We start from the raw sequence: 204833 nt of genomic DNA, 5'->3' as shown, positions 1-204833 counted from the left end.
GCGTGGTCGAGGTCGGTCTCGTGGACGGGTGCACGGCAGCCGGCGACTCTGCAGGTGCCGTCTCGCCATCTCAGTGCTTGGCGAAGTGACTCCGGTGGTCGGTAGCCCAGGACCGTGGTGTCGAGGACCTCGCCGATCGGGTCGAGCACCAGTCTGCGGAACACGGTGTGCTCGGACTGGGCGAGCTCGCGAACCCACTCGGCGCCGACGGGCTCGCCGTCTAGGGTCAGGCCCGGGCCGTCGGTGAGGCCGATGAAGTCGGTGGCCGGGATGCTGATCGCGATCTCGGCGCGGATGTCGGCGGGTCCCGTGCACGACGTGAGCCAACCGACGAGCTGGTCGGCCTGCTTCTGGTCGCGGGTGCGGCGGTCCTTCTCGCCCGTCTCCGGGTCGACCGCCGGCACGGCCCGGGCCGCGCGGCGCAGGCGGTCGCCGATGACGATGGCGCCACCGGTGGGCAGCAGCGCGTTCAACCACGAGGTGCCGTCGTCGTTGTGCGTGATTGACACGCGACGGTCCTCGGTGGCGCGCGCGGTCTCGGCGCTCACCTCCTGCGGCTCGAGCCGCGCACGGAGCCGGCGCAGCCAGGCCCTCAGCTCGGCGATCGTGTGGGTGGCCGCGTACTCGGGGGCCGAGCGCTCCAGCACCGTGAGCGCCTCGGGGGTCTGCAGCTTCTCCGCCGTGGCCGCGATCGCCGAGACCCGCACGGAGTCGATGTCGCCCTCGCGGAACGACTCCCACACCTGCGGGGTCCTGTCGGTGATCGTGGAGGCTTCGTGGACCAGAGCCCACACGTGCTGCTCGCTGACATGCAGTGCCTGGGCGAGCTCGAGCGTGACCTCGCGACGCCCCAGATCCTTCGACAGGAGGATGTCGTCGGTGCGGTCGATCTCGGCGGTTCGCTTGGCGTGGAAGTGGACGACGAACTCCCACTCCTCGAACTCGGCGATCGCCCGCGCGCGCCGCACCGCATCGCCTGCGGTGATCGCCCGGTTGAACTCCATGCACCCAACTTAGTGGGCGCCACCGACAGAATTCGTGCGGTCGATCAGTTCCAGGATGGCGGCGCCCACGGCAGCCGGATCGACCAGCTGGTGGAGGTGCCCGCCATCGATGGTCGTCGTGGGCCAGCCGTTCTCCTGCGCGAACCGGCGTTCCGCCGCGTACGTGTCGCCGAAGGCGAGGTACGCCGCCGGGCGCTCGGACCATCCGCGGGGGACCGGCACGCTGCTCGTGAAGTACGACAGGGGCAGCCGCTGCTGCTCGGACGCGACCGTCTCGAAGGCGTGGTCGTCGGGGAACAGGTCGGCGGTGTCGGGCCACCAGTCGGTCCACCGGGGCAGGCGGCCGTCCGGCTCGACCAGGCCTCGGAGGAAGGCGAGGAACTGGTCCGGGGCGAGCCTCGACTCCGGGTCGTCGGCGGCAGGCAGGGCTGCGTCGACGTGGACGGTGCGCTCCACGTCCAGGAGGGTGCCGAGCCGAGGGGCGTAGAGACCGGCGTTGCTGTGCGGGACCAGAGTGACCGGTCCTGATGGAGCCGCGCGGACGACCGCGTCGAGAATCCGCTGCGGGGTGCGCGGCTCAGAGCCGAAGTCCACCACCGTGGCGCCCTGGCCTCGGTCGTGCAGCCAGGCCTCCACCGGCCGCCAGGTGGCGGGCCCGAGGAGAGGACTGGGCACGAGGAGGAGCTCGGTCATCGCGCCCGCGCCGGCGTCCTCGGTGGCAGCTCGTGCAGCTCGACGTCGCGCAGGACGCCCGCGTCGGCCACCGCCGTCATGTACGTGCAGAACGGCTGGCGGCGCCGGTCGGTGGGGGAGCCGGGGTTCAGCAGGCGGAGCCCGGTCCCGGTGGTGGTGTCCCACGGGATGTGGCTGTGGCCGAACACGAGGACGTCCACGTCGGGGTACTCCGCGCTGCACCGGGCCTCGCGACCCTGCGACGCGCCCGTCTCGTGCACGACTGCGAACCGGACGCCGTCGATCTCGGCCCGGGCCACGAGCGGCAGGCGCTCACGCAACTCGCCGTGGTCGTTGTTCCCGTAGACCGCGACGAGCCGCTTCGCTCGGGCCTCGAGGTCGTCGAGCGTGGCCACGTCCACCCAGTCGCCGGCATGGAGCACGACGTCGGCCACGTCCACCGCGTCCCACACCTGCGCGGGGAGCTGCTTCGCCCGCTTGGGCAGGTGGGTGTCCGCGATCAGCAGCAGTCGGGTCGGCATGGGGACAGTCAACCCGGTTCGTCGGTGGCCGCGAGCGCGGCTTCGATCTCCCGCTGCGCCGCCGCGTCGTACCCGACCAGGATCACGTGCTCCACGTCCGTGGAGCCTGAGCGGACCGCACGCACGGCGGCCGCGACCGACTCGGCCTTCGACCAGCCGTAGACGCCGGCACCCACCAGCGGGAACGCGACCTCGCGCGCCCCGAGCTGGTCCGCGATCTCGAGGGAGCCGCGGTAGCAGGACTCCAGCAGTGCGGGGTCGGTCTGCCCCGCGTGCCGGTTCGGGCCCACCGTGTGGATGATCCAGCGTGCGGGGAGGTCGCCGGCGGAGGTCCAGCCGGCGTCGCCCGTGGGCAGCCCGTCGGGGAACCGGGCGATGCAGTCGGCGAGCACCGCCGGGCCGCCCGCGGCGTGGATCGCCCCGTCCACCCCGCCGCCGCCCCGCATCGCCGAGTTGGCGGCGTTCACGATCGCGTCGACCTCGAGGGTCGTGATGTCGGCGTGGATCGCGGTCAGTCGCACCATGGGCCGATCGTAGGCTCAGCGCTCGGGCACGACCACTTCGACGGGCGTGCGGTCGATGGCCGTGCCGAAGCGGTGCGACACGAAGGCACCGAGGCCGATGAGCGTGAGCCCAGCGAGAGCGCTCGCATGGATCGGCTCGTCGAGCGCGACGATGCCGACGACCATCGCCACGGCGGGGGGCAGGTAGGACGAGGTCGAGGCCGTCGCGGCGCCCAGCCCGTCGACCATGACGTAGTAGAGGATGAACGCGATCCCGGTGCACAGCAGTCCCAGCCCGAGGACCGTACCGAGGAGCGCCTTCGGGTCGTCCGCGACGTCGGTGATGCCGTCCAGGTCGACGACGACGAGGAGCAGGATGCCGCCGAGCACGAGCTGGTAGGTGGTCGCGGCCGACGGATGGATCTCGAGCGGTGTGATGAACCGCCGCGCGTACGGGAACGACAGCCCGACGAAGACGCAGCCGGCGAGCATCCACCCGACTCCGGCCAGGTCGACGGAGCCGGCATCCCAGGGCTGCGCCAGCAGCACCACGCCGCCCACACCGGCGACGAGACCCACCGCACGCCCCCTGTTCATCCGCTCGTCGGCGAGCATGAGGCTGGCGCTGACCGTCGCGAACAGCGGGATCGTCCCCGTCAGCGCTCCGGCGATGCCTGTCTCGAGCAACGTGGTGCCGACCGCGAACGCGTAGTAGTAGAACGCGGCCGCCAAGATCGACATCGCCAGGAAGTGGTGGGCATGGCGCCAGTGACTCCAGCTCAGGTGACCGCGTACCAGCGCGTAGACGGCGACGGGCAGTGCGCCGAACACCACGCGGATGAGAGCGGTCTGCGCCGGGCTCACGACATCGGTCGCCCACCGCATGAACAGGAACGTCATGCCCCAGATCACGCCGACGGTCACGTACGCCACCGTCCCTGCGCGCCGACTCGCCTTCACGAGCGCCAATCTAGGCCCGTTCTCCCGGCGCGAGAAGTGCGCGACGGATCACAGCGATACGCTCCACGCATGAGTCTGGAGCTGCGTCATCTCCGCACACTCGTGGCCGTCGCGGAGGAGGGCAGCTTCACCGCCGCCGCCGCGCTCCTCGGCGTCTCCCAGCCGACCCTCTCGCGCACCGTGTCGCAGGTGGAGGAGCTGGTCGGACGCCGGCTCGTGGAGCGCACCACGCGACACGTCGCACTGACACCTGCCGGCGAGTCCCTCGCGCTCGAGGCGCGGGCGATCCTCGCGCGACTCGACCGGGCGCTGGCCGCCGTCACCGCCGAGGGCGCCGCAACCCTGAGGCTCGGATGGACCTGGGCCGCGTTCGGCGCCCAGACCGCCCCGCTGCTCACATCCTGGCGCCACGCCGACCGCGCGGAGCTGTCGATCGTCCGGACCACCGAGCCCTTCCGCGACCTCGACTCCGGGGCGATCGACGCGGCGATCTGCCGGACGGTGCTTCCGGAGGAGGTCGATCTCGGACGGTACGACACGGCCCACCTCTACACCGAGAGCCTGCTGGCGGCGGTGTCGGTGCACGGTCATCTCGCCGAACGGTCGAGCGTCACCCTGGCCGATCTGGCCCGCGAGCGGGTGGCGCTGGGCTCGACCGCGTCCACCGTGACGCCACGGCTCTGGGAGGGCCTGGGCATCGTCCCGACCACCGTGGAGGTCGAGACGATCGACGAGTGGCTGACCCGCATCACGCTGCAGGACTTCGTCGGTCTCACGCCGCTGACCTCCGCCTACAGCTATCCCCACCCCGAAGTGCGGTACCTGCCGATCTCGGACGCGCCGCTGGTGGAGGTCTCGCTGGCGTGGCCCCACGCCCATCCCCATGTCGAGGTGGAGCAATTCGCCTCCTTCGCCCGCAGGCACTTCCGCGATCTCGCCGAGGAGGTCGAGCGGCGGGACGTCTGAGCGGAATACGCCGGCCCCGGACGGGCTTGTGATCTGAGTGGACCCGAGATGGAGCACGCCCCTGCTGACGGCGATCGCGCCCATCGCGTGGGGATCGACCTACTACGTCACCAGTGCCTTCCTCCCGCCCGACCGGCCCCTGTTCGCCGCGCTGATGCGTGCGCTGCCGATCGGTCTGCTGCTGCTCGCGCTGCGTCCCACGCTGCCCACGGGATCGTGGTGGTGGAAGTCGCTCGTGCTGGGAACGTTGAACATCGGTGCCTTCTTCGTGCTGATCTTCGTCGCTGCGTACCGCCTGCCCAGCGGCATGGCCGCCACGCTCACCGCCACCGCGCCGATCGCGATGATGCTGGTGGCGTGGCTGCTGATCGCCGAGAGGCCGCGGCTGACCTCGCTGGGCGCCGCCGTGCTCGGGATCGCCGGGGTCGCGCTGCTCGTGCTCCGGGCGGGGTTCGCCGTCGACATGCTCGGGGTCGCCGCCTCGCTCAGCGCCGTCGTGATGTCGTCCTTCGGCTACGTGCTGCTGAAGCGCTGGACGGCCCCGGTGGACCTGCTGACGCTGACCGCCTGGCAGCTCGTCGCCGGAGGGCTGCTCCTGCTCCCGGTGGCGCTCGTCGTCGAGGGACGGCCGCCGGCCGTCGACGGTCCCGCCGTGCTCGGGTTCCTCTACATCGGCCTGGTGGCCACGGGCCTGGCGAACTACGTCTGGTTCCGTGGCCTCCAGCGGATGCCGGCCGCGTCGGTGTCCCTCATCGGGTTGCTGAACCCCGTCTCGGGCACCGTGCTGGGCGTCGCGCTCGCGCACGAGGTCTTCGGACCCGTCCAGGCGATCGGGATGCTGCTCGTGCTGGTGGGAGTGCTGCTCGGTCAGCAGCCCGTCCAGCGGGCACTCGGCCAGCTGCTGCGCCGGGAGAGGTCTCCCGCGCGGGTGCGCTGACCGCCCGTCACTCCTCGCGCTCGATCCAGGCCTGCTGGCCGGGCTCGATCGAGTCGAGGACCACGCTTCCGAACGCGCCGAGGACGAAGGTCACGGGCTCGTCCTCGTCGACGCCCTCCGGGAGCTCGAACGTGGAGGTGGTGGGGACGTAGTCCATCGTCGCGGGCCGGCCCTCCTCCGGGCTCACCTGGACGACGACCTTCTGGCCCTCGGCGTTGACCTGGTGGACCACGGCCGGGTTCGTGCTGCTGCCGTAGGTGATCACGTGGATCTGGCCGTCCTCGCCAACCGCGACGCCAGCGGGGGAGTCGAGCGTCTCCTCGACGCCGGGCGGGACGCCGCGGCTGGGCGCGGGAGTGGCCGACGTGGCGGCGCCGCTGCCGGGGGAGTCGTCCCCGGACGAGCCGCACGCGGCCAGGGCAAGTGCCAGTACCGGCAGCACCGCAAGACGGGTCAGTGAGCGCATGGGCTCCCTCCTTCGCTCAGACAGGAAGCAATCGTGTCACGAAGTGCGTCAGCTGATCCACGTTGGCGCACTCGTGCATCGGAACGATCTCGGCGTACGCGAGCGCCTCGGAGTCGCCGAGGCCCCAGCGGGTGTGGTGCTCGGGGTTCAGCCAGTACGTCCGACGCGACCGCATCGCGATCTCGTGGAGGGCGTCGAACCGCGGATTCTGGTTGTTGTTGCGGGCATCGCCGAGGATCAGCACGGCCGTGCGCGGACCGACCGCGTCGAGGAAGAACTCCTGGAAGTCCAGGAAGGCCTCGCCGTAGTCGCTGCTGGTGTGCCACTTCGTGATGCGGGCCTCGGCCCGGATCCGCGACTCGATGTCACCGCCGCCGGCGACCGCGCCGTCGCGCACGATCTCGGTGACCTCGGCCATCGCGTTGACGAAGGCGAAGACGCGGATCTTGCTGAACTGCGCGCTGAGCGCCTGCGTGAGCAGCATCGTGAAGCTCGAGAAGCCGGACACCGAGCCCGAGACGTCGCACAGCAGCACGAGCTCGGGGCGGGTCGGGCGCGGCTTCTCGAAGACGGGCCTCATCGGCACGCCGCCGGTGCCCATCGCGCGGCGCAGGGTGCGGCGCATGTCGATCTTGCCGCGACGGCGACGCCGGCGACGCGCCGACAGCCGCGTGGCCAGGACGCGCGCGAGGGGGCGCACGGAGCGGCGCAGCTCCTCCAGCTGCTGGCGGTTCGCGCTGAGGAAGTCGACGCGGTCGCTCGAGGTGCGAACGGCGTGGCGGGCCACGAGCTCGCGTCCGCGGAGCTCGGCGGACCGGCGGCGCGCCTCGGCCTGCACCATCTCGCGGAAGGCCTCCACGCCCTGGCGCACCTCGTCGCGCGCGAGGCGGTCGGTGAACTGGGTGCCGAGGCCCTGGCCGCCGCTGCCGCTGCCGCCGCCGGGGCGCATGGCCATCGCGGCGGCGATCAGCGTCTGGGGCTGGAGCCGGTCGATCGTCTGGTAGGCCGACCAGCCGGCGGTGTCGGTGCCGGGCTGTCCGACCTCGCCCAGCACGTCGACGGCGATCTCGGCGATCTGGGCCAATGTGCGGGGGTCGCGGTCGAGCAGCGCCATGAGGAGGAGCTCGCGAATCTGCTGGACGTCGAGGTTCTCGGCGACATCGCGGGCGGCCTCGGGCCGGCCCACGCCGACGGGGAAGAACAGGTCGAAGGTCTGGTCGAAGACGTCGCGCTGCCCGCCGCGTCGCACCAGCGCGGCGGCGAGGCCCTCCCGCAGGAGGTCGCGGTCGTCGAGCCCCAGCACGCGCATGACGTCGGCGGCGTCGATCGACTCGCTGGGGCCGGCGTTGACGCCCTTGGCGCGAAGCGCCTCGACGAACTCGACCAGCCGGGTCGCGAGCTGGGTGCTCATGCCACTGCGCCCGAGGAGAGACGACGGTACGGACGCATCGACCTGAGGTGTCGAATGCTCGCTCGCTGGCGCTCGCTCATGAGAGCACGGCGTCCAGGTCCAGCTTGGTGCGGGCCTTGTCGATGTCGTCCTGGTGCTTCAGCACGACGCCCAGGCTCTCGGAGACGACCTCGGTGGTGAGCGTGTCGGCGCCGAGCGCGACGAGTGTGCGCGCCCAGTCGAGCGTCTCCGAGACGGACGGTGCCTTGCGCAGCGGCATCGCGCGCAGCGCGTTGATCACGCGGACGAGCGAGTCGGTGAGCGCGTCGTCGAGGTCGGGCACCTTGAGCGCCACGATGTCACGCTCGAGGTCGGCGTCGGGGAACTCGATGTGCAGGAAGAGGCAGCGGCGGCGCAGGGCCTCGGACAGCTCGCGGGTCGCGTTGGAGGTCAGCACCACGAAGGGGCGCTGCGTGGCCGTGACCGTGCCGAGCTCGGGGATCGTGATCTGGAAGTCGCCGAGCACCTCGAGCAGCAGGCCCTCGATCTCGACGTCGGCCTTGTCGGTCTCGTCGATCAGCAGCACGGTCGGGCCGTCGTTGCGGATGGCCGAGAGCAGCGGGCGCGGCAGCAGGAACTCCTCGGAGAAGATGTCCGACTTCGCCTCGCTCCAGGACTCGTCGTTCCCGGCCGAGATGCGCAGCAGCTGCTTCGCGTGGTTCCACTCGTAGATCGCGCGGGACTCGTCGACGCCCTCGTAGCACTGGAGACGGACGAGCTCGGCGCCGCAGGCCTGCGCGACGGCGCGCGAGAGCTCGGTCTTGCCGACACCCGCCGGCCCTTCGACCAGCAGCGGCTTGCCCAGCTCGCTGGCCAGGAAGACGGTGGTGGCGACGGCGTCGGAGGCGAGGTAGCCCGCCGTGGCGAGCCGGGCCTTGACGTCGGCGACCGAGGTGAACGGCATGGTGCCCTTGTTGAACATGGATTCAACTCTACGCTGTCCCCATGCCCAGAACGGTAGTGAGGTACACGACACACCTCGACGCGGTGGACGCGTTCGCCCGCGTGACCGACTGGGAGCGCCATCGCGTGCCGCTCACGACGATCACGATCACGCCCGAGGGCTTCACCGCCAGGACCGCGGTGGGACCGGTCGGATTCGACGATCCGATGCACGTCACCCGCTGGGAGCCGCCGCACCGCGCCGACCTGCAGAAGCAGGGCCGGGTGATCCGCGGGAATGCGACGATCACGGTCGAGCCGAGCGGCTCCGGCTCCGGATCCGTGGTCACGTGGGACGAGGACGTCAGCGTGATCGGTGTCCCGAGGCTGCTGGACCCGGTCGTGAGCCGCCTGCTCCGGCTCATGGTCTCGACGGTGCTGCGCCGCCTGATGGCCTGACTAGGCTGGGCGCATGACCGCCGCCGAGAACGAGGTCGTCGACCTCTGCCGTGACCTGATCCGGATCGACACGTCCAACTTCGGCGACTCGTCCGGACCGGGGGAGCGCGTGGCGGCCGAGTACGTCGCCGCGAGCCTCGCCGAGGTCGGCATCGAGTCCACGATCCTCGAGTCGGAGACGGGCCGAGCGTCGGTCCTGGCCCGCTGGGGCAACCAGGACTCCCCGCGCCCCGGACTCGTGATCCACGGTCACCTCGACGTCGTGCCCGCGCAGGCCGCCGACTGGTCGGTCGACCCGTTCGCCGCCGAGATCGTCGACGACTACGTCGTGGGCCGCGGCGCGGTCGACATGAAGGACTTCGACGCGATCCTGCTGGCGGTGGTGCGCGAGCGCCAGCGCGCCGGCCGGATCCCCGACCGCCCGATCCTGCTGGTCTTCACGGCTGACGAGGAGGCCGGCGGCCAGCTCGGCGCCCACTGGCTCGTCGCCGAGCACCGCGAGTGGTTCGAGGGTTGCACCGAGGCCATCGGCGAGGTCGGCGGCTTCTCCACCGAGGTCGGCGGCAAGCGCCTGTACCTGCTGGAGTCCGGCGAGAAGGGCATCGCGTGGCTGCGCCTCACGGCCTCGGGCACGGCGGGCCACGGCTCGATGCGGAACCACGACAACGCGATCACCCACCTCGCCCGCGCGCTCGTGCGCATCGGCGAGCACGAGTGGCCGGTCGAGCCCGGTCCGTCGATGCTGCTCCTCCTGGAGAAGGTGCGCGAGCTCACCGGTCTCGAGGGCACCCCCGACGAGCTGCTGGAGCACTTCGGTCCCGCGGTGCGGATGATCGGGTCGGGGCTGCGGAACTCGACGAACGCGACGATGGCGCAGGCCGGGTACAAGCACAACGTCGTGCCGGGCGAGGCGGTCGCGTACGTCGACGGCCGTCCGCTGCCCGGTCACCACGAGACCTTCGTCTCGCGCGTACAGGACATCGTCGGCGACGGCGTCCGGGTGGAGCCGTACCACGAGGACATCCCGCTGGAGTACGGCTTCGAGGGCGACCTCGTCGACGCGATGACGGTGTCGCTGCTCAAGCACGACCCCGAGGCGCACGTGGCGCCGTTCCTCATGTCGGGCGGCACCGATGCGAAGGCCTGGCACAAGCTCGGCATGACCTCCTACGGCTTCACGCCGCTGCGGCTGCCCGGCGACCTCGACTTCACGGCGCTGTTCCACGGCGTCGACGAGCGCGTGCCGATCGACGCCCTGCAGTTCGGCACTCGCGTCTTCGACGAGTTCCTCGATCTGGCCTGAGTCCGCATGACCCGGCGTCGGCTGGGTACACCCTCGTGGCAAGCAATCACACCGACGAGAGTGGGGGTGGCCACCATGGCCGGAAAGTTGACGTTCCTCGTGGGAGCGGCGGCCGGATACGTTCTGGGGACGCGTTCGGGACGAGAGCGCTACGACCAGATCGTGAGCCAGGCGCAGCGCCTGTGGAAGGACCCGCGGGTCCAGGACGCCACCGAGAAGGTGCAGCACGCGGCGCAGGAGCACATGCCGGGGTCGACCAGCGGCCCGGGCTTCGACAGCGGAGTCGGCGGGCGATGAGCCAACACGAGTCCGGTCGCGACTCGGCCTCGACCTCCGAGCTGATCTCGAGGCTCAGCGACGAGCTCAAGACGCTGGTGCGCGACGAGATGCGCCTCGCGCAGATCGAAGTCGGCAGCAAGGCCAAGCGAGCGGGCGTCGGCGCCGGGATCATCGGCGCCGGCGGCCTGCTGGCGCTCTACGGCCTCGGCGTGCTGATCGCCGCGGCCGTCCTGGCGCTGGCGCTCGTCGTCGACGCCTGGCTGGCCGCCCTGATCGTCGCGGTCGTGATCCTCGTGATCGCCGGCATCGCGGCGCTGCTGGGCAAGAAGCGCGTCCAGGAGGCCGGTGCACCGGTACCCCAGGCGACCGTCGAGAGCGTCAAGGCCGACGTCGACGCCGTCCGTCACGCCCGAGACCACTAACCGGAGGACACCATGACCGATCCACACGAATCCGAAGTCCTGCGCGACGAGGTCGAGAAGACCCGCGAGAACCTGGCGGAGACCGTCGATGAGCTGGCGGCCAAGTTCGACGTCAAGAGCAGGGCCAAGGAGTCGGCGCACGAGTTCACGGCGTCCGCCAAGGAGACCGTGGTCGACCCCGACGGCAAGCCGCGGCCGGAGGTGCTGTCGCTCGCGGCCGGGATCACCTGCCTGGTGCTCGCCTTCGCCGTGCTGCGATCGCTGCGCCGGAGCAGCTGATGGCGTCCGAGCCCGGGGGCGAGCACGCGCCGAGCTCGCCGAAGGACCTCAAGAAGCGGCCGTGGCTCTACGTGGTGCGCAAGACCGTGCGGGAGTTCTCCGAGGACCAGGGGACCGATCTCGCGGCGGCACTGACGTACTACTCGGTGCTGGCGCTCTTCCCGGCCATGCTGGCGATGCTGTCGCTCATCGGCCTCTTCGGGCGCAGCGAGCAGACGGTCGACGCGATCCTGCAGATCCTGCGCGACGTGGGCGCGTCCGGCGCCGCCTCCACGCTCGAGCCGACGCTCATGCAGCTGGGGCAGAACCAGAGCTCCGGGCTCGGCTTCGTCATCGGGCTCGCGGCGGCGCTGTGGTCCGCATCGGCGTACGTCAACGCGTTCTCGCGGGGCATGAACCGCATCTACGAGATCGACGAAGGACGGCCGTTCTGGAAGCTGCGTCCGATCATGCTGCTGCTGACGCTCGTCACCGTGATCCTCGCGGCGCTCGTCGGGCTGAGCCTCGTGCTCACCGGACCGGCCGCCGAGGCGGTGGGCACGGCGATCGGCATCGGCGCGACCGCGGTGACCGTGTGGAACATCGCCAAGTGGCCCGTGATGCTGCTCGTGGTCGTGCTGATCGTGGCGCTGCTGTACTACGTCACGCCCAACGTGAAGCAGCCGCGCTTCCGCTGGATCAGCGTGGGCGCCGTCATGGCGATCCTCACGTGGATCCTCGCCTCGGTGCTGTTCGGGCTCTACGTGGCGAACTTCTCGAACTACGACAAGACGTACGGCGCGCTGGCCGGTGTCATCGGGTTCCTGTTGTGGCTGTGGATCACGAACCTCGCGCTGGTCTTCGGCGCCGAGCTCGATGCCGAGCTGGAGCGCGGCCGCGAGCTGCAGGCGGGACTGCCCGCGGAGGAGGAGATCCAGCTGCCTCCACGGGACACGACCGTGATCGAGAAGAACCGCAAGAAGTACGAGGCCGACGTCAAGCGCGGCCGCGAGCTGCGCCGCACCCACGGGGAGTCGGACGACCCGAGCTGATCAGACCGTGGCTCGCATGCGGATGATCTTGCGTCGCAGTCGCACGGTGCGGTGCCCCGTGGGGTCCTTGCGCAGGCGGTCGAGCTCCCAGCCCTGGAACTCCGCCGCCTGCGTCAGCCACTGACACACGGCGTTGCGCGACTTCGTCCGGGAGATGGAGACGTCCCAGAACTCGTACTCGATCATCGAACTCCTTCGGACACGTCACTGAGTGCGGCAACGATCTCGGAGGGGAGCTCCACCAGCTCCGAGCCGAGGGACTCCTGCAGCTGCGCGGTGGTGCGGGCGCCGACGATGGCCGACGCCACGAGCGGCTGGTCGCGCAGCCACGCCAGCGCGACGTGCGAGATCGGCACGCCCAGGCCCTCGGCGGCGGCGGCCAGGGCGTCGACGACGCGAGCCTTCGACGGGGTCAGGTGCGGGGCGACGAACGCCTCCCAGCGGGCGTCCGCGGCCCGCGAGTCGGTGGGGACCCCGCCGCGGTACTTGCCGGTGAGGACGCCGCGGCCGAGCGGCGACCAGGCCAGGATGCTGAGCCCGGCGTGCTGCGCGGCGGGGATGACCTCGATCTCGGGCTCGCGCCGCACGAGGGAGTACTCGACCTGGGTGCTGACCAGCGGCACACCGCCGCCGAGCCGCGCGAACGCGTGCTGGGCGGCCACGGTCTGCCATCCGGTGAAGTTGCTGATGCCCGCGTAGCGGACCTTGCCCGAGCGCATGGCCTGGTCGAGGGCGGCCATCGTCTCGTCGACGGGGACGGACTCGTCGAAGCGGTGGACCTGCCACAGGTCGAGGTGGTCGGTGCCGAGATCGGCCAGCGACTGGTCGAGCTGGCGCAGCAGCGAGCGCAGCGACCCGTCGGTGACGACCCGGCCGTCGCGACGGACGACGCCCGCCTTGCCGGCCAGCACGACCTCGTCGCGGACGCCGTGCTTGTCCAGGAGGGCGCCGATGACCCGCTCGCACGCGCCGTCGCCGTAGATGGGGGCCGTGTCGAGCAGCGTGCCGCCGGAGTCGAGGAAGAGCCGCAGCTGCTCCTCGGCCGCATACTCGTCGACCGCCGCGCCCCAGGACATCGTCCCGAGTGCGAGCCGCGACACCTGGAGACCCGAGCTCCCGAGCCGACGCACGTGCATGCGACGAGATTAGTCGGTGCCCTGAAGGTTCGTGTGTAGGCTCGCACGGTGGATCTGCTGCGCTCCGTGATCCTGGGCATCGTCCAGGGCCTGACCGAATTCCTTCCGATCTCGAGCAGTGCGCACCTGGCGATCGTGCCGCAGCTGCTCGGCTGGGAGGACCCCGGCGCCGCCTACACGGCGGTGGTCCAAATCGGCACCGAGCTCGCGGTGATCCTCTACTTCTGGCGCGACATCTGGACCATTGGGTCCGGCTGGGTGCGCGGCGTGTTCAGCGCGAAGGCCCGCCAGGCCCCCGAGTGGCGCATGGGCTGGTTCATCATCATCGGCTCACTGCCGATCGTGATCCTCGGTCTGCTGCTGGAGGACCTGATCGACCGGGAGTTCCGGAACCTGTGGTTCATCGGCACCATGCTGATCGTGCTGGGTCTCGTGCTCGGGCTGGCCGAGAGGATCGGACGCAAGACCAAGCCCATCGGCGACCTCTCCACCCGCGACGCGATCCTCCTGGGCGTGGCCCAGGCGTGCGCGCTCGTGCCCGGCGTCTCGCGCTCCGGCGCCACCATCTCGATGGGCCTGTTCCTGGGCTACGAGCGCCAGGCCGCCACGCGCTACGCCTTCCTGCTCGCGATCCCCGCCGTGGTGGGCGCCGGCGTCTACAAGCTGAAGGACATCCCGGGCGGCGAGAACGCCTACGGCATCGGCCCCACCCTCGTCGGCACGGTCGTCTCGTTCGTCGTCGGCCTCGCGGTCATCCACTGGCTGCTGCAGTACGTCAGCAACCACTCGTACAAGCCCTTCGTGATCTACCGCGTCGCGCTGGGCTCGCTCGTGCTGATCTTGCTCTCCGCCGGAGTCATCACCGCCACCGTCGCCGCCTGACCGGGGCGGGGCGCCGCCCGGCGACGAACGATGATGCATCTGGGTACCTCAGCGGGGCTCAATGCATCATCGTTCGTCCCTATAGCCAGCCGGACTTCTTGAAGCGCCAGTAGACGTAGAGGCAGGCGCCGCCCATCGCGGCGAGGCAGGCGGGGTAGCCGTAGGTCCAGGTCAGCTCGGGCATGTGCTCGAAGTTCATGCCGTAGATCCCGGCCACGGCGGTGGGGATGGCGAAGAGGGTCGCGCCGGCGGTCAGCTTCCGCATGTCCTCGTTCTGCTGGACGCTCAGCTGCGCGAGGTGGGCGTTCAACGCGTTGGACAGCAGGCTGTCGATCGAGTCGATGGCGTCGAGCGCGCGCTGGAGGTGGTCGCCGATGTCGCGGAAGTAGGGGCGCAGGTCCTCGGGCTCTGCCACCTGGGCGAAGCGCAGGATCGGGTCGCGCAGCGGGGCGACCGCATGACGGAACTCGAGGGTCTCGCGCTTGAGGCGGTAGATGCGGGCGGAGTCGCGCGTGCGGTCGGCCGAGAAGACCGAGGACTCGACCTCCTCGACGTCGGTCACCAGTTCGGCGGCGACGTCCTCGTAACGGTCCACGATCGTGTCCACGAGGGCGTGCACCGCGGCGATCGGGCCCTGCTTGAGCCGGTCGGGGACCATCTCGGCGCGGTGACGCGCCATCGACAGATGGGGCCCGCCGTGACGGACAGTCAGCACGTAGTGGCGCCCGAGGCAGATGTTGACCTCGCTCGTGGTGATGTCGTCGTCGCTGTACGACACGATTCGCAGCGACAGGAAGAGGTGGTCGCTGAAGCGGTCCACACGAGGCCGCTGGTGCGGTGCCAGCGTGTCCTCGATCGCGAGGGGATGCAGTCCGAGGGCCCCGCCGAGGCGCTCCATCTCCTCGTGCGTGGGGTCGCTGACGCCGATCCAGAGGAAGTCCTGGCCCGTCAGGTCGGCCAGCGTGTCGTCCAGGGTCTCGGGGTCGCGGTCGGTCTCCTCGCGCACTCCGTCGAGATACACCGCGCAATCCATGATCACCTGCTCATTGTGGACTTCACCGTCCCGATAGGCTCGACGACATGCAGAGTTGGTCCCGCCCGCCGATCCCACGACTCTCCGACTCCGGGCTCGGTTCGGGACCGGGTCTCCACGTCCACGACACCGCCCGCCGCGAGGTCGTCCCGTCCACGCCCGAGGGCGCCGCCCGGCTCTACGTCTGCGGCATCACGCCGTACGACGCGACGCACCTGGGTCACGCCAACACGTACCTGGCGTTCGACCTGCTGCAGCGAGTCTGGCTCGACCAGGGTCTCGACGTGCACTACACGCAGAACGTCACCGACGTCGACGACCCGCTGCTCGAGCGCGCCACCGCCACCGGCATCGACTGGGTCCAACTGGCCGAGCGCGAGACGCAGCTCTTCCGCGAGGACATGACCGCGCTGCGCATCCTGCCGCCCGAGCACTACGTCGGAGCGGTCGAGTCGATCCCGCTCGTGGTCGACCTCGTGAAGCGGCTGGAGAAGACGGGCGCCGTCTACAAGGTCGACGACGACCTGTACTTCGAGGTGCGCTCCGCGGCCGGCTTCGGCTCGGTCTCGGGCCTCGACACCGAGACGATGCTCAAGATCTTCCCCGAGCGCGGGGGCGACCCCGACCGGCTCGGCAAGCGCGACCCGCTCGACTGCCTGCTGTGGCAGGCCGAGCGGCCCGGCGAGCCGGCATGGGACACGGAGCTGGGCCGTGGCCGCCCGGGCTGGCACATCGAGTGCTCGGCGATCGCGCTGCACCACCTCGGCACGGGATTCGACGTGCAGGGCGGGGGATCCGACCTCGTGTTCCCGCACCACGAGATGTCCGCCGCCGAGGCCGAGTCGGCCACCGGCGAGCCCTTCGCGCGCGCCTACGTCCACGCCGGCATGGTCGGCTACGAGGGCGAGAAGATGAGCAAGTCCAAGGGGAACCTGGTGCTCGTCTCGAAGCTGCGCGCCGAGGGTCGCGACCCGATGGCGATCCGCCTCGCGCTGCTGGCGCACCACTACCGCGAGGACTGGGAGTGGTTCGGCGACGCGATCGAGGCGGCCGAGACGCGACTCGCCACCTGGCGCGCCGCGGCGGACCGCTCGACCGGCCCGTCGGGTGCCGAGCTCGTGGAGCAGCTGCGGGCCGCGCTGGCGAACGACCTGGACGCGCCGGCCGCCCTGAAGGTCGTGGATGCCTGGTCGGCGTCCACGGGCAAGGACGCGGAGGGTCCTGCGACGATGCGCACCGCCGTCGACGCGCTGCTCGGCATCGAGCTCTGACGCAGCGACGGTCTCGATACGCCGGCTCGTTCCTCGCCGAGCCACTCGACCTCGGGGACCGTCAGGCGTCGTCGCTGCCGCGACGGCGCAGGTAGCGCTCGAACTCGCGGGCGATCGCGTCGCCGGAGGCCTCGGGCGTGTCGCCGGCGTCGCGTTCGTTCTCCAGCGTGCGGACGTAGTCGAGCAGGTCCTCGTCCTGCTCCATGAGGTCGTCGGCGCCACGCTGCCAGGCCTCGGACATCTCGCGCAGGACGCCCTGGGGCAGACCGACCCCGATCGCGTCCTCGAGGGCGCCCAGGAGCCCGAGCGTGGCCTTGTAGCAGGGCGGCTCGGCCACGTAGTGCGGCACGGCGGCCCAGATGCCCGCGGTGGCCAGGCCCGCGCGCGCGGCGACGTCGCTGAGCACCGTGGTGATGCCGATCGGCCCGGTGTAGCGGGACTGGTCGAGCGACAGACGCTCCATCAGCACGGGGTCGTTCGTCGAGCCCGTGACGGGCACCGGGCGGGTGTGGGGCGTGTCGGCCAGCAGGGCGCCGAGGGTGATCAGCTCCTGGACTCCGGCGGCCTGCGCCAGCTCCACCACCGACGCGCAGAAGGCCTGCCAGCGGTAGTTCGGCTCGACGGCGCGCAGCAGCAGGACGTCGCGGTCCTGACCGGGAGGGTGGGCCAGGTACAGCGTGGGGGTGGGCCACACGATGTCGCGGCTGCCGTTCTCCGACGGGGCGATGACCGGGCGGACGGCCTGGAAGTCGTAGAACTCCTCGGGGTCCAGCTCGGCGAAGATCTCGGCGTCCCACTCCTCGAGCAGGTGGTCGACCGTGCTCGTGGCAGCGTCGGCCGCGTCGTTCCAACCCTCGAAGGCGGCCACCATCCACGGGTTCCTCAGGACGGGGATGTCGGCATCGGTCACACCTTCAGCCTACTCATCCTCGGTTCGGTAGCCGAGGTTCGGCGACAGCCACCGCTCGGCCTCGGCGATGGTCCAGCCCTTGCGCTCGGCATAGTCCTGCACCTGATCGCGGCCGATGCGCCCCAGGACGAAGTACTGCGACTGCGGATGCGAGAAGTACAGGCCGCTGACGGAGGCGCCCGGCCACATGGCCATGCTCTCGGTCAGCTCGATGCCCGTGCGTGCCTCCACGTCGAGAAGCGACCAGATCGTGCTCTTCTCGGTGTGCTCGGGGCAGGCCGGGTAGCCCGGCGCGGGCCGGACGCCGTCGTACTTCTCCTTGATGAGCTCGGTGTTGCTGAGCTTCTCGTCGGGGGAGTAGCCCCAGATCTCGGTGCGCACCCGCTCGTGCAGCCGCTCGGCGAACGCCTCGGCCAGCCGGTCGGCGAGGGCCTCCACCATGATCGCGGAGTAGTCGTCGAGCTCGGCCTTGAACTGCTCGACCTTCTCGGTGCTGCCCAGGCCGGCGGTGACCGCGAACGCGCCCACGTAGTCGGGCACGCCGGCCTCGACCGGGGCGACGAAGTCGGCCAGGGACCGGTGAGGGACGCCGGGACGGTGCTCGGTCTGCTGGCGCAGGTGGTGGAACCGGGTCAGCTCGGTGGTGCGGGACTCGTCGGCGTACACGATCGTGCTGTCGCCCTCGCGCGCCGCGTGGAAGAGACCCGCGACGCCGCGCGCCGTGAGCCAGTCCTCCTCGATCATCCGGTCGAGCATCGCGTTGGCGTCCTCATAGAGCTTGCGCGCGGCCTCGCCGTGGGTGGGGGAGTTGAGGATGTCGGGGAACGAGCCCTTCATCTCCCACGCGTTGAAGAACGGCTGCCAGTCGATGTACTCGCGCAGCTCACCGAGCGGGTAGGGGCCGAACTCCTGCACCCCCAGCTGGGTCGGCACCGGAGGCGTGTAGTCGGACCAGTCGATCGGGGTCTGACCGGCGCGGGCGGCGTCGAGCGGCAGCATCGTGCGCGCGTCACCGCGCGAGGCGTGGCGCTCACGCAGCGCGTCGTAGTCGGTCTTGATCTCGGCCATCAGCTTCGGGCGCTGGTCGTCCGACAGCAGCGCGGCCACGACGGGCACCGAGCGCGACGCGTCCTTCACCCAGACGACGGGGCCCGGGTACTTGCGGTCGACCTTGACGGCCGTGTGGGCGCGCGACGTGGTGGCGCCGCCGATGAGGAGCGGGATCTCGAACTCCTGGCGCGCCATCTCGGCGGCGAAGTTCTCCATCTCGTCGAGCGAGGGTGTGATGAGCCCGGACAGGCCGATGACGTCGGCGTGGTGCTCACGCGCGGCATCGAGGATCTTCTGCGCCGGCACCATGACGCCGAGGTCGATGACGTCGTAGTTGTTGCACTGCAGGACCACGCCGACGATGTTCTTGCCGATGTCGTGCACGTCGCCCTTGACGGTGGCCATGATGACCGTGCCGTTGCTGTTGCTCACGTCGTCGGGCGACTTCTCGGCCTCGATGTACGGGATCAGGTAGGCGACGGCCTTCTTCATGACGCGCGCCGACTTCACGACCTGGGGCAGGAACATCTTGCCGGCGCCGAACAGGTCGCCGACCACGTTCATGCCGTCCATGAGCGGACCCTCGATGACCTCGATCGGACGGCCGCCACGATCGGAGATCAGCTGGCGCAGCTCCTCGGTGTCGGACTCGACGTGGGCGTCGATGCCCTTGACGAGGGCGTGCGTGATCCGCTCGCCGACGGGCAGGTCGCGCCACTCCTCGGTGGCCGCCTCGGCCTTCTCGCCGGTGCCGGCGTAGTCGGACGCGATCTCCAGCAGCCGCTCGGCGGCGTCCTCACGACGGTTGAGGATGACGTCCTCGATGCGGTCGCGCAGCTCGGTGGGCACGGTGTCGTAGGGCACCAGGGCGCCGGCGTTGACGATGCCCATGTCCATGCCGGCCTCGATGGCGTGGACGAGGAAGACCGCGTGGATCGCCTCGCGGACCGTGTTGTTGCCGCGGAACGAGAACGACACGTTCGAGACTCCGCCCGAGATGAGGGCGCCGGGCAGGTTCTGCTTGATCCACCGCGTGGCCTCGATGAAGTCCAGGCCGTACGCGGCGTGCTCCTCGATGCCGGTGGCGACCGCGAAGACGTTCGGGTCGAAGATGATGTCCTCGGCCGGGAAGCCGACCTCCTCGGTCAGGATCCGGTACGCCCGCTGGCTGATCTCCTTGCGGCGCTCGAGGTTGTCGGCCTGGCCGTCCTCGTCGAAGCCCATCACCACGATCGCGGCGCCGTACTTGCGGCACAGGCGGGCGTGCTCGACGAAGGGCTGCTCGCCCTCCTTGAGGGAGATCGAGTTGACGATGCACTTGCCCTGGATGGCCTTCAGGCCCGTCTCGATGACCTCGAACTTCGACGAATCGACCATGACCGGGACGCGGCTGATGTCGGGCTCGCCCGCGATCAGCTTGCAGAATCGGTCCATCGCGGCGACGCCGTCGATCATGCCCTCGTCCATGTTGATGTCGATGACCTGCGCGCCGTTCTCGACCTGCTGCAGTGCCACCGCGAGGGCCGCGGGGTAGTCCTCGGCCTTGATGAGGTTGCGGAACCTCGCCGAGCCGGTGATGTTCGTGCGCTCGCCGACGTTCACGAACAGGGAGTCCTCGGTGACGATGAGCGGCTCGAGCCCCGACAGGCGCAGGGCGGGCGCGATCTCGGGCAGCTCGCGCGGGGGCAGGCCGTCCACGGTGGCGGCGATCGAGCCGATGTGCGCGGGGGTGGTGCCGCAGCAGCCGCCGACCACGTTGAAGAAGCCGCTCTCGGCGAACTCGCGCAGGATGGCCGCGGTCTGGTCGGGCGACTCGTCGTACTCGCCGAACGCGTTCGGCAGGCCGGCGTTGGGGTAGCAGGAGATGTGGCAGTCGGCGATGCGCGAGAGCTCGGCGATGTACGGGCGCATCTCGTCGGCGCCGAGCGCGCAGTTCAGCCCCACCAGCAGCGGCTTCACGTGGCGGACGGAGTGCCAGAACGCCTCGACCGTCTGGCCCGACAGGGTGCGGCCGGACGCGTCGGTGATGGTGCCGGAGATGACGACAGGCCAGCGGCGACCGGTCTCCTCGAAGAGCGTCTCGACGGCGAAGATCGCGGCCTTCGCGTTGAGCGTGTCGAAGATCGTCTCGATCATCAGCAGGTCGGAGCCGCCGTCGACCAGGCCGCGGGCGGCCGTGAGGTAGGCGTCGACGAGCTCGTCCCAGGTGACGTTGCGGGCGCCGGGGTCGTTGACGTCGGGGGAGATCGACGCCGTGCGGGTGGTGGGGCCGAGCGCGCCGGCCACGTAGCGCGGGTGGTCGGGCGTCCCGACGGCGTCCGCGGCGGCTCGGGCGAGTCGCGCCGAGGCGTAGTTCAGCTCGTACGCGAGGTCGACCATGTCGTAGTCGCGCAGCGAGATCGCGTTCGCGTTGAAGGTGTTGGTCTCGATGATGTCCGCGCCGGCCTCGAGGTACTCGCGGTGGATGTCCTCGATGATGTCGGGCTGGGTCAGCGTAAGGAGGTCGTTGTTGCCCTGGACGTCGCACGACCACTGCGCGAAGCGGTCACCGCGGTAGCCGGCCTCGTCGGGCCGGTCGCGCTGGATCGCAGTTCCCATCGCGCCGTCGAGCACGAGGATCCGTCGCGCCATCGCCTCGGTGAGGGCGTCGGTGGCGTCGGGGCGGAACTGCGGAACGAACTCGGTCATGGGTGGAAATCCTCAGCGGGCATCGGCGATGGATGCTGGGAACCTCCAGCCGGCGGCGGGCTCGCCTGGGCCTCGGGAAGGTTCCGAACGATGACGTTCACTCTACGGTAGTTCCCACCCGGTAACCGCGACCCGCCGCGGAGTGGAACGCGCCCCCCGGATCAGGCGGCGGGGACCTCCGCGCCCACACCGGACTTCGGGCCGCGGACGAACAGCGCCACCACGACGGCCAGCGCGGAGATCGCCCCGCCGTAGAAGAGCGCGGCGTGCACCCCGGCGGCAGTGGCGTCGACCACGGAGGCGCCGGCCTCGAGGTCGGCGACGGACCGACGGGTCATCACGGTCACGAAGAGCGCGGTGCCCGCGGCGCCGGCCACCTGCTGGAGCGTCGAGACGGTCGCGCTGCCGTGGGAGTACAGGTGGTGCGGCAGCGAGCCGAGCGCCGAGGTGAGCAGCGGGGTGAACATCAGCGCCAGGCCGATGCTCATCAGCACGTGGACGGCGACGACCGTGCCCTGCGACGTGCTCGTGCCGAACATCGCCATGGACCACAGGGCGACCGAGGTGACCGCCGCGCCGGGCGCCACGAGGGGGCGCGGACCGTGCCGATCGAAGAGCCGACCGACGAACGGCGCGAGCAGGCCCATCGTCAGGCCGCCGGGCAGCAGCACCAGACCGGTCTCCAGCGTGCTCAGACCGAGCACCGACTGCAGGTAGATCGGCAGCAGGATCAGGGTGCCGAAGAGCGCCATCATGCTGACCGCGACCAGGCTCGCCGCGATCGTGAAGGTGCGGTGGGCGAAGGTGCGCAGGTCGAGCAGGGCCCGCTCGCGCAGCGAGAGCTGACGCGCCACGAAGAAGGCCAGAGCGACGGCGCCGATGACGATCGGGACCCACGGCTGCACCGGGACCTCGCCCGCGGCGGCCTCACCGATGCTGCTCAGCCCGTAGATCAGGCCACCGAACGCCAGCGCGGAGAGGACGACCGACAGGGCGTCGATCGGCACGTCGACCGGCTCGGTGACGTTGCGCACCCACGCCGCGCCCAGCCCGAGCGCGACGAGCGCGATCGGCAGCACGAGCCAGAACATCCAGCGCCAGTCGAGCTGATCCAGCACGATGCCCGAGATCGTGGGGCCGATGGCGGGGGCCACCGAGATGACGATGGAGACCGTGCCCATCATTCGGCCGCGGCGGTCGGCCGGCACCAGGTTGAGGATCGTCGTGATCAGCAGCGGCATCATCAGCGCCGTGCCAACCGCCTGAACGGAGCGCGCCGCGACCAGGACCCCGAAGGTGGGCGCCAGCGCGGCGAGCAGGGTGCCGACCGTGAAGGAGATCATCGCCGCCATGAAGATCCGGCGCAGCGGGTAGCGCGTCAGCAGGAACCCCGTGATCGGGATGACCACGGCCATGGTCAGCAGGAACGCGGTCGTGAGCCACTGGGCCGTCGCGGCGGGCACGTCGAACTCCCGCATCAGCTCGGGCAGGGCGACGCTCATGATCGTCTCGTTGAGGATCACGACGAACGCCGAGCCGACGAGCAGGGCGATGAGGCGCCCGGCGCGGTCGGTGCTCGGAGCCGGGGGTGCCGAGAGGGCGGTGGTGGTCACGAAGCTCCTGGGAAGACGTCTGCGGGTGGTCGACCGAGGGCGGACGACAGGGACGTTCAACGCCCGAAGACCCCTGCATCTTCCCCATCCGCCCCAGCCGTGACATCTCTCACAGACCCGCCTAGGCTCGGGTGGAGCGCCCGAGAGACGGGCTCGGGGGGATGGTTCCATGCGTTGGATGGCGTCGGCCGTTGCGGCCTCGATGACGGTGGTGTTGGTGGGAGCGGGCGCCCAGCCTGCCGTGGCGGAGGCTCCGGACTCCGTCGTGACGGGGCGGATCGTCGATGACCTCGGTGGCCCGGTGAAGGGGATGAAGGTCAGGTTGGACCCGGAAGGCTCGGCCTCACCGATCGACCTCGTGACGTCGGCGACCGGCGAGTTCCGCACCGATGCCGCCGTTCCCGGCCAGTACACCCTGGCGGCGGAAGAGTCGTTCGACTACTGGGACCTCACACCGGTGAAGTACACCTGGCTCGGACCGGTCGCGGTGACGGTGCACGCCGGATCCACGTCGTTGGGCACGTTCACGGTGGCGCGCGGGGGAACGCTTCGCGCGACGGTCATGACGCCCACCGGGCACCGGCTGCCGGAGTACCTCGTCTACGCCGACGGTGCCGCGGGGCCGCTGTCGGGGAATCGCGACGCGTTCACCGACCAGCGCGGCATCCTCACCCTGCGCGGGCTGCCGGTCGGGTCGGTGCCGCTGGCCGGCACGAAGGACTGGTCGCCCCGTCTCCCGACCGTGAAGTTCCCGCCGGTCAGGATCTCCCAGCCCGGCGGGGTCGTCCGTGGAGTGAAGCTGGTCACGAAGGTGCACTGGTCGACGTTCCTGCGCGATCGCGGCTACGTGAAGGACGGCGTGCCGCTGGCCGGACCCGGAGAGGCGCGATTCGGTGTCCGGATCGGCAACACCTACGGCAAGGACGCGGAGTTCGACCTCTGGCGCGACAAGCCGCTGCGGCTCTCGCTCTACCGCGACGGCAAGCGGATCAAGAACCTGTACGTGAAGCTCGGGAAGTCCAAGATCTACACGCTCGGCAAGCAGCCCAAGGGCGAGCACACGTACAAGTGGATCTGGGGCGGCGACGCCGACACCTTCCGGATCGCGTCGAAGCCGCTGAAGATCACGGTGCGCTAGGGACGCTGTCCGTCTCTGGAACGTGCGCCGGGACGGGCGTACGTTGCAGACATGGACGACGCGGAGGCGGAGCGGGACGCGCAGTTCCGCGGCGGCATCCCGGAGGTCTACCAGCGGCTCCTCGTGCCGATGATCTTCGAGGAGCCGGCGGAGAGTCTCGCCCAGGTGGTCGCGGATCTCGCGCCGGGCGAGGTCGTCGAGACCGCGGCCGGCACCGGGGCGCTCACCGTCGCTCTGCTGCGGAGCTGTCCCGGCGCCAGGATCACGGCCACGGACCTCAACCAGCCGATGCTGGACGCCGCCGGAGCGGCCGTCCCGAACGAGGTGGTGACCTGGCAGCAGGCGGACGCGCTGGACCTGCCCTTCGACGACCGGGCCTTCGACGTGGTCGCCTGCCAGTTCGGTGCGATGTTCTTCCCCGATCGCGTCCTGGGGTACCGCGAAGCGGCCCGCGTGCTGCGGCCGGGCGGTTCGCTCGTCTTCAACGTCTGGGACCGGATCGAGACCAGCGAGGTCCCGTGGGTCATCCACGCCGCGCTCGTCACCGCCACGCCGGAGCACCCGGTGGACTTCCTGAGCCGCACGCCACACGGCTACTTCCACGTTCCGCGGATCAGGGACGACCTCGAGGAGGCAGGCATGCCGGGCGCCACCATCCGGGCCGTCGACGGGACGAGCCGCACCACCCCGGCGGAGGCCGCGAGGGCGTTCTGCCAGGGCACGCCGCTTCGGGTGGCGATCGAGCACCACGAGACCCTCACGGTCGACGATGCGACGGCGATCGCCGAGGACGCGCTGACACGGCACTTCGGTCCGGGGCCGATCGAGGCGCCGACCCGGTGGATCGAAGTGGTCGCGAAGACCGGAGGCTAGGGGCGGTCCGCGCTCGCAGTGCGGAGCGGCCGGAAGAAGTCACGGAGGTCGCGCACGAGGCGCTCGGGCTGCTCGAGCGCGAGGAAGTGGCCGCCGGGCTCGGGCCCTCGCCACAGCTGGATGTCCGTGTAGGTCCTGGCGGCGAACTCGCGCGGAAAGTGCGCGTCCTCCGGGGTGAGGATCAGGCCCGCCGGAGCGGTGACGGGCGGGAGTGGCGGCGTCGCGTCGTCGTCGCGGTAGGGCAGGAACGAGGTGCCGATCGTGTTGGTGACCCAGTACAGGGTGGCGATGCTCATCAGCGTTCCGCGGTCGATGGACGACTCCAGGTCCCCCTCGCAGTCGCTCCATTCGCGGTACTTCTCGACCAGCCAGGCGGCGAGGCCGGCGGGGGAGTCGGCGAGTCCCGCCGCGAGCGAGTTCGGCCGCGTGGCCTGGATCGCCGCGTAGCCGTCGTCGTGCCCGCCGGGGTCGTTGCTGCGCTCCTCGAGGTACCGCTGCTCGGCCGAGGAGAGCGGCCAGGCCGGATCGAGCTGGGGGTGGAGGTTCGGGTGATGGGTGAACACGCCGAGCACGCGCTGGGGATGGTTCGCGCCGAGGAAGTTCGTCACGTGGGAGCCGATGTCGCCGCCGTACGCGCCGAAGGAGCGGTACCCCAGCTGTTCCATCACCTCGACCCAGAGGTCGGCGATGCGTGACGGCTCGGTCGGCCCCTGCGGCAGCTGCTCGGAGAATCCGAATCCTGGGAGCGACGGGATGATCACGTCGAAGGCGTCGGTGGCGTCACCGCCGTGGCCTGCCGGGTCGGTCAACGGGCCGATCAGCGGGAGGAACTCGAAGAAGGAGCTCGGCCAGCCGTGCGTCAGCACGAGCGGGATCGGCGACACAGCGTCGCCACGCGCCGGAACGTGCAGGACGTGGATGTCGGCCCCGCCTGCCCGGACCAGCTGCTGCGGGATCTGGTTCACCGCGCGCTCGGTGGGCCCCCAGTCGAAGTCGGCCCACGACGCGACGAACGCGGCGAGGTAGTCCGGGTCGGTGCCGGCCTCCCAGCCGTCGCCGACGCGAGGCGAGAACCTCGTCCGCGCGAGTCGCTCGCGCAGGTCCGTCAGCGTGGCAGGAGGAATGTCGATCGTGAACTCGCGCACGTCGTTCATCTGCCGACAGTACAAGCCACCATCCGACACGATCCGGGGTCGACGGGCGCGATCACCCTGTGGGCATGGACGACTCCGGTAGGTCGCGGTGAGCAACGAGCCCCCCGGCGTCCCACCCGGGCGCGCGTCCGCCTCCGGGTGGGTGGAGGTCGCCGAGGTCGTGCCCGCTCCGGCGCAACAGCCAGGAGGTCAGCGAGTTGGAGTTCCACATCTCGCCGGCCCGCAGCTCGTCTCGGCCCCAGGTGGCTGTCGGGAACGACGGGACCGCGTCGAGCACCCGACGTGCCGGCGCTGATCCGGTGCTGACGCGCTTCGGACCGCCGACTGCCGATCGCACGTCCGGGATGAACCCGTCCCGCCAGCACCGGACCTCGTAACGGAAGAGCCGCAGACGGCCCGCGGAGTGGAATCCGACGGGGCCCTCGGAGACCACGCCGCGATCGGGCACCCGCAGCGACCACACCGGTGCCATCTCGATGGCGTGGTCGTGGCCGTCCAGCCGGACGATCAGGGCCGAGTGGAACAGGTCCACCCGCGCGCGGCGCTCGCGTGCCGCGACCAGCGCCTCGTAGATCCTGCCGCTGGTCCGGACGACCTGACCGCCGGGACCCGCGCCCAACGGGATCCAGAAGAGCTCCACCCCGTCGGTGCTGGCTGCGGTGGTGGGCACCGTTCAGGTCTACCAGTGAAGCTGCCTCGGCGGCGACGCTGCTTGCCCGGCGACCGTCCGTCCCCGGACGGACGGGATACTGGTCCGGTGGACTCCCAGGCCCGCCGCACCGCCCGGCTGATGGTGGCGGGAACGACGTCCGATGCCGGCAAGAGCCTGGTGACCAGCGCGCTGTGCCGCGCCTTCGCCCGCCGGGGCATCCGCGTGGCGCCGTTCAAGGCGCAGAACATGTCCAACAACTCCATGGTGTGCGCCGACGGCGCCGAGATCGGCCGGGCGCAGTGGGTGCAGGCGCTGGCCGCGCGGGCCGAGCCCGAGGCGGCCATGAACCCCGTGCTGCTCAAGCCCGGCGGCGACCGCCGCAGCCACGTGGTCGTCATGGGGGAGCCCGCCGGGGAGATCAGCAGCCGCGAGTTCATCGGCGGCCGGGTGCACCTGGCCGAGGCGGCCTACGGCGCATACGACGACCTCGCGTCGCGCTACGACCTCGTCGTCGCCGAAGGAGCGGGCAGCCCGGCCGAGATCAACCTGAGGGCCGGCGACTACGTGAACATGGGGCTGGCGCGGCACGCCGACATGCCCGTCGTCGTGGTCGGCGACATCGACCGCGGTGGAGTGTTCGCGGCGTTCTTCGGCACCGTCGCCCTGCTCGAGCCCGAGGACCAGGCGCTGGTGGCCGGCTTCGTGGTGAACAAGTTCCGGGGGGACGAGTCGCTGCTCGCTCCCGGGCTGCGCCAGCTGGAGCAGCTCGCGGGGCGCCCGGTCCTCGGGACGCTGCCGTGGAGCCCCGACGTCTGGCTCGACTCCGAGGACGCCCTCGACCTGCAGGGTCGCCGCGCCGGGAGCGATGCGGCCCTGCGGGTGGTCGTCGTGCGACTGCCCCGGATCAGCAACTTCACCGACGTCGACGCCCTCGGCCTGGAGCCCGAGGTGGACGTCGTGTTCACCGCCGACCCGCACGACCTCGCCGACGCCGACCTCGTCGTCCTGCCCGGAACGCGCGCGACGATCTCCGACCTGGCCTGGCTGCGCTCGCGAGGCCTCGACCGGGCGATCGCTCGCCATGCGGAGGCGGGACGTGCGGTCCTGGGGATCTGCGGCGGCTTCCAGATGCTGGGACGCCACGTGCACGACCCGGAGGGGATCGAGGCCGGTGCGCCGGACAGCGTGGCCGGCCTGGGGCTGCTGCCCGTCGAGACGACCTTCGCCGCCGAGAAGACGCTGCGGCTGCCTCGCGGTGAGGCGCTGGGTGCGGCCGCGAGCGGCTACGAGATCCACCACGGCCGGATCAGCCGCGACGCCGGCACCACCGACTTCCTCGGCGGGGTGCAGGAAGGGGCCGTCCTGGGCACGATGTGGCACGGCAGCCTGGAGTCCGACGCGCTGCGCACGGCCGTCCTCGATCTCGCGGCCCGAGCCCGTGGCGGCTCGTTCGTCGCCTCCGGGGTCGACTTCGCGGCAGCACGCGACGCGCGCCTCGACCTGCTCGGTGACCTCGCGGAGAAGCACCTCGACGTCGACGCCCTTCTCGCCCTCGCCGAGCAGGGCGCGCCCGCGGTCCCGGTGATCGGGCCGCACGCATGAGGGTCCTCGTGCTCGGCGGCACGCGGGAGGCGCGTGACCTCGTCGGTCGGCTCGTGGACGACGGCGACGCCGTCGTGACGTCGCTCGCGGGGCGCGTCGCCCGTCCCCGGCTGCCGGTGGGCGACGTCCGGGTCGGTGGCTTCGGCGGCGTCGACGGCCTGACGGAGCACCTGCGCGCCGAGCGGGTCGACGTCGTCGTCGACGCGACCCATCCGTTCGCCGAGGGCATCAGCGCGAACGCCGCCGCCGCGTGCCGCGTCTCAGGCGTGCCGCTGCTGCGGCTCGAGCGACCCGGCTGGTCCGGCCGTCCCGAGGCGGAGAGCTGGCACTGGGTCGACGACCACGACGAGGCCGCCCGGGTGACCGCCACCCTCGGCCAGCGCCCCTTCCTGACCATCGGACGGCAGTCCCTCCACCGATTCGTGGAGCCGCTGCGCGACCTCGCGTGCGTCGTCCGCGTGGTCGACCCGCCGGAGATCACGCTGCCGGCGGCCTGGACCCTGCTGCAGAGCCGCGGTCCCTACACGCTCGAGCACGAACGGGCCGTGATGGCCGACGTGGACGTGCTGGTGACGAAGGACTCGGGCGGTGACCACACCGAGGCCAAGCTCGACGTGGCGCGCGAGCTCGGGGTCCCGGTGGTGATCGTGCGCCGCGCGCCCGGGCCTGAGGGGGTCACGACCGTGGGTGACGCCGGCGAGGCTCGCTCCTGGGTGCGAGCGCAAGCCCCACGCTGACCACTGCGGCGGCCCAGGCGACCGCGGTGGCGAGTCGCGTGGCCCGCGGCAGGTCCGTCACGGTGGGCGCGGGTCCGTCGCCCATCTCGGCCCGGTGCTCCAGACGACCGCCGTAGTCGTTGAGGCCGCCGAGTGTCACGCCCAGCGCACCCGCGAAGGCCGCCTCCACCGGACCGGCATTGGGACTGGGATGGTCATGCGCGTCGCGGGCCCAGGCGCGCATCGCGTCCGACGGACGTCCTCCCACGTGCGGCGCGAGGGCCACGGCGAGGGCGGCGGAGGCCCGTGACGGGACGAGGTTGGCCACGTCGTCGATCCGGGCGCTGGCCCACCCGAAGCGCTCGTACCGTGCCGAGTGGTGGCCGACCATCGCGTCGAGCGTGTTGACCGCCCGGTACCCGACGAGGCCGGGGACACCGAGGGCCGCGCCCCACAGCAGGGGCGCGACGACGGCATCCGACGTGTTCTCCGCCAGCGACTCGGTGGCCGCGCGCGCGACTCCGGCGGCGTCGAGCCGGCTCGGGTCGCGGCCCACCAGATGGGTCACCTGGACGCGAGCGGAGGCCAGGTCGTCGCGCCCGAGCTGCTCGGCGATGATCGAGCCCTCACGCACGAGCGAGCGTCCACCCACGACCGCCCACGTCACTGCCGCGGTCAGCAGGGCGCGCTGCCACGGCCGGCGACAGGCGCGCTCGGCCAGCACCGCAGCACCGACGAGCGGAGCCGTGACGGCGACGTGGTGGAGCACGCCTGCTGCTCGGTGGTCCCGGTAGGAGTGACGCTCGACCGCGGCGGCCCAGCGGCCCAGCCCGGCGACGGGGTGAAAGCGGGCCGGATCGCCGAGCGCGCGATCGAGGACGAAGCCGAGGGCCAGCCCCGCGGCGAGGGACCTGCTCACAGGGCGGCGGCCGCCTCGCGCCGGCGCTGCGTCGCCGCGATCCGGTCGGCGTCACGGCCGACGAGACCGGCGAGCACGACGCCCAGGACCGCCCACAGCACCGCCACGGTGACGATCGACTCACGGCGGAAGTACCAGAGTGTGTCCGCCGGGAAGTCGCCGATCTCGTTGACGGTGGGCAGGGCCACGCCGGCCACCGTCACCACGAGGAGGTATGCCGCGGCGCCCACGACAACACTCCCGTACGCGCCGAGCCGCGGGAGCAGCCGGCGGGCCAGGACCACCGCAGCGATCGCCGCCACGAGGCTGATCGCCCAGAACCCGAAGTAGAGGGCGGTGCGTTCGCCGATCGTGTCTCCGCTTCCCACGGCCGGCGGGGTGGACGGGTACTTCAGGAACGGCACGAGACCGGTGGCGACGAACCCGATCCCGGCGATCAGAGCGGTGGATGCCCGGGCGGAGAGCGATCCCAGCCGGCCCAGGGCGAAGGCCGCGCCAAGCGCGGTGGCGCCGCCGAGGACGGTGCCGAGCAGGAGCGTGCCGGTGGCCAGCCCCCACGTCGACTGCGTGGAGCGCGAGACTTCGGCGCCCTCGCCGTGGCTGTGGCCTTCGTCGGCGTGGGCGGCCGCGTCGTCGTGACTGTGCTCGGGCTCGGCCGATCCGGCCTCCTCCAACGCGATGGCGGTGTCGATCTGTGGCTCGGCGAAGACCACCGCGACTGCGAAGGCGGCGAAGCCCGCGATGAGGCCGGCGACGAGACCGTGGACGAGGAAGCTGCGAGGGGTCATGAGGGTTCCGTTCGAGAGCCGGACCGCGCCGAGGCAGCACGAGCCGCCGGGCGGGCCGGGATGAAGAGGGGAGGTGGACGCGCGGGCGTCAGTGGCAGGGATAGCCCAGCACGTGACGGGCGTCGTGGACCCACTCGTGGATCGCGGTGCCCTCGAACACGGAGAACGCGCCCTGCTCGGCGCCGACGAAGAACAGCACGACGACAGTGAGCAGCGCGGTGAAGATCGCCCACGGCGCGAGCGCCGAGACGGGGATCTGGGGAAGGGTTGCGGCCGGGACGGCCGTGGTTGCCTGAGGCATCTGACACTCCTTGGGGATGACTGCGTCCCGTTGACGGATGTTCGCCCGGCTGGAGGGTCTGGCTTCGCCGCAAGCGGCGTCACAGTAGCGCGACTGCGCCGGATTCACACCGGCTTCCTCAGCAAGGTGTGACGAGGCTAGCAGGTGTTCAGGGCACCGTCGCTCGGGCGCCCGTCACATGGATCCGAGCGTTCCCGGGCACGGGACAGGAGTGACCCGTGAGCAGCTCCACGGCCACCGCGATGGTGTCCCCGTGACTCACCACGAGCAGTTCGCCGGAATGCTCCTGCACCAGGGACTCGACCCGCTGGCGGACCTGCGCGACCGTCTCGTCCCTGTCCATCTCTACGAGCCGGTCGTCGATCACGACGTCGAGCCCGAGCACGTCGGCGACGATGCGCGCGGTCTGCCGGGCCCGCAGCGCGGGAGAGGTGAGCACGACGTCGACGCAGGTGCCCCGCAGCCCCTCAGCCGCCTGCCGTGCCTGGCGCCGGCCGAGCTCGGTCAGCGGGGGAGCGGGATTGCGGTGCTGGAGGCGTCCGGCGGCGTTCCAGGTGGACTCGCCGTGCCGCATCCAGCGGATCACGGCTCGAGCGCGGCGACGTGACCCACGACGGCGACCGCCGGGGCGCCGATCCCGGCGGCGGAGGCGTCGGCCGCGGCGTCCCGCAGGGTGCTGCGCACCACCCGCTGGCTGGGCAGGCTGGCATCGGCCACGAGAGCGCACGGGGTCGCCTCGTCGAGCCCACCCTCGATCAGCGCCTCGACGATGGCGGGCAGGGTCCGCACCCCCATCAGGACGACGAGCGTCGTGCCGGAGCGGGCCAGCGCGGCGTAGTCCAGCGTCGAGTCGGGGTGGCCCGGGGGCACGTGGCCCGAGACGACGGTGAAGCCCTGCACGAGGCCGCGATGGGTCACCGGGATCCCGCCGAGTCCGGGGCCGGCGACGCTGGAGGTCACGCCGGGCACGACGGTCGTGGGGACCCCGGCCGCGGCGCACGCCTGGACCTCCTCGAACCCCCGCCCGAACACGAACGAGTCACCGCCCTTGAGCCGGACGACGTGGCGACCGGCGCGGGCGTGCTCGACGAGGACGCGGTTGATCTCGTCCTGGCTCGTGGACCGGCCGAAGGGGATCTTGGAGACGTCGACGACCTCCACCCCGGGCCTCGCCCATGCGATGGCCTCCCATGGGGCCAGGCGGTCGGCGACGACGACGTCGGCCGACTCGATCGCCGCCCGTCCGGCGACGGTGATCAGGCCGGGGTCACCCGGACCGGCGCCCACGAGCGTGACGCGTCCGACCGACTCCGAGCTGGGCGGCATGGTCTCGCGCGGCACGCTGCGCAGCACCACCTCGTGGGCCGACTCGTCCACGTGGTCCGGGGCCCAGTCGACGAGCCCGCGCCGGGCGAGGTCCTCGATGGCGGCGCACACGGTGGGCGCGCCGACGGTGACCTTCGCGTTCTCGCGCAACAGGCCGGCGATGGTGGGGACGACCGTCTCGTTGCCCTCGAGGACGAGGACGGAGCGTCCGGCGACGTTCAGTTCCATGCGGCGTGGACTCCCAACGTGGTGAGCAGGTGACGGGTGGCGTCGGGCTCGCGCACGGCCAGGCGTGCCCACGAGTCGTCGAGGCCGGGGAAGGTGTCGGCGCGCCGGACCGCGATGCCCGCCCCGCGCAGCCGTGCGTGTGTGCCCCGCCCGAGGCGGGCCAGCACGAACGGGGCGCTCGAGGGCGCCACCGCGACACCGAGATCGGCGAGTCCGTCGACGAGGACGCGCCGGTGCTGGACCGCGAGACGGGCGCGGCGCTCGGCCTCGGCCACGGCGTCGGGTCTCGCCGTGGCGACCACGGCGTGGAGCGCCGGCGTGCCCACGGCCCACGGCGCCTGCTGCGCGCGCAGGTCCGCGACGACGGCCGGGTCGCCCACCACGTAGCCGGCGCGGATCCCCGGCATCGACCACAGCTTGGTCAGGCTCCGCACGACCACGAGGCCGGGCAGGGCCCGCGAGGCCAGGGTCTCCGGCTCGCCCGGGACGAAGTCCATGAAGGCCTCGTCGACCACGACGACGCGGCCGGGACGGCACAGGGGCGCCAGCATCGACGCCGCATGAAGGCGCCCGGTCGGGTTCGTCGGGTTCCCGACGACCACGAGGTCGGCGTCGTCGGGCACGGCGGCCGGGTCGAGGGCGAAGTCGTCCTCGGCACGGCACAGGACGTGGCCCGGCGTGTGACCTGCGGCCCGGAGGGCGACGTCCGGCTCGGTGAACTGAGGATGCACGACGACGGGTCGGCGCCATGAGCGCGCGCGGGCGAGCAGGAAGAACGCCTCGGCGGCGCCTGCCGTGACGAGCACCTCGTCGATCCCACGACCGTGGCGTCGTGCCACCGCGACGTGCGCGGCGGAGGACTCGGGATAGGACGCCGATCCGGTCACGCCGTCCCGCAGCGCCTGCTCGAGCCACGCCGGACGGGGCAGCCGGCTGACGTTGACGGCCAGGTCCAGCAGGCCGTCGGACGCCTCGACATCGCCGTGATGTCGGAGCGGGTCGGTGACGGGAGGCAACGAGGCCCCTGTCGTCGCGGCGAGCCGAGCGGGCTCGGGCGCCGAGGAGACCGCAACGGCGGAGTGCACGGCGTCCGCGAACGACTGCGCCAGGCCGGGGTGGCCCGCCCAGTGCACGTGGAGGTACGACGCGCTCAGGCTCGGCCCGGAGAAGCCGACGGCCTGGTCGTCGACCGTCCAGGCGGGCCGGTCGCCGTGAACCGGGGTGACGGTGGTGCGGTGGAACTCGTGCGTGGTCACCGTCGTGCCGGCCGGGCCGAGCAGCTGGTCGTCCGCCATCACGGGACGTCGGTACGAGAGCGTGAGTCGGGGCGTCATCACGGCGTCGGCGTCGAGCGCGCCGACCATCGGGTGCCCGTCGACGGTGCGACACAGGTAGAGCAGGCCCGCGCACTCGGCGACCGTGGGCACGCCGTCGAGGACCGCCTCGCGCAGGTGGGCCCGCAGGCTCGCGTTCGCGCTCAGCGCGGCGGCATGGACCTCGGGAAAGCCACCGCCGAGATAGAGACCGCGGGTTCCGGCCGGGAGGTGCGCGTCGCGCGCCGGGTCGAAGGGGACCACGGTGCAGCCCGCGGCCTCGAGCAGCTCGGTGGTCTCGGCGTAGCGGAACGTGAACGCGCGACCCGCGGCGACGGCGACGACGGGGGAGTCGGCGCCGCTCGGCCTGACGTGCGCGGCCGGGTCCCACGGCGTCGCGTCGAGTGCGGGCGCCTGCCGCGCCAGCTGCAGGACGGCGTCGAGGTCGACGTGCGCCGCGACCTGGCCGGCCAGGCGCTCCAGCGCCCCGGCGGCCTCGTCGCGCTCCTCGGCGGGCACGAGCCCCAGGTGGCGGGACGGCGCGCTCACGCCGTCGTCGCGGTGCAGGACGCCGAGGACGGGGATGCCGGTCGACTCCACGGCACGGGCGGCCTCGGCGGCGTGCCGCGGTGATCCGGCCTTGTTGAGGATGACTCCCGCGATGGTCACGGTGGGATCGAAGCCCGCCATCCCGTGCACCACCGCGCCGATGCTGCGCGAGGCGTGGGAGACGTCGACCACCAGCACGACGGGCGAGCCGGTGAGGGTCGCGACGTGGGCCGTCGAGGCGAATCCGTCGCCGCCGATCCGTCCGTCGAACAGACCCATGACTCCCTCGACCACCGCCACGTCGGCACCCCGGGCACCGTGGAGCAGCAGCGGCACCATGAGCGCCGGGTCCGTCAGGTGCGGATCGAGGTTGCGACCGGGACGACCGGTGGCCAGCGCGTGGTAGCCGGGATCGATGTAGTCCGGACCGACCTTGTGCCCGGAGACGGCGTGGCCTCGTGCCGCCAGCGCCGCCATCAGCCCGGTGGCGACCGTGGTCTTGCCGTGCCCGGAGGCCGGAGCCGCCACGACGAGGCGCGGCAGGCTCACCACTCGATGCCTCGCTGGCCCTTCTGCCCGACGTCCATCGGGTGCTTCACGTGCTGCATCTCGGTGACGAGGTCGGCCACCTCGATCAGTCGGGGGTCGGCGCGGCGGCCCGTCACGACGACGTGCTGGGTGCCCGGCCGGTTGCCGAGGGTCTCGACGACGTCGTCGACGTCGACCCAGCCCCACTGCATCGGGTACGTGAACTCGTCGAGGACGTAGAGCCGGTGGCGCTCGGCGTGGATCCGGCGCTTGACCTCGGCCCAGCCCTCGGCCGCGTCGGCCGCGTGGTCGGCCTCGGTGCCGCCCTTGCGGCTCCACGACCAGCCCGAGCCCATCTTGTGCCACTCGATCGGGCCGCCCTCGCCGGTCTCCTCGTGCAGCCGGGCAAGGCGCTCGAGCACGGTCTGCTCGCCGATGCGCCACTTCGCCGACTTCACGAACTGGAACACGCCGACGTCCCAGCCCTGGTTCCACGCCCGCATCGCCATCCCGAACGCTGCGGTGGACTTTCCCTTGCCGTTGCCGGTGTGCACCATCAGCAGGGGTCGGTTGCGGCGCTGCCGCGTCGTGAGCCCGTCGTCGGGGACGGTCAGCGGCTTGCCCTGCGGCATCAGGCCGCACCCTCGCGCGAGGCGGTGGCGGCGTGGACCACGTCGGTCAGGCCGTCGGCCGTCACCTCGCCGAGTGGGACGTGCTCGGCGCGGAGGTGGCCGGCCAGCTGGGCGGCGAGGCCCAGCCGGAACCGGCCCGTCTCGCAGTCGACCACGACGCTGTCGAGTCCGGTGGCGGCCAGGTGCGCGGCGGACCGGTGGGCCCGACCGAGCGCGTCGGCGCCGGAGGTGGCACGCCCGTCGGTGACCACGACCAGCAGCGGGCGCCGGGAGGGATCGCGCAGCGCCTCGCGGCGCAGGATCTCCGCCGAGCGCTCGAGCCCTTCCGCCAGGGGCGTGCGACCACCGGCGGGCAGCTCGGCGAGGCGGCGCGAGGCCACGTCGACCGAGCCGGTGGGTGGCAGCACGACCTCGGCGGTGTGCTGACGGAACGTCACGAGGGCGACCTTGTCGCGGCGTCGGTAGGCGTCCAGCAGCAGGGAGAGCACGGCCGTCTTGACCTGCTCCATGCGGCGCCGCGCGGCCATCGACCCCGAGGCGTCGACGCACAGCAGCACGAGGTTGGACTCCTGGCCGACGGTCTCGGCGCGACGCAGGTCTGACGGCGTCAACGCGAGGCCACGGCCATCGACGAGCCCTCCGCGGCTCTGCTGGTGCGGGGCGGCCGCGGCGATGGTGCCGGGCAGGTGGAGGCGACCGGACGTGGCCTCGGGCCGCTTTCCCACGACACGGCCCTGCGGCGTGCGGGCGCGGGAGCGCCGCCCGGACTGGCCCTCGCCGGTACCGCGGACCACGAGCAGTCGCGCGCGCGCCGGATCGCCGGCCGCGGCGACCGAGCCGGCGCCGGCCGGCTGCGGCTGGGGCTGCTGCTCATCCTGCTCCGGGGAGTGGCCGGGGGCGTCGGCGGGGCGATGGTCCTCGGGACCGTCCTGGGGGGAGTCCGAGCCGGAGCCGTCCGGACCACCCGGGCCGTCGTCGTCGGGTCCGGGGTCGGGCTCGTCGTCGCCGAGCAGGTCGTCGAGCCGGTCCTCGTCGAGCCCGGGCTCGTCGAACGGGTTCCGACGGCGACGGTGCGGCAGCGCCAGGCGCGCCGCGACGCGGACGTCCTCACGCGTGATGTGGGTGCGGCCCTGCCATGCCGCGTGGGCCGCCGCCGTGCGCGCCGTGACGAGGTCGGCTCGCAGCCCGTCGACGTCGAAGGCGGCGCAGATCTCGGCGATCGTCGTGAGCGCGTCGTCGTCGAGGACGACGTCGCGCACCAGCTCCTGGGCGGACCCCAGGCGGGCACGCAGGAGGTCCTGCTCGCCGGCCCAGGCGGCCGCGAAGCTCGCGGGATCGGCGTCGAAGGCCAGACGCCGGCGCACGACCTCGACGCGCAGGGCCGGCTCGCGCGGTGCGGACACCTCGACGGTCAGGCCGAACCGGTCGAGCAGCTGCGGGCGCAGCTCGCCCTCCTCGGGGTTCATCGTCCCGATCAGCACGAACCGCGACGCGTGCTCGACCGAGACCCCGTCGCGCTCGACGCTCACCCGGCCGGTCGCGGCGGCGTCCAGCAGCAGGTCGACGAGGTGGTCGTGCAGCAGGTTGACCTCGTCGACGTAGAGCAGGCCGCGGTGGGCGCGGGCCAGCAGACCCGGCTCGAACTCGACCACGCCGTCGCGCAGCGCCGAGTCGAGCTTCAGCGAGCCCGTGACGCGGTCGTCGCTCGCGCCGACCGGCAGCTCGACGAGCCGCACCGGGCGCTCGACGACGGGCGTCCCGGCTTCGAACGGTCCGTCGGGGGAGACCGCGGAAGGGTCCCCCGGGTCGACCGAGAAGCGGTCACCCCGGTAGGCGCGGACCGGCGGCAGCACGTCGGCGAGTCCGCGGACGGTGGTGGTCTTGGCGGTGCCCTTCTCGCCACGCACGAGGACGCCGCCGATGAGCGGGTCGATCGCGACGAGGGTGAGGGCGAGGGTCATGTCGTCCGAGCCGACGACGGCACAAAAGGGGTACTGCGTTGGCATGTAGGGCTCCCGCTCGATCTGCCATGACGGTCCGCGACGCGGGCAGCGTCGCGGGTCGGATCGAGGCCGGTCTTCGGACTTCCCAGGTCTGTGCCTGAGTCACCGCAGCGGGCCCTGTGCCGGATTCTCACCGGCTTCCCAGATTCTCCCCGTGGCCATGAGCCGTGGGGCACCTCGAACCTTCGACCACACCCTAGACGCCGCCGGCAGCCCTCGGGCAGGGGGCCCGACCCGCGGACGGGTCGGGTTAGGGTGCTCCACCATGGATGCGCACGTGACCGTCGTCGGAGTCGGAGCCGACGGCTGGGAGGGCCTGCCGGAGTCCTCGCGGTCGCTCGTGAGGGCCGCCGCCACCCTGCTGGGCGGGCACCGCCACCTCCACGCGGTGCCTGCGGTTGCAGGTCAGGACCGGGTCGCGTGGCCGTCGCCCCTGCGCGAGGGACTGCCGCCTCTCCTGGACGAGGCACGTGAGCCCGTCGTGGTCCTCGCCTCGGGTGATCCCCTCGTCTCCGGCATCGGCACCACGCTGCTGGAGCTGCTCGGTCCGGACCGGGTCACCGTCGTCCCGGCGGTGTCGTCCGTCACGCTGGCGCGGGCGCGGCTGGGCTGGCCGGCCGAGACGGTCACGGTCGTCAGCGTGGTGGGCCGCGACGTCCGCCTCGTCGTGCCGGCGCTCTCCGCCGCGCGGCGCCTGCTCGTGCTCTCCAGCGACGAGACCACCCCGGCGGCCGTGGCGACACTGCTCACCGTCCTCGGCTGGGGCGACTCCGACCTCGTCGTCCTGGGTCATCTCGGCGGGGCCGACGAGACGCGGACCGCGTCGACCGCACGGGAGTGGGACGTCGCAGGCGTGCCCCGCCTCAACGTGCTGGCCGTGGAGGTCCGCGGCACCGGGCCGGGCTGGGCGGCCGGGGGAGTCCTGCCCGATGACGCGTTCGAGCACGCCGGCCAGATCACCAAGCGCGACCTGCGCGCCAGTGCCCTTGCCCGGCTGGCGCCGGCGCCCGGCCAGCTGCTGTGGGACGTGGGCGCGGGCAGCGGCTCGATCGGGGTCGAGTGGATGCGGGCCTGGCCCAGCGCCCGCGCGATCGCCGTCGAGCCGCGACCCGACCGCCTCGCCCTCGTCCGCCGCAATGCGGAAGCTCTGGGTGTCCCCGGCCTGCGGGTCGTGGAGGGCTCGGCGCCGCAGGCGCTCGACGGCCTCGACCGGCCGGACGCGGTCTTCGTCGGCGGAGGTGCGAGCGTCGACGGTGTCCTCGACGCGTGCTGGGAAGCGCTCAAGCCGGGGGGACGTCTCGTCGTCCACGGCGTCACGGCCGAGACCGAGGCCGTGCTGCTCGAGCGGTACCGTCGCCACGGCGGCGAGCTCGTCCGCCTCCACGTCGAGCGCGCCGAGCCGCTCGGCTCCTTCACCGGCTGGACGCCCGCGCGCGCCGTCAGCCAGTGGTCCGCCACCAAGGGAGACTCATGACCGTCCACTTCGTCGGGGCCGGCCCCGGCGCCGCCGACCTGCTCACCCTGCGCGCGGTGCGCCTGCTGGAGGTCGCCGACGTGTGCCTCTACGCGGGCACCTACCTGGACGCCGAGGTGCTGGGGCACTGCCGTGAGGGCGCCCGGCTGGTCGACACGCAGCACCTCGACCTCGACGAGATCACGGCGCACCTCGTGGGCGCGCACGCCGAGGGGCTCGAGGTCGTCCGGCTGTGCTCGGGCGACCCGTCGCTCTACTCCGCGGTGCACGAGCAGGCACGTCGGCTCGACGCCGCGCAGGTGCCGTGGGACGTGACGCCGGGTGTGCCCGCCTACGCCGCTGCGGCCGCGATCGTGGGTGCCGAGCTGACCGTTCCCGAGGTCGCGCAGTCGGTCGTTCTCACGCGCACCCAGGCGCGCTCGACCGCGATGCCCGAGGGGGAGCGGCTCGCCGCCTTCGCCGCGACGGGTGCCACGATGGCCCTGCACCTGGGGATCACCCGCACGCGTGAGCTGGCCGCCGAGCTGGCCGAGCACTACGGCCAGGACTGCCCCGTCGTGGTGGTGTCGAAGGCGACCCAGCCCGACCAGCTCGTGCTGCGCGGCACGCTGGCCGACATCGCCGACCAGGTGGAGGACGCGGGCCTGCGACAGGCGGCCGTCATCCTCGTCGGACCGGCGCTGGCGCCGGACGTCCGCGGCGGCGAGTCGTTCCTCTACGCGGCCAGCCGCGAGCGTCGCGCGCGCGGCTGATCACTCGACGTAGCGGGGGCTCCAGACGCGTCCCGAAGGCGTCACCCGGGTCGACGAGGCGCCGATCAGCAGCAGGCACTTCATGTCGACGGCCTCGGGGTCGAGGTCGCCGAGTGTCGTGACCGTGAGGCTCTCTTCTGCCCGGCCCACGTCGCGGCCCACCACCACGACGGTGTCGGGTGACTTGTGATCGAGCAGGACGGCCTTCGCCTGCGCCACCTGCTCGGTGCGCGACCGGGAGCGCGGGTTGTACAGCGCCAGGACGAGGTCGGCCTCGGCGATCGCGCGCAGGCGGCGCACCACGACGTCCCAGGGCTTGAGGCGGTCCGACAGGCTCATCACGGCGAAGTCGGCGCCGATGGGCGCGCCGGCCCGGGCGGCGACGGCCTGCACGGCCGAGATGCCGGGCACGACGCGCACGGCGACGTCGGCGTAGCGCGGGTCCTCGGCCGCCTCGAAGACGGCCGAGGCCATCCCGAAGATCCCGGCGTCGCCCCCGGACACCACCGCGACGCGCTCGCCGGCCAGGGCGAGGTCGAGTGCCTCGCGGGCCCGATCGACCTCCACCGTGTTGCCCGAGGCGTGGCGGACCAGGCCGGGCCGCTGCGGGACGCGCTGGACGTAGGGGCCGTACCCGATCACGTGCCCCACCTCGGCCAGCACCTGCGACGCCTCGGGGGAGAGCCAGTGGTCGGGTCCCGGACCCAGCCCCACGACGACCACCTCGGCGTCCGTGGCAGGGGCGACGGCCTCGGCGACCGGCTTGTCGTACCGCGCGACGCCGGGCCGGGTGTCGCCGGGCACGAGGACGATCGAGAAGTACGGCACGGTCTCGGGATCGACGTCCGCCACGGGCAGCACGCGCTCGGCGTCCATCGAGGCGCGCTCGACGTACCACGAGCCCTCCACGCGACCGGCCTGCTCGAGCGCGGAGCGTACCTTCGCGAAGGTCCGGCCGAGCTTCATGATCACGGCTCCGTCGGTGTCGGCGAGTCGGCGGGCGAGCTCGGGCTCGGGCAGGGTCCCGGGCAGCACGGTCAGCACGTCGGTCTGGCGCACGAGGGGCAGCGCGGTGGTGGCCGTGGCCGCCGCGAACGCGGGAACGCCGGCGACGACCTGCGTCTCGAAGTCGGGCGAGAGCCGGTCGTGGAGGTACATGAACGAGCCGTAGAGCATCGGATCGCCCTCGGCCAGGACCACCACGTCGCGCCCGCCCTCCAGGTGGGCGCGCACCCGCTCGGCGCAGTCGGCGTAGAAGTCGGCCATCGCCCCGGCGTAGCCGCCGGGATGCTGGGTCGTCTGGGTCGTCACGGGGTAGACGAGGGCCTCCTCGACGACGCCTGCCGGGATCAGCTCGGCCGCGATCCGCCGCGCGTTCGACTGCTTGCCCACCCCCTGGTGGTACACGACCACGTCGGCGGCGCCAATGAGTCGCGCGGCCTTGAGGGTGATGAGCTCGGGGTCGCCGGGACCGACGCCGACGCCGTACAGCCGCCCGCTCACTCCGCCTCCTGGGCGAGCGCGTTGAGCGCCGACGCGGCCATCGCTGAGCCGCCGCGGCGTCCGGTGACGGCGAGGAACGGGATGTCGAGGCCGGGCTCGTCCGTCGTGAGGTCGATGAGCGCCTGCTTCGACTCGGCGGCCCCGATGAAGCCCACCGGCGTGCCGATGATCGCGGCCGGACGCGGTGCGCCGTCGCGGAGCATCTCGAGCAGGTGGAACAGCGCGGTGGGCGCGTTGCCGAACGCGACGACGGCGCCCTCCAACCGCTCGGTCCACAGCGACACCGCGGCGGCCGACCGCGTGGTGCCCCACTCCTTCGCGAGGGTCGGGACGGCGGCGTCGCGCAGGAAGCACAGGACGTCGTTCTCGTGCGGCAGCCGGGCCCGCGTCACGCCCGCGGCGACCATGTGCGCGTCGGTGATGATCGGGGCCCCAGCCTCCAGCGCCGAGCGGGCCGCGGACACGAGACTGGGATGGATCACGAGGTCCCGGGTCAGGTCGGTCTGGCCGCACGCGTGGATCATCCGGACCGCCACCTTCTCGGCGTCCGCGGGGATGCGCGACAGGTCGGCCTCGGCGCGGATCGTGGCGAACGAGTCGACGTAGATCGCGGCGCCGTCGGTGACGTAGTCGTAGCGGCGCGACGGTGGGGCGAGAGTCATGCGTTCTCCAGGTCGGGGACGATCAGGGTGCGCCACGGCGTCACCACGAGGCCGTGCGCTCCGTGCGCGCGGACCTCGTCGAACAGGCGGGCGTCGATGCGGCCGTCGGGCACCGGCAGGTGCCACGCGATGCGGCCGTCGACCTGCTCGATCCTGCCAAGGTCCGGGGGAGGGCTGCTCACCCGGGTGCCGGGACGGGGCTCCGAGGGTGAGGCGAGGACGGTGGCCCCGCCGCCGGGCAGCTCGTCGACGTGCCACGGCGACTCCGCCTGGGCTCCCGCGAGCTCGACGAACCGCGCGGCGAGCGCCGTGAGGACTTCGGCGGCGGCTGCCAGCGGGACCACGGGACCCCACGATCCGGCCCCGGCACGGACCTGCGCGGTGTCCGCTTCGAGGGCGACGAGGCCGAGATCGAGGTCCCGGTCGACGAGGTCCCCGCGGCCGTCGTCGAGGACGAACAGGAAGCGGCCCGCCAGGGCCGCGAGACCCGGCTCGGCGCACAGTCGGCGGTCGAGCTCCGCGACGACGAGTCGCAGGTCCGCCCGGCCGCCGGACCGTCCGGTGAGCGGCGACGCCATGACGTTGCGGATCCGCTCGTGGGAGGTGGAGGGCATGAGGCCGGTCGCCATCACCGCGTCCACGACCGCGTCGGACAGGCAGCCCTCGTCGTGGGGGATCGCCCGCACCTGCAGGTTGGCGCGACTGGTCACGTGGACCGTGCCGTCGCCGTGGGCCCGGGCGACGCCGAGGAGGCCCCCGAGCGCGTCGACCGACACGGCACCACCCGGGATGCGGACCCGGATCAGGGCGCCGTCGTCGGCGATCCAGGGGCGCAGCAGACCGGGGCACAGGTCGCGTCGAGTCCGTCCGGTCACCCGGTCATGGTGTCAGGCACCCTCGTGGCGGCCGACCGGCGGACGGCCTGCTACGTTCGTCGCGCCAGTCAAACTCAGCGATGAGCCAGGGAACCCGGTGAGAGTCCGGGACTGACGCGCAGCGGTGAGGGTGACGGGCGGGGCACGAAGCCACTGGACCGAGAGGTCTGGGAAGGCGCTCCGTCCGGTCGATCCCGAGTCCGAAGACCTGCTGGCCCTCACGGCGACCGCCGTTTGGTCCCACCGGGCTTCGCGAAAGAGCCCCAGACCTCGAAGGATCGCGCCTGTGCGTACTCCCGTCCGTCGTCCCCTCGTCCTGCTCGCCGGCGCCGCGCTCGCGCTGAGTGCCTGCTCGAGCAGCGACGCCTCGTCCGATGCCGAGACCGCCGCGGGGTACCCCCGTGAGGTGGAGAACTGCGGTCGCACCACCGCCGTCACGGCCCCTCCGAAGCGCATCGTGTCGCTCAACCAGGGATCGACCGAGATCCTCCTGTCCCTCGGGCTGGCCGACCGCATGGCCGGCACCTCCACCTGGACCGATCCCGTGATGAAGGGACTCGAGGGCGACAACGCGAAGGTCGAGCGGCTGGCGGACAGCGCGCCCTCGATGGAGCGGGTCCTCGAGACCGAGCCGGACCTCGTGACCGCCTCGTTCGCGAGCGTGCTCGGCCAGGGCGGCGTCGGCTCGGCGGACGCCTTCGGCAAGTTCGGTGTCCCGACGTACCTGTCGCCCGCCGAGTGCGAGGGCAAGGACAACCAGGGCGACGGCGACGGTGCGCGCACGGGGATCCTGGAGATCGACACGATCTACCGCGAGATCACCGAGCTCGCCGCGCTCCTCGACGTCGAGGAGCAGGGTGACGAGCTCGTCGCCGGCCTGCAGGACCGTGTCGCCGCGGCCGCGGCGAAGGCGCCGGAGGACGAGGTGAGTGTCCTCTACTGGTTCGCCAACAGCGAGGCGCCCTACATGGCCGGCTGCTGCGGGGGCCCCGGCATCATCACGCGGGCCCTGGGCCTGAAGAACGTCTTCGACGACACGAAGTCCGAGTGGCCGCAGATCGGCTGGGAGACGGTCGCGGACCGCGACCCCGACGTCCTCGTGATCGGCGACCTGACCCGCAAGAGCCAGACCGCGGAGACCGCGAAGGCGAAGATCGAGTTCCTCGAGACCAACCCGGTCACCCGGGAGATGACGGCCGTGAGGAACCGCCGCTACGTCGCCCTCACCGGCGCTGCCCTCAACCCCTCGATCCGCACCGTCGAAGGACTGGAGCAGGTCGCCGACGCACTGGCCGCCTTCGGTCTCTCACGGTGACGACGACCCGGCGCGCCTGGCTGCTGGCCTCCGCGGGGCTGGCCCTGTTGGTGGCCTCGGCCTGCGTTGCGGTCACGATCGGCCCCTCCGACGTGGGTCCGCGGTCGGTCGTGTCCCTGGCCTGGTCGCGACTGGCCGGGGGCGAGTCCGGGCTGAGCCGGATCCAGGAGGGCATCGTCTGGGACCTGCGGCTGCCGCGCACGCTGCTCGCGGCGGCCTGCGGTGCCGGGCTCGCCGTGTGCGGCGTGATCCTGCAGTCCCTGCTGCGGAACCCGCTGGCCGATCCCTTCGTGCTGGGCGTGTCCTCCGGCGCCTCGACCGGTGCGGTGTCGATCGTCGTGCTGGGAGTGGGCGCCGGCGCGGTGGGGTTGGCCGCCGGAGCGTTCGTCGGCGCCATCGGGGCGTTCCTGCTCGTGCTCGTCCTCGCCGCTGCGGCCGGCGGGACCACCGACCGCGTCGTCCTCGCCGGGGTCGCGGCCACGCAGCTGTTCTCGGCGCTGACGTCGTTCATCGTCTTCACCTCCGCCGACGCGGAGCAGACGCGCGGCGTGCTCTTCTGGCTGCTCGGGTCGCTGGGCAGCGCCTCCTGGACCGACGTCGTGGTGGTCGGGGTGACGGTGGTCGGGGCCGTGATCGCGTGCCTCCTGCTCGCCTCCACGCTCGACGCGTTCGCCTTCGGGCAGGACAGCGCGGCCACGCTCGGCATCGACGTGGCCCGAGCGCGGCTGGTGCTGCTGGTCGTGACGGCCCTGACCACCGCGGTCATCGTCAGCACGTCGGGGGCGATCGGGTTCGTCGGGCTCGTGCTGCCCCACGTGGCGCGCGCCATGGTGGGCGTGAACCACCGGCGCATGCTGCCGCTCGCCGCGATCCTCGGGGCCGTCTTCCTCGTCTGGGTCGACACCGCGGCGCGCACCGTAATCGCGCCGCAGGAGCTGCCGGTCGGTGTCGCCACGGCCCTGCTCGGCGTTCCCGCGTTCGCGCTCATCCTGCTCCGGCGGAAGGGTGTCCGCGCATGAACCTCACCGCTCGCACCGTCTCGTGGTCGGTGCGCGACCGGCTGATCGTCGACGGTGTCAGCATCACGGCGGCACCCGGCTCGATGGTCGGCCTGCTCGGTCCGAACGGCTCGGGGAAGTCCAGCCTGCTCCGGCTCCTCGCGGGCCTGCGCGCGCCCACGACCGGTGTCGTCCGCCTCGGCGACGACGACCTCGCGTCCCTGCGCCGCCGCGAGATCGCCCAGCGGGTCGGCGTGGTCGAGCAGGAGTCCGCCACCGACACCGACCCGCTGGTCCGTGACGTCATCGAGCTCGGCCGCATCCCGCACCGCCGTTCCTGGCAGCCCGTGGGCGAGCGGGACGTCGAGGCCATCCGCCGCGCCGCCGCCGCGACCGGCGTCCTGGACCGGCTCGAGCAGCCCTACGCCACGCTGTCCGGCGGCGAGCGACAGCGTGTGCAGATCGCTCGCGCACTGGCCCAGGACCCCGAGGTCCTCCTGCTCGACGAGCCGACCAACCACCTCGACGTCCGGCACCAGCTGGAGGTGCTGCGGCTCGTCCGCGACGCGGCGGTCACGGCCGTGGCGGCGCTGCACGACCTCAACCTCGCGGCGGCGTACTGCGACGAGATCGTCGTCCTCGCCGAAGGCCGGGTCGTGGCCGCCGGGACCCCCGTCCAGGTGATCACCGAAGAGCTCGTCGCCGACGTCTACGGCGTGAAGGCCTTCGTCGAGCGCCATCGCATCACCGGCGCGCTCACGGTGGTGTGGCAGCCATGACCCTCCTCGTCCATGTCGCGACCGCGCTGTCCGATGCCGCGCGCCAGACCGTCCTGCGCCGAGCAGCTGCCGAGGCCGGTGCGCGGATCGCCTTCCTGCAGGGCGCCGACCCGACCCTCGTCCGGGTGCTCGACGAGCTGCACGCGGAAGGCGTCCGCGACCTGCTCCTCGAGCCGGTCACCACCGACGACCCGACGTTCGCGCGCTCATGGGTCGGCCGGGTGGCCGGTCACTGGCACCGGGAGCAGGTCGACCCGCCCACGATCCGCTTCGGCGATCGCGTCATCAGCGGCCGGGAGGCACGGCTGTCATCGCCCGCATGGGAGACGCCGCCCCCGCACCGCCACCACCTGCTGCTGTGCCGGGGACCGCGCTGCAGCGCCCGCGGCTCCGACGAGACCTACCGGGCGCTCGTCCTGGCGCTGGTCGAGCAGCGGCTGACCGACGCCGACGTCCTCATGGCGCAGACCGGCTGCCTGTTCCCCTGCAACCACGGCCCCGTTGCGGTCGTCCACCCCGAGGGTGCCTGGTATGGACCCGTCCGGCCGGAGGACGCCGGCCGCCTCGTCCGCGAGCACCTCGCCCTGGGTCGACCCGTCGACGACCTGCGCATCGTCTCCCCGACCACCTCCACCGAAGGAGCCTCATGACCCGCATCGCCCTCATGTCCACCTCGGACACCGACCTGCTCTCGGCCCGCGCCAGCGGCGCCGACTACACCTGGGCCAACCCCGTCCGGGTGACGGACGAGCGACGGGACGAGCTCACCGGCGAGGCCGACCTCGTCGTGCTGCGCGTGCTGGGCTCTCCCGAGGACGTCCGCGACCTCGCGGCGCTCGTGCGGGAGGCCGGCCGTCCGCTCGTCGTTCTCGGCGGCGAGCGCACGCCCAACGCCGCGCTGATGGAGCTGTCGACGGTGCCGATCGGCATCTGTGCCGAGGCCCATCGCTACCTCGCGGAGGGCGGCACCGAGAACCTTCGCCAGCTGCACGCCTTCCTTTCGGACACCGTTCTCCTGACCGGCGAGGGCTTCGAGCCGCCGGCCCTGCTGCCCGAGTGGGGGGTGGGCCGCCAGCCCGAGCCGAGCGACCTGCCGCGGGTCGGTGTCCTGTACTACCGGGCCCACGAGGTCAGCGGCAACAACGCCTTCGCCCACGAGCTGGCCGACGCCATCGACGCGACCGGCCGGGCCTGCGGCGTGCCGATCTACGTCTCGTCGCTGCGGGCGGCGGCCGACGAGCTGTTCGCCGAGCTGGGCACGCTCGACGCGATCGTCGTCACGGTTCTCGCGGCGGGCGGCTCGAAGCCGGCGGCCGTGAGCGCCGGCGGCGACGACGAGTCCTGGGACGTCGAGCGGCTGCGGGCGCTGGACGTGCCCGTCCTCCAGGCGCTCGCCCTGACCTCCAGCCGCGCGGAGTGGGAGGCGTCCGACGACGGCGTGACCCCGCTCGACTCCGCCACCCAGATCGCGATCCCCGAGTTCGACGGCCGCCTCATCACGGTGCCGTTCTCGTTCAAGGAGGTCGACGCAGACGGCCTGCCCCGCTACGTCACCGACGCCGAGCGGTGCGCCCGCGTCGCCGGCATCGCCGTGAACCACGCACGCCTGCGCCACGTGCCGCCGGCCGAGCGCAAGGTCGCCCTCGTGCTGTCGGCCTACCCGACCAAGCACAGCCGCATCGGCAACGCCGTGGGGCTCGACACGCCCGTGTCGGCCATCCGGCTGCTGCGCCAGCTGCGCGACGCGGGCTACGACCTCGGTTCGCCCGGCGCCATCCCCGGCCTCGACCCGCTGCCGCCCGTCGAGGGGGAGGAGCCGGACACCACGTCGGGCAACGCCCTGATCCACGCGCTGATCGAGGCCGGTGGCCAGGACGAGGAGTGGCTGACCCAGGCCCAGCTGAGCGAGTCGCACGTGCGGATCAGCCGCGACGACTACCTCCGCTGGACCGCACACCTGCCTGCCGCACTGCGTGAGGAGATGGTGGAGACGTGGGGCGAGGCGCCCGGCTCGCTGTTCGTCGACGACGCCGGGGACATCGTCCTGGCGACCCTGCGGGCGGGCAACGTCGTGATCCTGATCCAGCCGCCGCGTGGCTTCGGCGAGAACCCGGTCGCGATCTACCACGACCCGGACATGCCGCCGTCGCACCACTACCTCGCGGCCTACCGGTGGCTCGAGCAGGGCTTCGGCGCCGACGCGGTCGTCCACCTGGGCAAGCACGGCTCGATGGAGTGGCTGCCGGGCAAGAACGCGGCACTGTCGGCCGCGTGCGCCACCGATGCCGCGATCGGCAGCATGCCGCTGATCTACCCGTTCCTCGTCAACGACCCGGGGGAGGGGGCTCAGGCCAAGCGTCGGGCCCACGCCACGATCGTCGACCACCTCGTCCCGCCGATGGCGCGGGCGGAGGGCTACGGCGACATCGCGAAGCTGGAGCAGCTGCTCGACGAGTACGCCAACGTCGCCGCCATGGACCCGCCCAAGCTGCCCGCGATCCGCCAGCAGATCTGGACCCTCATGCAGTCCGCCCAGATGCACCGCGACCTCGGCCTCGAGGAACGGCCCGGCGACGAGGAGTTCGACGACTTCCTGCTGCACGTCGACGGCTGGCTGTGCGAGATCAAGGACGTCCAGATCCGCGACGGCCTGCACGTCCTGGGCCAGGCGCCGGCGGGGGAGGCGCGCGTGAACCTCGTGCTCGCGGTGCTGCGCGCCACGCAGGTGTGGGGCGGGCAGAACCGTGCCCTTCCAGGGCTGCGTGCCGCGCTCGGGCTCGCCGACGAGGCCCCGATGGCCGAGGTCGACGCCGTCGAGGCGCAGGCCCGTGGCCTCGTCGAGGCGATGGAGAAGGCGGACTGGGACCTGCAGGCGATCGACACGCTCCACGACGACCCGGTGGTCCGCGACGTCCTGCGGTTCGCGGCCGAGCAGGTCGTCCCGCGCCTCGCGGCCACGACCGACGAGCTGACGAACATCCTGCACGCGCTCGACGGCGGCTTCGTCCAGGCCGGGCCGTCCGGCTCGCCGCTGCGTGGCCTCGTGAACGTCCTGCCGACGGGGCGGAACTTCTACACCGTCGACCCGCGCGCCGTCCCCTCGCGACTGGCCTGGGACACCGGGCAGGCGATGGCCGAGTCGCTCGTCACCCGGCACCTCGAGGACACCGGCGAGCACCCGCGCTCGGTGGGCCTCTCGGTCTGGGGCACGTCCGCGATGCGCACGTCGGGTGACGACATCGCCGAGGTGCTCGCACTGATGGGCGTGCGGCCGACGTGGGACCCGGCGTCGCGTCGGGTCAACGGGCTCGAGGTCATCGGTCTCGAGGAGCTCGGCCGTCCGCGCATCGACGTCACCATCCGCATCTCGGGCTTCTTCCGCGACGCGTTCCCGCACGTCATCGAGATCCTCGACGACGCGGTCCAGCTGGTGGCCAGCCTGGACGAGCCCGACGAGCTCAACTTCGTGCGGGCCCACACCCGGCAGGACCTCGCCGAGCACGGCGACGAGCGTCGCGCGACGACACGCATCTTCGGCTCGAAGCCGGGCTCCTACGGCGCCGGCATCCTCCAGGTGGTCGAGTCCGGCTCGTGGCGCGACGACGCCGACCTTGCCGAGGTCTACACCGCGTGGGGCGGCTTCGCCTATGGCCGCGGGCTCGACGGCGTGGCGGCCAGCGACGACATGCGGACGAGCTACCGCAGGATCGCGGTCGCGGCGAAGAATATCGACTCCCGCGAGCACGACATCGCCGACTCGGACGACTACTTCCAGTACCACGGCGGCATGATCGCCACGGTCCGCGCGCTGACCGGCACCGAGCCGAAGGCGTACGTCGGCGACTCGACCACGCCCGACGCCGTCCGCACGCGCTCCCTGCAGGAGGAGACGAACCGGGTCTTTCGGTCGCGCGTCGTGAACCCGCGCTGGATCTCGGCGATGCAGCGCCACGGGTACAAGGGCGCCTTCGAGCTGGCCGCCACCGTCGACTACCTCTTCGGCTTCGACGCGACGGCCGGCGTCGTCCACGACTGGATGTACGAGTCGCTGGCGAAGGAGTACGTCCTGGACGAGACGAACCAGGAGTTCATGCGCCGGTCGAACCCGTGGGCGCTGCGCGGCATCGTCGAGCGGCTCAACGAGGCGGCCGACCGTGGCCTGTGGGCCGAGCCCGATCCGGAGGTCATGGCCGAGATGGCGCGCGTGTACCTCGAGGTCGAGGGCGACCTCGAGGACGACGCGTGACGCGGCGACTCGCCCTCGTCGGCCTCGGCCCGGGGGATCCGGAGCTCCTCACGGCCCAGGCAGCACGCGTGTTGAACGAGGTCGACTACTTCCTCGTCGCGGACAAGACGGCGCAGCATCCGGGCACGGCCGACCTCATCGCGATGCGCGAGGCGATCTGCGACCGGCACGTGACGGGGGAGTGGCGCATCGTCCACGTCCCCGATCCGGAGCGCGACCGTGCCGACCCGGCCGACTACGGCGCCGCCGTGCGCGACTGGCACGAGGCGCGGGCCGTCGCCTTCGAGCAGGCGCTGCAGGAGCACCCCGGTGACGCCGCGATCCTCGTGTGGGGGGACCCCGCGCTGTACGACTCGGCGATTCGCCTGGCCGACCGCATCGTCGAGCGCGGGAACGTGGACGTGGCGGTCGAGGTGGTCCCGGGCCTGAGCAGCGTCCAGCTGCTCGCCGCACGGCACGGGCTCGTGCTCAACACGATCGGCGGGCCGATCACGATCACGACGGGCCGTCGCCTGCTGGACGACGCCCGCACGGGCGACAACCTCGTCGTCATGCTCGACGGCTCGCTCACCTGCCGCCGCCTGTCCGACCCATCGGCCTGGCGGATCTGGTGGGGCGCCAACCTCGGCTCACCCGACGAGCAGCTGGTCGCCGGGCAGCTCGACGAGGTCGCCGACGAGATCTCGACTCGCCGCGAGGAGGCCCGGGCCGCGCGTGGCTGGGTGATGGACACCTATCTCTTGCGCCGCGCGAGCCACATCGTCGTGCCCTAGCCTCGTTCGAAGCCGGACCTCCCCGCCCCACCGCCCTCACCACCAGGAGCACGATCGTGACCGACCACACGCCCGCGACGTCAGCGGACCCACGCGGCTTCTGGGATCGACCGGCCACCTGGAAGGCCTTCGCGGTCGTGGGCGGGTACCTCGTCTTCTACCTGCTCGTCGGCCAGATCACCCAGCGCGTCTTCGCGGACCAGATCGACGAGGACGACATCCTCTCCAGCGCATCCAGCATCCTCCTCGGCGTCGCGCTCCCCATCGCGATCGGCGCGCTCGCGCTCCTGGCGTTCATCGCGAAGGTCGGCTGGCTGTCGGAGATCTTCGGCCGCCAGCGCGTCCCCGGCCGTCGGTGGATGTGGATCGCGCCGGTGCTCGTCCTGGCTGCCGTCGCCGCCCACGTCGCCGGCACCGACTGGGACTACTGGTCGGGTGAGCAGCTGGCGGCGATGGTCGTGGTCGGTATCTGCGTGGGACTCGCCGAGGAGCTCGTCACGCGCGGTCTGGCCGTCAAGATGCTGCGAGACGCCGGCCGCACCGAGCGCTTCGTCGCTGGTGTCTCCTCGCTGCTGTTCGCCCTGATGCACACGGCGAACATCTTCTCCGGGATGGCCGCGAGCGTCGTCGGTGCCACCGTCGTCTACACGTTCGCCTTCGGCATGCTCATGTATCTGTCCATGCGCCTCACGGGCACGATCTGGACGGCCATCGTCCTGCACGGCCTCACCGACCCGACGACCTTCCTGGCCACGGGTGGGCTCGATGAGGCGGTCACGGGATCCGCCGACGGTGCCACGGCTGTCGCCACGGTCGTCACCGTCCTGCTGATCGTGTTCGGCTTCGTCTCTGTCTTCCTCGTTCGCGGCTCCAGCCGGGCGGCGAGCTCCGAGCTCCCATGAACTTCCAGCAGCCGACCCGATCAGGATGAGACGAGGAACCCGATGACCACCTCACCCCAGGCGACCACGCGCGCCGCTGCGGCCCGTGCCGTCGAAGCCCGCAAGACGTACGGGGAGGGCGATGCCGCCGTTCACGCCCTCGCTGGGGTCACCGTGGACTTCCCCGAGCACGAGTTCACCGCGATCATGGGTCCGTCCGGGTCGGGCAAGAGCACGCTCATGCAGTGCGTCGCCGGACTGGACCGTCTGACCGCGGGCGCGGCCTACATCGGGGACACCGACATCTCCAAGCTCAACAAGAACCAGCTGACGCTGCTGCGTCGTGACCGGCTGGGCTTCATCTTCCAGCAGTACAACCTGATCCCGTCGCTGACCGCGCGCGAGAACATCCTGCTCCCGCTGACGCTCGCGGGTGCCGACGCGGACGACGCGTGGTTCGACGAGATCGTGCAGACCGTCGGGCTCACCGAGCGCCTCGGCAACCTGCCCAGCCAGCTCTCCGGTGGCCAGCAGCAACGCGTCGCGGTGGCTCGGGCCCTGGTACCGAGGCCTGACATCATCTTCGCCGACGAGCCGACCGGGGCCCTCGACTCCCGGACGGGAATCGAGATCCTGACGTTCATGCGTCGCGCGGTCGACGAGACCGGCCAGACGATCGTGATGGTCACCCACGACCCGCACGCCGCGGCGTACGCCAACCGCGTGCTCTTCCTGGCTGACGGCCAGATCGTCGACTCGATGGACGCTCCCACGTCGGATCGGGTCCTCGACCGGATGAAGCAGTTCGAGGGCTGATCGCACCGTGTTCAATCTCGTCCTCAGCAGCGTCCGCCACAACCTCGGGCGGTACCTCGCGACGCTCGTGGCCATCATCGCGGGAGTCGGCTTCTACACCGCCGTCTGCGTCATCTCCGACGGTGTGATCGACTCGCTCGAGGGCAACATCGACGACCAGTACGGCAACGTCGACGTCGCGGTGGTCCCGGACGACCCCGCGACGGTGGAGAACACCGGTGCGCAGCCCGAGCAGCTCAAGCTCCCGCAGTCCACGGTCGACCAGATCCTGAAACTCCCCGGTGTCGAGGGAGGGGCGGGCATCCTCACCGCGCCGGTCGCCTTCCTGGACGACGAGGGCAAGCCGTTCGCCAGCTCGGCCACCGGGCGGCTGTGGATCTCCGACAAGGACCTCGACCCGCTCAGGGTCGTCGACGGCGATGCGCCCGATGCATCCGGCGAGATCGCCGTCGACCAAGGGCTCGCCGACAACGAGCGACTGAAGGTGGGCGACCAGCTCACCCTGCTGACCCTGGCCGGCAAGCAGCAGGTGGAGCTGGTCGCGATCACCGCGTTCGGCGACTCCGACTCCCTCGACAGCGGGGGCACCGTCTCGATCAGCGAGGCCGATGCCTTCGACTGGCTGAACGCGGGCAGGCAGGCCTTCGAGTCCTACTACCTGACGGGGAGCGGATCTGCCGACGACCTCGTCGCCGGGACTGGCCAGGTGGTGCCGGACGGGTTCGACGTCCAGACCGGTGACGAGTTCCGCGAGGACCAGCGTGAGGCCAACGGATCGTTTGCGCAGACGTTGAAGACCGCCCTGCAGGCCTTCGCCATCCTCGCCCTGCTTGTCGGTGGGTTCGTCATCTACAACACCTTCAGCGTCATCGTGGCCCAGCGGCTTCGCGAGCTCGCCGTGCTGGCCGCGATCGGTGCCACTCCACGACAGCTCAAGCGGTCGCTGCGGATGGAGGGCCTCGTCCTCGGTGTCCTTGGCTCGATCCTCGGCGTCGTGGCCGGATACCTCCTGACGCTGGCGCTGCAAGGCGTCCTCGAGCTCACGGGCAACAGCCTGCCCGGCGGGATCTCCTTCAGCGCGTCGAACCTCATCACCGGTGTGCTGCTCGGCACGATCATCACCGTGCTCTCGGTGATGGTCCCCGCGCGACGTGCCGGACGAACGGAGCCGATCGAGGCGATGCGGGAGGCGGCCACCGAGTCCGCATCGCTGGGCCGTCGTCGGGCCGTCATAGCCCTGGCGCTGGGGATCGCGGGGCTGGCCGGGCTGCTCGTCGGCTCCCGCATCGGAGTCATCGGCACCGGTGCCGTCGCGTTCGTGGCCGCGGTGTTCGTGGGCGCGCCCTACCTTGCCCGGCTGGGGGCCCGAGCGGCGCGTCCGTTGATCGAGCGGTTCGGCATCGAGGGGCGGCTGGCCGTCGACAACTCCGTGCGCAGCCCGAAGCGGACGGCGACCACGGCCAACGCGCTGCTGATCGGTGTCTTCCTGGTCACCCTGGTGGCGGTGGCGGGATCCAGCATCCGCGACTTCGCCGTCCAACAGGTCAACGACGTCCAGTCCGCGGACTACCTGGTGGTCAGCCAGGGCGGCACCATCGACGACGCGTTCGTGGCCAAGCTGAGCGCCGTCGAGGACGTCAACGAGGTCGTCGCCTTCAAGCGTGTGGCGGCCACGTTGGACGGGGCAGCCTCCACGATCTCCTCCGGTGACGTCGACGAGATGACCAAGATCGCCAGCATCAACGTCGAGAAGGGCAGCCTCGACGACCTGGCCGACGGGACCATCGCCGTGCTCGACCTGGGCGACGGCACGGCGCCCAACATCGGCAGCACGGTGACGGTGAAGGTTGCTCAGGGGGCGGATCAGGATCTGCGGGTGGTGGCGACGCTCTCGCCGTCGCAGGACACCGGCCAGACCGGCAGCATCGTCGACGAGAAGACGTTCGCCTCCCTGGTCGGCGACGCCGCACCGACGGTGGCGTTCGTGGACGTGGCGTCGGGTGCGCAGGGCAGCACCCAGCGGGCGATCCAGGACCTCGCCGACGAGCGACCGGACATCACCGCGCAGGAAGGCAACGCGGTCGGCAAGCTCATCGGGACGGTCTTCGACTTCCTGATCGAGGCGGTGACCGGGCTGCTGCTCATGAGCGTCCTGATCGCGCTGATCGGCATCATCAACACGATGTCGCTGTCCATCCTGGAGCGCCGTCGTGAGCTCGGGCTGCTGCGCATCATCGGCATGACCGACCAGCGAGTGCGCAGGATGATCACCCTCGAGTCGATCGTGATCTCGCTGCTCGGCACGCTGGGCGGCCTGTTGACCGGCCTGATGGTGTCGCTCCTGCTCGTGCTGTCCTTCAACCGGCTCAGCGAGGCGACCATCACCCCCAGCATCCCGTGGATCGAGCTCATCACGATCCTGGTGGCCGGAATCGTCCTCGGGGTGCTCGCGGCCCTTCTGCCGGCACGGCGCTCGACCAGGACGGAGGTCCTGGACGCGATCGCCAGCAACTAGCGCTCGTCTGCGGTGGTGGCGTCGCCGATCGCGGCCACGACGGTCCACCCCGGTCGCGCGTGGTTGCCGAGCAGGATGCGGCCGACGCCGAGCAGGTAGGGCCACGATCGCAGCAGTCTCACCCTGGGGGCACGAGCGCGACGGGTGAGCGGCGCTCAGGAAGCCTGGACCAGCACCGCGGCTCTGCGTTCGTCCCTCTCGCGGCGCCAGGCCCTGGCGGCGACGGTGCCGGTCACGCCGACCGCGAGCAGGATCAACACGGCATCGAGCCAGCTCGGCAGGCCGCCCAGCGCGTCGAAGATCGTGACGCCGTTGACCAGGATCACGAGGCCGCCGACCATCGTGCCCATCGGTGCGTGTGGGAGCCGCCCGGCCAGTCGAGCCGCGATCGGGGCCATGATGACGCCGCCGAGCGCGAGACCGACCACGGGCAACCACGGGATCCCGTGCTGCGCGGCGCCGGTGAGGAATCCGAACGAGACGGAGACGGCGACCAGGAACTCGGCGGCATTCACGGTTCCCACGACCTTGCGCGGTTCGTGACGGGTGACGGTCATCAGGCTGGGCGTGACGACCGGGCCCCAGCCGCCGCCCCCGGTGGCGTCGACGAAGCCGCCGAGCAGTCCGATCGGCGAGAGCCAGCGCGCGGTGTTGCCGTTCCTGGGTGTCGGGATCAGCCGGACCCCGAGCCCGAAGCGGGCGAAGATCACCAGGCCGAAGAAGACCAGCAAGCCTGACATCCAGCCCTTCGCCGAGGCGAGGCTGATGTTCGTGAGCACGACGGCGCCCAGGAAGCCGCCGACCGCGCCAGGCAGCGCGACGCGGACCAGGACGGCCCTGTCGACGTTGCCCTCGCGCCAGTGCGCGAGCCCGCTGATCAGCGTCGTGGGCAGCTTCGCCGCATGGGTGGCGGCGCTCGCCGTGACGGGCGCGACGCCCATGAACAGCAGCACGGTGGCCGAGGTGACGCCGAAGCCCATGCCGAGGGTGCCGTCGACGAGCTGGGCCAGTCCGCCTGCCAGCGCAAACGCCACGACGATTCCCATGCCCACCCGCCTTCGACGTCCGTTGTGGTCAAACACGAGTAGGTTACGAGAGTTTGAGGCCATGGCGGCGGGTGTCCGGAACGTGGACGTGGTTCCGGGACGGTTACGTTGGAGACGCCCTCCTTCGCGGATGAGCACCGCTCCGACGAGAGGAACGAGATGCAGTCCCCAGCGCCCACCTCGAGCCGCCCCCTGCCCGCGCCGCTCGACCGGAGCAAGCCGGTCTGGGTCGCGCCGATGGCGGGCGGACCGTCGACACCCCGCCTCGTCATCGCCGCAGCCCGTGCGGGCCACTTCGCCCAGCTGGCCGCGGGGTACACGAGCGCCGAGGCGATGACGCGCGAGGTGCGCGAGGTGCGCGCCGCCGGCACGGAGCTGTTCGGCGTCAACCTCTTCGTGCCGAACGTTCACCCGATCACGGCAGAGGCCAACGAGGTCTACGCGCGCTCCTTGGCGCCCACCGCGGCGCGACTCCACCACGAGGCCGCACCCGTGGCGCTGCGCGAGGACGACGACGCGTGGGACGCGAAGATCGCCGCGCTGGTCGCCGAGCCGGTCCCGGTGGTGAGCTTCACGTTCGGCCTCCCGTCGGCGGCCGTGCTCGAGGCCCTCCGCCGCGCCGGGTCGGTCCTCGTGCAGACCGTGACCTCGTCACAGGAGGCGCGACGTGCGGAGGCGGCCGGCGTCGATGCTGTCCTGGTCCAGGGCTTCGCCGCGGGCGGGCACTCGGGCGTCTGGGACGCTGACGCCTCGCCCGCAGACGTCCCGTTGCCCCAGCTGGTCGAGGAGGTGGCCGGCGCGGTGTCGCTCCCGCTCGTGGCCGCCGGCGGCATCGCCTCGTCGCGCGACGTCGAGCTCGCACTGGCAGCGGGAGCGTCCGCCGTCACGGTGGGCACCGCGGTGCTCCGCACCCCCGAGAGCGGCGCCTCCGACCTCCACAAGAACGCGCTCGCCGACCCGCAGTACACCTCGACCACCCACACTCGCGCGTTCACCGGCCGACCGGCGAGAGCCCTGGTGAACCGCTTCGTGCTCGACCACGACAAGGCGGCCCCCAGCGGGTATCCGGCCCTGCACCATCTCACCCGGCCGCTCCGTGCCGCAGCCGTCGCGGCGAACGACTCATCGGCACTCAATCTCTGGGCGGGGGAGCAGTGGCGTCATGCCACGAGCGCACCGGTGGCGGAGGTTCTCGGAGCCCTCCTGTCTGCTGGCGAGAGAATGGGGCCATGAGCATCACTCTTCCGACGCCTGTGCACTACGACTCGGCGCTCCGTCAACGGATCGCCGGCCACCTCGCAGGACACGAGCGCCGGGCGGCCGACCTGGAGGGCCGCCGCCACGCGGCGGTGGCCGTCGTCCTCGTCGACTCCGAGGCGGGCGAGAGCCGAGTCGATCCTCCCCGGGACGCTGCCGACGACGTGGCCCCGGGTGCTCATGAGCTCGACGGGCGCATGGGCGACGTCTCCGGCGGTGCGGCCTTCCTCCTGAGTCGGCGGTCCGGCCGTCTGCGCACGCACTCGGGTCAGTGGGCGCTGCCCGGCGGTCGGATCGACGAGGGGGAGGACGCCGTCGAGGCGGCGCTCCGGGAGACGGACGAAGAGCTCGGCGTCAGGCTGAGTCGCGACGACGTGCTCGGACTGCTGGACGACTACCCGACGCGATCGGGCTATGTGATCACCCCGGTCGTGGTGTGGGGCGGGGGACCGCTCGACCTGCGGCCGTCGCCCGACGAGGTTCTCGCGGTCTACCGGGTCGGCCTCCACCAGCTGATGCGGAGCGACTCCCCGCGGTTCCTGGACATCCCGGAGAGCGATCGACCGGTGGTCCAGATCCCGTTGGGGGACACCGACCGCGTCCATGCGCCGACCGCGGCCGTCCTGCTCCAGTTCCGTCGGCTGGGACTCGAGGGGGACCCGACCCGGGTGGACGATCTCGAGCAGCCGACGTTCGCCTGGCGCTGAGCACTCGCTGGGTGACACGCCTGGTCGTCGTGCATCCGCGCGGATCATCGACCAGCAACAACACCCCGGCCGCGGCTCAAAGCGTTCCGGTACTCGCTGGTGACGTTCAGACGCGCAAGGAAAGTGGCGTGGTGAGTACTGAGATATCGGCGTCAATCTGCCCGACGCTCCTGCCCCAACTCGCCGGCGTGGTCGCGATCCGCAAAAGGTGTTCTACGACGACTGTCCTGACGGCTCGCACCCCGGCCGTCATCTCGTCCTGTGGGCATTTTGCAAGGAGCCCGGCGTGCTGCGTGCGTCGTTCCATCGTTTGAACATTGCTCCGCCTGACACAATGACGGGGTGATCGGAGCCAATCTGGCTGCAGCCTCCATCGCTCTGGTCGCTGCCTGCTGCCTTCTGTCGGTGCGCGCCTCCGCGGCCGCGCGGCCGATCGCGATCCTGTGCATTGCAGCCGCTCTCTGGTCGGTCGGCGCTGCGTGGAACTACGCCGAGCCCGGCTCCAACTCCAGCGCGAACGCCTGCATTCTCGCGGCCGCCGCCTCTGCCGCAGCCGCTGCCTTCGTGGCCGCCCAGCGCCTCGTGTCGGGTCGATGGTCGATACCCACCCTGGTGACGATCGTGTTCTTCGTCGAGCCGATGGTGATCGTGTTCGTCCGCTTGGTGGTGCACCCGGAGCTTTCCTCGGCCGAGTTCCGTCGGACCGCGCCGTTCATCGCCCACGCGGCCTACTGCTTCGCCCTGCTGCTGAGCGTGATTCTGACGTTGAACGTCCGTCAACGTCACCCTCAACGTCGCGTTCGGATCTTCGTCCTCACGTCCCAGGTCCTGGTGATCGCGATCATCGCGATGGAGGTCGCAGCCAGCGAGCAGACCCAGTTCGTGGTCGTCCTGGCCGCCCTCTTCGCAGTCTGGGTGGCGCGCCACCCCGACGATTGGAGCAACTCGAGAGCCCGCGCGGACAGTCTGCTCAACTCCATCGGCGTCTTCTTGTTCGTGTTCGACCACCTGGGCCGGCTGAAGGACTGGAACGGAACAGCCGATCGCCTCATCGAACTGATGGGACAGCGGCCACAACGCGACCTCACCGCGGCGCAGATTCTCGGTCGTCCCCTTCCGTTCGAGGATGGCCAACCGATCGACCTCGACCTTCTGGGTGGGCGAATGCGCACATCCGCCCACATTCACAAGGTCGATCCCACCTCGCGGACAGGTCGAAGCGATTGGGTCGTGATGCTGCGGCCTGTGCGGTCCAGCGTGAGCCAGTCATCGTTCCCGTCGATCTCCGGAAGCCTCGCCGGCCACGACCCAGCCACTCAGACCCTCAATCAGCGCGAGACCATGGACCTCCTGCGCGCTGCCACCACGAGCGGTGACGCCGCAGTCCGTGTGGACGTTCTCCCAGCAGACACTCAAGCCCGTGAGGACGAGACCATGTTCGTCGTCGCCCGGCGCCTGGAGATGATGTTCCCCAACGTGCGATGGGGACGACTCTCGGCATGGGTCTTTGTCGCCATGTTCAAGCCCGACGAGGCTGAGCAGGCGAAGCTGCTGATCGACGACGAGGCGCAGACTGCCCTGGGTCTCGATGCGTCCGTCGCCACGACGATCTGTGTGCCCACGCGAGACGAGGACTCCGAACGTTTCGTCCTGCGAGTCCAACTACTGCACAGCGCCTATGGCTCATCAGACTTTTGATGGCAATGTCCTGAGACACAGCACGGAGTCAAGTGCTCCGTCCCCGTGAAAAGGACACCCCATGAGGAACTACCCCCGCTCCCAGTCCACCCACGTCCGTCCGGCCCTGGTAACCGACGTGCCCAAACTGGCCGAGATGATCCAGGCCTTGGCCGATTTCCACGGCGAAGGTCAATCCTGTCGGATGACCTGGCCCATCCTTCGCATCCAGCTCTTCGGAACCGATCCCACCCTGAGGGCCCACGTGGCCGAGCGGGACGGGCGCGTCACCGGGATGGTGCTGTGGTACCGCACGTACTCGACGTGGGACGCCGCCCCGGGCATCCACGTCGAGGACTTCTACGTGGACCCCGAGGACAGGGGCCATGGCACGGGTCTGATCCTGATGTCCGAACTCGCACGACTCGCCGTTGATCAGGGCTACACCCGAGTGGAGGGTCAGGTGATCAGCAGCAACCCCCTGCGCAGCGCCCTCGTGAGTCACGGCGGCGACCAGATGGACGTGTGGGAGACCTACCGCATCGACGGGAACGACCTGGTGGCACTGACCAGTCGAGAGCCGGCAGTCGCCGCGATGTGAACCCGACTGTGGCCACGGTCGAACTCGGCCGTGGCCACCGTCCACGGACGTCGTGGTGAAGCTCCCGGGTCTGCTGCACGGACAGGTGACATCTGAACTGTGCCGCTGGGTGTGCCGCTGGAAGAATGGTCAGCATGCCGAAACCCGATCTTCGCGAGATCCGTGGGACGTCCGTGAGTACCGACCCAACGCCAGCGTCAGCAAAGCCGCTGGCGGACGGTGAGATCCGGCTCCCCGCAGCGGTCCTGTGGGACATGGACGGCACGATCGTCGACACCGAGCCGCTGTGGATCAACGGCGAGTACGAACTCGCCGCGCAGCACGACGCCGTCTGGACCGAGGAGGACGCGCTCACGCTCGTGGGCAGCGACCTCCGGGAGGCGGCCGTCTACATCAAGCGGCGCATCGGGTCCGACATGGAGCCTGACGAGATCGTCGACTGGCTCGGCGGTCGGGTCGCGGCCGGCCTGCGGGAGAAGCAGGACTGGCGGCCCGGTGCCGTCGAGCTGATCACGGCTTTGCGCGAGGCCGGCGTTCCGCAGGCGCTCGTGACGATGTCCTACGCCTACATCGCCGAGCCGGTCGTGGACGCCCTCGGGTTCGACGCCGTCGTCACGGGGGACAGCGTCACCCACGGCAAGCCCCACCCCGAGCCCTACCTGAAGGCAGCGCGACTGCTCGGCGTCGAGGCGGCAGACTGCGTCGCGATCGAGGACTCGCGCACCGGCGCCGCGTCCGCGAACGCTGCCGGGTGCCACGTCGTGGCCGTGCCGCACGCCGTGAACGTGCCCGAGGCGCCACGCCGCACGATCGTCACCAGCCTCACCCACCTCAGCGTCGCCGACCTCGCCCGGCTCGCCGACCGCGGACCGGAGTGAACACGACGTCCGCGAGAGCGGACGAAAGAACGGCTGCCCGGCACGCCGCCAGTAGGTTGTACCCATGAGTGGCGGTTGGCGCATCGCGCGCATCGCGGGCGCGGACATCATCGTGCGCCCCTCCTTGCTGGTGATGGGCGTCATCCTGGTGATCGTCTTCGCGCCGCAGTTCGAGTCCCTCGGCGCGGGACCGAACCCCTACCTGACCGCCGTCGTCTTCGTCCTGAGCCTCTACGTGTCAGTGCTCCTGCACGAACTCGCGCACCTCGCAGCGGCCCTGTGGTTCGGCATGAGCGTCTCCTCGGTGGAGCTGCATCTGCTCGGCGGCGAGACCCGCATCGAGGGCGACTCGCGCCACCCGTGGCAGGAGCTCGTCACCTCGATCGTCGGCCCGGTGACCTCCTTCGTCATCGGCCTCGCCGCGCTGTGGGGAGCGCAGGTGACCTCCGGCGCCACGTACTCGGTGCTCTGGTCCGTCGGCTTCATCAACCTGCTGATCGCGGCCTTCAACATGCTCCCGGGCCTGCCGCTCGACGGCGGGCGCGTGCTGCGCGCCCTGATCTGGGCCACCACGGGCAGCGAGGCCAAGGGCGTTCGCGTCGCCGGCTGGATCGGCCGCGCCGCCGCCCTCGCCCTCATGGCCATCGCGGTCTCGATGCTGTTCGGTGAGGACACCTTCGCGATCGGTCGCGCTCTGCTGCTGCTGGCCGTCGCGCTCTTCCTCTGGCAGGGCGCCTCCTACGCCTTGCGCCAGGGCGTCGCGCTGGCGCGGATCGGCGCCCTCAGGGCCGAGCAGCTGATGCGGCCCGAGACCCCGCCGAACGACGCCGTGCCGATCTCGGTCGACCTCAAGGGCCGCGACCTGCTGGTCGCGATGGCCGAGAACCCCTCCAACGCCTATGCGCTGGTGGACGGCCGGGGGACCGTGGTGGGAACCCTCTTCGCGTCCTCGGTGGACCGCGCCTATCGTGAAGCCGGATGAACCACCAACGCACCGGCCCCTTCGTCGAGGGTGAATGGATCCGTCTCTCCGATCCCAAGGGCCGCAAACACAACATCCAGCTCGTCGCCGGCAAGGAGTTCAGCACCAAGAAGGGGCAGGTCCGCCACGACGACATCATCGGCCGCCCCGAGGGCATCGTCGTGGAGACGTCGTTGGAGTTCCCCTACCAGGTGTTTCGTCCGCTGCTGTTCGAGTACGTCGTCTCGATGCCGCGCGGTGCCGCGATCATCTACCCCAAGGACGCGGCGCAGATCCTCGTCCAGGCCGACATCTTCCCCGGCGCGCGCGTCATCGAGGCCGGCGCCGGCTCGGGCAGCCTGACCTCCTACCTGCTGCGCGCCATCGGACCCGAGGGACACCTCGAGTCGCACGAGCTGCGCGAGGACTTCGCCGAGAAGGCCCGGACCAACGTGGAGCAGGCCCTCCACGGCGTGCCCGACACGTGGACCCTCACCGTCGGCGACCTGCGCGACGCCGCCGACGGACCCGAGGTCGACCGCATCATCCTCGACATGGTCGACCCGTGGACCTGCATCCCGCTCGCGCTCGAGCGGCTGGTGCCCGGCGGCATCGTCTGCGGCTACGTCGCCACCACCACACAGCTGTCGCGCTTCGTCGAGTCGCTGCGCGAGTCGGCGGGGTTCACCGAGCCGCACGCGTGGGAGACGCTCGTGCGCGACTGGCACCTCGAGGGCCTCGCGGTCCGGCCCAACCACAAGATGAACGGGCACACCGCCTTCCTCGTCACCGCGCGGCGCCTCGCGCCCGGACAGCGCCCGATGCCGAAGACGCGACGGCCCGCTCCCGGCGCCTACGGACCCGACTACGTGGGCCCGCGGCCGGCCGACCTGGACTGACGCAACGAGATCGCAACACGTTCGTTCCGAGATGGACTGGTGAGGACGTCGTCGCCGGGTAGGGTCATAGCAACCCCTCCAGGAGGTGTCACATGACCGGTAGCGAGTACACCGACAGGTACGCCGAGGTCCGCCTCGCGGACGTCGAGGCGCGCCTGGCCAGCACGGCCGCTCAGAACGAGCGCCTCACGTCCACACTGCGTGAGGCCCGCGACCAGATCGTGGCGCTCAAGGAGGAGGTCGACCGCCTCGCGCAGCCGCCCACGGGGTTCGGCACGTTCCTCAAGCTGAACGACGACGACTCGGTCGACGTGATGACCGGAGGCCGCAAGCTGCGGGTCAACGTGAGCCCCGCGGTCGACAAGGCCGGCCTGCGCAAGGGCCAGGAGGTCATCCTCAACGAGGCCATGAACGTGGTCGCCGCGCTGGAGTTCGAGCAGGTCGGCGAGGTCGTGATGCTCAAGGAGCTCATGGCCGACGGCGAGCGCGCCCTCGTCCTGGGCAACGCCGACGAGGAGAAGGTCGTGCGCCTGGCCGATGTCCTCGCGGGTCAGCGCCTGCGTGCGGGCGACTCGCTGCTGCTCGACAGCCGCGCCGGCTACGTCTACGAGCGCATCCCGAAGTCCGAGGTCGAGGAGCTGGTCCTCGAGGAGGTCCCGGACATCGACTACACGAGCATCGGCGGGCTGGGCAACCAGGTCGAGATCATCAAGGACGCCGTCGAGCTGCCCTACCTGTATCCCGAGGTCTTCGTCGAGCACGAGCTCAAGCCGCCGAAGGGCATCCTGCTCTACGGCCCTCCCGGCTGCGGCAAGACGATGATCGCCAAGGCGGTTGCCGCGAGCCTGGCCAAGAAGGTCAGCGAGCGCACGGGGGAGGAGGGACGCTCCTACTTCCTCAACATCAAGGGCCCCGAGCTGCTGAACAAGTACGTCGGCGAGACCGAGCGGCACATCCGCCTCGTGTTCCAGCGGGCGCGCGAGAAGGCCAGCGAGGGCACCCCGGTCATCGTCTTCTTCGACGAGATGGACTCCCTCTTCCGCACCCGCGGCTCGGGCGTCTCCTCCGACGTCGAGAACACGATCGTGCCGCAGCTGCTCAGCGAGATCGACGGCGTCGAGGGGCTCGAGAACGTGCTGGTCATCGGTGCCTCGAACCGCGAGGACATGATCGACCCGGCGATCCTGCGTCCCGGCCGCCTCGACGTGAAGATCAAGATCGAGCGCCCCGATGCCGAGGCCGCCCGCGACATCTTCAGCAAGTACCTCACCACCACGCTGCCGCTGCACGAGGACGACCTGCGCGAGTGGGGCGGCGACCGCACGGCCTGCATCCACGGCATGATCCAGCGCACGGTCGAGCGGATGTACACGGAGAGCGAGGAGAACCAGTTCCTCGAGGTCACGTACGCCGGTGGCGACAAGGAGGTCCTGTACTTCAAGGACTTCAACTCCGGCGCGATGATCCAGAACATCGTCGATCGTGCGAAGAAGATGGCGATCAAGGACTTCCTCGACCACCAGAGCAAGGGCCTGCGGGTCCAGCACATGCTCCAGGCGTGCGTCGATGAGTTCAAGGAGAACGAGGACCTGCCCAACACGACCAACCCCGACGACTGGGCGCGGATCTCGGGCAAGAAGGGCGAGCGGATCGTCTTCATCCGCACGCTCATCACGGGCAAGGGCGGCAACGAGCCGGGTCGATCGATCGACACGGTCGCGAACACGGGACAGTACCTCTGACACTCGAATTGCGCGTGGTCCGCTACGACCACCCGGACGCCGTGAAGCTGACCGAGCTGGTCCAGGCCGAGTACGTCCGGCGATACGCCAGCGAGGTGGGCGACTCCTCGCCGATGGCCCCTGAGGAGTTCGACCATCCCAACGGGATCTTCTTCATCGGCTACGTCGACGAGATCCCCGTCGCGATGGGCGGCTGGCGCCGCGGTGGCCCGAACGGCGACACCGACGGCGAGATCAAGCGCATGTTCGTGCTCGACTCCCACCGCGGGCAGGGCCTGTCGCGCCAGGTGCTGGACGAGCTGGAGCGCAGCGCCGCCCGCCAGGGCATCATGCGCCTCGTCCTGGAGACCGGCACCGAGCAGCCCGAGGCCATCGCGCTGTACCGCTCGGCCGGCTACGTGGACGTTCCGGCGTTCGGCTTCTACGCGGAGTACGACGACTCGGTCCACCTCGGCCGAGTCCTTTGACTCGGAGGGTGACCATGGAAGTGCACGCTTCCGGATCGCCCGCCGAACGGCCCCTGCCGTGACGTATGGGCACCCATTCGCCGCGTCCCACCCCACTTTTTGTGACGCGAGTCGGTCTCGGCCGGCCTGAGCGACCGAACGGCGTCACAAAAGTGGAGGTGGGGGCCGCCGGCCGGCCGTGTCCGCCGTGCCCGCCGCGCTCGCAGACGCCTCGATGACCGGGCCGTGCCGCGTAGGGTGAAGGCGTGAGCGTCCGACGAGTGCAAGGGTCCGAGGTCGAGTACGGCATCGCCGTGCAGGGACAGCCCCTGGCCAACCCCATGGTGGCGGCCACCCACGTCGTCAACTCCTACGCCGCGGCCAACGGGCTCACGCGCCGGGCCCGCTGGGACTACGAGGAGGAGAGCCCGCTGCGCGACGCGCGCGGCTTCGACCTCGGCCGCGACGTCGCCGACCCGTCCCAGCTCACCGACGAGGACATGGGCCTGGCCAACATCATCCTCACGAACGGGGCGCGGCTCTACGTCGACCACGCGCACCCCGAGTACTCCAGCCCCGAGGTCACCAGCCCGCTCGATGTCGTGCGCTGGGAGAAGGCCGGCGAGCTGGTCATGCTGCGGGGCGCCCAGCTGGCGGCCCGGGTGCCCGGCGTGGCGCCGATCATGCTCTACAAGAACAACGTCGACAACAAGGGCGCCGCCTACGGCTCGCACGAGAACTACCTCATGCGCCGCGACGTCCCGTTCCTGTCGATCGTGCGCCAGTTGACGCCCTTCTTCGTCGGCCGCCAGATCATCACGGGTGCGGGCCGGGTCGGTCAGCACCAGGACGGCAGCGTCCACGCCTTCCAGATCAGCCAGCGCTCGGACTACTTCGAGGTCGAGGTCGGCCTCGAGACCACGCTGAAGCGGCCGATCATCAACACCCGCGACGAGCCGCACGCCGACCCGAAGAAGTACCGGCGCCTGCACGTGATCATCGGCGACGCGAACCTTTCGGAGACCTCCATCTACCTCAAGCACGGCACCGCGTCGCTCGTGCTGGCGATGATCGAGGCCGACGCGCTGCCCGAGCCCCTCGAGCTGGCCGATCCGGTGCGCGCCCTGCACCAGATCTCCTACGACCCCACGCTCCGCACGGCCGTGAAGCTGGCCGACGGTCGCACCATCACCGGCCTCGACCTGCAGGGGCACTACCTCGAGCACGCCAAGAAGTTCGTGGAGAGCCAGGGCGACGACGACCCCCAGACCCTCGATGTCCTCGAGCGGTGGGAGTCGGTCCTGACCCGCCTCGCAGACGACCCGATGAACCTCGTCCGCGAGCTCGACTGGGTGGCGAAGCTGGCGCTGCTGGAGCAGTACCGCGAGCGCGACGGTCTCGAGTGGGACCACGCGAAGCTACACCTGATCGACCTGCAGTACCACGACGTGCGCCCCGAGCGAGGGCTCTACCACCGGCTCGTGGCCGGTGGACGCATGGATCGCCTCCTCGACGACGCCACGATCGAGGAGGCCGTCACCGAGCCGCCGCACGACACGCGCGCGTACTTCCGCGGCCGCTGCCTGCAGCGCTTCTCGTCCGACATCGCCGCCGCGTCGTGGGACTCGGTGATCTTCGACCTGCCCGGGCACGACTCGCTGCAGCGGGTGCCGACGATGGAGCCCCTCAAGGGCACCGCCGAACACGTCGACGGACTCTTCGCACGCGTCGAGTCCGCCGCAGAGCTCTTCAGGGCCATCACGGGCCGCTAGTGGATAGGGTGGAGACATGGCCGAGCAACAGCACAAGACGACCCGCAAGAGCGACGTCGACGACGAGCAGGTCGAGACCCCCGCAGTCGACACCGAGCACAAGGAGAAGCTCGACGACGACGTCGACTCCATCCTCGACGAGATCGACGACGTCCTCGAGGAGAACGCCGAGGAGTTCGTGCGCAGCTTCGTCCAGAAGGGCGGGCAGTGATGCTCGATGGAGGCTTCCGCGCCGTCGGATCCTCCTCGTTCACCGAGTTCCTCGCCACGCAGGCTCCTGACCTGCTCCCGAACACCGCCGTCGGCTCGATCGCCGGCCTCGACGTGACGCACGGGACCACGATCGTCGCCGCCACGTTCGACGGCGGAGTCGTCATGGGCGGCGACCGCCGCGCCACGATGGGCAACGTCATCGCCCAGCGCGACATCCAGAAGGTCTTCCCGACCGACGAGTACAGCTGCGTCGGCATCGCGGGCACCGCGGGCATCGCCGTGGAGATGACGCGCCTGTTCCAGGTCGAGCTCGAGCACTACGAGAAGATCGAGGGCATCACGCTCTCCACCGACGGCAAGGCCAACCGGCTCGCCACGCTCATCCGCGGCAACCTCGGCATGGCCATGCAGGGACTCGCGGTCGTGCCGCTGTTCGCCGCCTACGACCTCGAGGCCGAGTGCGGGCGCATCTTCGCGTTCGACGTCACCGGCAACAAGAACGAGGAGCGCACCTTCCACTCGGTGGGCTCTGGCTCCACGTTCGCCCGCGGCTCGCTCAAGAAGCTCTACCGCGCGGGCATGTCCGAGACCGACGCCGTCACCGCAGTGATCCAGGCGCTCTACGACGCGGCCGACGACGACACCGCCACCGGCGGACCCGACCTCACCCGACGGATCTTCCCGCTGGTCTCGGTCATCACCGCCGACGGCTACCGCGCGTGGGACGAGTCCAAGACCGCCGCCATCGCCGACGTCGTGATCGGCGGGCGCATGCAGTCGCCCGACGGCCCGTCCGCCCCGCTGACCTAGGAGCGCCATGACCACCCCCTTCTACGTCTCGCCCGAGCAGCTGATGAAGGACCGGGCGGACTTCGCCCGCAAGGGCATCGCCCGGGGCCGCAGCGTCGCGGTCGTCCGCTACGCCGACGGCATCGTCTTCGTCGCCGAGAACCCCTCGCGCGCGCTGCACAAGATCAGCGAGATCTACGACCGCATCGGCTTCGCCGCCGTGGGCCGGTACAACGAGTTCGAGAACCTGCGCATCGCCGGCGTCCGTCTCGCCGACATGCGCGGCTACTCCTACGACCGCAGCGACGTCACGGGCCGCGGACTCGCCAACGCGTACGCGCAGACCCTGGGCACCATCTTCTCCAGCGGGGGCGAGAAGCCCTACGAGGTGGAGATCTTCGTGGCCGAGGTGGGCGCCACGCCCGCCACCGACCAGATCTACCGGCTCACCTATGACGGCTCCGTGGCCGACGTGCCTGCCTACGGCGTGATGGGCGGCCAGAGCGACAAGGTCGAGGAGCACCTCGGCGCGCACTACCAGCCCGACCTGCCGCTCGCGGAGGCGCTGCGGGTCGCGCTCACGGCCCTGGGCAACGACACCGAGCCCGCCCGCACGATCGCCCCGGACGACCTCGAGGTCGCGGTCCTCGACCGCACCCGCAGCCAGCCCCGCAAGTTCAAGCGGCTCGGCCAGGCGCAGGTCGCCGAGCTCCTCGGCTGACGCCCACCGGCACTCGGTCACCCGAGTGCCGGTGAGCTCGATCTCAAGGCACCGTCGGCGGCGTGATCCTCAGCAGGGCCTCCATGTTGCCGCGGAACGACTTCTGCACGCTGACGCCGGTGCCGTAGCCGACGCCGTCGTCCTCGGGGTTGCCCGAGCCGAGCGGCGTGACCAGTCCGACGTCCGTGCCGTACAGGTCGGTCCGCGGTGCACCGTTCTGGTCGACGACCCGGGTGCTGTAGGGGGCGTTGCCCACCGACGGCACCACCGTGGAGGCGTCGGCGTCGCGGTAGAAGAGGCTGTCGCCCCGCACCTCGATGCCGGGGTACCAGCCGCGGTCGTCGGTGAACGACCGCACCGCACGCTGCGAGCCGAACCGGTTGCACGCCTCGTTCGTGAAGTCCGGCTTCGTCGTGCACTCACGGAACGCGTAGCTGCCGAACAGGTTGAACGCCGCGTTCGACGACTGCGGACGTGAGGGCAGGTTCTTCAGCGTGCTCGTGTCGTTGGCCGCGTTCGCTCCGGTCCGGCGGAGCGGGTCGAAGTGGCTGTCGACGATGAGCAGGCCGCCCTTGGCGCCCTCACTCGGCAGGGTCGTGAGGTTGTTCAGCACGTGGTTGGCGTCCCCGTACGACGTGTCGCGGTACCAGACGAGGGCACCGGGCGCGTTGTAGCGGATCTTCTCGACCTTCCACGCCCCGTCCTCGCCGAGCCGCTGGTACGTCGTGTCGTAGGCATACTTCAGGCCCTTGTCGAAGCCGTCGAAGTTGCGCCACTCGACCATGTAGTACTGGGCGTTCGAGGTGGTGCCGCTGTCGATGACCCAGCCGGCGCCGCGTGCCTCCCCGGCCACCCACGAGTCGATCGTGGCGGTCCAGCCGTTGAGGCCGCTCTCGACGTCGTCGGTGAAGGTGGTGGCCCCGCCGCCGGTGACCGAGAAGTCGTCGGCGAACCAGCCACGCTCGGTGAACGCCGCGTCGGTCGACTGCATCAGGCGAACCTGGATGGTGTCGCCCGCCCAGGCGCTGAGGTCGATGTAGTCGTGCCGCCAGCCGTCGCTCGTCCCGGTGAGGCCGTACCGCCGGTTGCCGAAGGTGGCCAGGTTCCCGTTGGGATCGGGGTAGTCGTCGGGCGTGGTGACCTCCTCGCCGGCCTCGTCGTAGACCTTCTGCGGGGTCCACGTCGCGCCGCCGTCGGTCGAGACCTCGACGAAGCCGAAGTCCCAGTCCTGCTCGATGACGTAGTTGTTCCACATCCAGAAGCGGGCGTCCGCGGCGTCGGGCACGTCGATCGTGCGCGACAGCGAGTTCATCGCCCAGTTCTGGTCGTTGTTGCCCCACCACATGTTCTCGCCGCTGTGCGGCGTGGCACGGGTGACGATCTTGTCGGGCAGGTTGATCTTGATGCCGTCCTCGGAGCCCTTGGGCGTCCGGCTGGTCTGGCCGACCTTGACCGTCTTCGCGCGGTCGCCGGGGTTGATCTCGAGGGGATCGGCCCAGCCAAGGATCCACTTGTCCCAGATGCCCATGTGCGTGGGCATCGACTGGAAGATCGGCCCCGAGTGCGAGCCGGAGGACATCAGGTCCCAGAAGTCCACGTCCGAGTCACCGCCGCTGGCGGTGTCGTAGAGGTCGGGCAGGCCGAGATCGTGGCCGTACTCGTGAGCGAACACGCCGACACCGGAGTCCTCGGGCTGGACGATGTAGTTCGACAGCCTCAGGTTCGTGCCGGGCACCGGGGCGCCGCCGGCAACCGCCGACGAGTGCGCCCAGATCGCGTACGGGCCCTCGGCGCCGCCGCCACCGGACTTGTCCTCGCCGGCGTGCACCAGGACCACGTGGTCGATGACGCCGTCGGGCTCGAGCAGGTTCCCGTCGCCGTCGGTGTCGCCCTGGTCCTCGATGTCGTAGTCGGCCCAGGGGAAGTTCGGCTGGGCCGCCGAGAGCGCCGCCACCGCGTCGATGGGCAGCTGGCCCGCGCCGAGCGGGTTGTCGGGGTGACCCTGCATGTCCTGGACCGCGCCGTAGACCCAGTCGCCGTTCTCGTCCTGGTGGCAGACGGTGGCGCCGTAGTACGCCTCGGAGTGGGCCACCGTGACCCACGGCGTCGCCGCGCCGCCGACCGTGTACGCGCCCTTGGACATCTCCTCGTACATGTTCTTCATCGTGTAGCCGGAGATGTCGATGCCCCGGCGGCCGTCAGGACCGCGCAGGTCGGGGCGGACCCGCTGGGTGATGCCCTTCTTCGTGTAGAGCATCGCGTTGTAGTGCGCGGGCGAGAAGTCCTTCACCCACATCGAGTTGTTGTCCTCGAGGTCGCTGTTCGCGGGGTTCGGGATCTGGTTGTGGGTGGGCCCGTTCTGCACGTTGCCCGGCACACACGTGTCCGAGCCGTAGCCGTCCGGCACGTAGCTGCCGGAGAAGTCGTCGTTCGCCTGCTCGTTGAACTCGACGAGGATCGTGAGGAGCTTCGCCTGCTGAGTGGTCTTGGCCTTCTTGAAGCGCCGGTCCCGGACCTCCTTGGGGCTGCGGCCCGTGCGCAGCGACTCCGCCTCGACCCGCGCCAGCTGACGCGCCGCCACCGGGTTGCCCTGGCTGTGCTTGCGATCGACCTGCTTGGCCCTGATGAGTGCCTTCTGCTGCTTCTGAGCCGTCTTCTGCGACACCCGCTTGCCGTTGACCTTCACCGCCTGGTCCGGGGTGGACGAGATCTCGGCACGGGGCGCGACGTAGTTGATGTAGCCCGGAGCCGTCGCCGCGGCACCGCCCGGCGGGGCCGGTGGGGGAGCCGCCGAGACGGAGCCCGTGCTGAAGGCCAGCCCGGACGCGGTCAACGCCAACGTGGTCGCGCCCACCAGCCAGAGGCCGGTCCTGCGCGGAGATCGATGAGTGGTCATGGTGCTCCTCAGGGAACCGGGCCGAAGTCCGGTGGTCCGTTCCCCCGTGGACGGACTCCTGACATCGTGCGCCTCCCATCGCCCATTTGGGAAGACCCAAGGTGACGGGCGTCACATCACGGCCGTGGCGAACGCGTGCGTGTGCGGCCTGCGGGACTAGGCTGTCGGCATGGACCGGCGGATCTTCGGGATCGAGAACGAGTACGGCGTGACCTGCTCGTTCCACGGCCAGCGCCGCCTGTCTCCCGACGAGGTCGCGCGCTACCTGTTCCGGCGGGTGGTCTCGTGGGGACGCAGCAGCAACGTGTTCCTGCGCAACGGCGCCCGGCTCTACCTCGACGTCGGCAGTCATCCCGAGTACGCGACGCCCGAGTGCGACGACATCGTCGACCTGGTGACCCACGACCGTGCGGGGGAGCGGATCCTCGAAGGCCTCATGCTCGACGCGCAGCAGCGCCTCGCCGAGGACGGCGTCGAGGGCGACATCTACCTGTTCAAGAACAACACCGACTCCGCGGGCAACTCGTACGGCTGCCACGAGAACTACCTCGTCAGCCGCGGCGGCGAGTTCAGCCGCCTGGCCGACGTCCTGATCCCGTTCCTGGTCTCGCGCCAGATCATCTGCGGCGCGGGCAAGGTGCAGCAGACGCCGCGCGGCACCGTCTTCAGCGTCAGCCAGCGCGCCGAGCACATCTGGGAGGGCGTCTCGAGCGCCACCACTCGCTCGCGGCCGATCATCAACACCCGCGATGAGCCCCACGCCGACGCCGAGCGCTTCCGGCGGCTGCACGTGATCGTGGGCGACTCGAACATGAGCGAGACCACCACGATGCTCAAGGTGGCCACCACCGACCTCGTGCTGCGGATGATCGAGGGCGGCGTCACGATGCGCGACCTCACGCTGGAGAACCCGATCCGGGCGATCCGCGAGATCTCGCACGACATGACCGGGCGACGCAAGGTGCAGCTGGCCAACGGCCGCGAGCTCTCGGCCCTGGAGATCCAGGCCGAGTACTTCGCCAAGGCCGCCGACTTCATCGACCGCAACGGCCTGCGCACCCCCACGATCGATCGCACGATGGACCTGTGGGAGCGCACGCTCAAGGCGGTCGAGAGCGAGGACCTGAGCCTCATCGAGCGCGAGATCGACTGGGTCATCAAGTACCGGCTGCTCGACCGCTACCGCACGCAGCGCGGGCTCTCGTGGGCCGATCCGCGCATCGCCCAGCTCGATCTGGCCTATCACGACATCCGCCGCGACCGCGGGCTGTTCTACCTGCTCGAGAGCAAGGGGGCGGTCGCGCGCGTCACGAAGGACCTCGACGTCTTCACCGCCAAGTCGGTCCCGCCGCAGACCACGCGGGCCCGGCTGCGCGGCGACTTCATCGCGCGGGCGCAGGAACGGCGCCGCGACTTCACCGTGGACTGGGTCCACCTGAAGCTCAACGACCAGGCCCAGCGCACGGTGCTGTGCAAGGACCCGTTCCGGTCCGAGGACGACCGGGTCCAGCGCCTCATCGACTCCATGTGATCTCTCAGACGTTCCTTGGGATCGGCCGTTAGTGTGGCCACGGCATCGATCCCCAGGAGGAACATCACCGTGCGTCGTACCGCTCTCGTGACCGCCATGGCCACTGCATCCTTCGTTCTCGCCGGCTGTGGCGGCGGCACCGACCTCGACGGGATCGAGGTCTCCAAGGGCAGCACGCCGAAGGTCACGGTCGAGCAGGACTACACCACCGAGAAGACCGAGTCCCGCGTCGTCACCGAGGGTGGCGGCGACGAGGTGGCCGACGGCGACACGATCAAGATCAACTACGTCGCGGTCAACGGCCGTACGGGCAAGGAGTTCGACAACTCCTTCGAGAACGAGACCCCGATGACGCTCACCCTGAACGAGAAGACCGCGCTGCCGGGCTTCTACAAGGGCCTCGTGGGCCAGGACATCGGCTCGCGTGTCCTCGTGTCGGTGCCGGCCAAGGACGGCGTCTCGCTCCTGCAGAGCGCCGACTCGCTCGGCCTGGAGAAGGACGACACCATGGTGTTCCTCTTCGACCTGGTCTCCAAGGTGCCCACCGAGGCCAGCGGCAAGGCCATGAAGGCGCCCGCCTCGCTGCCGAAGCTGACGTATGACAAGGACAAGCACCCGGCCAAGTTCGCCAAGACGAAGAAGACCCCGGCGAAGGTGGCGAAGTCCGACTCGGCCGTCCTGATCAAGGGCAGCGGCGAGAAGGTCGCCAAGGGCGCCACGCTCAGCGTGCAGTACGTCGGCCAGCAGTACCCCGACGGCGAGGTGTTCGACCAGTCCTGGGCCACCGGCCCGCGCCAGATCTCGATCGCCGAGGGCTCGGCCATCCCGTGCTGGAGCGACCAGATCCCCGGCCACACGCTCGGCAGCCGCGTCGTCGTCACCTGCTCGTCCGACGACGCGTACGGCAAGGACGCGAAGAAGAACGGACAGCCCGACGGGCCGTTGATCTTCGTCGTGGACCTGCTCGACGCCAGCTAGTCTTTCGCTCATGGCCCAGCGGAAGACCGAACGGTTGATGAACCTCGTCTTCACCCTGTTGGCCACCAGCCAGTACCTGACGAAGGAACAGATCCGCTCCTCGATCGCGGAGTACCGCGAGGACACCGACGTGGCGTTCGAGCGCAAGTTCGAGCGCGACAAGCAGGAGCTGCGCGACCTCGGCCTCGAGATCGAGACCGGCACGTTCGACGCCCTCGGCGGCGTCACCGGCTACCGGCTGCTGCGTGCCGAGGTGGAGCTGCCCCAGATCGACCTCACGGTCGAGGAGGCCGCTGTGATCGGCCTGGCCGGTCAGCTGTGGGACCACGCCGGCATGGCCGCCGAGACCACCACCGCCCTGGCCAAGCTCAAGGCGATCGGCCACGACTTCGACCCGTCGGTCCTGCGGATGACCGAGGCGCGGCTGCGCGCCGAGGAGCCCGCGTTCGACGCCGTCTTCGACGCCACGGGCCGCCGGATGCCGATCGCGTTCGAGTACCGCCGCCCCGGCGGCGAGACCACGGTCCGCCACCTCGAGCCGTGGAGCATGACCTCGTTCCGTGAGCACTGGTACGTGGGTGGCCACGACCGCGACCGCGAGCGGCCGCGCCTCTTCCGCCTGTCACGGATCGTCGGCGATGTGAAGCCCGACGGCGAGCCGGGGGAGTACGAGGTGCCCGACGACGTCGACCTGAAGAAGGTCGCCCGCGCCCTCCACCCACCCGAGCCCGACGCCACCGCCGTCCTGCGGGTCACCGCCGGCCGCGCCCAGTCGCTGCGTCGTCACGCCGTTCGCGTCGACCGGATCGACGCGGGCATCGACGAGGTCGAGGTCGCCTACGCGGTGATCGGCGACCTCGCCGACGAGATCGCTTCCTACGGCGCCGACGCGATCGTCGCGTCGCCGCCCGAGCTGCGCGACGCCGTCGTCGCGCGGCTGCGCACCGTCGCGGAGGTCCACGCGTGAACCCGTCCCTGAAGCAGGTCGTCCGGATGCTGGCGATGGTCCCGTACCTGCAGAGCAACCAGGGCATCCCGCTGGCCGACCTCGCCCGCGAGTTCAAGATCAAGCCCGCCCAGGCCCAGCGCGAGCTCGAGATCATGATGCTCACGGGCTGGGGCGAGTACCACGGCGAGCTGATCGACTTCGACGTCACCGCGCTGCAGGACGAGGGCGTCGTCTACATCCGCGACGCCGAGTTCATGGCACGCCCCCTGCGGATCTCCCGCAGCGAGGCGGCCGCGCTGATGGTCGCGCTGCGCACGCTGCGCCAGTCCGCCGCGGGCGACCAGGCCGCCCTGATCGACTCGGCGCTGGCGAAGCTCGCCGAGGCCGCCGGCACCGAGCTGGACACCCCCGTGGACGTCCTGCTGCCCGAGGTCGACGCCGGCGTCCAGGCGGCGGTGGCCGAGGCCCTGGCCGGCAAGCGTCAGCTGCACATGGTCTACGCCAACGAGACCCGCGACGAGCAGACCGAGCGCGTGGTCGACCCGCACCGCGCCTTCACCCAGGACGGGCACCGCTACCTCTCCGCGTGGTGCCACAAGGTGGAGGCCGACCGGCTGTTCCGCGTGGACCGCATCGTCGCGGCCGCGGTGCTCGACGCGCCGGTCACCACCGACGCCGACCAGCGCACGCGGCTCGAGGACCTCTTCCCGCAGGGACCCCACACGCCCTCGGTGCTCGTCGAGATCGAGCCGGGCGCCGACTGGCTGCTGGGCCAGTACCGGATGGACGTGGTGGAGCAGCGCCCCGACGGCGCCGTGCGGGCCCGGCTGTTCGGCAGCGACCCGGCGTGGCTGCGTCGCGTGGTGATGCGCGCGGGCGGCCGGATGCGCGTCATGGAGCCGGGGGAGTTCTCCCGAGAGGTACGGGAGGCCGCCCGCTCAGCACTGGCCGCGTACGATGGAGTCACTTCCGATCAAGGAGCCTGACATGCCCAATCTCGGTGCCACGGAGATCCTCATCATCCTGGGGATCGTGATTCTGCTGTTCGGCGGTCGCAAGCTCCCCGAACTGGCTCGCGGCTCCGGCCGAGCCCTGCGCATCTTCAAGTCCGAGATCCGCGAGAGCGAGCAGGAGGAGAAGCAGGCCGAGACTCCCCGCTCGATCGACCCGGCCGCCACCGAACGCCGCGACGACCCCACCCGCTGACCCGGGTGGCCCTGGGATTCGGTCGGGCCGGACGTCAGTCCGTCCCCGGCGGTGAGATGCCGCTGTTCGACCACCTCGCCGAGCTGCGCTCCCGCCTGATGAAGGCGCTGGCCGCCGTCGTCATCGGCGTCGCCATCGCCTGGTACTTCTATCCCGAGATCCTCGACTGGCTGACCGCGCCGTACGAGCAGGTCCGCCCCGCCCTCGAGGACGAGGGCATCGACACCGAGCTCGTCGTGAGCGGCATCGGTGGAGCCTTCCAGTTCCAGCTCAAGACCAGCGTGGTCGCGGGCCTGGTCCTCTCCAGCCCGGTGTGGCTCTGGCAGGTCTGGGCCTTCGTGCTGCCGGCGCTGCACCGCCACGAGAAGCGTGCCGCGCTGCTGCTCACCGCCACCTGCCTCCCGCTCTTCCTCGGCGGTGCGTGGATCGGGTACTGGACCTTCCCGAAGGCGATCGAGCTGCTCGTCGGCTTCGCCCCGGAGGGCTGGACGAACCTGCTGAACGGCGCCGACTACCTCAGCTTCGCCACCCGCATGATCCTGCTGTTCGGCGTCGGCGCCCAGATCCCCGTGGTGGTGGTGATCCTCAACCGGATCGGAGCCGTCAGCGGCGAGCAGCTCATCCGGGCACGCCCGTGGATCATCGTCGGCATCTTCGTGTTCGCGGCGATCGCCACGCCGACCGTGGACCCCGTGACCTTCCTGTTCCTCGCGATCCCGATGAGCGTCCTGTACTTCGTCTCCGAGATCATCGCGCGCGTCACCGACCGCCGCCGGGGCCGTTCGGGCGAGCAGGTCGACGACGAGGAAGCGTCGACACTCGACGCTCCCCGGGGCCTCGACGACTGATCCTCCGTAGGCTGGGGACATGTCCACCCCGGCCGAGCAGTACGCCCGATTCCGCAAGGACCAGCAGCACCCGCACGTCGCGGCCTTCCGGGACCTCTACCCGTTCGGGCTCGACGACTTCCAGGTGCGCGCCTGCGAGGCCCTCGAGGACGGCCACGGCGTGCTCGTGGCGGCCCCCACCGGCTCGGGCAAGACGCTCGTGGGCGAGTTCGCGGTCCACCTGTCGCTGGCCACCGGGCGCAAGTGCTTCTACACCACCCCGATCAAGGCGCTGTCGAACCAGAAGTTCAGCGACTTCGCCGACCGGTACGGCGCCGAGAACGTGGGCCTGCTGACCGGCGACAACACCATCAACGGTGAGGCGCCCATCGTCGTCATGACGACCGAGGTGCTGCGCAACATGATCTACGCCGGCTCGTCGACTCTGACCAACCTCGGCCACGTCGTGATGGACGAGGTCCACTACCTCGCCGACCGGTTCCGTGGCGCGGTGTGGGAGGAGGTCATCATCGGGCTGCCTCCGTCGGTCTCGATCGTGTCGCTCTCGGCCACCGTGTCCAACGTGGAGGAGTTCGGCGCCTGGCTGCACGAGGTGCGCGGCGAGACGGAGACCATCGTGGAGGAGAAGCGGCCCGTGCCGCTGCACCAGCACGTGCTCGTCGGACGCAAGATGTTCGACCTGTTCGAGCCGAACTCCACCGAGGTCAACCACACGCTCGAGCAGATGGCCCGCGACGACGCCCAGTGGAACCGCGCGTTCGCCAAGAACCGGTCCCGCCGTCCGCAGAAGGGCGGCCGCCGTCCGCGCAGCCGCCATCGCACCCCCGACCGCATCGACATCGTCCTCAAGCTGGAGTCCGAGGGGCTGCTGCCGGCGATCGTCTTCATCTTCAGCCGAGCCGGCTGCGCCACCGCGGTCGAGCAGTGCCTGGCCGCGCGCCTCATCCTCACCTCACAGGAGGAGCGCGAGGCGATCCACGAGCACGTCGACGCAGCCTGCGCGCACCTGCCCGAGGACGACCTCGCCGTGCTGGGGTTCCACGAGTTCCGCGAAGGGATCGGGCGTGGCATCGCCGCGCATCACGCCGGCATGCTGCCCACCTTCAAGGAGTGCGTGGAGGACCTGTTCAGCGCCGGCCTCGTGAAGGTCGTGTTCGCCACCGAGACGCTCGCCCTGGGCATCAACATGCCCGCTCGCTCCGTGGTGATCGACCGGCTCACGAAGTGGAACGGCGAGAACCACGTCGACGTCACGCCGGGGGAGTACACCCAGCTCACCGGCCGCGCCGGGCGCCGCGGCATCGACGTCGAGGGTCACGGCGTGGTGCTGTGGCAGCCGGGTCTGGACGCGCGTCACGTGGCCGGCCTCGCGTCCACGCGCACGTATCCGCTCAACTCCTCGTTCCGCCCGTCGTACAACATGGCGGTCAACCTCGTGCACCAGGTCGGGCGCGCCCGTGCCCGTGAGCTGCTCGAGATGTCGTTCGCCCAGTTCCAGGCCGACCGCGCCGTCGTCGGACTCGCCCGCAAGGTGCGCAAGGCCGACGAGGCGATCGAGGGCTACCGCGAGTCCGTCAGCTGTGAGCGCGGCGACTTCATGGAGTACATGCGCATCCGTCGCCGGCTCGGTGAGCTCGAGTCGGCCGGATCGAAGTCGCGTCGCGCGGCCAAGCGGGAGGAGGCGATGGAGTCCCTCACGCGGCTCAAGCGCGGCGACGTCATCAACGTGCCGGCGGGCAAGTTCTCCGGGCTGGCGGTCGTGCTCGATCCCGACACCGGCAACCGCGAGGGCCCGCGCCCGATGGTGCTGACCGCCAACCGGCACGCTCGCCGGCTGGCGCTCGTGGACTTCCCGACTCCCGTCGACTCGCTCATGCAGATGCGGATCCCGAAGTCGTTCAACCCGCGCGACGCCCAGTCGCGGCGCGACCTCGCGTCGTCGCTGCGCAACCGGGCGGGCCACCTGGCCGAGTACCCGGTGGCGTACCGCGAGGGCCCCACGGCGGAGGACCCGCGGATCACCGAGCTGAAGCGCGAGCTGCGCGACCACCCGTGCCACGGCTGCCCCGACCGCGAGTCGCACGCCCGCTGGGCCGAGCGCGCGTTCAAGCTCGACCGCGAGACCGACAGCATGCGCCGGCGGGTGGAGCAGCGCACGAACAGCGTCGCGCGCCAGTTCGACCGCGTGTGCGAGGTGCTGGACTCGCTCGGCTACCTGAGCGGCGACGAGGTCACGCCGGAGGGCCGGCGCCTGCAGCGCATCTACGGGGAGTCCGATCTCGTGGTGAGCGAGTCGCTGCGCCACGACGTGTGGGGGGCCCTGTCGCCCGCCGAGTTCGCCGCGGTCGCGAGTGGGCTCACGTACGAGGCGCGCAACTCCGACGAGGCACCGCCGCCGCGCTTCCCCACGAAGGCGGTGGCGCAGGCGGCCGAGTCGATGGGCCTGCTGTGGCTCCAGCTCGACCAGCTCGAGCGCGACCACCGGCTGTCGTTCCTGCGCAAGCCCGACTTCGGGTTCGCCTACGCCGTGTGGATGTGGTGCGAGGGCACCAGTCTCGACCTCGTGCTGGGGTCGGCCGAGATGGCCGCGGGCGATTTCGTGCGCGCCATGAAGCAGCTCATCGACACCGTGGCCCAGATCGCCGACGCAGCGGGCCCCGGGCCCCTGCGCGACACCGCGCGGTCGGCGCTCGACGAGCTCCGCACGGGCGTGGTGGCCTACTCCAGCGTCACGTCGTGACGGACGCGAGCAGCCGGTCGACCGGCCCCGCCACGTTCCACTGCTGGCCGAAGGCCCGCAGGGCGGGCTCGTCGATCACTCCGGTCACCGGATCGGCCAGGTCGAGGTCGGGGAGCACGGTGACCACCTGGACCGCCGCGTCGATGTAGTCCGAGCTGTCCAGGAGCGACTGGCGGATCCGCGGGCGCAACGTGGACGACGGGTCGGCGGCGGCCGCCCGGATCCCGTCGAGGTCGGCGTACGCGTCGAGCAAGGCCGCGGCGGTCTTGTCGCCGATGCCCTTGACGCCCGGAAGGCCGTCGGAGGCGTCGCCGCGCATCACGGCGAAGTCGACGTACTGGCTGGGCTCGACGCCGTACTTCTCGCGGACCCACGCCGCATCGACGACGTCGTGCTTGCCGACGCCGCGCGCCGTGTAGAGCACGCGGACGTCGCGGGCGTCGTCGACGAGCTGGAACAGGTCACGGTCGCCGGTGACGACGTCGATCCCGTTCTCCCAGCGGTGGACCAGAGTGCCGATCACGTCGTCCGCCTCGGCCTCGGGCGCGCCCACGACCGTGGCGCCGGCCAGCGTGAGCGCCTCGGCGATGAGCGGCACCTGGTGCGCCAGGAGATCGGGCGTCTCCTCGATGCCGGCCTCGGGGTCGGCGACGCGGTGGGTCTTGTACGTGTCGAGCAGCTCGACCCGCCAGGCGGGACGCCAGTCGTCGTCCCACGCGGCCACGACGGCGGCGGGCTCGTACCGTTCCTGCAGGGTGGCGAGGAAGTCGAGCATCCCGCGCACGGCGTTCACGGGGCGGCCGTCGGCGGCCTTGATCGTGTCGGGCACCCCGTAGAAGGCGCGGAAGTAGAGGCTGGCGGTGTCGAGCAGGAGCAGTCGCGAGGACATGGCGCCATGATGGCACGCCCGTCGGACACCGATCGCCGGACGTGCAACGTCCCCGCCACCGCGAACGGTGACGGGGACGACGCGGGATGGCTCAGCGCTGCGTGAGGTGGCCGTGCTTGTGGTGGCCGTGCGCCTTTCCGTGAGCCTTGGCCTTGCCCTGCTTGGCGGCCTTGCGGCTGCCGTCGGGGTAGAGGCCGGCCTTGGACAGACCGAGCGTCGCCACCGCGAAGGCCGCGGCGTCGCCCATCTCGTTCAGCGCGTTGACATTGATGTTCGTCATGTCGTCGCACGCCTGGTGGTAGCACTTGTCGTACGCCACGCCGGCGGTGCCGCCGTAGAGCGCGACCTGCTCGGGCGTCTTGACCCCTTCAGCACCGGTGAACAGACCACCGGCCGGGATGCCGACCGCGATGAACGGGCCGTAGTCCGACCGTCCGTCGAAGGCGGTGGGCTCGCTGGCGAGCCCCTTGCTGTCGAAGTAGTCCGTGAAGACCTTCTCGATCTCACCGGACCCGGCCGGGCCGGGATCTCCGTCGGACCCGTCACCGTCGTACACGAACCGCGCGTAGTTCGGCGAGCCGATCATGTCGAAGTTCAGGTTGGCGTAGATCCTCGACAGCTCGTCCTCGGGGAGGGTGGCGACGTAGTGCTCCGAGCCGAGCAGGCTCAGCTCCTCCGCACCCCAGAAGGCGAAGCGGACTGGACGCTGGAGTCCCTTGTAGACGCCGGTGCTGCTCAGCTGCTTGGCGATCTCGAGGATTCCGGCGGAGCCGGTGCCGTTGTCGTTGATGCCCGGGCCCTCGGCGACGCTGTCGAGGTGTGCTCCGACCACGACGACCTGGTCCGGGTTCTTGATCTTCTTGAGCACCGACTTCGGCACGTCGGCGATCACGTTGTAGGTGCTGCGCTCGAGGTCGGACTCGACGTCGGTGGTCAGCGTGCCCGTGGGCGTGCCGGCCGCGACGAACTCCGCACCCTGCTCGTAGCTGAGGCCCGACACGGGGACGGTCTTCGGCGTGCCGAGGGTGCCCGCGACCACGTCGGTGCGGCCGGGCTGGCCCTCGTTGAAGACGAGCACCGCGTCGTAGCCCGCGGCCACGGCGTTGTCGACCTTCACCGCGAAGTCGCACGTGCCGCGCTGGACGAGTGCGATCGCGTCCTCGGCCGGGGCCGGATCGAAGTCCGCCGCCTCGCAGCCCGAGTTGCTGCTCCCCGCCTCGGGGCCCGGTGGGATCTGGACATCGTTGGTCGGGACGATCGGCCCGGTCACGCTGCCGCTCGAGGAGTACGTGAACACGGAGGTCTCGATCGACTCCCCGCCCACGGTGAGCGTGGCCGGAGTGAGCTCCTGGAAGAACGGGAACGTGAACTCCTGGACCGTGACGTCGTACCCGGCCTTCTTCAGCTCGCGCGCGACGTAGGCGGCCGAGGTGTCGTAGCCAGGGAGGCCGGACGCCCGGTTCCCGCCGTTCGCGTTCGCAATGGCCTGGAACTGGCGCAGGTGCTTCAGGATGCCGTTGACGGTGACCGCCTTGGTCAGCTTGGTGGTCTGACCCTTCGGTGCCGTCGGGCCGGACTTGGCCACTGCGGGTGACGCGGTGACCAGTCCTGCCGTGAGGATTGCCGCGGATGCGGCGATGACTGCCTTCTTCATGGATCCCCCGATCCTTAAGGGTGTGGAGCAGATACGCCCTACGTTCACACAGGATCGTCGGGAGCGCTAGGTAACCTCGTCCTGTGACTGAACGCCTCGACCGCGCCCGCCTCCTCGCCGGACAGCAGGGAATCGACGCCCTTCTCGTGACCCCGGGGGCCGACCTGCGCTACCTGACCGGCTACGCCGCCAAGCCGTTGGAACGCCTGACCTGCCTGGTGGTGACCCAGCTGGGCTCCCATCTCGTCGTGCCCGGCCTCGAGCGCGCCGCCGCGGAGGCCGCGGGCGTGACCATGCCCATCGTCACCTGGTCCGAGACCGAGGACCCGTACGCGCTCGTCGCCGAGCTGCTCGGGTCGCCCGACGTGGTGGCGGTCGACGACCAGATGTGGGCCTCGCGCGTGTTCGCCCTCCAGGAGGCGCTGCCCGAGTCCGGCTTCGTGCTCGGCGGCGAGCTGGTCTCCGCGCTGCGCACCGTCAAGGAGCCCGCGGAGGTCGACGCCCTGCGCGACGCCGGTGCCGCGATCGACCGCGTCCACGCGCGCATGGGGGAGTGGCTGCGCCCCGGCCGCACTGAGCGCGAGGTCGGTGCCGACATCGCACGCGCCATCGTCGAGGAGGGTCACGAGCAGGTCGACTTCGTGATCGTGGGCTCGGGCCCGAACGGCGCGTCCCCCCATCACGAGGTCTCCGACCGCGTCATCGGTGCCGGCGAGCCGGTGGTGGTCGACATCGGCGGCACCACCGCGGCCGGGTACTGCTCGGACTCCACCCGCAACTACGTCGCCGGGGGCGAGCCCGACCCGGGCTACATCGCGATGCTCGAGGTGCTCCAGCGCGCCCAGCAGGTCCAGCGCGAGTACGCGCGTCCCGGCGTCACCGCCGAGTCCGTCGACGCCGTAGGCCGCCAGGTCATCGCGGACGCGGGCTACGGCCACCTGTTCATCCACCGCACGGGCCACGGCATCGGCCAGGAGACGCACGAGGAGCCCTACATCGTCGAGGGGAACACCCTCGAGCTCGAGCCCGGGATGGCGTTCTCCATCGAGCCGGGGATCTACGTCGAGGGCCAGTGGGGTGCCCGCATCGAGGACATCGTGGTCTGCACCGAGGACGGCATCGAGGTCCTCAACGACACCCCGCGCGATCTCGTCCGACTGTGAGACAGCTCCTCGCGGCGGCCCTCCTCGGCGCCGCGTCGGCGGCGGCCTTCGAGCCGCTCGCGATCCCGGGCCTGATGGTGGTCACCGTCGCCGGATACCTGTACGTCGTGCGCACCCTGCGCGACGAGTCGGTGCGCCGAGTCCTGGCGGTCGGCTTCGTGTTCGGCCTGGCGTTCATGGGTCCGTTGATCTGGTGGATGAACGCCGTCGACCCGTGGGCGTGGGTGACCCTCGTCGCGATCGAGGCGCTCTTCCTGGCGCTGATCACGTGGGCGCTGCGCGCGGCCGTCTGGGCGCCCTGGTGGCCCGTGTGGACGGCGGCGGTGTGGACCGCGGGCGAGCAGGTCCGCGGCGCGTTCCCGCTGAGCGGGTTCCCGTGGGGACGCCTCGCGCACACCGCCATCGACACGCCGCTCGAGGGCTGGGTGCGGCTGGTAGCCCTGCCCGCGACGTCGTGGCTGATGGCCCTGCTGGCCGGGCTGCTCGTGGTCGTGGTCACCGAGCGCCGCATCCTGCTGCTGGTGGCTGCCATCGCGATCCCGGCCATCGGCGCGGTGCTGCCCGTCGGCATCGCCGACGGCGGAGAGACCAAGACCGTGGCGGTCGTCCAGGGCAACACCCCGGGTCCGTTCCTGCAGTGGCCCCGAGCGGCGATCTTCCGCCTGCACGTGGCCGAGACCGAGCGGATCGACCAGCCGGTCGACGTGGTCATCTGGCCGGAGAACGGGTCCGACCTCGACGTCCGCACCAACGAGTACGCCCGCGACGAGGTCACCGCGCTGTCGCGGCGGCTCGGCGCGCCGATCCTGGTGGGCGCGATCCTCGACGGGCCCACCGACGACACCGCCTACAACGCGTCGGTCCTGGTCGACGAGAACGGCCCGAGGGACGACCTGTACCTCAAGCAGTACCCCGTGCCGTACGGCGAGTACGTGCCGTTCCGCGCCCAGCTGGGCTCACTCGTGCCGCGGTTCGACCGCGACATCCCGCGCGACATCGTGGCCGGCGACGAGGCGGGCGCCATGACGCTCGACGGCCTCACGATCGGCCTGACGATCTGCTGGGACATCGCGTACGACGGGGCGGTGCACGGCGCCGTCGACCTCGGTGCCGAGGTGCTGGCCGTCCAGACCAGCAACGCGAGCTTCATGGACTTCGGCCGGGGCGTGCAGCCGCAGCAGCAGTGGGCGATCTCGCGTCTGCGTGCGATCGAGACGGGGCGCTGGGTGACCGTCGCGTCCACCAACGGCATCTCGGGGATCGTCGACCCACATGGCCGCGTGGAGGGCAAGGCACCCGTGAAGGAGCCCGCCACCGTCGTCGCCGAGGTGCAGGCCGCGCACGGCACGACACCCGCCACGCGCTGGGGATCTGGACTGACCATGGTGATCTACGTCATGTCCGTGGCAGGATGGGCCCTCGGTAAATGGAAGTTACGAACGGAGCGGCCGTGAAGACGCTGGTCATCATCCCGACCTACAACGAGGCGGACAACGTCGGCTGGATCACCGACCGTGTCCTGGAGCAGCAGCCCGAGGTCGAGATCCTGGTCGCCGACGACAACTCACCCGACGGCACCGGCGAGATCGCCGACAAGCTGGCCGAGGCCGACCCCCGGGTGCACGTCCTGCACCGGCAGGGCAAGGAGGGCCTCGGCGCCGCCTACCGCGCCGGCTTCGCGTGGGGCCTCGCGCGCGACTACGACGTGCTGGTCGAGATGGACGCCGACGGCTCCCACCGCCCAGAGGACCTCGGCAAGCTGCTCGACTCGGCCCGCTCCGGTGCGCCGCTCACGCTCGGCTCGCGCTGGGTGCCCGGCGGCTCGGTCGTGAACTGGCCCAAGCGTCGCGAGGCCCTCTCGCGCGGGGCGTCGCTCTACGCCCGGCTGATGCTCGACCTGGGCGTCAGGGACGCCACCGCCGGCTTCCGCGCCTTCCGCCGCGAGACGCTGGAGGCGATCGACCTCGACGCCGTGGAGTCGCAGGGCTACTGCTTCCAGATCGACATGACCCGCCAGACCCGCCTCGCCGGGCTCCAGGTCGCCGAGGTGCCCATCACGTTCGTCGAGCGGGTGCACGGTCAGTCGAAGATGAGCCTCGACATCGTGAAAGAGGCCCTCACACGGGTCACCGTGTGGGGCCTCCAGCGGATGAATCCGTTCAGGCGCTGACGGACTTCTTCCGCGACTTGCTCTTGCGGTGCAGGTGCGGGGGGCCGATCTCGCCACCGCGCAGCATCTCCAGCCGCTCGGTGAGGATCTCCTCCAGCTCTTCCTCCGAACGCCGCTCAAGAAGCATGTCCCAGTGCGTGCGCACGGGCTTCTCCTCCTTGCGGTCCGGCTCGGCGCCGCCGACGCGACGTCCCATCTGGCCGGTCTTCGGGTCTTCCCACTCGGCCGGAACCTCGGCCTCTTCCGACATCGTCACCGTGAACGTGTGGCCGTCGGCGCACACGAATTCGATCTGCTGACGCGGTGCCATCTCGACTCCGCGCTCGTCCTCGAAGCTCTGGGCTCCCAGCCGCGCTCCGCGCAGGGCTCGTTCTGCCATGGTCGGTCCCCCTTCAGGTGGTGTCCGTCCATTCCAACGTACGCCAGATCCGTGAGATTCCCCTGAGAGCGAGGTTTCGGCCTTAGCGGGTGAGACTCCGGGCACGGTCCTCGATGTGCGCCGGGACGCGCAGCAGCAGGGCGAGACCGGCGGCGAGCACGATCATGATCCCGACGATGCCCCAGCGGTCCGTCGAGGTGTCCAGCAGCAGGTTGCCGGCCCAGATGGTCAGCGCGAACAGCAGCGGCGCCATGAACGAGACCGCACGGCCGGTCATGGCGTACAGGCCGAAGTTCTGGCCCTCGCGCCCCGGCTCGGTGATGCGGGTCAGGTAGGTGCGCGACGCCGACTGCGCCGGGCCGACGAACAGGCACAGGCCCAGGCCGAAGATCCAGAACATGCGGGGACCCTCGACGAACAGCAGGATGACGCCGCACACGAGCATCGAGGCGAGGGAGAACACGATCACGGCGCGTGGGCCGATCCGGTCGTCGTAGCGGCCCGCGAGGAGGGCGCCGGCGGCGGAGATGACGTTCGCCGCGATGCCGAACAGGATCACGTCGTCCTTCGTGATCTCGTACACCGAGACCGCCAGCACGGCCCCGTAGGCGAACACGCCGGCGAGGCCGTCGCGGAAGAAGGCGCTGGCGATGAGGAACCTCAGCGTGTCGCGGTCCTCGCGCCACATCGTGGTGACGTCGTTCCAGACGCCGCGGTAGGAGTCGAGGATGCCGGCCCTGGGGGAGTCGGGGTTGGCAGTGGCGGGCAGCTCGGGGACCTTCAGGAACAGCGGGATGGCGAAGACCAGGAACCACACGGCCGCGACGAGGGCGATGACCCGGATGTTCAGCCCGTTCTCCGACGAGACGCCGAAGAGGCCGCGGGTGTCGCCGTCGCCGGTGACGAAGCCGAAGTAGCAGATCAGCAGCAGGACGATGCCGCCGAAGTACCCCATGGCCCAGCCGAAGCCGGAGACCCGCCCGACGTCGTCCGGTGTGGACACCTGGCGCATCATCGCGAAGTAGGGGACCTGGGTGAGCTCGAAGATCACCGAGCCGGCGGCCATGAGCGTGAGGCCGAGCCACAGGAAGTGCCAGTCGTTCTCGACGAAGAACAGCGACGCGGTGATGACGACCACCGCGAGGGTGAGCCAGAAGAGGCTCTTCTTGCGTGCGCCGCCAGCGTCGGTCCGGCGACCGAGGGCGGGCGCGATCACGGCGATCAGCACGGCCCCGGCGGCGCTCGACAGGCCGAGCCAGGTGGCCGCCCGGAAGGGGCCGGGGACGTCGTCGCCGACGCCGTCGACCAGGTAGACCGAGAAGATGAAGGTGACGATCACGGCGTTGAACGCCGCGGAGCCCCAGTCCCACAGTCCCCAGGCGACGACGCGTCCCCGGTCACGCCGGGTGGCCACGATCTCCTCGCTCATGCGTGCTCCTTCCACTGGCCGCGCTCCTGCAGCACCTGCCTGAGCAGGTCGGTGCGGTCGGTCATGATCCCGTCGACGCCCAGGTCGGCGAGGCGGTGCATCTCGGCGGGCTCGTCGACGGTCCACACGTGCACGAACTTGCCCGCGCGGTGGGCCCGGCGCAGGAATCGGGGTGTCATGACGCGGGCGCGGCCGTGACGGACCGGCACCTGGAAGATCAGCGGGGCCGCCGGAACGCGTCCGGTCAGCACCATCTGGGCGACCTCCCGCGAGGACGCCGACGTGACGACCCGGGGGAGTCGGGCCCGCATCCGCACGAGGCGTGCGTGGGAGAACGAGGCGAGGCAGATGCGGTCGAGGATGTCGAGCCGCTCGACGAGGTCGGTGGTGGCGTCCACGGCGTCGTCGGCCTTGACGTCGATGTTCCAGCGGGCCTCGGGGAGCGCCTCGACGAGGGTCTGCAGACGCACGATCGGCTCGCGGTCGCCGAGCAGGGCCTCGTCGATCTCGGCCGACGTCAGCTCGGCGATGGCGGTGTCCCGGCCGAGCAGCCGGTCCAGCTTCGCGTCGTGGCACGCGTACACGACACCGTCGCGGCTGCAGCGTACGTCGGTCTCCATGTAGCGGTAGCCCAGGTCGTAGGCGTGGGTGAACGCGGCGAGCGAGTTCTCGATCCCGAGGTTCTCCTCGACGGTGGCGCCCCCGCGGTGCGCGAAGGCGATCGGCGGGGCCGGCTCGAGGTACGGCGGTGTCCTCACGCGACCAACCTAGGGCACCCGTGAGGGCGGGGGAGGCAGGTGCGTGGAACCGTCAGATGTCGCGGAAGGTCTCGATCTCGGCGCCGAGGGCGTTGAGTCGCAGGGCCAGGTCCTCGTAGCCGCGGTTGATCACGTAGACGCTGCGCAGCACCGACGTGCCCTTGGCGGCGAGCATCGCGATGAGGATGACGACCGCGGGTCGCAGCGCGGGCGGGCACACCAGCTCGGCGCCGCTCCAGTGCGTGGGCCCGTCGATCAGCACGCGGTGCGGGTCGAGCAGCTTGACCTTGCCGCCGAGCTTGTTCAGCTCGGTCAGGTAGATCGCGCGGTTCTCGTAGACCCAGTCGTGCAGCATCGTCTGGCCCTCGGCCGTCGCCGCGATGACGGCGAAGAAGGGCAGGTTGTCGATGTTGAGGCCGGGGAACGGCATCGGGTGGATCTTGTCGATCGGCGCCCGCAGGGTGGACGGGTACGTGGTGATGTCGACGAGCCGCGTCTGGCCGTTCTCGGCGAGGTACTCCTCCGAGCGGTCGTAGGCGAAGCCCATCTCCTCGAGCAGGGCGAGCTCGATCTCCATGAACTCGATCGGGACGCGCCGGACGGTGATCTCCGAGCCGGTGACGATCGCGGCGGTGATCAGGCTCATCGCCTCGATCGGGTCCTCGCTGGGCGCGTACTCGACGTCGCCGCGGATGTCGCGCTTGCCGGTGACGCGCAGTGTGGTGGTGCCGATGCCCTCGATCTGGACACCGAGCTTCTCCAGGAAGAAGCACAGGTCCTGGACCATGTAGTTCGGGCTCGCGTTGCGGATGACGGTGGTGCCCTCGTTGCGCGCCGCGGCCAGCAGGGCGTTCTCGGTGACGGTGTCGCCGCGCTCGGTCAGCACGATCGGGCGCTCGGGGGAGACGCCCCGCGCGGCGGAGGCGTGGTAGCTGCCCTCGGTGGCCAGGACCTTGAGACCGAACGGCCGCAGGGCGGTCATGTGTGGCTCGACGGTGCGCGTGCCGAGGTCGCAGCCGCCCGCGTAGGGCAGCTCGAACTCGTCGACCCGGTGCATCAGCGGGCCGAGGAACATGATGATGCTGCGGGTGCGGCGGGCCGCGTCGGCGTCCATCCGGGCGAGGTCGAGCCGCTCGGGGACGACGAGCTGGAGGTCGTTCTGCTCGTTGAGCCACGTGGTGCGGACGCCGATCGACTCCAGCACCTCGAGCAGGCGGTTGACCTCCTCGATCCGGGCGACCTTGCGCAGGACCGTGGTGCCGGTGTTCAGCAGGGCCGCGCACAGCAGCGCGACGCCGGCGTTCTTGCTCGACTTGACGTCGATGCTGCCGGAGAGCGTGGTGCCGCCCTTGACCCGCAGGTGGCTCGGGCCGGCGACGGGTGCGACGCTCACGAGCTCGGAGTCCAGGGCCGACCCGATGCGGGCCAGGGTGTCCAGCGTGAGGTTCTGCTGGCCCTTCTCGATGCGGTTGATGGCGCTCTGGCTGGTCTTGAGCTCGGTGGCCAGCTGTGCCTGGGTGAGGCCGGAGTGCTGGCGCGCGTCGCGAATCAGGGTGCCGATCCGGGCGAGGTAGGAGTCGCTCTGGGTCATATGCTCCAGCGTATATCAGTTGTGAGATAAAGCCAGCCTCGACGCTGTGAGTGTCGACACCGCACCGTCAGTGGGCGAGCGACCCGTCCTGGGCGAGCCGCTGGAGGTCATCGACGCCACCGTGGCTCTCCACGTGGGTCCAGTAGATCGCGTAGGCGATCTCGGAGATCGTGCAGTCGTGGATGGGGAAGGCGGTGCGGGGCGCCACGGCGCGCAGGAACTCCACGGTCTCGCTGACCTTGGCCCACGGCGCCGACAGGGGCAGCGCGAGGACGTCGACGCCGCTCGGCCGGTACTCGTACGTGTCGCCGGGGTGGAAGAGCGTCGGCTCGCCGTCGGCCGTGACGAGGACGCCGACGTTCCCGACGCGGGGGAGCGAGGGCAGGATCTCGGCGTGCCGCGAACCCACGCCGGTGAGGGTGACTCCGCCGACCTCGAAGGACGCGCCGGCGCCCGTGGGCTCGAAGCCGTCGAGCTCGGCGGCCGTCTCGGGCTCCGCCAGCAGTCGCGCCCGCGGGTTGGCCGCGACGAGATCGCCGATCCGGTCGCGGTCGACGTGATCGGCGTGCTGGTGTGTCACCACGACCGCGTCGAGATCCGTCAGGGCGAAGGTGGCCGGGAGGCTGAAGGCACCCGGGTCGATGAGGGTGCGGGACCCGGCGGCCTCGACGAGGACGGCGGCGTGCCCGAAACGGGTGACGTCCATGTCCGCCATCGTGCCACGATGGGCGCATGGACGACCGCGAGATCCTGACCTGGCACACCTACGGCACGGCGGTCCGCGAGCTGGCGCAGGCGGTGGCCGACTCCGGCTTCGCGCCCGACATCGTCCTGGGCATCGCCCGCGGCGGGCTGATCCCGGCCGGCTCCGTGGCCTACGCGCTGGACTGCAAGAACCTGTTCACCATGAACGTGGAGTTCTACACCGGCGTCGGGACCACGCGCGACGAGCCCACGCTCCTGCCGCCGTTCCTCGATCTCGCCGAGCTGAACGACCTGTCGGTGCTGGTGGTCGACGACGTCGCCGACAGTGGCAAGACCCTCGAGCTCGTGGCGCGCGTGTGCTCCGAGCACGCGGGCGAGGTGCGCTCCGCGGTCATCTACGAGAAGCCCCGCACGATCCTCGCGCCCGACTACGCCTGGCGCCGCACGGACAAGTGGATCAACTTCCCGTGGTCCAGCGAGCCCGTCATCATCTCGCGCACCGGCGTGCTGGACGCCTGAGGCGCTGGTGAGCACCGACCGGGTCGCCGCGACCATGCGCGACGTCGCCACCCGCATGGCCGTTCCGGGCCTCACCTGGGCCACGGTCGCCGGCCCGCGCCAGACCGTTCAGATCGGGTCCGCGGGACCCCTGGGTCACGACACCGTCTTCCGCATCGCCTCGATCACGAAGCCGATCGTCGCCGTGCTGGCCCTGCGGCTCGTGGACGATCGGGTCTTCGCCCTCGACGACCCGATCGACGCCTGGCTGCCGGAGTTCGCCGATCGTCGTGTCCTGCGCGAGCGTGGTGGTTCGCTCTCCGACACCGTCCCGGCCTCCCGGCCGACCACCGTCCACGACGTGCTGGCGATGGGCTCGGGTCTCGGCTGGGACATGAAGGCGGCACCGGACGACCCGCTCGCGCGGGAGTTCGACGCCCGCGAGCTGGGCTCGGGCTGGGAGCCGCCCGTGGTGCGCCCCGACCGCTGGGCCCAGCTCGCGGGCTCGCTGCCGATGGCGCACCAGCCCGGCGAGGGCTGGATGTACCAGTACTCCTACGACGTCCTCACGGTGCTGATCGAGCGAGCCACCCGGCGGCGGCTCGATCTCCTGCTGCGGGACAAGGTCTTCGCGCCGCTCGACATGGACGACACGGGCTACGCGGTGGACATGAAGGACGTCGACCGGGTGCCGTCCGCCTGGTTCCCGAACCGGCGGGGCGACTTCGTCGAGGTGGCTCCCACCGGCGATCCGAGGCTGATGAACGTCCCGGTCTTCCGATCGGGTGCCACGGGGCTGCTCTCGACCGCCGGCGACCTCGCGAAGTTCGTGCAGATGCTCCTGCGCGAAGGCCGAGGACCGCGCGGACGGGTGATCTCGCGGGCATCGTTCGCGGCACTGACCACCGACTCCGTGGCCCAGCCCGCGAACTCCATGGCCCGCGAGTTCCTGGAGCCGAACCTCAGCTGGGGCCTGGGTGTCGGACTGGACCTCGACGCGCGGTACCCGGGCTCGCATCCCGGCCGCTTCGGCTGGGACGGCGGCACCGGCACGAGCCTGTGGGTCGACCCGGTCTCCGGCGTGGGCGGTGTGCTGCTGACGAGGCAGGGGATGGGCACGCCCGAGCCGCCCGAGTACCTCGAGGCCTTCTGGGGCGCCGTCCACGCATGACACGCCGCCCGACGTGAACACATGTTCGGGAAAGCGGCGTAATCTACAGGCATGTGGTTCCAAGGCTCCCTGCTCGACGGTGACGCCGGCGTGCGCGTCGGCGCGCTCGATCGCGTGCAGCGCCACCCGCTCTCCGAAGGGGCCTGGGTCGACACGCTGCCCGGGTGGGTGAGCGGCTCTGATGAGCTGTTCGAGACGCTGCGGACGGAGGTGCCGTGGCGCGAGGAACGCCGCGAGATGTACGAGCGCGTCGTCGACGTGCCGCGGCTGCTCTGCTTCTACGGACCGCGCCGCCCGCTGCCGCATCCCGCGCTGGAGGAGGCGCGCGACGCGCTCTCGGCGCACTATGCCGACGAGCTCGGCGAGCCCTTCGTCACGGCCGGACTGTGCTTCTACCGCGACGGCAACGACTCGGTGGCCTGGCACGGCGACCGCATCGGCCGCAGCCGCACCGAGGACACCATGGTGGCCATCCTGTCCCTGGGGGCCGAGCGCAAGCTCAGCCTGCGGCCCGCCGGGGGAGGTCCGCAGACCGGATTCAGCCTCGGCCACGGCGACCTCTCTGTCATGGGCGGCAGTTGCCAGCGCACGTGGGAGCACGCGATCCTCAAGACGGCGCGTGCGGTCGGGCCCAGGATCAGCGTGCAGTTCCGCGTCGCCGGCGTTCTCTGACCAGCTCGAGCGCGTCGGTCGACCACAGGGCCCACACCACGAGCACCGGCTGGAAGAACAAGCGGACGAGGCGGGCCCGGTCGCTGTCGAGCCCGAACGCGTCCACGCCGTTGAGGTACTGCGAGACGTTGCCCGGGAAGACGGCGACGAAGAACGCGGCCGCCACCAGGCCGATCAGCCGGCGGTGGCGGGGCACCGCCATGAGCGCCGCGCCGAGGGCGATCTCCACGACGCCGGAGACGACCACGACGACTTCCTCGTCGAACGGGATGCTGTTCGGCACCTGCGCGTCGAACTCGTCGCGGGCGAAGGTCAGGTGGCCGACGCCCGCGAACGCGAGCATGCCCCCGAGCAGGATCCTGCCGATCGTCTTCATGCTCCGACGCTAGGTCAGTCGCCGAAGATGCGCTCGTAGAGGACGTGGTCGTGCCACGTGCCGGCGAGACGCAGGTAGTCGCGCGCCACGCCGAATCGGACGAAGCCGTTCTTCTCCAGGACGCGCTGGCTGGAGTGGTTGTCCAGGCGTGTCCCGGCCTCGATCCGGTGCAGTCCGAGGCGCACGAACGCCAGCTGCACGATCTCGTCCACCGCGGCGCTGGCCAGCCCACGGCCTTGGTGCGCCTCGTCGACGTAGTAGCCGAGCACGCCCTTCATCGAGGGGCCGCGGACGATCTCGTTGAGGTTGACCCGCCCGACCACGGAGTCGTCGGGACCGAGGATCACGCGAGGGAACGACACGCCCTCCTCGTACCGCCGCAGCGCGTCCTGGATGATCGCGCGCTGCCCCTTCTCGGTGAAGTAGATCTCGGGTCGCTTCGGCTCGAGGGCGGCCATGGCGCGGCGATTGCGGCGCAGGACGTCGGCGAGCGCCTCGGCGTCGGTCGTGGCGACGAGACGGGTGACGGCCATGCCGGAATCATGTCAGGCGCGGGCGGTGCGGCGCCGGACGTTTGACGCGGGTCACATATCGTGTTTCGATAACATCGACAAACGATATGGAGCGAGGTTCCCATGAAAGCGCCCTTCGGCACCGCCACCCGTTCGGACCTCTGGCTCGCCGTCGCCCTCGCGGCCGCGGTCATCGTGGGCACGGCGATCGGCGCGGTGCGCCGGGTCCTGCAGATCCTGCCCAACCAGGACGTCCCGGTCGAGGTGTACTTCGAGAGCCAGCAGCAGGCGATCGCGATCGCCGGGCTGGCCGAGCCCGTCCGGGTCGATCTGGACCATGCGACGATCCGGGTCTCGGACCTCGCGCCGGCGAGCTACGTCTCGGCGATCGCCGCCGTCGTCGTCCCGGCCGTGGCAGTCATCGGGGTCATGGTGTGCATCTCGTGGCTGTGCCGGAACCTCGCCGGTGGCGTGTTCTTCAGCAGGACGAACACCCGGTTGGTCACGACGACGTCCCTGCTGATCGTCGGGGGCTGGCTCGTGAGCTCCCTGGCGCGGACGATGGCCAGCAACGGTGCGCTGGCCACGGTCACGCCCGAGGCGGCCGACGTCTCGGTATCGATGCAGTTCTCGCCGATGTACCTGTTCATCGCGATCGTCGTGGGCAGCCTGGCCGCGGCGTTCCACGCGGGGGAGCGGATGCAGCGGGACGCCGAAGGGCTGGTCTGATGCCGCCGGAGGACGACGAGCACCGGGTGCACTGCCGGCTCGACGAGCTGCTGGCCGAGCGGGGGATGACGCTCACCCGGCTGGCCGAGATCGTCGGCGTCACCGTGGTCAACCTGTCGGTGCTGAAGAACGATCGCGCCCGCGCCATCCGGTTCACCACCCTGACGGCCGTCTGCGAGGCGCTCGACTGCGAGATCGGCGATCTGTTGGTGATCGCGGAATGATCGGCGCCGCGCAGCGTTGACCAGGACATGAAGAACATCGGCTTCCTGTCGTTCGGGCACTGGTCCGACTCGCCCCAGTCGGCGACCCGCTCGGCCCGGGACACGCTCCTGCAGTCGATCGACCTCGCGGTCGCGGCCGAGGAGCTGGGCGCCGACGGCGCGTACTTCCGCGTGCACCACTTCGCCCGGCAGCTGGCGTCGCCGTTCCCGCTGCTCGCCGCGGCGGCCGCACGCACGAGCCGGATCGAGCTGGGCACCGGCGTCATCGACATGCGGTACGAGAACCCCCTGTACTTCGCCGAGAACGCCGCCGCCGCCGACCTCATCTCCGGCGGACGGCTGCAGCTGGGCATCAGCCGGGGATCACCGGAGCAGGTCATCGCCGGCTACCGGTACTTCGGATTCGAGCCGCCCGAGGGCATGAGCGACGCCGACATGGCCCGCGGTCACACGCAGGTGCTGATGGAGGTGCTCAAGGGGGAGGGCTTCGCCGAGCCGAACCCACGGCCGATGTTCCCGAACCCTCCGGGCCCTCTCCCGCTGGAGCCGCACTCGCCCGGACTCCGCGACCGCATCTGGTGGGGCGCCGGCTCGCGCGCGACCGCCGAGTGGACCGCCGAGCAGGGCATGAACCTGATGAGCTCGACCCTGCTCACCGAGGACACGGGCGTGCCGTTCCACCAGCTCCAGGCCGAGCAGATCCAGCGCTTCCGCGACGCGTGGAAGGAGGCCGGCCACGAGCGCGAGCCCCGCGTCTCGGTGAGCCGCAGCATCTTCCCGCTGGTGTCCGACCTCGACCGGGCCTACTTCGGCCACGAGTCGCGCAGCACCGACCAGGTCGGCTTCCTCGACGGAGGCTCGGCGCGGTTCGGACGCTCCTACGCGGCCGAGCCGGACGTGCTGGTGAAGGAGCTCGCCGAGGACGAGGCGATCGCGGCCGCCGACACGCTGTTGCTGACCGTCCCGAACCAGCTCGGGGTCGACTACAACGCCCACGTGATCGAGAGCCTGCTGACGCACGTGGCTCCCGCACTGGGCTGGCGCTGATCGCGACACGGGTCGATGCTGTCCTCATGAGCACGCTCGACGTCCCGACGATCATCGCCGCCGGCCTGGATGACTGGCGCCCCCTCGTCCACAGCCTGCACGCCCGGTTCCGCACCGGCGACTTCGCCCAGGGCCTGGAGTTCGTCGTCGACATCGGTGCCGCGGCCGAGGCGGCGAACCACCACCCGGACGTGAAGCTCACCTACACCCACGTCGACATCACGCTGATCAGCCACGACTCCGGTGGCATCACCGACCGGGACCTCGACCTCGCGCGCACGATCAGCGACCTGGCGGGGGAGCGGGGGTTCGAGTCCGATCCCGCGCGCCTGGCCATCGTCGAGATCGCGCTCAACGCCCAGGACAAGGACGCGATCGGCCCGTTCTGGGCCGCGATGCTCACCGGTGACGCGAACGCCTACGACGGTGAGCAGGTCACCGACGACACGGGCCAGGTTCCGCTGCTGTGGTTCCAGCCCACCGAGCGTCGCAACGAGGCTCCGTCGATGTGCTTCCACCTCGACATCTGGATTCCGGTGGGCCAGCTTCCCTCCCGGATCGAGGCCGGCGTGGCTGCGGGTGGGCGCGTCTTCGACGACTCCGAGTCGCCGTCCTTCGTCGTGCTGGAGGACGCCGAGGGCAACAAGGCCTGCCTCTGCACCGTGATGGATCGCAGCTGATCGACCGACCCGGTCAGGAGGAGCCGAACTCCAGCGACGCGGCGCGCGCCTGCAGCCAGGCCCGCTCCAGGTCGTTGCCGGCGAGCTCGGCTGCCGCGATGAACTGGCCGCGTGCCTCGGCGGTGCGTCCCAGCCTGAGCAGGAGGTCCGCGCGCGTGCTGGCCACGAGGTGGCTGCGCGAGAGCGAGCCCTCGGCGTCGATCCGGTCGATCTCGGCCAGCGCGGGCTCCAGGCCGCCCTCGGTCATCGAGAGCGCGGCAGCCCGATTCAGCCGGACCACGGGCCCGGGGACCAGCGCGGAGAGCGCGTCGTAGAGCACCAGGATCCGCTCCCAGTCCGTGGCGGCGAACGACGGGGCCGTCGCGTGGCACGCGGCGATGGCGGCCTGCAGCGCGTAGGGGCCCCGGCCGCGTCCCAGCTCGTCGACACGCTCGAGCGCCGCGATGCCGCGGGCGATCTGCGTGCGGTCCCAGAGCCGGCGGTCCTGCTCGGCGAGGGTCACCGGATCGCCGTGGCGGTCCGTGCGGGCCGCGAAGCGCGACGACTGCAGCTCCATCAGTGAGACGAGCCCGTGGATCTCGGGCTCGCCGGGCAGCAGCCGGCCGACGACGCGGCCGAGGCGCAGGGCCTCCTGGGCCAGGTCGCGGCGGACCCAGCGGTCGCCGGCGCTCGCGGCGTAGCCCTCGGTGTAGAGCAGGTAGATCACGGTCAGCACCGCCGAGAGCCGGGCGGACCACTCGGTGTGGTCGGGCTCCTCGAACGGCACGCGCGCCTCGCTGAGGGTCCGCTTGGCGCGGACGATGCGCTGCTGCACCGCCGGGACGCTGGAGAGCAGCAGGCGCGCGATCTCGGTGGTGGACAGGCCGGCCACGACGCGCAGGGTCAGCGCGACCTGGGCCTCCCGCGCGAGCACCGGGTGGCACGCGGTGAAGACGAGGCGCAGCAGGTCGTCCTCGATCGGCGCCCACGCCGTGTCGTCGTCCTGCTCGAGCTGGTGGGCCATGGCGTGGTGACGCTCGTCGAGGGCCGCCCTGCGCCGCCAGCCGTCGACCGCCCGACGCCGGGCCACCGTGGTGAGCCAGGCACCCGGGTTGCGGGGGACGCCCGACTCGGGCCAGACGCGCAACGCCTCTGCGACCGCGTCCTGGGCCAGGTCCTCGGCCTCGGAGAGGTCGCCGGTCATGCGGGCGAGCGTGGCGACGACCCGCGGACCCTCGATGCGCCAGACGGCATCGAGGGTCGCGGCGAGATCGTCCATGTCAGGCGTTGCCGAGCTGCTCGCGCCAGCCGGCCTCCTTCTGCACGTACTCGTTGTCGGCAAAGCCCTCGAAGTCGGACTCGTCGGTGACGCGGCGCACCTCGAGCTTCGACCCGGGGCCCAGCGGGCAGCGCTTGGCCCACTCGATGGCCTCCTCGCGCGAGGCGACCTGCAGGACCCAGAAGCCGTTGAACAGCTCGTGCGTCTCGCCGTAGGGACCGTCGGTGACGATCGGCTCCTCGGCGGAGAAGTCGACCACGAAGCCCTCGGACGGGTCGGAGAGACCGTCACCCCCGGCCATCACGCCCGCGTTCATGAGCGCCTCGTTGTAGGCGCCCATCGCGTTGATGATCTCCTCGAAGTCCATCTCCTTCGACGCCGCGAGGGCCTCGTCGGTCGTCCGCATGATCAGCATGTACTTCTTCATGATTTCGGTCCTCTCACCGGACGCACCCTGCGTCCTCTCACCATGACGTCGAACGGCGTCGGCCGAGATCGACAGCCTTCGAGAAAAAACTTCGTCGAATCTCGTCCGGGCCACGGTATAGGTTCTGCGAGGGAACAGGAGAGGACCTTCGCATGAGCCATCCGGCCGACACGCACGACCTGATCCGCGTCCACGGCGCCAGGGTCAACAACCTCAAGGACGTCAGCGTCGAGCTGCCGAAGCGGCGCCTCACGGTGTTCACCGGCGTCTCCGGCTCGGGCAAGAGCTCCCTGGTGTTCGGGACCATCGCCGCGGAGTCCCAGCGCCTCATCAACGAGACCTACAGCTCGTTCGTCCAGGGCTTCATGCCCTCCATGGCCCGCCCGGACGTCGACGTCCTCGACGGTCTCACCACCGCGATCCTCGTCGACCAGGAGCGCATGGGATCCGACCCGCGCTCCACCGTCGGCACGGCCACGGACGCGAACGCGATGCTGCGCATCCTGTTCAGCCGGCTCGGCGAGCCCCACGTCGGGTCGCCCCAGGCCTTCTCGTTCAACGTGGCGTCCGTCAGCGGCGCGGGCGCCGTCTCGTTCGAGTCCGGCGGCCGCACGGTGAAGGAGCGCCGCGAGTTCTCGATCACCGGCGGCATGTGCCCGCGCTGCGAGGGCAGGGGAGCGGTGTCCGACTTCGACCTCACGGCCCTCTACGACGAGACGAAGTCGCTCGCCGAGGGCGCGCTGACGATTCCCGGCTACTCCATGGAGGGCTGGTACGGCCGGATCTACCGCAACGGCGACTTCTTCCCCGGCGACAAGCCGATCAAGGACTTCACGAAGAAGCAACTCGACGCCCTGCTCTACAAGGAGCCCACCAAGATCAAGGTCGAGGGCGTCAACATCACCTTCGAGGGCCTCATCCCCAAGATCCAGAAGTCGATGCTGTCGAAGGACCGCGAGGCGATGCAGCCGCACATCCGCGCCTTCGTCGACCGCGCGATCACGTTCCAGACGTGCCCGGAGTGCGACGGCACGCGGCTGAACGAGGGGGCGCGGTCCTCGAAGATCAGGGACATCAGCATCGCCGACGCCTGCGCCATGCAGATCACCGATCTCGCGGCCTGGGTGCGCGAGCTCGACGAGCCGTCGGTCGCGCCGCTGCTGTCGGTGCTGGGCGACACGCTGGACTCGTTCGTCCAGATCGGCCTGGGCTACCTGTCGCTCGACCGCCCGGCCGGCACGCTCTCCGGCGGCGAGGCCCAGCGCACGAAGATGATCCGTCATCTCGGCTCGTCCCTCACCGACGTGACGTACGTCTTCGACGAGCCCACGGTCGGCCTGCACCCGCACGACATCGACCGGATGAACGAGCTGCTGCTGCAGCTGCGCGACAAGGGCAACACCGTCCTGGTGGTCGAGCACAAGCCCGAGGCCATCGCGATCGCCGACCACGTGGTCGACCTCGGACCCGCGGCCGGCAGCGGCGGCGGGCAGATCATGTTCGAGGGCACCTTCGACGGCCTGCGCGCGAGCGACACCGTCACGGGGCGCCACATCGACGACCGCGCCACCGTCAAGGACTCGGTGCGCACCCCCACGGGCCAGCTCGAGGTGCGCGGAGCCAGCTCGCACAACCTGCAGGACGTCGACGTCGACATCCCACTCGGGGTCCTCGTGGTGGTCACGGGCGTCGCGGGGTCGGGCAAGAGCTCGCTCATCCACGGCTCGGTCGCGAGGAACGACGACGTCGTCGCGATCGACCAGGGCGCGATCCGCGGGTCGCGGCGCAGCAACCCGGCCACCTACACCGGCCTGCTCGACCCCATCCGCAAGGCCTTCGCGAAGGAGAACGGCGTCAAGCCGGCGCTGTTCTCGGCCAACTCCGAGGGGGCCTGCCCGAACTGCAACGGGGTGGGCGTCGTGTTCACCGACCTTGGCATCCTGGCCACGGTCGAGTCGCCGTGCGAGGTGTGCGAGGGCCGCCGGTTCGACGCCGCCGTGCTCGAGTACAAGCTGGGGGAGCGCGACATCAGCGAGGTGCTCGCGATGCCGGTGGCCGAGGCGCACGCGTTCTTCGGCAAGGACGGCGTGAATGTCGCCGCCGCGGCGAGGATCCTGGCCCGCCTCGAGGACGTGGGTCTGGGGTACCTGACCCTGGGCCAGCCGCTGTCGACCCTCTCCGGTGGCGAGCGCCAGCGCATCAAGCTGGCCACCCACATGGGGGAGAAGGGCGGCACGTACGTCCTCGACGAGCCCACGTCCGGCCTGCACCTGGCCGACGTCCAGCAGCTGCTCGGCCTGCTCGACCGCCTCGTCGAGTCGGGCAAGTCCGTCATCGTGATCGAGCACCACCAGGCCGTCATGGCGCACGCGGACTGGATCATCGATCTCGGCCCCGGCGCGGGTCACGACGGCGGGCGGATCGTCTTCGAGGGCACCCCGGCCGACCTCGTGGCCGGGCGGCCCACGCTCACCGGGGAGCACCTGGCGGCCTACGTCGGCGCCTGAGCGTCGCGCGGGATGGGGCTGGTGGGGCCGGGTGTGACCTGTCCTACACTCGGCCCATCATGAGAGCGCTGCCCACCGAACGGACCCGAGTTCGCCGCCAGGTGGGGTTCGTCGTGGTGCTGGTCGCGCTGACGGTCTTCCTGATCGGTGCGAGCGCTCCCTCGCCGTTCTACCCGGTGCTCCAGGAGCGCATCGGGTTCTCCTCGGTCACGATGACGCTGATCTTCGCGGTCTACGCGGTGTCGATGCTCGTGACGCTGCTGCTCACCGGATCCCTGTCCGATCACCTCGGCCGGCGGCCGGTCATCACCGCTGGACTCCTCGTCCTGGCGGTCAGCATGACGGCGTTCTGGCAGGCCGAGACCGTCGGCCTGCTCATCGCCGCGCGCGTCGTCCAGGGCTTCGGCGCCGGGCTCCTGATGTCCTCGATGTCCGCCGCGGTGGTCGACCTCGAGCCCGTCAGCCGGCCCGGTTGGGGTGCGATCGCGAACTCGGTCACGCCGTTGGCCGGACTGGCCGCGGGAGGCCTGATCGCCGGCCTCGTCCTCGAGTACGTGGACGAGGATCCGTTCACCGCGGTCTTCGGCGTGCTCACGGGCCTGTTCGTTCTGATGGCGCTGCTGGTGTGGGTGGCGCCCGAGACGTCGGCCCGGCGAGCGGGCGTCTGGGCCTCGCTCCGGCCCAACGTGGGCGTGCCTCCCGAGGCCCGCGCCGCGTTCCTCCGCGCGCTTCCCGCCCTCATCGCCGGGTGGGCCACGAGCGGCTTCTACCTCTCGCTCGGCGCCCCCTTGGTCGCCCAGGAGCTCGGCGGCGACAGCCACGTCGCGCAGGGCGTGGCCATCACCGCGATCAACGGCGCGGGCGCCGCGATGTGCTTCGTCGCCCGCGGGTGGTCCGGCCGCCGCGTCACGCTGTACGGCACCACCACCCTCGCGGTCGGCACGGCACTGACGCTCGTGGCGCTCGCCGCCGGCAGCCTGCCCTGGTTCCTCGCGGCCGCCGTGTTCGCGGGCACGGGCTTCGGCGCCTCGTTCATGGGCGTCATGCGCTCGATCACGCCGTTGGCGCCGCCCGAGCGCCGCGGCGAGCTGTTCGCCGCGGTCTTCGTGGCCAGCTACGTCGCCTTCGGTGTCCCGGCGGTCCTGGCCGGATTCGCCGTGGGGGAGTTCGGGCTGACGCCCACCGCGATGGTCTACGGCGGGGTCGTGGTGGCTCTCTCGGCGCTGGCCGCGCTACTGCGGAAGTTCGGCTCCCCGGACTGAGCGTCACGGTCGCGCGATCACCAGGTCGCGCGTCGTCCGGGTCATGGCGACGTAGCGGTCGACGGCCGACGCTACGTCCTCACCCCAGCCGTCCGGGTCGACCACCACGACGAGGTCGAACTCCAGCCCCTTGACCAGCGTCGGCGAGAGTGAGCGCACGCGCGACTCCTCGGGGAACGACGGGTCGCCGATGACGCACGCGACGCCCTCCTCGTGCTCGGACAGCCACCGATCCACGAGGGCCGGGACGTCGCTGACCTTCGTGCGGACGACGGGGGAGCCGCTGGCGCGGATCGACTCGGGCACGTTCGCGTCGGGGATCGCGGCACGGATCACCGGGCCGGCCTCGGCCATGACCTCGCGCGGCGTGCGGTAGTTGAGGGTGAGGGTGGACTCGCGCACGTCCGGAACGCCGACCCGCGCGAGCCTCTCGGCCCAGGACTCGGTGAAGCCACGACGCGCCTGGGCGCGGTCGCCCACCACCGTGAGGCTGCGCGAGGGGCAGCGGCGCAGCAGCATCGCCCACTGCGCGTCGGTCAGCTCCTGGGCCTCGTCCACGACGACGTGGGCGAACGGACCGGACAGGACGTCGGACGAGGCCGAGATGACGGCGGACTCGTCGACCAGCGCCTCCCGGAGGCCCTCCTGACGGAGCGAGCTCCACAAGCCCTCACCGTCGTCGTGCTCCATCGCGGCGAGCAGGTCGTCGACGACGCGATCCATCGACGTCCGCTGCTCGACCAGGGCGTCGTGCCGGCGCTGCTCCGTCCGGTCGTGGCCCGGGTCGCCGAGCCGCGCATGCGCGGCGTCGAGCAGCGGCAGGTCCGCGTCCGTCCACGAGACCGACTCGTCCCGTCGCAGCAGGCGCAGGTCCTCGTCGCGCAGCCCCGGAGCGCATCGGCGCAGGTAGGCGGGAACGGCCCAGAGGTCCGCCACGACGTCGGTGGGCTCGAGGATCACCCACGACCGTTCGAGTGTGTCGACGAGCTCGGCGTCGCGCCGCAGTGCCGTCACGAGGGAGTCGAGGTCGACCTCCTCTCGGGACAGCCGGTCCGCGACGATCTCGGCGAGGGCCTCCCACACGAGGCCCCGCGCCTCGTTGTGCGGCACGTGCGGGCCGGGCGCCGCGAAGGCCTCGGCCCAGTCGGGAGCGGTGAGGTCCACCTCGCCCCACGGGGTGTCGACGGTGCACTCCACCTTCGGCGGCTCCTCGTAGAGGGCGACCGCCGGCTCGATCGCGTTCACGAGAGCGGTGCCGGCCTTGAGCTCGGCGATCCGCGGGTCACGCTCGGCCACGGCCGACGCACCCTCGGGGACGAGATCGCGAGGGGTGCAGGTCAGCACGCCGTCCTCGCCCAGGCTCGGCAGCACGTCCGCCACGTACGCGAGGTAGGGGTCGTGCGGGCCGACGAAGAGAATGCTGCCGTGGCCCTGCGACAGTCGCGGGTCGGCGTACAGCAGGTACGCCGCACGATGGAGCGCCACCACGGTCTTGCCGGTGCCAGGACCGCCGTCGACGACGAGCGCGCCAGCCGAGTCGGCCCGGATGATCGCGTCCTGGTCGGCGGCGATCGTGCCCAGGACGTCGCGCATCGCGGGGGAGCGGCTGGCGGCGAGCCCCGTGAGGAACGCCGAGTCGTCGTCGAGCGCCAGGTGGGCGGTGGCGGCGCCGGGGGAGAGGACCTCGTCCCAGTAGTCCACGACGTACCCACCCTGCCAGCGGTAACGACGCCGGCTCTCGACGTCCATCGGCCGCGCCGGGGTCGCCGCGAAGAACGGCGCCGCGGCGGGGGAGCGCCAGTCCACGAGGAGCCGGTCGCCGGAGCCGTCGCTGAGCCCGAGGCGACCGACGTAGGTGACGGTGCCGTCGGTGCCCACGACCCGGCCCAGGCACAGGTCGAGGCTGTACCGCCGGAGCAGGCGCAGGCGGGCCTCGAGCCGGTGCACGTCCTGGTCGCGATCGAGGGCCTGCTGGCCGGTGCCGCCCGGCCGGCGCAGCACCTCGGTCAGTTCGTCCGACGTCTGGGCGATGGCGTGGTCCAGCCGCGCCGCCATCGCGGCGAAGTGCCGGGCGTCGCGGTCGATCATCGAGGGCTCGGCCTTGTGCCGGAGATGGTCGGGAAGTGCGAATACGGCTGCCATGACCGACGATTCTGGACCCTGTCGGGGGGCTTGTGGCAAGCCCCCATCCGCGATATACGTTGGAGAGGGAAGGGCGAACGCCCTTCCCTTCGTCATGCATCCGGCAGACAGGACCGACGCTCGTGACCGTGATCCTGCTGTGCGGTGCGGCCGGGTCCGGCAAGTCCACGTACGCCCGCCGCCTCGAGGACGACGGCTGGATCCGGCTGTCATTCGACGTCGAGACGTGGCGTCGCGGCGTCAGGTCGCTTCCAGCGCCGCCCGAGATCCTGGGCGAGATCGAGGACGAGCTCCGGGTCCGCCTCGTCGAGGCCGTCGCCGCGGGCCGTGACGTCGTGGTCGACCTCTCGTTCTCCACCCGCGAGCTGCGCGACGCCTACCGCGAGCTCGTCGCCAACCTCGGGATCGTGGCCGGCACCGTCCACCTCCCGGTCGACATGTCGACCGCGGTGGAGCGCGTCCGTCAGCGACGCAACACCGGGCCGGACGACTACCGGCTCACCGACGAGGCCGTGAGGGCCCACGTGGAGGGCTTCGAAGCCCCGACGTTCGCCGAGCATCCGCTGCAGGTCGTCGACGGCGACCTCGCGCTGCGCCACGCATGCCTCGCCGACGTGGACGAGCTGCTGGAGTTCTGGTCAGGTTCGGCCGAGAACGCGTCGAGGCCGCAGGACTCCGAGGCCGCGGTGCAGCGGCTGCTCGTGCGCGATCCGGCGGCCGTCATCGTGGCCGAGCTCGACGACCGGATCGTGGGCACGGTGATCGCGGGCTGGGACGGCTGGCGGGCCCATCTCTACCGGCTGGCGGTCGGGCCCGAGGCGCGTGGCCGCGGCATCGCGCGCCGGCTGATGCGGCACGCCGAGCATCGACTGGTCGACCTGGGTGCGACCCGTCTCGACGCGATGGTCCTGGACGGGAACGAGGCGGGAGCCGCGGTCTGGCGCGCTGCGGGGTACGCACCGCAGGGGGAGTGGAGCCGGTGGGTCAAGCCGGTCGGCCCGCAGGAGGCCGCCGCCGGGGCTACCGTGGAGTAACACCCGACCAGGCTCAGGAGGCTGCACGTGTCCAGCTCAGCGCAGACGATGGTCCTGCACGGTCACGAGCTCTCGTTCCTCGACCGTGGAGACGGGCCGGTGGTCCTGTTCGTCCACGGGATCCTCGGCTCCCAGCACAACTGGAAGCACCTCGTGGACCGGATGGACGACACCCAGCGGGTGATCGTCCCGGACCTCTTCGGGCACGGCGCGTCGGCGAAGCCGATGGGGGACTACTCCCTGAGCTCGCACGCGGCGACCCTGCGTGACCTGCTCGACCGGCTCGGCGTCGACACCGTCACGGTGGTGGGCCACTCGCTCGGCGGTGGCATCGCGATGCAGTTCTACTACCTGTTCCCCGAGCGGGTCGAGCGTCTCGTCCTGGTGGCCAGCGGCGGGCTGGGTCGCGAGGTGAGCCCGTTGCTGCGCGCCGCGACCCTGCCGGGCGCCGAGCAGGTGCTGAGCGTCGTCGCCTCCGGATGGGTGCTCGGCCGGGTGGAGACCGCCGGACGCACGGCGGCCAGGATCGGCTGGAAGCCGGGTGCCGACGTCGGTGCGATCTGGCGTGGCTTCACCTCGTTGGGCGACCGGGAGAGCCGCAAGGCGTTCCTGGCGACCACCAGAGCGGTGATCGACCCCGGCGGCCAGACGGTCAGCGCGCACGACCACCTCGGCGACGTGGGTCCGATCCCGGTGCTGCTGGTCTGGGGGACCAGGGACCGGATGATCCCGGCCTGGCACGCGATCAAGGCCCAGGAGTCGGTGCCGGGCTGTCAGGTCGAGCTGTTCGAGGGGGCGGGGCACTTCCCGCACCTCGACGACCCCGACCGCTTCGCCGACGTCCTGGCCCGGTTCATCGCCACGACCTCACCCGCGTCCGGCTGAGTCGGGGGAGGACAGGACGCAGAACTCGTTGTCGTCGGGGTCGCGCATGACGACCCAGTCCACCGTGCCCTGGCCGATGTCGGTGCGGGTCGCGCCGAGCCGCTCGAGGCGCCCGACCTCGGCCTGCTGGTCGCCGGTGGGACGCAGGTCGAAGTGCCAGCGGTTCTTCGGCGGCTTCTCCAGGAGCGGGGGACCGCCCCACGAGATCTTGGTGCCGCCGTGCGGTGACTGGATCGCCGTCTCGTCGTCCTCGTCCCAGACGAGCAGCCAGTCGAGTGCCGCCTTCCAGAACAGGCCGACCTCGCGGGTGCCGTCGCAGGACAGGGCGCCGATCGTGCCGCAGCCCGCGAGGAACCTGTTGCCCGGCTCGATGACGCAGAACTCGTTGCGCTCCGGATCCTCCAGGACGACGTGCTCGGCGTCGGCGCCCTGCCCGATGTCGAGGTGGCGGGCGCCGAGCTCCAAGGCACGCGCGACGATCGCCTCCTGGTCGTCGAAGGACGCACTGGTGAGGTCGAAGTGCATGCGGTTGGGCAGCGTCTTGGCGTGGCGCGTGGGCTGGATGTCGATCGCGAACCCGAGCGCGTCGGGGGACGGCAGCGTGAGGACGCCCTCGTCGTGGGTGTCGACGACTTCGCGTCCCAGGACGCGTCCCCAGAAGGTGGCGAGCCGCGCCGGCTCGTTGGCGTCGATGACGAGGGCTTCCAGTCGACTGCTCATGAGTGCCACGCTAGACCTCATGACTCCGCAGAGCATCGTCATCGGGCTGCCGATCGCCGACCGCCCCACATCCCGCGACTTCTACCGCGACGTCCTCGGATTCGAGGCGTCGGGCGAGCCGGCCGACGACGGAGTTCCCGAGCCGCTGCAGTTCGCGCTGTCGGACACGGTGAGCGTGATGCTCGTGCCGACCGGGGGATTCGGGTGGGCGATCGGTGGTCGTCCCGTGGCGCCTGCCGGTCAGCACGAGACGGTGTTCACGCTGGCCGTGCCGTCGGAGGCCGAGGTCGACGCGCTGATGGAGCGGGCGCGGTCCGCCGGTGCCGAGATCGTCACCGAGGCCGCCCAGCTGCCCTGGGGCTACGCCGGAACGTTCGCCGACCCGGACGGCCACCTGTGGTCAGCTTCGTCCGGCGAGGGATGACCGGGACGTGACACGCACCGAGGCGCCATGGACGGACTCGGCGGCCTGGCCGCAGGACGTGAGCCTCGTACGGATCCCGTTGCCGGTGCTGGACGCGCTCGCCCGCGGTGACAGCGAGACGGCCGAGCGTCTCACCGACGTGGAGCTCGGTCGGTACGTCGTCGGACCCGATTGTCTCTGGCTCTGGCAGATACGCAGCGAGCAACTCGTGGCGAGTCCCGACGACCACGAGTGGGTCACCCGCCTGATCGTCGACGGACCTTCAGGTGACGTCGTCGGCGTGGCCGGCTTTCACGGAGCGCCGGACCGCCGCGGCATGGTCGAGATCGGCTACCGGATCGACCCGGACCGGCGCCGGCGCGGCTATGCGCGGTCGGCCCTGCAGGTGCTGCTCGCGATCGCACGCGCCGATCCGCGGGTCGACGTCGTCCGCGCGACCGTCAGTCCCGACAACCTGGCGTCCCGCGCGCTGCTCGATCAGTACGGCTTTCGCGAGGTCGGCGAGCAGTGGGACGACGTCGACGGGCTGGAGACGATCTTCGAGGTGAGCGCCTGAGGGGCCCCTTCCCGCGGTGTCCACGGTTGTCCGATAATGCACATTATGTCAGTTACGCACGGGACGGGCCGCGAAAGGGGCTCCCCTCATCTGGTCTGCGGTACTCCTCGATCACCAGACCGGACTCGAACCGTCGCGTGCTGACGAGGTTGAACGGTGCGACCGTCGGGTCGGCGCCGGCGAACATGCGGATGCCGTCGCCGAGGACGATGGGATAGCGCTTGAGCACCAGTTGATCGATCTCGGACAGCAGCGAGCCGGCGAGCACGCCGCCACCGCACAGGTAGATGCCCAGGCCGTCCTCCTGCTTCAGATCCCGGATCGTCGCCAGCGGGTCGGCCGTGTAGGTGACACCGTCCGGCGGCGTGGCCCCGGAGCGGGTCGCCACGTACTCGCGCAGGTGGGCGTACGGATGCTCGTTGCCCTCGTCGAGCGCGATCCGGTAGCTCCTGCTCCCCTGGATCACCGTGTCGAACCGGCTGCGCGGCGGGGCGACTCCGAGCATCTCCAGGAACTGCGTCGGGACGGCGTCCGCGAAGTCGCTCGTGAGGACGGCGGCGTGGTCGCCCGTGACGGGGAATGCGTCGAACGTGCCGTCGGGTTCGGCGATGAAGCCGTCGATCGAGACGGCGACGTAGTAGACGAGTTCGCGCATCATCTCTCCATTCACTACAGATGTTGTTGTTCGAACATACCACGACAGACGTCGTGGTGCCGATACCCTGAGGCCATGGTCCGCAATCTCGAGCGCCGCACCCTCCTCTCCGACGCCGCTGTCAGCGTCCTCGCCCAGCAGGGTTCGCGGGGGCTGACGCACCGCGCCATCGACCTCGAGGCCAAGGTGCCGAAGGGCACGGCCTCGAACTACTTCGCCTCGCGCGACGACATCATCGACGCGATCCTCGTCCGCATCGGGGAGCGCCTCTCCCCCGACCCCGACATCCACGCCGCACTCGCTGCGCGCACTCCGGGCATCGATCTGTTCACGGACTACCTGAAGGACATCGTCTACCGGCTCACCGCGGAGTCCGACGTCATGATCGCGCTGTTCGAGCTGCGCCTGGAGGCCACGCGCCGCCCTCACGTCGCCGATGCCCTTGCGAGTTGGCGCCGCAACGGGCTGGCGGCCGACGTGGAGTTCAACACGTCCATGGGCTTGCCTGGTGACGCCTCGGACATCACGCTGTTCCACTACGCGATCGACGGCTTGGTGTTCGACCGACTGACCGTCCCGCTCGACGACAGTGCGGACGTCGACGCGCTCGTCGAGACCTTGGCGCGCCGGATCCTGGGCGGTTGAACGGGCCCAGCGGACGTGGACGGGCCGGGCCGCCTCGGACACCCTAGGCTCGTTTCATGGCCCCCCGATCTGCTAAGTCCGCCGCGCGCGCGGTGGACGACCATCCCGCGCTGGACTACGTGGCACGTGCCGGCCTGGTCGCGTTCGGCGTGGTCCACCTGATGATGGGCTGGCTCACCCTGCAGCTCGCGTTCGGCGACCGGGAGAACAAGGCCGACAGCACCGGTGCGGTGCGTGAGCTCGCCCAGCAGCCGTTCGGTGAGCCGATCGTGTGGGCCGTCGGCATCGGCATGGTCCTCCTCGCGGTGTGGCAGGCCATCGAGGCCGCCGTCGGTCACCGCAGCGACGACGGTGCCACGCGGCTGCGCAAACGCCTGACCAGTCTCGGCAAGGTCGTCCTCTACGTCGCGATCGCCGCCACGGCCTTCAAGGTCGTCACCGGATCCAGCTCCTCCAAGAAGGACGGCACGGCGTCGTTCAGCGCGAAGCTCATGGACCTCCCCCTCGGTCAGGCGCTCGTGGGACTGGTCGCTCTCGGGATCGCCGCCGTCGGGGCCTACCTCATCTTCAAGGGTCTGACCGAGCGCTTCCTCAAGGACATCGAGGCCGGCGGTGCCAGCGGGCGCGTCGGCTCGGCCTACGTCTGGCTGGGCAAGATCGGGTACGTCGCCAAGGGTGTCGCGGTCCTGGGCGTTGCCGCGCTCTTCGGCTACGCGGCGATCACCCACGAGCCGGACAAGTCCGGCGGCATCGACGAGGCACTCCTCGCGGTGCTGGACCAGCCACTCGGGCCCGTTGCGATCGCCCTCGTCGGCGTCGGGTTCGCGGCGTTCGGACTCTTCTGCTTTGCCTGGGCCCGTCACATCGACCGCTGATCCAGACCAAACACGCCGTACGTCGAACACGCGTTCTAGAGTGGTCCCATGGGCCACAACCGGAGGTACGGCGAGCGCCTGTCGGCGCTGGACCCTCCGGCCGTGACTCCCCCGCCGCGCATCCGGCCCCAGCACGTGTGGGTCAATCTGTCCACCGTCCAGCACGCTCCGGCGGTGTACCCCGGGGTGCTCGTGGAGTGGCGTCCGGTGGTGAAGGGGTGGGAGGCGCTGTGCACGTGGGCCTCACCAGACGGGGTCGTCCACACCGGGTGGCTGCCCGCGGCACGGCTCAAGCCCGCCAGCTGACGCATCGTGGTACCAAGGTGTCGCTGGGACGACCCGAAGGTAGAAGGATCCGTCCCCCGGGGACGCGGACGGCCCCCGGAGCGGGTGCTCCAGGGGCCGTTCCGGGCGAGGTGCGTCAGCGGCGCACGAGGCGACCCGCGCCGCCCTCGCTGAGCGAGCCCTCGACGTCGGCGCCACGCCAGATCAGCAGGTGGCCGGCGCCGCGCTCACGGACGCTGCCGTCGATCTCGGCCGCGCGGAAGATGCGGACGTGGCCGCGGTGCAGCTCGGTGACGGTGCCGTCCACGTCGCCGGCGATGTGCACGTTGCCGCTGTCGCGCTCGGTGATGTTGCCGTCGACGGAGCCGGAGGGCGTGACCGTGACGGAGCCCCGACCCAGCTGGCGGACGTTGCCGTCCACGTCACCGCGGATCACGATGTTGCCGTGGCGCACCGTGATGTTGCCGTCGACGTCGCCGTTGACCACCAGGTTGCCCTTGCGGATGCTGATGTTGCCGTCGATGTCACGGTCCTTCTTCACCGTGTAGTTGCCCTTGCGGTTGATGTTGCGGTTGTCGTCATCATCCGCGGAGGCCATCGCGGGCAGGCCGGCCAGCAGGACGCCGCCCGTCAGGGCGAGGGCGAGGCTCTTGGTGGTCTTCATCGTGCGCTCCTTCGTTCGGTGAGTGATGACTCCATCGTGCAGAGGCGAAGTGAGCCGGAGGTGAACGAAACATGAGAGAGCTCTCATGTTCGGGTCCCATCCGTTCGGCGGTCCGCAACGAACCCCCAGCATGAATCGCCACGAAGCCGTCTCGGGAGTCACCGCCGGACTCACCGCAGCCCTCGCGGGGCTCGCCACCGGGCACCTCGCCGCCGCCCTGATCGCGCCGGCCTCCTCCCCCGTGCTCTCCGTCGGGAGCGCGGTGATCGACCGGACGCCGACAGCCCTCAAGCAGTTCGCCATCGAGAGGTTCGGCACCGCCGACAAGCCGATCCTGCTCGGAACCGTGCTCGTCGTGACGCTGCTGCTCGCGGCGATCGGTGGCCTGCTCGCCCGCAGATCGTTCCTCGCCGGCGCCGCCGTCGTGCTCGGGCTCGTGGCCGCCGCCGGCTGGGCCGCACTGGCGCGGCCTGCGGCGCGCCCGGTGGACGTGCTGCCCGCGGCCGTGACCGCGATCGTGGCGCTCGTCGTCCTGCGGTGGCTCACCCCCGAGCCCGGTGAGCCCGTCGACGGTCCCGGACGCCGCCGCCTGCTGGCCAGGACCGGAGTCATCGTGGGCGCCGCGGTGGTCGTCGGATCGGTGGGTCAGTGGCTCACGGTGCGAGCACGTGACGTGACCAACATCGTGTTTCCCCGCGCGCGCAAGCCCCTGCCTCCCCTCCCCCGTGGCCTCGAGGCCCAGTACCGCGGCGTCTCGCCGTTCCGCACCGATCGCGACGACTTCTACCGCGTGGACATCAACCTGACGGTCCCCGTGGTCGACCACGAGACCTGGACGCTGCGCATCGACGGCATGGTCGACCGGCCGTTCGAGCTGACCTTCGACGAGCTGCTCGAGCTCCCACTCGTCGAGTGCGACATCACCCTGACCTGCGTCTCCAACGAGGTGGGCGGCCCATACGTCGGTGCGGCCCGCTGGCTGGGGGTGCGGGTGTCCGACCTGCTGGAGCGGGCCGGGGTGCGCGACGGTGCCGACCAGATCCTGAGCACGGCGGTCGACGGCTTCACGATCAGCACTCCCCTGACGGCCGCCCAGGACGGCCGGGACATGATCGTCGCGGTGGCGATGAACGGTGAGGCTCTCCCCCGCGACCACGGATTCCCGGCCCGCCTCGTGACTCCCGGGCTGTACGGGTACGTCGGCGCGACGAAGTGGCTGACCCGGCTCACCGTCACCACGTACGAGAAGAAGACGGCCTACTGGACCGACCGCGACTGGGCCATCGACGGGCCGATCAAGATCTCCTCGCGCATCGACACCCCCGCGGCGCTGAAGCCCGTCGAGGCCGGCCGCATCGTGGTCGCGGGCGTCGCCTGGGCGCAGGGACGCGGGGTGGGCGCCGTCGAGGTCAAGGTCGACGACGGCGACTGGAAGCCCGCGGAGTTCGGCCCCGACGCGGGCGTGGACTACTGGCGCCAGTGGTACCTGCTGTGGGACGCCGAGCCCGGCCGTCACACGCTCACCGTGCGCGCCAAGAGCCTCGAAGGTGAGGTCCAGACCGAGAAGCGGGCAGCGCCTTTTCCCGACGGTTCCAGCGGATACCAGCAGATCGTGGTGCAGGTCACATGATCCGACCCATCCGGATGCGCCGCCGCACCGAATGACTGACAACTTCGTCACCCAATGAGAGGCACGATCATGAACCGCTTGCTCCCCCGCCGTACCGCAGCAGGCGCTGCCGCCGTCGTCATGTGCTTCGGCCTGGCCGCCTGCAGCAGCAGTGGCGACGACTCCAGCAGCAGCGAGTCGACGACGCCCTCCGCGTCCGAGTCGATGTCCGAGGACATGGCGACCGGCCCGTTCGGCGCCGGCTGCGCCGGCGTCCCCACCGAGGGTGAGGGCTCCGTCGAGGGCATGGCCGACGACCCGGTCGCCACCGCCGCCTCCAACAACCCCCTGCTCACCACGCTGGTCAAGGCTGTCACCGCCGCCGACCTCGTGGACACGCTGAACAGCGCCGAGGCGCTCACGGTGTTCGCGCCGACCGACGACGCGTTCGCCAAGATCCCCGCTGCCGACCTGGACGCCCTGCTGGCCGACAAGGACGCGCTGACCAAGGTCCTGACGCACCACGTCGTGGAGGGGCAGCTCGCTCCTGACGAGGTCGCCGGCGAGCACGAGACCCTCGCAGGTGACACGATCACCGTGGAGGGCTCCGGCGAGGAGTTCACGATCGGCGAGGCTGCCGTCGTGTGCGGCAACGTCGACACGGCGAACGCCAAGGTCTACGTCGTCGACTCCGTCCTGATGCCCTGACCTGCGACTGACGGGACAACTCCGGTGAACCACCTGCGAGCAGTGCCCTCGGGCGGCGAAGAGTCGCCGTCCGAGGCGCTGGCCGACACCCTGAGGCGGTGCGGACGCGGCGACGAGGCCGCGTTCGCCACGCTGTACGACGAGACCTCCGCCCGCATCCACGGACTCGTCCGGCGGATCGTGCGGGATCGCGCCCAGAGCGACGAGGTCACGCAGGAGGTCTACCTCGAGGTGTGGCGACAGGCAGCACGGTTCGACCCCGATCGCGGGTCCGCCCTGAGCTGGCTCATGACGATCGCGCACCGCCGCGCGGTGGATCGGGTCCGCAGCGCGGAGGCCGCCACGGCACGCGACACGCAGCACGTCCTGCGGGACGTCGCGGTGGCGCATGACTCGACGAGTGAGATGGTCGAGGCCCGGCTGGACGCCCAGCGCGTCCGCCGGGCCCTGGCCGGCCTCACCGAGACACAGAGGGAGGCCATCGACCTGGCCTACTTCAGAGGCTGTACACACACCGAGGTCGCCACGATGCTGGACGTGCCCGTGGGCACGGCGAAGTCCCGCATCCGGGACGGCCTGATCAGACTTCGTGACGCGATGGGAGCAGAAAGATGAGCGACGTGCACGCGCTGTCCGGCGCCTATGCTCTCGACGCCGTCACCGACGCCGAGCGTGAGAGCTTCGAACGCCACCTGGCCGGCTGCGAGGCCTGCCAGGCCGAGGTGGCCAGCCTCCGCGAGACGGCCGCCGTGCTGACCGAGCTCAGCCTGGAGGAGCCGCCCCCGGCCCTGCGCGGGTCCGTGCTCGCCGCCATCACCGAGGTGCGTCAGCTGCCCCCCGAGCCGGCCCATCGTCCGCGCCGGCTCCGCTTCGATCCGCGCCTGCTGCTCGTGGCCGCCGCGTCCGCCGTGGTCCTGGCCGCCGGCGTCGGCGTCGCGATCACCCAGCCCTGGAACGACGGGACCTCCCAGGTGCTCACGGCCACCGACCGTGTCCTGGAGGACCCGCAGGCGCAGCGGGTGACGCAGACGTTCGACGACGGCGCGAGCGCCACGGTGGTGCGATCGCCCGGCGAGAAGCGTGCCGTGATCGTCACGCACGACATGCCCGCGGCGCCCGAGGGTCACTCCTACGTGGTCTGGCTCCAGCAGGGCGACGAGATGGTCAGGGCCGCGACGATGCCGCAGGGCCCGGACAACACCGTCCTGCTCGAGGGCGACGCACTCACGGCGTCCGCGGCCGGCGTCACGGTCGAGGAGGACCCCGACACGACCGAGCCCACCAGCGACCCGATCGCGCTGTTCGCGTTCTGACCCCTCGATCGGGCAGGCTCGTGCCGTGTACGAGTTCGAGGCGACGCTGTGGCGGTGGCGCGAGGACGGCGCGTGGCACTTCGTCACGCTGCCGGAGGACGTCGCCGACGACATCGACGACCGCACCCCGGTGCGTGCCGGGTTCGGTTCGGTCAAGGTCGAGGTGACCGTGGGGTCCCAGACGTGGAGCACCTCGGTCTTCCCCAGCAAGGAGCAGCGCTCGTTCGTCCTGCCGATCAAGAAGGCGGTCCGGGAGGCCGCCGGGTGCTCGGAGGGCGATCGAATCCACGTGGGACTCGCGGTTCAGTCGTAGGCTGGGACCGTGAACGACCTGATCACCGACCAGCGCGGCCGACCGTTCCAGACGGTGTTCGGCTGGATCATCGCCATCGCCACGGCCGGCTACATGCTGCCGTGGGCGATCGCCGCCACGCGCGGCAAGTCCAACACCGGCGCCATCTTCTGGCTCAACCTGCTGCTGGGATGGACGGTCGTGGGCTGGATCATCGCGCTCGTCATGGCCTGCACGTCGCACCAGGTGCTGGGGATCAAGAACCCACGCTGAGCCGATGAACGAGGACGCCCGCAGCCGCGCCGCCCGGTACCGACTGGAACCGGGTGCGGACACGGCGGGTCCGGACGAGACCGAGGACGACGCTCCCCCGCCCAGACGGCTCCCGGAGGACCAGACGCTCTGGGTCGACCAGCAGATCCGCGCGGCGATGGCGCGAGGCGAGTTCGACGACCTGCCGCTCGCGGGGAAGCCTCTCCCCCACATCGACACCGCGGCGGAGCCCGACTGGTGGCTGAAGCGGTTCATCGAGCGCGAGAACATCACCGGGGTCCTGCCCGAGGCGCTTCAGCTGCGCAAGGACGACGCCGTGCTGCGCGACGTGCTCGACACGCTGAGGTCGGAGCGCGCCGTGCGCGAGGCGGTGGAGGAGTTCAACCGCAGGATCGTTGCCGCGCGACGGCAGCTGCAGGGCGGCCCGCCGGTCGTGACCCAGCTGCGCGACATCGAGGTGGAGGCCGCGGCCTGGCACCAGCGCCGTGCGGCGCGCGCCAGGGAGCGCCTGGCGGCGGATCCGTCCGAGCCGACCGGACCGGGACCTATTCGAAGGGCGTGGGATCGCCTGCGCCGACGCGGATGATCTCGGCGTAGCCCTCGGAGAGGTCGACGACCGTGGTGGGCTGCGGGAGGATCTCCTCGCCCGAGTCGACGATCGCGTCCACGCGGTCGCCCAGCTCCTCCCCGATCTGCCAGGCCTGGGTCATCGCCTCGGTCTCGCCGGGCAGGATCAGCGTGGAGGTCAGGATCGGCTCGCCGAGCTCCTCGACGAGGGCCCGGGTGATCCGGTGGTCGGAGATGCGGACGCCGACGGTCTTCTTCTTCGCCTGGAGCAGGCGCTTGGGCACCTCGAGGGTGCCCGGGAGGATGAAGGTGTAGGGGCCGGGGGTCGCCGCCTTGATGGCGCGGAACACGGCGTTGTCCACGTGCACGAACTGGCCCAGCTGGGCAAAGTCGCGGCAGACGAGGGTGAAGTGGTGCTTGTCGTCGAGGTCACGGATGGACCGGATGCGCTGCAGGGCGTCGGCGTTGCCGACCTGCGCGCCGAGGGCGTAGCCCGAATCGGTGGGATAAGCGATCATCCCGCCTCCCCGCAGCAACGCGACCGCCTGTTCGACGGTGCGCTGCTGCGGGTCGACGGGATGAATGTCGAGATAGCGAACCATGCCGCTACCCTAGGCGTCTTTGCTTACGTGAAGAGACTCACGCCGCCCGGTCCGACGAGAAGTGCGATGACGATGAGCACTGCGCCCATCACGAAGTCGCGCTGGACGAGACGGATGATGCCGAAGATCGCGATGATCACTGCAGCAATCCACAAGATGGTGTCCCACATGGGGGTGACTCCCTTCGTTGGTTAACGACTCCACCTTGCCGTGAGTTGGCGATGTTCGCATGTTGGACGCTTCGTGGTCCTGCAGGCGTCGCGAACTAGGTTGGTGGAGTGAGCAGCCCGACCCTGGCCGAACGGCGCGAGCGCCAGCTGGCCCACGACCGCGAGCGCAGCGACCACCTGGCCGGGCGCATCGCGCGTCCACGCCGGTCCGCCGACGAGCTCCGCGCCGTCGCGCTGGAAGCGTCGACGAAGTTCTCCGACGGACAGACCGACGACCTGCTGGCGTGGGTCGCCGAGGAGTTCGGCCACCTGACCGCGGTGGCGTGCTCGATGGCCGACGCCGTGCTGCCGCACGTGGTCGCCCGCCACCTCCCGTGGGTCGACACGCTCTTCCTCGAGACCGGCTATCACTTCGCCGAGACCGTGGGCACGCGCGACGCGGTCGAGTCGTCGATGCAGCTCACGATCGTCGATGTCGCCCCGCGCCAGAGCGTCGCCGAGCAGGACGCCCAGTACGGCGAGCGGCTCTACGAGCGCGACCCCGCGCTGTGCTGCCAGCTGCGCAAGGTCGAGCCGCTCACCGAGACCCTTGGCGGCTACGAGGCCTGGATCACCGGCGTCCGGCGCGACGACAGCCCCCTGCGCGCCGACACGCCCTTCGTGACGTGGGACGAGAAGAACGGTCTGGTGAAGATCAACCCGCTGGCCGACTGGACCTTCGACCAGGTCCTCGACTACGCGAACGAGCACGACGTGATCCTCAACCCGCTGCTGAACGACGGCTACCCGTCGATCGGCTGCGCGCCCTGCACGCGCCGCGTGGCGCCCGGCGAGGACCCCCGGGCCGGGCGCTGGGCCGGCCTGGACAAGTCGGAGTGCGGCCTGCACACGTGAGCACCTTCCCCCTCGGCCTGAGGATCGCTGGTCGCCGCGTGGTCGTCGTCGGCGGAGGTCACGTCGCCACCCGTCGCGCCTTCGCCCTCCTCGAGGCCGGCGCCGACGTCCACGTGGTCTCCCCCGCCGTCTCCGACTCCCTGGCCTCGGCCATCGGCCGGGGCACGATCACGTGGCACGAGCGGACCTACCGCACGGGTGACCTCGACGGTGCCTGGCTCGTGCAGACCGCCACCGACGTCCCGCCGGTCGACGACCTCGTCGCCGACGATGCCGAGGCGGCGCAGATCTTCTGCCTCAAGGGCGGCGATCCCGAGCACGCCACGGCCTGGACCCCCGCGGTGGCCCGCGTGGACGACATCACGATCGCGGTCAGCGGCGGCGGCGATGCCGGGCGCGCCGCGGCCCTGCGCGACGCGGTGGCCACGGCCCTGCAGACCGGCGACCTGCCGCTGCGCCACCGCACCCACGCGAAGGGCCTCGTTGCCCTCGTCGGCGCGGGGCCGGGCGACCCCGGCCTGCTCACCACTCGAGGCCGGCGACTGCTCGCCGAGGCCGACGTCGTCGTGTTCGACCGGCTCGCCCCCCAGTCCGTCCTGGCCGAGCTCGCGCCCGACGTCGAGGTGATCGACGTCGGCAAGCAGCCCGACCACCACCCCATCCCGCAGGAGCGCATCAACGAGCTCCTCGTCGACCGCGCCCAGCAGGGCAAGGTCGTCGTGCGGCTCAAGGGCGGCGACCCCTACGTCTTCGGGCGCGGAGGCGAGGAGCTGCTCGCGTGTCGCGCGGCCGGCGTCGAGGTCGAGGTGGTCCCCGGCGTCACGTCGGCGATCGCCGTGGCCGCGGCGGCGGGCATTCCGGTCACCCATCGCGGCGTCGCGCGCGGCTTCTCGGTGCTCACCGGGCACGAGGCCGTCGGTGAGCTGCCGCGCCGCGGCGACCACACCCTGGTGCTCCTGATGGGCGTCAAGCGGCTGCGCAGCACCGCCGAGGAGCTCATCGCGGCAGGTCACGACCCGCACACGCCCGCTGCCGTCATCGAGCGAGGCTTCGCCCCCGACCAGCGCACCACGATCGCCACCCTCGGCACGATCGCCGACCACGCGGCCCACGCGCAGGCCCCCGCGATCACCGTGATCGGCGACGTCGTCAGCCTCGCTGCCGCAACCACCGGTTCAGACGCCGCTCTCCCGACCTCATGACCAGGCCGTGCGCCAGCACGAACGCCGGTCGCAGCAACCGCTCCGAGCGGCGCATCCACGGCGCGGTGGTGTCCACGTGCCAGTCGATGGTCAGCAGGGTCCGCCCGGGGCGACCCGGTGCGAAGTCCAGGTGCGCGGACCCCTCGAGGTCACCGCGCGAGCGGAACCGCATCGTGGTGGTGGGCTGCAGGTCGAGGTCGTGCACCGTGAAGCGCAGCCGGTAGCCGAAGGCGCTGCGTGCGACGAGATCGATCTCCTCGCCCCGGTGGGCGGTCACGCTGACCGCGTCCCACCACGGCAGCGGGTCGTCCTGCTCCAGGAACTGCTCCAGCGTGCGCCAGAGCCGCTCAGGCGGCTCCTCGACGTCCCAGACCGAGCGGAACTCGTACGCGCGATCACTCATCGCGCCATCACCTGAGGAGAAGCAGAGTAGGTCGGTGGCGCGATTCGTGGTGTTGGACGGCTCGCTCGCTGGCGCTCGCTGCTCATCGGGCCGTGTCGCTGCCGGGATTCGGGCACCAGGCGGGTTTCAATGGGATCAGCCCCGCGCGGTATGAGCGCACGGGGCTCTCACTTTCCTCGGGTGCGGCGCAGCCACCACAGGCCGACGAAGGGCAGCACGAGCGGGATGAAGCCGTAGCCGGCGCCGAAGCCCGACCACACCGTCTCGTCGGGGAACAGCTCGGAGTCCACGACGCTCAGCAGCCCGACACCCAGCACGCCGATCAGCTCGAAGCCGATCGCCGCCGTCGCGACCCGGCGGTTGCCGGTGGCCAGCGCCCACGTCGCGATGCCGTAGACGACGCCGGCCACGGCCGACAGCGCGTAGGCGACCGGGGCCTCGTCGGCCTTCGTCACGAGCTGGTAGACCGACCGCGCGGTCGCCGCGACGGCGAAGACGGCGTAGACCGCCACGAGGGCGCGTCCGAAGCCGTGCTGTGTCTCGGTGTCGTGCTCAGCCATGTCCCACCCAGATCTGGTGCGTACGGATCAGCATGACCGACACCGTGAACAGCGCCACCGCGACCACGCCGGTGCCCCAGCGGGTCTTGTCGCCGATCCCCCACAGCACCGAGGCGGGCGGGATGAGGACGGTGGTCAGCAGGTACGACACGTACAGCGCCTTCTCGACGTCGCGATCGGTGCCGGTGACGGCGACGATCCCCCAGACGAGGCACACCACGAGCAGCACCTCGACGACCGCCACGGCATAGAAGAGCGGGTTGCTGAAGCGGTACGACCTCGCCGTGTGCCACCCCGCGAACACGGCGGCGGCGAGGGCGGCGGCGGAGGTCAGGTAGACCAGGGCGTCAGGCATGTCAGACGTGAGTCTTTCACGCTGGCAGGATGGTCCGGTGAGCACCCCGGTCGTCCTGATCTCCCCCGCGATGGCGGTCCCCTCGTCCTTCTACGCGCCGCTCGTGGCGGCCTTCGAGCAACGCGGCTGGGAGGCGCGCGCCCTCCCTCGACGCGGCTTCGAGCGCGATCTCCCACGGGCCTCGCGCCGCCACGACTGGTCGTACGCCGACGAGATCGCCGACACCCAGGCCGCCATCGATGCCGCGCGGAACGAGCACCCCGGGCGGCCGGTCGTGCTGTTCGGGCACAGTCTCGGCGGCCAGCTCGGCGGCGCGATCCAGATCGGAGCGCGTCCCGCCGATGCGCTGGTGCTCGTGGGCGTGTCCCTCCCCCACTTCCGCCACTACCCCCGGATCGGGCTGCCGCTCGCCGTCATGGCGTCGACCGTCCCGCTGGTCGGGCTCGTGCGCGGATACGTTCCCAAGCCGTGGTTCGGCGGCCCCGGCGCGCGCACCCTCATGAGGGAATGGGCCCGTGTGGTCCGCACCGGTCGCCCGCCCTACGCGGTGGAACGGCGCATCACGCGCCCCACACTCGCCGTGCACCTGGCGGGCGACGGATTCTCGATCGAGGCGGCCGCGCACCGGTTCGAGCGGACACTCGTCGAGCCCGACGCGCTGACCACCTGGGAGTACACCCGCGACCTCGTGCCCGAGGGCGGCTCCACCCACCACGTGCTGTGGGCGAAGCACCCCGGACCCGTCGTCGACCGCGTGGTGCGCTGGTGGACCGATCAGGCGAACGCCTCGACCGGCGGGCAGGAGCAGACCAGGTTCCGGTCGCCGTAGGCGTTGTCGATCCGCCCCACGGGCGGCCAGTACTTGTCCTGCGTCGTGCCGGCCGGGAAGACGCCCTCGGCGACGGGGTACGGGTGCGTCCAGTCCACCAGCTCGTGCGCGGCGTGCGGGGCGCTCACCAGCGGGTTGTCCGTGGCGTCGTACTCCCCCGCAGCGACCCGGTCGATCTCGGAGCGGATCGCCAGCATCGCCTCGCAGAAGCGGTCGAGCTCGGCCAGGTCCTCGGACTCGGTCGGCTCCACCATCAGCGTGCCGGCCACCGGGAAGCTCATGGTCGGGGCATGGAACCCGTGGTCGATGAGCCGCTTGGCGACGTCGTCGATGCTCAGGCCCGCGTTCTTGGTGATCTCGCGCAGATCGAGGATGCACTCGTGGGCCACGAGGCCGTGGTCGCCCGAGTAGAGCACCGGGAAGGCGTCGCCGAGACGCGCCGCGACGTAGTTGGCCGCGAGCACGGCCACCGACGTGGCGTCGGTGAGGCCGTCGGCGCCCATCATCGCCACGTAGGCGAACGGGATCGGCAGGATGCCGGCCGAGCCGTACGGGGCGGCGCTGATGGTGCCCGCGGCCTGCCGCCGGTCGGCGTCGGGGTGGAAGGGGTGCTTGGGCAGGAACGGCACCAGGTGCTCGCCCACGGCCACCGGGCCGACGCCCGGGCCACCGCCGCCGTGCGGGATGCAGAAGGTCTTGTGCAGGTTCAGGTGCGACACGTCGCCGCCGAAGTCGCCGGGACGGGCGTGGCCCAGCAGCGCATTGAGGTTGGCGCCGTCGACGTACACCTGGCCCCCGTGCTCGTGGACGATGTCGCACAGCTCGCTGATGCCGTGCTCGTACACGCCGTGCGTCGACGGGTAGGTCACCATGATCGCGGCGAGGTCGTCGGCGTGGGTCTCGCACTGGGCGCGCAGGTCGTCGAGGTCGACCTCGCCGGCGTCGGTCGCCTTGACGATCACGACGCGCATGCCCGCCATCACGGCCGAGGCCGCGTTCGTGCCGTGGGCCGAGCTGGGGATGAGGCAGACGTCGCGGGCCTGCTCACCGCGGCTGCGGTGGTACTCGCGGATGGCCAGCAGGCCGGCGAACTCACCCTGCGAGCCGGCGTTCGGCTGCACCGAGACCGCGGCGTAGCCGGTGACGGTGGCCAGCCACGACTCCAGCGTCTCGACCAGCTCGATCATGCCGGCGGCGTCGCGCGCGGGCACGAACGGGTGCAGGTCGGCGAAGCCGGGCCAGCTGATCGGCTCCATCTCGGTGGTGGAGTTGAGCTTCATCGTGCAGCTGCCCAGCGGGATCATGCCGCGATCGAGCGCGTAGTCCCGATCGCTCAGCCGGCGCAGGTAGCGCAGCATCTGGGTCTCGCTGCGATGCTCCACGAACACCGGGTGTGTGAGGATCTCGTCGTCGCGCAGCCAGGCCGGCTCGAGGGAGGCGTCGGCCTCGTCGGGCAGGCTCCCGGCGCCGAACGCCGCCAGCACGGCCTCGAGGTGCGCGTCGGTGGTGGGCTCGGACACCGCGATGCCGACGCGGTCGTCGTCGAAGCGCCACAGGTGGATCTCGGACTCGCGCGCCGCGGCGACGACCTCGGCGGCGCGTCCCGGCACGACGGCGGTCACGGTGTCGAAGAACCGGTCGGACGCGACCTCGATGCCCGCGGCACGCAGCCCCGCCGCCAGGCGCGAGGCACGATCGTTGACCTCGGTCGCGATCACGCGGAGACCTTCAGCGCCGTGGTAGACCGCGTACATCGCGGCCGTGACCGCCAGCAGCACCTGGGCGGTGCAGATGTTGGACGTCGCCTTCTCGCGGCGGATGTGCTGCTCGCGCGTCTGCAGCGCGAGGCGGTAGGCCGGACGGCCGGCCGAGTCGACCGAGACGCCGACGAGACGCCCCGGCAGGTGCCGCTCCAGTCCGGAGCGCACCGCCATGAAGCCGGCGTGCGGTCCGCCGTAGAACATCGGGACGCCGAAGCGCTGGGTCGAGCCGACCACGACGTCGGCGCCGAGGCTGCCCGGCGAGCGCAGCAGGACCTGGGCCAGCGGGTCGGTGACGACCACGGCGAGCGCCCCGGCCGCCTTGACCGCGTCGATCACGGGCGCGAGGTCGATGACCGTGCCGTCGGCGCGCTGGTAGGCGATGATGACGCCGCTGAACTCGCCCTCGGGCAGGCCCTCGCGCAGGTCGGCCTCCACGAGCGGCAGCCCCACCGCCTCGGCCCGCGTGTGCAGCACCGCGAGGGTCTGGGGCAGGAGTCCGTCGTCCACGACGACCGGCAGGTCGGTGCGCTTGCGGTCGGCGCGGCGCACGAGCGTGAGCGCCTCGGCCGCGGCGGTGCCCTCGTCGAGCAGCGAGGCGTTCGCGGTGGGTAGTCCGGCCAGGTCCTCCACCATGGTCTGGAACGCGAGCAGCGCCTCGAGGCGGCCCTGCGAGATCTCGGGCTGGTACGGCGTGTAGGCGGTGTACCAGGCGGGGTCCTCCAGCACGTTGCGGCGGATGACGGCCGGGGTCGTGGTGGGGTGGTAGCCCAGGCCGATCATCGAGACGCCCGGGGTGTTGCGGTCGGCCAGCTCACGCAGGCGGGCGGTGGCCTCGGTCTCGCTCGCGGCCGCCGGCAGTCCGTCGAGGACCGAGCGGATGCCCGACGGCACCGCGGCCTGCATCAGGGCGTCGAGGCTGTCGTAGCCGAGCCGCTGGAGCATCGCGGCCTGGTCGGACGCGCGCGGACCGATGTGACGGTCGACGAAGCGGGTGGCGGGCTGGCGGGCGGACTGGGGCGTGGGGACCGACTGCGACATGGGCGGGACTCCGAGGGCTCGACGACAAGGCCCTCCCCCTCTGTCGTCGCGCCAGCGGCACGCCTTCAGAGTCGCCTGTGACGTACGGTCCTGTGGCCTGAGAGGTTCCGGGGAGGAATTGCCCCTTCGGCGCCCTGGGACGGGACTCTCCCGTACGGGTCGAACGGCGTGACCAGCCTACCCCGAGCGATGTCGGGGCGGGCGGAGCGTCCGTCAGTTGGCCTTGCGGGCGCGGCGCTGCGACAGCTCGTCGCCGGCGACGGGGACGTCGGCCTCGGCGCGCTCGGTGGGCAGCTCGTGGAGCGAGCCCTCGATCTCCTTCCACACACCGCCGATGGCGATGCCGAAGACGCCCTGACCACCCTGGAGCAGGTCGACGATCTCGGTGGCGGAGCGGCACTCGTAGACGCTGGCGCCGTCGCTCATGAGGGTGACCTGCGTGAGGTCCTCGGTGCCGCGCTCGCGGAGGTGGTCGATCGCGGTGCGGATCTGCTGGAGCGAGACACCGGCGTCGAGGAGACGCTTGATGATCTTGAGCAGCAGGATGTCCTTGAAGGAGTACAGGCGCGCGGTGCCCGAGCCGGTGGCCGAGCGGACCGTGGGCTCGACCAGGCCGGTGCGGGCCCAGTAGTCGAGCTGGCGGTAGGTGATGCCGGCGGCGTTGCAGGCGGTGGGGCCGCGGAAGCCCGTGTCCTGGGGCATGGGGGCGAGGTCGTCGTCGAACAGCAGGCCCTGGGCGCTGGCCTGTGCCCGCGCCTCCGCTGCCTCGTCACGAGGTTCGATCATGATCACGCCTTCCTGGCGGCCGGTGGACGGCCTCCCACAACAAGAGAACCACACCACTGTGGTCTTGCGTACCCTCAAGTTAGACGTGAGAGTCTCTCGACGCACGCACCGGCGCGCGTGTCGGCCGGCAAAAACTCTCAACCCTCACTTGAGGGCTTCTCGAAGTCCTCGGGGTCGACGTGGTCGAGGAACTCGCGGAACTGCTGGACCTGCTCGTCCTCGTCGGGCGTCTGGGCGAAGCCGGCGACGTCGAGCACGTCCTCGGCACACACCACGCGGACTCCCGTTCGCAGGGCGAGGGCGATCGAGTCGGACGGGCGGGCGTCGACGACCGCTCCCCCGGCGAACGCGAGCTCGGCGTAGAAGACCCCGTCGCGCACGTCGACGATCCGGACCTCGGTCAGCTCGTCCCCCAGGCCCTCGATGATCGAGGCCATCAGGGCGTGCGTCGGAGGTCGTGGGGCCACGGTGCCCTGCTGGGCGAAGGCGATGGCCGAGGCCTCGATCGCGCCGACCCAGATCGGCAGGTACCGCGTGCCCTCGCGCTCGCGCAGCAGGATCAGCGGCTGGTTGGTGGGCATCTCCACCCGGACTCCGACGATGTCGAGTTCGCGCACGGCGACCTCCTGTCAGGTGCGCAGGCCGGCGCGGACGAGCACCGTGTGCAGGCGCACGTTGAGCGCGGCCAGCTCGGCGAGGTTCGCGGCGGCCCCGGACTGCTGGCGGGTGGCCGGCGGGACGACCTGGTCGAGCAGGCCCACTTCGCGGTCGGCGGCGCTGCGGAAGCCGCGCAGGTGACGCGGCTCGAGGCCCAGCTCGGCCAGCTGGCCGACGAGGGACGCGACGACGAGGTCGTCGGTGTCGTAGTACCGCTGATTGGGACGGCGCCGGATGAGCTCGAACTCCTCGACCTGGTCGAGGGTCTGGGCGTCGATCCCGGCCGCGTCCATCAGCTCGTCGCGGGTCATGCGGGTGGACCCGCCGCCCTCGGTGATCGACTGCGGCGTGGGCGTGCCGTCGGCGGCGAGCGTCACCTGCGGCACGCGCAGGGTGGCCCGAAGCTCGGTGTCGGGCACCTCGCCGGAGTCCATCTGGTCGAGGACCTGCCGGATGTGGCTCAGCGGCCAGTAGCGGTCCTTCTGCATGCGCAGCACGAACCGCAGCCGCTCGACGTCGCCGTAGCTGAACTTGCGGTAGCCCGAGGGCGTGCGGCGCGGCTCGACGAGGCCCTGCTCGTCGTAGTACCGGATCCGGCTCTGCGAGATGTCGGGGAACTCGCCGGAGAGCTCGGCGATCACCTGGGAGATGCCGAGCAGCGGTTCGCGCCCGGCCTCACTCGTGGTCATTGACCACCTTCGGAGGCCACGGTGCCGGGGAAGTAGATGAGGCGGTACTTGCCGAGCTGGACCTCGTCGCCGCCCGCGAGCGGGATGTCCCCGTCGATACGGTCGCGGTTGACGTAGGTGCCGTTCAGGCTGCCCAGATCGGTGACGACGTACCCGCTCCCGCGGCGCGAGAAGGTCGCGTGGCGGCGGGAGACGCTGATGTCGTCGAGGAAGATGTCGCTGGAGGGGTGCCGGCCGGCCGAGACGACGTCCTGGTCGAGCAGGAAGCGCGAGCCGGCGTCGGGCCCGCGCTGCACGAGGAGCATCGCGTTGCCGACCTGCAGGTTCTCGACCGCGAACACGTCGCCGGCCGACATCTCCTCGGTGTCGGCGTCGATGACCGGGATGAAGTTGGTCTCATCGAAACCGTCCGGCGTCGTCACCGCGATCAACTCCGTCTCAAGTAGAGCTTGAAGGTTTGCTCAAGTGGGGGTTCAAAGTTCCTTCGAACCCAAACCTAACACCCGTGGCCCGACCGGTCAGCCGGTCACCAGAGCCGAGTACGCCTCGGCCGTGAGCAGGCCCGACGTGACGTCGTCCTCGCTCGTACGGACCTTCAGCAGCCAGCCCTCGCCGTAGGGATCGGAGTTGATCACCTCGGGGGTCGCCTCGAGCGCGTCGTTGCGCGCGATGACCTCGCCGGAGACCGGCGTGAAGACGTCGGACACCGACTTCGTGGACTCCAGCTCGCCCACGACGGTGCCCCCATCCACGGAGTCGCCCTCGGCGGGCAGGTCGACGTAGACGATGTCGCCGAGCTGGTCCTGTGCGAAGTCGGTGATGCCGATGATGGCGACGTCGCCCTCGACGCGCACCCACTCGTGCTCGGCGCTGTAGAACAGGTCCTCAGGAATCATGGTCGTCCTCCATCTTCAGGCGATCAGTCGTTCGCGGGTCGAGCGTACTGGGGCTCGGGGGTGTCAGCCACAGCGGTCACACGGATGCGCTGCCGCTCCTCGACCGAGACGTCTCCCCCGCGGCTCTCGACACGATCGGCGAGCCCGCCGCGGAAGGTGACGGCGTCGGCGAGCGTCTCGGGGTCCCCGATCACCTCCATCACGTACGGGGGCTTGAGCACCCGGCCGCTGACGCGGACCCCGGCGTCGTCGTCGAGGAACCACGTCTGGGCCACCACGCGAGCCACGCCGTTCAGGGCGATGACCTCGGCGCCCGCGTCACGCATCTCCTGCACCGCGTCGAGCAGCACCGAGGCTGTGACGGCCCCCGGGGGTGCGGTGATCGAGATCTCGATGCCCGCCCCCTCGGCGCCGACGGTGCCCGCGAGGATCGCCAGCGAGTTGGCCCGCTCGACCGCGGCCTTGCGGGCCTCGGCCGAGCTCTCGCTGGAGTCGCGCAGGTCGTCCCGCGAGGCGCGCAGGGTCTCGATCTGCTGTGACAGGCGGGTGTTCGTCGCGTCGAGCGACTTCAGCAGCTCGGCCAGCTCGACGCCTCGGACCCCGCTGAAGTCGTCGGTCTCGTCGTCCTGGCTCCACTGCACCGTCATGGTGAACGCGAGCAGACCCACGAGCAGCGCCACGACCCAGGCCGAGCGGCTGCGGAGGTCACGCATGGAAGATCAGCCGGCGGATGGCGGCGGAGTTGGCGAAGATCCGGATGCCCAGGACGACGATGACGCCGGTGGACAGCTGCGAGCCCACGCCGAGCTGGTCGCCCAGGAACACCATCACCGACGCGATGGCCACGTTGGACACGAACGAGACCACGAAGACACGGTCGTCGAAACGGCCCTCGAGGAACGCGCGCGCGGCACCGAGCACGGCATCGAGCGCGGCGATGATGGCGATCGGCACGTACGGCTGGAGCGCGGTGGGCACCGTGGGCTGCAGCACGAGGCCGATCGTGACACCCACCACGAGACCGATGACCGGGATCACGAGACGCTCCTCCTCAAGGGTTCGGCCGAGACCGTCAGCCGCGACTCAGGGGCGGCGGGCAGCTCGACGTCGTCTGATCCTCGCACGGCGAACCTGATGCCATCGGCTTCGGCGCGCGCGGCGAGGTAGCGGCCCGACGGCCCCTGCTCCCACTGGTTCTGCAGGGAGTCCGGGTCACCGATCGCCGCGATCACGAGCGGCTCGGTGACGGATCGGTAGTTCACGGTGATCGCCTCGCCCGCCGAGCGGATCGCCGACGTCGACGTGAGCCGGTGTCCCCCGACGGCCACGGCCTCCGCGCCGGCGAGCCACAGGCCGTTCACGATGAGCTGCACGTCGCTGTCGGTGAGCTGCCCGCCGGGACGGTCCTCGTTGGCGGACGACTCGACCGTCAGCTCGACGCCCGGGCCGGCGACCGCCGTGGACCCGGCCGCGACGCGCAGCGCCTCCGTGCCGGGGCCGTCGACGATGGACTCGGCCTGGAGGTCGGCGATCTCGCCCTGCAGGCCGGCGACCGTCTCCTGCTTGTTCGCGACCAGGTCCTCGCGCACGCGGATGTTCTCGATCAGCGCGTTGCGCTCGACCTCGGTGGCCGGCCGGTCGATGCGGGTCTGGACGGCCGCCACGGTGATCATGAGCGCGAAGACCGCCACCGCGACGCCGGCGAGCAGCCTGGAGACCTGCCCGGGAGGGGTGTCGTGGGCGACGTAGTAGTCGTCGTCGAGAGCCGTGGCCGCGAGCCGGTCGAGGATCGACTCGGCCTCCCGCACCGAGGAGGCCTCCTCGGTCCGCTCGCTCATCGCACCCGCGGGGTCGAGGTCAGCAGACGCCGCACCTGGACGGCGTAGAGGATGCCGGCCCACCAGTAGAGGCTGACGCCCCAGATGGTGAACGCCCAGCCGAAGACGCGGGCGAGGTTGGCGACGGCGCCGTCACCGTCGCCGAGCAGCAGCAGCGGGAAGGCGTAGAGCAGTCCGGCGGTGGCGGCCTTGCCCAGGAAGTGCACCGGCAGGGCGCTGAAGCCGCGCGTGCGCAGGAACGGGACGAGGGAGAACAGCACCACGTCGCGCAGCGGCAGGATCACGGCCAGCCACCACGGGATGATGTCGCGCAGGCCCAGGCCCACGACGACCGCGAGGATGTAGAGCCGGTCGGCCACCGGATCCAGGACCGCGCCGAGCCGGGTGGTCTTGCCGGTGGCGCGGGCGATCTTGCCGTCGAGGTAGTCGGTGATGCCGGAGACGACGAGCACGCCGATCGCGAGCAGGTCGGCCTCCGGGACGAGCACGAGCCACAGGAAGACGGGCACCAGCAGGATCCGGATGGCGCTCAGCAGGTTCGGCACCGTGAAGAGCTCGCCGCTGAGCGAGGGCTTCTCGGGGGTGGACTCCTCCGTGGCCTTCGGCCGAGGGTCGGGCCGCGGATCGACCGAGGGCTCCACCGGCTCGGGCACGGGAACGGCTCGCTCGGAGCGCGAGTCGGCCTCGGAGGTCGGAGCGACCTCGAGTTCCTCCTCGCCCTCGATCCGGCGAACGCGCTTGCCTGCCACGGCCACAGCCTACCGGCGGCGGTCCCGCGATCCGGGCTGACCTTGCCTCGGGGAACACAACTGACAGACTGAGGCTTGAACCCAACGAGTACTTCATCCACAACGACCAGGAGGACGCGTGGCCGACTACACCCTGCCCGACCTGCCCTACGACTACGGGGCACTCGATCCCCACATCTCCGGCAAGATCATGGAGCTGCACCACAGCAAGCACCACCAGAACTACGTCAACGGCCTCAACACCGCCCTCGAGAAGCTCGAGGAAGCGCGTTCGGTCCAGGAGTTCGGCACGATCAACCTGCTGGAGAAGAACCTCGCGTTCAACCTCGGCGGCCACATCAACCACTCCATCTTCTGGAAGAACCTCTCGCCGGACGGCGGCGACAAGCCGACCGGTGAGCTGGCTGCCGCCATCGAGGACAACTTCGGCTCGTTCGACGCCTACCGGGCGCAGTTCGAGCAGGTCGCCCTCGGCATCCAGGGCTCGGGTTGGGCCATCACCGCGTGGGACACGCTGGGTCAGCGGCTGGTCATCGTCCAGCTCTACGACCAGCAGTCCAACATCCCGGCGACCCTGATCCCGATCTCCCAGCTCGACATGTGGGAGCACGCGTTCTACCTCGACTACCTCAACGTCAAGGGCGACTACGTCAAGGCGTTCTGGAACATCGCGAACTGGGCCGACGCCCAGGAGCGCTTCACCGCGGCCACGAGCGGCGGTCAGATCCTCTTCTGACCTCCTGCCCCGGCCGGGGCGAACCACACGACTGCCCGGTCACCGTGAGGTGGCCGGGCAGTGGTGTGTCCGGGTGCGTCAGCGACGCGAGGCGTCGTCGCTCAGGCCGGCGAGGTAGGCGTTGTACTGCTCGAGGGCCGCGTCGTCGTCGCGGTCGGCGGCCCGGTCCGATCGGGTGGCCTCGCGCGAGTCGGACCGGAACCACTGGACGAAGATCGCCCCGATGACCAGCAGGAGCGGGATCTCGCCCATCGCCCAAGCGATGCCGCCGCCGAGGTACTGGTCCTGCGCGAGATCGGTGAGGTAGGGCCGCTCGAGCGCCTGGTAGTACGACTCGGCGATCACGACGTCGGCGGACATGAGTGCCACGGAGAAGAACGCGTGGAACGGCACCGAGAGCATCAGCACGCCGAATCGGGCCAGCGGGCTGAGCCGCACCGGCGACGGGTCGACGCCGATGATGACGTAGTAGAACAGGAAGCCCGAGAGCAGGAAGTGCAGCTCCATGAAGGCGTGGCCGGAGTGCGTGCGCATCATCGACTCGAACAGGCCGGAGTAGTAGACGGCGTACAGCGTGCCGAGGAAGATCACCGCGGCCACGATCGGGTTCGTGTAGAAGCGGGACACCCGCGAGTGCAGGGCGTCGCGCAGCAGCGACCGGGGCGAGTGCTCGCCGGGGCGTCGCGGTCCGGGCAGCGTGCGCAGGGCGAGGGTCATCGGCGCGCCCAGCACCAGGAAGATCGGCGCCACCATCGACAGCATCATGTGGGACACCATGTGGAGGCTGAAGGCGACGCTGGAGTACTGCCCCAGGCCGCCGAACGTCGCCCACGCGACGATGGTCAGGCCGAGGAACCAGCTGATCGTGCGGCCGATCGGCCATGCGTCATTGCGTCGGCGCATCACCAGCAGGCCGGTGACGTAGAGCGCCGTGCCGAAGCCGACCACGGCCAGGCCGATGCCGTCGGGGTAGAAGCCGAACAGGACCCGCGTCACCGTGGGCTCGGGCGGCAGCGAGCGACCCAGCAGGAGCTCGGCCGGCGTGGTGAGCACGTCCTCCCCCACCGGCGTGGCCGTGCGTCCGAGCACGACCGCCAGCGCGAAGGTCACGGTCATCAGCGCGACCTCGAGGATCGCGAAGCGCGCGAAGCCGGCGCCCCGCGAGCGCAACCGCCGCCGCTGGGCGACGCCGATGGCCCCGAGCCCGATGAGCGCGACGGCCTTCAGGACCACCAGGAGGCCGTACGTGGAGTCCAGTCCCCCGAGCGAGCCGAGGTTCACCGAGGCGCTCACCACGCCGGAGACCGCGACCACGACGAAGCACCAGGCCGCGAGGGTCGAGTAGCGGGCGACGGCGTCCTCGAGGCGGCGGCTGCGGCGCAGCGCCACCCAGCCGAGAGCGATCAGGCCGCCCACCCACAGCACGACGCCGACCAGGTGCAGCACGAGGCTGGCGGTGGCGAGCATGTGCGAGCCGGACGAGGCCGAGTGTCCGGTGAGCCCGACCGCGGAGATGCCCAGCAGTGCCACTCCCACGCAGATCGCGAGCTGGCGCACCGAGAAGGTCCAGGAGGTCCACAGCGCCACGACGAGTGCCGCGAGCGCCTGGACGAGCAGGCCGCGACCGGTGGCGAAGACCGAGGCGAAGTCCCAGAGCTGCCCGATCCCCACGTCGTGCATCGGACGGGCGTAGAGGTCGGCGACGTTGGCCCAGTAGAAGACGAGCGACGCGGCGAGCCAGCCCCAGGCCGTGCGCGACGCGATCCGCACCGCCTGGACGGCGAGACCCTCGAGCCGCTCGCCCGAGGGCAGCAGCACCACCGCCACGAGCAGGAAGCCGACCGTGGCGGTGGCGAGCAGGTTGGACAGGAAGCGGGAGATCGGGATGGCCCAGCCGACGACGGGCCCGGGGTCGGGCAGGCCCGCCGGCGCGGGCTGCGGCGTGGCACCGCTCAGGACGACGACGGCGACGAGCGCGAGCAGGCCCAGGCCGCCGACCGCAGCGGCGAACGGGAGCCCGGGGCGGTCAGGAGCGGTCATCGTCCGGCGACGTCGAGCGGCGGCGGAGCACGGTGGCGCCGCCGATGGCGAGCACCACGACGACCACGAGCGCGCCGAGCACGAGGGGCGAGGACCAGACGGAGTCGTCCTTCGCGTCGGCCGCGGTCTCGGTGGGATCGGCCGGATCGGCCGAGATCTGCTCGGAGGGAACGGTCGTGGGGGTCCCCTCGTCGGCCGGCGCCTCGTTGGCGACCGCGTCGGGATTGGTCACCGTGAAGGCGATGGTTCCGGTGATGGGGTGGCCATCGGCCGAGACGACGCGATAATTGACCTCGTACGCGCCATCGGGTGCATCGGCCGACGGCGTGACGACGACACGCGGACCGTCGACCTGCACCTTGGAGTCGATGGCCTTCCCGTCGACGATCACGCCGGCCTCCGACGGCTCGCGCAGGTTCTCGGTGAAGGTCAGCACGACCCGCTCGGGAACCGACTCCAGTCGAGCCCCTTCCGTGGGGTCCGAGGAGATCAGGGAGGTGTGCGCTTGGGCAGGCATCGACCATCCCACGAGGACCGCAGTGACGAGGAGCACAAGAGAAGTCAGACGCACTCCATCAGCCTATCCGGCGGTTGTTCGGAGGGTTTCTGGCCCTTCGGGACCAGAGCCGATGGCACCACAGGAGTGACTGATGGGGATAGCGTGAACAGGGGGTTGGAGCACGTGGTTCACTCACCCGTGGAGGTGTCACACGTGCGTCTGACTCGGGTCTTCGCGGCAGTGACGGTCACGATCGCCGCGTTGGCGGTTCCGACCGCCGCTCACGCCGTGGACCCCACGACTCCCCCGACCACCGGGGCGAGCTCCTCCACGCCGTCCATGGACGTCCCCGATCCGCTCGCGATCGCCCCCAGCGCCGTCACCGAGCTGACCACGCTCGCCCTGCGCTACGAGGCCAATCTCAGCGTGGCCGAGGACCGCCGCAAGGAGGCCGTCGAGCGCCAGCGCGACGCCGACCGGCAGCGCACCATCGCCCGGGCGTACGTGGCCCAGGTGGTCGAGTACGCGATGTCCCCGAACGGCGACCCCTTCGCCCAGAAGCTCACGGCGCTCGCCGCGGCGGAGAACCCCGAGGACCTCATCACCGGGATCTTCAGCACCGAGCAGGTCACCGAGGCCCAGGAGGGACACCTCGGCGACGCCAAGCGGGCGTTCGACGCGGCGCAGGTGCTCCAGGCCCGCGCCGACCGCGCCACCAAGATCGCGGAGAAGGCCGAGGCCAGCGCGGCCCGTCAGCTCAAGCAGGTCGGCCAGATCGCGAAGCAGCTCGGCCTCGGCGCCTCGTCCACGCCCGAGGGCCTGCCCCCGACCCGGGTCGAGCAGGAGTCGTGGAACTCCTCGGTGACCACGTCGTGGAAGCGCTACACCAAGCGACTGGCCCGGCTCGGCGTCAAGGCCCCGCCGGCCGCACGTCTCAAGGCCCGGCGCGGCGTCGGCAGGGCCACGGTCGGCTCCACCACCGTCCAGGTGCTGCCCGCGCAGACCATCCGCATGATCGACGCGCTGGTCGGCCGGATCGGCGACGACTACGCCGCCAGGAACGCCTCCGGCGCCTGGAGCTGTGGCGGCCTCCTGCGGGTCAAGGGCGGCTACGACCTGACCGGCACCCCCGCCCAGCTGTACGCCCGCACGGTGAAGGTCCCGAAGGAGCAGCTGCTCCGGGGTGACCTCGTCTTCTCGGCGACCAAGGCCTCCGGCGTCCACCACGTCGGCGTCTACATCGGCGACGGCCGGATGATCGACGCTCCGGCCACGCGGGCCCAGGTGGGCGTCTCGCTCGTGCCGGCCAAGCCCTTCGCCGTCACCCGCCCCTCGCTCGGCACGGGCCGCAACACCCCGCCGAAGGGCACCGCCTCCTCCCCCACCACCGTCTGCAACGCCACCAAGGCGACCGCGGCGACGCGCCAGGGCTGGACCTTCCCCCTCAAGCAGGGCACGTACTCGATCTCGGCGGGCTTCGGCATGGGCGGCAGCATGTGGCAGTCCACCCACACCGGCCAGGACCTCGCCGCACCCGCCGGCACCCCGATCTACGCCTCGCGCGGTGGCGTCGTGAGCCTGCAGGAGGTCGGCTGGGCCGGCACCCTCGTCACGGTGTCGCACCCCGACGGCACGGCCGAGCGCTACGCGCACTCCTCCAAGGTGCTCGTGCAGGACGGTCAGACCGTCAACGCCGGTGACGAGATCGCGCTGGTCGGCTCACGCGGCAACTCCACGGGGCCGCACCTGCACTTCGAGATCCAGGTCGACGGCAAGTTCATCGACCCGATGCCGGTGCTCGTGCAGTACCTGACCAACAGCGGCGCCGGCAAGGGCTGGGGCGGCTACAGCAACGGCCAGGTCCCCCGCGGCGTCCTGTGCGCCACCGGCGACGCGATGCTGCGCTGCGACGTGGCCAAGCGCGCCAAGCGGCTCGCGGCCGACTTCCGCGGCAGGTTCGGCGAGCGGCTGGAGTTCCGCGCCGGGTACCGCGACATCGTCGGCCAGATCCAGCGCGGCCCTGAGGGCACGCTCGTCGACATCCCGGGCACGTCCCCCTTCGGCTGGGGCACGCGCTTCGAGCTCGGCTCGCTGAAGAAGGCCGAGCAGGCCTGGGTCGCCAAGCGCGCCCGCGCCCTGGGGCTCAAGGCCGAGGGCGGCAACGCCTGGTCCCTGCCCACCGCCTGACGCCGCCGCGGAGGGTTTGGCCGGATCCCTGCGGGTGATGGCGGTGATCCGCTGGAGTTCTGTCAGCGCGTCCGGGTTGGATGGGTGTCAGGACCACGAGGACAGGACGGTCATGACAGCACAGCCAGCCACCAGCCAGCGAACGGGCGCCTCCACCGGCGCTCTGTGGTGTGCGCTCGTGCTGGTCTACGTCGCGTGGGGATCGACCTACCTGGGGATCCGAGTCGTCGTCGAGGACATGCCGCCGCTGATCTCGGCCGGCGCCCGCTTCCTGACCGCCGCCGTCCTGATGGGGACGTTCCTGGCGGTGCGGTCGGGGCCGCGGGTGCTGCAGGTCCGACCCCGCGAGCTGCGAGGATCGGCGATCGTGGGCATCCTCCTGCTCGCCGGCGGCAACGGCGGCGTGGTGCTCGGCGAGCGCACGGTGCCGTCGGGCATGGCGGCGCTGCTCGTCGCGATGGTTCCCCTCTGGCTGATCCTGCTCCGCTTCGCCAGTGGTGCCCGCCCGCGGCTGCTCACCTGGGCCGGGGTCCTGGTCGGCTTCGTCGGTCTCGCCGTGCTCGTGCTGCCCGGTGGCGGCTCCGGCGGGACGACCGCCGGCATCCTGATCATCGTCGGCGCATCCCTGTCCTGGTCGGTCGGCTCCTTCATGTCCCAGCGGATGCCGATGCCGGCGAACCCGTTCGTCGCCACGGTCTGGGAGATGCTGGCCGCTGCGATCACCCTCCTGGTGATCGGCACGGTGAGCGGGGAGCGCCTGAGCGACTTCGGCCACGCCTCCACGTCCTCGTGGATCGCGCTGGGGTACCTCGTGGTGTTCGGGTCGATCGTGGCCTATTCGGCGTACGTGTGGCTGCTGCAGAACGCGCCGCTCTCGCTCGTGTCGACCTACGCCTACGTGAACCCCGTGGTCGCCGTGCTCCTCGGCGCCCTCATCCTGGCCGAGCCGCTCACCGGCGCGATCGTCGCCGGTGGCGCGATCGTCGTCGTGGGGGTCGCCCTGGTGGTGCGGGCCGAGCGGCCCCGGCCGGCATGAGGAAGGGGCCCCACCGCGATGCGGTGGGGCCCCTTCGTTCGGTGCGTCAGGCCTCGTCGAGGTCCTGGGCGACGCGGCGGTGCGCCTCCCAGATGCGCTCGGGCAGTCCGCCGAACTGCTTGAGGTGCTCCTCGCGCAGGCCGATCTCCTGCTTCCAGCGGTCGACGTCGATCGCCAGCAGCTGGTCGAGGATGGCGTCGTCGATCTCCAGGCCCTCGAGGTTCAGCTCGTCCTTGGTGGGGACGATGCCGACGGGGGTCTTCGTGCCGGTGACACGACCCTCGCGGAAGTCCATCATCCACAGCAGGGCGCGCAGGTTCTCGCTGTAGCCGGGCCACAGGTAGCCGCCGTCGGCGTCACGCTGGAACCAGTTCACGTGGGCGAACAGCGGCTTGTCGGTGACCTGGTCGAGGATGTCGAGCCAGTGCTGGGCGTAGCGACCCTCGGGCAGCGCCAGGAACGGACGCATCGACATCGGGTCGTAGCGCAGCTGGCCGGCCACGCCCTCGGCCGCGGCCGTGGCCTCGGCGCCCAGGGTGAGGCCGTCGTAGACGCCCTCGGCCGGGTCCTCGATCGCGCGGATCAGCGGCTCGCGGTCACGCGTGCGGCCGCCGTAGATGATGCCGTCGATCGGCACGCCAGCCGGGTCGTTGTAGTCGGGCGACTCGTTCGGGACGTTCGTCATCGTCGACGTGAAGCGGCAGTTCGGGTGGGCCCACACGTGGGCCTTCGAGCGCTGCTCGTCGGCCGGACGCTCGGAGATGAGGTGGCCCTTCCAGTCGCGCCAGCCCTCGACGTCCTCGGGGTAGTCGGGCGACTTGCCCTCCCACCACGTCTCGTGGGTGTTCACGTTGTACGCCGTGTTCGTGAAGATGGCGCCGGTGCCCTCGCGGACCGCGGCGAGCGCGTTCGGGTTGGTGATCGCGTTCGTGTCGATCGCCACGCCGAACACACCGAACTCGGGGTTCATGCCGTAGAGCTTGCCGTCGTCGCCGACCCACAGCCACGCGATGTCGTCGCCGAAGAACTCGACGTAGTAGCGGTCGCCGAGCACGCCCGGGGCCACCATCATGGCGAGGTTCGTCTTGCCCGAGGCGCTCGGGAAGCCACCGGCGATGTGGTACTTCTTGCCGGTCTCCTTGTCCTGGATCGCGATGAGCATGTACTGCTCGGCGAGGAACTTGCGCGACGCCCAGCCGTCCCAGTTCGCCTGGCGCAGGCCGTGGGCGATCTTGCCCAGCAGCGCGTTTCCGCCGTAGGACGAGCCGAAGTGCAGGATCGTGCGCTCGTCGGCGACCGTCACGAAGTAGCGCTTGTCGTCGGGGGTGCCCTGACCGAGGTTCTCGAGGTCGCCCGTGACGTGCACGGCGCGCACGAAGCTCTCGGGGTCCTTCAGGTTCTCGAAGAGGTCGACGCCCACGCGAGCCATGCGGATCATCTGCAGCACGACGTTGCGGTTGTCGGTCAGCTCGATGCCGGCGGCGTAGGCCTCCAGCGGCGAGCCGGGCGCGGCCATCAGGTAGGGGATGACGTACATCGTCTTGCCCTGCGAGGCACCCGTCATGTTGCCGATGACGACGGGCTTGATCTCGTCGGCGTGACGCCAGTTGTTGTAGACGCCCTTGTCGGCGGGGTCGCTGGTGGCGACGATCGTCCGCTCCTCCGAGCGCGCCGTGTCCTTGTGATAGCTCTGCGAGTAGTAGAGACCCTCACCGGCCGGCTCGAGCTCGCCCGCCTCGAGTGCCTCCTGCAGGAGCCGCGCGTCATCGCTGGCGCTGACGACCTCGATGCGATCGGGCTGGGTGACCCCCGCCCAGTGCTTCACGAACTCATGGACGTGGGGGTTCTTCAACCCCGCCTCGTCCAGGACCTTGTCCACGTCGACCATCGGTCTGCCTGTTCCTCTCCTGGACCAGCCCGCCGGCCGGTCCGGTCCCGTCGATGTTCCGTCCCGTGCCGACGGACATTTCCGACGGCACGATCCCGGAGATTACCGCGACCCTACCGCGCCTTCGGTGCCATCCTCCGGCGGGCCCTGTGGGGAATGCCACACCACGAAAAGGTCACAGGCGCGTGACCACACGGTCCCGGTCGAAGCGCCGGACGGCCAGGTGGAAGACCACGAGATCGCCCACGACGGCGAGCAGACCGACCACCACGACGACCCTTCCGTCGAAGGCCAGGGCCCCCGCCGCCTGCGACATGATCAGGATGATGACGGGCAGCACCAGCAGTCCTGCGACGGCCTGGGCGCCCTGCAGCGTGGAGGCCCGGTGCGAGATCAGGACGATGCAGCCGATGGCGAAGAACGACACCAGAGGCGCGATCACGCCGACGAGCACGAGCCACGTGCCGTTCGGGAAGGACCAGCCGTCGTTCCACGGACGGGCCAGCGCGGTGACCACCAGGGCGAACAGGGCGGTGGAGAGCCAGGTCACCAGCACCGCGGGCACCCACGAGACGAGGATCTTGCCGATCACGAGCTCACGGTCGGTGAGCGGCGTGAACAGCAGGCCCTCGAGCGTGTCGCGCTCCTTCTCCCCCACGAACGCCGCGGTGGCCAGCACCGTCGCGATGACCACGGGGATCATCAGGAAGATCGGCGCCATGAAGTACTCGACGACCGCACGGGTCGGGTCGGCGGCGACGTCCGGCGGCAGGCCGTCGAGGTAGGAGGTGAGGAAGTCGAGCCGGGCCAGCGCCTCCGGACGGCTGGTGGCGGCGATGAGCGTGGCGGGCAGCACCAGCGCGAAGACGATCGGCAGCATCACGATCGGCAGGAGGGTCTGGCGGTTGCGGCGCAGCTCGATCCAGTCCTTCGTCACGAGCGCACGGACGCGCGGGCCGTTCACGACTCCTCCCCCGACAGCAGGGCGAAGTAGAGGTCGTGCAACGAGGGCGCGGTGCTCTCGGCATCGGGCACGGTGACGCCCGCGGCCCTGAGCCCGGCGACGACCTGCTCGGCGACCTCGCGCTCGGAGACGCGGATGACGTACTCGCGGTCCGGCCAGTGCGCGGCCACGAGCTCGGTGACCTCGCCCGCCGCGACGACCCGGCCTCGGTCGAGCATCACGACGTCGTCGCACAGGTCCTCGAGTCCGTGCAGCTGGTGGGTGCACAGCACGATCGTCGTGTCCCCGTCGGCGCGGAGCTTCGCGAGGTGACCGAGGACGTCGAGCGCCGCCTCGGGGTCGAGGCCGGCGGTCGGCTCGTCGAGGAAGATCAGCTCGGGATCGGACAGCAGGGCGCGGGCGATCTTGGCCTTCTGGCGCAGTCCCTTGCTCAGCGCGCCGACGGGGCTGTCGCGGCGGTCGGAGAGGCCGACGACCTCGAGCACCTCGGACACACGCCGCTCGGTGGCGCTCCGGCTGAGTCCGTGCAGCGCGCCCCACGTGCGCAGGTTCTCCGCGACCGTGAGCCGGTGGTAGAGGTTGGCCTCGGTCTGGACGCCGATGCGCGCCCGCAGCCGCGGCGCCGACTCGGGAGTCACGGGCTCGCCGAAGAGCTCCACGGAGCCCGAGGTCGGCCGCAGCAGCCCGGTCAGCATCCGCACGGTGGTCGACTTGCCCGAGCCGTTCGGCCCGAGAACGCCGAGCACCCGGCCCTTCCCCACGACGAGGTCGAGATCCGCGACGGCCACGCGGTCGTCGAAGACCTTCGTCAGCCCAGTCGCGCGCACCACGGATTCCGACGTCACGTGAACATCATGGGTGGTCGGTCGCGGATCGTCATGCAGTTGGGCTCATCCGCGCGCTGCGACGTGCAGCGGTGGCTCCGCGGCGGGTCCCGCCCTAGAGTTCCGCTACATGAGACGCATCATCGGATGGAGCGCCGTGGCGGCTTTGGTGGTCGCGCTCGTGCCTGCGCCCGCCTCGGCCGTGACGGATCGATGGGCGTCCTGGGGTCCGATCGAAGGCGCCTCGACCAACTACACGACCGTGATGGACCAGCAGGCTCCCGGATTCCCACGCGCGCAGGTCGCGACGGACTCGCGGGCCACGGTCCAGGTGGCGTCGGGGAGCTCGGTGTTCCTCGGAGCCTCCACGCCGCCCGGCGCGAAGTACGGCAGCAGCCGGAACCAGCCGTACCTGGTGCTGCGACCGAAGGCCGACGCACCGACCGCCCCGTCCACCACCGTCTACAGCTTCGAGCGCCCGACCCCGGACACGGGCTGGGCGTTCGTGCTGGGCGACATCGACGCCGACCAGGTCCGGGTTGCCGCGACGGACGCGCAAGGGCGCCCCGTCCCGGCCGCTCGCGTCGACTCCTGGTTCGCCGGCACCTTCAACCATGCGGGCGCTCCCGACCTCCCCACCTGGGATCCGACCACCTCGACGCTGCTCGGCAGCGCCGACGCCCGGGACACCGATGGCGCGAGTGGGTGGTTCGAGCCCGACCTGCGGCTGAGCAGCCTGAGCCTGACGTTCACCCGGCGCGCGGGGTTCCCCGTCTATCAGACCTGGTTCGTCAGCCGGGCGCGACCGATCGGCGGAGCGATCACCGACACGTCCGTCGACGACCGGTGCCCGGTCGAGGACTCCGTCCTGTCGCTGGTGTCCCCCGCCGGCGACGTGCTCGCCACGACACGCGCCGACTCCGGCGGCGCCTACTCCTTCGGCGAGTACGCGACGCAGGCCGGTTACACCGTCCGTGTCACGGCTCCCCCGACCTGCTCCGTCGTGGGACCGTCCGAGCGAGCCGTCTCCAACCGGGGCAACGACAACGACGAGGCGTCACGGGCGAACTTCTCGATGCGCCTCATCGTCCCGCAGCCCATCAGTGGACGCGTGACGGACGGGGACGGAGCACCGGTGCCCGGAGTCGAGGTCACCGTGACCCGCCCGGACGGGTCGACGGAGAGCAGGACCACCGACCAGGCCGGGGCCTACCTCTTCGACGAGAACCCGATCGGAGACGGGTACGAGGTCTCGGTGAGGCCACCGGCGGGCTACGTGGCAGGACCCGCGGGGACCGTTCGCGACGGGATCGACGTCGATGACGACCCGATCACCGACCAGGACTTCGTCGTCCTCTCGCTGCCCGGCGTCTCCGGCTCCGTGACGGCCGGGGGCGAAGCCCTGGCGGGCGTACTCGTGAACCTCACCTCGAGCGACGGAGCAGTCTCCCTGAGCACGTCCACCCGTCCGGACGGCACCTACGACTTCCCGAGGACTCCCCCGGGCGCCTACACGGTGACGATCCAGCCTCCCCCGGGGTACGTGGGGACGACGACGCGCGAGCTCACCGTGACGGACGACGACGTCACGGGACAGGACTTCGCGCTCGGGCGACTGGGGAGCATCTCCGGTCGGGTGACCCGCACGGACGGCTCGCCGGCGGCTGATGTCGAGATCCGTGTGGACGGCCCCGGCGGTACCTCCAGCACGCGGACCGACAGCGAGGGCCGCTACTTCGTCGACGACCTGCCCCCGGGCACCTACCGCCTGACCGTCCAGCCCGGTGCAGGTGCGTCCCCCGTCGGACCGGGGACACTCGATGCCGTCATCACCGAGGACGGCGAGGCACTGGAGGACCAGGACTTCGTCCTCGGAACGGCCACGGCTCCGACACCGGAGCCCGAACTGACCGAGGAGACACCCGGTCCGCCGGCCGATGACACCGCCGCCGACGACGACTCGGCCGGGTCTGTTCCGGTGAGCGACGGTGTCCTGCCGGACTCGGGTGGCCCCCCGATCCTCTGGGGTCTGCTGGGCCTCGTCGCCGTGATCGGCGGAGGCGCGGTCGTGCTGCGCTCACGTGGCCGGTGACCGGAGCAGCCGGGTGAGAGCGAGCGACCGACCGCTGGACGGAGGGCGATCCGTCGCGCTACCGCGCGCCTGGCACGGCCTGACCGCCGCGACCGCGCTCGTGGCACTGCTCCTCCAGCTGGTGCTGGTCTTCAGCGGAGCCTCCGTCCTGGTCGAGACCGAGCGCCCCGACCTGCCTGTCCGGCTCGCGCGCTTCGCCGCGTACTTCACGATCCAGAGCAACCTGCTGGTCCTCGTGTCGGTGCTCGCCCTGGTGCGCGACCCGTGGGCCGACGGTCGCTGGTGGCGAGCACTGCGGCTCGCCGGCGTCATGGGCATCGCGGTCACGGGACTCGTGCACTTCTTCCTGCTGCGTCCGCTGCTGGAGCTCGACGGTGCGAGCCTCGTGGCCGATCGCCTGCTGCACCTGGGGGTGCCGGTCCTGGCGGTCGTCGGCTGGGTCGTGTTCGGCCCCCGCGGCCGCATCGATCGTCGGGCGACGCTCGTGGCCTTCGGGTGGCCCGTCGTATGGCTCGCGGTGACGCTGGCGGTCGGGTGGGCGACCGGCTGGTACCCCTACCCATTCCTGGACCCCGCGACGTCAGGACGGATCGACGTGGCGGTCGCGTGCGTGGGCATCGCCGTGCTGGTCCTGGCCTGTCTCACCGGACTGACGTGGCTGGACCGACGGCTCGCCTCCCGTGACGAGGCGGAGGTCGAGCGAGGCCGCCCCCACCGCTGAGGGCTCACGCATGAGCGGGGCGGGGTCACCTCAGCACGGTGGGCGGCTCGCATCGAACGTCCTCAGGCACGGCCGGCGTGGGGCGCGGCGTGTCGCGGAGCACCAGCAGGTCGAGTCCGCAGACGCCTGCGAGCCGGCGGTACCGACGGTCGACGACCCGCTGCGCGGCGTCGCTGTCGATCCCCCACGTCCCCAGCGACCCGTTCATGACGAGCCACGTCGGGGCGTCGCCGCCGGAGACGAGGCGGGTGAACTCCTCCAGCCCGGAGTCGTCGGTGCGGACCGGCAGGCTCCAGAGGTGCTCGTACGGCGAGTCCAGTCCTGAGGCCAGGACGAGGTCGGGACGGCCCCAGGCGTTGACGACGGTGTCCCCGGCCCGGGACGACGCGCCGATCATCCGGCCCGCCGCCACGGGCCCGTCCACGGAGTCGACGGCCGGCAGCACGACGAACGTCCCGATCACGGCGGCGACCGTGGAGTACGCCAGGACGGCCGGCACGACGATCCGCGTTCGCGCCGCGATCAGCCCGGTCCCGACCGCGACGGGCGCCGCCAGCTCGACGAGGTAGTGGTTCCACCAGCTACCGCTCGCGAGCACCGAGAGGCAGCCGAAGGCGGTGGCCGCGGCCGCGGCCAGCGCGACGGGCGACCGGAAGCGCTCGGCGAGGGGCGCCAGCAGGACGCCGAGCACGAGGATGAGCTGACCCCCGAGCGCCGCGCGACCCAGCAGCTCGGCCTGCCGGCCGTCCTGGGCTCCCGGAGGCGCGGCGGCCATCACGTCCGCGGCGCGGACGCGGAACGCGAACAGCGCATCGAAGAGGCCGACGGGGTCGGTTCCCCGGAGCCAGGCGGCTCCGACCACGACGACCGTGACCAGGACGGCGCCGCCGAGGGCACCGGCGGCCAGCCCCAACGCCTCACCGGTGCGCAGGCTCCCCGCCGCGACGGACAGCACCAGCAGGACCACGGCGAAGACCGCGGCGTCCGCGTGGTTCTGCTTCGTCAGCACGGCGCCGGCGATCGCCGCTCCGGTCGCGAGGGCCCACCGCCCTCGCCGCTCCTGAACGGCGCGGATCGCCGCGTAGAGGCCGCCGGCGATCCACGGGGCGGCGAGCAGCTCGCCGTTCACGCGTTCGGCGCCGAGCCACGGACTCACGGTGAGCAGTGCCGCCGTGACGGCGGCCCAGCGCGCGGGGCGCTCGCCCGACACTCGTCCCGCAGCAGCCGCGCACGCCACGATCGTCAGGGCCACCGCGACCAGGCCCACGACGCGCAACGCCACCACTCCCCCGGCCCGGGCCGCGAGCTCGGCCCACGCGACCAGCAACGGCGGACGATCCACCCAGAAGTCGCCGTAGAGCGAGTCCCCCGGACCCCACTGACCACCGACGAGGAGCAGACCGGCCTCGTCGGGGCTCGGCAGGACCGCCACGAACGGCAGCCGCACCAGGACGGCAGCCAGCACGACGAGCAGCACGGCGCGCGGCACGGCGCGCGGCGTCGTCATCGGGGTCGCTGCCGCTCAGTCCTCGACGCGGGTGGCCGGATCACCGTCGAACAGCCGCCCGTCCGGCCGGCCCAGCGCCGTCAGCCGCTCCACCGCGGCCGGATCGAGCTCGAGCTCCACGGCGGCGAGGTTCTGCCGCTGCCGCTCGGGGGACGACGCCTTGGGCAGCGGCACCGTGCCGATCGCGGCGTGCCACGCGAGGACCGCCTCCGCCGGGGTGATCCCGTGCTCGCGCGCGACCGCGGTCACGACGGAGTTCTCGAGCAGGTCGCTCTTGCGGCCGAGCGGGCTCCAGGCCTGGGTGGCGATGCCCCGGTCCCGGTGGTGCGCGAGGGCCTCGACCTGCGGGAAGTAGGGGTGCAGCTCGATCTGGTTCACCGCGGGCAGGACGCCCGTCTCGCGCTCGAGCCGGTCGAGGTGCTCGGGCAGGAAGTTGCACACGCCGATGTGGAACACGAGACCACGTCGCTGTGCGTCGATGAGGGCCTGCCACGCCTCCACGTAGAGGTCGCGCGAGGGGTTGGGCCAGTGGATGAGGTGCAGGTCCAGGTGGTCCAGGCCCGTGCGCAGCACGCTCTCCTCGATGGACGTGACGGCGAGGTCGTACGCGTGGTGCCGACCGGGCAGCTTCGACGTCACCACGACCTCGTCGCGAGGGACGCCGGAGCTGCGGACCGCGGTGCCGACGGCGCCCTCGTTCTCGTAGTTCATGGCCGAGTCCAGCAGCCGGTAGCCCGTGCGCAGGGCGGAGACGATCGCGTCGACGCCGCTCAGGCCGTTGAGCTTGTACGTGCCGAAGCCGACCGGCGGGAGTGTGAGGCTCACGATGAGACTCTAGGACGACTCGGACCCCTCGGCCCGGCTGGCACACCGGAAGCCCAGGTTGCCGGACGCCGAGTCGGGGGTGTTGCGGGAGCGCGCTGCCACGCGGTAGCGATTGCAGTAGGAGTCGTGGCAGAGGTAGGACCCACCGCGCATCACCCGGGTCGTTCCGGCCGCGGGCCCGGCTGGTGAGGCCGGTGGCGACTCCCCGTAGTACCGGGCGTCGAACCAGTCGGCGCACCACTCCCACACGTTGCCCACCATCTGGTGGAGTCCGTACCCGTTCGGCTCGTAGGCCGCTGCCGGCGCCGTGGCGAGGTGGCCGTCGTCGCCGCGGTTGACCCTCGGGAACACGCCCTGCCAGATGTTGCACCTCCACTGGCCGTCCGGGGTGAGGTCGTTCCCCCACGGATACCGCTGGCCCTCCAGCCCACCGCGGGCGGCGTACTCCCACTCGGCCTCGCTCGGCAGGCACTTCCCCGCCCACGCGGCATAGGCCTGCGCGTCGTTCCACGAGACCTGGACGACGGGATGGTCGCCGCGGTCGGCGAGGTCCGATCCCGGCCCCTCGGGCGTGCGCCAGCCGGCACCGGTCACCGCGAGCCACCACGGCGTGTGGGCAGCGCGACCGACCACGTCGCCCGGGTTGCCGGCGAAGCTCGCCTCGAACACGGCCGAGATGCCGAGCTCCTCCGCATCGGTCACGTGACCGGTGGCGTCGACGAACGCCGCGAAGGCGTCATTGGTCACCGCGGTGTGATCCATCCAGAAGTCCTGGAGGCGCACTCGGTGGACGGGAGTCTCACCGTCGTTCGGGTCCCCGTCGCCGAACGGATCTCCCATGGAGGTCAGGCCTCCGGGCACCTGGACCTGCCGCACGCCGCGGCGCTCCGCGGGAGGTGGGAGCGGGCCGAGGTCGTGGTGCCGCGGAGTCGCCCCCGGCCGGCCCGGCACGCAACAGGGCGCCGGGCGATCGTCCGTCATGGCGCCATCCTCGGACGTCCTCGGAACTCACCGAATCATCCCAGGCGGATGACGAGACCTCGGCCCGCTGCGCACACGCTGGCATCATCGACCGCCGCCCTCGAGTGGTCTCCGACCGAACGAGTCTGCCCATGCCTGCGAACGACGACGCGACCCGACGAGATGTGCTGCCAGTGCCCGACCGGCCGCCCGTCGGCCTGGTCACCTACGACGCCAAGGATCCGGACACGCATCACGAGCCCATCAGGCCCATCCGTCCGCCCACCAGCGCGCCGAACGTGCTGGTCGTGCTGCTGGACGACGTCGGCTTCGGGGCTTCCAGCGCCTTCGGAGGCGTCATCGCGACACCCCACGCCGAGCGGCTCGCGTCGGCAGGGCTGAAGTACAACCGGTTCCACACGACGGCCCTGTGCTCGCCGACCAGGGCCGCGCTTCTCAGCGGCCGGAACCATCACACGGTCGGCATGGGCGGCGTCACCGAGATCGCCACCTCGGCACCGGGCTACGACTCGCGCCGCCCCAACACCTGCGCCCCTCTGGCGGAGATCCTCAAGCTCAACGGCTACTCCACGGCCCAGTTCGGGAAGTGCCATGAGGTCCCGGTCTGGGAGACGAGCCCGCTGGGGCCGTTCGACAACTGGCCCACCGGCAGCGGGTTCGAGTACTTCTACGGCTTCATCGGCGGCGAGGCCCATCAGTTCCACCCGGCGCTCTACGAGGGCACCACGCCGGTCGAGCCCGACCGCACGCCCGAGGACGGCTACCACCTGATGGGCGACATGACCGACAAGGCGATCGGGTGGATGAGACGCCAGAAGTCGCTCATGCCCGACAAGCCGTTCTTCGCCTACTTCGCCCCGGGCGCCACACATGCTCCGCACCACGTGCCCGCGGAGTGGATCGACAAGTACGCCGGCCGGTTCGACGACGGCTGGGACGTCCTGCGCGACGAGATCTTCGCGCGACAGAAGGAGATCGGCGTGATTCCCGCCGATGCCCAGCTCACGCCTCGCCCGGCCGAGATTCCCGCATGGGACGACATGCCCACGGAGCTGCTGCCGGTGCTGCGGCGTCAGATGGAGGTCTACGCCGCCTTCCTGGAGTTCACCGACCACCACGTCGGACGGCTCCTGGACGCGCTGGACGACCTCGGCGTGTTCGAGGACACGCTGGTGTACTACATCATCGGCGACAACGGCGCCTCGGCCGAAGGGACCATGAACGGCACCTACAACGAGATGATCAACTTCAACGGAGCGGCCGCGCTGGAGACCCCGGAGTTCCTCATGTCGAAGCTGGCGGACTTCGGCGGCCCCGACTCCTACAGCCACTACTCGGTGGGGTGGGCCCACGCGATGGACACGCCGTACCAGTGGACCAAGCAGGTCGCCTCGCACTTCGGCGGCACGCGCAACGGAGCGATCGTGCACTGGCCCCGAGGGTTCACGGCCACCGGAGCGGTGCGGTCCCAGTTCGCCCACGTCATCGACGTCGCCCCGACGATCCTCGAGGCGGCCGGCCTCGCCGAGCCCACCTTCGTCCACGGCGTGCAGCAGACGCCCATGGAGGGCGTCTCCATGCGGTACTCGTTCGACGACGGCACCGCCGCGGACCGGCACGAGACCCAGTACTTCGAGATGTTCGGCAACCGCGGCGTCTACCACCGCGGGTGGACTGCCGTCACGCGGCACAAGACGCCCTGGCTGCTGATGGGCGAGGACGTTCCCGCCTTCGACGACGACGTCTGGGAGCTCTACGACACCAACACCGACTGGACGCAGAGCGAGGACCTGGCGCAGAGGCACCCGGACAAGCTGCACGAGCTGCAGCGACTCTTCCTGATCGAGGCGGCTCGCCATCAGGTGCTGCCCCTGGACGATCGCGCTGCGGAGCGCCTGTCGGCGCAGGTCAGCGGCCGGCCCCAGCTGGTCCACGGCAATCGCCAGCGACTCTATGCCGGGATGGGACGTCTCTCCGAGCACTCGGTGGTCAGCATCAAGAACGCGTCCCACGCCGTGACGGCCGAGGTCACGGTCGCGGCCGACGCCCAGGGTGTGATCATCGCGCAGGGCGGCAGCATCGGAGGGTGGAGCCTCTATGTGAAGGACGGTCGGCTCCGGTACTGCTACAACCTGTTCGGCATCCACCGCTACTACGTCGGCAGCGATCCGGCGTTGTCGGCCGGCCGTCACCAGGTGCGGATGGAGTTCGACTACGAGGGCCCCGGGCTGGGCAAGGGCGGCACGGTGAGCCTCTACGTCGACGGGGACGAGGTCGGCGAGGGCCGGGTCGACGCCACCGCCGCCATGATCTTCTCCGCTGACGACACGTGCGACGTCGGACGCGAGGACGGCGCTCTCGTGGCCGACGACTACCCCGTTCCGAACCACTTCACCGGTGAGGTGCACTGGGTGGAGATCGCCGTCGGCGAGGACGCCGAGGACGCGGATCATCACCTCTCCCCCGAGGAGATGCTGCGCATCGTGCTGGCACGGCAGTGAGCGACTGACGCCGCAGGACGACGGCCCTCAGGAGGGCAGCAGCTCGAGCTCGCGCGCGATGCGCACCGCGGCGTTGCGGCGGGACACCCCGAGCTTGCGCAGGATGTTCCGCACGTGGGTCCGCACCGTGTTGACCGAGATGTACATCTCCGCGGCGATCTCCTCGGTGGTGAGGAGCGCGGCGAGGTGGCCCAGGACCTCGGTCTCCTTCTCCGTCAGCTGCTCCACCGGCGCGGTCGGGCCGACGGGCTCCGACGGACGTCGAACGGGCGGACGGGTCATCGGCGCACCGGACCGCTCGAACAGCCAGGCGTGCGCGGCAGCGAGCTGGCGGTCCTGGAGCACCAGCTGGCGCACGGGTGCCGGAGCCTCGTGGAAGGGCCGACGGAGCGTGATGGGGCGGGCGAGCACCAGTGCCTCCAGCACCACTCGGTGGGCCTGCACTCCGGACCCGGTCCGCAACAGCCGCGCGCACTCCACGAGTGACGCGGCGACACGAACGGCCACCGGCGCCGCCGGATCGCGGGCCTCCCCCATTGCGAGGGCCGCGCCCGCGTCGTTCCCGGCGGCGAGGTCCGTCTGGGCCCTTACGAGGGCGAGCGCGCCGGCGACGGTGGGATCGTCAAGGCCATCGATCGTCTCCCGCGCTGTCTGCACGTCGCCGCGCGCGACGAGCCACGCCGCGAGCTCCACGCGCAGTCGTGCGCCGAGCCAACGATCGGCCTCCGCGAGGGCGTCGAGCGCGGCGGTGACGCCACTGACGGCGGCGCCCCGGTCGCCCTGGGCGGCACGGAGTCGCGACCTCACGAGCGCGAGGAGCGTGCGCGAGGCGGGATCCTGCAGGACGAAGCGCGAGGACTCGGCCGCCTTCAGGTGATCGGTGGCCGCGCGCAGGTCGAAGTGCTCGACGGCGACCCAGGCCAACGCGATCTCCGCGGCAGCGGGGCGGTCCTCGACGGCGATGCCGGCATCACGGGCAGCCCGGACCGCGTGTGCCGCGGCGGACGACCCGACGGCAAGATCTCCCTCGCAGCACGACACGAGCGCCAGCAGTCCGAGGCACTCGACGACGAGGCTGGGCGAGCCGCTGCGATCGGCGGCCACGGCTCCCTCACGCAGGCTGATCCGTGCGTCCGCCGTGAGCCCATGACGCACCTGGGCGATGCCCTTCGTCGCGAGCACGAGCGGCACCAGCGCCGAGTCGCGCCGCGTGAGGTCCCCCCGCATCTCCTCCGCAGCGTCGGCGAGAGCCAGCGCCTCCCCCGGGTCGGCGGCCTCGCGGGCCCGCAGGGCGAGCAGCAGTGCCCGGGCTCGCGCCAGGTCGACGTCGGTGCCGCGTTCGCCCTCGGCGGCCGCGAACCGGATCATCTCGCCGTCGAATCGCTCGCCTTCCCGCGTGGCCAGGGCGAGCGTCGCACGTACGAGGACGGCGGCAGGTGCCTCGACGTCCGCCGGCACGGCACGCAGGACCTGGACGAGTGGGTGGGTCCGGTCGGCCAGGAGCAGCTCCGCCCAGGCGTCGTGCTCGGTCACGAGCCGCGCGACGTCCTCCCATGCCCCGATCGAGGCGTGGTGGCGGGCCGCCGGGGCCAGCAGGCCCTCCGCGGCGTACCACTGCGCGGCCTTGCGCTGCAGCAGCGCCCAGGTCTCCGGCGACCGGTATCCCAGCTCGGCTCGCAGCAGGTCGCGGAAGAAGGGGTGGAAGCGGTAGTGATCGCGACGGTCCGGCACGGTCTCGAGGAAGACGTTCACGTGCGCGAGCGACGACAGCGCTCGGTCGGTGCCCTCACCGGCGAGGGCGTGCGCCAGGCCCGGCTCGATGATGTCCGGCACGCTCAGCGCCATCAGCAGGTCCAGGTCCCGCGGCGACAGGTCGGCCAGGACCTCGCCCATGAGGTACTCCGCGATGCTGCCGCTCTCCCCCATCACCTGGCCGATGTCGGCGTCCGGGTCGTCGTGGTCGAGCAGCAGCTTTCCCGCGAATCGCATCCCGGTGACCCAGCCCCGGGTCCGGGCATTGAGCTCCTGGACCGAGTCGCGCGTGAGACGCACGCCCATCTGGTCCAGGAGGCCGGCGGCCTCGTCGTCGCCCAGGGCGAGATCGGCCATCCGGAGCTCGATCATCGACTCCTCGAGCCGGTACCGGTACAGCGGCAGCACGGGATCGGATCGGGTCAGCAGCACCAGCCGGAGGCGGTGACCGGAGTGCCGCAGCAGGAAGTCGAGGTCGGCGGCGACGGTCGCGGAGCTCACCTCGTACCCGTCGACGACGAGCGTCACGGGATCGGGGGCGGAGGCGAGGGCGAGAGCCAGGTCGCGGCGCATCCGTGGGTCCAGGCCCGCGTCGCCGGAGGGCGCGGACGACGCAGGCAGGGCGATCCCCAGCCGCTCCAGCGCGTCGACGAAGGACGGCCACAGCACGTCGCCGGGGTCGAAGGTGATCCACTCCAGCCGCCCGGGCGTGCGGGTCGAGGCCCAGTCGGCGACCAGCGAGGTCTTGCCCGTCCCCGCGGGGGCACTGACGAGGATCAGCGAGGCGCTGGGCTCGCTGTCGAGCTGGTCGAGCAGTCGCGGCCGCGAGACGAACTGGCGCGGGCGCTCCGGAAGACCGGGCCAGCCACCGAAGGTGGCGCCGTACCAAGACGAATCATGATCTGCCGGGTCATTCGAAGGACGTGTCACCATAGCTTCCGCCTCCCCTGCAAGCACGCTAGTGACGGAGAATCGGCGCCAGATCACACGAATCGTATGAAGCCCGTGTGATGCCTGGGTTCGGTGAGGCGGCTCACTGGCTGAGCAGGCCCAGGACGGTCGCCCTCACGACGGCATCGCCACGACTCGACACCCCGAGCTTGCGATAGATGGAGGCGATCTCGGAGTTCGCGGTGTTGCGCGAGACGAACAGCCGCTCGCCGATCTGGGCGATGGTGAGGTGGGTCTGCAGGTAGGGCAGCACGCGCAGCTCCGCCGGCGTCAGCGGGGCGGTGACGGTGTCGCGGCCCGGCTCGGGACCGCCCTGCATCATCTCGATGAAGCCGTCGAACTCGCCACGCAGGACGCCCACGTCCGGCCGCTCCAGGACGATGTCGTGGAGCTCGCGCACCAGGGCGCGCGCGCCGGCGTGGTCGCCCGTGGCCCAGAGGAGCTTCGCGGTCTCCAGGCGGCCCTTCACCGCGGGGAACGGTCGAGCGTAGGTACTCACGCCGCGCGTGGCGACTGCCGACGCGAGGTCCCGGACGGCCGCCGAGGAGTCGCCGCGGCGCAGGTGCCCCCGGGCGGACGCCGCGTGGGCGAGCAGGGTCGACGGGTGCGGCGCCGGTCGCAGCGCCTCGAGTGCCGCGAGGCAGCCGCGCACGTGATCGGCCCCCTCGTCCCAGGCGCCGCGATCCATCGAGATCCAGGCGAGGGTCGCCAGCGCGCTCATGGCCACGTCGTGACGGCGCTCCTGCTGCGCCTGGCGAGCGGCCCTCTCGAGGGACTCCACGGCCTCGTCGGACTCGCCGAGCAGCAGGTGGGCCTCGCCGCACAGCGCGCGCGCCACCATGCGCCGGCCACTCCAGCGGTCGAGGCTCTCGACGGCGAACCGGGCGTCCCGCAGGGCGCGGTCCGGGCCGCCGGGGCACATCGCCGAGCGCAGCATGGCCACCTCCGGAGCGAGTGCCGTCTCGAGCGTGGACTCTCCATCGAGGTGGGCGAGCCAACGCTCGGCGACCGCGGGGCGTCCGGTCAGGGTCGCCACCCAGCCCTGGACGACGGCGAGACGCGGATGCGCGGCGATCTGGTCGTCCCCGAGCGTGGCGAGCCACCGCTCGACGGTGGCGACCTCGCCCGCCTGCCAGGCCCTGGGGGCGGTCGACCCGACCAGCCGGGCCGTCCAGTCGTGCTCGTCGGTGGTCAGTAGGTGCTCCACCGCGACCTCCGGGGCCCCGGCGGACTCGAACCAGCCGGCAGCACGACCGTGCAGACCCCGGACGACGTCGGTGTCCTCGCGCCGCAGGTCCGCGAGGAGGAACTCCCGGAAGAGGCGGTGATGGCGATACCAGCTCCGCCCCGGCCCGACGGGCGCGACGAACAGGACGGAGGACTCGACCTCCCGCAGACGGGCCGCCGAGTCCCGGCGCGCGAGAACGGCGTCGCAGACACCACCACCCAGACGGTCGAGGACGGCGGACCGTCGCAGGAACGCCCGGAGCGCCGGCGTCAGCGGGGCGAGGACCTCGGCCTCGAAGTAGTCCGCGATGTGCCGATCGTCTCCGCGGACGGCCGAGGGAGACGGCAGCCCGGCGCGCGCGGCGAGGGCGATGCCCACGGGCCACCCCTCCGTGGCGACGACGACACGCTCGGCCTCCGCCCGGTCCAGCTCGACGCCCGCCTTCGCGAACACGGCACGTGCCTCCCGCATGCCGAAGGCCAGCTGGTCGCTCGTGAGCTCCGCCGCGTCGCCTCCGGCCCGCAGTCGCGAGAGGTGCGGCTGCGAATGACGACTCGCCGTCACGACCTGCGAGCCCGACGGCACGGCGGCGACCACCATGCGCAGGACCTCCTGGCACGAGGGCGAGCGCAGCACGTGGACATCGTCGATGAAGAGCACGAAGGGTCGCCGGCAGGCGCTCATCGCCGCGGCGAGCCGGTGTGCCCCGACCACCCACGCGCCCGGCGCCGTGGTGGTCCGGGAGGACTCGGGCGTGCGGACCGCGTTGAAGAACGCGGTCGCCAGGACATCCAAGAACCGGTCCACGTCGTCGTCGGAGCGGTCGAGCCTCACGATCGCGACGACCCGGTGCTCGGCACCGGCCCACTGGGCCAGGAGGATCGACTTGCCGTACCCGGCCGGGGCCGTCACGCCGACGACCCGTGCCGACCCAGCACGTGCGGCCTCGATGATCGAGCCGCGGCTGACCCCCACCCCGGACCCCTGCGGGTCACCAGTCATGCTCAGAGAGTAGCGGCGGGCGGCTCCACGATGAAGACCGATTCGATGCGCAGTCCGCGTGCGTGGAGCGCAGCCAGCAGAGAGGCGAGGTCACTCGTGGACTCGGCGCGAAGCGTCGTGTAGGTGCCGGTCCGTGCCTCGAGGTCGGGCCCGAGTGCGTTCCGCAGGACCGGGCCGAGACCTCCGTCGATGGTCAGCTCGTACTCGGTGGTCGTCACGGCTCCTCCTCGCCTTGGTCCTCGTTCGGGTCGCCTTCGGCAACGACGACCCGTCGCACCTCGACGACCTCGAGGCCGTAGGTGCGCAGCAGGGCGAGGAAGCCGTGCAGCTCGGCCTGGTCGCGGATGCTGGCGCGCACCGAGGTGCGCAGCTCGCGCGTGACGACCTGGATGTCGTTCAGCTCGAGCAGGACGTCGTCGGGAACACTGCCCTCGATCCGGACCTCGAACACCTGCTTCTGCGGGCGTTCCTTCGTCATGAGCCGACCTCCAGACGTCTCGTGGATGCAGTCTGGCTGGTCGCACCGCCTCGCCTCATCGTCACGACCAGATGAGTTCGCGCCCGGCCGGTCCCCGCGCGACCTCCCCGGTTCGTCCCCCAAGGATGAGGCCCGCGCAGGCCTGCGGCTCCTACCGTGAGCGAGACGCGCATCACCGCGCGTCCTTCAGTCCAACGGAAGGCGGCATCGTCATGGACGAGGTCGAATGGGGACCGGTCGGCTACCTGGTCGTGGAGTATCCCGGCGCGAAGATGACCGGCGAGGGACTGCGCGAGCTGGTCGCCCTCACAGAACGCGGAACCATCCGGGTCCTGGACCTGGCCTTCGTGATGAAGGGTGAGGACGGGACCATCAGCGCACTGGCGATCGCCGACCTCGACGGCGACGGCGAGCTCGACCTCGCGGTGTTCGAGGGAGCGTCCTCGGACCTGCTGGGCGAGGACGACCTGCGCGAGGCGGGAGACGTCCTCACCCCGGGGAGCGCCGCGGCAGTGCTGCTCTACGAGAACCGCTGGGCGGCCCCCTTCGTGAGCGCCCTCCGGCGCAGCGGCGCAGAGCTGGTCGCGGCGGGGTTCATCCCGCTGGACGACATCGCCGAGGCGCTGGACGCGGCCGAAGCCGCCGGCTGAGCCCACCGATCCACCGATCAGAACGGAACACGACCATGCCAGGACTCATCAGGGGCGTCGCCCGAACCGCCGCCATCGCCGGGACGGCCACCGCCGTCTCGAACCGCGTCTCTCGCCGCCAGGCATCGCGCTGGGCGGCGGAGGCGCCCGCACCCCAGTACGAGGCCGCCCCTCCGCCTCCCCCGGCAGCTCCGGCTCCGCCCGCGAACGATCCGATCGCCCTGTTGAGTGACCTGGGCCGGCTCCACGAGGCCGGAACGCTGACGGACGAGGAGTTCGCCGCACAGAAGGCACGGATCCTCGCGCAGATGTGAGTCATGAGGCGCCCGCGATCCGACCCCGCCCGACGTGAGGCGTGGGCCCTCGTCCGGCGAGCCACCGCGCGGGTGGTCGTGGCGGTGACGGTCCTCGTCACCGCCTACTACCAGATCCCGGCTCGTGAGGTCGGCAGTGATCTGCCCTGGTTCCTGGCCTCGCTGTGCGTCTTCGCCGCGGTGGTGGCCGTCCAGGTGCCGATCATCGTGCGGTCCGACTTCCCGGTGATCCGTGCCGCGGAGGCGCTCGCGCTCGCGATCCCGGTCTTCCTGCTGATCTTCGCCCGTGGGTACCTCTCGGCATCGCTGGACGACCCAGACGCGTTCAGCCAGCAGCTGGACCACACCGATGCCCTCTACTTCACGGTGTCGACCTTCGTCACGGTCGGCTTCGGCGACATCGTGGCGCAGTCGGAGGCCATGCGCGTGGCGGTCACGACGCAGATGATCCTCGACCTGGTCGTCCTCGGCGCCGTGGTCAGGATCTTCGCCACGGCGGCTAGGCGGGGACTGTCGGCCCGGGACGAGCGTCCCGATCCGGCCTGACGGCCCGTCCGGCACCCACCAGGACCTGCAGCAGGGCCAGCAGCACGAGCGCCAGCGCCAGCGACCACCACCACCGCTCCGGGGAGATGTCGTTCCCCCAGGCGAGCACCACGGCCGCGAGGCCCACAGCAACGAAGCGCAGCCAGGCCACGTTGTCGGTCACCCAGTGCCAGCCGAGGCCGAGCCTCTCGCCCAGCACCGTGGCGCCGACGTGCTCGAGGCCGCCGCCGACCGCCGTGCGGACGGCAGTGCCCGAACGCGTCGTCCCCAGGAACCAGCCGGCGACCACGAGGGTCAGACCGAGCAGCAGGACGACCTGGCGCCCCTGCTCGAGGTAGGCCGACAGGGTCTCGTAGAAGGCCGTGCTCGCCGGGCCGAACGAGGTGTCCGCGAGCGCGTCGGCGAACAGCTGCTTCCCGACGGCGAGGGCGATGGCCAGCACGAATGCGTTGACGGCGATCGCGATGCCGACGGCGACCGTCATCCGCGGCTTGCGCCGGGCGAGAACGATGGCCCCGAGGTAGAGGGCGCCGACGACCGGGAGCGCCCAGCGCGCCACCGGGTCGCTGAAGGCGTAGATCGTGCGCAGCTGCTGCACGCGAGGCGCCTCCATCAGGACGATCTGGCGGTCGCTCTCGGGGATCGGTGCGTTCTCGACGAAGGTCATCCCTCGGTCGACGAGTCGGGCCTTCACCTCGTCGACGACCTCGGACACGTCGAGGACGACGTCGTCGCCCTGCAGCGACACCGCTCCCCCGTCGCCCCCTTCGAGGATCCGCTGGAAGGCCTGCTGGGCCCGGATGTTGACCCGCGTCCAGATGTCGGCGAACGCGTCGGAGGCCAGGAAGGCACGCACCTGGCGCTCGATGGCGCCGTTGATCGCGGCGGACATCGGGGCGGCGAGCAGCTCCAGCCGCGGGGCCTCGTCGGCGAGTCCGGCGAAGGCCTGGTCGAGGAGGCCCTCGATGTCGACCTGATCGGTGATGGCGGTCGTCACCCGCGTGGCCAGCACCTCCTGCACCTCGGGCGACTGGACGAGCGGTCCGACGGTCTCGACGTAGCGCTCGCCGTCGTTGAGCGTGCGCTGGCCCCAGTAGGCGATCGCCGCGGGCGTGGTCAGCACGGCGGCGATCACGAGGCACAGCACGGCGGCGACCGAGCGGCCCCGCGACGTGTCGTCGGGCCTTCGGGGCTCGAGAGGGGCGTGGGGTTCCTGCACGGTGTCCTGGGTCATCGGGATCTTCCTTCCGCTCCGGCGATTCTCGCGGGGTTCGCGGTGGTGGGCATCATGCCTCCTGGGTGAGACCGTGCTGGCCGCGCAGCCAGGCGCCCGCCCGGCCGCGGTCGCTCACGACCACCTGGCCGATCACCGCCGTCCCGATGAACACGAAGGCCACGACGTAGAGCCATGCCAGGTAGGTGAACGCCATGCCGATGGGCCCGTAGCGCTCGGCGCTGACGTCGAGCGCCCACGGCAGCCACACGTCGGCGGCGGGCCGGACCACCATCATCACGAGGCCGAAGGCGACGGCCCCCGGGACCATCCAGCGCGCGACCACGCGACCGGCCAGCAGCACCCAGGGCACGAAGATCGCGACGATGACGTCGGTGGCCAACGAGAGTGCCGTGGGCCAGAGGAACCGCGGCGGCAGGACCCCCGCGCGCTGGGTCAGGTTCTGCACGACCACCACGGCCATGAGCAGGACCATCACGACGGCGAACCAGCGCCAGGCCGAACGCAGGCTCATCCGGGGCCGCTCGACCTGCCAGACCACGGCGAACGCGCGGGTCAGCGCGCGGGACAGACTGGTGGCCGAGACCAGGACGAGCAGCGCGCCGACCACGCCGAAGGCGGCGGTGCTCGACCCGCGGACCGCCTGGTCGATCAGCTCCTCGGACGACCCTGTCGCCCCGATCACGTCGGAGATCTGCTCCGAGCCCGATCCCAGGAAGGTCACGGCCACGATGAGCAACGGCAGGATCGAGCTGAAGAACTGCGCGGCGATCGTCATGGCACGGTCGAAGATCTCCACGCGCACGCACGCACCGGCCACCCGCAGGAGGGTCCGCCCGATCCAGGTGGAGAGGAACCAGTCCACGGGACCCCTGGCCCACCCCGGCAGCCGTTCGATCACCGCGTCCACGCGGCGCTCCAGCACGTCCGCGAGCGGCGACCCGTCCCCGTCCACGTCGTAGCCCATGGCCGGTCTCAGCCCGAGGACTCGGGCCGGCCGGAGATCAGTGGCAGCGCCCACGAGAGCCGCGGATCGGCCTCGATCAGCAGGGACTTCATGAGCAGGCTGAGCGGGACGGCCAGCAGCGCGCCGACCGGACCGAGCAGCCACGCCCAGAAGACGAGCGAGAGGAACGTGAGTGTCGGGGACAGGCCGACGCTCTCCCCCACGATCCGCGGTTGGATGATCGACTGGATCACGAAGTTGACGACGCAGTAGATGGCGATGACCGCGAGCATCAGCCGAGGCCCGTCCTCCAGCAGCGCGATGACCGCAGGCGGGACCAGGCCGATGACGAAGCCGATGTTCGGGATGAAGTTCGTGACGAAGGCCAGCACGGCCCACACGAACGCACCGGGCACCCCGATGGCGTACAGCGCGGCGCCGTCGATGACCGCCACGATCAGCCCGAAGACCGCTGCCACGGCCATGTAGGTGCGGGTGCCGATCGCGAAGTGCCCGAGAGCCGTGACGAGAGCGTCGAAGCGCGATCCGAGCACCTTGAGGTTGTTCCGGGCTCCGTTGGTGTCGAACGCCATGAAGAGCAGGACCGTGAAGAGGAAGAAGACGTCGGTCAGGGCACCGAGCGTGCCCGAGAGCAGTGAGCCGACGAGGCCGACCAGCTGCGACGGGTCCATCGCCTGCACGACCTTGTCGATCTGGTCCTGGTCGACGCCGAGGCGCTCGAGTCCCGAGACGGCCTCCTCGATCGTGGTGGTGATGTCGGCCGTGTACTGCGGGAGCAGCGAGGCCAGCTGCGCGACCGAGACGATCAGGGCGAGCGTCATCAGCACGATGAGCAGGTAGGCGGCGAGGAGCATGAGGCACGAGACCGCCCACTCGGGCAGCCGGGTCTGCTCCAGTCGGCGGCGGATCGGGTGCACCGTCACCGTGAGCACGAGTCCGAGGAACACGGGCCCGATGATCCCGGAGACGGCATGGACCCCGCCGAGCACGATCGTGAGCGCCGCCGCCCCGACGACGAAGGTCAGGACGCCGGAGACGGTACGGCCGGACACGCCGGAGCCGGCGTCACTCTCGATGCTCATACGGGCCTCCTTGAGGTCGTGGGTCTGCCGTCCCTCACATCAGCCCGCGGGAGGAGTCGTTCCGGGCGCCGAACTCGGTGCCGCGGTCCACGAGGGCCCAGATGATGCACACGTCCAGCGCGATCACGAGCAGCGCCCAGATCGGGTAGTACGGGATGAAGGCGAAGTTCAGCATCATGCTGATCGCGGCCAGGGCGATGCCGACGCCGCGCGCCCAGCCCTTCCCGGAGAAGATCGCGAAGCCGGCGATCACGACGATCACGCCGGCGACGAGGTGGATCCAGCCCCACGTCGAGGCGTCGACCTCGAGGACGTAGTTCGGCACCTTGACGTAGAACTCGCTCTTCGCGAGGGCGACGATCCCCATGTAGACGTGGAAGACGCCCATGATGATCATCATCACGGCGGCGAACGCGATGAATCCGAATGCTGCTCCCCCGGAGCTCTGCGGGGTCGTGCGCGCTGTGGTCATGTCGCTGCGTCCTTCTCACGTCGGTGGCGACCTTCTGGCCGGGGTCCGTCGGATCCTCCTGCCATGCAAGCGCGCATGGCACGGTGAGCGGATCATCCGTGAGGGGTGAGGCAGGTGGCTCGCGCAGGCTCCAAGACTGGAGGAAGCCTCACCAGAAAGGCACCATCATGTCCCGTACTGCCGAGCCCGCCGGGCCCACGACTCCGTCATCCGACTACCAGACCGTCCAGCCGTCCTCCGTCTCCGGATGGGCCGGCTGGGTCTACTTCGCCGCCTTCATGCTGCTGCTGCTCGGCGTCCTGCACGCCATCACCGGCCTCGTCGCGCTGTTCAAGGACGAGTACTTCGTCGTGGCCAGCAGCGGCCTGGTCGTCAGCGCCGACTACACCGCATGGGGCTGGGCGCACCTGATCGGGGGCATCATCGTCGCGCTCGCAGGCCTCTCGCTGATGTCCGGCGCCACCTGGGCCCGCATCGTGGCGGTCCTGGTGGCCATGCTGAGCATCATCGTGAACTTCGCGTTCATGGCCGCGTACCCGTTCTGGTCCGTCCTGATGATCACGATCAGCTTCCTCGTGATCTGGGCCGTGATCGTGCACGGTGACGAGCTGCGCAACGCGTAGCGGTCATTCGGCGCCGAAGACCTCGCGCAGCGCCCTCTCCTGCTCCGAGCTGAGGTTCGTGAACACCAGCTCGGAGGGGCCGAGGTCGGTGAATGCCTGCTTGACCTTGTCCAGCACGGTGTCCGAGGTCAGGACGAACAAGGCGGACGTCCCGGGGGTGACCTCGTCGCGGATCCTGTTGATGAACCCGTCGTCGATGCCGACGTCGGTCAGGGATCCCGCGAGGGCCCCGGTCGCCGCGCCGATCGCGGCGCCGAGCAGCGGCACGAAGAAGATCAGCCCGAACAGCATGCCCCAGAAGCTCCCGCCCAGCGCCCCTGATCCGGTGGTCGAGTGGAGCTGGTGGGTCTTCGGCCGCTTTGCGCCCTCCGGCCACGAGACGGTGGCGGCGTCGTGCAGCGTGATGACGTTCTCCCGGCTGAGCCGCTGGAGCGTCTCGGAAGCTCGTTCGGCGCCTTCGGGCGTCGCGAACTTCCAGACGGTGAGTGTCGCCTGGGCCATGGTCGGTCTCCTTCGCGGTGGTGATGTCCTCCCGAGTGCATCGCGACGACCGGTGGATCGCTTCACCCATCGGGGATGAGGCGCGAAGATCGCCTCCCGCCCATGCTCAGGCGAACGGAGCCGATGCCCGCGAACCCGCTCGCGGCGACGGGAGGATGTTCCATGACCACGGACCAGCGCACGACGAGCGATCTGCTGCCACCCGACCTCGATCCCGTCAGCGCCGATGCCTCTCGCGTCGCGCTGGCCCTGGGCGTCGTCCCGGCGACGGGCCTGAGCGAGCAGGAGGCGGCGGCGCGGCTCGACCGCGTCGGCCCGAACCGGTTGGACGAGGGCACGACCGAGCCGGGCTGGCGGGCCTTCCTGCGCCAGTACCAGGACTTCATGCAGGTGATCCTGCTGGCCGCGGCCCTCATCAACCAGATCGTCACCGGGGAGACCGGGACCACCGTCGTGCTGGCCGGCCTGACCGTCTTCAACGCGGTGATCGGGCTGCGCCAGGAGGCCAAGGCCGAGGCGAGCGTGAAGGCCCTGTCGCAGATGATGAAGACGATCGCCCGCGTCCGCCGCGACGATCGCGCCATCGAGGTCGACGCGGAGCAGCTGGTCCCGGGCGACATCGTCCTCGTCGAGGCCGGTGACCGCATTCCCGCGGACGGCCGGGTGTCCCTGGCCGCGACCCTGGAGATCGAGGAGGCCGCCCTCACGGGCGAGAGCCTGCCCGTCGGCAAGTCCGACCGGCCCGTCGAGGGCGCCGAGGTGCCGCTCGGGGATCGCACCTGCATGGTCTACATGAACACGGCCGTCACCCGGGGCCGTGGCGAGTTCATCGTCACCTCCACCGGGATGGCCACCGAGATCGGCCACATCGCCAACCTGCTGGCGGGGACCTCGATCGGCAAGACGCCCCTGCAGAAGCAGCTCGACTCGCTGTCGAAGATCATCGCCGGCATCGCCGGCATCGCGCTCGTGCTCGTCCTGCTGCTGGGCCTGGCCCGCGGGGAGTCGTTCGACACCCTGTTCATCACCGGCGTGGCGCTGGCGGTGGCCGCGATCCCGACGGGCCTGCCCGCCGTCGTGACGGCGCTGCTCTCGATGGGCACCCGCGAGATCGCGAACCGGCACGCCATCGTCAAGCGCCTTCCCGCCGTCGAGACCCTCGGGTCGACCTCGGCGATCTGCTCGGACAAGACCGGCACGCTGACCCTCAACAAGATGACGGCGCGCGAGCTGGTCATCCCTGGCCACCACCGGTTCACCGTGTCGGGCGAGGGCTACGCGACCACGGGCGAGATCAGTCATGTCGGCGGCGGGGCACTCGACCTGGACCCCTACCTGCTGCCGATGGTGCTGTGCGCCGACGCGGTGCTCGACGGCGAGAGCCTCATCGGCGACCCCACCGAGGGGGCACTGATCGTGCTCGGAGCGAAGGGCGGCCTCGACATCACCGAGACCCGCGCGGCTCACCCGCGGGTCGCCGAGGTCCCGTTCGACTCCGAGTACAAGTTCATGGCGACCTTCCACGAGATGACCGCCGACGACGGCTCTCCCGTGGTGCGCTGCTACGTCAAGGGCGCGCCCGACGTGCTGATCGACCGGGCCACCACCTTGCGCCGGCCGGACGGGTCCGTGGTGCCGATCACCGACGACAACCGCCACCTCGCGCTCGAGGCGAACGACCAGATCGCCGCCGCCGGCGAACGGGTCATGGTCGTCGCACAGCGCGATCTGGACCCCGGCGTCGTGCGCGCCGGCGGCGACCTCATCCAGCACGTGCACGACCTGACGCTGCTCGCGATGGTCGGCATCGTCGACCCGCCGAGGGCCGAGGCGAAGGCCGCCATCGCGGAGTGCCGCGACGCCGGGATCCGCGTCCGCATGATCACGGGCGACCACGCCTCCACGGCCGCGGCGATCGCGAAGGAGCTCGGGATCACCGGGCAGGCCGTGACCGGCGCCGAGTTCGCGGCGATGTCCGACGAGGAGCTCATGGGCCGCCTGGACGACATCGGCGTCGTCGCCCGCGTGGCGCCGGAGGACAAGGTGCGCCTGGTCCGCATGCTGCAGCAGAGGGGCGAGGTCGTCGCGATGACGGGCGACGGTGTGAACGACGCCCCGGCCCTGAAGACGGCCGACATCGGCGTGGCGATGGGGATCACCGGCACGGAGGTCTCCAAGGAGGCCGCCGTCATGATCCTCACCGACGACAACTTCGCCACGATCGTGGAGGCGGTCTCGTACGGCCGCACGCTGTACGACAACCTGCTCAAGTACCTGCGCTTCCAGATGTCGACGCTGGTGGCCTACATCGCGGTGTTCCTCGTCGCCGGTGTCATCGGCATCGCCGACGGCGCTCCCCTGAACCCGCTGCAGATCCTCTGGCTGAACATGGTCGTGGACATCCCGCTGGCGATCGCGCTGGGCTTCGACCAGCCGGCGCGCGGGCTGATGGCGCGCCCGCCGCGGCCCGTCGGCGCGCCGGTGCTGTCGCGCGCGAACTGGATCCGGCTGTGCATCCAGGGAGCCGTGATGACGGCCGGATCGCTCGCCGCCTACCAGATCGGCGCCGACTGGGAGGACGCCGTGCTGGGCGCGACGATGCTGCTGACGACGCTCTCGCTGTTCCACCTGGCCGGTGCCCTGCTGAGCCGGGACCAGGAGAACACGATCTTCGACCGCGACGCGCTGCCGGCGGTGACGCAGCTGCGGCGGTACGGGATCGCTCTGGTCGCGATCGTCCTGATCACGTCGCTGGACTTCCTCCAGCGGATCTTCGGCACCACAGCGATGACGTTCGAGCAGTGGTGCACGTGCATCGGCCTGGCGGCCTCGCTCGTGGTGGTGGAGGAGATCGTGAAGCTCGTGCTCCGCAGCCGTCGCACCACGACAGCCTGACCCGCGCTCGCTCGGATCAGTGCAGGAGCGTGTTGAGCGCGACCATGAACAGGCCGAGCAGAGCGGCGAACGTCGTCTCGGCGGCCGCGCGCCAGCCGACGACGCCTGCCTGGTGGGCGGCGAGGTAGCCGTAGCCGGCCATCAGCACCACGGTGACCCACAGGCCTGCCAGCATCGCCGCACCGACCTCCCCGCCGGCCACCAGCACCCCGGCGGTGACCAACAGCGGCGGAAGCCCGCCCCAGAAGACCGGCGCCTCGTGGCGGGTGCTCCTGACCAGCCGCAACGCCAGGTGGTCGTGGTCGCCGTCCATCCCCCGGCCCAGCGCGTGGGTGTAGGCGTGCGACAGCCAGTAGATCGTCAGGACGCCGCCCGCGCCGAGGAGGCTCACCTCCGCCGCGGTCTTGTCACTCATGAGGGCGAGCGTCGCCCCCATGACGAGGGCGCCGTGGATCATGCCGGAGGGATGCAGGGCGGCGAGGCGCCGTGCCAGCCGCATGCGGCTTCCGTGGCTCTCCCGATCCTCGGTCATCGTGTCGCTCCGTCCCCGGTCGTGGCTGCCGTCACCGCGTCGACGAAGCCACCGAGATCCGGTGTCGTTGCCAGGAGCCGCCGTTGGCGCTCGGCACCCGTACCGTACCGGTGGACGCGCTCGAGCCCGGCCAGCACCAGGTCTGTCTCAGCGGAATCGTGCAGGCCCGGCAGGATCGTCCGCAGCAGCCGGGTGACGAGGACGGCACGCGTGACGTCCTCCGGCCCGGTGGTCGGCGGCCGGCCGCTCACCGCGACGGCGAGCAGCGCCGAACGCAGCGCAGGCCCGGACACCGGAAGGTCAGGGCGGCCGTGCTCGATGTCGGCGGTGAGCACGGTGACCAGGGCGCGGCACACTCCTGCGAGCATCACCGTGTCGGCAGCGTCCAGGCAGGTGTCGGCGACGCGGATCTCGATCGTCGGGTAGCGCGGCGACAGGCGTGCGAGGTGGTAGACGCTGCGGACGTCGAGTGCTGCGCCCTCGTCCAGCAGCTCTACGACCTTCGCGTCGTAGGCGTCGGTGCTGGTCCACGGCTCGGGTGGGGCGAACGTCGGCCACCTCAGCTGTCGGACGTACCGGGTGCTGCTCCAGCCCGTGTCGCGGCCGCTCGACACCGGGGAGTTCGTCCCGAGCGAGAACAGGGTGGGCAGCCACCGCCGCAGGCGGGCCAGCACCCGCACGGCCAGGTCGCGGTCGGGCACGCCCACGTGGATCTGGCAGGCGCACGTGCCCCCTCCCGAGGTGGCGTCCGGGAATCGCAGGGCGAGGGCGCGATATCGCGGGGAGTCGGTGACGAACTCCAGTCCGGGCTCGCCCACGAACGGCGCCCCGACCGCGGCGACGCGCACGCCGATGGCGTCGCACGCCGTGGCGACCCGCTGGCGGAGGTCGACAAGCTGGCTCTCGAGCGTCGTGAGGTCGGCGCACACGGCGGTCGCCGTCTCCACCTGGTAGGTCATCAGCTCGGGCTTCACCCGGTCGTCCGCTACCTCGCGCACCACGTCGGAGGCCGCGGGGACGACCGCCCCGGCGGGATCGAGGAGCAGGAACTCCTCCTCCACACCGACGGTGAGCATGGACTCATCGTGGATACCGCCCGAGAGGGCCGCCTCATCCTCGCGGGATGAGGCGGCGCGACGTGTGCGTGGGACACGCTGCCGAGGAGACCGAGGCGTTCCCCAAGGAGGCTGCCATGTGTCGCTGGCTGGCGTACTCGGGCAGTCCCATCCTGTTGGAGGAGCTGCTCTACAAGCCCGTACATTCGTTGATCGACCAGAGCCAGCACTCGCGGATGGGCGTGGAGACCACGAACGGCGACGGCTTCGGCATCGGCTGGTACGGCATCGACGACTCCTCGTCGCTGCCGGGTGCCCGCCGCAACGACGTGCCCGTCCTGTTCCGAGGCATCGGCCCGGCCTGGGGTGACCAGAACCTGCGCGAGCTCGCGCGCTCGACCTCCTCGGGGCTCTTCCTGGCCCACATCCGGGCCAGCACCGGCACCCCCGTCCAGCAGTCCAACTGCCATCCGTTCCGGTACGAGCGATGGCTGTGGGTGCACAACGGGGCCATCCACGACTTCGGCACCCTGAAGCGCGACCTCGTGCTGGCCGTCGACCCGCAGCTGTACCCGGCGATGGCCGGCTCGACCGACTCCGAGGTCATGTTCTTCCTCGCCCTCACCTTCGGGCTGCGTGACGATCCCGTCGCGGCCGTGGAGCGCATGGTCGGGTTCGTCGAGGCCGTCGCGCGCCGGCACGGGGTGCCCGACGCGATGCAGATGACCGTCGCGACCACCGACGGCGAACGGCTCTGGGGCTTCCGCTACTCGACGGCGGGCCAGAGCCGCACGCTCTACGTGAGCTCGGCACTCTCGGCCCTGCGTGAGCTGTATCCCGAGAATCCCGTCTTCGCCGGCCTCGACGACGAGACCCGCGTGGTCGTGTCGGAGCCGCTCGGCGACCTCGTCGGGGCGTGGAACCCGATACCCGAGTCGAGCTACGGCGTGGTCGAGGCCGGCGATGACACCCTGGGGCACTTCGAGCCCCGCGAACCCTGACGGAAGAGAGCCCGATGGACAACCAGGCAGCCGTGAGCACCCGCGCGGGCGGTGTGCTCGCCGCCACCTGCATCTCCACGCTGGTGGTGAATGCGAACACGTCAGCGGTCAGCATCCTGCTGCCGGCCATCTCCGAGGACACCGGCACGTCGGTCACGACGCTGCAGTGGGCCGTCACCGGCTACTCGCTGGTCGGGGCCGCCGTGATCGTCACCTCCGGCTCGCTGGGCGACGTGTTCGGTCGCAAGCGGGTGTTCCAGCTGGGGCTGCTGCTGTTCGTCATCTCCTGCGTCCTGATCGCGCTCGCCCAGACCGGCGGGATGGTCATCGCGGGCCGCGTCATCCAGGGCGCGGCGGGCGCGACGATCCTCGCGTGTGGCCTGAGCCTGCTGTCGGTCGCCAACGACGGCGAGGAACAGCTGAGAGCCGTCTCCCTGTGGGGAGCGGCCGCCGCCGTGGGCGCAGCCGCCGGTCCGCTCCTGGGCGGCCTCCTCGTCGACTTCACCGGGTGGCAGGGCCTGTTCTGGATCGACGCCATCGTCGCCGTCCTGTGCATGGTGCTGACCTTCATGACGGTGAGCGAGTCGCGGGACCCGAACCGGCCGCGGTCGATCGACTACGCCGGCACGGTGCTGATCGCCGCCACGCTGACGCCGCTCATCTTCGCGTTCACCAAGAGCGGCGACTGGGGCTGGCTGTCCGCAGCCACCCTGGGCTGCTTCGCCGTCTCGATCGCCGCGGGCTATGCGTTCATCGTCGTCGAGGGCCGCGTCGCGGTTCCGCTGCTGGACCTCGCCCTGCTGCGCAACCGCGTCCTGGTGGGCTCGACCATCGCGATCCTCATCGGTGCCGGCACCATCAACGGCCTGATGTACCTGTTGAGCCTGTACTTCCAGGACCCCGCCACGTTGAACTTCAGTCCGCTCGAGGCAGGCCTGGCCACGCTGCCCGCCACGATCGGCCTCGTGGTCGTCGCACCGCTCGTGCCGAAGCTGGCGGCGAAGTTCGGGGGCCGGCAGACGATCGGCGTCGGGTTCCTCCTCACCACGATCGGCTTCGTCATCGTCGGGTTCACGGAGGCCTCCTGGGAGTACGCCGCGTTCCTGCTGCCGCTGGTGCTGATCGCAGTCGGCATGGGCCTGTCGAACGGGCCGGCCTCGTCGGCAGCGACGGCCGCGGTGCCCCAGAGCCAGGTGGGCGGCGCGTCCGGCGTCTCCAACATGGCCCGCTACGTCGGCGCTGCGGTGGCCACCGCCCTCGCGGCCACGATCTACGGCACGGTGATTGCGAACCAGACGGCCGACGGCGCCGCCCAAGCCGACGCGCTGGCGTCCGGCCTGGCGGGGGCGGCGTGGCTGATGGCGATCTTCAGCTTCCTCGGCGTCCTCATGGCCCTCGTGATGAAGCGGCACCGTCCCCCGGCGGGCACGCTGGACGACGCCGCGGCCTCGGCCGCCGCCGCGCTCCACACCCTGCCGACGTCCGCGACGGCCGGCGTGGGGACCGGACGATGACGGCCCCGGCCGCCCCGGAGCCCTTCACCGCGGACGTCTACGCCGCCCGCATGCGCCACGCAATCGACGAGGCCGACCGGGCTGGACTCGACGGAATCCTGGTGACGCCGGGTCCCGAGCTGGTGTGGCTCACCGGGTACCGGCCCACGGCGATCACCGAGCGGCTGACCGTGCTCGTCCTCACCGCCGATCGCGAGCCGACCCTGATGGTCCCGATGCTCGAGCGACCCGACGCCGAGGGCGCCGACGCGGCGGCGGCGCTGCACTTCGTCGACTGGGCCGACGGGGACGATCCCTTCGCCCAGGCCCGCGCGCTGATCGGCGGGTCCAGCGCCCTGGGGATCTCCGACTCGGCCTGGGCGCTGCACCTCCTGGGCCTGCAGGACGCGGTCCCCCGCGTCGCCTTCAAGTCGCTGACGCAGGCGCTGCCGATGCTGCGGGCGGTCAAGGACGAGGCCGAGCTCGCCCGGCTGGACGCCGCCGGCGCCGCCGCCGACGCGACGTACGGCGAGATCCTGGGCGTGCGGTTCGCCGGACGCAAGGAGACCGAGGTGGCCGCCGACCTGGCGCGCCTGCTCCGCGAGTTCGGCCACGAGCAGGTCGACTTCACCGTGGTCGGCTCGGGACCCAACGGCGCCAACCCGCACCACGAGGCCGGCGACCGGACGATCGAGGAGGGCGACGCCGTCGTCCTGGACTTCGGCGGCCTGATGCACGGCTACGGCTCGGACACGAGCCGCACCGTCTCCGTTGGGGAGCCCTCGGAGCTGGTGCGTGAGGTCCACGAGGTCGTCCGGCTGGCGCAGCAGGCGGGCGTCGAGGCGGTGGCTCCCGGTGTCGCGTGCCAGGACGTCGACCGCGCCGCGCGCCGGGTGATCACGGACGCCGGGTACGGCGAGCAGTTCATCCACCGCACGGGCCACGGCATCGGCACCACGACCCACGAGCCGCCGTACATGATCGAGGGCGAGACCCAGCCGCTCGTCGAGGGCATGTGCTTCTCGGTGGAGCCGGGCGTCTACTTGGCCGGCCGGTTCGGCGTGCGGATCGAGGACATCGTCACGGTCACCGCCTCCGGGGGCCGCCGGCTCAACACCACGGACCGGTCCCTGGCCGTCGTCGAGTGACCTCAGGTCACCCGCCAGGGGTGAGGAGCGCACGCTTCAGCGACGCAAGACTCGGGCCATGACGACCACAGCAGTGCCCCGGGGTGAGCCGTGAGTACCGCCGACATCCCCGCTGACCGTGCTCCCGTGCGTGCCGCGCGGGCCAAGGCCACCACGACCCAGTGGATCTCCTGGATCGCGCTGGCGATGATGACGACCAGCTCGGTGGCGAGCCTCCGCGCCGCGCCCACGATGGCCGTCTACGGCCTCGCCTGCGTCTTCCTCTACCTGCTGCCCGCGATCGTGTTCCTGCTGCCCACGTCGCTGGTCTCGGCCGAGCTGGCGTCGGGCTGGGAGGGAGGCATCTACAAGTGGGTCTCCGAGGGCATCTCCAAGCCCATGGGCTTCCTCGCCGTGTGGTGCCAGTTCGCGATGACGATCTTCTACTATCCGAGCCTGTTGGGATTCGTGGCCAGCACCTTGGCCTACGTGTTCAACCCAGCGCTCGCCAGCAGCGGTGTCTGGACCGCGGCGGTCATCATCGTCGTCTACTGGTCGGGCGTGTGGGTCTCCGCGCGCGGCACCAAGGGAGTCGCGGGTCTGGCCAGCGGCGGCCTCATCATCGGCACGCTCGTCCCCGGTGTCGTGCTGGTGCTGCTGGGTGTCGTCTTCCTCGGCCAGGGCAACGAGTCCGCTGCGCCGATGTCGGCGGACAACCTGCTGCCGGCCTGGGCGGGACTCTCGAGCCTCGTGCTCATCGTGAACAACTTCCTGTCCTACTCGGGCATGGAGATGAACGCGGTGCACGTCAGCTCGCTGAAGAACCCGGGCAAGGAGTTCCCGAAGTCGATGTTCCTCGCCATGGGCCTGGTGCTGACGATCTTCATCCTCCCGGCGCTGGCGATCGCGTGGATCGTGCCCGCGGAGGAGCTGTCGCTCACCGCCGGCGTCATGCAGGCGTTCGACGCGGTGTTCGCCAACTTCGGCTGGTCGTGGCTGACCCCGATCGTCGGGATCATGCTCGTCACGGCGTCGCTCGGCGGCATGCTCACGTGGCTCGCCGGTCCCTCGAAGGGCCTGCTGCTGATCTCGCGCCAGGAGGGCTACCTCCCGCCGTTCCTGCAGAAGCTGAACAAGAACGGCGTGCAGCAGAACATCCTGGTCGTCCAGGGTCTGGTCACCACGGTGATCGGCCTGGCCTATGCGCTGATCCCCGACGTCTCCAGTGCCTACTGGATCTTCTCGGTGATCACCACGCAGGTGTACCTGATCATGTACCTGCTGATGTTCGTGGCCGCGATCCAGCTGCGGCGCAAGCACCCCGACCATCCGCGCGGGTACCGCGCCCCGATGCTGGTCGGCATGTGCGGCGTCGGCTTCGCTGCCTCGCTGGCGGCGCTGCTCGTGGGCTTCATCCCGCCGTCGCAGTTCGCGTCCGGGAACTCCGGCGTCTACTTCGCGGTCGTCGGCGGCGGCGCGCTGGGCCTCGGCCTGCTGGTGCCCTTCCTGTTCTACCGCTTCCGCAAGCCGTCGTGGAAGCAGCCCCAGCCCGACGAGGTGATCGCGTCATGAGCACACACACCGAGAACCAGAGCTCGCGCGAGAGGTCGTGGATCTACATCACGGCCTGCGTGCTCCTCGCCGGGGCGGCCATCGTGGCCGTGCTGCTGTTCGAGGACGTGCGCGAGAGCAACCGCGCCGAGGACAGGGCGGACGAGCTGATCACGGCGCTCGAGGAGGCCGGTGTCACGCAGACGCTGGACCGCGACAGGATCGTGCGCGTCCTCGGCGACGACGGGGGTCCCGTGTGCGAGGACCCCAACGCCGCCCTCCGCCGCGCGACGCTCCACTCGATGCTGACGAACGGCGCGACGGGGCCCGGCACGCGTCCGGTCATCGCCGACAGCCGCGCCGTGCAGGGACAGCTGCTCATCATGGAGGTCTACTGCCCTGACGAGCTGGACGAGTTCCGCGAGTTCGTCGATGACCTCAAGACCGACGACGTGGCGTGGGACTGAGCCATGGACCTTCGACAGCGCATCACCGAGCTCATGCCCGACGTGCACGACGAGCTGGCCGAGCTCGTCGCCATCCGATCCGTGGCCGATCCGCGCCAGTTCCCGCCCGAGGAGTGTGAGCGCGCCGCGGCCTGGGTGCGCGACAGGTTCGCCGGCGTCGGGTTCGACGTGCGACTGGAGGAGACGGCGGACGGGAGCCAGGCGGTGGTCGGCTCACGCGCCGGGTCCAGGCCGGACGCGCCGACGGTGCTGCTCTACGCCCACTACGACGTCCAGCCGCCGGTCGACGAGAACGCGTGGCGCACTCCCCCGTTCGAGATGACGGAGGTGGACGGCCGCTGGTACGGGCGCGGCACGGCGGACTGCAAGGGCAACATCGTGATGCACCTGACCGCACTGCGCGCCCTCGGCGACGATCTCGGGGTCAACCTCAAGCTGGTGGTCGAGGGATCCGAGGAGCAGGGCACCGGCGGGCTCGAGGAGTTCGTGCAGGCGAACCCCGACCTCTTCCGGGCCGACGCGATCCTGGTCTGCGACACGGGCAATGCCGCCGTGGGCCGGCCCGCCGCGACGGTCAGCCTGCGCGGCATGGTGAACGTGGTGGTGACGATGGAGTCGGCCTCCACCGAGCTGCACTCGGGGATGTTCGGGGGCGCCGCCCCCGACGCGCTGGCCGCGCTGGTGCAGGCCCTCTCGACGATGCGCGACGAGGAGGGCGACACCGTCGTCGATGGGATGGACAACACCCAGGAGTGGACGGGCGCGCCCTACCCGGCGGAGCAGTTCCGCTCCGATGCCGGAGTCCTCGACGGCGTCTCGCTGCTGGGCAGCGGGAGCGTGTCGGACATGCTGTGGGCGCGGCCCGCGCTGACCATCCTGGGCATCGACTGCCCGCCGGTGGTCGGATCGGCGGCCGCGATCGTGCCGAAGGCGTCCGCCCGCCTGAACCTGCGCATCCCGCCGGGCATCGCGCCGCAGGACGCCGAGGCAGCCCTCAGGTCCCACCTGGCCGCGGCCACGCCCTGGGGCGTGCACTGCACCGTGGAGACCGAGGCCACGGGATCACCCTTCCAGGCCGCGACGGACGGTCCTGCCTACCGGGCGCTGGCCGGCGCCATGCAGGAGGCCTACGGCGTGGAGATGACCCACCTCGGACAGGGCGGCTCGATCCCGTTGTGCAACGTCTTCGCCGAGCTGTACCCCGACGCGGAGATCGTCCTGATGGGCGTGGAGGAGCCCCAGGCCCTCATCCACGCCCCCAACGAGAGCGTCGATCCCACCGAGATCGCGTCCATGGCACTGTCGGAGGCCCTCTTCCTCCAGCGCTTCGCATGACCGAACGGCGCGAGGTCTACGAGACGCTGGACCTCGCGTTGCGGATCGGCGAGGTCCTGCTGTCCTCGGGGGCGGGCGCCGCCGACGTGACCGCCACGATGATGGACGTCACCCACGCCTGTGGGGTGCGGAACGTCTCGGCGGACGTGACGTTCGTCGAGCTCACGCTGCGTCACCAGCCGCGCCGCGACGAGCCGGCCGCCCTCCAGGTCCGTCGGCTGAACCGCCGCCCCGTCGACTACGCCGACCTCACGGACGTCGACCACACCGTGTCCGCTCTGATCGCCGGTGAGATCACCCGGGACGAGGCGCACGAGCGCGTGGCCCGCATCGTGTCGACGGGCCACGGGCGGAAGCGGTGGTCGGTGACGGTCGGCTGGGGTGTCATGGGCGTCGGCATCGCGCTCACCCTCGGCGGCGATGCGCTGGTCTGCCTGCTCGCGTTCATCGCCGCGTGCGGCATCGATGCGACCCAGCGGCTGCTGCCTCCGCAGCGGATCCCGGCCTTCTACCAGCACGCGGCGGGCGGCTTCGTCGCCACGCTGGTCGCCGTGGTCGCGTCCGCCACGGCGCTCGACGTGAATCCGTCGCGCGTCGTCACGTCGGGCATCGTGATGCTCCTGGCGGGCGTCGGCATCCTCGGTGCCACCCAGGACGCGCTCACCGGCTTCCCCGTGACGGCGGCGGCGCGCGTCATCGACGCCTTCCTCAACACGCTGGGCATCATCGCTGGGGTGGGGGCGGGCCTGACCCTCGGTGACCTGCTCGGGGTCGAGCTCGTGAACATCACCGTGGGATCGGTCGGCCTGGCCGAGGCCGGCATCACGGTGGTGGGCGCGGCCCTGGCCGCGTCGGCGTACGCCTACTCCTCGTACGCGCCGCTGCGAGCGCTCCTGGCCGTGGCGATCGTCGGCGGCCTGGGCCAAGCCGTCCTGCTGGCCGTCGACAGCACGGCGGTCGGCCGGACCTGGGGAGCCGCAGCCGCAGCCGTCACGATCGGGGCCGTGTGCCATCTCGCGGCGGGCCGGTTCCGGGTGCCGCCCCTGGTCGTCGTCGTTCCGGCCCTCGTTCCCCTGCTGCCGGGCCTGGAGATCTACCGCGGGCTGGCGCAGCTCGCGCAGGACCAGGACGGGGTGCTCGAGCTGGCGTCCGCGCTGGCCACCGCGCTCGCGCTGGCGTCGGGGGTGATCCTGGGCCAGTACATCGCTCGGCCGCTCAAGCGCGAGACGGACCGGCTGGAGCGCCGGCTCACCGGACCGCGCATGGTGGGCCGGGGCCACGGCACGTAGTCACTCCCCCGCGTCCAGGTGGCCGGCGAGGCGCGCGTGGCGCTCCTGACTCGCCTCGTTGAGCCCGCGGATCGTGACGGACTTGCCCTTGGCCGCGTACTTCGTCTCGATCGCGTCGAGCGCGGCGACGCTCGAGGCGTCCCAGATGTGGGACTCCGACAGGTCGATGACGATGTTCCGCGGATCCCCGGCGTAGTCGAACTGGTAGACGAGATCGTTGCTGGAGGCGAAGAACAGCTCCCCCACGACCTTGTAGACGCGCGTGTCGGGATCGGGCTGGGCGACGTCGATGACCTCGGTGAAGTGGGCCACCCGCCGTGCGAACAGCACCGACGCGACCACGACGCCGGCGACCACGCCGATCGCGAGGTTCTCGGTCGCCACCACCACCGCGACGGTCACCACCATCACGAGGGTCTCGCTGCGCGGCATCCGGCGCAGGGTGGCGGGGGCGACGCTGTGCCAGTCGAACGTGCCCACCGACACCATGATCATCACGGCCACGAGGGCGGCCATCGGGATCGTGGCGACCGCGTCGCCGAAGCCGACCACGAGGACCAGCAGGAAGACGCCGGCGAGGAAGGTGGAGATCCGCGTGCGCGCGCCCGACACCTTCACGTTGATCATCGTCTGCCCGATCATCGCGCACCCGCCCATGCCACCGAAGAACCCGGTGACCACGTTGGCGACGCCCTGGCCCCACGACTCGCGCGTCTTGTCCGAGTGGGTGTCGGTGATGTCATCGACGAGCTTGGCCGTCATGAGCGACTCCATCAGGCCGACGAGCGCCATCCCCACCGCGTAGGGCGCGACGATCCGCAGCGTCTCGAGCGTCCAGGGCACGTCCGGGGTGAACAGCGCCGGCAGGCTGCTGGGCAGCTCGCCCTCGTCGCCGACGTTCGGCACGTTGAGCGCGGCCACGACGGTGATCGCGGTGAGGACCACGATCGCCACCAGGGGCGCCGGCACCACGGTCGTGACCCGCGGGAGGAGCACGATGACGAGCAGTCCCGCGGCCACCATCGGGTAGACGAGAGCCGGGACGTCGACCAGGTGCGGGATCTGCGCCAGGAGGATGAGGATCGCCAGGGAGTTGACGAAGCCGACCATCACCGAGCGCGGGATGAAGCGCATGAGCTTCGCGACACCCGCGACGGCGAGCAGGATCTGGATCAGCCCGCCGAGGATGACGGTGGCGATCAGGTAGTCGAAGCCGTGGTCGCGCATCACGGGCGCCACCACGAGCGCGACCGCCCCGGTGGCCGCCGAGATCATCGCCGGGCGGCCGCCCAGGATCGCCACGGTCACGGCCATCGTGAACGAGGCGAACAGGCCGACCTGGGGGTCGACGCCGGCGATGATCGAGAAGGAGATCGCCTCGGGGATGAGGGCCAGCGCGACGACGAGGCCGGCCAGGACCTCGGTGCGCAGGAGGCGCGGGGACTTCAGCGCGGCACGGACCGAGTGCACCTGACCGGACTCGGGGACCCGACCGACCGGAGCGCTCAGGATCGGGCCTGCGCGTCCGCGTGGCGGAGGTCGAGGAGCTCCGCTGATGCTCGCGCCGATGCGCGAGCGGCGTTGCTGGTGTCCATGTCAGTCACCCTCCACCGTGAAGTTCCGAAAGTTGATCTGGCGTTCGAGAACGTGGTCGGCCACCTCGAGCAACGTGGTTCCTGCCGAGAACGCCTGCGCCCGTAGCAGCGCGATGGCGTCCGTGGGGCGCACCCCGACCTGGGCGACGACCATACCCGTGGCCTGGTGCACCCTCGCCTGTGAGTACCACCCGTCCTCGTGGGATCCGCCTCCGAGCGCGTTCGCCGGGTCCTCCAGGAGTGCCGCGCCCAGCGCCGCACCGAGGAACCGGTGGACGCCCGCCTCGAGCTCGGCCGGCGACTGCCGATGCACACTCAGGACGCCGACCGTGTGGTGCTCGAAGATCAGGGGCACCGACGTGACCACACCCGCGAAGCCGAGCTGGACGAGGCGCTCGTGGAACAGGGGCCACGCCGCGTCGGCGCCATCCGCGACGTCGGCACTGCTGGCGTCGCCTGAGGCCAGGGCGGTGGTCGTGGGGCCCTCGCCGACCACCGTCTGGAGGTCCTCCAGGGTCGCGGCCAGCTCGTCGGTGGCGCACGCGGTCACCAGCAGGTCCGACTGGGCAGGCAGCACGATCGAGGCACCGTCGGCGCGGAGCACCTGGCGACCCGCCTCGCACAGCCGCTCGACGAGGGGCTCGACGTCCTGCAGCGAGGCGAGGATGGCCGCGAGCCGGGAGATCACGCGATCGTAGGTCTCGGTCATCTGGGAGCCCCCGTCCCGGTCCGGCTGATGATGCTGGCGCCTTCAGTCGTGGGACAGACCGCGATCCTCGACCACCTGGCGGGCGACGTCGCGCAGCTTGATGTTCTCGGCCTGCGAGAGCCGGCGCAGCACGTCGAACGCGCGATCGGCGTCGATGCCGTAGCGCTCCATGATCATGCCCATCGCGATGCCGATGAGCTTGCGGGCGTCCACAGCCTTGCGCAGTCCCTCGATGTCGAGGTTGGCCGCCAGGGACGCGGACGCGTGCCGGGCCAGGATCATCGTCACGGCCATGTCGTCCTGGTCGAACGCCCGTGGCTCGAACGCGTAGACGTTGAGGGAGCCGTACCGGCGGCTCTTGGTGGCCAGCGGGACGCTGAGCACGCTGCGGTATCCCAGGTCGGCCACGGCGGCGCTCCACCGGGGCCACTGGGTGTCCGTCGTGGTGTCCTCGACGCGGTAGATGGTCTCGGTGTGCTCGAGGGCGGCGAGGCAGGGTCCTTCGTCGAGCTTGATCTGCAGATCGTGGGCCCGGACGACCGTGTCGCTGGTGGCGCCGGCCGTGTCGACCTGGTTGCGTCCGAGCAGCAGCATGACCCCGGCGTCGTCGCAGCCGACCGCGGCGCGCGAGTAGGCCGCGATGCGCTCGATCGTCTCGTCGCTGTCAGCGGCCTCGTGGAGGGCCAGGACGGTCTGGGCCAGGTCGAGCGGGTCGCGCCGTCGGGTCCGTTCGGCGTCCTCGGGCGGCCCGGGCGCCTCGGGCGGTCCTGCGGGTGAATCCGTGGTCATGGGTCACAGCCTCTCCGCCAGGACCCATCCTTGGGGTCCCTCTCAACACGTCGATTCCACACTACGCCCACGCTCCCATGCAGGCAGGACGGCGCCGTCCTAGGGTTCAGACATGGCCGTGCGACTGAACCAGCGGTATGCGCTGGACGAGATCGTGGGCTCCGGAGGCATGGGCGCGGTCCACCGGGCCACGGACACCGTGCTCGGGCGGACCGTGGCCGTCAAGGTGCTGCGCAGCGATCAGGGCGGCGACGACGTGGGCCGGGCGCGGATGCGCAGCGAGGCCCATCTCGCCGCGTCGATCCACCATCCCGGCGTCGCCCAGGTCTTCGACTACGTCGAGGACGACTCCACGCCGGAGGGGTCCACCTTCATCGTCATGCAGTACGTGGAGGGGCACTCCCTGAGCCAGCTGCTGAAGGAGCGCGGCCCGATGCCGCCGGAGCAGGTGATGTCCGTCGTGGAGCAGGTGGCCGACGGGCTCCAGGCCGCGCACGACGCCGGCATCGTCCACCGCGACCTGAAGCCGGCGAACATCATGCTGACCCCGGCCGGACGGACGGTCCTCGTCGACTTCGGGATCGCGCAGGCCGCCACGAGCGAGCCGCTGACGGACACGGGCTCCCTCGTGGGCACCACCGACTACATCAGTCCCGAGCAGGTGCGCGGGAGGAGCGCGACGCCGCAGTCGGACGTCTACGCCCTCGGGGTGGTCGCGTACCACTGCCTGACGGGCCGGTCGCCCTTCCGCCGCGACACCCACATCGCCACGGCCATGGCGCAGCTGCACGACGAGCTGCCCCCGTTCGATCCCTCTGTACCCGTGGAGGTCCAGGAGCTCATCATCGCGATGACGGCGAAGAAGCCGCAGGAGCGTCCGGCGACGGCGGCCGACGTGGCTCGACGCGCGGCCGCCATCGGTGCCGCCTCCTCGATCGACCTCCCCGCCACCTTCGCGGTGCCGATGCCCGCGCGCGCAGCCGTCGAGACCGGCGTCCCCCTCGCGACCGCCACGGAGAAGGCTGTCGTCACCCCTCGCCGGCGGCGGCCGGTGGTCGCCTACGCCGCGGTCGGCACGGCGGTGCTGGTCGCGGCGCTGCTGCTGGGTGGCCGCGAGCTGCTGTTCGGTGGAGCACCGGTGGTGCCGGACGTCGTCGGGCTCCAGGCCTCCGCCGCCGCCGACCGCATCGAGGACGAGGGACTCACCTCGCGGGCCGAGGTCGTCGACGTCGCCGGCACGCCGAAGGGCGAGGTGGTCGAGCAGTCCCCATCCCCCGGTACCGAGGGCACCGACGGTGCCTCCGTGACCCTGTCGGTCGCCTCGGGCAAGGTGCGCGTCTCCGCGAAGAGCCTCATCGGCAAGCCGTTCTCCGAGGCGGCCGCGGTGCTGGAGGATCGCGGCTTCGTCGTGGAGCGCGACGACGTCACGCGCGCCGGTGACACCGGTGACGTCGTGGCTGTCGACAAGTCCGGGCGACTCCCCGATGGCTCGACCGTGACCCTGTCGGTCGCCGTGGCCCCCGTCGCCGCCCCCGCCCCGGCCGGTTCCGGCGAGGCGTCCTCGGGCAGTGGCAACTCGGGCAAGGGCAACAACGGCAAGGCGAAGGGCAAGAACAAGGGCAAGGGGAACTGACGCCGCTCAGTCGGCCTCGGTGACGCGCATCCCGATCGGGAAGTGGTCGGAGAACCCGTTCTCGTCGATGGGGTGGCCCATCCCGCCGAACGGCACGGGCCGCGGGTAGGGCCCGTCGTCCGACGTGCCGGGGAACCGCAGGATCTCCACCGAGGAGTCGTCGACGCGCAAGGGGGCGTCCCCCGTCATCGCACGGTTCACCAGCACCTGGTCGAGCATGTTGGGCTGGTTCTGCCAGTAGAAGGTGCCGTCCGGCTGCCCTGCCCTGCCTCCGGCCAGGGGCCACGCGAGGTTCCACAGCAGCGGGATCTCCGCACCGGTGACGCGCTTGCGCTGACGCGTGCTGAGGGCGTGCTGGACGAGCGAGGTGTCGAAGGGCTCGTCGTTGAAGTCGCCCAGGACGATCACCGGCGTCTCCGGGCCGTGCACCTCGAGGACCCGCTCGTGGAAGTACGCCAGGGTCTCCCCCGCGATGTGGCGGTAGCCCGCCGACTCGAACTGGCCCCCGCTGCGCGATGGCCAGTGGTTGCCGAACACCGCCCACGTCCGGGCGCCGTGCGTGGTGCGGAAGTTCACCTGCACCAGCTCGCGGGTGGCGTTGCGGCGCATGACGACGTGAAAGAACGTCTCGCTCGGGGGGACCTCGAGCAACGAGGTCTCGTACAGGAAGGCGACGTCGATGCCGCGAGCGTCGTCGGTGTCGGCGTGGGCGATGCCGTAGTGGCGTCCCGGCAGCCGCTTCTCCAGGTTGGCCACGAGGAGGTTGAGCACGAACCGGTTCTCCACCTCGCACACGCCCAGCAGGTCGGGTCCGGCGCCGCCGTTCATCTGGGCGATCACCGAGGCGAGCTGGTCGATCTTGCGGTTGCGCAGCGTGCGGGTCCAGCCGACGAGGTCGTTCCCGAGCGCTCGGCGGACCTTCTCGGTGCGCCGCGTCGCGGGTGCCTTCTCCTCGTCGAAGAGGTTCTCCAGGTTCCACCAGGCGACGTAGTAGTCGACGGACATGCGTCCACCTCCTCGCTCACCGATCACGAGCGACCGGCGCTGCCGGCTGATACGGGACCGAGCCGGAGTCCCTGCGCCTCATCATGCGCCCGGAGAGGCTCACCGGGGCGATTCGGCTGACATCATCGGGGCATGGACGTTCCAGTCTGGATCGAGGCGGGCCTGTGGGGTCTGCTGGCCGGTGGTGCACTGGTGATCGGCGCGGCCGTCGCGTGGCTCGTGGACGTGCCGCGTCGCGTGGTGGCCTCGATCATGGCCTTCGGCGCCGGCGTGCTGATCTCGGCACTGTCCTTCGACCTCGTCGACGAGGCCGAGGAGCTGGGCGGGCTCACCCCCACGGTGCTCGGCTTCCTCGCCGGCGCGCTCGTCTACGTGGGCGCGAACCTGGTGCTGGCGCGGTACGGCGCCCGCCACCGGAAGCGTTCCGGCGAGGAGCAGGCGTCCGAGGACGAGCAGGCGGGCAGCGGTACGGCCATCGCGATCGGCGCGCTGCTCGACGGCGTGCCCGAGTCGGTGGTGCTGGGGCTGACGCTCGTGAGCGGCGGTGGGGTGGGGGTGCCCGTGCTGGCGGCCATCTTCGTCTCGAACCTCCCCGAGGGACTGTCCAGCGCCGCGGGCATGAAGCGCAGCGGCCGGTCGGCACGCTACGTCTTCGGCGTCTGGGGCGGGATCGCGCTCGCCAGCGGACTGGCGGCGATGGCGGGCTGCCTCCTGCTCGACGACGCCTCGCCCACCACGATCGCCGCCATCACCGCGAGCGCCGCCGGCGCCATCTTGGCCATGGTCGCCGACACGATGATCCCCGAGGCGTTCGAGCGCACGCACCTCTACGTGGGCCTGCTGGCCACGATCGGCTTCCTGTGCGCGTTCACGATCTCGCGGGCGGGCTGACTCAGCGCCGCCAGAACAGGTGATGCACCACCCCGCTCGGGCTGGGGACCTGCTCATGGTGGAAGCGGCCGAGCAGGTCCTCGGGACCGTGCCACAGGCGCTCGCCCCGTCCGAGCTCGGTGGGCACGACGACGACGTGCAGCGTGTCGATCAGGTCGGCCTCGAGGAACTCGCGCACCGTGGCGACGCCTCCCCCGATGCGGACGTCCTTCCCGTCGGCAGCCTCCATGGCTCGAGCCAGGGCGTCCTCGGGCGTGGCTTCCAGGAAGTGGAACGTGGTGTCGCCCAGCGCGAAGGACGGACGCTCGTGGTGCGTGAGGACGAAGACGGGCGTGTGGAACGGCGGCTCGTCTCCCCACCAGCCCCGCCAGTCGTGGTCCTCCCAGGGCCCCCGCTGCGGCCCGAACTTGTTGCGTCCCATGATCTCCGCGCCGACGTGGTTCGCGAAGTCGCGGGTGAAGTAGTCGTCGAGGCCGTAGGTGCCGCCCGGCTCGGGGCGCCCCGGCCAGTGGGCGGTCGCCAGCATCCAGCCGGCGAGGACCGCGGGATCGGCGTGCCCGAACGGACGCTCGAGACTCTGGCCCTCCCCGCTGCCGAACCCGTCGCGGGAGAGCATGAAGTTCTGGACTCGGACGATCGGGGCCACGGGCCACCTCCGGTGAGGTCGAGCGGTTGGCTCACGACACTAGGCCCACCCGCCGCAGGTGGTCGAGGAGTGAGTCCACGAGCGGGAGGTCGGCCAGCTGCTCGAGGGGGAACCACGCCGCGTCGTCCGCGTCGTCGCCGGCCAGCAGGGTCCCGCCGGTGGCGGTGGCGGCGAAGTCGTGGATCTCGAACTCGCGACCGTCCCCGGTGGGGAGCCGGACGAGCCAGAGCTCGTGGCCGACCGTCACCGTCAGGCCGGTCTCCTCGAGAACCTCACGGGCGCACGCGGCCTCGAGGGACTCCCCCGGCTCGACCTTGCCGCCCGGCACCGACCACAGCCCGCGGCCCGGGTCACGGCCCCGCCGGACCAGCAGGATGCGGCCGTCCTCGACGATCACGGCGCTCGCGGCGAGGACGGGCGGTTCGGGCACGCCCTCATCATCTCGCGGGCGTAGCGTGATCCCATGCCGCCTTCCATCGCCACCACCACCCGCGTCGACCTCGCAGGGCTGCTCGAGTTCGTGCGCCCGCGCCACCGATTCATCCTCATCACCCATCGCGCGGACGGCAGCCCGCAGGCCTCCCCCGTCACCGGAGGAGTCGACGACTCGGGCCGCCTCGTGATCTCGACCTACCCCGAGCGCGCGAAGGCCCACAACGCCCGCCGCGACCCGCGGGTGAGCGTGGTCGTCCTGTCGGACGAGTGGAACGACGCATGGGTGCAGGTCGACGGCACGGCCGAGGTCCTCGACGTGCCCGAGGCGCTCGACGCCTTCGTGGAGTACTTCAGGAACATCTCCGGCGAGCACCCCGACTGGGACGAGTACCGGCAGGCGATGCTCGACCAGGGCAAGAGCCTCATCCGGATCACGCCGACCTCGTGGGGACCGATCGCCACGGGCGGCTTCCCGGCCCGGCTCGTGAAGGACTAGTCAGACGGGAGCCAGCGGCGTGTGCGGCTCGGCCGGGAGCGTGACGGTGATCGAGCCGCCGGGAGCGACCTCGCCGCCGGACACCACGACCGCCATGACGCCGGCCTTGCGGATCACCGGCGCGGAGGGGCGTGTCGATCCGGTCGATGGCGCCGGTCGTGTCGCCGGGGTGCCGTCGGCCTTCGCCAGCACGACCCTGATCAGTCCGGGTCGGAAGCGGTTGATCTGCACGCAGGGATTGCGCAGGCCGGTGAGGCGCACCACCGGGCCCCCGAGGTCCAGCATCGTCCCGGTGGGCAGTCCCAGCAGGTCGACGCCCTCGGTGAGGACGTTCTCGCCGAGGTCGCCGGGGCCGAGCTCGTAGCCGTGGTCGCGCGCCTCGTTGAAGAGCTCGGAGTGGAGCAGGTGCACCTGGCGCAGATTCGGCTGGTGGGGATCGCGCTTCACGCGGGACCGGTGCTTCACGAATGCGCCCGCGTGGGCATCGCCCTCGACGCCGTGGCCGGTCACGAGGGTGATCGAGTCGACCGGCACCTTGCTGAAGCGGTGCTGGTCGTCGCGGCTGACGGCAACGACGCGAGGCTGGGGCACGGGACCATGCTGCCAGAGGCGAGGCTGGCCGTTCGGGCCGCGCTGGGCGCACACTCGGAGTCAGGAACGCACCCACCGGAGGCACCCATGACCGCGACCTACACCTTCGACGTCTTCGCCAGCGTCGACGGCTACGGCTCCTACCGACCGCCGGGCGACTGGGGCGGCTACTGGGGCAAGCAGGGGCCCGAGTTCGTCGAACACCGCGACCGTCTCTACTCCGACGAGACGCGCATGGTCTTCGGTGGCACCACCTTCCGGGAGTTCGTGGAGATGTTCGCCGCGTCCGAGGACTGGCCCGAGATCGACGACTCGTGGGTGGGACGGATGCGCAGGATGCCCGCGACGGTGGTCTCGTCCACCGTCGACCCCCAGCCCGACTGGCTGGACGTCACCGTGGCGCACGGCGAGGCGGTCGACATCGTGACGCGTCTCAAGCAGGAGTCCGACGTGCCGCTGCGCTCGCACGGCAGCCTGACGCTGAACTGGGCGCTCATGGCGGCGGGCCTGGTGGACGTGGTGCAGCTGACGGTCTTCCCCGTGATCACCGGGCAGACCGGTGAGCGGCCGGTCCTCGGCGGAGCCGGTGACTTCGACCTCGAGTTGGTCGACACCCGCACGTTCGACGGCCGGACGGTGGAGCTGACCTACCGGCCCTCGCTCCGCACATGGGACGCCAGCACGCCTACGCTGGCGCCGTGACCAGCACGACCGAACCCGCGAGACCGATGCTCGCGATGCTGCACCTGCGCACCCGGCGCCCCCACGACCCCACGTTCCAGGTCGCCCTCGACGCGCTGAACGCGCCCACGATCCGGGTGGCCGAGCACCTGGGGTGGGACGTCGTGCCGGTCGCCTCGGCCGAGGTCGATCCGACGGTCACCGCCGATCTGGTCGACCGGGCCGACGCGGTCGTCCTCATGGGCGGCGAGGACGTCGATCCCGCGTTCTACGGCGGGCCGTCCACGTACCCGGGATCGGGGCACCACGAGCCCGACGCGGACCGTGCCCACATCGACGCGGTGCACCGGTGCCTCGAGGCAGGAACGCCGCTGCTGGGAATCTGTCGAGGCCTCCAGGTGCTGAACGTCGCCCTGGGCGGGTCCCTCGTGCCGCACCTGACCTCCCCGCAGCTGCACCGTGCCGCGGGCGACGACCACTTCGTCCGGACTCGGGTGACGGTGACGCACCAGGGCCTCGGTGCCTCGGTGGACGCCTCGCAGGACGTGCGCTGCGCCCACCACCAGGCGGTCGACCGGCTCGGGGACGGGCTCGTCGTCGCGGCGCGCGCCGCGGACGGTGTCATCGAGGCGCTCGTGCACGAGACCGCCCCGATCACGGCCGTGCAGTGGCACCCGGAGCACGCCGAGACGGCCGACGGGCAGCTCGGAGCCCTGCTGCGACGCCTCACCGAACAGGCTCCCGTCGTCCGCCCGGCTTGACCGCATCCCTCAGAAGCCGGTGCCGATCTTCGTCTGCTGGCGTTCGCGGTGATGTGCGCCGCCCTTGGCGTCGAGGGTCGTGCAGGCCTCGGCGATGTCCCGGGTGAGCCGCTCGACCTGCTCGCGGCTCATCGTCTCCTTCACCAGCGCACGCATGATCTTCACCTTTTCCGCGTCGGGGGGAAGCGTGTAGGCCGGCACCATCCAGCCGCGCTCCGCGGAGAGCTGCCACGAGACGTCGGACTCGTCGTAGCCCTCGTGGTCGCCGTTCAGGCGGAACGCCACGAGCGGGAGCTGCTCGAGGTCTGACCCGATCACCTCGAAGCGACCGCCCGCCTTCAGGTTCTCGGCCAAGGCCGTGGCGTTCTGCTTCATCTGCTGCATGACGTAGGTGTAGCCCTCGCGGCCGAGGCGGACGAAGTTGTAGTACTGCGCCAGGACCATGGCCGCGCCGGTGGAGAAGTTCAGCGTGAAGGTCGCGTCGGTCTTGCCGAGGTAGTTCTCGTAGAAGACGAGGTCCTCGGCCAGGTCGGCGGTCTCGCGGAACACGAGCCACCCGATGCCGGGATACACCAGGCCGTACTTGTGACCGGAGACGTTGATCGACCTGACCTGCTCCAGCCGGAAGTCCCAGCGGGTGTCGGGGTAGAGGAACGGCCACACGAAACCGCCGCTGGCTCCGTCCACGTGGATCGGGATGTCGAGGCCACGCTCCGACTTCAGGTCCAGGAGCAGCTGGTTCATGCCGGCGATGTCGTCCATGTGGCCCGTGAACGTCGTGCCGAGGACGCCGACGACGCCGATCGTGTTCTCGTCGAGGTGCGGCGCCACGTCGTCGGGCCCGATCGTGTACTTGTTCTCCGCGAGCGGGACGATCCGTGGCTCGACGTCGAAGTACCGGCAGAACTTCTCCCAGACGACATGGACGTCCGCACCGAAGACGAGGTTGGGACGGTCGGTCGACGCGTTCTCGGCCTCCCTGCGCTGCTTCCACTTCCACTTGAGCGACAGGGCGCCGAGCATGATCGCCTCGGACGACCCCTGCGTGCGGCAGCCGGTGGTCTCCCCCGGCGCGTTGAACAGATCGGCGAGCATGCGGACGCACCGCTGCTCGATCTCGGCCGAGATCGGGTACTCGGCGTGGTCGATGAAGTTGCGGTGGAGGTTCTCGGCGATGATCCGCTGCGCCTCAGGCTCCATCCAGGTGGTGACGAAGGTGGCGAGGTTGCGCTGGGGGTCGCCCTCGAGGCTCAGGTCCTCCTCGAGGAGCCGGAACGCGTCGGTGGGGACCATCCCGCTCGTGGGGAAGACGGTCGCGGGGGCCCGCTCCGTCGCGAAGCGGTTGCCGTACAGCGCCTGTGCCTGCGTGTTGTCGAGTGTCATGTGACCAGACCAGCCGTTCGTGTCGAAGTGGGTGTGTCGAAGGCCTGGAGGACCGCGCCGCCGACGAAGCAGACCGCGCCGGCGAAGGTCCCCCAGTTGACCAGTCCCGCGTTGACCACCTGGTCGGTCGCGGGGCGAATGAAGGCAGCGAGTCCGGCGAGGAAGAAGAACGCCGAGCCGAGTTGGTTCACGGCCGCGACCCACCAGGTCAGGACGCCGGGGCGCACGACCCATCGGCCGTCGCCGACGTCGACCAGGGCGAGGTGCCCCGAGGCGAGGAAGCAGACGCAGCCGATGATGTCGGGGAACCAGATCCAGCCGTTCGACTGCCGCGGAGTCAGCCCGCTGGCGAAGGCGGCGACGAGGCTCACGGCGAAGAACAGGGTCCCGACGAAGAGCACCACCGCGCTGAGCCGGGCGCGCGAGCGGGCCCGGCCGGCGAGCAGCACCGAGAGGAAGCCGCCGAGACTGAAGAAGAACCCACCGACGAGGTACGTCACGGCGGCGACGCGTGGTTCATCCGGGTCCCGCTGCGCCAGCGCGGCGCCCGCGGCGAAGAGCGAGCCGCCGCAGACGAAGGAGCCGGCGGACAGGAGGTTCAGCCGAACCGCGCGCCGCGCCGACAGCACATCTGCCATGGGTCCGTCCCCCTCGCTCCGCACTCCATCGTCCGTGCCACCCCGGGTGGGGCCATCACCCAGGACGGATGAGACGACCGCTCAGCGTGCATGTCCACGCCCGTCGCACGGAGGCGTCACCGTGACACCCGCCACCTCGAACTCGGTGTCGAGCAGTCGCATCGTGCGCTCCATGGCCGTGGGCTGGAGGCGCCCGAGACCGGCACCGTGCGGGTGGTCGAAGAACACCAGCAGCATCACCAGCGCACCCATGACCACCGTGACGCTCCCGATCAGGGTCACCTGGGTTCCCACCCCCTCGGCCGGGTCGGCGAACAGCAGCATGAACCCCAGCAGGACCAGGGAGAGCACACCGAGGGCGATCCACAGGGGCAGGGGGACGATCCCCTCGGCACCGTGCACCCGTGCCAGGCGAGCTTCCTCCCGGGCGGCCGTCTGGTCCATCCACCGGTCGTACGCGGACTGCTCGGTCGCGGTCCCCGGCGTGACGTCGACCATCGTCAGGAAGAGCTCGGCACCCCAGGGGTTCACCCGCTCGCCGAGTCGACCCTCGTCCAGCGTGTCCCACTCCGTGGTGGCCACCGAACGGGCGTAGCAGACGAGCTCCCCGGAGAGGTCCGCCGCGACCGTCGGCGCCATGAACTGCGCGGTCTGTGCCTGTTGCAGCACCAGGACGGCCTCGGTCTCGGCTCCCTGGCGAGAAGCGTCGTAGGAGCTGAAGCCCAGGAAGATCAGGAAGCCCAGAAGCACCGAGAACCCCGTGGCCACGGCACCGAAGACACCCGAGGCCCGGTCACCGTCCGAGAACCGGCTTCCCTCGGGCGCCCGGGTGCGGGCGAAGAGCATGAGCGCGGCGGCAGCCGCCGTGAGGAGGGCGAGCACCCCGACTGCCGCGAGCACGTTCACCGTGGGCCTCCCGCACGTCCGGACGGTTCCCGACGCTAGGGCGCGAGCCGGCCTCCGTCCTCACCCGATGCGGGTGAGGTGGGAGCGTTCCGCTCGACGTAGCGTCGCGAGCACGACGTGACGGCGTAGCAGGAGGACCCATGCCCGACAGCAGGCCGAACATCCTCGTCATCTGGGGCGATGACATCGGGATCAGCAACCTCAGCTGCTACAGCGACGGGATGATGGGATACCGCACCCCGAACATCGACCGCATCGCCGCCGAGGGCGCCCGGTTCACCGACTACTACGGCGAGCAGAGCTGCACGGCCGGACGCGCGGCGTTCATCACCGGCCAGAACCCGTACCGGACGGGCCTGACCAAGGTGGGCATGCCGGGTGCCGACATCGGACTCCGCTCCGAGGACCCCACGATCGCCACGGCGCTCAAGGAGCAGGGCTACACCACCGGCCAGTTCGGCAAGAACCACTTCGGGGACCGCGACGAGTTCCTGCCCACGCAGCACGGCTTCGACGAGTTCTTCGGCAATCTCTACCACCTCAACGCCGAGGAGGAGCCCGAGCTGGACGACTACCCGGACGCGGCCGAGTTCCCCGACTTCCGGAAGAACTTCGGTCCCCGCGGTGTGATCCACGCCTGGGCGGACGGCGAGGGTGGCCAGCGCATCGAGGACACCGGTCCGCTGACGAAGAAGCGGATGAAGACGATCGACGACGAGGTGCTGCCGGAGGCGCTGCGCTTCATGTCGGACGCGCAGGAGGCCGCGACCCCCTTCTTCGTCTGGCTCAACACGACGCACATGCACTTCCGCACGCACATCAAGGACGGCAGTCGAGGCAGGGCGGGCCGCTGGCAGTCGGCCTACCACGACACGATGTGCGACCACGACGACCTCGTCGGCGAGGTGCTGGAGTTCCTCGACTCCCAGGGCCTCTCCGAGGACACGATCGTCATCTACTCCACCGACAACGGCCCTCACATGAACACCTGGCCCGACGCCGGCATGACACCCTTCCGCAACGAGAAGAACTCCAACTGGGAGGGCGCCTACCGGGTGCCGGCCATGGTGCGCTGGCCCGGTCGGATCCCCGCCGGGCAGGTGCTGAACGGGATCGTGAGCCACAACGACTGGTTCGTGACCCTGCTCGCGGCGGCCGGGGACGACTCCGTGGCCGAGCGGCTGAGGGAGGGCGCGAACCTGGCGGGGACCACCTACCGCGTGCACCTCGACGGCCACAACCAGCTCGACTACCTGACCGGCGTGGCCGAGGCCAGTCCACGCCAGCACTTCTTCTACGTCTCCGACGACGGTGACCTCACGGCGCTGCGGTTCGACAACTGGAAGTTCGTCTTCCTCGAGCAGCGCTCCCCCGGCACGCTCAACGTGTGGGCCGAGCCCTACACCGTCCTGCGGGTGCCAAAGATCTTCAACCTGCGCACCGACCCGTACGAGCGCGCCGACATCACGTCGAACACCTACTACGACTGGCTGCTCGACCACGCGTGGGCCGTCATCCCCGCGCAGGCCTTCGTCGCGCGGATGCTCCAGACGCTCAAGGAGTTCCCGCCCCGCCAGGAGCCCGCCGACTTCAGCATCACGTCGATGATGGCGAAGCTGCAGGCCGGCATCGGAAGCCACTGACGCCGGTGCGCACCGTCATGCCCGTGACCACGGATTCGTGGGTCGGCCTGCCCGGCGGGCTGTTCACCATGGGGTCGGACGACCACTATCCCGAGGAGGCGCCCACGCACCGCGTGCGGGTGAGTCCCTTCTCCATCCAGCGGACGCCGGTGACGAACGCGCAGTTCGCGGCGTTCGTGCGCGAGACGCGCTACGTGACCGAGGCCGAGCGTCCGCCCGATCCCGCGGACTTCCCCGACGCACCCGCGGCGAACCTCCAGCCCGGCTCACTGGTGTTCACACCGACGCCGGGGCCGGTCGACCTGCGACACATCAGTCAGTGGTGGATGTGGACGCCGGGTGCCTCCTGGCGCGCCCCGTCCGGCCCCGGCAGCTCGGTCAAGCGGCGCCAGGACCACCCCGTCGTCCACGTATCGCACGCGGACGCGCAGGCCTATGCCGACTGGGCCGGTGCCGACCTGCCGACGGAGGCCGAGTGGGAGTTCGCCGCGCGCGGCGGGCTGGAGGGCGCCGCCTACACGTGGGGCGACGAGGCCCGGCCGGGCGGTCGGGTCATGGCCAACACGTGGGAGGGTCTGGACTTCCCGTGGCGCCGCTCCGGCGACACCCCGTGGCAGCGCACGTCACCGGTCGGCAGCTTCCCGGCCAACGGCTACGACCTGTTTGACATGGCGGGGAACGTCTGGGAGTGGACCTCGGACTGGTGGACGGCCGTCCATCCCGACGACGCCGCCAGCGCGTGCTGCGTCCCTCAGGATCCACGCGGTGGCGCCGTGGAGACCAGCTACGACGCCGCCCAGCCCCAGTTCCGCATCGCTCGCAGGACCGTCAAGGGCGGCTCGCACCTGTGCGCCGACACGTACTGCCGTCGCTACCGGCCGGCCGCCCGCCGGCCGCAGATGGTCGACACGGGCACGAGCCACCTGGGGTTCAGGTGCGTCCGACGAGACAGCCCGACGGGAGCCGAAGGATGACCGAAGAACGTGCGGCACTGCCCAGCTGGAGGCCCGGGCAGGCGCGGGACGAGATCCTCGCCTTCCTCGAGGCGAGCGGCCAGATCCCTCCGGAGGACCGACTGGCCTGCTTCGACAACGACGGCACGCTGTGGTGCGAGCGCCCGCGCTACATCCAGCTGGAGTTCCTGCTGCACCACCTCCAGCAGCGCGTGCAGACCGATCCCGCGCTCGGCACCACGCCGGAGTTCTCCGCCGTCCTCTCCGGTGATGCGGCGGCTCTCGAGCAGGTCGGCCTGCCGAGGATCGCGATGGCCCTGACCGGACTCTTCGCGGGCCTGCCGGCCGACCGGTTCAAGGTCCTCGTGCGTGAGTTCATGGCCGCGGCCGCGAACCCTGCCCTCGGCCGCCCTCACCGCTCGACCGTCTACCGCCCCATGCTCGAACTCGTCGACGAGCTGCGCCTGCGGGGGTTCGCGATCGCCGTCGTCACCGGTGGCGGGACCGAGTTCGTGCGTGCCGTCAGCCAGGAGCTCTACGGGGTGGACCCGGAGCGCGTCGTGGGCACCCTCATCGAGTACGACTTCGCCGATGGTGAGGGCGGCCCCGTCCTCACGCGCACGAACCGCGTCTCCGGCACCCTCAACGACGGCCCCGACAAGGTGAGCCACATCCAGGCACAGCTCGGCCGCCGTCCGGTGTTCGCCGCGGGAAACACCTCCGGCGACCGCGAGATGCTCACGTGGGCCGAGACGGCCGACGGCCCGTCGCTGGCCCTGCTGGTCGATCACGACGACGAGGAGCGGGAGTTCTCCTATCCCGGCACGGGCGAGAGCGCGACCCCGACCGAGCCGATCACCGACGTCGCGCACCGCCGGGGCTGGACCGTGGCCAGCATCGCCCGGGACTGGGCCGAGGTCTTCCCCTAGTCCGCCGTCGGCCGCACGCGGTGACGGCGTCGTCCCACCGTGTCGTCCAGCGCTGGCCGCAGGTCGGGCCAGCGGAACGTGAAGCCGGCCGACTCGAGTCGCTCGGGCAGGACCCAGCGACTCTTGAGCAGCAGCTCGGACTCGTTGCGCAGCACCCACATCGCGGGCTCGAGCATCCACCGCGTGGCAGGCAGACCGATCGGCATGCCGACGGCGCGGCGCAGCTCGGCCATCAGCGTCCTGTTGTCGCTCGGCTTCGGCGACGAGAGGTTCACCGGGCCCTCGATCCCGGAGTGCTCCTCGATGAACCGGATCGAGGCGAGGACGTCGTCGATGTGGATCCACGAGAACCTCTGCCGCCCATGCGAGTGGTGCATCGGCACCGCTCCCCCGGTGGGCTTCGCCCCGATCCCCCGGTAACGCCGGTGCTGGAACCAGCGGCCGTCGTACTGCGGCCCGCCGATGCCGAGCCTCGCGACGCGTCCGAGCAGGTCGGACGCCGGACCGCCCAGGACGATCGCCATCCGCAGCGCCACCCGACGCGTGCCCGGCAGGTCACCTTCGAAGAGCTCGTCCTCCCAGCTGCGCGCGACGTCGACCGAGAACCCCGTGCCGAGCTCGCCCTCGGACTCGGTCTGGGGACGGTCCATCGCGTAGCGGTAGATCGTGGCGGTGCTGGCGTTGAGCCACAGGCGGGGCGGCTCGTGCGCGGCCGCGATGGCCTCGCGCAGCTGCCTCGTGGTCTCCACCCGGGACCGGAGGATCTCGGCGCGGTTCGCGTCGGTGTACCGGCAGCCGACGCTCTTGCCGGCGAGGTTGACCACCAGTGCCGCGCCGTCGACCAGTCGCGCGAGCCCCGCCGGGTCCGACCACGTGGCGGCCGGGCCACTGCGCCCCACGCGCGCGACGTCGTACCCGCGGTCCGTGAGGTCCTCGACGAGCCGGTGCCCGATGAACCCGTTCCACCCGGCGACGACGGCTCGCTCCCGCACTGTCATGCCCGCACGCTAGCGGCTCGGCGGCGCGCGCCGCCCTGAGGAACACGCGCGTCGTCCCCCGGGTGTGCTCAGGGTCACGTCAGGGCGACCTTCGGGGTCGCGCCCGATGTGCTCGAGGGGCCCGGACCGCGACGCTACTCGACATGATCACCGTCGAATCCCTCTCCAAGTCCTACGGCTCGCACGCCGCCGTGGACGATGTCACCTTCATCGCCGCGCCGGGCCGGGTCACCGGCTTCCTCGGGCCGAACGGCGCCGGCAAGTCCACCACCATGCGCGTCATGGTGGGACTCACGCCGCCCAGCAGCGGCGACGTCCACGTCCTCGGTCGCCGCTTCGAGGACCTGCCTGATCCCGGCCGCGAGGTCGGCGTCCTCCTGGACGCCTCGGCCCAGCACGCCGGCCGCACCGGCCGCGAGATCCTGACGATCGCCGCCCTCACGATGGGCCTGCCCCGATCGCGCGTCGACGCGATGCTCGAGCGTGTCAGCCTCACGCCGGACGAGGCGGGTCGCCGGGTGCGCAACTACTCCCTGGGCATGCGCCAGCGACTCGGCATCGCCACCGCGCTCCTGGGCGATCCGGAGGTGCTGATCCTCGACGAGCCCGCCAACGGCCTCGACCCGGCCGGCATCCGGTGGATGCGCGACCTGCTCCGGGGCTTCGCGGACGACGGCGGCACGGTGCTGCTCTCGTCGCACCTGCTCCACGAGATCGAGGTCATCGCCGACGACCTGGTCGTCATCGGCAACGGGCGGATCGTCGCCCAGGGCACCAAGGACGAGCTGCTGGCCAGCGCCGGCACCCTCGTCCGGGCCGCGGACGGAACCGCCCTCGCGGCGGCCCTGCAGGCCGCGGGCATCACGGCCACCCCGAGCTCCGGCGGCGCCGTGCTCGCGGAGTCCGACCTCACCACGGTCGGCACCGTCGCGTTCGACGCGGGCATCGCGCTCCTCGAGCTGCGTGCCGCCGACGGCGCCCGCCTCGAGGAGATGTTCCTGTCCCTCACGGCCGACACCCAGCGCGAGAGCGTCCAGCACCGCACCGAAGGAGCAGCAGCATGAGCACCACGATCGTTTCCGGCACCACCGGGGTCGCACCCCGCGAGCCGCGCACCGTGCCCGCACGGATCCCGTTCACGCGGATCCTTCGCGTCGAGCTGCGCAAGATGTTCGACACGCGGTCGGGCTTCTGGCTGATGGCCAGCGTCGTCCTGCTCTCGGTGATCGCCACCGTCGCGACGTTGATCTTCGTGGACTCCGAGGACCTCACCTACGAGCACTTCGCCAGTGCGGTCGGGGCGCCGATGTCGGTCATCCTGCCGATGATCGCGATCCTCGCGGTCTCGAGCGAGTGGAGCCAGCGGACGGCGCTGACCACGTTCACCCTGGTCCCCCACCGGGGGCGGGTGCTCGCGGCGAAGGCCGTCATCACGGTCGTCATCGGCGCGGTCTCGATGCTGATCGCCGGCGCCGTGGGTGCCGTGGGCAACGTCGTCGGCACGTCCATCGCCGGCGTCGACGCCACGTGGACGATCACCGTCGGCGAGTTCGCGCAGATCATCCTGGCCAACGAGATCGGGATGCTGATGGGCCTGATGCTGGGCATCGTCCTGCGCAACTCCCCCGGCGCGATCGTCGCGTACTTCGTCTACTCCCTCGTTCTGCCGGGCGCGTCCAGCGCCCTGGCCAGCACGAACCAGTGGTGGGCGGACAACGGCGCGTGGTTCGACCTGAACTGGGCGACGATGCGGCTCTTCGACGAGAGCCTCACCGGCGAGATGTGGACGCAGCTCGGCGTCTCGGCCGTCATCTGGCTGGTCGTCCCGCTGCTGATCGGCACCCGGGCGCTCCTGAGGTCCGAGGTGAAGTGACGCGAAGCACCACGAGGGCCCCGGGGCGACCCGGGGCCCTCGTCATGCGCCCAGGAGTGCGGCGACCTCCTCGTCGGTGACCGCTTCGAAGCGGCTGTACCAGCAACCAACGGCCCGGAACGGCTCGGGCGACTCGACCACCACCAGGGCGTCGGCGGCATCGAGCACGTCCGCGGCCGAGCGCGGTGCGACAGGCGCCGCGACCACCACGCGCGCCGCACCCTGGAGGCGCGCCACCCGGCACGCCACCTCCGCGGTCGCCCCCGTCGCGATGCCGTCGTCGACGATCAGCGCCGTGCGACCCGTGAGGTCGATCCGATCGCGATCGCCGCGCAGCCTCCGGACCCGGGCCTCCAGCTCGTCGCGCTCCCGGCGCTCGACCGCCCGGACCTCCTCGTCGGTGACCCCCTGGAGGGCGACCTCTGCTCGGTCGATCACCTCGCAGCCGCCCTCGCCGATCGCGCCCATCGCGAGCTCCGGTCGGAGGGGGAAGCCGAGCTTGCGCACGACGATGACGTCTAGCGGCGCGCCGAGCGCGCGAGCCACCTCGAACGCGACGGGCACTCCCCCGCGCGGGAGGCCGAGCACGACGACGTCCGGCGCGGCCAGGTGCTGGAGCTGCCGCGCCAGCCGCCGACCCGCGTCGACTCGGTCGGCGAACGGCAGGACGGAGCGGAGCCTCATGGCAGGAAGCGGGTGATCCAGCCAAGCCGGTCGTCGAGCCAGCCGAGCAGACCGAGGGAGCTGGTGATCGAGGCCGGTGGGTCGGAGACCAGCGTGTCCGCGCCCAGGATCCGGTCGAAGTCGATCTCGACCGGATCCGCGCGGCGCTTGCCCTGGCGGTCGAAGAACTCCACCCCGGCGAGGCGGAGCACCCGGATGACCTCTTGGGCGAGGATCCCGTAGCCGATCGTCGTCGGGTGGACGCCATCCAGGGAGAACAGCCCGCCGTCGGTGCGGCCCTCGGGCCCGGCACGGAAGAACCGCGTGTTCGGCACGGGGTCGAGCTGCTGAAGCGGCCCGGGCAGCTCGTACTGCTCCCACCAGGCTGGCCGGGCCCACGGGCTGTCGACGTAGCGGCGGGTGGCGAGCCGGTCGAGCAGCCCACCCAGGTCGAAGAGGTACCAGTCGAGGCCGTCCTCGCGGGCGGCGCGCACCGACGCGATGATCGTCTCGTTGTAGGCATCGATCGCCGAGTCGATGGCACGGACCTCGTCCTCCGTCAGGTGCGGGTCGTGCCGAGGGTCGAAGTCCTCGTCGGTGATCCAGGGACGCGTGTAGTACGGGAAGTAGCGGGAGTCAGGGCGTACCTTCTCGTGGGTGCCCCGGGCGATCGGCGCGATCGTGACCGAGGGGATCGTGGTCACGACGACGTGCTGCGCCTCGATGGTCCGGAGTCGTGCGACGAGGTCCGCCCAGTCGGCCCGGAAGGCGCTGGGACGCCACAGGTTCGCCTCGGCCCGGGCGTCACGACGCTGTGCCAGCGTCATCTCCGCGTAGGGGGCCGGCGTCCACGCGATCTCCAGCGAGACCACCGTGCCGAGGGCGTTGTTGGACCCCAGGGAGACCACGAGGGTCTCGACACCCTCGCCGCCGGCGAGGTCGGCCACCGAGTCGAGCACCGTACGGCGGGGGTCCGCGCCCGCGGCGCGGTGCAGGATCGGCCGGGCGGCGCGGGCGCGGTGGTGCTCCACTAACTGGGCGAGGAAGTCGTCGGAGGGTCTCGCCGCGAGCAGCTTCTCGATCCTGGCCTCGGTGGTCACCAACGGGTCGAGGACGTCCCAGCCGTAGACGCCCGTGTTGTGGAACGGGCTGCCGTCCTCCGGCTCCCGCGACCCCGCGCCGCGTTCCCAGTAGTCCTCAATGTCGTCCATGCGGTCACGCAGCCACGGAGCGGCCCGGACTCCCTCGAGGAGGTCGAGGCCGCTGCCGAACCGCCGGTCGAACTCCCGCGCCAGCCGCTCCAGGTCGACGGGCAGGCCGCCGGGACCCGTCGGCCACTCGTACGTCGGAAAGGTGAACTCGCTGGCGCCCAGCCCCAGCTCGAACGCCACGATCGCCGGCCAGCTGAGATCCGTGCGGTGGATCGCACCGCTCATGAATCCCTGCGTCAGCGAGTCCCCCACCGTGACGAGCCGGTGGAGGGCAGGTCGTTCCGGAGCGACGGTCGTCAGGGTGACGCCGAGCGTCGGATCGTCCTCGGGACGGCGTGGCTCGTCGCGGATCCGCACCTCGCGTGGAATCGGCGGCCGTGCCGGCATGATGCCTCACCCTCCCGGGTCTCTTCCTCGCACGCTACGCCTGCGCGGAAGGGGGCGTCCACGGCTACCGGGCGTCGCGCTTCGCCTGCCGGCGAGCGCCGAGCGATCTCGTGGACGCGTCCTTCTTGATGCCACCGGTCGTCTTCTTGGCCTGGCGGCCCCGACCAGAGGGCTTCGGCGTCTCGGCGTCGTCGGTGGTCGCCTCAGGGCCGGTCGATCCGCTCCGGGCCGCGGCCAGGCGTTCGGCCTTGAGCTCGGCCGCCGCTTCGTTGGCTCGTACGGAGACCTGCCGGCTGACGCGGGCGAGCGCGAGCTCGAACACCTCTGCCTTGTCGCGGTCGCGACCGCTCTGGGCGAAGCTCTTGCCCCGACCGCCCACCTGCTCGACGCGCGCGCCGGCGGCTCGGCGGTAGTTCTTGACGTACTTGCCCCGCGCTCGGCGCACCCGCGAGTGCAGGGCGAGCAGGTCGTCCTCGCTGAGATCGCCCAGGGCGTCGCGCTCGGTCTCCGCGACGAGCCTTCGCTCCGCGTCGGTCATGGAGTTCAGAACGGCCTTGTTCATGTCGGCTCCTCATTCGTCAAGCGGCGCCTGACTGCTGCACACGCGGATCTGACGATCATGCACGCCTGGCGCCTAGTTGGCCAGACCGATCTCGGTGGTCAGCTCCACGTTGGCCCACAGGTCCCACGGCAGGGATGCGAGCCGCTCGATGATCGCGCGCCGTACGGCGTCCTCGTCGGAGACGAGCCAGCTCCCGTCCACCACGAAGACCACCTCGAGGTAGAGGCGACCACCGAGCTTCGTGGCGGCGATGCGCGGCTCCGGGAGGCCGAACTCGGTCCGGGCATGCTGCACGGCGGCCGCGACGGCCTCCTGAACGTCGGCCGGGGGCGCTGCCTCGAGCAGTTCCATCACGGCGGAGCGCATCAGCCGGTACGGCACGGGGGCGATCAGAACGCACGCGACGAGGACCAGCACCGGATCGGCGTACGCCACCGCGGCGTCCCACCGGGTGCCGTCCAGACCCAGGGCGACTGCACCACCCACCGCGATCACCGCGCTGAGCAGGGCGCCTGCCTTCCACTGCGCCCGTTCGGCGCCCACCAGCTCGGAGTCGCAGATCCGCGAGAGACGCCACCACACGAGCAGGGCGGCGAGCGCCGAGAGCACGCCATAGGACAGGACGACGCCCGGGCCGACGTCGGCGCCCCCAGCACGGATGACGATCACGGCGTCCGCCGCGGCATAGAGCAGCGTCCCCAGCAGGGCAGCGCCCTGAAGGCCGATCGCGAGCGGCGTCGCCGCCTGCTTGCCGTAGGGGAAGCGCCGCGTCGGCGCGGCACCGGCGGCCACGGCTGCGAGCAGCGACAGACCCGACAGGAGGATGCCGAGCACCGTGTACACGCCGTCGAACAGCAGCACCCGCGAGTCGGCCAGGACGCCCCAGAGCACAGCGACCGTGCCCAGGACGGCCGAGTAGGCGATCGACTCGCGCAGGGCGCGCCGCTCGGAGACTCGCTCACGCTCGACCTCCGTGTCCACGGCCTCATGCTCCCAGACGGCGGGTGGAATGACGGAAGGTTCCGGTCTCCCGGGGCTTTCCGTTGTCGGGCTGCAGGTGGCGTACGACAGGGAGCCCGCTAACCGCGCTTGGGTCGATACGTCCGTCCGAAGCTCCGCTCGGCACCCTCGTAGGTCTCGACGAGCTCCCAGTCGTAGCGGCGCCCGCCGGGGACGTCGAAGATCCGGATGCCGTCGCCCAGGAACACCGGAGCGACGAAGACCTGCAGCTCGTCGATGAGATCCTGCTCCAGTGCCTGGCGGGCGATGTCCGCGCTGATGATCTGGACGTCCTCGTCGCCGGCGATCTCCTTCGCCCGGCGGATGGCCTCGCCGACGTCGACGTTGAGCGGAACGATCGTCGGATCGTCTGCGATCTCCTCCGGTCGGTGCGTGAGGATGAACTCGGTTCCCGACCACGCGCCGCCGTACGCCTCGGAGGTCATCTCGTCGCGTTCGTCCCTCTGGGCCTGAGCGGCGTCGTAGCCGGCTCTGCCGGAGATGATCACACCCACCTTTCCCGCCATGCTCGCCGTCATGCCCTCAGCCATCGGCTCTGAGGCCGACAGCCAGCTCATGTCGTGATCGGGGCCGGCGATGAAGCCGTCGATCGAGCAGGTGAATCCCCACGCCACTTTGGCCATGACTCATCCGATCCGGTAGTCGATGTGCGTGACGAACCGGGATGCGCGAGCCGAGACGCTGCCCACCATCCCTGCGGCGACCGGCACGCGACGCCAGTCCAAACCACTGGTGTTCTGCAATTGGATCGAGCGTAATCAGAACCGATGGTAGATTGCAAGTGGTTTCATGAGAAGGGACGCAACGTGGACACGAACCGATCCGGATGCCCGATCAATCTCTCTCTCGAGGTGTTCGGCGACAGGTGGACGTTGCTCGTCCTGCGCGACATCACGTTCGGAAACCGCCGGCACTACGGGGAGCTGCTCGCGAACTCCGACGAGCACATCGCCAGCAACATCCTCGCGAACAGGCTCGCTCGACTCGTCGACCTGGGGATGCTCTCCCGGGTCGCGGATCCCTCCCACAAGCAGAAGGTGATCTACAGCCTGACGGAACCGTCAATCCAACTCGTGCCGGTGTTCGCCCACCTCGGCTCCTGGGGGCGGCGTCATCTTCCGGTCTCCCCCGAGCTCGCGATCCGAGCAGAGTTGCTCGAGACCGGCGGTCCAGAGCTCTGGGAGGCGTTCATGGATGAACTCCGTGAACTGCACCTGGGGATACCACGCGCCGACGGCGTCGGCAGCGTGCTCGACGCTCTCACGGCCGCGTATGTCGATGAGTGCGAGCGATCGGGTGTCGCCTAGGTAATCTGCTGCACCGCGTATGACAGGACTCTCGCCCGTGTCGAGGAGAGCGCGTGTGATCGGGGTGGCGGCGAGCTTGTCGCCGCAAGCAGCAGGGAGGGCGGTCCTGCCATCCGCTGTGGACACCAACTGGACACTTGGCCGTCTGTCGTCTCTTCCGGTACCGGGAACTCCGCTGGAATTCCCGGTACCTCACGGTCGGGCTGACAGGATTTGAACCTGCGACCCCCTGACCCCCAGTCAGGTGCGCTACCAAGCTGCGCTACAGCCCGTGACAACCTGCAAGAGTCTAGCGCAGGTCTCGCCGAGGTCGTCATCGGGCCGGGGGCACCCCACAATGGGGCCATGGCCGTCATCGAGAACTCCAAGGTCGCCATCGTGGGCGCGGGCAGCGTCGGCACGGCGATCGCCTACGCCTGCCTGATCCGGCGCTCCGCGCGCACCATCGCGCTGTACGACGTGAACCGGCCGAAGGTCGAGGCAGAGGTGCTGGATCTCCAGCACGGCGCCCTGTTCACCGGCAGCAGTCAGATCATCGGCGGGGCCGACCCGTCGGTCGTCGCCGGGGCCCATCTGGTGGTGATCACCGCGGGTGCGAAGCAGGATCCCGGCCAAACGCGCATCGACCTGGCGGGCACGAACGTCAGGATCCTCGAGCAGATGCTGCCGGTCCTGATGCAGCAGGCCCCCAACGCCGTCTACATGCTCGTGACCAACCCGTGCGACGTGCTCACCGTGGCGGCCCAACAGATCACCGGGCTGCCGGACGAGCGGGTGATGGCGTCGGGCACCGTGCTCGACACGTCACGGCTGCGCCAGCTGCTCGCCGGTCGCGCCGGGGTGGCGCCGCACAGCGTGCACGCCGACATCGTGGGCGAGCACGGCGACACGGAGTTCGCGCTGTGGTCCCAGGCCCGCATCGGGCCGGTGCCGATCCTTGACTGGGTGCCGTCCGCCACCGCGGAGGACTCCCGCCCGTTCTCCCACCACGAGCTCGACGACATCACCGACCGCGTCCGCAATGCCGCCTATGCCGTGATCGAGGGCAAGGGCGCCACCAACTACGCGATCGGCGTCTCGGCCACCCGAATCATCGAGGCGGTGCTGAGCGACGAGAACGCCGTCCTGCCCGTCAGCATCGTCCACCGGGGCCACCACGGGATCGACGGCGTGGCTCTCTCCCTGCCGAGCATCGTGAACGCGAAGGGCGTCGCGCGGGTGCTCGACGTGCGGATGTCGGCGCACGAGGAGCGGCAGCTGCAGGCATCGGCCGAGGCGCTGCGGAAGGTGCAGCAGGACCTCGGAATCTGACGGGAGGCACTGGATCCCGGGCCCAACAGAACTGTCAGAGGTCGTCTCTAGATTGAGCACATGGAACGACCCCAGGAGCTGCTGCTGCAGAGCGCGGCGCGTGCGCAGGCACGGGGCGAGTTCGCCTCCTGGTCGCTGATCCTCACGGCCCACGAGTCCGGTTGCGCCGAGGTCGACGCGGAGGACGCCCCCGAGATTGGCAGGGAGCTCGGCCGGCGCGGGGTCACCCTCCAGATCGCCCACGCCCTCCACGCCACGGAGCACCGCGTGTGGGGCATCGTGAACGACGCCGGGATCCTGCGTGATCGCGCGCCCCGCACGTGGATCGCCTTCGGCGACGGCTCCATCGACGCCGCCCGCGCCACGCTGATCGCCGACACGATCGACAAGCTCGCCCACACGCCCTCGGTCGAGGCACTCGACGCCAGCGTCGTGCCCTTCGCAAGCTCACACACCGTCGGCGAGCTGCGCGCCTGGCTGAACAGGATGCGGGCACGCCTCGAGCCCGAGGAGGTCGAGGCCGAGGCCGACCGCGCGGTGGAGACCCGTCGAGTCGACATCAGCCACAACGGCGACGGAACGTCCTGGCTGAACGCCCTCCTGCCCACCCACGTCGCCATCGCGGTCGGACACCGCCTCCGCCGGGCGGCGAAGCAGCTCCCGAAGGTCGATCCCGACACCGGCGAGATCGACTGCCGCACCCGCGACCAGCGTCAGGCCGACCTCGTCGGTCACTGGCTCACCTCCTGCACCGGCACCGAGACCGACGTCCGTGCCGAGATCGCCATCAGCATCGACGCGGCCGACCTCATCGGCCTCACCGAGGGACCGGGCATCACCCGCGACGGCGAGCACGCCGTGCCCGCGCGGTGGGTCCGTGAGCTGGCCGAGTCCGAGACCACGCTGTTCCGCCGGCTCGTCCTCGATCCGGTGGGTCGAGTGCTCGACACCACCAGCCTGGGCTACCAGCCACCGGATGCGCTGAGAGCGGCGTTGCACTGGCGCGACGGCACCTGTCGCGTGGCCGGGTGCCGAGCGCCAGCGGCCGAGACCGATCTCGACCACGCGCTGGCCCACGACCGCGGGGGAACCACCAGCGCGGGGAACCTGCGGTGTCTCTGCCGCAAGCACCACAACATGAAGTCCCACGACAGGCTGCCCGAGAAGTTCATCGCCCCCGCGGTCGAGCACCGCGAGCGATGGCGCCTGCCCTCGCCCGTGGTGGTCGAGCTCGACCTGTGGCCCGCGGCCTAGCTGGAGTGCTGCTGGGCCAGGCGGTCGGATCCCTCGAAGTCGATCACGGTGACGTCGAGCCCGTCGAGCTCCAGGCGGCGCCTGGCCTCCGCGGCCATCCGGCGCCCCACGTCGGTGACCTCGTCGACCCGGCTGATGTCGAAGACGACCTGCGAGGTCTCCGGCGGGTGCTCCACCAGGTGGCGGATCAGCGACTCGGCGCTCGCGAACAGCAGGTCGCCGCCCAGGACGTAGACCGTGGTCCCGTCCTCGACCCGCACGTCGGCCAGCGCCGAACGCGACGGGCGTCCGGGGTTCATCAGGTGCATGCCCATGTCGTCGGACAGCCGGCGCATCATCTCGACGCCGCGCGCGCTGTTCCCGTGCGCATCCAGGCCGGGCGAGAACACCGCGACGCCCACCTGTCCGGGCAGCACGCCGATGATGCCGCCCGAGACACCGCTCTTGGCCGGGATGCCCACGGTGCTGAGCCAGTCCCCCGCCGCGTCGTACATGCCGCACGTGGCCATCACGCTCAGGACCTGGCGGGTGGTGCGCTCCGCCATGATCCGCTCCCCCGACTCGGGCTGCACGCCGCCGTTCGCCAGGGTCGCCGCCATCCGCGAGAGGTCGCGGACGTCCACTGCCAGCGAGCACTGCCGCACGTACCGCTCGACGGCGTCCACCGGGTCCTCGACGATGCCGTAGGCCGCCATGAGGTGGGCCAGGGCGAGGTTGCGGTGGGTCGAGCCCATCTCCGACTCGAAGACCGCCTCGTCGACCTCGAGCTCGCGGCCGGCCAGCCGGGACGCGAAATCCGCGAAGCGCTCGAAGGAGCCCACGAGGCCCGCGGTCGCGATCGCGCCCGCGTTGATCATCGCGTTGTGGGGGCGGCCGGTCTCGGAGTCCACCGAGATCTCGTTGAACGCCTCGCCCGACGGCTCGACGTCGATCTTCGCGTGCACCGCATCCCAGCCGAGGTGCTCGATCGCCACGGCGTAGGCGAACGGCTTCGACATCGACTGGATGGTGAAGCGGTGCTCGGCGTCGCCCGCACTGTGGTGCGCGTCGTCCACCGTGCTGAGGGCGATCGCCGACAGCGCGGGATCGACCTTCGCCAGCTCGGGAATGTAGTCGGCCGGCTCGCCCTCGATGCCGCCGCAGGCCTGCAGAACCTCGTCGAGGTAGTCGGGGACGGGCGAGCGCATCAGCGGCGCTCGCGCTTCTTGCGCGGACGCTGCTGCAGGTGGATCGGGCTGCCCACGAAGCCGAACTCCTCGCGCAGGCGGCGCTCGATGAAGCGCAGGTAGCCGGCCTCGAGCTTGCCCGACGTGAAGAGCACGAAGGTGGGCGGCGCCGTGGACGCCTGGGTGCCGAAGAGGATCTTCGCCTGCTTGCCGCCGCGCACGGGGTGAGGGTGCTCGGCGACGAGACGGCCGAGGAACGAGTTCAGCGCGCCAGTGGACACGCGGGTCTCCCAGCCCTCGAGGGCGGCGTCGAGCGCGCGCACGAGGCGGTCGATGTGCCAGCCGGTGCGGGCCGCCACGTTGATGCGCGGCGCCCACGGGATCTGCACCAGGTCGCGCTCGATCTCGCGCTCCAGGTAGAACCGGCGCTCGTCGTCGACGAGGTCCCACTTGTTGAAGGCCAGCACGACGGCGCGGCCGGTCTCCTCGATCGTGTTGATGATGCGCAGGTCCTGCTCGGAGATCGACTCGCTCGCGTCGATCACCATGACGGCCACTTCGGCGCGCTCGATCGCGGCCGACGTGCGCAGGCTGGCGTAGTACTCGTGGCCCGTGGCCGTCTTCACGCGCTTGCGGATGCCGGCGGTGTCGATGAAGGTCCAGACGCGACCGCCGAGCTCGACCAGCTCGTCGACCGGGTCGACCGTGGTGCCAGAGACGTTGTCGACCACGACGCGGTCCTCGCCGGCGAACTTGTTCAGCAGGCTGGACTTGCCGACGTTGGGCTTGCCGACGATGGCCACGCGGCGCGGGCCGCGGGGTGCGTCGAAGTCCTCCTCCGGAGCCTCGGGCAGCGCCTCGAGGATCGCGTCGAGCATGTCGCCGCTGCCACGACCGTGGAGCGCCGAGACCGGGTAGGGCTCGCCGAGCCCGAGGTTCCACAGGCTGGCGGCCTCGAGCTCGCCCTTCTGGTCGTCGACCTTGTTCGCGGCCAGCACCACGGGCTTGCCCGAGGCGCGCAGCAGCTTCACGACGCGGTCGTCGATGTCGGTGGCGCCGATGGTGGCGTCCACGACGAACAAGATGGCGTCGGCGACGGCGATGGCCACCTCGGCCTGCGCGGCGATGCGCTCGGCCATGCCCTTGGCGTCAGGGTCCCAGCCGCCGGTGTCGACGACGGTGAACGCGCGCCCGTTCCAGATCGCGTCGTACGGGACGCGGTCGCGGGTCACGCCGGGGACGTCCTCCACGACGGCCTCTCGCCGTCCGATGATGCGGTTGACCAGAGTCGACTTACCGACATTGGGACGGCCGATGACGGCGAGGACGGGCTGTGTGGACACCCGCACAGCCTATCGGGGCGTGCGTCATGATGGACGCCATGCGTTCCCGTGCCCGCATCATGGCGGCGACCGTGCGCCTCATCGAGGACGACGGGTTCGCCGCTGTCACGGTCGCCTCGGTCGCTCGCGAGGCCGGAGTCACGCGTCAGACCGTGTACTCCAACTTCGGCACACTGACCGATCTGGTCTCCGAGACGATGACGACGACCGTCTTCGAGGCGTACGAGGCCGTGCGCGAACGAACGGATGCCGCGCCCACCGCACGGGCGTTCGTCGTCGAGCTGGTCGTCGCGGCGCGCGCCGTCCTGCGCGATCGCCCGGTGCTGGCGGCCCTGCTGCGACCCGATCCCCACAACCCGGTGTTCGAGGCCGACATGATGCAGCGTGCGGTCCCTGCCGCGCGCCTGGCGCTCACCCCGATCCTCGAGCGCTCACCAGGTCTCGCCCGGCACCTCGACGAGATCACCGAGATGTTGGTGCGGTTCGCCCTGTCGCTGCTGCTCTTCGACTCCGACCTCATCGCGACCGACGAGGGACTGCGGGACCTGGTGGACCGGTGGCTGGGACAGACCGTAACTCTTCTTGACACTTAGAGTTACAACTGTCTAGTTTTCGAGCGTGACCCCGACTTCACCCACGTCCCTCACTCGCCGCGACGTACTGGCGGCAGGCGCCGTCCTGGGCGCTGCCGCCACGATCGGCGGGACGACCAAGCCCGCCGCGGCCGCTCGCGTGCCGGTCGCGCGTGAGGAGCACCCGGTCGTCATCGTCGGATCCGGCTTCGGCGGCGGCGTCGCCGCCCTGCGATTCGCGCAGGCCGGGGTTCCCGTCCTCGTGCTCGAGCGCGGCCGCCGCTGGCCGACGGGACCGAATGCCACCACGTTCCCCACGCTCTCTTCCCTCGACGAGCGAGCCCTCTGGTACGGCTCGGCGAACCAGGTGCTGGGCAAGCCGCTCTTCGTGGCGCCGTACGTGGGCCTGCTCGAGGCCGTCACCGGCAGGAACATGACGGCGATGTGCGCGGCCGGCGTCGGGGGCGGCTCGCTGGTCTACCAGGGGATGACGCTCCAGCCGAACGAGGAGCTCTTCAACCACTGCCTGCCCGAGGAGCTCGACTACGCCCGGATGGCGGCCGTGCACTACCCGCGGGTCGCGCGGATGCTCAGGTTGCAGACGGCGCCCGACGAGCTGGTGCGCTCTCCCACGTACAAGCCGGCGCGGATCTTCGCCGAGCACGTCCAACGCGAGGGGTACGACCTCGAGAAGATCCCCATGCCGATCGACTGGTCGTGGGCGCTGCGCGAGCTCAAGGGCGAGATGAGGCCGTCGTACACCAACGGCGACTCGGCGCTCGGCGTCAACAACGGCGGGAAGCACTCGATCGACGTGACCTACATCAAGCAGGCGGAGGACACCGGTCGCGCGAAGGTCCTCACCCAGCACAACGTCATCGACATCGAGCGGGCGAAGGACGGCCGGTGGGTGGTGCACGTCGATCGCACCGACGATCGCGGCACGATCCTGCAGAGGAAGATCCTCACCACCAAGACCCTCGTCATGGCCGCCGGCAGCATCAACACGACGAAGCTGCTCGTCCGCTCGGTCGGTCGCGGGCACCTGCCCCGGATCGACGGGCTGGGCACGAACTGGGGCACGAACGGCGACCGGATCTATCTGTGGACCAGCCTGGCCGAGGACTTCGGGGCGGTCCAGGGCGGACCTGTCGTGTACGGCTCGAAGGACTGGTCGACTCCCGAGACCGCCAACACGATCATCCAGGCATCCATCCCGGGACTGGGCATCAACGCCCGTTCCACCATGATGGTCGGATTCGGGATCAGTGACGCCCGCGGGAGGTTCGCGTACGACTGGCTCACGGACGAGGCGAAGCTGACCTGGCCCCGCAACGGCGACGCGCGCCTCTTCGAGGCGATCCAGGCCCGCGCGAAGCGCATCGCCGCACCCATGGGAAGCCTGGCCGACACCAACGCGGTCGTGCCCAGCACCTGGCACCCGCTGGGCGGCGTGGCGATGGGCACCTCGGCCGATCTGGCCGGACGCGTGCACGACCTGCCCGGCCTCTACGTCCTGGACGGCGCCCTCATCCCCGGGTCGACCGCGGCCTGCAACCCCTCGATGACGATCGCCGCCGTCGCCGAGCGTGCGATGGACGAGATCGTGGCGCACGACCTCGCACGCATCGTCTAGCCCAGCGACGACGCGAACTGCGCGGCGTACAGCCGCTGGTACGCGCCCTGGGCCGCGATGAGCTCCTCGTGGGTGCCCTTCTCGACGATCCGGCCCGCCTCCATGACCACGATCAGGTCGGCGTCGCGGATCGTGGAGAGCCGGTGGGCCACGACGAAGCTGGTGCGACCCGAGCGCAGATTGTTCATCGCGGACTGCACGAGCGCCTCGGTGCGGGTGTCGACCGAGCTGGTCGCCTCGTCCAGCACGAGGATGGCCGGATCGGCCAGGAACGCGCGCGCGATCGTGAGCAGCTGGCGCTGCCCGGCGCTCACTCCCCCGCCGTCGTCGGTGATCACCGTGTCGTACCCGTCGGGCAGGGTGCGGACGAAGTGGTCCACGGAGGCGGCCTGGGCGGCGGCCAGGATCTGCTCCT

General features: G+C 71.0%; 205 protein-coding genes, 1 tRNA gene and 4 riboswitches (1 of these 210 cut by a window edge). Of the genes, 107 read left to right on the top strand and 99 right to left on the bottom strand.

Going from position 1 to position 204833, the window contains the following annotated elements; all coding sequences use genetic code 11:
• The 5 genes from B5D60_RS16985 to B5D60_RS16620 all read right to left on the bottom strand — a co-directional run.
• On the bottom strand, positions 1 to 1004 hold a 1004-nt coding region (locus B5D60_RS16985), incomplete at its 3' end, for a DUF222 domain-containing protein (protein WP_078701193.1).
• Positions 1005 to 1013: 9 nt separating this feature from the next.
• Entirely contained in the window at positions 1014 to 1697 is a 684-nt protein-coding gene (locus tag B5D60_RS16635) for a hypothetical protein (protein ID WP_078701192.1), read from the bottom strand.
• Complete coding sequence (locus B5D60_RS16630; RefSeq protein WP_078701191.1) at positions 1694 to 2218, bottom strand: metallophosphoesterase family protein; 525 nt, start codon at positions 2216 to 2218, stop codon at positions 1694 to 1696. Before B5D60_RS16630 ends, B5D60_RS16635 begins: the two co-directional genes overlap by 4 nt.
• Positions 2219 to 2226: 8 nt before the next feature.
• Entirely contained in the window at positions 2227 to 2742 is a 516-nt protein-coding gene (locus B5D60_RS16625; protein WP_078701190.1) for a macro domain-containing protein, read from the bottom strand.
• A 15-nt stretch (positions 2743 to 2757) separates the two neighbouring features.
• The gene (locus B5D60_RS16620; protein ID WP_172806399.1) at positions 2758 to 3681 is read right to left on the bottom strand and encodes a DMT family transporter; all 924 of its coding nucleotides are present in this window, start codon (positions 3679 to 3681) and stop codon (positions 2758 to 2760) included.
• A gap of 69 nt (positions 3682 to 3750) precedes the next feature.
• Between B5D60_RS16620 and B5D60_RS16615 the strand changes: the two genes are divergently transcribed.
• Together B5D60_RS16615 and B5D60_RS16610 are read left to right on the top strand one after the other, a co-directional pair.
• Positions 3751 to 4647, top strand: coding sequence for a LysR family transcriptional regulator (locus tag B5D60_RS16615; protein ID WP_078701188.1), 897 nt, complete (start codon positions 3751 to 3753; stop codon positions 4645 to 4647).
• 37 nt (positions 4648 to 4684) lie between these two features.
• The gene (locus tag B5D60_RS16610) at positions 4685 to 5584 is read left to right on the top strand and encodes an EamA family transporter (RefSeq protein WP_078701187.1); all 900 of its coding nucleotides are present in this window, start codon (positions 4685 to 4687) and stop codon (positions 5582 to 5584) included.
• Between the two features lie 7 nt (positions 5585 to 5591).
• On the opposite strand, the gene B5D60_RS16605 is transcribed toward B5D60_RS16610, so the two are convergent.
• From B5D60_RS16605 to B5D60_RS16595, 3 genes are all read right to left on the bottom strand, one after another.
• A complete protein-coding gene (locus B5D60_RS16605; RefSeq protein WP_153303078.1) occupies positions 5592 to 6050 on the bottom strand; it encodes a hypothetical protein in 459 nt (152 codons plus the stop codon).
• Between the two features lie 16 nt (positions 6051 to 6066).
• Positions 6067 to 7461, bottom strand: a complete 1395-nt coding sequence (locus B5D60_RS16600; protein ID WP_078701185.1) for a VWA domain-containing protein — start codon at positions 7459 to 7461, stop codon at positions 6067 to 6069.
• A gap of 76 nt (positions 7462 to 7537) precedes the next feature.
• A complete protein-coding gene (locus B5D60_RS16595) occupies positions 7538 to 8422 on the bottom strand; it encodes an AAA family ATPase (protein WP_197684351.1) in 885 nt (294 codons plus the stop codon).
• A 23-nt stretch (positions 8423 to 8445) separates the two neighbouring features.
• Here B5D60_RS16595 and B5D60_RS16590 point away from each other — a divergent pair, with 23 nt between their 5' ends.
• The 6 genes from B5D60_RS16590 to B5D60_RS16565 all read left to right on the top strand — a co-directional run bounded on the left by B5D60_RS16590 (position 8446) and on the right by B5D60_RS16565 (position 12155).
• Positions 8446 to 8841, top strand: coding sequence for an SRPBCC family protein (locus B5D60_RS16590; protein ID WP_078701184.1), 396 nt, complete (start codon positions 8446 to 8448; stop codon positions 8839 to 8841).
• A gap of 13 nt (positions 8842 to 8854) precedes the next feature.
• Entirely contained in the window at positions 8855 to 10144 is a 1290-nt protein-coding gene (locus B5D60_RS16585) for a M20/M25/M40 family metallo-hydrolase (protein ID WP_078701183.1), read from the top strand.
• 75 nt (positions 10145 to 10219) lie between these two features.
• Positions 10220 to 10441, top strand: a complete 222-nt coding sequence (locus B5D60_RS17145; RefSeq protein WP_197684350.1) for a YtxH domain-containing protein — start codon at positions 10220 to 10222, stop codon at positions 10439 to 10441.
• Positions 10438 to 10845, top strand: a complete 408-nt coding sequence (locus B5D60_RS16575) for a phage holin family protein (RefSeq protein ID WP_078701181.1) — start codon at positions 10438 to 10440, stop codon at positions 10843 to 10845. The genes B5D60_RS17145 and B5D60_RS16575 overlap by 4 nt, the downstream gene beginning before the upstream one ends.
• Before the next feature lie 12 nt (positions 10846 to 10857).
• The gene (locus B5D60_RS16570) at positions 10858 to 11124 is read left to right on the top strand and encodes a DUF3618 domain-containing protein (protein ID WP_078701180.1); all 267 of its coding nucleotides are present in this window, start codon (positions 10858 to 10860) and stop codon (positions 11122 to 11124) included.
• A complete protein-coding gene (locus tag B5D60_RS16565; protein WP_078701179.1) occupies positions 11124 to 12155 on the top strand; it encodes a YihY/virulence factor BrkB family protein in 1032 nt (343 codons plus the stop codon). Before B5D60_RS16570 ends, B5D60_RS16565 begins: the two co-directional genes overlap by 1 nt.
• Here B5D60_RS16565 and B5D60_RS16560 read toward each other — a convergent pair whose 3' ends face one another.
• Positions 12156 to 12341 (bottom strand): DUF5703 family protein, encoded by a 186-nt coding sequence (locus B5D60_RS16560; RefSeq protein ID WP_078701178.1) that lies wholly within the window; start codon positions 12339 to 12341, stop codon positions 12156 to 12158.
• Entirely contained in the window at positions 12338 to 13291 is a 954-nt protein-coding gene (locus B5D60_RS16555; protein WP_078701177.1) for an aldo/keto reductase, read from the bottom strand. Before B5D60_RS16555 ends, B5D60_RS16560 begins: the two co-directional genes overlap by 4 nt.
• 48 nt (positions 13292 to 13339) lie before the next feature.
• Between B5D60_RS16555 and B5D60_RS16550 the strand changes: the two genes are divergently transcribed.
• Positions 13340 to 14173 (top strand): undecaprenyl-diphosphate phosphatase, encoded by an 834-nt coding sequence (locus B5D60_RS16550; protein WP_078701176.1) that lies wholly within the window; start codon positions 13340 to 13342, stop codon positions 14171 to 14173.
• A 79-nt stretch (positions 14174 to 14252) separates the two neighbouring features.
• Here the strand turns inward: B5D60_RS16550 and corA are convergent, their stop codons facing one another.
• The gene (corA, locus tag B5D60_RS16545) at positions 14253 to 15194 is read right to left on the bottom strand and encodes a magnesium/cobalt transporter CorA (protein WP_231948925.1); all 942 of its coding nucleotides are present in this window, start codon (positions 15192 to 15194) and stop codon (positions 14253 to 14255) included.
• Between the two features lie 59 nt (positions 15195 to 15253).
• Between corA and mshC the strand changes: the two genes are divergently transcribed.
• Positions 15254 to 16477: a cysteine--1-D-myo-inosityl 2-amino-2-deoxy-alpha-D-glucopyranoside ligase gene (mshC, locus tag B5D60_RS16540; protein ID WP_078701175.1), complete on the top strand. Its 1224-nt coding sequence runs from the start codon at positions 15254 to 15256 to the stop codon at positions 16475 to 16477.
• Positions 16478 to 16538: 61 nt separating this feature from the next.
• Here the strand turns inward: mshC and B5D60_RS16535 are convergent, their stop codons facing one another.
• From B5D60_RS16535 to B5D60_RS16525, 3 genes are all read right to left on the bottom strand, one after another.
• Positions 16539 to 17387 carry a PAC2 family protein gene (locus tag B5D60_RS16535; protein ID WP_231948924.1) on the bottom strand — a complete coding sequence of 283 codons (849 nt, stop codon included), beginning with the start codon at positions 17385 to 17387 and terminating at the stop codon, positions 16539 to 16541.
• A gap of 9 nt (positions 17388 to 17396) precedes the next feature.
• The gene (metH, locus tag B5D60_RS16530) at positions 17397 to 21125 is read right to left on the bottom strand and encodes a methionine synthase (RefSeq protein WP_078701174.1); all 3729 of its coding nucleotides are present in this window, start codon (positions 21123 to 21125) and stop codon (positions 17397 to 17399) included.
• Positions 21126 to 21286: 161 nt separating this feature from the next.
• Positions 21287 to 22738: an MDR family MFS transporter gene (locus tag B5D60_RS16525; RefSeq protein WP_231948923.1), complete on the bottom strand. Its 1452-nt coding sequence runs from the start codon at positions 22736 to 22738 to the stop codon at positions 21287 to 21289.
• Positions 22739 to 22907: 169 nt separating this feature from the next.
• On the opposite strand from B5D60_RS16525, the gene B5D60_RS16520 reads away from it, so the two are divergent.
• Positions 22908 to 23876, top strand: coding sequence for a carboxypeptidase-like regulatory domain-containing protein (locus B5D60_RS16520; RefSeq protein WP_153303077.1), 969 nt, complete (start codon positions 22908 to 22910; stop codon positions 23874 to 23876).
• A gap of 51 nt (positions 23877 to 23927) precedes the next feature.
• Positions 23928 to 24749 carry a class I SAM-dependent methyltransferase gene (locus tag B5D60_RS16515; protein ID WP_078701171.1) on the top strand — a complete coding sequence of 274 codons (822 nt, stop codon included), beginning with the start codon at positions 23928 to 23930 and terminating at the stop codon, positions 24747 to 24749.
• Here B5D60_RS16515 and B5D60_RS16510 read toward each other — a convergent pair.
• Both B5D60_RS16510 and B5D60_RS16505 read right to left on the bottom strand, forming a co-directional pair.
• Positions 24746 to 25903, bottom strand: coding sequence for an epoxide hydrolase family protein (locus B5D60_RS16510; protein ID WP_078701170.1), 1158 nt, complete (start codon positions 25901 to 25903; stop codon positions 24746 to 24748). The genes B5D60_RS16515 and B5D60_RS16510 overlap by 4 nt on opposite strands.
• Positions 25904 to 25955: 52 nt before the next feature.
• Positions 25956 to 26573 carry a hypothetical protein gene (locus B5D60_RS16505; protein ID WP_231948922.1) on the bottom strand — a complete coding sequence of 206 codons (618 nt, stop codon included), beginning with the start codon at positions 26571 to 26573 and terminating at the stop codon, positions 25956 to 25958.
• Positions 26574 to 26693: 120 nt separating this feature from the next.
• Here B5D60_RS16505 and B5D60_RS16500 point away from each other — a divergent pair, with 120 nt between their 5' ends.
• Together B5D60_RS16500 and B5D60_RS16495 are read left to right on the top strand one after the other, a co-directional pair.
• Positions 26694 to 28157, top strand: coding sequence for a cobyric acid synthase (locus tag B5D60_RS16500; protein ID WP_172806419.1), 1464 nt, complete (start codon positions 26694 to 26696; stop codon positions 28155 to 28157).
• A complete protein-coding gene (locus tag B5D60_RS16495; RefSeq protein ID WP_078701169.1) occupies positions 28154 to 28894 on the top strand; it encodes a cobalt-precorrin-6A reductase in 741 nt (246 codons plus the stop codon). Before B5D60_RS16500 ends, B5D60_RS16495 begins: the two co-directional genes overlap by 4 nt.
• Here B5D60_RS16495 and B5D60_RS16490 read toward each other — a convergent pair.
• From B5D60_RS16490 to B5D60_RS16455, 8 genes are all read right to left on the bottom strand, one after another.
• Positions 28833 to 29792, bottom strand: a complete 960-nt coding sequence (locus B5D60_RS16490; protein WP_078701168.1) for a cobalamin biosynthesis protein — start codon at positions 29790 to 29792, stop codon at positions 28833 to 28835. The genes B5D60_RS16495 and B5D60_RS16490 overlap by 62 nt on opposite strands.
• A complete protein-coding gene (locus B5D60_RS16485) occupies positions 29789 to 30580 on the bottom strand; it encodes a CbtA family protein (protein WP_078701167.1) in 792 nt (263 codons plus the stop codon). Before B5D60_RS16485 ends, B5D60_RS16490 begins: the two co-directional genes overlap by 4 nt.
• 88 nt (positions 30581 to 30668) lie before the next feature.
• Positions 30669 to 30881, bottom strand: coding sequence for a CbtB domain-containing protein (locus tag B5D60_RS16480; RefSeq protein ID WP_078701166.1), 213 nt, complete (start codon positions 30879 to 30881; stop codon positions 30669 to 30671).
• A gap of 41 nt (positions 30882 to 30922) precedes the next feature.
• Positions 30923 to 30998: riboswitch (cobalamin riboswitch) on the bottom strand.
• A 31-nt stretch (positions 30999 to 31029) separates the two neighbouring features.
• On the bottom strand, positions 31030 to 31467 hold the full coding sequence (locus B5D60_RS16475; RefSeq protein WP_078701165.1) for a histidine phosphatase family protein: 438 nt from the start codon (positions 31465 to 31467) through the stop codon (positions 31030 to 31032).
• The gene (gene cobA / locus B5D60_RS16470) at positions 31464 to 32207 is read right to left on the bottom strand and encodes a uroporphyrinogen-III C-methyltransferase (RefSeq protein ID WP_197684494.1); all 744 of its coding nucleotides are present in this window, start codon (positions 32205 to 32207) and stop codon (positions 31464 to 31466) included. Before cobA (B5D60_RS16470) ends, B5D60_RS16475 begins: the two co-directional genes overlap by 4 nt.
• Positions 32208 to 32425: 218 nt before the next feature.
• Positions 32426 to 34846: a cobyrinate a,c-diamide synthase gene (locus B5D60_RS16465; protein WP_078701508.1), complete on the bottom strand. Its 2421-nt coding sequence runs from the start codon at positions 34844 to 34846 to the stop codon at positions 32426 to 32428.
• Positions 34843 to 35457 (bottom strand): cob(I)yrinic acid a,c-diamide adenosyltransferase, encoded by a 615-nt coding sequence (cobO, locus tag B5D60_RS16460; protein WP_078701163.1) that lies wholly within the window; start codon positions 35455 to 35457, stop codon positions 34843 to 34845. Before cobO ends, B5D60_RS16465 begins: the two co-directional genes overlap by 4 nt.
• A complete protein-coding gene (locus B5D60_RS16455) occupies positions 35457 to 37463 on the bottom strand; it encodes a VWA domain-containing protein (protein WP_078701162.1) in 2007 nt (668 codons plus the stop codon). Before B5D60_RS16455 ends, cobO begins: the two co-directional genes overlap by 1 nt.
• Positions 37464 to 37510: 47 nt before the next feature.
• Positions 37511 to 37655: riboswitch (cobalamin riboswitch) on the bottom strand.
• A gap of 82 nt (positions 37656 to 37737) precedes the next feature.
• Between B5D60_RS16455 and cbiE the strand changes: the two genes are divergently transcribed.
• The gene (gene cbiE, locus B5D60_RS16450) at positions 37738 to 38934 is read left to right on the top strand and encodes a precorrin-6y C5,15-methyltransferase (decarboxylating) subunit CbiE (protein ID WP_231948921.1); all 1197 of its coding nucleotides are present in this window, start codon (positions 37738 to 37740) and stop codon (positions 38932 to 38934) included.
• Positions 38931 to 39686: a precorrin-4 C(11)-methyltransferase gene (cobM, locus tag B5D60_RS16445; RefSeq protein ID WP_078701160.1), complete on the top strand. Its 756-nt coding sequence runs from the start codon at positions 38931 to 38933 to the stop codon at positions 39684 to 39686. The genes cbiE and cobM overlap by 4 nt, the downstream gene beginning before the upstream one ends.
• Here the strand turns inward: cobM and B5D60_RS16440 are convergent, their stop codons facing one another.
• Genes B5D60_RS16440 through B5D60_RS16430 form a run of 3 tightly spaced genes read right to left on the bottom strand, consistent with a single transcriptional unit; the run spans position 39687 to position 42726 of the window.
• On the bottom strand, positions 39687 to 41189 hold the full coding sequence (locus B5D60_RS16440) for a precorrin-2 C(20)-methyltransferase (RefSeq protein WP_078701159.1): 1503 nt from the start codon (positions 41187 to 41189) through the stop codon (positions 39687 to 39689).
• Positions 41186 to 41851: a precorrin-8X methylmutase gene (locus B5D60_RS16435; protein ID WP_078701158.1), complete on the bottom strand. Its 666-nt coding sequence runs from the start codon at positions 41849 to 41851 to the stop codon at positions 41186 to 41188. The genes B5D60_RS16440 and B5D60_RS16435 overlap by 4 nt, the downstream gene beginning before the upstream one ends.
• Positions 41848 to 42726 carry a sulfite reductase subunit beta gene (locus B5D60_RS16430; RefSeq protein ID WP_078701157.1) on the bottom strand — a complete coding sequence of 293 codons (879 nt, stop codon included), beginning with the start codon at positions 42724 to 42726 and terminating at the stop codon, positions 41848 to 41850. Before B5D60_RS16430 ends, B5D60_RS16435 begins: the two co-directional genes overlap by 4 nt.
• 48 nt (positions 42727 to 42774) lie before the next feature.
• A riboswitch (cobalamin riboswitch) is annotated at positions 42775 to 42956 on the top strand.
• Positions 42957 to 43012: 56 nt separating this feature from the next.
• Here B5D60_RS16430 and B5D60_RS16425 point away from each other — a divergent pair.
• The 9 genes from B5D60_RS16425 to B5D60_RS16385 are packed head-to-tail and all read left to right on the top strand — an operon-like array spanning position 43013 to position 55049.
• On the top strand, positions 43013 to 44041 hold the full coding sequence (locus tag B5D60_RS16425; protein WP_231948920.1) for an ABC transporter substrate-binding protein: 1029 nt from the start codon (positions 43013 to 43015) through the stop codon (positions 44039 to 44041).
• Positions 44038 to 45060, top strand: a complete 1023-nt coding sequence (locus B5D60_RS16420; RefSeq protein ID WP_078701156.1) for a FecCD family ABC transporter permease — start codon at positions 44038 to 44040, stop codon at positions 45058 to 45060. Before B5D60_RS16425 ends, B5D60_RS16420 begins: the two co-directional genes overlap by 4 nt.
• Positions 45057 to 45818, top strand: a complete 762-nt coding sequence (locus B5D60_RS16415; RefSeq protein ID WP_078701155.1) for an ABC transporter ATP-binding protein — start codon at positions 45057 to 45059, stop codon at positions 45816 to 45818. Before B5D60_RS16420 ends, B5D60_RS16415 begins: the two co-directional genes overlap by 4 nt.
• Positions 45815 to 46468, top strand: a complete 654-nt coding sequence (locus B5D60_RS16410) for a (2Fe-2S) ferredoxin domain-containing protein (protein ID WP_078701154.1) — start codon at positions 45815 to 45817, stop codon at positions 46466 to 46468. Before B5D60_RS16415 ends, B5D60_RS16410 begins: the two co-directional genes overlap by 4 nt.
• Positions 46465 to 50064: a cobaltochelatase subunit CobN gene (gene cobN / locus B5D60_RS16405; protein WP_078701153.1), complete on the top strand. Its 3600-nt coding sequence runs from the start codon at positions 46465 to 46467 to the stop codon at positions 50062 to 50064. The genes B5D60_RS16410 and cobN overlap by 4 nt, the downstream gene beginning before the upstream one ends.
• The gene (cobF, locus tag B5D60_RS16400; protein WP_078701152.1) at positions 50061 to 50837 is read left to right on the top strand and encodes a precorrin-6A synthase (deacetylating); all 777 of its coding nucleotides are present in this window, start codon (positions 50061 to 50063) and stop codon (positions 50835 to 50837) included. Before cobN ends, cobF begins: the two co-directional genes overlap by 4 nt.
• A gap of 56 nt (positions 50838 to 50893) precedes the next feature.
• Positions 50894 to 51739, top strand: coding sequence for a CPBP family intramembrane glutamic endopeptidase (locus tag B5D60_RS16395; protein WP_078701151.1), 846 nt, complete (start codon positions 50894 to 50896; stop codon positions 51737 to 51739).
• Positions 51740 to 51781: 42 nt separating this feature from the next.
• Positions 51782 to 52534, top strand: coding sequence for an ABC transporter ATP-binding protein (locus tag B5D60_RS16390; protein WP_078701150.1), 753 nt, complete (start codon positions 51782 to 51784; stop codon positions 52532 to 52534).
• 7 nt (positions 52535 to 52541) lie between these two features.
• Positions 52542 to 55049, top strand: coding sequence for an ABC transporter permease (locus tag B5D60_RS16385; protein WP_078701149.1), 2508 nt, complete (start codon positions 52542 to 52544; stop codon positions 55047 to 55049).
• Here the strand turns inward: B5D60_RS16385 and B5D60_RS17310 are convergent.
• Both B5D60_RS17310 and B5D60_RS16380 read right to left on the bottom strand, forming a co-directional pair.
• The gene (locus tag B5D60_RS17310) at positions 55046 to 55171 is read right to left on the bottom strand and encodes a hypothetical protein (RefSeq protein WP_269456865.1); all 126 of its coding nucleotides are present in this window, start codon (positions 55169 to 55171) and stop codon (positions 55046 to 55048) included. The genes B5D60_RS16385 and B5D60_RS17310 overlap by 4 nt on opposite strands.
• A 33-nt stretch (positions 55172 to 55204) precedes the next feature.
• Positions 55205 to 56095 (bottom strand): sulfite exporter TauE/SafE family protein, encoded by an 891-nt coding sequence (locus B5D60_RS16380; RefSeq protein ID WP_078701506.1) that lies wholly within the window; start codon positions 56093 to 56095, stop codon positions 55205 to 55207.
• A 159-nt stretch (positions 56096 to 56254) separates the two neighbouring features.
• Between B5D60_RS16380 and B5D60_RS16375 the strand changes: the two genes are divergently transcribed.
• The 13 genes from B5D60_RS16375 to prcA all read left to right on the top strand — a co-directional run bounded on the left by B5D60_RS16375 (position 56255) and on the right by prcA (position 68758).
• Entirely contained in the window at positions 56255 to 57328 is a 1074-nt protein-coding gene (locus B5D60_RS16375; protein WP_078701505.1) for a nitronate monooxygenase, read from the top strand.
• Positions 57325 to 58059, top strand: a complete 735-nt coding sequence (locus B5D60_RS16370; protein ID WP_078701148.1) for an NUDIX hydrolase — start codon at positions 57325 to 57327, stop codon at positions 58057 to 58059. The genes B5D60_RS16375 and B5D60_RS16370 overlap by 4 nt, the downstream gene beginning before the upstream one ends.
• Positions 58060 to 58401: 342 nt before the next feature.
• On the top strand, positions 58402 to 59757 hold the full coding sequence (locus tag B5D60_RS16365; protein WP_078701147.1) for a hypothetical protein: 1356 nt from the start codon (positions 58402 to 58404) through the stop codon (positions 59755 to 59757).
• A 61-nt stretch (positions 59758 to 59818) separates the two neighbouring features.
• Positions 59819 to 60337 (top strand): GNAT family N-acetyltransferase, encoded by a 519-nt coding sequence (locus B5D60_RS16360; RefSeq protein WP_078701146.1) that lies wholly within the window; start codon positions 59819 to 59821, stop codon positions 60335 to 60337.
• 173 nt (positions 60338 to 60510) lie between these two features.
• Positions 60511 to 61215, top strand: coding sequence for an HAD family hydrolase (locus B5D60_RS16355; protein ID WP_231948919.1), 705 nt, complete (start codon positions 60511 to 60513; stop codon positions 61213 to 61215).
• Between the two features lie 64 nt (positions 61216 to 61279).
• Positions 61280 to 62197, top strand: a complete 918-nt coding sequence (locus B5D60_RS16350; protein WP_078701145.1) for a M50 family metallopeptidase — start codon at positions 61280 to 61282, stop codon at positions 62195 to 62197.
• Positions 62194 to 63075 (top strand): tRNA (adenine-N1)-methyltransferase, encoded by an 882-nt coding sequence (locus tag B5D60_RS16345; protein ID WP_078701144.1) that lies wholly within the window; start codon positions 62194 to 62196, stop codon positions 63073 to 63075. The genes B5D60_RS16350 and B5D60_RS16345 overlap by 4 nt, the downstream gene beginning before the upstream one ends.
• Positions 63076 to 63167: 92 nt before the next feature.
• Positions 63168 to 64817 carry a proteasome ATPase gene (arc, locus tag B5D60_RS16340; RefSeq protein WP_078701143.1) on the top strand — a complete coding sequence of 550 codons (1650 nt, stop codon included), beginning with the start codon at positions 63168 to 63170 and terminating at the stop codon, positions 64815 to 64817.
• 14 nt (positions 64818 to 64831) lie between these two features.
• Positions 64832 to 65284 carry a GNAT family N-acetyltransferase gene (locus B5D60_RS16335; RefSeq protein ID WP_231948918.1) on the top strand — a complete coding sequence of 151 codons (453 nt, stop codon included), beginning with the start codon at positions 64832 to 64834 and terminating at the stop codon, positions 65282 to 65284.
• A 245-nt stretch (positions 65285 to 65529) separates the two neighbouring features.
• Entirely contained in the window at positions 65530 to 67035 is a 1506-nt protein-coding gene (gene dop / locus B5D60_RS16330) for a depupylase/deamidase Dop (RefSeq protein WP_078701142.1), read from the top strand.
• Positions 67036 to 67051: 16 nt separating this feature from the next.
• Positions 67052 to 67246, top strand: coding sequence for a ubiquitin-like protein Pup (locus B5D60_RS16325; RefSeq protein ID WP_078701141.1), 195 nt, complete (start codon positions 67052 to 67054; stop codon positions 67244 to 67246).
• Positions 67246 to 68058: a proteasome subunit beta gene (prcB, locus tag B5D60_RS16320; RefSeq protein ID WP_078701502.1), complete on the top strand. Its 813-nt coding sequence runs from the start codon at positions 67246 to 67248 to the stop codon at positions 68056 to 68058. The genes B5D60_RS16325 and prcB overlap by 1 nt, the downstream gene beginning before the upstream one ends.
• Before the next feature lie 7 nt (positions 68059 to 68065).
• Positions 68066 to 68758: a proteasome subunit alpha gene (prcA, locus tag B5D60_RS16315; protein ID WP_078701140.1), complete on the top strand. Its 693-nt coding sequence runs from the start codon at positions 68066 to 68068 to the stop codon at positions 68756 to 68758.
• A gap of 43 nt (positions 68759 to 68801) precedes the next feature.
• On the opposite strand, the gene B5D60_RS16310 is transcribed toward prcA, so the two are convergent.
• Positions 68802 to 71654: an immune inhibitor A domain-containing protein gene (locus B5D60_RS16310; protein ID WP_078701139.1), complete on the bottom strand. Its 2853-nt coding sequence runs from the start codon at positions 71652 to 71654 to the stop codon at positions 68802 to 68804.
• 169 nt (positions 71655 to 71823) lie between these two features.
• Here B5D60_RS16310 and pafA point away from each other — a divergent pair, with 169 nt between their 5' ends.
• From pafA to B5D60_RS16275, 7 genes are all read left to right on the top strand, one after another.
• A complete protein-coding gene (gene pafA, locus B5D60_RS16305; protein ID WP_078701138.1) occupies positions 71824 to 73185 on the top strand; it encodes a Pup--protein ligase in 1362 nt (453 codons plus the stop codon).
• 96 nt (positions 73186 to 73281) lie between these two features.
• Positions 73282 to 74163, top strand: coding sequence for an FKBP-type peptidyl-prolyl cis-trans isomerase (locus B5D60_RS16300; protein WP_153303076.1), 882 nt, complete (start codon positions 73282 to 73284; stop codon positions 74161 to 74163).
• Between the two features lie 10 nt (positions 74164 to 74173).
• Entirely contained in the window at positions 74174 to 75130 is a 957-nt protein-coding gene (locus tag B5D60_RS16295; RefSeq protein ID WP_078701136.1) for a helix-turn-helix transcriptional regulator, read from the top strand.
• The gene (locus B5D60_RS16290; protein ID WP_078701135.1) at positions 75127 to 76098 is read left to right on the top strand and encodes a helix-turn-helix transcriptional regulator; all 972 of its coding nucleotides are present in this window, start codon (positions 75127 to 75129) and stop codon (positions 76096 to 76098) included. The genes B5D60_RS16295 and B5D60_RS16290 overlap by 4 nt, the downstream gene beginning before the upstream one ends.
• A 1-nt stretch (position 76099) precedes the next feature.
• Complete coding sequence (gene tatA, locus B5D60_RS16285; protein WP_078701134.1) at positions 76100 to 76318, top strand: twin-arginine translocase TatA/TatE family subunit; 219 nt, start codon at positions 76100 to 76102, stop codon at positions 76316 to 76318.
• A gap of 5 nt (positions 76319 to 76323) precedes the next feature.
• Positions 76324 to 77166: a twin-arginine translocase subunit TatC gene (gene tatC / locus B5D60_RS16280; protein ID WP_231948917.1), complete on the top strand. Its 843-nt coding sequence runs from the start codon at positions 76324 to 76326 to the stop codon at positions 77164 to 77166.
• 19 nt (positions 77167 to 77185) lie between these two features.
• A complete protein-coding gene (locus tag B5D60_RS16275; RefSeq protein ID WP_078701133.1) occupies positions 77186 to 79906 on the top strand; it encodes a DEAD/DEAH box helicase in 2721 nt (906 codons plus the stop codon).
• Here the strand turns inward: B5D60_RS16275 and B5D60_RS16270 are convergent.
• A complete protein-coding gene (locus B5D60_RS16270) occupies positions 79896 to 80795 on the bottom strand; it encodes a 5'-3' exonuclease (RefSeq protein ID WP_078701132.1) in 900 nt (299 codons plus the stop codon). The genes B5D60_RS16275 and B5D60_RS16270 overlap by 11 nt on opposite strands.
• A 91-nt stretch (positions 80796 to 80886) precedes the next feature.
• Positions 80887 to 82449: a M28 family peptidase gene (locus tag B5D60_RS16265; RefSeq protein ID WP_078701131.1), complete on the bottom strand. Its 1563-nt coding sequence runs from the start codon at positions 82447 to 82449 to the stop codon at positions 80887 to 80889.
• Positions 82450 to 82532: 83 nt separating this feature from the next.
• Here B5D60_RS16265 and B5D60_RS16260 point away from each other — a divergent pair, with 83 nt between their 5' ends.
• From B5D60_RS16260 to B5D60_RS16250, 3 genes are read left to right on the top strand one after another with little or no spacing between them, the layout of a single operon-like run.
• On the top strand, positions 82533 to 83612 hold the full coding sequence (locus B5D60_RS16260; protein ID WP_078701130.1) for a M24 family metallopeptidase: 1080 nt from the start codon (positions 82533 to 82535) through the stop codon (positions 83610 to 83612).
• Positions 83609 to 85066, top strand: coding sequence for an apolipoprotein N-acyltransferase (gene lnt / locus B5D60_RS16255; RefSeq protein WP_078701129.1), 1458 nt, complete (start codon positions 83609 to 83611; stop codon positions 85064 to 85066). The genes B5D60_RS16260 and lnt overlap by 4 nt, the downstream gene beginning before the upstream one ends.
• Positions 85039 to 85782, top strand: coding sequence for a polyprenol monophosphomannose synthase (locus B5D60_RS16250; RefSeq protein WP_078701128.1), 744 nt, complete (start codon positions 85039 to 85041; stop codon positions 85780 to 85782). The genes lnt and B5D60_RS16250 overlap by 28 nt, the downstream gene beginning before the upstream one ends.
• Here B5D60_RS16250 and B5D60_RS16245 read toward each other — a convergent pair.
• The 5 genes from B5D60_RS16245 to B5D60_RS16225 form a co-directional block, all read right to left on the bottom strand.
• Positions 85772 to 86161 carry an RNA polymerase-binding protein RbpA gene (locus B5D60_RS16245; protein ID WP_078701127.1) on the bottom strand — a complete coding sequence of 130 codons (390 nt, stop codon included), beginning with the start codon at positions 86159 to 86161 and terminating at the stop codon, positions 85772 to 85774. The genes B5D60_RS16250 and B5D60_RS16245 overlap by 11 nt on opposite strands.
• Positions 86162 to 86243: 82 nt before the next feature.
• Positions 86244 to 87590, bottom strand: coding sequence for an MFS transporter (locus tag B5D60_RS16240; protein ID WP_197684348.1), 1347 nt, complete (start codon positions 87588 to 87590; stop codon positions 86244 to 86246).
• Positions 87587 to 88348: a glycerophosphodiester phosphodiesterase family protein gene (locus B5D60_RS16235; RefSeq protein WP_078701125.1), complete on the bottom strand. Its 762-nt coding sequence runs from the start codon at positions 88346 to 88348 to the stop codon at positions 87587 to 87589. The genes B5D60_RS16240 and B5D60_RS16235 overlap by 4 nt, the downstream gene beginning before the upstream one ends.
• A 52-nt stretch (positions 88349 to 88400) precedes the next feature.
• Positions 88401 to 89939 (bottom strand): UDP-N-acetylglucosamine 1-carboxyvinyltransferase, encoded by a 1539-nt coding sequence (locus B5D60_RS16230; protein ID WP_078701124.1) that lies wholly within the window; start codon positions 89937 to 89939, stop codon positions 88401 to 88403.
• A 67-nt stretch (positions 89940 to 90006) separates the two neighbouring features.
• Entirely contained in the window at positions 90007 to 90645 is a 639-nt protein-coding gene (locus B5D60_RS16225; protein WP_078701123.1) for an MBL fold metallo-hydrolase, read from the bottom strand.
• 26 nt (positions 90646 to 90671) lie between these two features.
• On the opposite strand from B5D60_RS16225, the gene B5D60_RS16220 reads away from it, so the two are divergent.
• Genes B5D60_RS16220 through B5D60_RS16210 form a run of 3 tightly spaced genes read left to right on the top strand, consistent with a single transcriptional unit; the run spans position 90672 to position 92985 of the window.
• The gene (locus B5D60_RS16220; RefSeq protein ID WP_078701122.1) at positions 90672 to 91163 is read left to right on the top strand and encodes a phosphoribosyltransferase; all 492 of its coding nucleotides are present in this window, start codon (positions 90672 to 90674) and stop codon (positions 91161 to 91163) included.
• Between the two features lie 7 nt (positions 91164 to 91170).
• Complete coding sequence (locus tag B5D60_RS16215) at positions 91171 to 92313, top strand: serine hydrolase domain-containing protein (RefSeq protein WP_078701121.1); 1143 nt, start codon at positions 91171 to 91173, stop codon at positions 92311 to 92313.
• A 51-nt stretch (positions 92314 to 92364) separates the two neighbouring features.
• Positions 92365 to 92985, top strand: coding sequence for an alpha-ketoglutarate-dependent dioxygenase AlkB (locus B5D60_RS16210; protein WP_078701120.1), 621 nt, complete (start codon positions 92365 to 92367; stop codon positions 92983 to 92985).
• Here B5D60_RS16210 and B5D60_RS16205 read toward each other — a convergent pair.
• Together B5D60_RS16205 and B5D60_RS16200 are read right to left on the bottom strand one after the other, a co-directional pair.
• A complete protein-coding gene (locus B5D60_RS16205; protein ID WP_078701119.1) occupies positions 92951 to 93361 on the bottom strand; it encodes a DoxX family protein in 411 nt (136 codons plus the stop codon). The two genes, B5D60_RS16210 and B5D60_RS16205, sit on opposite strands and share 35 nt — an antisense overlap.
• A 14-nt stretch (positions 93362 to 93375) precedes the next feature.
• Positions 93376 to 93894 (bottom strand): GNAT family N-acetyltransferase, encoded by a 519-nt coding sequence (locus tag B5D60_RS16200; RefSeq protein WP_078701118.1) that lies wholly within the window; start codon positions 93892 to 93894, stop codon positions 93376 to 93378.
• Positions 93895 to 93996: 102 nt separating this feature from the next.
• On the opposite strand from B5D60_RS16200, the gene B5D60_RS16195 reads away from it, so the two are divergent.
• The 4 genes from B5D60_RS16195 to B5D60_RS16180 are packed head-to-tail and all read left to right on the top strand — an operon-like array spanning position 93997 to position 96553.
• Positions 93997 to 94602, top strand: a complete 606-nt coding sequence (locus B5D60_RS16195) for a DUF2975 domain-containing protein (RefSeq protein ID WP_078701117.1) — start codon at positions 93997 to 93999, stop codon at positions 94600 to 94602.
• Entirely contained in the window at positions 94602 to 94826 is a 225-nt protein-coding gene (locus B5D60_RS16190; RefSeq protein WP_078701116.1) for a helix-turn-helix domain-containing protein, read from the top strand. The genes B5D60_RS16195 and B5D60_RS16190 overlap by 1 nt, the downstream gene beginning before the upstream one ends.
• 27 nt (positions 94827 to 94853) lie before the next feature.
• Positions 94854 to 95873, top strand: coding sequence for an LLM class flavin-dependent oxidoreductase (locus B5D60_RS16185; RefSeq protein ID WP_078701115.1), 1020 nt, complete (start codon positions 94854 to 94856; stop codon positions 95871 to 95873).
• Positions 95874 to 95899: 26 nt separating this feature from the next.
• Positions 95900 to 96553 (top strand): 4a-hydroxytetrahydrobiopterin dehydratase, encoded by a 654-nt coding sequence (locus tag B5D60_RS16180; RefSeq protein ID WP_078701114.1) that lies wholly within the window; start codon positions 95900 to 95902, stop codon positions 96551 to 96553.
• Between the two features lie 13 nt (positions 96554 to 96566).
• On the opposite strand, the gene B5D60_RS16175 is transcribed toward B5D60_RS16180, so the two are convergent.
• Both B5D60_RS16175 and B5D60_RS16170 read right to left on the bottom strand, forming a co-directional pair.
• Positions 96567 to 97811 (bottom strand): RNA polymerase sigma factor, encoded by a 1245-nt coding sequence (locus B5D60_RS16175; RefSeq protein WP_078701113.1) that lies wholly within the window; start codon positions 97809 to 97811, stop codon positions 96567 to 96569.
• A 1-nt stretch (position 97812) separates the two neighbouring features.
• Positions 97813 to 98238 carry a YciI family protein gene (locus B5D60_RS16170; RefSeq protein ID WP_078701112.1) on the bottom strand — a complete coding sequence of 142 codons (426 nt, stop codon included), beginning with the start codon at positions 98236 to 98238 and terminating at the stop codon, positions 97813 to 97815.
• A 152-nt stretch (positions 98239 to 98390) separates the two neighbouring features.
• Between B5D60_RS16170 and B5D60_RS16165 the strand changes: the two genes are divergently transcribed.
• Together B5D60_RS16165 and B5D60_RS16160 are read left to right on the top strand one after the other, a co-directional pair.
• Positions 98391 to 100745 carry an ATP-binding cassette domain-containing protein gene (locus tag B5D60_RS16165; protein WP_078701111.1) on the top strand — a complete coding sequence of 785 codons (2355 nt, stop codon included), beginning with the start codon at positions 98391 to 98393 and terminating at the stop codon, positions 100743 to 100745.
• A gap of 59 nt (positions 100746 to 100804) precedes the next feature.
• Positions 100805 to 102007, top strand: coding sequence for an MFS transporter (locus B5D60_RS16160; protein WP_078701110.1), 1203 nt, complete (start codon positions 100805 to 100807; stop codon positions 102005 to 102007).
• 3 nt (positions 102008 to 102010) lie between these two features.
• On the opposite strand, the gene helR is transcribed toward B5D60_RS16160, so the two are convergent.
• A complete protein-coding gene (gene helR / locus B5D60_RS16155) occupies positions 102011 to 104149 on the bottom strand; it encodes an RNA polymerase recycling motor ATPase HelR (protein ID WP_078701109.1) in 2139 nt (712 codons plus the stop codon).
• 122 nt (positions 104150 to 104271) lie between these two features.
• Between helR and B5D60_RS16860 the strand changes: the two genes are divergently transcribed.
• Both B5D60_RS16860 and B5D60_RS16145 read left to right on the top strand, forming a co-directional pair.
• Positions 104272 to 105183 carry a GNAT family N-acetyltransferase gene (locus B5D60_RS16860; protein ID WP_231948915.1) on the top strand — a complete coding sequence of 304 codons (912 nt, stop codon included), beginning with the start codon at positions 104272 to 104274 and terminating at the stop codon, positions 105181 to 105183.
• A gap of 27 nt (positions 105184 to 105210) precedes the next feature.
• Complete coding sequence (locus tag B5D60_RS16145; protein ID WP_197684347.1) at positions 105211 to 106068, top strand: alpha/beta fold hydrolase; 858 nt, start codon at positions 105211 to 105213, stop codon at positions 106066 to 106068.
• On the opposite strand, the gene B5D60_RS16140 is transcribed toward B5D60_RS16145, so the two are convergent.
• Positions 106051 to 106788: a VOC family protein gene (locus tag B5D60_RS16140; RefSeq protein ID WP_078701107.1), complete on the bottom strand. Its 738-nt coding sequence runs from the start codon at positions 106786 to 106788 to the stop codon at positions 106051 to 106053. The two genes, B5D60_RS16145 and B5D60_RS16140, sit on opposite strands and share 18 nt — an antisense overlap.
• 19 nt (positions 106789 to 106807) lie before the next feature.
• On the opposite strand from B5D60_RS16140, the gene B5D60_RS16135 reads away from it, so the two are divergent.
• Positions 106808 to 107212, top strand: coding sequence for a VOC family protein (locus B5D60_RS16135; RefSeq protein ID WP_078701106.1), 405 nt, complete (start codon positions 106808 to 106810; stop codon positions 107210 to 107212).
• 7 nt (positions 107213 to 107219) lie between these two features.
• On the top strand, positions 107220 to 107768 hold the full coding sequence (locus B5D60_RS16130) for a GNAT family N-acetyltransferase (protein ID WP_078701105.1): 549 nt from the start codon (positions 107220 to 107222) through the stop codon (positions 107766 to 107768).
• A gap of 52 nt (positions 107769 to 107820) precedes the next feature.
• On the opposite strand, the gene B5D60_RS16125 is transcribed toward B5D60_RS16130, so the two are convergent.
• Entirely contained in the window at positions 107821 to 108426 is a 606-nt protein-coding gene (locus B5D60_RS16125; protein ID WP_231948914.1) for a dihydrofolate reductase family protein, read from the bottom strand.
• Between the two features lie 72 nt (positions 108427 to 108498).
• Here B5D60_RS16125 and B5D60_RS16120 point away from each other — a divergent pair, with 72 nt between their 5' ends.
• The 3 genes from B5D60_RS16120 (at position 108499) to B5D60_RS16110 (ending at position 110249) form a co-directional block, all read left to right on the top strand.
• Positions 108499 to 109068, top strand: a complete 570-nt coding sequence (locus B5D60_RS16120) for a TetR/AcrR family transcriptional regulator (RefSeq protein ID WP_078701104.1) — start codon at positions 108499 to 108501, stop codon at positions 109066 to 109068.
• Between the two features lie 92 nt (positions 109069 to 109160).
• Positions 109161 to 109943 carry a DUF1206 domain-containing protein gene (locus tag B5D60_RS16115; protein WP_172806397.1) on the top strand — a complete coding sequence of 261 codons (783 nt, stop codon included), beginning with the start codon at positions 109161 to 109163 and terminating at the stop codon, positions 109941 to 109943.
• Between the two features lie 48 nt (positions 109944 to 109991).
• On the top strand, positions 109992 to 110249 hold the full coding sequence (locus B5D60_RS16110) for a hypothetical protein (RefSeq protein ID WP_078701102.1): 258 nt from the start codon (positions 109992 to 109994) through the stop codon (positions 110247 to 110249).
• Positions 110250 to 110364: 115 nt separating this feature from the next.
• Here B5D60_RS16110 and B5D60_RS16105 read toward each other — a convergent pair whose 3' ends face one another.
• Positions 110365 to 110892 carry a polymer-forming cytoskeletal protein gene (locus B5D60_RS16105; RefSeq protein ID WP_172806396.1) on the bottom strand — a complete coding sequence of 176 codons (528 nt, stop codon included), beginning with the start codon at positions 110890 to 110892 and terminating at the stop codon, positions 110365 to 110367.
• A 130-nt stretch (positions 110893 to 111022) separates the two neighbouring features.
• Between B5D60_RS16105 and B5D60_RS16100 the strand changes: the two genes are divergently transcribed.
• The 7 genes from B5D60_RS16100 to B5D60_RS16070 all read left to right on the top strand — a co-directional run bounded on the left by B5D60_RS16100 (position 111023) and on the right by B5D60_RS16070 (position 115673).
• Positions 111023 to 112522 (top strand): molybdopterin-dependent oxidoreductase, encoded by a 1500-nt coding sequence (locus B5D60_RS16100; protein WP_078701100.1) that lies wholly within the window; start codon positions 111023 to 111025, stop codon positions 112520 to 112522.
• Positions 112523 to 112591: 69 nt separating this feature from the next.
• On the top strand, positions 112592 to 113209 hold the full coding sequence (locus B5D60_RS16095) for a fasciclin domain-containing protein (protein WP_078701099.1): 618 nt from the start codon (positions 112592 to 112594) through the stop codon (positions 113207 to 113209).
• A 24-nt stretch (positions 113210 to 113233) separates the two neighbouring features.
• Positions 113234 to 113824, top strand: a complete 591-nt coding sequence (sigK, locus tag B5D60_RS16090; RefSeq protein ID WP_078701098.1) for an ECF RNA polymerase sigma factor SigK — start codon at positions 113234 to 113236, stop codon at positions 113822 to 113824.
• Positions 113821 to 114522, top strand: a complete 702-nt coding sequence (locus B5D60_RS16085) for an anti-sigma factor (RefSeq protein WP_078701097.1) — start codon at positions 113821 to 113823, stop codon at positions 114520 to 114522. Before sigK ends, B5D60_RS16085 begins: the two co-directional genes overlap by 4 nt.
• Before the next feature lie 25 nt (positions 114523 to 114547).
• On the top strand, positions 114548 to 114835 hold the full coding sequence (locus tag B5D60_RS16080; protein ID WP_153303073.1) for a DUF1905 domain-containing protein: 288 nt from the start codon (positions 114548 to 114550) through the stop codon (positions 114833 to 114835).
• Positions 114836 to 114844: 9 nt separating this feature from the next.
• Complete coding sequence (locus tag B5D60_RS16075; protein ID WP_197684346.1) at positions 114845 to 115087, top strand: superinfection immunity protein; 243 nt, start codon at positions 114845 to 114847, stop codon at positions 115085 to 115087.
• A gap of 4 nt (positions 115088 to 115091) precedes the next feature.
• A complete protein-coding gene (locus B5D60_RS16070) occupies positions 115092 to 115673 on the top strand; it encodes a DnaJ family domain-containing protein (protein WP_078701095.1) in 582 nt (193 codons plus the stop codon).
• Here B5D60_RS16070 and B5D60_RS16065 read toward each other — a convergent pair.
• Both B5D60_RS16065 and B5D60_RS16980 read right to left on the bottom strand, forming a co-directional pair.
• Positions 115633 to 116256, bottom strand: coding sequence for an L-threonylcarbamoyladenylate synthase (locus B5D60_RS16065; RefSeq protein ID WP_078701094.1), 624 nt, complete (start codon positions 116254 to 116256; stop codon positions 115633 to 115635). The genes B5D60_RS16070 and B5D60_RS16065 overlap by 41 nt on opposite strands.
• Positions 116257 to 116279: 23 nt before the next feature.
• A complete protein-coding gene (locus tag B5D60_RS16980; protein WP_172806395.1) occupies positions 116280 to 116426 on the bottom strand; it encodes a GPGG-motif small membrane protein in 147 nt (48 codons plus the stop codon).
• Between the two features lie 108 nt (positions 116427 to 116534).
• Between B5D60_RS16980 and B5D60_RS16855 the strand changes: the two genes are divergently transcribed.
• Positions 116535 to 117320 (top strand): phosphoadenylyl-sulfate reductase, encoded by a 786-nt coding sequence (locus B5D60_RS16855; protein ID WP_153303072.1) that lies wholly within the window; start codon positions 116535 to 116537, stop codon positions 117318 to 117320.
• A complete protein-coding gene (cobA, locus tag B5D60_RS16850; protein WP_153303071.1) occupies positions 117317 to 118522 on the top strand; it encodes a uroporphyrinogen-III C-methyltransferase in 1206 nt (401 codons plus the stop codon). The genes B5D60_RS16855 and cobA (B5D60_RS16850) overlap by 4 nt, the downstream gene beginning before the upstream one ends.
• Here cobA (B5D60_RS16850) and B5D60_RS16055 read toward each other — a convergent pair.
• The 3 genes from B5D60_RS16055 to B5D60_RS16045 form a co-directional block, all read right to left on the bottom strand.
• Positions 118470 to 118925, bottom strand: coding sequence for an SRPBCC family protein (locus tag B5D60_RS16055; protein WP_078701093.1), 456 nt, complete (start codon positions 118923 to 118925; stop codon positions 118470 to 118472). The genes cobA (B5D60_RS16850) and B5D60_RS16055 overlap by 53 nt on opposite strands.
• Positions 118926 to 119092: 167 nt before the next feature.
• Positions 119093 to 119485, bottom strand: a complete 393-nt coding sequence (locus tag B5D60_RS16050) for a hypothetical protein (protein ID WP_078701092.1) — start codon at positions 119483 to 119485, stop codon at positions 119093 to 119095.
• Entirely contained in the window at positions 119478 to 119840 is a 363-nt protein-coding gene (locus B5D60_RS16045; RefSeq protein WP_078701091.1) for a hypothetical protein, read from the bottom strand. The genes B5D60_RS16050 and B5D60_RS16045 overlap by 8 nt, the downstream gene beginning before the upstream one ends.
• A gap of 37 nt (positions 119841 to 119877) precedes the next feature.
• On the opposite strand from B5D60_RS16045, the gene B5D60_RS16040 reads away from it, so the two are divergent.
• Positions 119878 to 120669, top strand: a complete 792-nt coding sequence (locus B5D60_RS16040) for an alpha/beta fold hydrolase (RefSeq protein WP_231948913.1) — start codon at positions 119878 to 119880, stop codon at positions 120667 to 120669.
• Here B5D60_RS16040 and gcvP read toward each other — a convergent pair.
• From gcvP to B5D60_RS15990, 10 genes are all read right to left on the bottom strand, one after another.
• Complete coding sequence (gcvP, locus tag B5D60_RS16035; protein ID WP_078701089.1) at positions 120615 to 123470, bottom strand: aminomethyl-transferring glycine dehydrogenase; 2856 nt, start codon at positions 123468 to 123470, stop codon at positions 120615 to 120617. The genes B5D60_RS16040 and gcvP overlap by 55 nt on opposite strands.
• Positions 123471 to 123545: 75 nt before the next feature.
• Positions 123546 to 123633: riboswitch (glycine riboswitch) on the bottom strand.
• A 50-nt stretch (positions 123634 to 123683) separates the two neighbouring features.
• Positions 123684 to 124256: a MerR family transcriptional regulator gene (locus B5D60_RS16030; protein ID WP_078701496.1), complete on the bottom strand. Its 573-nt coding sequence runs from the start codon at positions 124254 to 124256 to the stop codon at positions 123684 to 123686.
• Positions 124257 to 124393: 137 nt separating this feature from the next.
• Positions 124394 to 124873: a bifunctional nuclease family protein gene (locus tag B5D60_RS16025; protein ID WP_078701088.1), complete on the bottom strand. Its 480-nt coding sequence runs from the start codon at positions 124871 to 124873 to the stop codon at positions 124394 to 124396.
• 12 nt (positions 124874 to 124885) lie between these two features.
• Positions 124886 to 125602: a transcriptional regulator FtsR gene (gene ftsR / locus B5D60_RS16020; RefSeq protein ID WP_078701087.1), complete on the bottom strand. Its 717-nt coding sequence runs from the start codon at positions 125600 to 125602 to the stop codon at positions 124886 to 124888.
• Positions 125599 to 126024, bottom strand: a complete 426-nt coding sequence (locus tag B5D60_RS16015) for an FHA domain-containing protein (protein WP_446678467.1) — start codon at positions 126022 to 126024, stop codon at positions 125599 to 125601. Before B5D60_RS16015 ends, ftsR begins: the two co-directional genes overlap by 4 nt.
• Positions 126025 to 126120: 96 nt before the next feature.
• On the bottom strand, positions 126121 to 126498 hold the full coding sequence (gene gcvH, locus B5D60_RS16010; protein WP_078701086.1) for a glycine cleavage system protein GcvH: 378 nt from the start codon (positions 126496 to 126498) through the stop codon (positions 126121 to 126123).
• Positions 126499 to 126521: 23 nt separating this feature from the next.
• On the bottom strand, positions 126522 to 127211 hold the full coding sequence (locus B5D60_RS16005; RefSeq protein ID WP_078701085.1) for a DUF881 domain-containing protein: 690 nt from the start codon (positions 127209 to 127211) through the stop codon (positions 126522 to 126524).
• Positions 127204 to 127536, bottom strand: a complete 333-nt coding sequence (locus B5D60_RS16000) for a small basic family protein (RefSeq protein WP_078701084.1) — start codon at positions 127534 to 127536, stop codon at positions 127204 to 127206. Before B5D60_RS16000 ends, B5D60_RS16005 begins: the two co-directional genes overlap by 8 nt.
• Entirely contained in the window at positions 127533 to 128336 is an 804-nt protein-coding gene (locus tag B5D60_RS15995; RefSeq protein WP_078701083.1) for a DUF881 domain-containing protein, read from the bottom strand. The genes B5D60_RS16000 and B5D60_RS15995 overlap by 4 nt, the downstream gene beginning before the upstream one ends.
• Complete coding sequence (locus B5D60_RS15990) at positions 128333 to 129085, bottom strand: CDP-alcohol phosphatidyltransferase family protein (protein ID WP_331712493.1); 753 nt, start codon at positions 129083 to 129085, stop codon at positions 128333 to 128335. The genes B5D60_RS15995 and B5D60_RS15990 overlap by 4 nt, the downstream gene beginning before the upstream one ends.
• Before the next feature lie 118 nt (positions 129086 to 129203).
• Here B5D60_RS15990 and B5D60_RS15985 point away from each other — a divergent pair, with 118 nt between their 5' ends.
• On the top strand, positions 129204 to 129821 hold the full coding sequence (locus B5D60_RS15985; protein WP_078701082.1) for a superoxide dismutase: 618 nt from the start codon (positions 129204 to 129206) through the stop codon (positions 129819 to 129821).
• Positions 129822 to 129899: 78 nt separating this feature from the next.
• On the opposite strand, the gene B5D60_RS15980 is transcribed toward B5D60_RS15985, so the two are convergent.
• Both B5D60_RS15980 and B5D60_RS15975 read right to left on the bottom strand, forming a co-directional pair.
• Positions 129900 to 131861, bottom strand: a complete 1962-nt coding sequence (locus B5D60_RS15980; RefSeq protein WP_078701081.1) for a cytochrome c oxidase assembly protein — start codon at positions 131859 to 131861, stop codon at positions 129900 to 129902.
• Positions 131848 to 132378: a copper resistance CopC family protein gene (locus B5D60_RS15975; RefSeq protein WP_153303070.1), complete on the bottom strand. Its 531-nt coding sequence runs from the start codon at positions 132376 to 132378 to the stop codon at positions 131848 to 131850. The genes B5D60_RS15980 and B5D60_RS15975 overlap by 14 nt, the downstream gene beginning before the upstream one ends.
• 195 nt (positions 132379 to 132573) lie before the next feature.
• Here B5D60_RS15975 and B5D60_RS15970 point away from each other — a divergent pair, with 195 nt between their 5' ends.
• Both B5D60_RS15970 and B5D60_RS15965 read left to right on the top strand, forming a co-directional pair.
• Positions 132574 to 134547, top strand: a complete 1974-nt coding sequence (locus tag B5D60_RS15970) for a peptidoglycan DD-metalloendopeptidase family protein (RefSeq protein WP_153303069.1) — start codon at positions 132574 to 132576, stop codon at positions 134545 to 134547.
• A gap of 112 nt (positions 134548 to 134659) precedes the next feature.
• Positions 134660 to 135583: an EamA family transporter gene (locus B5D60_RS15965; RefSeq protein ID WP_078701078.1), complete on the top strand. Its 924-nt coding sequence runs from the start codon at positions 134660 to 134662 to the stop codon at positions 135581 to 135583.
• A 46-nt stretch (positions 135584 to 135629) separates the two neighbouring features.
• On the opposite strand, the gene B5D60_RS15960 is transcribed toward B5D60_RS15965, so the two are convergent.
• The 3 genes from B5D60_RS15960 to B5D60_RS15950 form a co-directional block, all read right to left on the bottom strand.
• Positions 135630 to 137471 (bottom strand): phosphoenolpyruvate carboxykinase (GTP), encoded by a 1842-nt coding sequence (locus B5D60_RS15960; RefSeq protein WP_078701077.1) that lies wholly within the window; start codon positions 137469 to 137471, stop codon positions 135630 to 135632.
• Between the two features lie 175 nt (positions 137472 to 137646).
• Entirely contained in the window at positions 137647 to 138435 is a 789-nt protein-coding gene (locus tag B5D60_RS15955; RefSeq protein WP_172806394.1) for an ABC transporter permease subunit, read from the bottom strand.
• A complete protein-coding gene (locus B5D60_RS15950) occupies positions 138432 to 139280 on the bottom strand; it encodes an ABC transporter ATP-binding protein (RefSeq protein ID WP_172806393.1) in 849 nt (282 codons plus the stop codon). Before B5D60_RS15950 ends, B5D60_RS15955 begins: the two co-directional genes overlap by 4 nt.
• A 109-nt stretch (positions 139281 to 139389) precedes the next feature.
• Here B5D60_RS15950 and B5D60_RS15945 point away from each other — a divergent pair, with 109 nt between their 5' ends.
• Positions 139390 to 141351 (top strand): MSCRAMM family protein, encoded by a 1962-nt coding sequence (locus B5D60_RS15945; RefSeq protein ID WP_153303068.1) that lies wholly within the window; start codon positions 139390 to 139392, stop codon positions 141349 to 141351.
• Positions 141352 to 141364: 13 nt separating this feature from the next.
• The gene (locus B5D60_RS15940) at positions 141365 to 142072 is read left to right on the top strand and encodes a Pr6Pr family membrane protein (RefSeq protein WP_153303067.1); all 708 of its coding nucleotides are present in this window, start codon (positions 141365 to 141367) and stop codon (positions 142070 to 142072) included.
• Between the two features lie 25 nt (positions 142073 to 142097).
• Here the strand turns inward: B5D60_RS15940 and B5D60_RS15935 are convergent, their stop codons facing one another.
• Genes B5D60_RS15935 through B5D60_RS15925 form a run of 3 tightly spaced genes read right to left on the bottom strand, consistent with a single transcriptional unit; the run spans position 142098 to position 145385 of the window.
• Positions 142098 to 143579 carry an ArnT family glycosyltransferase gene (locus B5D60_RS15935; RefSeq protein WP_078701072.1) on the bottom strand — a complete coding sequence of 494 codons (1482 nt, stop codon included), beginning with the start codon at positions 143577 to 143579 and terminating at the stop codon, positions 142098 to 142100.
• A 15-nt stretch (positions 143580 to 143594) separates the two neighbouring features.
• Entirely contained in the window at positions 143595 to 144404 is an 810-nt protein-coding gene (locus B5D60_RS15930) for an aldo/keto reductase (protein ID WP_231948912.1), read from the bottom strand.
• 9 nt (positions 144405 to 144413) lie between these two features.
• The gene (locus tag B5D60_RS15925; RefSeq protein WP_078701070.1) at positions 144414 to 145385 is read right to left on the bottom strand and encodes a formylglycine-generating enzyme family protein; all 972 of its coding nucleotides are present in this window, start codon (positions 145383 to 145385) and stop codon (positions 144414 to 144416) included.
• Positions 145386 to 145516: 131 nt separating this feature from the next.
• Between B5D60_RS15925 and B5D60_RS15920 the strand changes: the two genes are divergently transcribed.
• Entirely contained in the window at positions 145517 to 147886 is a 2370-nt protein-coding gene (locus B5D60_RS15920) for an arylsulfatase (protein ID WP_078701069.1), read from the top strand.
• A gap of 27 nt (positions 147887 to 147913) precedes the next feature.
• On the opposite strand, the gene B5D60_RS15915 is transcribed toward B5D60_RS15920, so the two are convergent.
• From B5D60_RS15915 to B5D60_RS15900, 4 genes are all read right to left on the bottom strand, one after another.
• Positions 147914 to 150571 carry a LuxR C-terminal-related transcriptional regulator gene (locus B5D60_RS15915; protein WP_078701068.1) on the bottom strand — a complete coding sequence of 886 codons (2658 nt, stop codon included), beginning with the start codon at positions 150569 to 150571 and terminating at the stop codon, positions 147914 to 147916.
• A gap of 100 nt (positions 150572 to 150671) precedes the next feature.
• A complete protein-coding gene (locus B5D60_RS15910; protein ID WP_153303066.1) occupies positions 150672 to 152819 on the bottom strand; it encodes a LuxR family transcriptional regulator in 2148 nt (715 codons plus the stop codon).
• 2 nt (positions 152820 to 152821) lie between these two features.
• Positions 152822 to 153037, bottom strand: coding sequence for a hypothetical protein (locus tag B5D60_RS15905; protein ID WP_078701066.1), 216 nt, complete (start codon positions 153035 to 153037; stop codon positions 152822 to 152824).
• Positions 153034 to 153297: a hypothetical protein gene (locus B5D60_RS15900; protein ID WP_078701065.1), complete on the bottom strand. Its 264-nt coding sequence runs from the start codon at positions 153295 to 153297 to the stop codon at positions 153034 to 153036. The genes B5D60_RS15905 and B5D60_RS15900 overlap by 4 nt, the downstream gene beginning before the upstream one ends.
• Positions 153298 to 153509: 212 nt before the next feature.
• Between B5D60_RS15900 and B5D60_RS15895 the strand changes: the two genes are divergently transcribed.
• The 3 genes from B5D60_RS15895 to B5D60_RS15885 are packed head-to-tail and all read left to right on the top strand — an operon-like array spanning position 153510 to position 154807.
• Positions 153510 to 153947, top strand: coding sequence for a DUF6325 family protein (locus tag B5D60_RS15895; protein ID WP_078701064.1), 438 nt, complete (start codon positions 153510 to 153512; stop codon positions 153945 to 153947).
• 35 nt (positions 153948 to 153982) lie between these two features.
• Positions 153983 to 154261, top strand: coding sequence for an SHOCT domain-containing protein (locus tag B5D60_RS15890; protein WP_078701063.1), 279 nt, complete (start codon positions 153983 to 153985; stop codon positions 154259 to 154261).
• 3 nt (positions 154262 to 154264) lie between these two features.
• The gene (locus B5D60_RS15885; RefSeq protein ID WP_078701062.1) at positions 154265 to 154807 is read left to right on the top strand and encodes a potassium channel family protein; all 543 of its coding nucleotides are present in this window, start codon (positions 154265 to 154267) and stop codon (positions 154805 to 154807) included.
• Here the strand turns inward: B5D60_RS15885 and B5D60_RS15880 are convergent.
• From B5D60_RS15880 to B5D60_RS15865, 4 genes are read right to left on the bottom strand one after another with little or no spacing between them, the layout of a single operon-like run.
• A complete protein-coding gene (locus B5D60_RS15880) occupies positions 154761 to 156041 on the bottom strand; it encodes a hypothetical protein (protein WP_078701061.1) in 1281 nt (426 codons plus the stop codon). The genes B5D60_RS15885 and B5D60_RS15880 overlap by 47 nt on opposite strands.
• Before the next feature lie 52 nt (positions 156042 to 156093).
• Complete coding sequence (locus B5D60_RS15875) at positions 156094 to 157008, bottom strand: YhjD/YihY/BrkB family envelope integrity protein (protein ID WP_078701060.1); 915 nt, start codon at positions 157006 to 157008, stop codon at positions 156094 to 156096.
• Positions 157009 to 157016: 8 nt separating this feature from the next.
• Complete coding sequence (locus B5D60_RS15870) at positions 157017 to 158090, bottom strand: AI-2E family transporter (RefSeq protein ID WP_078701059.1); 1074 nt, start codon at positions 158088 to 158090, stop codon at positions 157017 to 157019.
• Between the two features lie 34 nt (positions 158091 to 158124).
• The gene (locus tag B5D60_RS15865; protein WP_078701058.1) at positions 158125 to 158562 is read right to left on the bottom strand and encodes a DUF7144 family membrane protein; all 438 of its coding nucleotides are present in this window, start codon (positions 158560 to 158562) and stop codon (positions 158125 to 158127) included.
• A 167-nt stretch (positions 158563 to 158729) separates the two neighbouring features.
• Here B5D60_RS15865 and B5D60_RS15860 point away from each other — a divergent pair, with 167 nt between their 5' ends.
• Complete coding sequence (locus B5D60_RS15860; protein ID WP_078701057.1) at positions 158730 to 159185, top strand: DUF7144 family membrane protein; 456 nt, start codon at positions 158730 to 158732, stop codon at positions 159183 to 159185.
• 3 nt (positions 159186 to 159188) lie between these two features.
• Here the strand turns inward: B5D60_RS15860 and B5D60_RS15855 are convergent, their stop codons facing one another.
• Entirely contained in the window at positions 159189 to 159686 is a 498-nt protein-coding gene (locus tag B5D60_RS15855; RefSeq protein ID WP_078701056.1) for a DUF1269 domain-containing protein, read from the bottom strand.
• 162 nt (positions 159687 to 159848) lie between these two features.
• Here B5D60_RS15855 and B5D60_RS15850 point away from each other — a divergent pair, with 162 nt between their 5' ends.
• Positions 159849 to 162581: a cation-translocating P-type ATPase gene (locus B5D60_RS15850; RefSeq protein WP_078701055.1), complete on the top strand. Its 2733-nt coding sequence runs from the start codon at positions 159849 to 159851 to the stop codon at positions 162579 to 162581.
• A 16-nt stretch (positions 162582 to 162597) separates the two neighbouring features.
• Here the strand turns inward: B5D60_RS15850 and B5D60_RS15845 are convergent, their stop codons facing one another.
• A complete protein-coding gene (locus tag B5D60_RS15845; RefSeq protein ID WP_078701054.1) occupies positions 162598 to 163113 on the bottom strand; it encodes a hypothetical protein in 516 nt (171 codons plus the stop codon).
• On the bottom strand, positions 163110 to 164189 hold the full coding sequence (locus B5D60_RS15840) for a carboxylate-amine ligase (RefSeq protein WP_078701053.1): 1080 nt from the start codon (positions 164187 to 164189) through the stop codon (positions 163110 to 163112). Before B5D60_RS15840 ends, B5D60_RS15845 begins: the two co-directional genes overlap by 4 nt.
• Before the next feature lie 47 nt (positions 164190 to 164236).
• On the opposite strand from B5D60_RS15840, the gene B5D60_RS15835 reads away from it, so the two are divergent.
• The 7 genes from B5D60_RS15835 to B5D60_RS15805 all read left to right on the top strand — a co-directional run bounded on the left by B5D60_RS15835 (position 164237) and on the right by B5D60_RS15805 (position 172431).
• Positions 164237 to 165169, top strand: coding sequence for a class II glutamine amidotransferase (locus B5D60_RS15835; protein ID WP_231948911.1), 933 nt, complete (start codon positions 164237 to 164239; stop codon positions 165167 to 165169).
• 14 nt (positions 165170 to 165183) lie between these two features.
• Positions 165184 to 166683 (top strand): MFS transporter, encoded by a 1500-nt coding sequence (locus B5D60_RS15830; RefSeq protein ID WP_078701052.1) that lies wholly within the window; start codon positions 165184 to 165186, stop codon positions 166681 to 166683.
• Complete coding sequence (locus tag B5D60_RS15825; RefSeq protein ID WP_078701051.1) at positions 166680 to 167810, top strand: aminopeptidase P family protein; 1131 nt, start codon at positions 166680 to 166682, stop codon at positions 167808 to 167810. Before B5D60_RS15830 ends, B5D60_RS15825 begins: the two co-directional genes overlap by 4 nt.
• A 90-nt stretch (positions 167811 to 167900) precedes the next feature.
• Positions 167901 to 169361, top strand: coding sequence for an APC family permease (locus B5D60_RS15820; protein ID WP_078701050.1), 1461 nt, complete (start codon positions 167901 to 167903; stop codon positions 169359 to 169361).
• The gene (locus tag B5D60_RS15815; RefSeq protein WP_078701049.1) at positions 169358 to 169807 is read left to right on the top strand and encodes a hypothetical protein; all 450 of its coding nucleotides are present in this window, start codon (positions 169358 to 169360) and stop codon (positions 169805 to 169807) included. The genes B5D60_RS15820 and B5D60_RS15815 overlap by 4 nt, the downstream gene beginning before the upstream one ends.
• Before the next feature lie 3 nt (positions 169808 to 169810).
• Positions 169811 to 171142, top strand: coding sequence for a dipeptidase (locus B5D60_RS15810; protein WP_078701048.1), 1332 nt, complete (start codon positions 169811 to 169813; stop codon positions 171140 to 171142).
• Positions 171139 to 172431: a threonine/serine exporter family protein gene (locus tag B5D60_RS15805; RefSeq protein ID WP_078701047.1), complete on the top strand. Its 1293-nt coding sequence runs from the start codon at positions 171139 to 171141 to the stop codon at positions 172429 to 172431. The genes B5D60_RS15810 and B5D60_RS15805 overlap by 4 nt, the downstream gene beginning before the upstream one ends.
• Here B5D60_RS15805 and B5D60_RS15800 read toward each other — a convergent pair whose 3' ends face one another.
• From B5D60_RS15800 to B5D60_RS15790, 3 genes are all read right to left on the bottom strand, one after another.
• Positions 172432 to 173901 carry a SulP family inorganic anion transporter gene (locus B5D60_RS15800; protein WP_231948910.1) on the bottom strand — a complete coding sequence of 490 codons (1470 nt, stop codon included), beginning with the start codon at positions 173899 to 173901 and terminating at the stop codon, positions 172432 to 172434.
• 126 nt (positions 173902 to 174027) lie between these two features.
• Positions 174028 to 174735 (bottom strand): GAF and ANTAR domain-containing protein, encoded by a 708-nt coding sequence (locus B5D60_RS15795; protein ID WP_078701045.1) that lies wholly within the window; start codon positions 174733 to 174735, stop codon positions 174028 to 174030.
• 42 nt (positions 174736 to 174777) lie between these two features.
• Complete coding sequence (locus tag B5D60_RS15790; protein ID WP_078701044.1) at positions 174778 to 175524, bottom strand: GAF and ANTAR domain-containing protein; 747 nt, start codon at positions 175522 to 175524, stop codon at positions 174778 to 174780.
• Between the two features lie 112 nt (positions 175525 to 175636).
• Here B5D60_RS15790 and B5D60_RS15785 point away from each other — a divergent pair, with 112 nt between their 5' ends.
• Positions 175637 to 177157, top strand: a complete 1521-nt coding sequence (locus tag B5D60_RS15785) for a protein kinase domain-containing protein (RefSeq protein ID WP_078701043.1) — start codon at positions 175637 to 175639, stop codon at positions 177155 to 177157.
• 6 nt (positions 177158 to 177163) lie between these two features.
• Here the strand turns inward: B5D60_RS15785 and B5D60_RS15780 are convergent, their stop codons facing one another.
• Positions 177164 to 178162 carry an endonuclease/exonuclease/phosphatase family protein gene (locus B5D60_RS15780; protein ID WP_078701042.1) on the bottom strand — a complete coding sequence of 333 codons (999 nt, stop codon included), beginning with the start codon at positions 178160 to 178162 and terminating at the stop codon, positions 177164 to 177166.
• Positions 178163 to 178294: 132 nt separating this feature from the next.
• Between B5D60_RS15780 and B5D60_RS15775 the strand changes: the two genes are divergently transcribed.
• Positions 178295 to 179053 (top strand): ZIP family metal transporter, encoded by a 759-nt coding sequence (locus tag B5D60_RS15775; protein ID WP_078701041.1) that lies wholly within the window; start codon positions 178295 to 178297, stop codon positions 179051 to 179053.
• A 1-nt stretch (position 179054) separates the two neighbouring features.
• On the opposite strand, the gene B5D60_RS15770 is transcribed toward B5D60_RS15775, so the two are convergent.
• Both B5D60_RS15770 and B5D60_RS15765 read right to left on the bottom strand, forming a co-directional pair.
• A complete protein-coding gene (locus B5D60_RS15770; protein ID WP_153303065.1) occupies positions 179055 to 179699 on the bottom strand; it encodes a dihydrofolate reductase family protein in 645 nt (214 codons plus the stop codon).
• Positions 179700 to 179730: 31 nt separating this feature from the next.
• On the bottom strand, positions 179731 to 180129 hold the full coding sequence (locus B5D60_RS15765) for an NUDIX hydrolase (protein WP_269456864.1): 399 nt from the start codon (positions 180127 to 180129) through the stop codon (positions 179731 to 179733).
• A gap of 33 nt (positions 180130 to 180162) precedes the next feature.
• Between B5D60_RS15765 and B5D60_RS15760 the strand changes: the two genes are divergently transcribed.
• Positions 180163 to 180630 carry a PPOX class F420-dependent oxidoreductase gene (locus B5D60_RS15760; protein ID WP_078701039.1) on the top strand — a complete coding sequence of 156 codons (468 nt, stop codon included), beginning with the start codon at positions 180163 to 180165 and terminating at the stop codon, positions 180628 to 180630.
• Here the strand turns inward: B5D60_RS15760 and B5D60_RS15755 are convergent, their stop codons facing one another.
• A complete protein-coding gene (locus B5D60_RS15755) occupies positions 180631 to 181221 on the bottom strand; it encodes an MOSC domain-containing protein (protein WP_078701038.1) in 591 nt (196 codons plus the stop codon). It lies immediately after the preceding gene.
• 87 nt (positions 181222 to 181308) lie between these two features.
• On the opposite strand from B5D60_RS15755, the gene B5D60_RS15750 reads away from it, so the two are divergent.
• Both B5D60_RS15750 and B5D60_RS15745 read left to right on the top strand, forming a co-directional pair.
• Positions 181309 to 181923 (top strand): dihydrofolate reductase family protein, encoded by a 615-nt coding sequence (locus tag B5D60_RS15750; protein WP_078701037.1) that lies wholly within the window; start codon positions 181309 to 181311, stop codon positions 181921 to 181923.
• Positions 181920 to 182663: a gamma-glutamyl-gamma-aminobutyrate hydrolase family protein gene (locus B5D60_RS15745; RefSeq protein ID WP_172806392.1), complete on the top strand. Its 744-nt coding sequence runs from the start codon at positions 181920 to 181922 to the stop codon at positions 182661 to 182663. Before B5D60_RS15750 ends, B5D60_RS15745 begins: the two co-directional genes overlap by 4 nt.
• Before the next feature lie 9 nt (positions 182664 to 182672).
• Here B5D60_RS15745 and B5D60_RS15740 read toward each other — a convergent pair whose 3' ends face one another.
• The 3 genes from B5D60_RS15740 to B5D60_RS15730 all read right to left on the bottom strand — a co-directional run bounded on the left by B5D60_RS15740 (position 182673) and on the right by B5D60_RS15730 (position 185590).
• Positions 182673 to 184046, bottom strand: coding sequence for a glutamate decarboxylase (locus B5D60_RS15740; RefSeq protein WP_078701035.1), 1374 nt, complete (start codon positions 184044 to 184046; stop codon positions 182673 to 182675).
• Positions 184043 to 184684, bottom strand: a complete 642-nt coding sequence (locus B5D60_RS15735; protein WP_153303064.1) for a hypothetical protein — start codon at positions 184682 to 184684, stop codon at positions 184043 to 184045. The genes B5D60_RS15740 and B5D60_RS15735 overlap by 4 nt, the downstream gene beginning before the upstream one ends.
• A gap of 81 nt (positions 184685 to 184765) precedes the next feature.
• Entirely contained in the window at positions 184766 to 185590 is an 825-nt protein-coding gene (locus B5D60_RS15730; RefSeq protein WP_078701033.1) for a bestrophin-like domain, read from the bottom strand.
• A gap of 140 nt (positions 185591 to 185730) precedes the next feature.
• Here B5D60_RS15730 and B5D60_RS15725 point away from each other — a divergent pair, with 140 nt between their 5' ends.
• The 3 genes from B5D60_RS15725 to B5D60_RS15715 are packed head-to-tail and all read left to right on the top strand — an operon-like array spanning position 185731 to position 189115.
• The gene (locus B5D60_RS15725; protein WP_078701032.1) at positions 185731 to 187233 is read left to right on the top strand and encodes an arylsulfatase; all 1503 of its coding nucleotides are present in this window, start codon (positions 185731 to 185733) and stop codon (positions 187231 to 187233) included.
• 23 nt (positions 187234 to 187256) lie between these two features.
• Positions 187257 to 188207: a formylglycine-generating enzyme family protein gene (locus B5D60_RS15720; RefSeq protein WP_231948909.1), complete on the top strand. Its 951-nt coding sequence runs from the start codon at positions 187257 to 187259 to the stop codon at positions 188205 to 188207.
• Positions 188204 to 189115 (top strand): HAD family hydrolase, encoded by a 912-nt coding sequence (locus B5D60_RS15715; RefSeq protein WP_078701031.1) that lies wholly within the window; start codon positions 188204 to 188206, stop codon positions 189113 to 189115. The genes B5D60_RS15720 and B5D60_RS15715 overlap by 4 nt, the downstream gene beginning before the upstream one ends.
• Here B5D60_RS15715 and B5D60_RS15710 read toward each other — a convergent pair.
• Positions 189112 to 190113, bottom strand: coding sequence for an epimerase (locus tag B5D60_RS15710; protein ID WP_078701030.1), 1002 nt, complete (start codon positions 190111 to 190113; stop codon positions 189112 to 189114). The genes B5D60_RS15715 and B5D60_RS15710 overlap by 4 nt on opposite strands.
• A 143-nt stretch (positions 190114 to 190256) precedes the next feature.
• On the opposite strand from B5D60_RS15710, the gene B5D60_RS15705 reads away from it, so the two are divergent.
• The gene (locus B5D60_RS15705; RefSeq protein WP_078701029.1) at positions 190257 to 191177 is read left to right on the top strand and encodes an ABC transporter ATP-binding protein; all 921 of its coding nucleotides are present in this window, start codon (positions 190257 to 190259) and stop codon (positions 191175 to 191177) included.
• On the top strand, positions 191174 to 191986 hold the full coding sequence (locus B5D60_RS15700) for an ABC-2 transporter permease (RefSeq protein ID WP_078701028.1): 813 nt from the start codon (positions 191174 to 191176) through the stop codon (positions 191984 to 191986). The genes B5D60_RS15705 and B5D60_RS15700 overlap by 4 nt, the downstream gene beginning before the upstream one ends.
• Before the next feature lie 42 nt (positions 191987 to 192028).
• On the opposite strand, the gene B5D60_RS15695 is transcribed toward B5D60_RS15700, so the two are convergent.
• The 5 genes from B5D60_RS15695 to B5D60_RS15675 form a co-directional block, all read right to left on the bottom strand.
• The gene (locus tag B5D60_RS15695; RefSeq protein ID WP_197684345.1) at positions 192029 to 192670 is read right to left on the bottom strand and encodes a phosphoribosyltransferase; all 642 of its coding nucleotides are present in this window, start codon (positions 192668 to 192670) and stop codon (positions 192029 to 192031) included.
• Positions 192667 to 194247, bottom strand: coding sequence for a hypothetical protein (locus B5D60_RS15690; protein WP_078701027.1), 1581 nt, complete (start codon positions 194245 to 194247; stop codon positions 192667 to 192669). Before B5D60_RS15690 ends, B5D60_RS15695 begins: the two co-directional genes overlap by 4 nt.
• Positions 194248 to 194311: 64 nt before the next feature.
• Positions 194312 to 194809 (bottom strand): hypothetical protein, encoded by a 498-nt coding sequence (locus B5D60_RS15685; protein ID WP_197684344.1) that lies wholly within the window; start codon positions 194807 to 194809, stop codon positions 194312 to 194314.
• A 72-nt stretch (positions 194810 to 194881) separates the two neighbouring features.
• Positions 194882 to 195790 carry a cation transporter gene (locus B5D60_RS15680; RefSeq protein WP_172806391.1) on the bottom strand — a complete coding sequence of 303 codons (909 nt, stop codon included), beginning with the start codon at positions 195788 to 195790 and terminating at the stop codon, positions 194882 to 194884.
• 98 nt (positions 195791 to 195888) lie between these two features.
• Positions 195889 to 196452, bottom strand: coding sequence for a dihydrofolate reductase family protein (locus B5D60_RS15675; protein WP_078701026.1), 564 nt, complete (start codon positions 196450 to 196452; stop codon positions 195889 to 195891).
• A 183-nt stretch (positions 196453 to 196635) separates the two neighbouring features.
• On the opposite strand from B5D60_RS15675, the gene B5D60_RS15670 reads away from it, so the two are divergent.
• Complete coding sequence (locus tag B5D60_RS15670; protein WP_231948908.1) at positions 196636 to 197136, top strand: winged helix-turn-helix transcriptional regulator; 501 nt, start codon at positions 196636 to 196638, stop codon at positions 197134 to 197136.
• Between the two features lie 198 nt (positions 197137 to 197334).
• Here the strand turns inward: B5D60_RS15670 and B5D60_RS15665 are convergent.
• Positions 197335 to 197408 (bottom strand) — tRNA-Pro (locus B5D60_RS15665).
• 73 nt (positions 197409 to 197481) lie between these two features.
• On the opposite strand from B5D60_RS15665, the gene B5D60_RS15660 reads away from it, so the two are divergent.
• Both B5D60_RS15660 and B5D60_RS15655 read left to right on the top strand, forming a co-directional pair.
• Positions 197482 to 198447: an L-lactate dehydrogenase gene (locus B5D60_RS15660; RefSeq protein WP_078701024.1), complete on the top strand. Its 966-nt coding sequence runs from the start codon at positions 197482 to 197484 to the stop codon at positions 198445 to 198447.
• A gap of 60 nt (positions 198448 to 198507) precedes the next feature.
• A complete protein-coding gene (locus tag B5D60_RS15655) occupies positions 198508 to 199701 on the top strand; it encodes an HNH endonuclease (protein WP_078701023.1) in 1194 nt (397 codons plus the stop codon).
• Here the strand turns inward: B5D60_RS15655 and glsA are convergent.
• Both glsA and der read right to left on the bottom strand, forming a co-directional pair.
• Entirely contained in the window at positions 199698 to 200888 is a 1191-nt protein-coding gene (glsA, locus tag B5D60_RS15650) for a glutaminase A (protein ID WP_078701022.1), read from the bottom strand. The two genes, B5D60_RS15655 and glsA, sit on opposite strands and share 4 nt — an antisense overlap.
• Positions 200888 to 202210 carry a ribosome biogenesis GTPase Der gene (gene der / locus B5D60_RS15645; RefSeq protein ID WP_231948907.1) on the bottom strand — a complete coding sequence of 441 codons (1323 nt, stop codon included), beginning with the start codon at positions 202208 to 202210 and terminating at the stop codon, positions 200888 to 200890. The genes glsA and der overlap by 1 nt, the downstream gene beginning before the upstream one ends.
• 38 nt (positions 202211 to 202248) lie before the next feature.
• On the opposite strand from der, the gene B5D60_RS15640 reads away from it, so the two are divergent.
• A complete protein-coding gene (locus tag B5D60_RS15640; protein ID WP_197684343.1) occupies positions 202249 to 202803 on the top strand; it encodes a TetR/AcrR family transcriptional regulator in 555 nt (184 codons plus the stop codon).
• 25 nt (positions 202804 to 202828) lie between these two features.
• Positions 202829 to 204418, top strand: coding sequence for a GMC oxidoreductase (locus B5D60_RS15635; RefSeq protein WP_172806390.1), 1590 nt, complete (start codon positions 202829 to 202831; stop codon positions 204416 to 204418).
• Here B5D60_RS15635 and B5D60_RS15630 read toward each other — a convergent pair.
• On the bottom strand, positions 204415 to 204833 hold the final stretch of the coding sequence (locus B5D60_RS15630; RefSeq protein ID WP_078701020.1) for an ABC transporter ATP-binding protein. The gene runs 1480 nt beyond the window's last position; 419 of the gene's 1899 nt are visible here — the last part of the coding sequence; its start codon lies off the right edge, out of view — the gene reads right to left on this strand; the stop codon is at positions 204415 to 204417. The two genes, B5D60_RS15635 and B5D60_RS15630, sit on opposite strands and share 4 nt — an antisense overlap.

The sequence above is a fragment of the Aeromicrobium choanae genome (assembly GCF_900167475.1).
Lineage (GTDB): Bacteria > Actinomycetota > Actinomycetes > Propionibacteriales > Nocardioidaceae > Aeromicrobium > Aeromicrobium choanae.
Note: the sequence above shows the minus strand (reverse complement) of the source record. Positions and strands in the feature narration are given on the sequence as shown.

Excerpts from the sequence above, each read along its gene's own strand:
- B5D60_RS16635 (WP_078701192.1), bottom strand. The coding sequence starts at position 1,697 with ATGACCGAGCTCCTCCTCGTGCCCAGTCCTCTCCTCGGGCCCGCCACC.
- B5D60_RS16630 (WP_078701191.1), bottom strand. The coding sequence starts at position 2,218 with ATGCCGACCCGACTGCTGCTGATCGCGGACACCCACCTGCCCAAGCGG.
- B5D60_RS16625 (WP_078701190.1), bottom strand. The coding sequence starts at position 2,742 with ATGGTGCGACTGACCGCGATCCACGCCGACATCACGACCCTCGAGGTC.
- B5D60_RS16615 (WP_078701188.1), top strand. The coding sequence starts at position 3,751 with ATGAGTCTGGAGCTGCGTCATCTCCGCACACTCGTGGCCGTCGCGGAG.
- B5D60_RS16605 (WP_153303078.1), bottom strand. The coding sequence starts at position 6,050 with ATGCGCTCACTGACCCGTCTTGCGGTGCTGCCGGTACTGGCACTTGCC.
- B5D60_RS16600 (WP_078701185.1), bottom strand. The coding sequence starts at position 7,461 with ATGAGCACCCAGCTCGCGACCCGGCTGGTCGAGTTCGTCGAGGCGCTT.
- B5D60_RS16595 (WP_197684351.1), bottom strand. The coding sequence starts at position 8,422 with ATGTTCAACAAGGGCACCATGCCGTTCACCTCGGTCGCCGACGTCAAG.
- B5D60_RS16590 (WP_078701184.1), top strand. The coding sequence starts at position 8,446 with ATGCCCAGAACGGTAGTGAGGTACACGACACACCTCGACGCGGTGGAC.
- B5D60_RS16585 (WP_078701183.1), top strand. The coding sequence starts at position 8,855 with ATGACCGCCGCCGAGAACGAGGTCGTCGACCTCTGCCGTGACCTGATC.
- B5D60_RS17145 (WP_197684350.1), top strand. The coding sequence starts at position 10,220 with ATGGCCGGAAAGTTGACGTTCCTCGTGGGAGCGGCGGCCGGATACGTT.
- B5D60_RS16575 (WP_078701181.1), top strand. The coding sequence starts at position 10,438 with ATGAGCCAACACGAGTCCGGTCGCGACTCGGCCTCGACCTCCGAGCTG.
- B5D60_RS16570 (WP_078701180.1), top strand. The coding sequence starts at position 10,858 with ATGACCGATCCACACGAATCCGAAGTCCTGCGCGACGAGGTCGAGAAG.
- B5D60_RS16565 (WP_078701179.1), top strand. The coding sequence starts at position 11,124 with ATGGCGTCCGAGCCCGGGGGCGAGCACGCGCCGAGCTCGCCGAAGGAC.
- B5D60_RS16560 (WP_078701178.1), bottom strand. The coding sequence starts at position 12,341 with ATGATCGAGTACGAGTTCTGGGACGTCTCCATCTCCCGGACGAAGTCG.
- B5D60_RS16555 (WP_078701177.1), bottom strand. The coding sequence starts at position 13,291 with ATGCACGTGCGTCGGCTCGGGAGCTCGGGTCTCCAGGTGTCGCGGCTC.
- mshC (WP_078701175.1), top strand. The coding sequence starts at position 15,254 with ATGCAGAGTTGGTCCCGCCCGCCGATCCCACGACTCTCCGACTCCGGG.
- metH (WP_078701174.1), bottom strand. The coding sequence starts at position 21,125 with ATGACCGAGTTCGTTCCGCAGTTCCGCCCCGACGCCACCGACGCCCTC.
- B5D60_RS16520 (WP_153303077.1), top strand. The coding sequence starts at position 22,908 with ATGCGTTGGATGGCGTCGGCCGTTGCGGCCTCGATGACGGTGGTGTTG.
- B5D60_RS16515 (WP_078701171.1), top strand. The coding sequence starts at position 23,928 with ATGGACGACGCGGAGGCGGAGCGGGACGCGCAGTTCCGCGGCGGCATC.
- B5D60_RS16510 (WP_078701170.1), bottom strand. The coding sequence starts at position 25,903 with ATGAACGACGTGCGCGAGTTCACGATCGACATTCCTCCTGCCACGCTG.
- B5D60_RS16500 (WP_172806419.1), top strand. The coding sequence starts at position 26,694 with ATGGTGGCGGGAACGACGTCCGATGCCGGCAAGAGCCTGGTGACCAGC.
- B5D60_RS16495 (WP_078701169.1), top strand. The coding sequence starts at position 28,154 with ATGAGGGTCCTCGTGCTCGGCGGCACGCGGGAGGCGCGTGACCTCGTC.
- B5D60_RS16485 (WP_078701167.1), bottom strand. The coding sequence starts at position 30,580 with ATGACCCCTCGCAGCTTCCTCGTCCACGGTCTCGTCGCCGGCCTCATC.
- B5D60_RS16480 (WP_078701166.1), bottom strand. The coding sequence starts at position 30,881 with ATGCCTCAGGCAACCACGGCCGTCCCGGCCGCAACCCTTCCCCAGATC.
- cobA (WP_197684494.1), bottom strand. The coding sequence starts at position 32,207 with ATGCCGCCCAGCTCGGAGTCGGTCGGACGCGTCACGCTCGTGGGCGCC.
- cobO (WP_078701163.1), bottom strand. The coding sequence starts at position 35,457 with ATGCCGCAGGGCAAGCCGCTGACCGTCCCCGACGACGGGCTCACGACG.
- B5D60_RS16455 (WP_078701162.1), bottom strand. The coding sequence starts at position 37,463 with ATGCCAACGCAGTACCCCTTTTGTGCCGTCGTCGGCTCGGACGACATG.
- cobM (WP_078701160.1), top strand. The coding sequence starts at position 38,931 with ATGACCGTCCACTTCGTCGGGGCCGGCCCCGGCGCCGCCGACCTGCTC.
- B5D60_RS16435 (WP_078701158.1), bottom strand. The coding sequence starts at position 41,851 with ATGACTCTCGCCCCACCGTCGCGCCGCTACGACTACGTCACCGACGGC.
- B5D60_RS16415 (WP_078701155.1), top strand. The coding sequence starts at position 45,057 with ATGAACCTCACCGCTCGCACCGTCTCGTGGTCGGTGCGCGACCGGCTG.
- B5D60_RS16410 (WP_078701154.1), top strand. The coding sequence starts at position 45,815 with ATGACCCTCCTCGTCCATGTCGCGACCGCGCTGTCCGATGCCGCGCGC.
- cobN (WP_078701153.1), top strand. The coding sequence starts at position 46,465 with ATGACCCGCATCGCCCTCATGTCCACCTCGGACACCGACCTGCTCTCG.
- B5D60_RS16390 (WP_078701150.1), top strand. The coding sequence starts at position 51,782 with ATGACCACCTCACCCCAGGCGACCACGCGCGCCGCTGCGGCCCGTGCC.
- B5D60_RS16380 (WP_078701506.1), bottom strand. The coding sequence starts at position 56,095 with ATGGGAATCGTCGTGGCGTTTGCGCTGGCAGGCGGACTGGCCCAGCTC.
- B5D60_RS16375 (WP_078701505.1), top strand. The coding sequence starts at position 56,255 with ATGCAGTCCCCAGCGCCCACCTCGAGCCGCCCCCTGCCCGCGCCGCTC.
- B5D60_RS16370 (WP_078701148.1), top strand. The coding sequence starts at position 57,325 with ATGAGCATCACTCTTCCGACGCCTGTGCACTACGACTCGGCGCTCCGT.
- B5D60_RS16360 (WP_078701146.1), top strand. The coding sequence starts at position 59,819 with ATGAGGAACTACCCCCGCTCCCAGTCCACCCACGTCCGTCCGGCCCTG.
- B5D60_RS16350 (WP_078701145.1), top strand. The coding sequence starts at position 61,280 with ATGAGTGGCGGTTGGCGCATCGCGCGCATCGCGGGCGCGGACATCATC.
- B5D60_RS16345 (WP_078701144.1), top strand. The coding sequence starts at position 62,194 with ATGAACCACCAACGCACCGGCCCCTTCGTCGAGGGTGAATGGATCCGT.
- arc (WP_078701143.1), top strand. The coding sequence starts at position 63,168 with ATGACCGGTAGCGAGTACACCGACAGGTACGCCGAGGTCCGCCTCGCG.
- B5D60_RS16325 (WP_078701141.1), top strand. The coding sequence starts at position 67,052 with ATGGCCGAGCAACAGCACAAGACGACCCGCAAGAGCGACGTCGACGAC.
- prcB (WP_078701502.1), top strand. The coding sequence starts at position 67,246 with ATGCTCGATGGAGGCTTCCGCGCCGTCGGATCCTCCTCGTTCACCGAG.
- prcA (WP_078701140.1), top strand. The coding sequence starts at position 68,066 with ATGACCACCCCCTTCTACGTCTCGCCCGAGCAGCTGATGAAGGACCGG.
- B5D60_RS16310 (WP_078701139.1), bottom strand. The coding sequence starts at position 71,654 with ATGACCACTCATCGATCTCCGCGCAGGACCGGCCTCTGGCTGGTGGGC.
- pafA (WP_078701138.1), top strand. The coding sequence starts at position 71,824 with ATGGACCGGCGGATCTTCGGGATCGAGAACGAGTACGGCGTGACCTGC.
- B5D60_RS16300 (WP_153303076.1), top strand. The coding sequence starts at position 73,282 with ATGGCCACTGCATCCTTCGTTCTCGCCGGCTGTGGCGGCGGCACCGAC.
- B5D60_RS16295 (WP_078701136.1), top strand. The coding sequence starts at position 74,174 with ATGGCCCAGCGGAAGACCGAACGGTTGATGAACCTCGTCTTCACCCTG.
- tatA (WP_078701134.1), top strand. The coding sequence starts at position 76,100 with ATGCCCAATCTCGGTGCCACGGAGATCCTCATCATCCTGGGGATCGTG.
- B5D60_RS16275 (WP_078701133.1), top strand. The coding sequence starts at position 77,186 with ATGTCCACCCCGGCCGAGCAGTACGCCCGATTCCGCAAGGACCAGCAG.
- B5D60_RS16270 (WP_078701132.1), bottom strand. The coding sequence starts at position 80,795 with ATGTCCTCGCGACTGCTCCTGCTCGACACCGCCAGCCTCTACTTCCGC.
- B5D60_RS16265 (WP_078701131.1), bottom strand. The coding sequence starts at position 82,449 with ATGAAGAAGGCAGTCATCGCCGCATCCGCGGCAATCCTCACGGCAGGA.
- B5D60_RS16250 (WP_078701128.1), top strand. The coding sequence starts at position 85,039 with ATGGAAGTTACGAACGGAGCGGCCGTGAAGACGCTGGTCATCATCCCG.
- B5D60_RS16245 (WP_078701127.1), bottom strand. The coding sequence starts at position 86,161 with ATGGCAGAACGAGCCCTGCGCGGAGCGCGGCTGGGAGCCCAGAGCTTC.
- B5D60_RS16240 (WP_197684348.1), bottom strand. The coding sequence starts at position 87,590 with ATGAGCGAGGAGATCGTGGCCACCCGGCGTGACCGGGGACGCGTCGTC.
- B5D60_RS16230 (WP_078701124.1), bottom strand. The coding sequence starts at position 89,939 with ATGACCCAGAGCGACTCCTACCTCGCCCGGATCGGCACCCTGATTCGC.
- B5D60_RS16225 (WP_078701123.1), bottom strand. The coding sequence starts at position 90,645 with ATGGACGTCACCCGTTTCGGGCACGCCGCCGTCCTCGTCGAGGCCGCC.
- B5D60_RS16220 (WP_078701122.1), top strand. The coding sequence starts at position 90,672 with ATGGACGACCGCGAGATCCTGACCTGGCACACCTACGGCACGGCGGTC.
- B5D60_RS16210 (WP_078701120.1), top strand. The coding sequence starts at position 92,365 with ATGTGGTTCCAAGGCTCCCTGCTCGACGGTGACGCCGGCGTGCGCGTC.
- B5D60_RS16205 (WP_078701119.1), bottom strand. The coding sequence starts at position 93,361 with ATGAAGACGATCGGCAGGATCCTGCTCGGGGGCATGCTCGCGTTCGCG.
- B5D60_RS16200 (WP_078701118.1), bottom strand. The coding sequence starts at position 93,894 with ATGGCCGTCACCCGTCTCGTCGCCACGACCGACGCCGAGGCGCTCGCC.
- B5D60_RS16195 (WP_078701117.1), top strand. The coding sequence starts at position 93,997 with ATGAAAGCGCCCTTCGGCACCGCCACCCGTTCGGACCTCTGGCTCGCC.
- B5D60_RS16190 (WP_078701116.1), top strand. The coding sequence starts at position 94,602 with ATGCCGCCGGAGGACGACGAGCACCGGGTGCACTGCCGGCTCGACGAG.
- B5D60_RS16185 (WP_078701115.1), top strand. The coding sequence starts at position 94,854 with ATGAAGAACATCGGCTTCCTGTCGTTCGGGCACTGGTCCGACTCGCCC.
- B5D60_RS16180 (WP_078701114.1), top strand. The coding sequence starts at position 95,900 with ATGAGCACGCTCGACGTCCCGACGATCATCGCCGCCGGCCTGGATGAC.
- B5D60_RS16175 (WP_078701113.1), bottom strand. The coding sequence starts at position 97,811 with ATGGACGATCTCGCCGCGACCCTCGATGCCGTCTGGCGCATCGAGGGT.
- B5D60_RS16170 (WP_078701112.1), bottom strand. The coding sequence starts at position 98,238 with ATGAAGAAGTACATGCTGATCATGCGGACGACCGACGAGGCCCTCGCG.
- B5D60_RS16165 (WP_078701111.1), top strand. The coding sequence starts at position 98,391 with ATGAGCCATCCGGCCGACACGCACGACCTGATCCGCGTCCACGGCGCC.
- B5D60_RS16160 (WP_078701110.1), top strand. The coding sequence starts at position 100,805 with ATGAGAGCGCTGCCCACCGAACGGACCCGAGTTCGCCGCCAGGTGGGG.
- helR (WP_078701109.1), bottom strand. The coding sequence starts at position 104,149 with ATGGCAGCCGTATTCGCACTTCCCGACCATCTCCGGCACAAGGCCGAG.
- B5D60_RS16140 (WP_078701107.1), bottom strand. The coding sequence starts at position 106,788 with ATGAGCAGTCGACTGGAAGCCCTCGTCATCGACGCCAACGAGCCGGCG.
- B5D60_RS16135 (WP_078701106.1), top strand. The coding sequence starts at position 106,808 with ATGACTCCGCAGAGCATCGTCATCGGGCTGCCGATCGCCGACCGCCCC.
- B5D60_RS16125 (WP_231948914.1), bottom strand. The coding sequence starts at position 108,426 with ATGATGCGCGAACTCGTCTACTACGTCGCCGTCTCGATCGACGGCTTC.
- B5D60_RS16120 (WP_078701104.1), top strand. The coding sequence starts at position 108,499 with ATGGTCCGCAATCTCGAGCGCCGCACCCTCCTCTCCGACGCCGCTGTC.
- B5D60_RS16110 (WP_078701102.1), top strand. The coding sequence starts at position 109,992 with ATGGGCCACAACCGGAGGTACGGCGAGCGCCTGTCGGCGCTGGACCCT.
- B5D60_RS16105 (WP_172806396.1), bottom strand. The coding sequence starts at position 110,892 with ATGAAGACCACCAAGAGCCTCGCCCTCGCCCTGACGGGCGGCGTCCTG.
- B5D60_RS16100 (WP_078701100.1), top strand. The coding sequence starts at position 111,023 with ATGAATCGCCACGAAGCCGTCTCGGGAGTCACCGCCGGACTCACCGCA.
- B5D60_RS16095 (WP_078701099.1), top strand. The coding sequence starts at position 112,592 with ATGAACCGCTTGCTCCCCCGCCGTACCGCAGCAGGCGCTGCCGCCGTC.
- B5D60_RS16085 (WP_078701097.1), top strand. The coding sequence starts at position 113,821 with ATGAGCGACGTGCACGCGCTGTCCGGCGCCTATGCTCTCGACGCCGTC.
- B5D60_RS16070 (WP_078701095.1), top strand. The coding sequence starts at position 115,092 with ATGAACGAGGACGCCCGCAGCCGCGCCGCCCGGTACCGACTGGAACCG.
- B5D60_RS16065 (WP_078701094.1), bottom strand. The coding sequence starts at position 116,256 with ATGGTTCGCTATCTCGACATTCATCCCGTCGACCCGCAGCAGCGCACC.
- B5D60_RS16980 (WP_172806395.1), bottom strand. The coding sequence starts at position 116,426 with ATGTGGGACACCATCTTGTGGATTGCTGCAGTGATCATCGCGATCTTC.
- B5D60_RS16055 (WP_078701093.1), bottom strand. The coding sequence starts at position 118,925 with ATGAGTGATCGCGCGTACGAGTTCCGCTCGGTCTGGGACGTCGAGGAG.
- B5D60_RS16050 (WP_078701092.1), bottom strand. The coding sequence starts at position 119,485 with ATGGCTGAGCACGACACCGAGACACAGCACGGCTTCGGACGCGCCCTC.
- B5D60_RS16045 (WP_078701091.1), bottom strand. The coding sequence starts at position 119,840 with ATGCCTGACGCCCTGGTCTACCTGACCTCCGCCGCCGCCCTCGCCGCC.
- gcvP (WP_078701089.1), bottom strand. The coding sequence starts at position 123,470 with ATGTCGCAGTCGGTCCCCACGCCCCAGTCCGCCCGCCAGCCCGCCACC.
- B5D60_RS16030 (WP_078701496.1), bottom strand. The coding sequence starts at position 124,256 with ATGATCGAACCTCGTGACGAGGCAGCGGAGGCGCGGGCACAGGCCAGC.
- ftsR (WP_078701087.1), bottom strand. The coding sequence starts at position 125,602 with ATGACCACGAGTGAGGCCGGGCGCGAACCGCTGCTCGGCATCTCCCAG.
- gcvH (WP_078701086.1), bottom strand. The coding sequence starts at position 126,498 with ATGATTCCTGAGGACCTGTTCTACAGCGCCGAGCACGAGTGGGTGCGC.
- B5D60_RS16005 (WP_078701085.1), bottom strand. The coding sequence starts at position 127,211 with ATGCGTGACCTCCGCAGCCGCTCGGCCTGGGTCGTGGCGCTGCTCGTG.
- B5D60_RS15995 (WP_078701083.1), bottom strand. The coding sequence starts at position 128,336 with ATGAGCGAGCGGACCGAGGAGGCCTCCTCGGTGCGGGAGGCCGAGTCG.
- B5D60_RS15980 (WP_078701081.1), bottom strand. The coding sequence starts at position 131,861 with ATGACCGCTCCTGACCGCCCCGGGCTCCCGTTCGCCGCTGCGGTCGGC.
- B5D60_RS15975 (WP_153303070.1), bottom strand. The coding sequence starts at position 132,378 with ATGCCTGCCCAAGCGCACACCTCCCTGATCTCCTCGGACCCCACGGAA.
- B5D60_RS15965 (WP_078701078.1), top strand. The coding sequence starts at position 134,660 with ATGACAGCACAGCCAGCCACCAGCCAGCGAACGGGCGCCTCCACCGGC.
- B5D60_RS15960 (WP_078701077.1), bottom strand. The coding sequence starts at position 137,471 with ATGGTCGACGTGGACAAGGTCCTGGACGAGGCGGGGTTGAAGAACCCC.
- B5D60_RS15945 (WP_153303068.1), top strand. The coding sequence starts at position 139,390 with ATGAGACGCATCATCGGATGGAGCGCCGTGGCGGCTTTGGTGGTCGCG.
- B5D60_RS15935 (WP_078701072.1), bottom strand. The coding sequence starts at position 143,579 with ATGACGACGCCGCGCGCCGTGCCGCGCGCCGTGCTGCTCGTCGTGCTG.
- B5D60_RS15925 (WP_078701070.1), bottom strand. The coding sequence starts at position 145,385 with ATGACGGACGATCGCCCGGCGCCCTGTTGCGTGCCGGGCCGGCCGGGG.
- B5D60_RS15920 (WP_078701069.1), top strand. The coding sequence starts at position 145,517 with ATGCCTGCGAACGACGACGCGACCCGACGAGATGTGCTGCCAGTGCCC.
- B5D60_RS15915 (WP_078701068.1), bottom strand. The coding sequence starts at position 150,571 with ATGGTGACACGTCCTTCGAATGACCCGGCAGATCATGATTCGTCTTGG.
- B5D60_RS15910 (WP_153303066.1), bottom strand. The coding sequence starts at position 152,819 with ATGACTGGTGACCCGCAGGGGTCCGGGGTGGGGGTCAGCCGCGGCTCG.
- B5D60_RS15900 (WP_078701065.1), bottom strand. The coding sequence starts at position 153,297 with ATGACGAAGGAACGCCCGCAGAAGCAGGTGTTCGAGGTCCGGATCGAG.
- B5D60_RS15895 (WP_078701064.1), top strand. The coding sequence starts at position 153,510 with ATGGACGAGGTCGAATGGGGACCGGTCGGCTACCTGGTCGTGGAGTAT.
- B5D60_RS15890 (WP_078701063.1), top strand. The coding sequence starts at position 153,983 with ATGCCAGGACTCATCAGGGGCGTCGCCCGAACCGCCGCCATCGCCGGG.
- B5D60_RS15885 (WP_078701062.1), top strand. The coding sequence starts at position 154,265 with ATGAGGCGCCCGCGATCCGACCCCGCCCGACGTGAGGCGTGGGCCCTC.
- B5D60_RS15880 (WP_078701061.1), bottom strand. The coding sequence starts at position 156,041 with ATGACCCAGGACACCGTGCAGGAACCCCACGCCCCTCTCGAGCCCCGA.
- B5D60_RS15875 (WP_078701060.1), bottom strand. The coding sequence starts at position 157,008 with ATGGGCTACGACGTGGACGGGGACGGGTCGCCGCTCGCGGACGTGCTG.
- B5D60_RS15870 (WP_078701059.1), bottom strand. The coding sequence starts at position 158,090 with ATGAGCATCGAGAGTGACGCCGGCTCCGGCGTGTCCGGCCGTACCGTC.
- B5D60_RS15865 (WP_078701058.1), bottom strand. The coding sequence starts at position 158,562 with ATGACCACAGCGCGCACGACCCCGCAGAGCTCCGGGGGAGCAGCATTC.
- B5D60_RS15860 (WP_078701057.1), top strand. The coding sequence starts at position 158,730 with ATGTCCCGTACTGCCGAGCCCGCCGGGCCCACGACTCCGTCATCCGAC.
- B5D60_RS15855 (WP_078701056.1), bottom strand. The coding sequence starts at position 159,686 with ATGGCCCAGGCGACACTCACCGTCTGGAAGTTCGCGACGCCCGAAGGC.
- B5D60_RS15850 (WP_078701055.1), top strand. The coding sequence starts at position 159,849 with ATGACCACGGACCAGCGCACGACGAGCGATCTGCTGCCACCCGACCTC.
- B5D60_RS15845 (WP_078701054.1), bottom strand. The coding sequence starts at position 163,113 with ATGACCGAGGATCGGGAGAGCCACGGAAGCCGCATGCGGCTGGCACGG.
- B5D60_RS15840 (WP_078701053.1), bottom strand. The coding sequence starts at position 164,189 with ATGCTCACCGTCGGTGTGGAGGAGGAGTTCCTGCTCCTCGATCCCGCC.
- B5D60_RS15835 (WP_231948911.1), top strand. The coding sequence starts at position 164,237 with ATGAGGCGGCGCGACGTGTGCGTGGGACACGCTGCCGAGGAGACCGAG.
- B5D60_RS15830 (WP_078701052.1), top strand. The coding sequence starts at position 165,184 with ATGGACAACCAGGCAGCCGTGAGCACCCGCGCGGGCGGTGTGCTCGCC.
- B5D60_RS15825 (WP_078701051.1), top strand. The coding sequence starts at position 166,680 with ATGACGGCCCCGGCCGCCCCGGAGCCCTTCACCGCGGACGTCTACGCC.
- B5D60_RS15815 (WP_078701049.1), top strand. The coding sequence starts at position 169,358 with ATGAGCACACACACCGAGAACCAGAGCTCGCGCGAGAGGTCGTGGATC.
- B5D60_RS15810 (WP_078701048.1), top strand. The coding sequence starts at position 169,811 with ATGGACCTTCGACAGCGCATCACCGAGCTCATGCCCGACGTGCACGAC.
- B5D60_RS15805 (WP_078701047.1), top strand. The coding sequence starts at position 171,139 with ATGACCGAACGGCGCGAGGTCTACGAGACGCTGGACCTCGCGTTGCGG.
- B5D60_RS15795 (WP_078701045.1), bottom strand. The coding sequence starts at position 174,735 with ATGACCGAGACCTACGATCGCGTGATCTCCCGGCTCGCGGCCATCCTC.
- B5D60_RS15790 (WP_078701044.1), bottom strand. The coding sequence starts at position 175,524 with ATGACCACGGATTCACCCGCAGGACCGCCCGAGGCGCCCGGGCCGCCC.
- B5D60_RS15785 (WP_078701043.1), top strand. The coding sequence starts at position 175,637 with ATGGCCGTGCGACTGAACCAGCGGTATGCGCTGGACGAGATCGTGGGC.
- B5D60_RS15780 (WP_078701042.1), bottom strand. The coding sequence starts at position 178,162 with ATGTCCGTCGACTACTACGTCGCCTGGTGGAACCTGGAGAACCTCTTC.
- B5D60_RS15775 (WP_078701041.1), top strand. The coding sequence starts at position 178,295 with ATGGACGTTCCAGTCTGGATCGAGGCGGGCCTGTGGGGTCTGCTGGCC.
- B5D60_RS15760 (WP_078701039.1), top strand. The coding sequence starts at position 180,163 with ATGCCGCCTTCCATCGCCACCACCACCCGCGTCGACCTCGCAGGGCTG.
- B5D60_RS15750 (WP_078701037.1), top strand. The coding sequence starts at position 181,309 with ATGACCGCGACCTACACCTTCGACGTCTTCGCCAGCGTCGACGGCTAC.
- B5D60_RS15740 (WP_078701035.1), bottom strand. The coding sequence starts at position 184,046 with ATGACACTCGACAACACGCAGGCACAGGCGCTGTACGGCAACCGCTTC.
- B5D60_RS15735 (WP_153303064.1), bottom strand. The coding sequence starts at position 184,684 with ATGGCAGATGTGCTGTCGGCGCGGCGCGCGGTTCGGCTGAACCTCCTG.
- B5D60_RS15725 (WP_078701032.1), top strand. The coding sequence starts at position 185,731 with ATGCCCGACAGCAGGCCGAACATCCTCGTCATCTGGGGCGATGACATC.
- B5D60_RS15715 (WP_078701031.1), top strand. The coding sequence starts at position 188,204 with ATGACCGAAGAACGTGCGGCACTGCCCAGCTGGAGGCCCGGGCAGGCG.
- B5D60_RS15710 (WP_078701030.1), bottom strand. The coding sequence starts at position 190,113 with ATGACAGTGCGGGAGCGAGCCGTCGTCGCCGGGTGGAACGGGTTCATC.
- B5D60_RS15705 (WP_078701029.1), top strand. The coding sequence starts at position 190,257 with ATGATCACCGTCGAATCCCTCTCCAAGTCCTACGGCTCGCACGCCGCC.
- B5D60_RS15700 (WP_078701028.1), top strand. The coding sequence starts at position 191,174 with ATGAGCACCACGATCGTTTCCGGCACCACCGGGGTCGCACCCCGCGAG.
- B5D60_RS15695 (WP_197684345.1), bottom strand. The coding sequence starts at position 192,670 with ATGAGGCTCCGCTCCGTCCTGCCGTTCGCCGACCGAGTCGACGCGGGT.
- B5D60_RS15690 (WP_078701027.1), bottom strand. The coding sequence starts at position 194,247 with ATGCCGGCACGGCCGCCGATTCCACGCGAGGTGCGGATCCGCGACGAG.
- B5D60_RS15685 (WP_197684344.1), bottom strand. The coding sequence starts at position 194,809 with ATGAACAAGGCCGTTCTGAACTCCATGACCGACGCGGAGCGAAGGCTC.
- B5D60_RS15675 (WP_078701026.1), bottom strand. The coding sequence starts at position 196,452 with ATGGCCAAAGTGGCGTGGGGATTCACCTGCTCGATCGACGGCTTCATC.
- B5D60_RS15660 (WP_078701024.1), top strand. The coding sequence starts at position 197,482 with ATGGCCGTCATCGAGAACTCCAAGGTCGCCATCGTGGGCGCGGGCAGC.
- B5D60_RS15655 (WP_078701023.1), top strand. The coding sequence starts at position 198,508 with ATGGAACGACCCCAGGAGCTGCTGCTGCAGAGCGCGGCGCGTGCGCAG.
- glsA (WP_078701022.1), bottom strand. The coding sequence starts at position 200,888 with ATGCGCTCGCCCGTCCCCGACTACCTCGACGAGGTTCTGCAGGCCTGC.
- B5D60_RS15640 (WP_197684343.1), top strand. The coding sequence starts at position 202,249 with ATGCGTTCCCGTGCCCGCATCATGGCGGCGACCGTGCGCCTCATCGAG.